Source organism: Bradyrhizobium sp. ERR14 (assembly GCF_014198235.1).
Classification (GTDB): domain Bacteria; phylum Pseudomonadota; class Alphaproteobacteria; order Rhizobiales; family Xanthobacteraceae; genus Bradyrhizobium.
On sequence record NZ_JACIHD010000005.1, the window covers coordinates 1 to 225,964 of the forward strand.

The window sequence follows — 225,964 nt, forward strand, 5'->3', positions numbered from 1 at the left end:
TCCGACCCCCTCCGTCTTCCGGGAGTCGTCTTCAGAATCCGTCTTGCCTTCCAATGCAATAGCTAGACAAAACCCATATGCGATTCCCCTGCCCTCCAGGGGAGGGTAAGCGAAGTCAGCTTTCCCCCGGCGCCTTTGCCTGGATCGCCAGCGCGTGCACGCTGCCGGAGAGTTCCGCGGCCAGCGCCGAATTTATCATGCGATGGCGCTCGACCCGGCTCTTCCCTTTGAAGCCATCAGATACAATATAAACACGGAAGTGCGTCTCACCGCCGGGCCGATGGCCGGCATGGCCTTCGTGCAAATGTGACTCGTCGACGACTTGCAGGCTTTCCGGCGTGAAAGCTTCCTGCAACTTGTTGCTGATAGTGTCGCGCATAGCCATGTTGTGCCATTCGGGTGCAGAGATCACACCCGTTATTTGCCGGGTTTGCAGCGAATTGCAATGTCAAGACTTGAAGGTTTTTGCATTGCGTAGTCAAAGTCAGCCATGCCGATCGATTCATCAAAGTTCTTCGACTCCATCCGCGTCAAGCCGCGGGGCAAGCAGCCGGAAGTGAAGCCGCGCGACACCGCGGTCGGTTGCGAATGGGCCGGATGCCAGAACAAGGGCGCGCATCGCGCGCCGAAGGGCCGTGAGAACCAGCGTGAGTACTGGCACTTCTGCCTGAACCACGTGCGCGAGTACAACCAGAACTACAATTTCTTCTCCGGCATGAACGCCGATGCCGTCGCGCGCTATCAGAAGGATGCGCTGACCGGTCACCGCCCGACCTGGAAGATGGGCGCCAATGGCGGCAAGAAGGGTGCGGAAGCCGAGATCGACATGGCGGCCGACCCGTTCAGCATGTTCAGCGAGATCAACGGCCGCGCGGGCTGGCGGAAGGGCCCGGATGCTCAGCCCAAGGCCGAGACGCGCAAGGTGATGAACGCCGAGCGCAAGGCGCTCCAGGTCATGGGCCTCGGCCCCGATTCCACGCTCGCCGACGTCAAGACCAAGTACAAGGCGCTGGTCAAGCAGCACCACCCCGACGCCAATGGCGGCGACCGCTCGACGGAAGATCGCCTGATCGAGATCATCAAGGCCTATAATTATCTGAAGACGGTGGTGCGCGAGGCGTAGGGCCTTTGCGCGCGCTGTGTAGGTGCCAGGCACCCCGGCGCCACACCCTCGGTGTCGTCCTGCGAACGCAGGGAAGCGGAGCGTAGATCCGGGACCCACCCCAGGGAGACGTTTGGCGAAGATTCGTAGCTGAAGAGTCTCGCGGCGGTACTCTCACCTGCCTCTTATCGATAAATCACGCGGTATGGGTCCCTGCTTTCGCAGGGACGACGGCGGAGTGATTGGCTACGCCGTCTCCTCTTGCGCTAGTATCGTAGGGTGGGCAAAGCGACTTGTCCGCCGTAGCTCGAAGAGCGACGGCGGAAGCGTGCCCACGCGCCTGTTGCGATTTCGGATTGATGGTGGGCACGGCGCAAGTGCGCCTTTGCCCACCCTACGATTTCCGGGCTCGCGGAGACATCCGCTCTCAAGCTTCCGGCATCGCCCCCACATACGACGAGCTCGGCCTGATCAACCGCCCGGTCCGCTGCTGCTCGCGCGCATGCGCGGTCCAGCCTGCGGCGCGCGCGACTGCGAAGATCGGCGTGAACGCCTGCCGCGGGATCGCCAGCGCATCGAGCAGGATCGCGGTGAAGAATTCGACATTGGTCTCCAGCGGCCGCTCCGGATTCTTCTTGCGCAAGGCGGCGCGGATGTAGGCCTCGACCTCGCCGGCGAAGGGCAAATCGGTGCCGTTGGACGCCAGCGCCTCGACTGCGGTCTTGAGCACATCGGCGCGCGGATCGCGCACGCGGTAGACGCGATGGCCGAAGCCCATCATCCGCTCGCCGCGGGCCAGCGCCGCATCCACCCAGGGCTGGATGCGCTCGCGCGAGCCGATCGCGTCCAGCATTTCCAGCACCGGCTCAGGCGCGCCGCCATGCAGCGGGCCGGTGAGGGCGCAATAGCCCGCGGTTACCGCGGCAAACAGATCGGCCTGCGTCGAAGCCACCACGCGCGCGGTGAAGGTCGAGGCGTTCATGCCGTGGTCGCTGGCGGTGACGAGATAGGCATCGAGCGCGGTGACTTCGCGTGCGGCCGGCGCGCGCCCATGCAACATCCGAAGCGTATCGGCAGCATGGCTGACATTGGGATCCGGCGCGACCGGCTCGAGCCCCTTGGCGCGCCGGACCAGCGCGCCTGCGATCACCGGAAACGCGCCGACGATCGTTGCCTCGTGCTCCAGCCCGTTCTCCGCGCGCAGCCCCGCGACGGCCGCGCGAAACCCGTCGATGACGCCCATGCCGCGCGTTGCCGGCAGCAGGTCCGGCAGCCGCGCGAAGGCGCGCTCGCGCGCAAGGCCGAGACTCGCCCGCACATTGGCTTCGGTGAGGGTGGTCTTGCTGGCGCCGTTCCAGAGCCGGGCGGTGACGCCCTCAAAGCTCGAGAGAGCGGCGAGGCGACCGACATGCTCGCCGGCGATGATCAGTTCGCCGCGCTCGCCGTCGACATGGCTCAGCACGGTCTCGGCCGCGGGAACGCCGTCCAGCCCGATCTGGCTTTTGGTGAGGTGGATGTTCATGACCCAAATCTCCCTTTGCGTTGCACCAGGGAAGATTCGACCCTCTCGACAGATTGATCAATCTTGATTACATAAATCAATATGAATAATTCCGAGGGGCTTTACCTCTCTGCCCGGGAAGCCGCCGCCGAGCTCGCGATCTCGCCGGCCACGCTCTACGCCTATGTCAGCCGCGGCCTGATCCGCTCCGAGCCGACGCAGGACTCGCGAAAAAACCGCTACCGTGCCGAGGACGTCCGCGCGCTGAAGGAGCGCCGGGTGCCGTCGCCGGAGCCGCGCGGCCTGCGCAGCTTCGACGCCGACCTGCCGGTGATGGACACGGAGATCTCCACCATCACCGAAGAGGGGGCGATCTATCGCGGCGTCAATTGCGTCGATCTCGCCGAGCACGACACGCTGGAGCACACGGCGACGCTGCTCTGGGATGTCTCCGAGGTCGATCCATTCGCCCCGGACAATCAGCCCGCGCTCTCCGAAGAAATGCGCACGATCGGGCAAGCCGCACGCCGGGCCGCGCCGATCGACCGCGCCATCGCCGTGCTCGCGCTGGCCGCGAGCGTCGATCCCCGTGCCTTCACCCGCGCGCCCGACGGCCGCGCCATGGTCGGTGGCCGCATCGTCCGGCTGCTGGTCGCGACCATGCTCAATGCCGAACCCTCGGCCGAGCCGCTGCATCAGCAGATCGCAACAGCCTGGGCGGCGGATAATAAGCACGCGCCCGATCTGATCCGCCGCGCCCTCGTTTTGCTCGCCGATCACGAACTGAATGCCTCGACCTTCACCGCGCGCTGCGCGGCCTCGACCGGCCTCAATCTCTACGATGCCGTGATCGCCGGTCTCGCCGCATTGAAGGGGCCCAAACATGGCGGCGCGAGCGTGCTGGCTTCGCAGCTCGTCAGGACCCTGATCGATCGCGACGTCGCCCCGATGGTGCGCGAGCGCGTCGCGCTCGGCGAACGTTTTGCCGGCTTTGGCCATGGCGTCTACAAGCGCGGCGATCCCCGCGCGCAATCGCTGCTGAATGCGCTGTCTCGTGCAGGCGCGCCGCGAAAGTTCACGCGCGAAGTGCCGGAGCGGATCGCAGAGGCGACCGGCGAATTCGTCAATATCGACTACGCCCTCGCGGTGCTGGTGCACGCGCTGCGCCTCCCCACCGGCAGCGAGCTCGCTCTGTTCGCCATGGCCCGCAGCGTCGGCTGGATCGCGCACGCCAGCGAGCAGTTGCAGTTCGGGAAATTGATCAGGCCAAGGGCGAGGTATGTGGGGCCGGCGCCGGGGCGAAGGGTGGGGGTTAGTTAGAATATCTCTCTGCTGTCGTCCCTGCGAAAGCAGGGACCCATACCGCGTGATTTATCGGCGCGATCGGCAGGCGTACCGAACGGCCCAGTCTCGCCAAATTATTCCCTGGGGTTATGGGTCCCTGCTTTCGCAGGGACGACACCTTTGGTGTGGCGGCAGCCTACCCCTGCCGCTTCGCCGCCGCGACACCGCTGCCATTCCGCCGCCGATAGATCCACACGCCAACGCCGCCAACGATCGCAACCCCAACCACCGTCAACACCCAGATATGCTTGCCGACATGGCCGTGGTGATGCAGCCCGGCGTATTCGTGCAGGGCCGATACCGCCAGCACGCCCGGCAGCACGTGGGCGGGAGCCCAGACCAGGATCGCCGGGATGTTCACGGCGTAGAACTTTGCCGGCGCCATGCCGAGCGCGCCGGCGGTCACAGGCACGAAGGCGCGGATCGGCGGCACGAAACGGGCGAAGAACACCGCCCAGGTGCCGAAGCGGTGGAAGAAGCTTTCGCTCTCGGCGACCACGCGCGGATAGTTGGTCAGCGGCCAGGTGTTGAGGATCTCGCGCTGCTGCCGGTGCCCGATCCAGTAGGCCGAGCCGTCTCCCAGCACGGCGCCCGTGGCGGCGGCAAGCAGCACCCATGGCAGCTTCAGCTCACCGCCCGGAACCAGGGCGCTCAGCGCTAGGATGATAGTCGAGCCGGGGATGACCGATCCCACCACCGGGACCGCTTCGAGCAGGGCCGCCAGGAATAGGGTCAGATAGGCCAGCCACGGATGGGCGGAAACGAAGGATATGAGGGGATCAAGGAAGGACGTCACGTCGTCTCTTGAGGGGCTGGAGCTCGGAGCTTTGGACTCTACATAAGTAACCGCATACGGCCAAAGTGCCATTCGCACGGAACGGGCATGACGCGCCCGAATTTGGGCGTGATTCGCAAGGCAGCCCTCCAAAATCTGCGTTCCTTGCCTATCTAAATGAAAAGACAACGGAACTTTGATTGGTGGCCGGGCTTCTGCCGGCACGTTGTCTCTGATAGGTTGATTTTCAGCACCCAGCCGCAGCCAACGTGCGAATAACCGGTTTCGGGACCGCCCGGGACCTCGGAGGATTGATGACGACCGCCGCTCTGTCCAAAGTTGAGGAAGTTTCCGGTCAGCCCGACATGAAGGTGTCGGTGCGGCAGGTGTTCGGGATCGACAGCGATCTCGAAGTCCCCGCCTATTCCGAAGTCGATCCTCACGTGCCCGAAGTCGATTCCGACTACCGCTTCGACCGCGCCACCACGCTCGCCATTCTCGCCGGCTTCGCGCGCAACCGCCGCGTGATGGTGACCGGCTATCACGGCACCGGCAAATCCACCCATATCGAGCAGGTCGCCGCCCGCCTGAACTGGCCCTGCGTCCGCGTCAACCTCGACAGCCACATCAGCCGTATCGACCTCGTCGGCAAGGACTCGATCGTGGTCCGCGACGGCAAGCAGGTCACCGAATTCCGCGACGGCATCCTGCCCTGGGCGCTGCAGAACAACGTCGCGCTGGTGTTCGACGAATACGACGCCGGCCGCCCCGACGTGATGTTCGTGATCCAGCGCGTGCTCGAAGTCTCCGGACGCCTGACGCTGCTCGACCAGAACAAGGTGATCAAGCCGCATCCGGCCTTCCGGCTGTTCGCGACCGCCAACACCGTCGGCCTCGGCGACACCTCGGGCCTCTATCACGGCACCCAGCAGATCAACCAGGGCCAGATGGACCGCTGGTCGATCGTCACCACGCTGAACTATCTCAGCCATGACGAGGAAGTGGAGATCGTGCTGGCGAAGGCCAAGCACTATCGCACGCAGGAAGGCCGCGACATCGTCAACAAGATGGTGCGCCTGGCCGATCTCACCCGCAACGCTTTCGCCAATGGCGATCTGTCGACGGTGATGAGCCCGCGTACGGTGATCACCTGGGCTGAGAACGCCGACATCTTCGGCGATATCGGCTTTGCGTTCCGCGTCACCTTCCTCAACAAGTGCGACGAGCTCGAGCGTCCCCTGGTCGCCGAGTTCTACCAGCGCTGCTTCAACGCGGAGCTGCCGGAATCGGCGGTCAACGTGGCACTGAGCTGATTTCTCTCGGTGTGTCGTCCCGGCGAACGCCGGGACCCACCGCGTGATGTCTCAATATAACGACGCTGATAGTTTCCTGACACAGAGCGGCCGGTGGTTATGGGTCCCGGCCTTCGCCGGGACGACAGATAGGGTCAGATGACCACCTCCAACTCCAAATTCCGTAACACCAAGGAAGCGCCGACCGAGCCGTTCAAGCGCTCGGTGGCCTCCTGCCTGAAGGCGATCGCCAAGACGCCGGAGCTCGACGTCTCCTTCGCGGCCGAGCGGCCGGGCCTTGCGCCCGGCAAGGCGCGGCTGCCCGAGCCCGCGCGCAAAATGACCAAGCGTGATGCGGCAATCGTGCGCGGTCACGCCGATTCCATCGCGCTCAAGATCGCCTGTCACGATGCAAAACTGCATCGCAAGCTGATGCCCGGCAATCCGCAGGCGCGCGGCGTGTTCGAGGCGGTGGAGCAGGCGAGGGTGGAGGCGATCGGCGCGCGCCGGATGGCGGGCGTTGCGAAGAATCTCACCGCGATGCTCGACGACCATTTCCACCGCGGCAAGTTCGACGAGATCACCGACCGTGCCGACGCGCCGCTGGCGGACGCGCTGGCGATGCTGGTGCGCGAGCGCCTGACCGGCATGGCGCCGCCGACCGCCGCGAAGAAGATGGTCGATCTCTGGCGTCCCATCCTCGAAGACAAGATAGGCAAGCGGCTCGACCGGCTCGACACCCTGGTCGAGGACCAGACCCGGTTCGGCGACGCCGTGCACGATCTCCTGACGGCGCTCGATATCGGCGACGAGCGCAACGCCGACAGCGAGGACGATGACGAGAACGACGAGAACCAGGACGGCGACAACGACCAGTCCGGCGCCGAGGGCTCGCCCGATTCCGACGCTGCGCAGGAGATGAGCGCCGACCAGGCGCAGGCGAGCTCGGAAGAGATGAGCGAGAGCGCGATGGAAAGCGCGCAGGCCTCGACCTCCGACACCTTCGACGACGGCGAGCTCGGCGACGACGAGACCCCGGGCGAGGCGACGCGTCCGAACCAGCACGGCAAGAACGAGCCGCGCGGGCCGGAATACCACGCCTTCGCGCCCAAGTTCGACGAGATCATCGCGGCCGAGGACCTCTGCGACCATGACGAGCTGGAGCGCCTTCGCGCCTATCTCGACAAGCAGCTCGCGCATCTGCAGGGCATCGTCGCCCGCCTCGCCAACCGCCTGCAGCGCCGCCTGATGGCGCAGCAGAACCGCGCCTGGGAGTTCGATCTCGAAGAGGGCATTCTGGACCCCGCACGCCTGTCGCGCGTCGTCACCGATCCCTATCATCCGCTGTCCTTCATGCACGAGAAGGAGGCGACGTTCCGCGACACCGTGGTGACGCTGCTGCTCGACAATTCCGGCTCGATGCGCGGACGGCCGATCACGGTCGCCGCGACCTGCGCCGACATCCTCGCGCGCACGCTGGAGCGTTGCGGCGTCAAGGTCGAGATTTTGGGCTTCACCACGCGCGCCTGGAAGGGCGGGCAATCGCGCGAAGCGTGGCTGGCCGCCGGCAAGCCGGCCAATCCCGGCCGCCTCAACGATCTCCGCCACATCATCTACAAGTCCGCCGACGCCCCCTGGCGTCGTGCGCGAAAGAATCTCGGCCTGATGATGCGCGAGGGCCTGCTGAAAGAGAACATCGACGGCGAGGCGCTGGACTGGGCGCACAAGCGCCTCCTCGGCCGGCCCGAGCAGCGCAAGATCCTGATGATGATCTCGGACGGCGCGCCGGTCGACGATTCCACGCTGTCGGTCAATCCCGGCAACTATCTCGAGCGGCACCTGCGCCACATCATCGAGGAGATCGAGACCCGCTCGCCGGTCGAGCTGATCGCGATCGGCATCGGCCACGACGTGACGCGCTATTACCGCCGCGCGGTGACGATCGTGGATGCCGAAGAGCTCGGCGGCGCCATCACCGAGAAGCTCGCCGAACTCTTCAGCGAGACCAACACCGCACCCACCCAGCCGGCCGGTCGCCCGCGACGCAAATTGCATTCGTGAGCACGCATCCATCCCGCCGCAGCTTCCTCAGGCACGCTGCGGCGGGATTCTCCACTCTCGCACTCTCCCGCTCCGCGCTGGCGCAAGGGGTGGCCGAGCCGCCGCCGCGTCCGCTTCAGGTCGAGAACGCTGTCGTCGAGCCCGTCAGCGTCGAGGTCAACGCGCGCGTCATTCCCAATTTCGAGCCGCGTGACCGCACGCGGACGCGCTTCGGCTCGCTGGAATATCGCAGCGGCCTGGTGCTGACCTCGCGCTATCGCGGCTTTGGCGGCCTGTCCGGCATCCGGCTCGACGTCAAGGGCGAGGGCTTCCTCGCGGTGTCCGATCAGGGCGGCTGGTTCACGGGTCGCATCCGCTATTCCGGTGGCAAGATGACCGGCCTCGACGACGTCGAGGCCGCGCCGCTGCTCGGCGCCGAAGGGCGGCCGATCACGGAAAAGCGGCTGTGGTGGGATTCGGAATCGATCGCGCGCGACGGCAATTTCGTCTATGTCGGGCTCGAGCGCGTCAACCAGATCCTGCGCTACGATTTCTCCAAGGGCGGCACGCGCGCGCGCGGCGAGGTGGTGCCGGTGCCGGCGGGAATCCGCAAGCTACCCTCCAACAAAGGGCTGGAGGCGCTGGTCGTCGTGCCCAAAGGCAAAGACCAGAACATGCCGCTGGCGGGCACCCTGATCGCCTTCTCCGAGCGCGGGCTGGATGCCGACGGCAACCTCATAGCCTTCCTGATCGGCGGCCCCTCGCCCGGCCAGTTCAGCGTGCGCCGCACCGAGAAATACGACATCAGCGACGCCGTGCTGCTGGCTAGCGGCGAGCTTCTGATCCTCGAACGCAAATTCTCCTGGTTCACCGGCGTCAACATCCGCATCCGCTCGATCCCCCTGAAATCCATCACGCCCGGCGCGCTGGTCGACGGCCCGGCGCTGTTCGCCGCCGATCTCGGCCACGAGATCGACAACATGGAAGGCATCGACGCCTACGTCACGCCCGACGGCGAGACCGTGCTGACGCTGATCTCCGACGATAATTTCTCGATGCTGCAGCGGACCTTGCTGCTGCAATTCACGCTGGCGGAGTAGTTCTCCGCCGTCGTCCCGGGGCGCGCCCCAATCTCCACTGTCGTCCCGGATCTGCACTGACGCTTGTCCGGGACGACGGCAGAATGTGTGGCGCGGTCTCGCGTCAAGCCGCGGTCGCAATGCGTGCCGCCACTACCCGCCATTCCCCGCGCGCAACTGGCAATCCGCCGCCCGCCCACTACACTCTCTCAACTGCCCCTCTCATCCCCCGGAACTCCCCCGTATGAGCGTCCTGTTTTCCCCGATCAAGCTGCGCGGCCTGACGTTGAAGAACCGCATCGTGGTGTCGCCGATGTGCCAATATTCGGCCGACGACGGCGTCGCCAATGACTGGCACTTCACCCACATCAACAATCTCAGCCTGTCGGGCGCGGCGATGTTCTGCATCGAGGCGACCCATGTCGAGGCGATCGGCCGCATCACGCCGGGCTGTCTCGGGCTCTACAGCGACGCCGCCGAGGCCGCGCTGAAGCAGGTGCTGACCTCGGTGCGCAAGCATTCCACGACCGCGATCGCGATGCAGCTCGCCCATGCGGGCCGCAAGGCCAGTAGCGCGCGGCCCTGGGACGGCGGCCAACTAATCCCGGTGGAGCAGGGCGGCTGGCAGACGGTGGCGCCATCGGCGCTGCCGCACAAGGAGGGCGAGGCGGCGCCGCTGGCGCTGGATGCAGCGGGCCTCAAGCGCATCCGCGAGGCCTTCGTCGACAGCGCCAAGCGCGCGGAGCGCATCGGCATCGACGCCATCGAGTTGCACGGCGCGCACGGCTATCTCCTGCATCAGTTCCTGTCGCCGATCTCCAACAAGCGCACCGACGAATATGGCGGGTCTTTGCAGAACCGCATGCGCTTCCCGCTCGAAATTTACGACGCCGTGCGCGCGGCCTTCCCGCACGACAAGCCGGTTGGCATGCGGGTGTCGTCGACCGACTGGGTCGAGGGCGGCTGGGATCTGGCGCAGACGATCGAGTTCGCCAATGCGCTGAAGGCGCGCGGCGTCGACTGGATCGACGCCTCCTCCGGCGGCGTCTCGCCGCTGCAGAAGATCCCGCTCGGCCCCGGCTACCAGGTGCAGTTTGCGGAGGCCATCAAGCGCGAGACCGGATTGCCGACCATCGCCGTCGGCCTGATCACCGAGGGCAAGCAGGCCGAGGAGATCGTCGCATCCGGCAAGGCCGACATGATCGCGCTCGCCCGCGGCATGCTCTACGACCCGCGCTGGGCCTGGCACGCCGCCGCCGATGTCGGCGGCGAGGTCGAAGCCCCGCCGCAATACTGGCGCTCGCAACCCTCGACGCAAAAGGCGCTGTTCGGCAAGACCACGTTCGGGGCGCGGTGAAGGCGCGCTGCTGGTGTGGCGCCCCAGTGCGTGTGTGGCACGATGGCGGTGCCGCAATAATCGCCGTCGTCCCTGCGCACGCAGGGACCCATACCGCGTGATCTCGCGATGACCCGCGGTGCACGTTGACAACTTAACTAAGAGTCTTCGTCAAACCACGTCCTGTGGTTATGGGTCCCTGCTCCCGTGCGCAATTGCGCACTAGGCAGGGACGACAGCGGAATGTGAAGCGCGCCTTTCGCGTCTCTCACGCAACGGCATCCCCCGCACGCCCCTCACCTCCCGCATCCGTAAATCCCCCCAGCTTCCACCCCCCGCAAAACTGGCCTAACCTTGCGCGACCCAACTCCTCGCGGAGGCCTGCCATGCGGTTTCGTGTTCGCAATACGGCTCATGTGTTCGAGCGTGTCGGGCTTGCGATGGCCGGCGCGGCGTGCGGGCTGTTCGTCGGCGCCTATGTGGGATCGGCGATATCAGCGCTCACCACGCAGGGCTTTCTGCTGGTGATGATGGTGCTGGGCTTCGTCGGCTTCTATCTCGGCATCGACACGCCGCAATTGCCGTTCGACGAGGCGCATAGCGAGATCGACGCCGCCGAATTCCTCAGCGCCGCCGGCACGCTCTGCGCCACGCTCACCGCGCTCGCCTCCGTCGCCGTCATCGTGCTCCGCCTCGATCCGCATCTGGTCTGGACCTGGCTCGCTCTGCTGGGCTGGATCGCCGGCGTCGCCATGCAGATCGTCGGCGGCGCGAAGGCGCGGATGCGGAAGTAACGGGGGAATTGTTGGAGAACAATCGTGCTCCGGGCTCGCTACAACCTCTCCCGCTTGCGGGGGAGGTCGGCGCGTTCCGGGCGATGCGAAGCATCGTCCCGCGCGCCGGGTGGGGGCTCTCTCCGCTGGGGGAATCCCTCTGCGGAGACACCCTCTCCCCAGCCCTCCCCCGCAAGCGGGGGAGGGAGCGCACCTACAGCGCAGCGGCGCTTGTGACTCCAGCGTCCCTCAAAACACCACGCCCACGCGCGTGCCGCGCTTCCAGGCGATGCGGCAGCGCTTCTTGGTGTTGACGTGCAGCAGTTCAAATCTGTCGGGGATGTTCACCTGGCCGCCGAGATCGACGCAGGCGCCGCCGGGCGAATAGTCGATCAGCGTGCAGTTGATGACAGGCGCGCGCGGGTCGGTGATGATCTTGGCCTGGCGCGACACCAGCCCGGCAGGCTTCACGCGGGCATATTTACGCGGATACATTGGCACTCTCCTCCAATTCCGCAGGTTCTCGCGGCGGGTTCGGAGCCAATGATGGAACGCAGATGATGCGATCCAGCTAAGGCGGGCGGAAGAATTTTAATGAAAAGTAGCGACGAAGGAAGAAAGCGGCGGTAGCGGGGTGGGGTGTCACCTCAGACTCCCCTGTCGTCCCTGCGAAAGCAGGGACCCATACCGCGTGATTCATCGATTGCGCGCGGTAGCAATCCCGAACGACTGATCGTCGCCAGACCCCTCCCTGTGGTTATGGGTCCCTGCTTTCGCAGGGACGACAGCGGTGATGTTGGCGCGCACCTGCACCCGTCAATGAGAGCGCCGCCCTCCTCACACCCCCACCGTCTCCGCCTCCGCATGCTGCGGCCCCACCGGCATCGGCACCGTCACATAGTCCTTCGGCAGATTCACCGGCCGGTAATCCGGCTCCACCGCCATCCGCTTCAACACGCTCTCATGCACATGCGCGCCTTCGGGGATGGGGCGCGGCTCGCAATCGGGGATGTAGAAGCCGAGAAACACTTTCCGCTCCGGCCACTCCTTGTACTTCGCGCTCTTCGGCAAGAACTCCAGCAGCCGCCAGCCCGCCGTCATCGAATCGTGCAGCGCGCCCGTCTTCCCGGTGTAGGCCGGCTCGACATACTGGAACGGTGAGTTCTTGCGCTGGATGCCCCAGGCGAGCTGCTTGATGGTCGCCGGGTTGAAGTTCAGCCCCGCCTTCTCCGCCTCGTCGATCATCCACAGCAACGGATATTTGGAATCCCCGCTCTCGGCTTCCGGATAGCCGCCGCCGACGTCGCTATGCACGCCGGCGAACCACACCTGCAGAATGTCCTGCGGCACCTTCTTTTCATCAGGCACGTAGCGGTTGCTCCAGAACTCCTGCGGCTCTTCGTATTTTTTCAGGCGGAACATGCAGCGCCGCTCGTCGATCGCGATCGCCTGCCGGAAGATCTTGACGCTGGGGTTGCGCAGCGTGAAGGCGAGCTCCTCCAGGCTCGGCCAGAACAGCCGGTCGGCGCGCGGCACGATCACGCTCGCCACCGTGTCCCACACGCCGATGAAGTGGATGGTCGGCCAGCGCGTCGAGGTGATGCGCGCGAACTGCGCCGCGAGATCGAACTCGTCCTTCGGCAGCGGCCCCTGGTCGTCGAAGGCGACGTTCCTGAGGTCTTCGATGTCGTTGCCGCGCCCGGTGCCGGAATATTGCTTGTAGGCGACGAGGCCCGAGCCGGCGAGGTTCGCCTGCTCCGGCCTGATCAGCCCGACCTTGTGGATCAGCCCCGCCAGCACGCGCACCGTGTAGGCCCCGCGCGAAAAGCCGAACAGATAGATCTTGTCGCCCGGCGCGTAATGCTCGACCAGGAAGCAATAGGCTGACAGCACGTTGTCATCGAGCCCGTAGCCGGTGGCGAGCCCCAGCACCAGATTGATATTGGCCTTGAGCCGGTGCCACGTCGTCGGCTCCGTCACCGTGCCGACGCCGGGATCGTAAAACACCATCTGCCGCGGCTGCGTCTTCTCGGTCTTGCGCAGGCAGCGATAGAGCTTCAGGACGTTGGAGATGTTCTCGCTGATCTCATTGCCGGTGCCGTCACAGCAGATGACGAGGTTTTTCGGGGAGGGGTTGGGGGCGGGGTCGCGCGCGTGGTCCATGGGATGCGCCTCGGGGGGATGCTACCGGGGCGAGTATAGCGGAAAGAGGTGGCAGCGAGGAGACGAAGGCGGCCTCGCAGGCACCGAGCCCCCCATTGCCCATCATCTGTTGATATTAACCTCTTGTTAACCATGCGGTTGCCTAATGTTGACGATGGGGGGATCACCATGTCGGCCCATGTGACGCGACCGAGGTTGATGCCTGTTTCGGCCGATCCGGCCATCCGGTCGGTGGCGAGGCTGGCGGTTCGCGCCAAGGCCGTCCTACAGGGCAAAGCGCCTGTCCTACGGAGCAAAGCCATGTTCGGAAAGGACGACTTAGTGGACAATCTCAGCCGCGATCTCGATCGCGCGCGCGGACGACGCGATGCGCTCGCATCCGAAGCCACGACCCTGACGGCCCAGATCGCCGAAATCGAAGCCCGCCTCATCGAAGAGAAGAAAAGGCGGGAGCGCGAGCGCGTCCTGAGCGAGATCGAAATGATCAAGACGCGAGTGAAGCAAGCCGCCGGCGCGTTTGCGCCCGTCGTCGACGGTCTCTCCAGCGCGATCGAATCGGCTGCGGCCGTCGTGCCCGAGGCGCGCGAGCTCAATAGTTTCCTCGTGTCGGTGGCGACCGAGATCGACAGCGTGCTCGATCCCCTCTTGCGCGAGCTGGATCAGCGTGCGGATGCGGTGCGATCCGGACAGGCAGCGCTGGACTTGCCGAGTTCGGCCGTTGAAGCGCCGCCCGTCGAGCTGCCGAAAGACACCAACGAACGCCTGCTTCGCTTTCCGGCCTGGCTGTCGCGCGACAAGGAGCCGGACAAGAAGGAAACCGCGGAGAGCCCGCGCAGCACGGCAGCGTGAATGATCTGCGCGCTCTAAGCGCGCGGATCTGGAGCAGGATGGCTTTTGGTTGGATCGAGCGGGCCGCGGGCTCGCTCACCCTCTCCCGCTTGCGGGCAGGGCTATCGCTTATGGCGTGCACGAAGCGGCGGCATTGGCAGTCGGCTCCCTCTCCCGCTTGCGGGGGAGGGCTGGGGTGGGGGCTGTCTCCGCATTGGGATTGTTGAGAATCGCGGCGAATGTCCCCGAGTGGTGAGAACCCTCACCCGCCGCTCTCGGGACGATGCTTCGCATCGCCCGAGGCGCGTCGGCCTCTCCCGCAAGCGGGAGAGGCGGAGCAAGCCCACGGTCCTCGTGAAATTCATATGCGATAGCCCTGCGCTTGCGGGGGAGGTCGGCGCGAAGCGCCGGGTGGGGGCTCTTTCCACATTGGGAGTGTCCCATTGCGAAAAACACCCTCTCTCCAACCCTCTCCCGCAAGCGGGAGAGGGAGCCACCGCGTGCCTGGCTAGAACAAGGCTAATCTCAGCGCGTTGTCGCGTAGCAGCGATTTAGTTCCGGCATTGGCAACCGCGGCTCTCGCCCCCCTCAGTTGGCGGCGCGGCGCAGGAAGGCCGGGATATCGAGAACGGCCTCGTCGGGCGCATTGCGCGCAGGCGCGCGGCCATAAGAATCGAGCGGCTGAAGCGCCGGCTGCCGCGCATGGTCCAGTCCCGGCCGTGCCGGTGGCCCCACGGGGTGGTGCGGCTGCGGGCGGAGCGGCGGGCTGCCCGCTTGCGGAATCGGTGCGCTACGCTCGATGCGATCGGCGATGCGGCGGCCGTCGTTGCGCAGCCTGCCGGCGAGCTGCGTGAGGGCGGTTTCCACCGGCAGCGCCTGCGCCGGGTCGAGATTGTCGATACCGGTCGCCACCACCGAGACGCGGACGATGCCCTCTAGGCTTTCGTCAAAGGACGCGCCGACGATGATGTTGGCGTCCGGGTCGGCCTCGTCGCGAATGCGGCTGGCCGCTTCGTCGACCTCGTACAGCATGAGATCCTTGCCGCCGGTGATGGAGATGATGAGGCCACTGGCGCGCTTGATCGAGGGGTTCTCGATCAAGGGATTGGAGATCGCGGCGACGGCGGCGGCGAGCACGCGCTTCTCGCCGGAGGCCTCGCCCCGTCCCATCATGGCCTTGCCCTTCTCCTTCATGACGGAGAGGACGTCGGCAAAATCGAGATTGATCAGGCCTTCCTTGACGATGAGGTCGCTGATGCAGGCCACGCCCGAATAAAGCACCTGGTCGGCAAGGGCGAAGGCATCGGCGAATGTGGTCTTGTCGCTGGCCACCCGGAACAGGTTCTGGTTCGGGATGATCAGGAGGGTGTCGACCGTCTTCAGCAGCTCCTCGATGCCGGCCTCGGCAAAGCGCATGCGGCGCTGGCCCTCGAAGTAGAACGGCTTGGTGACCACGCCGATCGTGAGAATGCCGAGCTCGCGCGCGGTCCTGGCGACGACGGGTGCAGCTCCGGTGCCGGTGCCGCCGCCCATGCCGGCGGTTACGAACACCATGTGCGCGCCGGTCAACTGATTGCGGATCGCATCGATGGCCTCCTCGGCTGCGGCGCGGCCCAGTTCCGGCTGCGAGCCGGCGCCGAGGCCTGCGGTGACATGTGTGCCGAGCTGGATGAGGTGCTTCGCCTTCGACATGGCCAGCGCCTGCGCGTCGGTGTTGGCGACGACGAACTCGACCCCTTGCAGCCCGGCCGTGATCATGTTGTTGACGGCATTGCCGCCTGCGCCGCCGACACCGAACACGACGATGCGGGCCTTCATTTCATGAATATCGATATTGCCAGCCATTTTTCCCTCGCGATTGGTCCGGCAAGCCGGGGATGGAGAAGTCTTCGCGTGCTACCTGCAAGCCGCGCGGTCTGCTTTGACGATGGCGGCGGCCAGATGTCCCAATCGACGCGCGGCGTGTCCCGCGATCGAGCCGCCCCGGCGATCGCTCCGCAGCGCCGTCACTTCGTCTTCCAGTCGCGACGCCCATGCATTGGCTGCCATGGTCTCGGCGGTCGCCTGCTGCAGCTCGACGGCGAGGCGATCGGCGCGCTCCCGCTCGCGCTCGAACACGGCCCTGTAGGCGGTTGCGACGTCTTCGAGCCGCGCGATCTCCGCCTTGAAGGCCTCGGTCTTGACGGCCTCGATCCTTGCCATGGAGGCGGCGATGGGGTCTGCCCGGCGGGCACGTCGCGGGCGGGGCGTGTACCGGAGCTCGTCGAGATCAACGCTCACCAGGGCCTTGCCGTCATCCGAACGCGAGCGCGGCAGAAGGCGTCGTCGCGCCAGCGACCGCGCGGCTTCGCGCGAGATATTGAGGCGGGCACTGAGATCGGCATACGTCAACAACGCAACGCACATCGGCGCTTCTCCTGGAGCGAACCGGGAAGGCATTTCGAGCTAATGATGGCTGGACGATTACAGCAGGCTAGGGTGCGTTGGTTAATGAACGGTTAACGGGCGCGGAGGGTGTTTACGGGTGGCGGCACCGGGCCGACCCCCGGGATCGCAGGGCACCATCTGCCGCGGCTGTGTCCTGTCCGTCTTGCGCAGGCAGCGATAGTGCTTCAGGACGTTGGAGATGTTCTCCGAAATCTCGTTGCCGGTGCCGTCACAGCAGATGACGAGGTTTTCGGCTCCGTCTGGTGGTCGGTTTGGGTTCATGCTCCACGGCATACCCCTCCCGACAATGCCACCGTGGCGATTATAGGGGAAATGCGAGCGTTCAGAACCTGAGGTTAGAAGTTCTAGCTTGGCTTTGAGAATGAAAGAATCACCTCGCGCCGCATCCTCGTATCCAACGATTCGGCAGTGAGGTGTTTAGCCGGAGGAGGGGGAAGATAGCGTCGGTTAGCCGGAAGGGTTCGTGCACGTCTTCGGTCAGTGTTGAGCCCCGACCTCTCTGCCACTGCGGCGACAATTTTGGCATTCTGAATGAACGTGCCACGGACAGTATTCTCGCCGACAACGTATACGGCCTTCCCGCCCGGCGAAAGAACACGCGCCGCCTCACCAACGGCTTGCATCATATCATCGATATAGTGCGCGAGCACCGCTTCATGACGAGTGGAAAGCTTAGGTGTTAGCCGCAATTCTGAAATGATCTCTCGGATGCCTACATCATCGCGAGCCTCTTGATCGCCGCATTCTGTGCCTACGCTTTCGGTGCGAATGTTGCCCAATTCACCGACCGTATATCCCATCCAAACCAGCGAGAATTTGCTACACCGCATGTAGTCGATTGCGTTCAGATATGGCGGAGATGTCAGCACGAGATCGATGGAGCCGGCTCTTATTGGAAGGTCGCGAGCATCGCCAAGGAGGGTCCGGGTCGCTGGCCCCCTATCGGGTTGGTCCTTGGCGATACAATTCTTCAGCACAAGCTCGACTGCGGCAATGAACTTATTGAATGGCTTTATGGGCGCGCTTTCAAATGCCCGATGTGGACGGCTGTGCGATAGATCCATCGCCAACGAGGCGCCAGCCTGCTTAGTGATGATCAGACGCGAGAACGCGCACCACAACGCGTCTCTCACGGGTTCGCTTTTGGTATCGAAAATCGCTTCGGCAAGCGAACTCAACTGACGACGGGCGTAACCGTCGAACCAGTATCGAACGAATCGACGAGTGTCCGGATCTGCGTTTCGTGGATAAGCGTCCCCGACACTGCGCTCTGGGAAGGCATCTTTCGCTCGCTCCAAGACACGAGCGGCAGCTCGCCTAACTTGCGATGTGTCTACCGACGTTGTCCAAACGCGCGCTAGCAGAACGGCCAGTGGATCGATGTCTATGCCGATCGCCGAATGGCCGCTCGCCCGTGCCATCGCAAGCACCGTTCCGGAACCCATCATGGGGTCGAGAACTCGAATTCTATCTTGCTCGTTAGTCAGGATGTCGAGTGCGATCCCCGGAGCCATTCGAGCGGGAAACGGGTGTACTGGATCGCGCCCGAGCGCCTGCTGTATGGTCTTTTTGTAAGCTTTGCTCATGTTGCAATTCGTGCTGAAGCGGCAGGGAAGTCTTCGGAGTGGTCCAATTTATTGAGTGGCGACTGACTCAGCCGGTTGCGTAGCGTTCGCGTACTCGTGTCTTCAGAGTTTCAGGGATTGTGCCTATTCCCCGTGAGACTTTGTACTTCAGCTCACCCCGATTGCCGGCCAGTTCATACTGTGTACGTGGGGGCCTTGATATGCTGACCCACGCGTTTTCGCTTTCCTGAAAGCCGACGATGCTGTGCAAGTCAGCGAACGAGAGCGTTACCAGACCGTCGGTCCCGCACACGAAGACCATAAAGGAGTCCGGAAACTTATGCTCCAAATCCAAAAGGTCTGCGGCCTGCTCAATGTTGAAGGTGAAGCGCCAAGGCGACATCCTCTTGGATGAGTGCTTGATGTAAACGCCAACACGTCCGTTCATAACGAAGGCGTTGATGCGGCCCTCTCGGACAAAAGGGCGGAATGACACCGACATAGAGTAGTCGTTCTCAACCGCGAGCTGTCGAAGAACGACACCTTGATAGAATTCGTAGTCATCCAACATTTTTGACATTCTTTAAAAAAGTAATGTTGCCATTGAACCTGTAGATCAATCGTGCCTTGTTCTTCGAGTTATAGAAAATCTTGAAATGATGCAACGCATCGGGGGATTCGCGTTTGGCTTGACCAAAAAGTCCCTTCCTTCGCTCGATTTTATCTTTGTCGGCATCCTTCATGTTTTCGATGGTGCTCGATGGATGTAGGGCGATTGATGTCGGGCCGTTCGGAAGTATGCGCTGCACATATCGGATCAAATAGTCTGGCAGCGCGTCGTTGCCTATTTTCTCTTGTAGTCGCCGCAAGCTGCTGATCGGGTCATTAGAGCCGTGCAGAAACCGCTCGATGTCCGAAGAGTAGTCGAAGATCGGAAATGTCATCTCGCCTTTGTCGAGAACTACATTCGCCTTGTCGATGCTGCTGGACGCGACGGCTGCGATTCGCTGGTCGGCCAGCCAAACGGGTGAGCCCTTCTTCGTCTTGATCGCTTCAAGCGCCAACTTGTGGAAAGCAAAGCAGCGTTGCCAGTCTAGATACAGTGGCTCGGGTATGGTGAGTTCGAAATAGGGGAGATGTTTCTTTCTCGATCCAAACATCCGAGCGCGCTGAATGTAGGTGTCTTGTTGTATCTTGTGCTTTGAATCTCGAGTGAAGAACATTGAGAGCAGATTGTCGAAAGTCACGCCTCTTGAAACGATGTTGCCGCCGATGACGAATGTAAACATGGCGGCAGGTGAGGTGGCCGATTTGAAGTCGACGTTCTTGTCGCGTTCACTATTCATTATGACCGTGCTGGTCTGATCGCAGTTCGTCACGATGTACGCTAGGATGCTGCTCGCTTGCTCAGGGCCATATAGCTTGGTTGCGATCTTGCCAATCTCGTGTGTGTACGACTCAAATTTCTTCGAGTGCGTATCCGAGAGCGTGTTCATTACGTCGTCGATTGGCCTCTTGTCCGACTTATGGTCGAGTTTCTTTCCGCTCGTGTGTATGAGCATCGAGAAATTTTCGTCGGCCTTGGTCGCTAAGTTGAGCGCGGCAACTCGCACCAGAAATCGAAAGATGGCCTCGCGCAAGTATTTCGGGCTGTCGTCAGTGTCGGGAAGTGTGTGCAGGGAAAATTGCACATCAGTATCTAGAGGAAAGAAAACGTCTTGCCCTGTGTAGGCCTCATGCGGAGGGAAGTTGACCCATTTCTCGTTGTCATTGTCGAACGTGTTGTTCAGGTCTAGCCGAGCGGGAGTTGCGGTCACGCCGATGTAGATGCCGTCGTGGCTGATCAGCTTCTTAATGAGCGCGTTTATCTTAGTGACGTCGCCCTTGTTTATTAGAGCGTTCGGCGTCGCGAAGTCCGCTTCATCGTCGATGATGACCTTGTCGGTGATCCGCTCCAATTTCTGATTTAGTTTTGTTAAGTCGCTCGCATTCTTCTTGCAGAAGATGACGTGGTATCCGGCGGATAGTGAGTATTCGGGATCAATTACATCTGAGAAGTTGCGAGCAGCCGGTGATAGTTTCGATCGCTGGAAACGATCCAAGTTTTGTTGGAGTAGCTGAACGCTGTCATTTAACAGGTGGACGACGACCCGATGTCCGTCATCTAACATTTTGGCGGTGAGACAGATCATCATTTCTGTCTTGCCGCTTTGGGGCTCTCCGTAGATGACAAATGACGTGGTGCCGCTCTCAAGAGTATCGCAAGCGCTTGAGACTGCCGCTTCGATGCACGACGTCTGCTTGCCGAGAGCTTTCAGCCGATTCAGCTGCGTTTGATATCGATCGCGCTGCTGCGCGATCGCCCGCAGCTGGCTGACACTGAGCCCCACCTACTACCCCCGTAGTTGAAATGTCGTTTTTCACGATCATAACGGGCAAAGGATTCTGGGCAAGGTCGGCGGAGGTATAATGTCGCCGAATTCAAAAACAAAAACGGCCGGATCTTCCGATCCGGCCGCAACGCAAACTCTTACTTCGCTAAGCCTACGCCACGCGACGCAACTTAGCCCCCGCCCTAACCTAAAAAACTCAGCTGGCCTTCTTGGCCGGCGCGGTCGTCGGGCCGACCTTCTTCTGGATGGCGCGCTTCAGCTCGAGGGCGCGCGGCGACAGGACGTCGGCGTTGGCCTTGAGCAGGAAGGCATCGAGGCCGCCATTGTGGTCGACGCTCTTGACCGCGTTGGTGGAGACGCGCAGGCGCACGTTGCGCTCCAGGGCTTCGCTGATGAAGGTCACGTTGACCAGGTTCGGCAGGAAGCGGCGCTTGGTCTTGATGTTGGAGTGGCTGACCTTGTGGCCGACGAGGGGGCCCTTGGCCGTCAGTTCGCAGCGGCGAGACATGGCATAAATCCTTGAGTTCGATCCCCCAACGATTGCGGCCGCCATTCTGGGCGCCACGGGGGCTAATTCTTTTGTCCTTGCAGGGAGCGGGCGGACGTATAGGGGGGAAGGGGCGGGCAGTCAAGGTTTTGGGCGGTCTTTTGGGGCCGCCGGGGTGGTGCGCTCCCTCTCCCGCCTGCGGGGGAGGGTGGGGTGAGGGCTCTTTCCTCTGGGGGACACTAGCTAGTGCCACCCAGAGGAGAAAGCCCTCACCCGCGCTTCGCCATAGCCGAGGCTCCGCCGAGGCGTTCTCAAGAGGACGGCCGCCGAAGGCGGCCTGTGCTCTCCCGCAAGCGGGAGAGGCTGGGAGCCCGCGGCTACCCCCCGATCACCAAAACGGCAATGTTTGTCGCGCCTTACCATCACATAAAGGGCGTATTCGCGCCTGAAGACTCCGGTGGAGTTCCCGGCTCGATACGCCCGGACACATTGTTTGCCGCGGTTTTTGGCTTAAGTAACAACCGTCGCGCCCCGATTGGATTGTTTCGTGCTCACACCGTCCCCTTTTGCGCCAGAACAGCGCTCAGTCGGCCCGCGCTTTGCCGGCTGGCTGGCGGCGCTTTGCGGCCTGGTGGTGGCGTGGGGCGCGGTGCCGGCAGCGGCACAGGGCAAGCTCGAGGCGCAGTATGAGGCCTCGCTGGCCGGCATTCCCGTCGGCAAGGGCGCATGGAACATCGACATCCAGGACGACGTGTTCTCGGCGGCGGCCGCGGGCGGCACCTCGGGGCTTCTGAAGTCGTTCACCGGCGGGTCCGGCACCGGCGCTAGCCAAGGGCGCATCGTCAACGGCGCGCTGGTGGCGACCGGCTACCAGGCCTCCACCACCACCTCGAAGAAGACCGAAGAGATCCGCATCACGCTCGACAAGGGCAATGTGAAGGATTTTGCCATTCTGCCGGAGCCGCCGGTCGATCCGGACCGTATCGTCGTCACCGACGCGCATCGCCGCGGCGTCTGGGACCCCATGACGGCCTCGCTGCTGCGCGTGCCCGGCAATGGCGACCCCGTCTCGCCGGACGCCTGCCACAACTCGGCGCCCGTGTTCGACGGCCGCATGCGCTACGATCTGAAGCTCGATTTCAAGCGCATGGAGAGCGTGAAGGCGGAGAAGGGCTATCATGGCCCGGTGGTGGTCTGTTCGCTCTATTTCGTGCCCGTGGCCGGCTACATTCCCGACCGCCCCGTCATCAAATACCTCGCCGCCCAGCGCAACATCGAGATCGCGTTTGCCCCCGTCGCCGGCACCCGCATCCTGGTCCCGTTCTGGCTGAAAGTGCCGACGCCGCTCGGCCCGGCCATGCTGGAAGCCACCAGCTTCATCACCACGGCCCAGCCGCCAAGGGTGGCGAAGACGCAGTAAGCGGCTGTTTCCGCGCCTGTCCTTTGTTAACTCGTCACCCTGAGGTGGCCGCCTCTTTGGCGGCCCTCGAAGGGCGACAGCCCGCCTCTCACCGCGAGAAAACCAGCGCCAGCCGCCGCAACCGGGCCGTCCATCCTTCGAGGCTCCCGGCGCGGTGCTGGGCACCGCGCCACTCGCACCTCAGGATGACGGAAGAAGTGTCGTGATTTCAAGCACATCCCTACTGTGCATGGGGTTGTTTTCGCGAAAACGAGTTTGGGCGGCCTCGATCCTGGAATCCATTTGACTCCTCCCCGATTCTGATTCGACTCCGCGTCGTCCCCAACTTAAGGGTTTGCGCCATCGAAACGTCACTTGTACGGCGGCCCAAAACTCCATCTAGTTGCAGCCAACAAGACTCCCGCGACATGTTGCGTGAACGGAACATGACTCCAGGGGGAGTCAGCGATTCGGCCGCGATTCGTTCTAGAGTCGTTCCGAAGCTTAAAGCCAACGGGAAAAGCGTCGCAAAGTGAGACAGTTGCGCGAGGTTTGGGGAGGCGCCGGATTCTCCGCTGCCACATCCCGTCACCCTGAGGTGGCCGCTTCTTCAGCGGCCCTCGAAGGGCGACGGGCCCGGCTGGCGCCACGGACATTCGCTGGGTTGGCACCCGGGCCGTTCATCCTTCGAGGCTCCCCATGCGGCGCGATGCGCCGCATGGCTCGCGCCTCAGGATGACGGGCTGATGGTGGGCGGATCAGCCCCAAGCCCCGCCCCCGCCCCAGACAGCACTGACATTCGCCCAAATCGCCACTACCTAATCCCCCAGATGCCCTTTTCCTCCTCCCCCTTCGCTTCCGAGCGCGCGCCGTCCGATCGGGTGCCTGGCGCCGGCGTCACTGCGGTGCTCGGGCCGACCAACACCGGCAAGACCCATCTCGCCATCGAGCGGATGCTGGCGCATCCGTCGGGAATGATCGGCCTGCCGCTGCGCCTGCTCGCGCGCGAGGTCTACAACAAGATCGCTGGCCGGGTCGGCGCCGAAGCGGTCGCGCTCGTCACCGGCGAGGAGAAGATCAAGCCCAGGAATCCGCGCTATTGGGTCTCGACCGTCGAGGCGATGCCGCGCGACCTCGACCTTTCCTTCCTCGCCGTCGACGAGGTCCAGATCGCGAGCGATCTCGAACGCGGCCACGTCTTCACCGATCGCATCCTCAACCGCCGCGGCCGCGACGAGACGCTGCTCTTGGGCGCCGCCACGATGCGCCCGATCATCGAGCGGCTGCTGCCTGGCGTCTCCATGATCACGCGGCCGCGCCTGTCGCAGCTCGAATTCGCCGGCGACCGCAAGATCACGCGCCAGCCGCGCCGCACTGCCATCGTCGCGTTCTCGGCCGACGAGGTCTACGCCATCGCCGAGCTGATCCGCCGCCAGCATGGCGGCGCCGCCGTGGTGCTGGGCTCGCTTAGCCCACGCACGCGGAACGCGCAGGTGGCGATGTTCCAGAACGGCGATGTCGATTATCTCGTCGCCACCGATGCCGTCGGCATGGGCCTCAATCTCGACGTCGACCACGTTGCGTTTGCCTCCGACCGCAAGTTCGACGGCTACCAGTTCCGCCGCCTGACGCCGTCCGAATTCGCGCAGATTGCGGGGCGCGCCGGCCGCGCCACGCGCAACGGCACCTTCGGCACCACCGGCCGCTGCGCGCCGTTCGAGCCCGAGCTCGTCAACGCGCTGCAGAACCACACTTTCGATCCCGTGAAGATGCTGCAATGGCGCAACGCCAGGCTGGATTTCTCCTCGCTCGGCGCGCTCCAGGTGTCCCTGAACCTCGCCCCCGGCCATGAGGCGCTGACGCGCGCGCCGGTTGCCGAGGACATGCGCGTGCTCGATCACGCCGCCCGCGACGTCGAGGTGCGCGATATCGCGCATGGCAAGGCGGCGGTGGAGCGGCTGTGGGAGGCCTGCCAGGTCCCCGATTACCGAAAACTGTCGCCGGCCGCCCATGCCGAGCTGGTGACCACGCTGTACGGCTTCCTGATGCGGAAGGGATGCATCCCCGATGCCTGGTTCGAGGCCCAGATCACCCAGGCCGACCGCATCGACGGCGATATCGACACGCTGTCGGCCCGGATCGCGCAGATCCGCACCTGGACCTTCGTCGCCAACCGCCCGGACTGGCTGAAAGACCCCGAACGCTGGCAGGGGATCGCGCGGGAGGTCGAAAATAAATTATCGGATGCGCTCCATGAACGCTTGACTGAGCGTTTCGTTGATCGCCGGACCAGTGTATTGATGCGCCGCCTGCGGGAGAACACGAGCTTGAATACTGAAATCGGCAAGACCGGCGAAGTCATCGTCGAAGGCCATGTCATCGGCCGTCTCGATGGCTTCACCTTTGCACCGGATGCGGCGGAAGCTGGCTCCGATGCGAAAGCCTTGCAGGCTGCAGCGCAAGCAGTGCTCGCCGGCGAGATCAACACGCGCGCCGAAAAGCTCGGCAATGCGCCGGACGATCAGTTCGTGCTGACCTCGGAAGGCATCATCCGCTGGACCGGCGACGCCGTGGCGCGGCTGTCTGCCGCAGAGGACGCGCTGCATCCGCGCATCCGCATCATCTCCGACGAGCGCCTGACCGGCGGCCCCCGCGAGAAGGTGCAGGCCCGGCTCGAGCTCTGGCTCAAGACCCATGTCGAGAAGCTGCTCGGGCCGATGTTCGAGCTCTCCAAGGCCGAGGACGTCACCGGCATCGCCCGCGGCATCGCCTATCAGCTCGTCGAGGCGCTCGGCGTGCTCGAGCGTCCCAAGATCGCCAACGAGCTGAAGGATCTCGACCAGCCCTCGCGCGCGGTGTTGCGCAAATACGGCGTCCGTTTCGGCGCCTATCACATCTATTTCCCCGGCCTTTTGAAGCCCGCCGCGCGCGCGCTCGCAGCGCTGCTCTGGGCGCTGAAGCAGGACAATGTCGATCTGTCCTCGCTCTCGGGCGCGCAGCATCTGGCATCCTCGGGCCGCACCTCGTTCCCGGTCGACAAGGCCCTGCCGCGCGATGCCTATCGCGTGCTCGGCTACAAGCAGGCCGGCGAACGCGCCGTGCGCGTCGACATTCTGGAGCGTCTTGCCGATCTGATCCGTCCGGCGCTGGCCTGGCGCGAGAACGCGTCCGGCGAAAAGCCGGCCGGCGCCTTCGATGGCCGCGGCTTCGTAGTGACCCAGGCGATGACCTCGCTCACTGGTTCGGCCGGCGAGGATTTCGCCTCGGTCCTGCGTGCCCTCGGCTATCGCATGGAGAAGCGTCCGCCGCTGCCGCAAAAGCCGGCCGTGGTGGAAACGGTCGCGGCCGAGACGCCGCCGGCTGAAGGCAGCGCCGAATCCGCAACAGAGACTTCGACCGAGACCGCGGCGGAGGCCGTTGCCGGCCTGCCGGCGGAAGCCTCCACCGAAGCTGTCGCCGAGCCGGTCACGGTCGAAGATGCGCCCGGCATGGAGCTGCAGGACGAGCCGGCTCAGGAGGCAGAGCCCGCGCTCGAAGCCTCTCCCGAGGCCCCCGTCACGCCCGAAGACGCCCCCGGCATTGCGCCGCCGGCGGAAGAGCCCGCTGCGCCCACCGAGACTGCCGGCCTCGAAGCCGCTCCGGCCGAGACGGCCGCAACCGAAGCCGCCGCGTCACCCGACGCCGCCGCGCCTGTCGAAGCTGCGGCGACGCCCGCCGAGCCCGAGCTGATCGAGGTCTGGCGTCCCGGCGGCCGTCACGAGGACCGCAAGCCGCGCCACGAGCGCCATCGTCACCAGCGTCACCACCATCAGCGTCCGCAAGGAGGCGCTGAAGCTGGCGCTGCACCCGGTGCAGCGAGCGCCGCGCCCGGCGAAGCAGCCGACGGCGCCAAGCCGGGCCATCGTCATGGCGGCCATCGCAGGGACGGCGGCAGAGACTTCCGCAAGCCGCGCGAAGGTGGCGAAGGCGCGCCGCGTCCCGAGGGGCGCGACGACAGGAACCGCCGCTTCGAGGGCAAGGATCGCGACAACAAGGGGCGCGATCGCGACAAGGGCAAGTTCGGCGGAGATCGCGACAAGGGCCGTGACAACCGTGGCCGCGACCGCGACAAGGGCCGCGACCGCCAGGGCGGACCCTCGCTGCGTCCCTACGCCTCGAGCGCAAATCCGCGCGAGCGCGATCGCCCGGCCGATCCGAATTCGCCCTTCGCCAAGCTCGCGGCTCTGAAAGAGCAGCTGTCCGGGCGGAAGGAGTAGCATAGCGTTTTCAAGCGAAGTGCGGAGCGGTTCGCGTGAAGAAAACGCGTCAGAAGGAATAGAGCCACGACGACCGAGCGGCAGCGCCTCGACAAATGGCTGTGGCACGCGCGGGTGGTGAAGGCGCGCACCTCCGCGGCCGAGCTCGTCGGGTCGGGCCACGTTCGCGTCAACGGCGAGCGTGAAAAGTCGCCGGGGCATGCGATCAAGATCGGCGACGTCATCACCGTCGCGCTCGATCGCACCGTGCGCGTCCTGAAAGTGACGGGCTTCAACGAACGCCGCGGCGATGCCGCCTCGGCACGGGTGCTCTTTGAGGAGCTAAGCGAAGCGAAACGCAATTAATTGCGTTTCGAATTCAGTTCTTGGTCGATCAAACACACAAAGCCGTCATGATCGGGCCTTCCCGACCTTGCAGCGCAGGGCCATACGCGCTACGCAAGCCGCGACTTTTAAAAGAGCTTTTCGGAGCGTTGGATGACTTACGTCGTCACTGAAAACTGCATCAAGTGCAAGTACACCGACTGCGTCGAGGTCTGCCCGGTCGACTGCTTCTACGAGGGTGACAACATGCTCGTCATCCACCCGGACGAGTGCATCGATTGCGGCGTGTGCGAGCCGGAATGCCCCGCCGACGCCATCAAGCCGGACACGGAACCGGGCCTGGAAAAGTGGCTTTCGGTCAACGCCGACTACGCCAAGAGCTGGCCGAACATCACCCAGAAGAAAGAATCACCTGCCGACGCCAAGGAATTCGACGGCATGGAAGGCAAGTTCGAGAAATATTTTTCTCCGAACCCCGGCTCCGGCGACTGAATCGGGCTCAAACTTAACCCTAATAGCGGCGCTTCCGCCGAAAACCAGCCCTCAAGACCCCTAAATCATTGATTTTTGCGGGAAATGTGCTATATTGGGCACATTAAGCCGAACCCTGTCAGCCCCGTTGGCCCCGCTGGGTTCCCGTGAAACCAAATGTCGAACAGGGGCGTGGCAGTTTCCGCGCGCAGGCTGTGTCACAGAAAACGCGTAAAAAGAGTACTTCAGCGAGGGCTTCCCATAAGGAGGCCAAAAAAGTCGCCGCGGCCAGCCGTAGCGCATCCAAAGGTCGGACCGCGACGAAGGCGCCGGCTGCAAAGTCCTCGAAGAACAAAAGAAGCGCAATGCCTAACAAGACTGCCAAACCGGCCGCGAAAGCGACCGTTGCCAAGCCTGCTGTCAAGCCCGTTGCCGCCAAGGCTCCCGCTGCCAAGCCCGCCGCGTCGAAGGCTCCCGTTGCTGCTCCTGCCAAGGCTCCCGTTGCTGCCGCCAAGCCCGCTGTGAAGCCGGCGGCTGCTGCGCCGAAGGTCGAGGAAAAGAAGGTCGTGACCCAGCGTCAGGGCTTCAAGGCCAATGAATTCGTCGTCTATCCCGCTCACGGCGTCGGCCAGATCCTGGCCATCGAGGAGCAGGAGATCGCCGGCGCGAAGCTCGAGCTGTTCGTCATCAACTTCATCAAGGACAAGATGACGCTGCGCGTGCCGACCGCCAAGGTCGCCAATGTCGGCATGCGCAAGCTGTCCGAGCCGGCGCTGGTGAAGAAGGCGCTGGAGACGCTCAAGGGCCGCGCCCGCGTCAAGCGCACCATGTGGTCGCGCCGCGCCCAGGAATACGAAGCGAAGATCAATTCGGGCGACATCGTCGCGATCGCGGAAGTCGTGCGCGACCTCTACCGCTCGGAGTCGCAGCCGGAGCAGTCCTACAGCGAACGCCAGCTCTATGAAGCGGCGCTCGATCGTCTCTCCCGCGAGATCGCGGTGGTGCAGCACTCGACCGAGACCGAAGCGGTCAAGGAGATCGAAGCCCAGCTCGCCAAGAGCCCGCGCCGCACCAACGCCAAGGCGGAAGCCGCCGACGGCGAGGGCGATACGGATGCCGAGGGCGATACCGACGACACCGATGGCGACGACACCACCGTCGCCGACGAGGCCGCGTAAGCGTCGCGTCGTTCGCAAGAGATCAAAAGCCCGGCTGTCCAGCCGGGCTTTTTGTTTGGGGAATGTTTTCCAAGACGATGACTGAAGCTTTGTGCAAGAGGTCTGTCGACAAACTCGGTGTCGTCCCGGCGAACGCCGGGACCCATACTCCCAGGGAGAAGTTTGACGAAGACTAGTCGTTCGGTACGCCTACCGATCGCAACGATAGATTCCGCGGTAGGGGTCCCGGCGTTCGCCGGGACGACGAGAGGAGAGAGTCTTCGTCAAACGACGCGTGGCGGGTCACTTCACCGGCCGCTTCTCGAGCTTCCGCGCCAGCGTGCGCCGGTGCATGCCGAGCCTTCGTGCCGCCTCCGAGATATTGAAATCCGTCTCGATCAGGGTCTGGTGGATGCGCTCCCATTCCAGCGTCTTGATCGAGGTCGGCCGTGCATCGAGCGCGACCTCGGCGTTGCCTTCGGCCTTGTTGAAGGCGGCTTCGATGTCGTCGGTGTTCGAGGGCTTTGCGAGATAGTGGCAGGCGCCCAGCTTGATCGCCTCCACGGCGGTCGAGATGCTGGCAAAGCCGGTCAGTACCACGATCAGCATGTCAGGGTCGTGCGTGTGCAAGAGCTCGACGCAGGCAAGGCCGGAGGCGCCGCCGAGCTTGAGGTCGACGACGGCGTGGCCGAAGGAGCGTTCCTCCAGCACGTTCCGCACGTCCTCGATCGAGGCGGCGAGCACGACATCATAGCCGCGGCGCTCGAACGAGCGCTTCAGCGTGCGTGCAAAGCCGGCATCGTCCTCGACGACGATGAGCGAACGGTCAGGCGTCAAAATTCCCTCCGATCGCGAGCGTTGCGAGCGGCAGCGTGAGGCGGACGGTGGCGCCGCGCTTCCTGTGGTTCTCGGCGGTCACGGTGCCTCCGAGCTTGCGCACCACGTTCACCACCAGGAACAGCCCGAGCCCGCCGCCGGCGCGGCCCTTGCTCGAGTGATAGGGCTTTCCGAGCTGCGCCAGCATCTCCGGCGCAAAGCCCGGGCCGCGATCGCTGATCGACAGCACGAGATTGTCGCCCTCGCGCTCGGCGACGAGCTCGACCCATTCCCGCGAGACTTCATAGGCGTTGTCGAGCACGTTGAAGATGACCTGCTTCAGCGCGATGTCGGAGACGATGGCGACGTCCGCTCCGAACGTATTGACGAAGTAGAGCGTCCGCGCCGAGCGCGCGTCGCGCCATTCGTCGACCAGGGCGGTCACGAAGGCCGTCACCGTCGTCGGCGATGAGCCTTCGCCGCGCGCTTCGCCGGCCGAGACCAGGATGCCTGTCACGATCGACTTGCAGCGTTGCAGCGAGGTTTCCATCTCCGCGAGGTCCTCGGCGAGCTCCTGATCGGCGGCAAGATCCGGCATGCGGCGCCAATCGCTGAGGATCACCGAGAGCGAGGCGAGCGGCGTGCCGAGCTCATGGGCCGCGCCGGAGGCGAGCAGGCCCATGCGGACGATGTGATCCTGCTCGGCGGCATGCTGGCGCAGCGCGGCCAGATTCGCGTCGCGCTCGCGCAAATTCCTGTTGATGCGGGTGACGAACACGACCAGCAGCACGGCGTTGAGAACGAAGCCCAGCAGCATGCCGGCGACCGTGAGCGTATAGGTCTCGCTCAGCGGATTCGGCGGCAGATCCAGCGGGCGGTATGCCAGCGTCAGCCAGACAAAGCTCGCGCAGGTCAGCGCGACCAGCGACCAGGTCGAGCGGGCATCGAGCAGCACCGCGCCGAGCGTCACCTGGAGCAGGAACAGCGAGGTGAAGGGATTGGTCGCGCCGCCAGAGAGGTAGAGCTGCGCGGTCAGCGCGGCGACGTCCAGCATCAAGGCGACCAACAGCTCGTTGTTGGTGATCGCGGCGCGATGGCGCACCCAGACCAGGCTGGAGACGTTGAGCAGCACCAGCGCGCCGATCACCGCGCCCATCCGCTCCAGCGGCAGGGGAATGCCGAGCCCAAGATGCACGCCGCCGATCGTCACGATCTGGCCGACCACCGCGGTCCAGCGCAGCTGGATCAGCAGCGCCATGTTCTTGCGGTTGGTCTCGTCGTCGGTCGGACTCGTGCCGATCAGCTCGCTGCGCGCGTCCGCCTGCGATTGCAGCGTGACGGCGAGCCCGCCATGCGCAAGTGTGTGGGAAAGCGTCTTCCCGTCGTCAGGTCGGCTCGACGATCGTTCCAGCATCTGATCCCGTCCTGCGGGCGACGGCATCGGAGCCGCCTGCCTTTTCGTGGACGAAGCGTTTGCGGCGGAACAGCCCGCCGCCGAATGTGACGAAGAGTTTACCCGCCAGCATGAAAGCCAGGGCGAACCACGTCAGCGCGTAGATCAGGTGGTTATTGGGAAAGCTGACCACGGTCAATCCGCCGATTGGACCGCTGCCGGATTGTGATCCGGCATCGGCATCGACGAAGAACGGCGCGACATCGTACAGACCGCGGGCCGTCGCAATCGCGGCGACATCCCGCGAATACCAGCGGTTGTGCTGGGGCACGTTGTTCCGGAGAAATCCGCCTTTCGGCTCTGTCATGCGGAGCAAGCCGGTGATCGCGACCTGGCCGTCCGGATTGCCGTCCCGGCGCGTCGATGCGTCGCGCCGCTCGGACGGCACGAAGCCGCGGTTGACCAGGACCTGTGTGCCGTCGTTGCGCTGGAGCGGTGTCAGCACCCAATAGCCCGGGCCTTCCTCGGTGACCGCCTGGACCAGCGTCTCGCGGTCATGCAGGAAGCGGCCGGTGAGGCTGACATGCCTGTATTCGTCATTTGCCCTGGAAACCGCAGGCCATGAATCGGGCGAGGGGATCGGCTGGACCGGGGCATGGACGCGCTGCTCGACACGGTCGATCAGCGCCAGCTTCCAGGCGCGGCGCTCGATCTGCCAGATGCCGAGTGCGATCAGAAGAACAAAGGCCGTCAGCGAGAGGACCGTGAGCCACAGGGACGGGGACCGCACAGCATCGCTGCGCGCCCCGCTCGTCTTGCTGGTCACGGTCCTGACTTCGCTCACTTCATTCCGCTCATCTGGTGGATCGGCATCATGTTGCTGTTGAGGTGGCTCATCACCCACAGCGAACCCGACAGCGCGATCACTACCATCACGATGGTGAAGATCAGCGCCATCATGCTCCAGCCGTTCTCGGACGTCGTGTTCATGTGGAGGAAGTAGATCATGTGCACGACGATCTGCACGACCGCGAAGGCCATGATCACGAGCGCGGTGATCTGCTTGCTCGGCAGTGCGCCGCTCATCACCAGCCAGAACGGGATCGCGGTCAGCACGACCGAGAGCACGAAGCCGAGCATGTAGCCCGAGAACGTGCTGTGGGCGTGGCCGTCGGCGTGGTGATGGTCGTGCGCGCCGGCTGCGTGGGTATCGGTGCTCATCGCAGAACTCCCAGGAGATAGACGAAGGTGAAGACGCCGATCCAGACCACGTCGAGGAAGTGCCAGAACATCGACAGGCACATCAGGCGGCGGCGGTTGGCTTCGATCAGGCCGAACTTCTGGACCTGCACCATCAGCGTCACCAGCCAGATCAGGCCGCAGGAAACGTGCAGGCCGTGGGTGCCGACCAGGGTGAAGAACGCCGACAGGAAGGCGCTACGCTGGGGCGTGGCGCCTTCATGGATCATGTGAGCGAACTCGGTGAGCTCGATGCCGATGAAGGCGAGACCGAACAGGCCGGTAATCGCCAGCCAGATTTGCGTCTGTGCGACCTTGTTCTGCTGCATCGTCAGCATGGCAAAGCCATACGTGATCGACGACAGCAGCAGCATCGAGGTGTTCACCGCGACCAGGTTCAGGTCGAACAGGTCCTTCGGTGCGGGGCCTGCGGCGTAGTTGCCGCCGAGCACGCCGAAGGTGGCGAACAGGATCGCGAAGATGAGACAGTCGCTCATCAGGTAGATCCAGAAGCCGAGCGAGGTGCTCCAGCCTTCCGGATGCGGGTGCTCGTCGGCGAGATAGAAGACCGGCTCGCCGGTCTGGGCGGGATTGACAGCGACAGTCATTTACTTGGCTCCGGCGAGCTGTTTGGTGCGCGCGTCCTCGGTCCGGATGACGTCTTCAGCCGGAATGTCGAAGTCGCGGTGATAGTTGAAGGTGTGGCCGATGCCGACGACGAGCAGCGCGGCGAAGCTCACGGCGGCGAGCCACCAGATGTACCAGATCAGGCCGAATCCCATCGCGGTGGCGAGGCCGGCAAGGATGATGCCGGTGCCGGTGCTGCTGGGCATGTGGATCGGCCTGAACCCGGTGAGCGGACGCTGGTAGCCGCGCTTCTTCATGTCCCACCACGCGTCATTGTCGTGAACGACGGGGGTGAAGGCGAAGTTGTAGTCCGGCGGGGGCGAGGAGGTCGCCCATTCCAGCGTGCGCGCATCCCAGGGATCGCCGGTGACGTCCTTGAGCTGCTCGCGCCTGAGGAAGCTGACCGCGAACTGCATCAGCATGCTGAGGATACCGAGCAGGACGAGGAAGGCCCCGATCGCGGCGATGACGAACCAGATCTGCAAGGACGGATCGTCGAACACGCGCAGGCGGCGGGTCACGCCCATCAGGCCGAGCACGTAGAGCGGCATGAAGGCGAGGTAGAAGCCGGTGACCCAGAACCAGAACGACATCTTGCCCCAGAACGGATCGAGCTTGAAGCCGAACGCTTTCGGGAACCAGTAGGAGATGCCGGCGAAGGCGCCGAACACCACGCCGCCGATGATCACGTTGTGGAAGTGCGCGATCAGGAACAGGCTGTTGTGCAGGACGAAGTCGGCCGGCGGCACCGCCAGCAGCACGCCGGTCATGCCGCCGATCACGAAGGTCAGCATGAAGGCGATCGTCCACATCATCGGCAGCTCGTAGCGGATACGGCCGCGATACATCGTGAACAGCCAGTTGAACATCTTCGCGCCCGTCGGGATCGAGATGATCATCGTGGTGATGCCGAAGAACGAGTTGACGCTGGCGCCCGAGCCCATCGTGAAGAAGTGGTGCAGCCAGACCAGGTACGACAGGATGGTGATGACGACCGTGGCGTAGACCATCGAGGTGTAGCCGAACAGCCGCTTGCCGGAGAAGGTCGAGGTCACTTCCGAGAAGATGCCGAACGCCGGGAGAACCAGGATGTAGACTTCGGGATGACCCCAGATCCAGATCAGGTTCACGTACATCATCGGGCTGCCGCCGAAATCGTTCGTGAAGAAGTTGGTGCCGACATAGCGGTCGAGCGAGAGCAGCGCGAGCACGACGGTCAGAACCGGGAAGGAGGCGACGATCAGGACGTTGGTGCAGAGCGAAGTCCAGGTGAAGACCGGCATCTTCATCATGGTCATGCCGGGACACCGCAGCTTGACGATGGTGCAGATCAGGTTGATGCCTGACAACGTCGTGCCGACGCCCGCGACCTGCAGCGCCCAGATGTAATAGTCGACGCCGACATCGGGGCTGTAGCCGATGTTCGACAGCGGCGGATAAGCCAGCCAGCCGGTGCGGGCGAATTCGCCGATGAACAGCGAAGCCATCACCAGCACTGCGCCGCCGACCGTCATCCAGAAGCTGAAATTGTTCAGGAACGGGAACGACACGTCGCGCGCGCCGATCTGGAGCGGCACGACGTAGTTCATCAGGCCCGTGACGAGCGGCATCGCCACGAAGAAGATCATGATCACGCCGTGGGCGGTGAAGACCTGATCGTAGTGATGGGCGTTGAGATAGCCTTCGGAGCCGCCAAAGGCGAGCATCTGCTGGCCGCGCATCATCAGCGCGTCGGCAAAGCCCCGCAGCAGCATTACGATGCCGAGGATCATGTACATGATGCCGATGCGCTTGTGGTCCACCGTGGTGAACCATTCGCGCCAGAGATAGCCCCAGAGGCGGAAATAGGTGAGGCCGCCGAGCAGTGCGGCGCCGCCGAGCGCGACCACCGCGAAGGTGCCGACGACGATCGGCTCGTGCAGCGGCAGCGATTCGAAGCCGAGCCGGCCGAAGATGAGCTTGAGAAGATCAGGAGACATGCGGGGATCTCTTTAGGAGTCTGACTTCGGACGCAGTCCGAGGAAGAAGGACGAGGACTTGAGCGGTGCGAAGCTCGGCCGCTTCAGGCCGGCGCCGAGCAGCGGCGCGGTGTCGACGGGAGCCGTGATCGACGCCGTGGTCTTGCCCTGCGGCGCATCGGGCGTGCAGGTGCCGGCGACGAAGCTCGGCTCCGGCCCGAGCGGGGTGCCGCGGCGGGCGTACTTGTCGTAAGTGAGCGGCAGGGTGTTGTTCAGGCCCTGATGACCGTTGCCGCCCTTGGCGTCGATCGCCATCATTTCGCTCTGGCACATCTTGCCGGTCTCGACGCACATGTTGAGGATCAGGCGGTAGAGATCGGAGTCGATCGTGCCGTAGCGGCGCACCGGCTCGTTCTGGCTGGGCTTTTCGAGCTGGAGATATTCGGCGCGGCCGAGCGAGCCGCCGGCGGACTTGGCGCTGGCGATCCAGGCGTCAAAGCCCTTGTCGTCGAGTCCCCTAAAGTTGAAGTGCATGCCGGAGAAGCCGGCGCCGCTGTAGTTCGCCGAGAAGCCCTTATACGTGCCGGCGTGGTTCACCACCGCGTGGAGCTTCGTCTCCATGCCCGGCATCGCGTAGATCTGGCCGGCAAGCGCGGGGATGTAGAACGAGTTCATCACCGAGGATGCGGTGATGCGGAAGTTGATCGGACGGTCGACCGGTGCTGCGAGCTCGTTGACGGTGGCGATGCCGTAATCCGGATAAATAAAGAGCCACTTCCAGTCGAGCGCGACGACGTCGACCTCGAGCGGGGCCTTGGACTGGTCCACGGCGCGGTCGGCATGGATGCGGCCGAGCGTGCGATAGGGGTCGAGCAGATGCGTGCCCATCCAGGTCAGTGCGCCCAGGCAGACGATGATCAGCAGCGGCGCCGACCAGATCACCAGCTCGAGCTTGGTCGAGTGGTCCCATTCCGGCTCGTAGCGAGCGGCCGTGTTGGACTGGCGATAGCGCCAGGCGAACAGCACCGTCAGCGCCATCACGGGGACGACGATCAGGAGCATCAGGACGGTGGAGATGATGACGAGGTCGCGCTGCTGGGCAGCGATATCGCCGGCTGGCGCCAGCACGACGTAGTCGCAGCCGCTGAGCGCAGCAGCCAGAGGTAGTAGCGCCAGGATCTTGAGACGAGACACGGGCCGAGCCTTTGAGAATGAGTTTCTTTTGCGGGGCCAACGGGTAGCTGCGGCGCAACAATCCGGACATTGGACAATTTGTCCAATGTTGCAGTGCGGAATGTTGGGTCAGAGAGGGCCAGATTGCCCGGCGCCCGCCGGGCGGTCGGCTTTGGTTTTCAGGACGTTAAGGGCGCACGAATGGCGACGGCACAGACCCCCGCAATGGCAGACCTCCACACGGGCGAGCACGGCCACGACCAGGCCAGTCCCGGCGAGATCGCCATCGGCGTCATCATCGGCCGCACCTCGGAATTCTTCGACTTCTTCGTCTTCGCGATCGCCTCGGTGATCGTGTTCCCGCGCCTGGTGTTCCCGTTCGCGAGCGAGCTGACCGGCACGCTCTATTCCTTCATGATCTTCGCGCTGGCCTTCATGGCGCGGCCGATCGGCACCGTCATTTTCATGACGGTGGACCGTGCCTACGGCAAGACCGCCAAGCTGATCTCGGCGCTGTTCCTGCTCGGCACCGCCACGGTCGCGCTGGCGTTCCTGCCCGGCCATCACGACATCGGCGTCGCCGCGATCTGGCTGCTGGCGCTGGCGCGCATCGCGCAGGGTCTGGCCTGGGGCGGTGCCTGGGACGGCATGGCCTCGCTGCTGGCGCTGAACGCGCCGCCCTCCAAGCGCGGCTGGTACGCGATGGTGCCGCAGCTCGGGGCTCCGCTCGGGCTGATCGTGGCGAGCGCGCTGTTCGCCTATTTCGCCGGCAATCTCTCGGCCGACGATTTCTTCGATTGGGGCTGGCGCTATCCGTTCTTCGTCGCCTTCGCCATCAACGTCGTGGCGCTGTTCGCGCGCCTGCGCATGGTGACGACGGAGGAATATGCCTCGCTGTTCGAGACCCGCGAGTTGCAGCCCGCGCGCATCTCCGACACCGTCGCGAGCGAAGGCCAGAACATCATGCTGGGAGCGTTCGCGCCGCTGGCGAGCTTTGCGCTGTTCCACATGGTTACGGTGTTTCCGCTGTCCTGGGTGTTCCTGTTCACCCGCGAAAGCCCGGTACGCTTCCTGATCATCGAGATCGTCGCCGCCGTGTTCGGCGTTGGCGCGATCGTGATGTCCGGCATCATCGCCGACCGCGTCGGCCGCAAGTCGCTGCTGATGGGATCGGCGATCGCGATCGCGATCTATAGCGGCTTTGCCCCGCAGTTGCTCGATGCCGGCGCGTTCGGCGAGACCATCTATATGGTGATCGGCTTCATCCTGCTCGGCCTGTCGTTCGGCCAGTCCTCGGGCGCGATCGCCTCGAACTTCAAGCAGGCGTACCGCTACACGGCGTCCGCGCTGACCTCGGACATGGCCTGGCTGTTCGGTGCCGGCTTCGCGCCGCTGGTCGCCTTGCTGCTCGCGACCAATCTCGGCGTCATCGCCTCGGGCGCGTATCTGTTGTCCGGCGCGTTCTGGACCCTGCTGGCGCTCTGGCTCAGCGGCCAGCGCGAGAAGGGCGATATGGATACGGGGCGCTAAGCTCGAGCTGTAGCCACATCACAGGTGCGGTAGGGTGGGCAAAGGCGCATCGCGCCGTGCCCACCATCTCTCTCGATCGCCAAAGATGCGTGGGCACGCTTGCGCTTTGCCCACCCTACGGCACCACCCGTTTCGCTAATCCGCCACGATCTTCACGCGATCGCGCACCTTCACCTGCGCGGTGCGATCGAGCCCGTTCAGCACGCGGAAGCGTTCGGCGGGATGGTCGACGCCGGCCATGCGGTGGGAGAGCGATTCCACGGTGTCGCCGGGCTGCACGGTGATGACCTTGATGCGGAGCGGGCGCGCGGCCTGAATCTCGTCGAGCGTCAGGCGACGGAACGAATTGACGGTCTCGCGCGCATTGCGTTCGCTCTCGGTCGACTTCTGCCGTGCCGCGAAGATGAAGCGATAGACGTCGCTGCCGAAGCGAAGCGCGTAGACCTTGAACTGCCACTGGTCGCCTTTGGCGGCGGCCGACGCAGCCGGGAAACCGTTGATGGTGATGTCCTCGGTGGACGCCTTCTCGACGCCCTCCATCCAGCCGGAATTGAGGTAGTCGCCGAGCGACTGCTCGGCCGGCACGCGCACCACGTCGAAACGCATCGCCTGTGCGCCGCCCTCGCGCACGCCGATCACCGCCTGCGCGGTGTTGTCGAGCGTGAAATTGTCCGGCGCCTGGAAGGTGAAGCCCAGCTTCGGATGCAGGAAGCGGCGGCCGCGGACGAAACCTTCGCTGGGGTCTTCGCCGTAAACGAGGTTGTCGATCGCAGCGAGATAGCTCTCGCGGTCGCGCTCGGCGCCTTCAGGCGCCGTGTATTGCCGCGCGATGGTCTGCGCGTTCTGCACGCGCTCCGGGGTTGCCGGATGCGACGAGGTGAAATCCTGCGCGCGCGGATCGAGCGAGCTCTTGCCGGCCTTCAGCTCGGCATTGCGCTCCATCGCGGAGAGGAAGCGCGCCGCACCATAGGGGTCGAAATGCGCCTTGGCGGAGATGCCGACGCCGATGCCGTCGGCCTCGAACTCCTGCTTGCGCGAAAAGCTCGCCATGGTGAGCTTGGTCTTGGCCAGCGCGAGCGCGGTGAGATCGGGGTCGTTGCTCATGTCGGTGACGACGCGGGTGACGATCGCGGCCTGGCGCGCCTGGTCCTCGCGCATCGCGGCATGCTTGGACAGCACGTGCGCCATCTCGTGGCTGAGCACGGAGGACAATTCCGAGGTGTCGCTGGCGAGCGCGAGAAGTCCGCGGGTGACATAGAGCTGGCCGTTCGGCAGCGCGAAGGCGTTCACGGCGCCGGAATTGAGGATGGTGACCTTGTAGCCCTGGTCGGGACGGTCGGACGCTGCGACCAGCCGGTCGACGGTCTTGCTGACGAGCCATTCGAGCCTGGGATCGTCGTAAGTGCCGCCATAGCTCGCCAGGATGCGCTCGTGCTCCTTCTCGGTGGCGGGGGTCTGCGCGACGGCCGGCTTCGGCTTGGGCATTGCAACGGTCGGCGGGGTCGCGGCAGCCTGGAACCGGCCCATGTCGCCGCAGCCGGCGAGAAGCCCGCCCAGCGCAAGGCAAAGCGCGGCCGGCGCAGCCCGCAGGCGGCGGCAATCGCCCAGTCCGTGCCGTTCTAGCACCCCATTCACTTCGATTAACCCGTGCCCGGCCGTTAAGGCCTTACCCCAGTAGGCTCGTTTGCGCCCAGCAATTCAACCTGTCCCAAGAGACGCACATCGATGCGCGGCCCCGTACTTCCCTCGACCCAGCCTCGGACTCGAATACGCTTACTTTCCAATGACTTAAGGGTGATTCCGGCATTTTCGAACGCCGGTAGCGTGCGCTTTGAAATAGTCACGGCAAAGCCACGTGTCCAGTTCCGCCCGAAGTTGAGGTAGGTCATTGCCCCAGCTTGCCGGACCGACAGGACTTTGCCCTCGACCACCATAAAGCGCCCGATCCCCGCCAAAATATCGTCCGGACTTTCCGCGTTTTTTATGGCCGACGGGTCAGCCCAACTGCCCTTTTTTTGGCGCCGCGCCTCGGCCTCCGACGCCATCAGGGCCGCCGCGCAGTCCTTGTCCGTGATTTCGGCCGACACCAGGGCGTCGCCCTGGGCGAGCAGCATGGCCTGCACCGAGGTGTCGCTCTCGCCGATGAAGACCAGCGCGCCCTGCCGGCCATAGCGGTCGGGCGTGTCGTCGTTGCCGCGGAGTGTCACGTCGCGGCTCGCGAGCAGCGAGGCCAGCGCCTGCTTCGTCGTCGCCGTCGTCTCGATGCCTGCGAGGCGGATCTCGCGGCCATCGTCGAGACGAACGCTGCGCGCATCGACGATCGCGGCGACACGGCCTTCGCCTTGCGACTCGAACTGGCACGGCGTCGCGAGCGCGGTGCGACTCGCGAGGAGAAGGAATGCGACGATGAGGTGAAACAGTCGCGTCACGTGACCCGGAGAGGTTGCGTTGTGTTCGAGTTGTAACGCAAACGTGGCGAACCGCGAAGGCTCTCGTAGGGTGGGCAAAGCGAAGCGTGCCCACGTCTTTGGCTCATCGCGCCGACTCGTGGGCACGGCGCGAAGAGCGCGCCTTTGCCCACCCTACGGCAGCGAGTGCGGGGCTTTGATGTCATCTCACACGCTCGCAATGACGTGGAAACATGTTTCCGCATCTCACCATTCCGCTTTGCGGAAAACATGCCGCCACCGCAAGACTCGCATGGCGCTCTCGCGCTTGCTGCGCTCTTGCGCATGCGGCATGATTGCGGCAACAGCTTTCGCCAAGAGCAATAACCAAGCCGCCATCAGAGTACGGCGCGATAAGGGAGATCGTTTTCCATGAAGACAATTTTGTCGGGCATTTTTGCCGCCGCGTTTGCCCTCAGTGCGAGCGCCGCCGCGCAGGCCCAGGACAAGCCACCTCTCAAGATCGGCGGCATCCTCGACATGTCGAGCCTCTATGCCGACATCACCGGACCCGGCAGCGAGACCGCGGCCAAGATGGCCGTGGAGGATTTCGGCGGCGAGGTGCTGGGGCGCAAGATCCAGGTGCTGGCGGCCGACCATCAAAACAAGGCCGATCTCTCCGCCAACATCGCCCGCGACATGCTCGACAACCAGGGCGTCGAGATGATCTACGACGTCGCGGCCTCCGCCACCGCGCTTGCGGCAGGCGAGATCGCGAAAGCGCGCAACAAGATCATCATCTTCAACGGTCCGGGTTCAATCCGTCTCACCAACGAGGCCTGCGGTCCCTATACCATCCACTACGTGTTCGACACCTACGGCCAGGCCAACGTGACCGGCCTTGCGGCCGTGAAGTCCGGCCTCGACAGCTGGTACTTCCTCACCGCCGATTACGCCTTCGGCCAGGATCTGGAGAAGGACACCAGTGCCGTCGTCACCAAGACCGGCGGCAAGGTGCTCGGCAGCGTGCGCCATCCGCTCAACACATCGGATTTCTCGTCGTTCCTGCTTCAGGCGCAGGCTTCGAAGGCCAAGGTGATCGGGCTTGCGAACGCCGGCGGCGACACCGTCAACGCCATCAAGCAGGCGGCGGAGTTCGGGATCATGAAGGGCGGTCAGAAAGTCTCGCCGCTGCTGGTCTTCGTCACCGATATCGATTCGATCGGCCTGGAGACCGCGCAGGGGTTGCTGCTGGCGGAAGCCTTCTATTGGGACATGAACGACGAGACGCGCGCCTTCTCCAAGCGCTTTCAGGAGCGCGTGAAGCGGCCGCCGACCTCGGCGCAGGCCGGCGTCTACTCCTCCGTCACGCACTACCTGAAGGCTGTGAAGGCGGCCGGCACGACCGATGCAGCGACTGTCATGAAGGTGATGAAGGAGACGCCGATCAACGACTTCTTCGCCAAGGGTGGCAAGATCCGCGAGGACGGCCGCATGATCCACGACATGTACCTGTTCGAGGTGAAGAAGCCGTCGGAGTCGAAGGGCCGCTGGGACGATTACAAGCTGCTCGCCACCGTGCCCGGCAGCGAAGCGTTCCAGTCGCTGGAGCAGTCACGCTGCCCGCTGGTGAAGAAGTGACGCGAAGCGTCATCCCGGGGCGCGCGTAAGCGCGAACCTGGGATCCATCGGGCCGCAGTGATTGTCGACAAATGGATTCCGGGTTCGCGCTTCGCGCGCCCCGGAACGACGGAGCAAAACAACAAGGGAGACGCCCTATGAGCAACGACGTGGTCCTGCAAAAGCTCGAAGGCGGGCTGCTCACCATCACCATGAACCGTCCGGAGCGGAAGAACGCGCTCAACCCTGAGATGGTGGCAGGATTAGTCGAGGCCGCGCGGCGCGCCGCTGACGATCCGGAGGTGCGCGCGGTGGTGTTCAAGGGGGCCGGCGGATCGTTCTGCGTCGGCGGCGACGTCAAGTCGATGGCGGCAGGCCGCGCGCCGCTGCCGTTCGAGCAGAAGCTTGCGAATCTGCGCCGCGGCATGGAGGTCTCGCGCATCCTGCACCAGATGCCGAAGCCCGTGGTGGCGCAGCTCGACGGCGCCGCGGCTGGCGCCGGCCTGTCGATGGCGCTGTCCTGCGACCTGCGCATCGCCTCGGAATCCTGCAAGATCACCACGGCCTTTGCCAAGGTCGGCTTCTCCGGCGATTACGGCGGTACCTATTTCCTGACGCAGCTGCTCGGCAGCGCGCGGGCGCGCGAGCTCTATCTGATGTCGCCGGTGCTCACGGCGAGGGAAGCGCATGCGATCGGCATGGTGACCAAGGTCGTGCCCGATGCCGAGATCGACGCCGCCGCCCACGAGCTGGCACTGTCCCTGGCGCAGGGGCCGTCGATCGCGCTCGGCTTCATCAAGCGCAACATCAACAATGCCGAGCATCTGCCGCTGGAGGACTGTTTTGACGGCGAGGCGATCCATCACACCCGCTGCGGCGACACCGAGGATCACAAGGAGGCCGCAAAGGCCTTCGTCGAGAAGCGCAAGCCGACCTTCAGGGGCGCATGACCATGGCGCCCTATACGCGGTTGCGGCAGATCTGCCTGGTCGCGCCGCAGCTCGCGCCCGTGATCTCCGACATCGCGGAGATCATGGGCCTCGCCGTGTGCTACCGCGACGGCAATGTCGCAAAATACGGCCTGGAGAATGCGCTGCTTCCGGTCGACACGATCATGTTGGAGGTGGTGGCACCCTTCAAGGGCGGTACCACGGCCGGCCGCTTCATCGAGAAGACCGGCGGCCGCGGCGGCTATATGGCGATCTTCTGCTGCAATGATCCCGACGAGCGCGGTCGCAACGCCAATGCGCTTGGCGTGCGCACCGCCAACGTGATCGACCACGCGCCCTATCATGGCGTCCAGCTCCATCCCCGCGACTGCCGTGCTGCCTTCATCGAGTTCAATCACACCGAAGGCAGCGATGATGTTTTGGGGCCATATCCGCCGGCCGGACCGGACTGGCAGAAATTCATCCGCAAGGACGTGACGCAGGTGCTGACCGGCGTGGAGATGCAGAGCCCGGATCCGAAGGGGCTGGCGGAGCATTGGGGGAAGATCATCGGCGTTGCGGCTGAAGGTGCCGAGCTGAAACTGCCCAATGCGGCCTTCCGTTTCGTAAAAGGCGTCAGCGAGATCATGAGCGCGCTCGAGTTTCGGGTGGCTGACGTGGCGCAGGTGCTGCACGCTGCGAAGGCGAGAGGGCTCGCGGTTGCGGGGAACGAGTTTCTGCTCGGCGGGGTGACGTTCCGCGTGAATTGATTGCGCTGTACCCTCTTCCACAAGGGGCCTGTTGCGTTATCTGCTTTTAAGGCTGAGGACGCCAGGAGAGGAGGCCGCGGTCGCGGCAATTGCCGGCCAAGTTTGTAGTTGCCGCCCTTGGCGGGGCGGCTCAGGCGGCGATGTTGGCGGCCCACCGCCTCATGTTGAAGGCGATTGAAGCGAGCAGGACCTGCCCGCTTGGCCCGCCGCGCGGTCACACGAAGAAAAAGTCATTCGCGTGCAGTTGAGACGGAACGACGCCAGTCAACGTGATTGTGTCGTTCACGTCATAAGTGATCACCGTGTTGCCGTGCCCGTCGTTGGCCGCATGGGACTGCACGTCAGCAAAGGTTGCAAACAATGCGTCATCAATCTGGATATGATCCGCGTTCGGCTTGAAGTCGGTGATAACGTCCTTGCCGAAATGAGCGTTGAACACGAACGTGTCAGCGTCCTTGCCGCCGGTAAGGGTGTCGTTGTCCCGCCCGCCGACTAGCGCGTCGGGGCTGTTGCCGCCATTGAGGGTATCGTTGCCGTTGCCTCCATCAAGCACGGTTCGGCTCGTGCCTGCCTTCAGCGTGTCATTACTTTCGGTTCCCTTTACATAAGTCTGGCCCGTACCAATGGCCGAGACGGTTAGCCTGGCCGTGCTAGTGCCGCCATGCCCGTCGTCAACCGTATAGGTGAACGTATCTTGGGTCAGGACTTGCGACGCGCTGCCGCCCTTCGCGGCGGAATAGCTGTAGCTGCCGTCAGCATTCAACGTCAGCGTCCCGAACGCGCCAGCCAGCGCATGGCCGACATTGGCCGCTGCACCATTGACGGCGCTCACGTGCAAGGCGTCGCTGTCCGGGTCGGTATCGTTGGCGAGCACGCCTTGCGCGGCATTGGCGGTGACGACCTTCCCCTTTGCTACGCCGGTGATGTCGTCTTTCGCTAGCGGAGCCGAGTTGGTTACGGGAGTAGCCAAGAAGCTTTTTTGACCGATTCCCTCCTGAAAGTAAGCCCCTGTGATCTGACCGGAGTCATTGATGCTTAGCGCGGCGGTGGAGAAACTGAATGGAATATCGATGGTGGTGTAGTTACCGCCGCTGTAGAGGAAACCATGCTGAACGCCGTCCACGTCATAGTAATACCCCGTAATCTGGCCCGAGGCGTTGATGTCAACGGGGACCGTCGCAAACGCGAGCGGATAATCAATGGTGGTGTAACTGCCGCCGCTATAGAGGAAGCCGTGCTGAACAGAGTTGTCGTCATAGTAATTCCCCGTAACCTGGCCCGAGGCGTTGATGCTCTGGGCGAGCGTCGCGGCCGCGACCGGATAATCAATGGTGGTGTAGCTGCCGCCGCTGTAGAGGAAGCCATGATTGGTGGTGAAATCACTGTAGTACCCCGTAATTTGGCCGGAGTTGTTGATGCTCTGGGCGACCGTGGCACTAGTCCCGAAGGGGTCGTCGATCGTGGTGTAGTTGCCGCTGCTGTAGAGATAACTGTGAATGATGCCGTCGCCGGTGCTGTAGGTTCCGATGATCTGGCCAACATCATTGATAGCAACTGCACCGCTGTCGATGGCTAAGGGATGATCGATTGTGATGTAGCTGCCGCTGCTGTAAAGGAAGGCATGAGTATGGTTGCTAACTTCGGTGTAGTAGCCTACGACTTGAGATGAGCCGTTGATGTCCATGGCAAGAGTGCCGTTAAAGGCGGACGGAATTTCGATGTTGGTGTAGCTACCGTCGCTGTAGATGAAGCTGCGCCGATAGCTGACTTCGTTATCGTAATACCCCGTAATCTGGCCCGAGACGTTGATGCTTGTGGCAGTGGTCCAGTTGGTGGCAATCGGGTAGTCGATGGTGGTGTATGAGTAGGTGGCCATTGCGCCCTCCTATCATCGGCCGGGACATAGCCAGACCGGCCTAATTACTTCGTTGGTCTATCTCTAAGAGATCGAAGCGTTTTTAGTGCGGGCACTAAAATCGTGCTCGCCAAAGGCACAAGGCTGCCCATAGATCGAATCTTTCGGCACCGGCCGAGATGTCGGGTCTTAAACCCGAGGGTAGGCAGCTCTCCCAGAATTGCAGCATAAGACGACGAGACGTACCCACTACGCGGCTCAACGTCGCAGTCCTATGAGGTGATTCCGCCTCGATGCAAAACCTCTGCGATCTTCCTTTCCGGGCTAAGGCAATGCGCGTCAAAACATACCGCCCCGCTCCATCGTCGGGTGACAACGGTTTTTCACTTTGACCCAGTACTTGCTCCGACCAGCCTGATACGGCCGGTCTCGCCGTTTTGATACCAGTCCTTAGAGCTTGCCGGTGCTTTCGGGATTGCGGGACCGACTAGCTCCTAATGACATCAGAGAGCAGCAAACCGCGCGCACTGGCGACCTGGGACACCAATAGCCTATCGCATTTGAATTTGGGGCATCTTTTGTGTTCTCCATTCTCCCACAAGGGGAGAAGGAAGTGAGAACGTTCATCGCCGTGATCACCTCCCCCTAAAATTCGCCGCGCGCCGTTCTTCCGTGGCCTTCACGCCTTCTTTGAAATCCTCCGTCGCGCGCAGCCGGGTCTGCTCGGCGAGCTCGTGGTTGGTCGCGGCCATGACGCGGTCGGCGAGGCCATTGCGCATCGTGGCGCGGGTGGAGAGCAGGCCGAGCGGGGAGCATTCGGCGATCTCGCCGGCGAGCTTCATCGCGGCCGCCTTGACCTGATCCTGCGGCACCAGCTCGTTGGCGAGGCCCCACTTCACGGCTTCTTCGCCGGTGACGCGGCGGCTGGTGTAGAACATCAGCTCGGCGTTGTTCTTGCCGATCAGCTCAGGAAGAGTCGTCGTCAGGCCGAAGCCGGGATGGAAGCCGAGCTTGGTGAAGTTGGCTGAGAAGCGCGCTTCGGGGCAGGTGACGCGGAAGTCCGCCGACACCGCGAGACCCAATCCGCCGCCGATGGCGGCGCCCTGCACGGCGGCGACGATCGGCTTCTTGGCGCGGAAGATGCGCACGGCCTGGATGTAGAGATGGTTGATCGGCCCGAGATTGTCGGCGGGGTCGCCCTTCTTCTCGGCCTCGCGCGCCTCCTGCGCCTGCCGCGCCGGGTCGCCAAAGTTCGCGCCGGCGCAGAACGCCTTGCCCTGCGCCGAGAGCACCGAGCTGCGGATCTCGATGTCGCGGTCGAATTCGTCGAGCGCATCCGCGATCTGGTTGATCAGCGAGATGTCGAAGAAGTCCAGCGGCGGGCGGCGGATCTCGATGGTGCCGACATGTCCGACTTTCTCGACGCCGATGTCTTTGTAGGTGGTCATGATGATCCTCGAATGATTTAGCGCAGGCCCAATCCGCGGGCGATGATGCCGCGCAGCACCTCGGTGGTGCCGCCCTGGATGGTGAGTTTCGGTGCGGTCTTGATGGCGAAGTCGAGCTGTCGCTCCAAGGTCTCGCGGTTGGTCGCGGTCTCCTCGACGAAGGCAGCAAGGTCGCGGACGCGATGCGGAAGCTGCTGCTCCCACACCGTGCCGATATCCTTGACGATGGAGGCCTCGACCACAGGCTCCTTGCCGGCCTGCAGCATGCCGGCGACCGAGACCGACATGCGCCGCATGGTATGGAGCTGCGCCACCAGGCGCCCGATGCCTTCGGCGCTGCGCGTGTCGGGGTTCGGACCGACTGCGCGGACCAGCTCGGTCAGCACGTAATAGGTTTCGAGGAAACGCTCGGGGCCCGAACGCTCATAGGCGAGTTCGCTCGTCGCCTGCTTCCAGGCGCCGTCGACCTCGCCGAGCACGTGATCGTCAGGCACGAAGAAGTCGGTGAAGACGACCTCGTTGAACTCGTACTGGCCGGTGATCTGGCCGATCGGGTTCACCTTGATGCCCGGCTGCTTCATCTTGACCAGGAATTGCGTCAGGCCGTGGCGGCGGTTTTCCTTGGTCGGCTGTGACGTCCGGAAGATCGCGATCATGTAGTCGGCGATGTGGGCCGACGAGGTCCAGATCTTGGTGCCGTTGATCAGATAGCCGCCGTCGGTCTTGGTCGCGCGCGTCTTTGCCGCGAACAGGTCGGAGCCCGAATTCGGCTCGCTCATGCCGATCGCAAAGCAGATTTCGCCGCGACAGATCCGCGGCAGGATCTCCATCTTGATGTGCTCGGGCGCGTATTTCAGCAGCACCGGTCCGCTCTGGCGGTCGGCGACGAAGAAGCGCCGCGTGGGCGCATTCGCGACGCGCATCTCCTCGGTCACCACGTAGCGTTCGAGGAAGGAGCGCTCCTGGCCGCCATATTTTTTCGGCCAGGTCATCCCGAGCCAGCCCTTGGCGCCGACCCGGCGGGAAAATTCCGGCGCGTCGGTGTCCTCGCGATTGGGCTTGTGCGGATCGAAGGTGCCGGCGGCGATCTCTTCGGCGAGGAAGGCGCGCACTTCCTTACGCAATTGCTCGCACTTCTCGGGCAGGCGGATCGGATCGAAACGGAGGGCAGCGGTCATGTGTTTCTCTCCCTGATCAGCGCGACGCCACGAGCGGCCACAATTCGTCGGCGCCGCGGTTTGCGACCAGCTTGCCAAGCTCGACGGCCCAGTGGCTCTCCGAGCCGAAATCGTCGCGCCAGGCCAGCGCCCGCAGCGAATAGCGGTGCAGGATGTGCTCGAGGGTGAAGCCGATCGCGCCGTGCACCTGATGTGCGATGGCGCCGCCCTTTTCCGCGGCTTCCGCGCAGCGGATCTTTGCCGAGGCGGCTTCGAGATAGACCTCGTCGTCGAAACGCGACGCATTCGCGATGGCGTCGGCGGCCGAGGTTGCGGCGGCAAGAGCCGCGGCGGATTCGCCGGCGAGGCGGGCGAGATTGTGCTGCACGGCCTGGAATTTCGAGATCTTCTTCTCGAAGGCGACGCGTTCGTTGGAATAGCGCACGGAGATGTCGAGCATCGATTCCAGCGCACCCGCGATCTGCAGGCTGCGGGCAACGCCGCCCATCAGCATCATCGTGGTCTGGTCAAAGCCCTTCGGCGCGGCCTTGCGCGTGACGGGCTGGACCTTGTCGAGCGTCACGGTGTCGCTGTGGTCGTAGCCGACATTGAGGCCGGACTCGATCCGGACCTTGCCGGCATCGACCAGCGCGATCGAGACGCCATCCTTGCCGTGCGCCAGCACCGCAAAATGCTTTGCCGCTTTCGCAAAGGGCACGCCGCGGGCGCGGCCGGAAAGCGAGCCATCGGCATCGAGGGTGATGCGGTCCTTCGGCGATGCCGGCAGCACCGTCATCTCGCCCTCGGGCGATGCGATCTTCGCTTGCGCCAGCAGCCAGCCCGCCAGCATGGTCTCGGCCAGCGGAACCGCGACGGCGAAACGGCCGGCGGCGTTCAGAAGCGCAAAGCCGTCGGCAAGGCTCGCGCCGGAGCCGCCGAGATCGTCGGGCACCCAGGACAATGGCAGGCCGGCTTCGCTCAGCGCCCGCCACAGCGGCGCCTGCCAGGCATCCTTCTTGTCGTTGTTGATGGTTTGCGGATCGGCGAGATCGGCGAAGATCTTCTCCGCAGTCTCGACGACGATGTTGTCACTCTCCGCCACAGCGTTCCCCGTGTTTTGCCGTTGGCGCGGCCCGCCTGGTGGAGCGAACCGCGCAGGTCTTCTTGCGCCCGATGATCCGAAAAAGCCATGGCCCTGACAAGCGTTGATCGCAGGTCAACCTGCGGCGCGGGCATGGGGCAAGGACCAATAGGAGGCTAATTCCGCTTAGCGGAGTTTGCTTGATTTGCAGGGCGCCGCAAACTCGCTAAACAAGGCCAGCGACTTAAGGCTCGCATCAGAACCAGGGGAAGGAAATCCGGATGGCCAAAGACAGTCTGTGCGCAATCGTGACGGGGTCCGCATCCGGACTTGGCGCAGCAACCGCGGAAATCCTCGCGCGAAGCGGGGCGCGGCTCGTCATCAACTATTCCTCTAGCCAGAAAGAAGCCGAGGCCACCGCGGACGTCTGCCGCAAGGCGGGCTCTCCGGAAGTCCTGGTTGCGCAGGGCGACGTTTCAAAGGACGACGATTGCCGCAAGATCGTTGCGGCGGCCAGCGCCTGGGGCCGGCTCGACATCCTCGTCAACAATGCCGGCACCACCAAGCATGTCGCCCATGCCGATCTCGACGGATTGTCGGCTGAAGATTTCCAGCGCGTGTATGGCGTCAACACCATCGGCCCGTTCCAGATGGTGCGTGCCGCGCGCAGCCTGCTCGAAGCCGGCGCAAAGGCCTCGGAGCGGCCCTCCGCCGTGGTCAACGTGTCCTCGGTCGCCGGCATCAGCGGCGTCGGCTCGTCGATCGCCTACGCCGCGAGCAAGGGCGCGCTCAACACCATGACGCTGTCGCTGTCGCGCGCGCTGGCGCCGCTGATCCGCGTCAACACCGTCTGCCCCGGCTATATCGACACGCCCTGGTTCACCAAGGGCCGCGGCGAAGCCGGCGCCAAGCAGGTGCGCGACAGCGTGGTGGCGAAGGTGCCGCTCAAGGTCGCATCATCAGCCGAGGACATCGCGCAGCTCGTCTGCTTCCTGGCGATGCCGGCCTCCAGCAACATGACCGGCGAGGTCGTGCGCATGGATGCGGGGATGCATCTGATTACGTGAGATCGCGTTCCAATCTCCGGTGTCATCCCCGCCTAGTGCGCAATTGCGCACGGGGCGCGGGGATCCATAGCCACAGGGAGAAGTTTGGCGCGACTCCGGTCACTCCGTGTCTTGCCAAACCACTCCCTGTGGTTATGGGCCCCGGATCGGCGCGCGCTTATAGGTCGCGCCACAACGCGACAGTGACTACCCCTTGATCACACCGCTCGCGACCAGCCGGTGCCAGATGAACAGCACCACCACCGCGCCGAGTGTGGCCATGATAAAGCCGGCGCCCTGGTCTGGGCTGTAATGGCCGATCGCCTGGCCGATGAAGGTCGCGAGAAACGCGCCGGCGATGCCGAGGATGGTGGTGAGGATGAAGCCGCTCGGGTTGTTCGGTCCCGGCGCCAGCCAGCGCGCGATGAGGCCGGCGACGAAGCCGACGACGATGATCCACAACAGGCCGCCCATGCTCATGAGTGTGCTCCCCTTCCCGAAAGCGCGTCGATCAACGTCCGATTAAAGTCTGCCCGAGATCTCGTTCTCGGTCGGCAGCCGTCCGTCCGGGGTCAAATGGTCGACCACCTGTGGCAGATACTGGCTGAGGCCGTTGAGCAACTCGTCGCGCGACAGGCCGCTTTGGGCGGACAGGCTGTCGATCTGGTCGGCGCCGAGTGCGCTCGCAAGATCGCCCGGCGCGATCGGCTTGTTCTGACCCTTGCCGACCCAGGAGTTCGCAGCGTCGCCGTGGCCGCCCTGCTGAAGCTGATTGAGGAGATCGCCGAGGCCGCCGCTGAGCACGGTGCCGGCCGCGCCGCCTGCAAGCAGGCCGCCGAGGCCGCCTTTGAGCAGGCCTCCGAGACCGCCAAGACCGCCGCTGTCCGCGGTGTTCGCGTTCACCGGCGGAGGGGCCGGCGTCGGCGACGGCTGCGGCGCCGTACCGGACTGGTTTGCCGTCATGTGCTTGAACGCCTTCCAGGCAAGCAGGCCGAGCAGCGCCATGGTCATCGGCGACATGCCGCCGGAGGATTTCTCGGAGCTGGGTGTAGAGGGGCCGCGCGGGCCGTTCTGCATGCCGTTGAGGACGTCGAGTAGACCCATGGTGCTCTCCTTTGGCGTGTCGTTCGGCGAGCGCTCGCCGCTGACTGCCCCCGGGCCGAAAACATATGGGGCTCTCATGACGGTTACAAGGCGGCTGCGCAGCGATGGGCAGCCGGCCTCGCCTCTGCTATCGAGGGGCGATCGTTCAGGGAGCAAGGCGAGGTGATGACGGATCGACCGATCGTGGTGGCCGGCGCGGGCGCCATCGGCTGTTTCGTCGGCGGCATGCTGGCCGCCAGTGACCGCCGTGTCGCGCTGCTGGTGCGGCCGCGGGTGAAGACCGAGATCGAGCGGTTCGGCCTGCGATTGACGGATTTCGACGGCTCGGAGACGAAGCTCGGCGCAGGGCAGCTCGCGCTGTCCGAGGACCCCGCGATCTTCGACAGCGCCGGCATCGTGCTGGTCACGGTGAAGAGCGCCGACACCGCCGATGTCGCGGATCAGATCGCGCAGCATGCGCCTGAGGATGCCGTCATCGTTTCGCTGCAGAACGGCATCGGCAATATCGCGGTGCTGCGCGAGCGTCTCGGTGGGCGCCGCGTGCTCGCGGGCATGGTGCCGTTCAACGTGATCGCGATGGGCGAGGGCCGTTTCCACCGCTCGACCTCCGGCGACATCCATGTCGGAGAGAACCCTGAGAACACGGCCGCGGCATTGTCGGTATCCGGCCTCGCCGTGCGCGCGAGCCGCGACATCACCGGCGTGCAATGGGGCAAGCTGATCATCAATCTGAACAACGCGCTCAGCGCATTGTCCGACTTGCCGCTCGCCGCGCAACTGGCAAACCGCGACTGGCGCAGGCTGTTCGCCGACCAGATGGCCGAAGGGCTGGCCGCGCTGAAGGCCGCCGGCATCGCGCCGCTCTCGGCGACGCCGATCCCGATGAACTGGACGCCGGCCTTGCTGCGGCTGCCCGACATGATCTTCAATGCGATCCTGGGACGGACCATGAAGATCGATCCCGAGGCGCGCTCCTCGATGTGGCAGGATTTGAAACAGGGACGCAAGACCGAGATCGACTATCTCCAGGGTGCCGTCATCGCGCTCGCCGAGCAAAACCATGTCGAGGTGCCGCTGATGCGCCGTATTGTTGCGCTGATCAAGGAGGCCGAAGCCGCCGGCAACGGTCCGCCGCGGCTGACGCCGCAGCAGATTCGCGCGGTGGTTTGAGTGCAAGGAGGGACCGACGAAACGTAGCTTGATGATCGGGCTCGCGCTTGCCGCGCTTTGCGGCGCATCGACGCTCGCTCTTGCGAGACCGCCGACGGTCGTGAACTCGCCCGGCTATGATAGGCGGTTGCAGGAGAGCAGGTCGCAGTTGGGCAGCTCGCCGACGACTGCGCCGGTGGATGTGCCAACGGTCAAATCGAAGCGAGGCAAGAAGAAGCAACCGAACTGACGTTCCACACCCCGCTGTCGTAGGGTGGGCAAAGCGGAGCGTGCCCACCAACTTTCTTTGTCTTGCCAGGGTGGTGGGCACGGCGCTTGCGCGCCTTTGCCCATCCTACAAGTCAGTGCGAGGAGCTTAACCCTTCTTCGCCGGCTTGCTCGGGGTCGGATTGAACAGCTTTTTCAAATCGTTCAAGCTCTCCGACAGCCGCGGCCATTCGCAGGAGAATGAGCCTTTGGTGCACGCGCCCTTCGGGCGCTGACCGACGGTCTGCTGCACCTTTGGCCGCTCGACCGGGACGGGCACGCGCGCGACGTCGGTTCGCAGCGCGACCTGCTGGAGTTGCCGCGCCTGCAGTTCCTGCTGCTCGCGCTGTTGACGGGCGGCGGCCTCGGCCGCTTCGTTGCTGCGGCGCTCTTTGGCCAGATAGGCGGTGTAAGCTGCGTCGATCTTCTTCTGCTCCTCCGGCGTCGGATTGGGGCCGGCGATGTCGAAGGTGCGATCCTGCAGGAAGTCGTAATAGGAATAACCCCCGCCTGCCTTGCGGCGGCCGGCGAACTTGGCGTTGCAATCGGCAAGCGCGGATGTCTTCTCGGACTTGGTCGCGGCCTTCTCGGCGGCGTCGGCGCATTCCTCGAAATCGACCGGCGCGCGTTTCCACCATTGCGCCTGGGCATGCGCGTGCGTCAGCAGGAAAAATCCTGCCGCGGCAACAAGAACCAGCGCCGCACGACGCAATGCTATCACGGACGACATTCTACGAGAGCATTCCTTGCAAAACTCAACCCGAACTGAGTCGAGCCAGATTTTTGCCTCTTTATCGCCGGCTTGTCACCCATGGAACCCGGGAATTTCATGGCTGGGATGCTGACATTTTGTGCTTGACGTGGCGCGTGAGTCACAGCGCCGCGCCGGCGGGCTGCTACACTTCGCCTTGCGAGCGCCTCACCTGAGGCGGCGCCAAGAAAGACCCAAGAAACGAAATGGAAACGCCCGATGCTGCTGCCCCTGTCTGACGTGCCGCGCTGGTACGCTGAACGCAAACCACATGGCACGATTGCAATCCGTCACGGGCAGGACACGCTGACATGGGACGAGCTCGAGCGCGGCGCCAACCGGCGCGCGCGGGCGTTCATGGCCAAAGGCGTCAAGCCCGGCGACTTCGTCGCGATCGGACTGCCCAACGGCAACGCGTTCTTCGAGACCTCCTTTGCGGTGTGGAAGTGCGGTGCGACGCCGACGTCGCTGTCATGGCGACTGCCGCGCGGCGAGGCCGCTGCCGTGCTCGACATCCTCAAGCCGGCGCTGGTGGTCGGCGGCGAGGCTGACTGGAGCGCGCCGAACCGCCTGCCTGCGGATTTCGTGCCGGAAGGATTTTCGGACCAGGCGCTGACGCTGCCGGTGGCGCGCTACTGGAAAGCCATGACCTCGGGCGGCTCGACCGGCCGGCCGAAAGTGATCCTCGATCATCAGCCGGCCGTGACCGACACGGTCGCCGCGCCGCCGCTCAACATCCCCTTCGGGGTCTCGCTGCTCAATCCGGGGCCGCTCTACCACAATGCGCCGTTCATCGTGTCGCACTACGCCCTGTTCACCGGCGGCCAGCTCACCGGTCTCGTCAAGTTCGACGCCGAGGAGACATTGCGGCAGATCGAACGCGAGCGCGTGCAATGGGTCAATTTCGTGCCGACCATGATGCACCGGATCTGGGCGCTGCCGGAGCAGGTGCGCAACGCCTACGATCTGTCGAGCCTTCAGACCGTCTTCCACATGGCGGCGCCGATGCCGCCCTGGCTGAAGGAGAACTGGATCGCCTGGCTCGGCCCCGAGCGGATCTGGGAGCTCTATGGCGGCACCGAGCGGCAAGGCTCATGCATCATCTCCGGCACGGAATGGCTGACGCACAAGGGCTCGGTGGGCAAGATCGGCGAGATGGCGCGCTTACGCATTATCGGCGAGGACGGCAACGACGTCGCGCCCGGCGAGACCGGCGAGATCTATTTCCTCAACAATGACGGCAGGGACGCCACCTATCATTATCTCGGCGCCGAGCCGAAGCGCCGCAGCGATGGTTGGGAATCACTCGGTGATATCGGCAGGCTGGATGCGGAAGGCTATCTCTATCTCGGCGACCGCCTCGCCGACATGGTGCTGCGCGGCGGCGCCAACATCTATCCGGCCGAGGTCGAGGCTGCCGTCTCCGAGTCTCCCGGCGTGCGATCCTGCGTCGTGGTGGGACTGCCCGATCCGGAATTGGGCCAGCGCGTGCACGCCATCATCGAGCCGGAGGGCGATGCCGACGGCCAGGCGATCGCCGACGGCATGGCGGAGTTCTTGAAGGACAGGCTCAGCCGCTACAAGCATCCGGAAAGCTTCGAGATCGTCGGCGCCCCGCCGCGCGATGATTCAGGCAAGGTTCGCAGAACACTGTTGCGCGACGAGCGCGCGGCGTGGATGAAGGAAGGGCGCGCCTTCCGGATCATGCCGGCGAAGGCGCGGGCGCACGCCGATTAAGAAGGAAGGATTTTTGGACATGACCATCACGATCGCAGCCAGCAGCGTGCCGAAACCGCCGGCCGAGATCATCGAGGGTTTTCGCGGTGCGCCGACCTCGGTCATCTCAGACAATCTCGCCCGGCTGCCCGGCGCGGTCGGGCTAAAACCGTATCATCGCGGGGCTAAGCTGGTGGGCACCGCCTTCACGGTGCGCACGCGCCCCGGCGACAATCTCGCCATCCACCGCGCGCTCGAGCTGGTCGGTCCCGGCGACGTCATCGTGGTCGATGGCGGTGGTGACGAGACGCGCGCGCTGGTGGGCGAGATTATGAAGAACATCGCGCAATGGCGCAAAGCGGAAGGCTATGTGATCGACGGTGCGATCCGCGATGTCGCGGCCTTCGCGGCCGACAACTTCCCCTGCTACGCCCGTGCGGTGATCCACCGCGGTCCTTACAAGAACGGTCCCGGCGAGATCAACGTGCCTGTCACGATCGGCGGCAGCGTGATTGCGCCCGGCGACATCGTGGTTGGCGACGAGGACGGCGTGGTGTCGTTTCCCGCCGCCGGCGCCGCGGCGCTGCTCGAAGCGGTCCGCGCCCAGGTCGCGCGCGAGGAGGAAACCATGAAGGCGATCCGCGAGGGCCGTTATCAGGGCTCTTATGGCAAGACTTGATCAGGCGGGCTTAAGTCAAGGCAATGGCTGAACTGATCGAAAGCCGACGTCAGCCATCTGCTATTTTCGAAAGTGATTCACGACCTTTGTTTCGGCCAAAGTTCTCTCATGCTTTTTGATGCTGAGGCTACTTTACATGATGAGGAATTACGCGATCGTCCTGCCCAGCTTCCTCCTTCTGTGGATGTCCGGAAGCAACGAGGTCAGCTCGGCGAAAATGCGCGAGGCCACCAACACTCATCCCACGCCGGCGATCGGCACTGTCGCTTTGACGGATGCGGAACGGCGGATGACGGAGGAGACTTATGCAAAGGTAACGGGGCTGTCCCAAGGTGAGGTGGGAAAGCGCTTCGCGGCAAGTGGTGTCTTGCGATGTCCCGGCGGAGCCAGCAGCGCTCAAGTCACCGGAGCGCGCGACGTGATCACGACGGTGGCTCACGCGTTTCGGGACGCTTGCAAGCCTCATACGTCACCAGAGAAGTGCATATTCGAATACTATTTGGGAGCGGAGAAGCGGATCATTCCCTTGTCGGCAGCGCTATGGATGGGCACCTGCGTCGATGCTGCACCGAGGCAGGGCAGCGTCGATTGGGCCGTCGCAAGACTTAGATTTCCCGCAGATGTGACGCCGTACGAAATATATGAGCAGCCCGAAACTCTCGTGGAGCTGGAGCGTGTTCTGGCAGTTGTCGGTTATGATATCGAAGCCACAGGAAAGAGGGACAAGGACGGGCCGTTCAACAAGACGATCCAGGAGTGCCAAATCCGCGACGTGAGGGATTGGCAGACATTTGAAACGAACTGCGAGTTCGAGTTCGGGGCATCAGGAAGCGCCCTCTTTCGCCAGTGGGGCCGTCGAATGACTTTGCTTGGCGTCGTTTTCGGGGACTATCACGACGAAGAATATTGTCCACGAGGCGGCTGCGAGTTCAAGAGCCGGAGATGGTCGAGCTTGTTTGTGACCTTAAGGGGCGAGTTCAAAGACCGGCTCGTGGCCGCCGTACGTCAGTCGGCAGCAAGATGAAACGAAGGGAGAATGACGTGAGTCAGAAGGAAGAATTCCACAATATCGATGATCCCAGCGACGGGCTGTTCCGCGAGCTCGCGGCGGGGGTGACCACGCGCATCTTCTCCGGCGAGCAGGCGATGCTGTCGGTGGTGACGCTGGCGCCGCATGCGCAAGGCACGCTGCACCATCATCCCGAGGAGCAATGGGGCGTGCTGCTCGATGGCTCCGCCATCCGCGTCCAGGGCGATGAGGAAATTGCCGTGACGAAGGGCGATTTCTGGCGCACCCCGGGCAATGTGCCGCACACCATGCGCGCCGGCCCCAATGGGGCCCGGGTGCTGGACATCTTCAGTCCGCCTCGGCCAGAATACAAGAAAGCTGGGTCGGGCTTCGGGACGACTTAAGCGCTGCGCGCTTAGGGTATTTTCTTGAGCATGATCTTATCGGAAAACCGCTGCCCACTTTTCCGGATCATGCTGTAGCGCCAAAGAGCAAAAGCCGGGCGCCGAAACCAAAAAGGGAGGGGACCATGACGATCACACGACGCACGCTGCTGGCTGCACCGGCCATTCTCGCATTGACGCCGGCGATGGCGCAGGCCGGCAAGATCACGCTGGTGGTGCCGTTTCCGCCGGGCGGCTCGACCGATGCGATGGCGCGGCTGCTGCAGGCCAGCCTGCAAACCAAGCTCGGTCGCATCGTCGTGGTCGAGAACAAGTCGGGCGCCGCGGGCGCGCTCGGCGCGGCGCAAGTCGCCAAGAGCCCGGCGGACGGCACCTCGTTCCTGGTGACGTTCGATTCCCATGCTGTGATTCCGTCGATCCTCGACAAGCCGCCGGTCGACGTCGAGCGCGAGCTGATGCCGGTGCTGCTGATCGGCACTGCGCCCTATGTGATCGCCGCCGGCGCCGGCCGCCCCTACAAGAGCTTTGCCGATGTGGTAGCCGCCTGCAAGGCGACTCCGGGCGCGGTGAAATATGCGTCCGTCGGCATCGGCACGCTCGGCCATCTCGCCATGACCGTGCTCGGCAGCAAGGCTGGGGTCGAGATCATGCACGTGCCTTATCGCGGCGGCGGGCCGGCCATGAACGACGTGCTCGGCGGCCATGTCGATCTCATCGCGGGATCGGCCGCGCTGGTCGCCGCCCAGCTTGGCACCAACATGCTGCGTCCGATCCTGCAGCTCGGCCGCGAGCGGCTGCCGGCCTTGGGGGATACGCAGACCGCGATCGAGGCGGGCTTTCCCGATTTCGAGACGCTGGCCTGGTGGGGCATCTTCGCGCCCGCAGGCACGCCGCCCGATATCGTCGCAGCCTTCGCGGCGGCGTCCAAGGAGATACTGAGCGAGCCCGCGACCGCCGCCCAGCTCAATGACACCCAGCACATGACGCTGCTGCTCCAGGACGGCGCCGCCTTCAAGACCTTCTTCGACAAGCAGGTCGCCACTTGGGGCAAGGTGGTCAAGGACAACAATATCAGGGCGTGAGAGGCCTCTGCCCGGGATTGCCATCCCGGGTCCGGTGCGCTCGCGCGGGCCTGAGCGTCAGAGCATCTTGCCGACGATCTTTGTCATATCCGCTGCCGAAAACGCGCGCAGCGTTTCGGTGCGGACGTTGCCGAGTGCGCTGAGACTCAGGCTGAGCGACATCGCGGCAGCCTCATCTGGAGCCTCGATAACGGTCACAACGTCATATCGTCCCTGCGTCCAGACGATCTCTTTCACAGTCACGCCGAACGTTTTGGCCATCTCCTTGAAGGCGTCTGCCCGCTTCGGCGAGTCCTTGACGTTGCGGACTCCCTGATCCGTGAAGTTCGACAGCACAACATAGGTTACCATGGTCGTCCTCCCTGGTTAGAACTTGAGGAAACCGCGCTGAGCTTGCCACGGCGGCTGAGACAGCGCTACTTGCGCGTTGGAACGTCAGCAGATGCGACTTATTCGGTCAGGACAACGGCCGTGCGAAACTGAGCTCATGGCCGTCGGGGTCGGTGAGATGGAAGTAGCGCTCACCCCATTCCGCATCGCGCGGCGTCGTCGACGGCTGCCACCCGGCAGCGCGCGCCTGTGCGTAGGTCTCGTCGACATCGGCCACGTAGAAGATGACGCGGCCCCACCAGAACCAGCGCTTGTCTTCCGGTTGCGCAGTCAGATTGAGATAGCCGCTGCCGGCGCGGAAGCTCGTGAATGCGGCGGCTTCGCCACCATACAGGAGCTCGAACCCCAGCGATCGGTAGAAGTGCACGGCGAGCTCCATGTCATGCGTGCCGAGCGTGATGGCGCTGATGCTTTCGATCATGTGAGCTGCTCCGCTGAGGGGGGCCTGGCAGCGATTGTATAGCCACCCCGTTCAGGTTGACGATGGTCTGGCCCGCCTGACGGCTGGCGAACCGCATTTTGCTCTGCTATGACGGGATCGAACCCGTACCCACGGGTTCCGCGGTCCCGTAGCTCAGCCGGATAGAGCGACGGTTTCCTAAACCGTAGGTCGGAAGTTCGAGTCTTCCCGGGATCGCCAATATCTCAGATACTTGACGTGATTGCGGGCCGCCCCCAGGGGGCTTGCGTGCGCCTTCCCCAATCCTTTGGCTTCGCCCTCGTGTTCGCCCGTCATCCCGCCGCTGACGATGGCAAGGTCATGTCGTCCCGGCTAGCGGAAGGGTAGCGGCGGGGCTATCCTGCTCGCTTTGTAATTGAAGATCTGGACGCCCTGCGCCGCAGCTCGCAGCAATCATTTCCACAGGGCTCGCTCATCATCACTCGCTTCAGGAAGCTCTGGCCGTGATCAAGCAAACGTCAAACAGAAGCGGCGGGATCGAGCCGCGTTCATTTCTGGACGACAACAAGGCGTTCGAGCGCTGGCTGCGTTCCCAATGCACTGTCGTCGAGCCCGACCTCGACGAAAAGCACAAGAAGATGAAAGATGACCCGTTCGTCTTCCTTCGTGCAACTTTCTTCCGCTGGGCCAGGTGTATCGAAGCGCTCTGCCCGGAGTTGAAGGACGCGCCGCGGGTGCCGTCCGTGGGCGACACTCATATCGAGAATTTCGGCACCTGGCGCGACGCGGAGGGACGTCTCGTCTGGGGCGTCAACGATTTCGACGAGGCCGCGAGCATCGCCTATCCCTTCGATCTCGTACGCCTGGCGACGAGCGCGCGACTGGCGCCAAAGGCCAGGAAAAAGAAGGCGAGGGCCATGACCCATGTCGGCAATGGCGACGCCGCCATGGCGATTCTCGATGGTTACAAGAAGGGTCTCAAGAAGCCGCTGCCCTCGCTGCTGGATGAGCAGGCGAGCTGGATGCGCGCTTATGTGGCATGCACCGACGACGAACGTCAGGAGTTCTGGGACGACGTGAAGAACTACCCGCGGGCGAAGCCACCGTCCCCTGTTGCCGCAGCCCTCCGCAAGAAACTACCGCCCGGCGCCTCATCCGGTCGCTTCGCGACGCGCGTGGCAGGTGTCGGCAGCCTGGGCCGGCCGCGTTTTCTCGTCATCGCCGACTGGTGCGGCGGCCAGATCGTCAGGGAAGCCAAGGCGCTGGTGCCGTCGGCCTGGGATTGGGCGCATGACCAGCAGGGCAGGCTGCGCTTCCTTGATCTCGCCAAAGCTCCGTATCGAGCTCCCGATCCACACCTCGCGCTCGAACGTCGGAGCGGCTTCGTGATCCGGCGCCTTGCGCCCGACTCCCGCAAGATCAATCTCGGGGATCACGCGAACATGAGCCTGGAGCTCGATCTGCTCAACGTCATGGGCTTCGACATCGGCGCCATTCATGCCGCCAAGGGTGCATCGGAGAGGATCGCTGCAGATCTGAGCAAGCGCGACAATGATTGGCTCCATGCCGCTGCAAAGGCCGCCGCCGCATTCGTCGAGGACGACTTCAGGGCGTGGCGCAGGCACGGTTGACCGGCGAGCGCCGGCCCCGTTCTCGATTGTCCCTGTGCTTTGCTCGATTGGTGCAAGATTTGCTATAGGCCATTTGAAAGAGGCAGGAAGCGGCTTGGCCCGCGCCCGCCATGCCACGTCCGGAGACAAAAATGACTTTCGACTTGATCCTGCGCGGGGGCCGAGTGATCGACCCCTCCCAGAAGCTCGATGCCGTGATGGACGTCGCCTTTGCCGGCGGCAAGGTGGCGGCAGTCGGCACCGGGCTCAAGGCGGATCCGGGCACCGAGGTGCGCGACGCTTCGAAATACATCGTGACGCCGGGGCTGATCGATCTCCACACCCATGTCTATTGGGGCGGCACCTCGCTCGGCATCGATGCCGAGGAATTCTGCCGCCTCTCCGGCGTCACTACCGCGGTCGACACCGGCAGCGCCGGGCCCGGCAATTTCGCCGGCTTCCGCAAGCATGTGATCGAGCCGAGCCAGGTCCGCATCCTCGCTTATTTGCACGTTTCCCATGCCGGCATCTTCGGCTTCTCGCACCGGATCATGGTCGGCGAGAGCGAGGAGCTGCGGCTGATGAACCCGATCGAGGCGGCCAAGGTGGCCGATGCCAACCGCGATCTCATCGTCGGCATCAAGGTCCGCGTGGGCCTGCATTCCTCGGGTACCTCGGGCGCGGTGCCGCTCGACATCGCGATCGAGGTCGCCAACGAGGTCGGCATGCCCTTGATGGCGCATATCGACCATCCGCCGCCGAGCTATGAGGAGGTGCTGGCACGCCTCCGTCCCGGGGACGTGCTGACCCATGCGTTCCGCCCGTTCCCGAACACGCCGGCAACCGCGCAGGGCACGGTGAAGAAGGCGGTGCTGGACGCGCGCGAGCGCGGCGTGCTGTTCGACATCGGCCACGGCAAGGGCTCGTTCGCGTTCAAGACCGCGCGCGCGATGCTCGCGAACGGCTTCTATCCGGATACCATCTCCTCCGACATCCACCAGCTCTGCATCGACGGCCCGGCCTATGACCAGGTCACGACCATGTCGAAATTCCTCTGCATGGGCATGGAGCTATCCGACGTGATCGCGGCCTCGACGGTGAATGCGGCGATGGCGCTGCGTCGCCCCGAGCTCGGCAGCCTCAAGCCCGGCTGCGTCGGCGACGCCACGCTTGTTACGGTCAGGCAGGGCCAGTTCGACTACGAGGACGTCGTCGGCGAGCATTTGATCGGCGACCGCAAGATCGTCTCCGAAGGCGTCGTCATCGGCGGCCGCTGGTGGCATCCGAACTGAGGCGGCGCTCACCGGTCGTGAGCGTCGCCACGGGATTCACCTGTCAGTCGCGTCCCGCCTCCATGATCGCTTTGGCGAGCCGTGCCGGATCGGAGAAGCACAGCTCATGGCTTCCCGGCACTTGCACCAGGCGGAACAGGCCGAGCTTCTCTGACAGCCGCGGATGCCAGGGATGGCTGTGCGGCATCGCGGTGTCCTCGGTGCAGTTGATGTAGGATTTGGCCAGCGGCATTTCGGCTGGATTGGTCTTGAGCGCGATCTTGTCGGTGAAGGTCGCCAGGGGATGCGGATTGAGCACGTCGTAGGCCTTCTGCGCCAGCGCGATATCCGCATCATTGATAAAGGCCTCGCGCCAGACCGGGAAAGGCAAGACCACCGAGCCGTCGCCGCGCTCGGCCGCGATCGCGTCAAACAGCCCGATATAATGCGGCGGCACCATGTCGTTGAGACATTCGCCGTCGTTGGGCACGAAGGCATTCCAATAGACCAGGCGGCGGATCCGCTCGGGAGCCAGGTCGGCAACGCCGGTGATGACCATGCCGCCATAGGAATGGCCGAGCAGGATGACGTCCTTTAGATTGTTCTCGGCAAGATAATCAGCGATCGACTGGATCGCTTCCTTCAGCCCGGTCGTCTTGGCATCGCCCGGACGGTTGCCTTTGATGGTGGGGGTATGGACCTGATGGCCTGCCGCGCGGATGGGGGCGGCGACAGGCTCGAACTCGGTGCCGGTGTGCCAGGCGCCGTGGACGAGAACGTAGGTGGACATGTTGTGGCTCCTCCCGAGGGTGTGGTTAGATCGGCGCATGATGGTCTTGGCGGGGCAGTGTGGCCGCGCAGCAAACCTGAACCGGTAACGAATTCGTTGCTTGGCTGGGAGTGAACCGGATTGGTCTCGGAGTGAACCGATGCAGCAGATCGAGCGCGCCGTTCCGTCACGCCAATCGGCCTGGGACACCGCGGGCGTCCGGCCAGCGGAGCAATTCGCCTATTATCGCGAGGCGATCTGCCAGGCTTTCATGAATCTGACGCCGGAGCCGGCGGCGGCAGCCGGCTTTCCCGCCAGCGTCGAGCACGTCCGTCTCGGCGACGCCGCAATCAACCGCGTCAGCTTTCCCGAACACGTTGTGCGCCGTTCCGCAGCCGACATCGCGGCGTCCGACCGCAGCTGCTTCTATCTCAATCTGAAGCTGGCCGGCCGCTGTCGCATCCTGCAAGGAAATCGCGAGATCAGCCTGTCGCCCGGACAGGTCGGCATCTTCGACAGCGACCAGCAGTTCGCGCTTTTGCACGATCGTGGTCCGCAATTGCGTGTCGCCTCGTTCTGGGTGCCGGCTGAGGCGTTGCGCGAACGGCTGCCCGTTTCGTTCGATGTCGCTGCGGTGCGCGTGTCCGACGATCCCTTCGTCGGCCATCTCATCGTCGAGACGGCGCGCACGCTCAGCGACGGGGCGCTGCGCATGACCGAGGATGAGGGCGTGCTTCTGTTCCGGGCGTTGATCGAGCTGGTTGCCGTGAGCCTGTCACGTCGCAGCCGGGCAGGTGCTGCCGAGTCGGAAAATCTCGCCGATACCACCACGCTGGCCTTGAAACGTGCCATTCACCGGCGGCTCCGCGAGCCCGGGCTTGCGGTTGCCGATGTCGCCGATGCCGTGGGCATCAGCGAGCGCTACGTGCACAAGCTGCTGGCGCGATCGGGCTCCAGCTTCACCGAATACGTCATCGACCATCGGCTCGACGGCGCGGCCAGGGATCTCAGGGATGCTGCGATGGCGGATCGTGCGATCGGCGCCATCGCGTTCGACTGGGGCTTCTCGGACCTGTCGCACTTCACGCGACGCTTCAAGCAACGCTTCGGCTGCCGGCCGCGTGACTGGCGTGCGCAATGAATCGAGCTACAGCGACCTCGCGATCAGCAGCTTCATGATCTCGTTGGTGCCGCCATAGATCTTCTGGATGCGGGAATCGATGAAGATGCGCGAGATCGGGTATTCCTGCATGTAGCCGTAGCCGCCAAACAGCTGGAGGCATTCGTCGGCGGTCTCGACCTGCTTCTCCGAGCACCAGTATTTCGCCATCGACGCCGTGACGGTGTCGAGATCCCCGGCGACCAGGCGCTCGATGCACCAGTCGACGAAGACGCGCGCTATCATGGCTTCGGTCTTGCGCTCGGCGAGCTTGAAGGCGGTGTTCTGGAAATCCATCAGGGGCTTGCCGAACGCTTTCCGCTCCTTGGTGTAGTCGGTGGTGAGCTTGACCGCGCGCTCCATCGAGGCGACGGCGCCGACCGCGAGCGCAAGGCGCTCCTGCGGCAATTGCTGCATCAGCTGGACAAAACCCTGGCCTTCCTCCTTGCCGAGCAAATTCTCGGGCGGCACGGTGACGTTGTCGAAGAACAGTTCCGAGGTGTCGGAGGCATGCAGGCCGATCTTGTCGAGGTTGCGCCCGCGCTTATAGCCGTCCGCGCCCGCGGTCTCGACCACGATCAGCGAGATGCCCTTGGCGCCGGCGTCGCCGGTGCGCGCGACCACGATGACGAGATCGGCGGCCTGGCCGTTGGTGATGAACGTCTTCTGGCCGTTGATGACGTAGGAATTGCCCTGCTTCTTCGCCGTGGTCTTGACGGCCTGCAGGTCCGAGCCGGTGCCGGGCTCGGTCATGGCGATGGCGCCGACCATCTCGCCCGAGGCCATCTTCGGCAGCCAGCGCTTCTTCTGCTCCTCCGAGCCGTAATTGAGGATGTAATGCGCGACGATGGCGCTGTGCACGGAGACGCCGGTCGTCATCTCCGGCACCGTGCTTTCGAGATCGTCCAACACCGCCGCGTCATAGGCGAAGGTGGCGCCCAGGCCGCCATATTCCTCCGGGACGCTCGCCAGCAGCGCGCCCATCTCGCCGAGGCCGCGCCAGGCGAAGCGGTCGACCATCTTCTGCTCGCGCCATTTTTCGGCATGTGGCGCCAGGTCCTTGGCGAGGTATTTCCGGAACTGGTCGCGAAAGACGTCGAGCTCTTCGGTCATCCAGGAGGAGCGGTAGGACATGGTTACCTCGGTTGATGCGCAGTTCCGGCTTGGTAGGCCAGCCGGGCGCGGCAATTATTGTGTTTTCAGGCTGCGCCGGTGACGCTACCAAGGCGGCCGGAAACGCGTCTGTCGGGATGATCGATTGTGGCTGTCAAAACTCAAGAGCTCAAGCTCGACATCGAAAACATCGGCACGGTGTCAGCGATCCTGACGCAGCCTGACGGCGCGAGGGCCTGTTACGTGCTGGCACATGGTGCGGGCGCCGACATGCGGCATGCCTTCATGGCGAAGACCGCAGAAGGACTCGCGGATCGCGGCATCGCGGCGCTCCGCTTCAATTTCCTCTACATGGAAGAGAAGAAGGGGCGCCCCGACCAGCCGGCGGTCGCGCACTCCGCCATCCGCGCGGCGGTGGAGGAGGCGGCACAGCAGTGTCCCGGGGTGCCGCTTGTCGCCGGCGGAAAATCGTTCGGCGGGCGCATGACCTCGCAGGCGCAGTCGAAGGCGCCGCTGCAAGGCGTCAAAGGGCTCGCCTTCCTCGGCTTCCCCCTGCATGCCGCCAAGAAGCCGTCGTCCGAGCGTGCCGAGCACCTCGCGGGGGTCACGATCCCCATGCTGTTCCTGCAGGGCACGCGGGACGGGCTTGCCGATCTCCAGCATCTCAAGCCTGTCATTGCGTCGCTCGGGGCGAAGGCAACGCTGCACGAGGTCGAAGGCGGCGATCATTCCTTCGCGGTGCTGAAGAAGTCCGGCCGGACGAATGAAGAGGCGCTCACAGAAGTGCTCGACACGCTCGCGGCGTGGATTGACCAACTCGCCTGAGCTTCACGCCGAGTAAAGCCCCTTGTCGCGCGCCTTCTGGATCGCCAGCGCGGCGATCAGGTCGAGCGTCGGTGTCGACAGGCCGGCGGTGCGCGCGAAGGCGGCGGGCGCCCTCACCAGCACGTCGATCTCCATGGCGCGGCCAAGCTCGTAGTCCTGCAGCAGCGAGGGCTTGTGATTGGGGGCGGGCCCGCTGCGCGTTACGCGCTTGACCTCGGGAATGAAGTGCTGGGCGATGTCGTTGGCCTCGTTCAGCATGCGCGGGATGACCTCCGCAAAGGCGGCGTCGTCGCGCACGCCGCGTGCGGTCTGGCCTGTCAGCAGGCACAGCACCGACAGCGACATGTTGGTCAGCAGCTTTGACCAGATCGCCTCGCGGATTTCGGCGACCGGCGGTGATTCCAGCCGCGCGTCGTTGAAGACGCCGCGAAGCCTGGTGATGCGCTCGCAATTGCGGTCGTCGCATTCGCCGATCAAGAGGCGGTTTCGGTCCGGGGTGAGGTTGTGCACCACGCCTGGCGCCGTCACCTCGTTGGAGGAGAAGACGACGCCGCCGATGATCCGCTCCTTCGGGATGCAGCTGCGCAAGCGCCCGCCGGGATCGAGGAAGGAAATGTCCGGCGGTGTCGGATGCCGCGGCGGCAGGCCGATCCCGTACCACCAGGGAATACCGTTCTGGGCAAAGACGATGGCGGTGTCGTCCTGAAGCAGAGGCTTGATGTTGGCGACCAGTCCCGGGAGCGCAGTGGCCTTCAAGGTCGAGATCACGACGTCCTGCGGCCCGAGCTGGGCCGGATCGCCCGAGGCGTTCACCTTGGCGGAGACCTCGGAATCACCGACGCGCAGTTTGAGGCCACCTGCCCGGACCGCCTCCAGATGCGCCCCCCGCATCACGCACGAAACGTCATGACCGGCGCGCGCCAGCCGGACCGCGATGTGGCTGCCGACGGCGCCCGCGCCGAAAATGCAGATGCGCATGATGATTCCGTCCTGTCCCTTGGTGCCACCGGGCGGCAGCATGACACAAGCCGCCATGCGATGGACGCGGCCGCCCCACGCTGGAAAGATATGGATCGGGACGCGCCGCCTCGGCCATAGTGCGCAGCAAACAACCGGAGGATCGCCGATGACTGCCAGCCCCGTGCTGTGGACCCTCGATGAGCGTGGGGTTGCGACCGTCACGTTGAACCGGCCGGAGGTCAACAACGCCTATGACGGCGCGTTGATCGCGGGCGTGCTCGCGGCGATGGACGATCTCGGCAAAAAGCCGAATCTTCGCGTCGTCGTGCTCAGGGGCAACGGCAAGCATTTCCAGGCCGGCGCCGACCTGAAATGGATCAACGGCGTGCGGCCGCAATCGGCAGAGGCGAACGAGGCGGCCTCGCGCGCGACCTTCGAAGCCGTGCAGCGGCTGAACACGCTGCCGATCCCGACGGTCGCTTTGGTGCAAGGCGGCTGCTTCGGCGGCGGCACCGGCGTGATCGCGGCCTGCGACGTCGTGATCGCCGCGGACAATGCCCTGTTCTCGATCACCGAGGTGCGCTGGGGCCTGACCGCCGCGATCATCATCCCGCAGCTTTGCGACGCCATCGGCGTCCGGCAAGTGCGGCGTTACGCGCTGACCGGCGAGCGTTTCGGCGCCGAGGACGCCCGCCGCATCGGCCTCGTCCACGAGGTGGTGCCGCTCGGCGATCTCGAAGCCGCAGGCGCGAAGGTCGTCGAGCAGCTGCTCGCCAACGGACCGGAGGCGATGGCCGAGACCAAGAAGCTCGCGCTGGAAAGCTCGTTCGGCGGCATGGCGGTGGACGATGCCGCCTACACGCGGCTCGTGCAGCTGCATTCACTCAAGCGCCAGAGCGCGGAGGCTGCAGAAGGGCTGGCCTCGTTCGCCGAGAAGCGGGCGGGAAATTGGAGTGGGGGGAAGGGCTGAGCGTCAGCAGCCGCGGCAGATGTTGTTGATGCTGCGATAGACGGCGTCGTCGTCCTGCCGCATCTGGCGCAGCGTTTCGAGTGTCTGACCGTCATTGGCAGGCGCAACGGGCTTGCGCTTTGCGGCGAGTTCGTCCTCCTGCCGCTTGTAGCAAGCTTCACGCTCGGGTTTGGTTTGAATGAAGCGGCAGTTCTGCTCCAGGGCCGAGGCAGCGGTGGTTGAGATCGCGAGAGCGGTCAGGGCGGGCAAGGCGAATTTCAAGAGTAGCGAATCCATGCGGGCACTTCTGTCAGGTCCGTCATTCCCGGGCAACCGTCTTTTGGCGGGCGTGTAGCCCGGATGAAGCGAAGCGTAATCCGGGGCCGGTGTCCCCGCATTCCGCTGCGCTCCATGCGGGCTACGGCCCTCTCACAAATGATCCGGCCTACAGCGATGGCGCCAGTGACGTTTTCAGCAGTGTCAGCAGCGCCTGCACTGCCGCCGCATTGCGCCGCCGCTCGGGGATCGCGGCTTTCACCCACAGCTCCGGAATCGGAAAGTCGCGCAGCACCGGCTTCAGCGTGCCGTCGCGCAAGGCATCGGCCACGAGATAATGCGAGAGCAGCGCGATGCCGTTGCCGGCGATGGCGCTGCGCGCCAGCACATGGCCCTCGTTGGAGGAGAGCAGCGGACTGACCTGGATGCTGATGCGGCCGCGCGGTCCGTCGAAGATCCATTCCGGGCCGGTGGGCAGAAAGCTGAGGCAGCGATGCTCGACGAGATCGCGCGGATGCTTTGGCGTGCCGTGCTTTTTCAAATAAGCGGGCGAGGCGCAAAGCAGCCGCTTCAATGCGCAGAGCGGCTCGTCGACGACGCCGCCGAAGGAATGCGGGAAGGCGCCGATGGCGATGTCGAATCCTTCGGTGACGGGATCGACCGGGCGATCGATCAGCACGATGTCGAGCTTCAGCTTCGGGTTCTGGGTCTGGAACGCGCTGAAGGCGTCGGCGAGCCGGGCGACGGTCAGCGAGGTCGGTGCCTTGATGCGCAGATGATCGACGAGATCGTGGCCCTTCTCGCCCATGCGTGAGAGCAGATCGGTGGCATCGGTCACCACGCCGCGTGCGCGATGCACATAGCGCTGTCCAGCCTCGGTCAGCCGCAACTGCCGGGTCGAGCGGTGAAACAGCGCCGTGCCGATCCGCGCCTCGAGCTGCGTGACGCGTTTTGCCACCACCGAGGTCGAGACGCCGAGCTTTCGCGCGGCGGCCGAGAAGCCGGCGGCATCCGCGGTGGCGAGAAAGGCTTGCAGGTTCACGAGGATGTCCATGTCGACCTTTCTCAATTTGCAAAAGCTGATCGCGTATTTTGGTGGATTGTACCTCGGTGCGAGCTAATTCATAGTCGCTCCCAAGCAAAGGAATTTGGGAAGGGACGCGCCATGCGGGCCACAATGATCGAAGAACCGGCACGCCAGGTGCCGCTCTATGGCGAATATGAAGTCGTCGTCCTCGGCGGCGGCCCGGCCGGCATCGTGGCTGCGGCTTCAGCGGCGCGCGCGGGGCGAAAGACGCTGCTGGTCGAACGCTACGGCTTTCTCGGTGGCATGGGCACCGCGGCCGGTGTCACAAATTTTTGCGGTCTGCATGGCAATGTCTACGGTCAGGCCCATCGCCTCGTGCAGGGCATGGCGTCCGAGCTGCTGGCGCGGATCGATCGGCTGAACGGCCTCAACACCCCGCACCTGATCCTCGGCAAGGTTTTTGCGCAGGCCTATGACACCGCGGCCTACAAGATCGCGGCCGATCAACTTCTCGCAAGCCACAGGGTGCACATCCTCTTCCACGCGCTCGGCGCCGGCATCGTGATGGGCGACAACAGCCGCATCGACGCGCTGATGGTCGAGACCAAGGCCGGACGGCAGGCGGTGCGATCGGAGATTTTCATCGACTGCTCCGGCGATGGTGACCTCGCGGTCTGGGCCGGCGCGCCGTTCGAGATCGGCGACGCGCACGGCCATCCCATGTACCCCTCGATGATGCTCCGTCTCAACGGCATCGACCCCGACAAGGCCGGCGATGCCTGGCGCACCATCCCGCAATTGATGGAGAAGGCGCTCGCTGCCGGCACGCATAAATTTCCGCGGAAAAGCGCGATCGTGCGACCGCAGAAATCCGGCATCGAATGGCGGGTGAACTTCACGCAGGTGGCGCGCGAGGACGGCCATGCCATCAACGGCGTCGAGCCTGACGATCTCACCCGCGGCGAGATCGAGGGCCGCAAGCAGGCGCTCGCCGCGTACGAGTTCCTGCGCACCGTGCCGGGCTTTGAAAAATCCTACATCGTCGATTTGCCGCCGCAGCTCGGCATCCGCGAGACCCGTCGCATCAAGGGCGGCTACCAGCTCAGCGGCGAGGACGTGCTCCGCTGTGCCTCCTTCGAGGATTCCATCGGCGTCAATGGCTGGCCGATCGAGGCTCACGTGCCCGGCGACGTCGTCTTCACCTTCCCGCCGATCCCGGAATCGCGCGGCTATAACGAGCTGCCCTACCGCATGCTGGTGCCCGAAGGCGTCGACAACCTACTGGTCGCCGGCCGCTGCGCCTCCATGACCCATGAGGGCCAGTCCGCGGCACGGGTCTCCGGTGCCTGTTTCGTGATGGGCGAGGCGGCCGGTTCCGCCGCCGCGCTGGCGCTCTCCGGAAACCGGATCCCGCGCGAAATCCCCATTGAAAAGTTGCAGGAAACGTTGAAACAACAGGGCGCCTTCATCGGACGGGACCAGCCGGTGCCCGAGGGCCTGTAACGGACTGCAAGATAAACGACGGCGGAGGAAACGGGATGATCGGAATTGCGCGGCTCGCGGCAGCCAGTCTTTTGGCGATCATGACAATGGGCGCAGCCCATGCCGAGGATGCGCTGAAGGCCAGGATCGGCGTGCTCCGTCTGTCGTCCTCCGCGCCTGTCTTCATCGCGCAGGACAAGGGCTATTTCCGCGAGGCCGGCCTCGAGGTGGAGCTGAAATTCTTCGACGCGGCGCAGCCGATCGCGGTCGCGACGACCTCGGGCGACGTCGATTTCGGCATCACCGCCTTCACCGCCGGTCTCTACAATCTCGCCGGCAAGGGCGTGCTGAAGGTGATCGGTGGCATGAGCCGCGAGAAGCCCGGCTACCCCCTGATCGGCTATTTCGCCAGCAACAACGCTTACGCGGCCGGATTGAAGACGCCGAAGGACCTCGCGGGTAAACGCGTGGCGATGACGCAGGTCGGCTCCTCCTTCCACTATTCGCTCGGCCTGCTCGCCGACAAATACGGCTTCAAGCTCTCTGAGGTGAGGATCGTGCCGCTGCAATCGCTGTCGAATGCGGCGGCCGCACTGAAAGGCGAGACCGTCGATGCGGCGCTGCTGCCGATCTCGACCGCGCGCAAGCTCACGGACGAAGGCGGCGCGAAATTCCTGGGGTGGGTCGGCGACGAGACGCCCTGGCAGCTGGGTGCGGTGTTCGCCTCGCCGAAGACACTGACCAACAAGGCGCTGGTGACAAAGCTGCTCGGCGCACTCGCCAAGGCCGACCGCGAATATCACGACGTCATCCTCGCCGCGATGAAGGGCGGCGTCGCCCCGATCAACGACAAGACCAAGCCGCTGCTGGAGATCATCGCGAAGTACACCAATCTCCCGGTCGAGCAGGTGGTCGGCAATTGCGCCTATATCGATCCCGACGGCAAGCTCGACGTGAAGAACGTCGACAACCAGATCAAATGGCTGCAGGAGCAGGGCTTTGCCGACAAGGGTTTTGACGCGAATGCGATCATCGCGAAGGACTATGTGAAGGCGGATTGATGCCCCGTACTCCCAACTATCCCCGTCACCCTGAGGTGCCCACCTTGCGGCGTGCCGCAAGGTGGGCCTCGAAGGGCGTACGGCCCGGATGCGCCTCGGCCGTTCATCCTTCGAGGCTCTCATCGCGATGCATACGCATCGCAATGCTCGCACCTCAGGATGACGGGTTGAGAGTTGAAGGTTCCCCATGGACCTGATCGCCAACCACATCTCCCACCGCTTCGGCGACCTCGCCGTGCTCGACGACGTCTCCTTCACGGTGAGCGCCGGCGAGGTGGTGGCGATCGTCGGGCCCTCCGGCTGCGGCAAGAGCACGCTGCTGTCCATACTGGGTGGCCTGCTGCAGCCGACCTCCGGCGCGCCCGAGCTGCGCGGCGCGCCGCCGGCGGACAGCCTCAATCCGCTCACCTTCGTGTTCCAGGATTTTGCGCTGCTGCCCTGGGCGAGCGTGGAGGAGAACGTCGAATTCCCTTTGCTGCACACCCAGCTCTCGGCCACGCAGCGCCGCGCGCTGGTCGACGATGCCTTGCGCCGGACGGGCCTGACCGATTTCCGCAAAACCTATCCAAAGCAGCTCTCCGGCGGCATGCGCCAGCGTGTCGGCATCTCGCGCGCGCTGGCGGTGAAGCCCGCGATCCTCTTGATGGACGAGCCGCTGTCGGCGCTGGATTCGCAGACCCGCGAACTCCTGATGGAGGATTTCGTCCGCCTGCTCGCCGATGGCGGCATGGGCGCGGTCTATGTCACCCATAATCTCGAAGAGGCCGCGCGGCTGGCCGATCGCATCGTGGTGCTGTCGCGGCGGCCCGGCCGCATCCGCGAGGTCGTGACCGTGCCGATGACGCGCAGCGAGCGCGGCGAAGCTGCGGCGCGCGAAAAACTGCTGGCGCTGCAGAACCAGATCTGGTCGCTGATCCGCAACGAAGCCATCGATGCCGAGCGCGAGGTCCAGCATGCTTGATCGCGCGGCGGCTGACACTGCGAAGGATAGCGCGACGCGGCGCGTTCGCTTTCGTGGCGCAGGCTTCGTGCCCGCGTCGAGCCGTTTCGGCGGCTGGATCGCGCTCGCTTTCGTCATCGCGATCTGGCAGGCGGCGGGCAGCACCGGCCTCGTCAATCCCCTGTTTCTGCCTGCGCCATCGGCTATCGCGCGCGCGATTTACCAGCTCGCGATCTCGGGCGCGCTCTGGCAGCATTTGTCGGCATCGCTGCTGCGCATCGGCGTCGGCTGGCTGCTGGGGACGGCGGCCGGCGTCGCCGTGGGCTTTGCCATCGGCTTGTCGCGGCTGGCGCGCAGTGTCGGCATCACCTTCATCTCGGCGCTGTTCCCGATCCCGAAGATCGCGCTGCTGCCGCTGTTGATCCTGTGGCTCGGCATCGGCGAAGAGCCGAAGATCGCGACGATCGCGCTCGGTGTGTTCTTCTCGACCGCGATCTCGGTCTATAGCGGCGTCGATGCGGTGCCGCGCAACCTCATCCGCATGGCGCAGAGTTTCAACGTTCCCTTCGCCACCATCGTGCGCAAGGTGGTCTGGCCCGGCGCGCTGCCCGCGATCCTCGCCGGCTTCCGCATCACCGCCTCCGTCGCGCTGCTCCTCGTCGTCAGCGCCGAGATGATCGGCGCCCAATACGGCATCGGCGCCTTCGTGCTTCAGGCCGGCAATCTGATGCAGACCGATCAGCTGCTCGCGGGCGTGGTGATTTTGTCGGTGTTCGGGTTGGCGGTCGGGAAGGTGATCGGCTGGCTGGAGCTTAGGCTGTTGCACTGGCGGTAGCCACATTCACGGCACCCGTAGGGTGGGCAAAGCGTAAGCGTGCCCACGATCTCTTGATGAGTCGCGAAGGTGCGTGGGCACGGCGCAAGTGCGCCTTTGCCCACCCTACAAGTCCTCGTTTCCGCGCGGAGATACCGTTGGTGGATTACGCCTTCGGCTAATCCACCCGACGAGACCGGCGTGCCTCACGCGTTCCCGCGATCTTCGCGGAACAAATCCAGCTTCTGCTGCACCGGGCGATCCGAGAAGCTGAACAGCACGGCATCCTCATCCGCTTCGTGCGTGACCCATTGCCAGCTCGGCACCACGAACAGATCGCGCGGGCCCCATTCGAACACGGCATCGCCGATGCGGCTGCGGCCACGGCCTTCGATCGGACAGAACACGGTGGCATCGGTCGCACGATAGCGCGCGGTGGTAAAACCTTTGGGCAGCAGCTGGATGAACGTGCCGATGGTCGGCATGGCGAAATCGCCGGTCTCGGGGTTGCTGAACTTCAGCTTCAACCCGTGGCAGGCGTCCCACTCCTGGCTCGTCCTGGCTTTCTCCAGCGCCTCGCGCGTGTAGGCATAGGGATAGCTGAAGATCGGCGAGGTCTTCGAGCTCCGCTTGACGTCGACCGGCAGCAGGTTGTGGCCGTAGCGGGCAAAGCTGTCGCCGGCCGGTCTCGTAATCTTCTGCTGGTCTTCCTTGGAGCCTTCGGCAAAGGAGCAGTCGAAGAACTGCACCAGCGGAATGTCGAGGCCATCCAGCCAGAACATCGGCTGATCGGTCTCGTTGGAATGGTCGTGCCAGGTCATCGACGGCGTGATGATGAAGTCGCCGGGCTCCATCGCGGTGCGCTCGCCGTCAACCGCGGTATGCGCACCCTTGCCTTCGAGCACGAAGCGCAGCGCCGACTGGCTATGCCGGTGCGCCGGCGCGACATCGCCGGGCACCACCATCTGCACGCCTGCATAGAGCGAGGTCGTGATCTTGGACTGGCCGCGCAGGCCGGGATTCTCCAGCACCAGCACGCGCCGCTCGGCTTCCTTGGCGGTGATCAGCTTGCCGGCCTCCGTCATGTAGTCGCGGATGACGTCGAACTTCCAGAGGTGCGGCCGGCAGGCGCTTTTCGGCTCCGGTGTGATCAGATCGCTCATCACCGTCCAGAGCGCGGTGAGATTCTCGCCGTCGATCTTCTTGTAGAACGCCTCGCGTTCCGGCGTCTTGGTCACGGCTTCCATGGCGGCGCTCCCGTTCGTTTGTTGATTGACAGTATACTGACGATCTAGGTAGCGTCAATGTGACGGATAGTGATAAGGCTGTCGTTCCGGGGCACGCGAAGCGTGAACCCGGGACCTCGAGATTCCAGGTTCGGTGCCGGCGCATCGCCCCGGAATGACAAAAAAGCAGGGAGGGTCCCAATGAAGCTGCACGGCTATTTCCGCTCCAGCGCCGCCTATCGGGTGCGGATCGCGCTGAACCTCAAGGGCCTTGGAGCCGAGCACCTGCCGCATCATTTGCGCAAGGGTGAGCAATGCGCGCCCGCTTATCTCGCCATCAATCCGCAAGGTCTCGTGCCGGCGCTGGAGAACGACGGCGGCGCGGTGCTGACGCAATCGGTCGCCATCATCGAATGGCTCGACGAGACCCATCCCAATCCGCCGCTGCTGCCGAAGGATCCGCTGCGGCGTGCCAAGGTGAGGGCGTTCGCGCTGGCGATCGCCTGCGACACCCATCCGGTGCAGAACCTGAAAGTGCTGGCGCGGCTGCGCGAGCTTGGCTTGCCCGAAGAAAAGGTCCAGGACTGGGCCGCCTGGGTCAACCGCGAAGGGCTGTCGGCTTGCGAGACTCTGATCAAGGACGAGCCCGGCCCGTTCTGCTTCGGCGATGTGCCGACGCTCGCCGATCTCTGCCTGGTGCCGCAGCTCGCCAATGCCCGCCGTTTCGGCGTCGACGTGTCGGCCTATCCGCGCCTGCTCGCGGCAGAGGCGGCCGCAAAGGCGCTCGCCGCGTTTGCCAATGCCGCACCGGAGAAGCAGCCCGATGCCGAGTAAGCCGCCTCCGCCGATCACGATCGACGCGGTCTATGCCGCGCCGGGCTATCTGTTCCGGCGCATGCAGCAGATCGCGGTCTCGATCTTCATGGAGGAGTGCAAGGCGTTCGATCTGACCCCGGTGCAATATGCGGCCCTGATCGCGATCCACACCCATCCCGGCATCGACGCGACGCGGCTGTCGGCGGTGATCGCCTTCGACCGCTCCACGCTCGGCAGCGTGATCGAGCGTCTCCAGGCCAAGGACTATGTCGAGCGCAAGCCGGCCCCCGAGGACAAGCGGATCAAGCTGCTCTATCTGACCAAATCGGGCGCCGCGATCCTGCGCGAGATCATCCCGGCGGTCGAGCGCGCCCAGGCACGGATGCTGGAGCCGCTGAAGCCAGCCGATCGCAAGACGCTGATGGCGCTTTTGGTGCAGCTCGTTGATCTCAACAACGAGGCCTCACGCGTGCCGCTGCGGGCCGAGGATGCGCTGGAGCATCTCGGGAAGGCGGGGTGAGGAGGGGTGTGAGGCGATGTTCGCGCCCGACACTCAGATCTCGTAGGGTGGGCAAAGGCGCCCTTGCGCCGTGCCCACGATCTTTCTCCAACGATCAGAAGACGTGGGCACGCTCCGCTTTGCCCACCCTACGATTGCTGTGCGTGTGTCACCGTCCTCGCCTCACATCCGCAACAACGCCTGTCGGTCGATCTTCCCCGTGCCCGTCTTCGGCAGCTCGTCGGTGAAGATCACCTCTCGCGGATATTTGTAAGGAAGCAGCTTGCCCTTCACATAGTCCTGCAGCCGCCGTGTCGTCTCGCCCGGGTTGGCCGCGCGGTTGTTCATCACCACCACCGCCTTCAGCGTCATGCGACGGTCCGGCAGCTCGGTGGCGAACACGGCGCATTCGCGAATATCGGGATGGTCGGCGAGGCACAGCTCGACCTCGAGCGGATAAACCCATTGGCCCGAGATCTTGATCAGATCGTCGGCGCGGCCGCGGAAGAAGTGGAAGCCGTCGGCGTCGCGGATGAAGCGGTCGCCGGTGTAGATCCAGCCGCCTTCGCGGATGGTTTCGGCGGATTTGTCCGGCCGGTTCCAGTACAGCGGCGTGTTGGAATCGCCGCGCACCCACAAGATGCCTTCCTCGTTGTCGGCGACATCGCGTCCGTCCTTGTCGCGCAGCGCGACCTCGTAGCCGGGCACGCGCAGGCCCGCGGCCCCTAACTTCTTCCGCTCGGGCCTGTTGGAGAGGTAGATGTGCAGCACCTCGGTCGAGCCGAGGCCTTCGACGATCTCCAGGCCGGTGAGCGTCTTCCAGCCGTTGAAGACCTCCGCCGACAGCACTTCGGCAGCGGAGAGCGACATGCGCAGCGACGAGAAGTTGGTCTGTTGCGCGCCCTCGGCCTTGGTCAGGGACGTGTAGAGCGTCGGCAGGCCGAAGAACACCGTCGGGCTGTACTGCTCGATCGCTGCGAAGATCGCGGCGGGTTTCGGTTGCCCCGGCAGCAGCAGCGTTGCCGCGCCTGCCGAAAACGGGAAGGTGACGGAGTTGCCGAAGCCGTAGGCGAAGAAGATCTTTGGCACCGAGAAGCAGATGTCATCAGGCGTCAGCTTCAGCACGTTCTGCGCAAAGGCGAGCTCGCTATAAGCCATGTCGTGCTGGAGATGCACGATGCCCTTGGGCCGGCCGGTCGACCCCGAGGAATACATCCAGAACGCCATCTCATTGCGATGCGTGTCCGCTTCCGCCAGCTCGGCCGGGAATTGCGCGAGCCAGCTTGTCGCCATGACCGCCTTCGGCGCGGCGTGGTCGAGTGCCTCGCCATTGACGACGATCAGCGTGCGCAGGCGCGTATCCTTGCAGGCCTCGGCATTGAAGCGTGGCGCGAATTCAGCGTCCGCCACCGCAACGCTGGCGCCGGAATCGGCGAGGTAGAATTGCAGCAAATCCGGCGGCGTCAGGGTGTTGATCAGGAGCGGCACGAAGCCGGCCCGCACCGCGCCGAAGAACGCGGCCGGATAGGTCGGCGTGTCGTCGAGGAACAGCAGCACGCGGTCGCCGCGTTTCAGGCCGAGCGATGCAAAACCGTTGCCCCAGCGGCAAGCCTCGTCGCAGAGTTCGGCATAGGTCCGCGCGCCTGCCGGACCGATCAGCGCGACCCTGTCGCCACGGCCCTTGGCGAGATTGTCGAACAGCACTCGGCTGGCGTTGTAGATTTCAGGAATGGCAAAGCCGATCTCGCGCGCCCCTTCGCTGTCGGCAGGCACCTGGTCGAAGATCTCGTTGCTCATGCCTCGCCCCCGCCGTTCTTGGCAGCCTCGTAGCGCGCCATGAAGCCCGGCGACATGTGACGCAGGCGTGCATCGTCGATGCGGCCGGAGCGGGTGATGTAGCTGTAGGCGAAGTCCATCAGGTCCTGCTGCATGTGCTGGGCAAAATGCTCGTACCAGAAGGCACTGGTGCGCGCGGCGTTGACGAGCTTCTGCACCACCGGTTTTCGCGCGGCCTGGTAGCGATGCAGGGCGGTCGCAAGATGCGCATCCGATTCCAGCGCCTTGACCAGCGCGATGGCGTCCTCGATCGCGAGCCGCGTGCCCGAGCCGATCGAGAAGTGCGCTGAGTGCAGGGCATCGCCGATCAGCACCATGTTCTTGAACGACCAATGCTCGTTCCAGACCCAGGGGAAGTTGCGCCAGACCGATTTGTTGGAGACGAGGCAATGGCCGCCAAGCGTGTCCGCGAACACCTCTTCGCAGACGCCCTTGGACTGCTCGACGTCCTTGTAGGCGAAGCCATAGGCCTGCCAGGTCGCGTGGTCGCATTCGACCAGGAAGGTGCTCATGGCCGGCGAGTAGCGGTAGTGATGGGCGTTGAAGGCGCCGCGATCGGTCTTCACGAAGGTCTGCGACAGCGTGTCGAAGCGCTTCGAGGTGCCGTACCAGACGAACTTGTTGGAGGAGTAGGACAGCGAGGTGCCGAAATCTCCCTCGAAGGCGCGGCGCACCTGCGAGTTCAAGCCGTCCGCAGCGACGATCAAATCATGGCCGTTGAGCTGGTCGATGGCATGAATCTGCGTGTCGAAGCGCGGGGTGACGCCGACGTCGAGCGCGCGCTGCTGCAGGAACCGCAGCAGCTCGAGCCGCCCGATCGAGGAGAAGCCGACCCCGTCGATGGCGACGCTGTCGCCGCCGAGGTTCAGCGTGATGTTCTCCCAGCTCTCCATGTGCGGCGCGATCGCGTCGACCGTCTCGGGGTCGTCGGCACGCAGGAATTCCAGCGCCTGGTCGGAGAACACGACGCCAAAGCCCCAGGTCGCGTCGGCCGGGTTCTGTTCGAACAGGTCGACTTGATCCTCGGGGTGACGCTTCTTCCAGAGATAGGCGAAGTAGAGCCCACCGGGCCCTCCGCCAATCACGGCGATCCGCAACGTCTGCCTCCCTAATTGACAGTATACTTACTATCTAGGGGTAGACTAATGTGCTCCGGCGTCCCGCGCCAGCGGAATTATCGGCCAGCGCAGGCGCGCCAAAGCGCATCTTCGGACACAATTTTTACGCGTGTCCGAAACCGTCAGGTCCGAATCATAGCCAAACCGCGCCGGCTTGGCCATCCGCACCGTCAGACGCAGCGCTTCACGTAGACCCCGTTCACCAGCACCCTAGTACAGCGCACGGCGGGAACCGGCTTGCGGACCACGACGGCCGCGTTCGGCCCGGCGCAGCCGGCGCGATAGACGCCCCGTGCGCACACCACCGCATTGGCGTCGGTGGCCTCGAAGGTCATGGTTGCAGCGAAGGCAAGCAGTGCAGAAGCGACGAGCAGCAATGAACGCATGTGGTCCTCCCGGGCTTGTCGTGATCGAAATCGGATATCTGCAAAAGATTTGTCGTTGCAGGCGTGCGAAAATTCATGCGCACGCCGTTCGTCATTGTCGCGCTTGACGCGTGCGCCGCGTTATCTCGCCGCGAATGGGGCGAGCACGTCCTTGCACGCCGGCGACAGCGAGGCAGCCCTGTTGGAAATGCATTGAATGATGCGGCCGCCTCCGGGCGCGACGCCGGCGCAGAGCGTGCGGATGTCGGCGCCGCAGGCCGACCTCAGGATGAACAGCTCTTCGCGCGGCAGCAACGGACGCAACACGATCACGGCTGGCGCTGCCGCCGGCGCGGCTCCCGCCGCCGGGGCTGCTGCTGCGGGAGCCGCACCCGCGGGCGCCGCCGTTGCGGCAGCGCCACCGCCGGCTGCGGCGCTCACGGCCTTCTCGCAGGCCGGTGAAACTCTGGCCTTGTTCTTTTCAAGGCATTCGAGTGCCGCCGCGCCGCCCGGCGGCACGCTGGCGCACACCTTGGGATAGTCGGCGCGGCACGCGCTCTTGACCGCCGCAACCTGCGCGCTGCTCGGCTGCTTGGTGGCCGCGGCCTTCTGCGCGGGTGCGGCAGCCGGCTTTGCCGCGGGGACGGCATCTGCTTTCGGTGCGGCTGGCGCCGTTTCCGCCTTGGGCGCGGCCTCGGTCTTCGGCGCGGCGGGGGCAGCTTCGGTTTTCGCCGGTTCGACGGCGCGAACCGCGGTCTGGCATCCCGCCGACAGGCTGGACATGTTCTTCGCCAGGCATTGATACGCTTCCACGCCGCCGGGCGTCACGCTCGAGCAATGCGCCATGAAATCCGAACGGCATGCGGAGCGGATGGCGCTCTTCTGGGCCTCGGTCGGTGCTTGCGCGAACGCGCCTGTTGCAGTTGCGAAGAGCGCGGCCGCCAGCAACGCCTTGCGCGTCGATGCCTGTTTCAACGTGTTGAACATCTGGTGATTTCCTGCCCCGTCGGTCACGCCGACGACTTTCAAAATGTGATGTAATCGCAATCTTCGCGAGTGACGCCTCGCAAGCAGCATCATTCGCCGCTTTGACGTCACCCGCAAGTCAATTATGCCGGTGCAATTGCGCCGTCAGAGCCTGACCATGCGCTTGCCGCGGTTCTCGCCCGCGAGCAATCCGATCAGCGCCTTCGGCGTGTTCTTGAGGCCATCGATGATGTCCTCCTGCACCTTCAGCTTGCCGGATTTGACCCAGCCCTGGAGCTCGGCGAGCGCGCGCTGGCTCTCCTTCATGTAATCCATCACGATGAAGCCTTGCATGACCAGCCGCTTCACCACGATCAGCCCGGGCACGCCGCGCGGGCCGTGCGCGGAGGGCGCGCCGTCATATTGCGAGATCGCGCCGCAACAGGCGATGCGGCCATAATTGTTCATCTGCGGCAGGCAGGCTTCCAGAATGTCGCCGCCGACATTGTCGAAATAGACGTCGATGCCCTTGGGTGCAGCTGCGCGCAGCGCCTTGAACACCGCGCCGTCCTTGTAGTCGACGGCGGCATCGAAGCCGAGCTCGGAGGTCAGCCAGCTGCACTTGTCCGCGCCGCCGGCAATGCCGATCACGCGGCATCCTTTGATCTTGGCGATCTGCCCGACGATTGAGCCGACCGAGCCCGCGGCCGCGGAGACCACGACGGTCTCACCCTCTTTGGGCTTGCCGATCTCGAGCAGGCCGAAATAGGCGGTGAGGCCGGCGATGCCGAACACGCTGAGCAGGTGCGTCATCGGCTCGAGCTTCGGCATCTTGGTGAGATGCTTTGCCGGCACCGCGGCAAATTCCTGCCAGCCGGTGTCACCGAACACGATGTCGCCCGCCGCAAGCCCCTCGGCCTTCGAGCTGACGACCTCGGCAATGGCGCCGCCAGCCATCACGCTGTTGGCCTCGACCGCGGAGCGATAGGTCGCGCCGTGCATCCAGGCGCGGTTGGCGGCGTCGAGCGAAATGTATCGCACACGCAGCAAGGCTTCGCCGTCCTTCGGCTCCGGCACTGTGCTCTCCACCATCTTGAAATGTTCGGGGCCGAGCTTGCCGCTGGGTTTTTCGACCAGCAGAATCTGGTGATTGATGTTGCCGCTCATGGCGTTTCCCTCTTTGATTGTCTTGACGATTATTGATGCAGCCGCAGCAAACAAAACGTGCAGGCCGCATGTGTTGTGCGCTGCATGAAGGCTAGATCGCGGCGTTCCATTTCACAACGGGAACATCCTGAAAACGCGATCACACGCAAAGCGTGTTGCGTCGTTGTGATAACTGCGACATCATGAAGCGCCGGTGTACGTGGGGGGTAAGCGATGTCGAACAGGTTCACGCAATACATTCTGGCCGCGATGGTGCTCGGCATCATCATGGGATCGGCAATCTACAACTTCCTGCCCGACACGCGCGCCGACTGGGCGTCCTCGATCAACCTGATCGCCATGATGTTCCTGCGCCTGATCAAGATGATCATCGCGCCGCTGGTGTTCGCGACCCTGGTCGGCGGCATCGCGCATATGGGCTCGGGCTCCAAGCTCGGCCGCATCTTCGCCAAGACAATGGGCTGGTTCGTCAGCGCCTCCTTCGTCTCGCTGCTGCTGGGCCTGATCATGGTCAACCTGCTGCAGCCCGGCGCCAACTTCCCCGGCACGCTGCCTGCGGCGGGCCAATCGACCGGCCTGCCGGTCTCGGCCTTCTCGATCGAGAAATTCCTGACCCATCTGATCCCGACCTCGATCGCGGACGCGATGGCGCAGAACGAGATCCTGCAGATCGTGATCTTCGCGGTGTTCTTCTCGGTGGCGATGGGCGCAATGCCCGAGCGCTCCAAGCCGATCCTGGCGCTGATCGACGACATCGGCCACATCATGCTGAAGGTGACGAGCTACGTGATGCTGTTCGCGCCGCTCGCGGTGTGGGCCGCCATCACGGCGACGGTCGCCAAGAACGGCCTGCTGGTGCTCTGGAAGCTCGTCGTGTTCATGGGCGGCTTCTATCTCTCGCTGGCGATCCTGTGGACCATCCTGGTCATCGTCGGCTTCATCGTGATCGGCCCGCGCTACAGCCATCTCTTGAAGCTGGTCCGCGAGCCGCTGATGATCGCGTTCTCGACCGCGAGCTCGGAGGCGGCCTATCCGAAGACGCTCGAGGCGCTCAACCGCTTCGGCGCCTCGTCGCGGATCTCGAGCTTCGTGCTGCCGCTCGGCTATTCCTTCAATCTCGACGGCACGATGATGTACTGCACCTTCGCGGCCGTCTTCATCGCGCAGAGCTACCACATCGACATGCCGCTCGGCACCCAGCTTGCGATGCTGGCGACGCTGATGATCACCTCGAAAGGCGTCGCCGGCGTGCCGCGCGCCTCGCTCGTGGTGATCGCCTCGACGCTGGCGCAGTTCAACATTCCCGAGGCGGGCCTGTTGATGATCATGGGCATCGATACCTTCCTCGACATGGGCCGCAGCGCCACCAACGTGATCGGCAACACGCTCGCGACGTCGGTCGTAGCCAAATGGGAAGGCGAGCTCGGGCCCGAGCACGAGCTCGGACCCGGCGACGTCGTGCCCGAGGATATGGTGCCGGGCGAAGTGCCCGCGATGGCCAGCCATGGGTAGGAGCGAACCATGCGCCAGACACTGGCGAGGTCACTGACCTCAGGCGGGTTGTTGCTCGCGGCATCGTTGCTCGCGACCTCCTTGTTCGCGACCTCGGCTCGCGCGCAGACCGGCGGCGAGGGGCTCAGCCCGACGCTGGCGGCCGTCAAGAAAGCGCACACGGTGCGGCTCGGCTATCGCGAGAGCTCGCCGCCGTTCTCCTTCCTCGACCAGTCGGGCCGTCCGATCGGCTACAGCCTCGAGCTCTGCGAGGCCGTCGTCGAGGAGATCGGCATCGAGGTCGACGATCCCAATCTGAAGATCGATTACGTCAAGGTCACCTCGGACGACCGCATCGACGCCGTGCTGCAGAACAAGATCGACCTGGAATGCGGCTCGACCACCGCCAATGCCGAGCGCGGCAAGCGCGTCGCCTTCTCGCCCCTGATGTTCGTCGCCGGCACCAAGCTGATGGTGCCGAAGGGAGCGGCAATTTCCGGTGTCGCGGATCTGAAGGGCAGGACCGTCGTGGTGACCAAGGGTACGACGAACGAGCAGGCGATACACGCCGTCGACAAGAAGCTCTTGCTCGGCCTCAACATCGTGACCGCGCCGGATCACGAGCAGTCGTTTCAGATGGTGAACGACGGCAAGGCTGATGCATTCGCGACCGACGACATCCTGCTCTACGGCCTGATCGCGCGCCACAAGGCGCAGGAATATTTTCGCGTGGTCGGGGACTATTTGTCCTATGACCCCTACGGCATCATGTTCAGGAAGGGCGAGCCGCAGCTCTCCGCCGTGGTCGAACGTGCCTTCCGCAAGCTCGGCTCCAACCGCGATCTCGTCCCGCTCTACAACAAATGGTTCACCGCAAGGCTTCCCACCGGCGAACGTCTGAACGTGCCGATCTCGCTGCAGCTGGAAGAGGCGTTCAGGGCGATGGACGATTCAGCGAGCGCGAATAATTAGCGTTCGTGTCGTGCCGCAGGCTCGATGCCTTCCCTTCTCCCCTTGTGGGAGAAGGTGGCGCGAAGCGCCGGATGAGGGGTTAGCTCCGCAAATTCAGACGCAGAAGTTTCACTCGGAGAGAGAGACCCTCACCCGTCTCACCGCTACGCGGTGAGCCACCCTCTCCCACAAGGGGAGAGGGTGCAGCGAGCTCGCGGCTGCTATCTCTGCCCAAACACCCGGTCCAGCGCCGCGTCATACGCCGCTTGCACGAGTTGCGGATGCAGCTTGGCCAGCCCTTCCATCATCACGCCGGAATTGATCTCGAGCACTTTCCACTCGCCATCCACGCGGACCACGTCGATCGACGCAAAGACAATGCCGATGGCGCGCGCGGCATCGGTCGCGAGCTTCACGCAGGCGGTGCGAACGTCGCCATCCTCCAGCAGCACCGGCTTTGCGCCGGCATCGAGATTGTGCCGCCAATCCGTGCCACGCTGCTTGCTGTAGACGACGAGGGGTTCATCTCCGAGCAGCACCACACGGACCTCGTCCTCGATCGCGACATAGGGCGAGATCACGAGCCCGGCGCTCATTGAGAAAACCTCGCCAGCCGCGTGGTCGAGTTCGGCCGCCGTCGTCACCTTGAACACCGAGCGTCCCGATGTCCCCTCGTTCGGCTTCACCACCACGCCTTGCGGATTCTGACCGAGCAGTGCGAGCATCTGCTGGCGCCAATCGGCACCGGCGACGTGCACGCCCAGTTTTGGGTTGAGGAAGAGGTGATGGGAAATGCAGGGAACGCCCGCCAACGCCAGCGCCTCTGATGTCGCCGATTTGTCGTTGGCGAGGCGATGGGCGATGGCGCTGTTGAGGCCGATGTCGTAGCCGAAGGCAAAGCGCCGCTCATCGCCCCGGCGCATCGCGATCAGCCAGCCATCGGCGCGGACATCGACCGCGATGCCATGGCCCGCGCAATAGCGCCTGATCGCCTGGACGAAGATTCGCTCGTCGCTTGCCGCCATGTGTTTCTGTCGCGTTTCAGACGTTCCTGGCGCCAAAAGCCGCAAAAATGCGGGAAACGGCGCCGAACCGGGATGAAAGTCAGAGCTATTCTTAATGAAATTCTCGCGAGCGCGATGGAAATTAAGTGCTGCATTCGAACGCTGCAGGGAAAAGAAATTGCCCGCGGCGCGCGCCCGGCAGCAGATTCATTAACAATATGGTCAATTCCGCCGCAAATGCCGGTTTGACCGGCATCAATTGCATCCGGAACGAGGTTGATTATTGGTCTCAATGGCGTAGATCACACACGCGAAATCCTCCGCCATGGCAATGGTGTCCGCCCCGTTTCAGGGCCGGGCAACGCTTTTGCCCTAAAACCGCAATTATTCGGAATATCGAAAATCATGAGCGCGTTTTACCGAGAGAAGGTTCTTTCCGTCCAGCACTGGACCGACACGTTGTTCAGCTTCCGCGCCACGCGCGATACCGGCTTCCGCTTCCAGAACGGCCAGTTCGCGATGATCGGCCTCGAGATCGACGGCCGTCCGCTGCTGCGCGCCTACAGCATGGCGAGCGCCAACCACGAGGAAGAGCTCGAGTTCTTCTCGATCAAGGTTCAGGACGGCCCGCTGACCTCGCGTCTGCAGAAGATCAAGGAAGGCGACACCATCCTGGTCGGCCGCAAGGCGACCGGCACGCTGATCACCGATAACCTCCTTCCCGGCAAGCGGCTGATGCTGCTCTCGACCGGAACGGGCCTCGCGCCGTTCGCGAGCCTGATCAAGGACCCCGAGGTCTATGAGCAGTTCGAGTCCATCGTGCTGGTGCACGGCTGCCGCCAGGTCTCCGAGCTCGCCTATGGCGAGAAGCTGGTCGCTTCCTTGCGCGAGGACGAGCTGTTCGGCGAGCTGCTCGCGGACAAGCTGATCTACTACCCGACCGTGACCCGCGAGCCGTTCAGGAATCGCGGCCGCATCACGGACCTCATCAACTCCGAGCAGATCTTCAACGATATCGGGCAATCGCCCCTCGACATCGCCACCGACCGCATCATGATGTGCGGCAGCCCGGGGATGCTCGAAGAGCTGAAGGTGATGTTCGAAGGCCGCGACTTCATCGAAGGCAGCGGCAACAAGCCCGGCCATTTCGTGATCGAGAAGGCGTTCGTCGAGCGGTAAGCTCTGGTCGCCGTCTTGCCGAACACTTAGCGATCCACTCCGGTGTCGTCCCGGACAAGCGCGCCTAAGCGCGCCGATCCGGGACCCATACCCACCAGCCGCGGTTATGCGAAGACTCGGAGTGACGGCTTTTTTCACCATGGACCCCTGTGGTTATGGATCCCGGGTCTGCGCTGACGCTGGCCCGGGACGACAGCTCAGTTGTGGTGGCGACTGTTGCCTCCACCAGTCCCCGTTTCCATCCCCCCTGCTGCACTGCAAAAGCCTATCCTCTCGGCTGATTGATTTATCTCGGCCGAATTCGCTAGCCTGAAACAAGGGCCGCGTCATATCCGTATGACAGGCGAGGGCGTATCGTACCGCCTCATGCTGGCGAGAGGATGGGAATCGTGGCCGACGACACCAAGACGCAGGACTCCTCCCGACACTCATCCCACAAACGCCTGCCGCTGGCGGAGGAGGGGATCATGGAGACCCTGCTGCTGCCATTCTCGCCGCGCTACATCGTGCTGACGATCTGCGCGGTCGTCACCGCGCTCCTGATCGGCATCGGCATCGCCGACCGCAAGATCTTCGACATCCTGCTGGTGCCGATCCTGATCTTCGGCGCACTGACGCTGCTCGGCGTCCGCGATCTCCTGCAAAAGAGCCACGCGGTGCTGCGCAACTATCCGATTTCGGCGCATATCCGCTTTCTGCTCGAAGAGATCCGCCCGGAGATGCGGCAGTATTTTTTCGAGAGCGAGAAGGACGGCATGCCGTTCTCGCGCGACACCCGCGCGGTGGTCTATCAGCGCGCCAAGATGGAGCTCGACAAGCGTCCGTTCGGCACCCAGGAGGACGTCTACCGCCAGGGCTACGAGTGGATGCATCACTCGGTGTCGCCGAAGGCGCATGCCGCGGAAAAATTCCGCATCAGCATCGGCGGGCCCGACTGCCAGAAGCCCTATTCGGCTTCGGTGTTCAACATTTCCGCGATGAGCTTTGGCGCGCTCAGCCCCAACGCAGTGCGTGCGCTCAATGCCGGCGCCAGGAAGGGCGGCTTTGCGCACGACACCGGCGAGGGTGGTGTCAGCCCCTATCATCGCGAGATGGGCGGCGACATCATCTGGGAGATCGGCTCCGGCTATTTCGGCTGCCGACACCCCGACGGCACCTTCGATCCCGAAGCGTTCGCGCGCGTTGCCGGTGACGACCAGATCAAGATGGTCGAGCTCAAGGTCAGCCAGGGCGCCAAGCCCGGCCACGGCGGCGTGCTGCCGGCGGCAAAGGTCTCGGAGGAGATCTCCAAGATCCGCGGCGTCGCGATGGGCGAGGACTGCATCTCGCCGGCCTCGCATCGCGCCTTCTCCACCCCGGCCGGCATGATGCAGTTCATCGCCGAGATGCGCCGCCTGTCCGGCGGCAAGCCGGCCGGCTTCAAGCTGTGCGTCGGCCATCCCTGGGAATTCCTGGCGATCTGCAAGGCGATGCTTCAGACCGGCATCTATCCTGATTTCATCGTCGTCGACGGCAACGAAGGCGGCACCGGCGCGGCGCCGCTGGAATTCATGGATCATCTGGGCATGCCGATGCGCGAGGGCGTCAATTTCGTCCACAACGCGCTGATCGGCATCAATGCGCGCGACCGCATCAAGATCGGAGCGTCCGGCAAGATCGCGACCGCCTTCGACATGGCGCGCGCGATGGCGATCGGCGCCGACTATTGCAACTCGGCGCGCGGCTTCATGTTCTCGCTCGGCTGCATCCAGTCGCTGAGCTGCCACACCGACCGCTGCCCGACCGGAGTGGCGACGCAGGACCCGACGCGCGCGCGTGCGCTTTACGTGCCGCTCAAGATCGACCGCGTGCACAATTATCATCACGCCACCCTGCATTCGCTGACCGAGCTGATCGCCGCGGCGGGCCTCGAGCATCCGCAGCAGCTGCGCCCGATTCACTTCACCCAGCGCACCTCGACCACCGATGTGAGATCCTTTGCGCAGCTCTATCCGGCGCTGCGCCCTGGCGAGCTGCTCGAAGGCACGGAAGACCCACGTTTCCGCGACGCTTGGCGGATGGCACAGGCGGAAACGTTCCAGCCGGCGCTGTAAGGCATCGTTCGGCCCGTGGCGAGACCTGCCCGGCCCGCGCACATTCGCCGCGAGCGCAGCTGGCATCTAGGATTTTGTTCAACTTTGGGTGTATATTGTGCCCATGGACGAACGGCGCGACAAGGCAAGACATCGCGTGCTGAAGGCCGGAACGATCGAGTTCGGCGGCGGCGCGATCGACTGCACCGTCCGCAATCTCTCCGATACCGGTGCTGCGCTCGACGTCACCAGCCCGGTCGGCATCCCCGAGCATTTCACCCTGTTCGTCCAAGCCGACGGAACGCACCTGTCGTGCACCGTGATCTGGCGCAAGGAGAAGCGGATCGGCGTGAGGTTCGGGTGACCATGAGCGGGCGCGGGCTATCGCTCAATTTCACCCCGTCTCGACCTCACTCAACCGGCTCGCCAGGATCTTGTCGATCCTTCGCCCGTCGAGATCGACCACCTCGATGTGCCAGCCGCCGAAATCGAAGGCATCGCCGGTATCAGGCAGCACGTTGAACTGTTGCAGCACCAGGCCCGCCACCGTGTTGTAGCGGTGCGGCGGCAATTCGACGCCGAGCAATTCGCCGAATTCGTCGACCGGCATCCAGCCGGAGATCAGCAGCGAATCGTCGGCGCGCCTGACAAAGGCGGGCTCCGGCGGTCCGGCCTCCGAATGGAAGGCGCCGACGATCGATTCGAGGATGTCGGCGGCCGTCACCATGCCTTCGAAGCCGCCATATTCGTCGTAGACGAAACCGACGTGGACCGGCGCGGCTTTCAGGATGGTCAGCACGTCGCGCGCGTCTGCCGACGCCGGGATGCCGGGCGCCTCGCGCACCAGCGCGCGCAGGTCCGGGTTGCGTTCGTTCATATAGGCGATCAGCAGGTCCTTGGCCTGGAGCACGCCGATCGGTTTGTCGCGGTCGCCGTCGGAGACGGGAAAGCGCGAATGCGGGCTCTTGGCGATGATCTCCCGAATGGCCGCCGGATCGTCGTTGAGGTCGATCTCGTCGACCTCCGTGCGCGGCGTCATCACCGCGCCAACCGGCCGGTCGCCGAGCCGCATCACGCCGGCGATCATCTCCCTCTCACCGGGCTCAAGCACGCCCGCGCTCTCGGCCTCGCTGACGAGGTGGTGGATCTCGTCCTCCGAGACCTTCTCCTCGGCCTTGCCGCCGCGTCCGAGCAGCGTGAGGATCAGCCTGCCCGAGAGATCGAGCAGAAAGACCAGCGGCAGCGAGACCTTCGCAAGCACGTGCATGGCGGGCGCGACCCTGACCGCGATGCTTTCGGGGTCGCGCAGCGCCACCTGTTTCGGCACCAGCTCACCGACGATCAGGGTGGCGTAGGTGATCAGCGTCACGACGATGCCGACGCCGACGATGTCGGCAATTCCCGTGGACAGACCGAGCTCGAGCAGCCATTGCGTCAGCCGCTGTCCGAGCGTCGCGCCGGAGAACGCGCCGGAGAGCACGCCGACCAGCGTGATGCCGATCTGCACCGTCGAGAGGAACTTGCCGGGATCGGCTGCCAGTGTCAGCGCCCGCTCGGCGCCGCGCACGCCCTTGGCGGCGAGCAGCGACAGCCGGGCCGGGCGGGACGAGACCACGGCCAGCTCTGACATGGACAAGAGGCCGTTGATGACGATCAGGACGACGACGATGACGAGTTCGACCGAGAGCATTGACGTTCCGAGGTAAATGAGTGTGGCCGAATAGGTCGGCACACGGCTTGATATAGGTATGCGGCGAAGAAATGCCGGCAATTTTGCCGCGTTTGACGCCCCGAGGGAACCGCGCGGCCGCGGGCCTCGACATGCTTTGGCGAGTTCCCGTGGAACTACGGGGCTGCCGTTGCTTAACGGGCTCTTAGTGGCCGCCCGGCTAGGTTTTCGACATTGCAGAAATGTATTCGGGGGACCCAGGATGCGGATCGGGAAGCTTTTCGCGCTGTCGATGCTGACGGTGACGGTGTTTGCAGTCATCCTCGGCGCCGAGGTGCTGATACCCCAGACGCGCATCTTCACGAACCGCTCCGACGCGATCAAGACCGTCGATGCCTTTGGTGCGACGCTGATGGCCAGCCAGCATGTCGCCAGCCTTCGCGCTCCCTATATCGGTCCGATCTTCCAGGAAGGCGCCGCAACACCGGCACAGCTCGAAGCTGCCACGAAGGCTGCGAAAGCCGCCGAGGCGGGCTTCGAGGCCGCAAGACGCGCCGTCATGGTGCTGGATGACGGCGGCGCGATTGCGGAGAATCTCGACCGTGCCGCGCGGCGGCTGAAGGAGGTCACCAACGCTGCCGATCGCGCGATGGGCGTTCCCCTGGCGGCGCGCGACAGTGCCGCGACAAAGGGCTTCCTCCCCGGTGTTGCCGACGTCATCGGCAACATCGAACCGGTCATGAACCGGCTCGAGGCGAAAGTCATCAACGCCGATTCCTCGCTCGCGGCGCTGTTGAGCCTGGCACGGACGGCCCAGGATCTGCGTGTTGCGGCCGGCAGCCGAGCCGCCACGCTGTCCCCGGCGCTGTCGGCGAGCCGCCCGCTCACGGCGAGCGAATTGTCGCTGATGGATCGCATGCAAGGCCGCGTGGAGGCCGACCGCGAGCGCATCGAGGCAGGCATCGACCAACTCGGAAATCCCTCCCGCATCGCGACCGCGCTGAAGGCGGCAACGGAATCGTATTTTGGAAAAGCTGCGGCTGCCGTCGACAAGGAGATTCCCGCCGCCCGGAGTGACGGCAAGTACAGCAGCAACGCCGACGAACTGGCGAAGGTCATCGTGCCGGCCATCCAGATGTTCTACGGCGTGCGCGATGCCGCCTTGGCCGAAGCTTCCGAGCGTGCCTCGGCGTCGCGCGATGGCGCGCTGGCGATGCTCGCGCTCGGCGGTGTCGCCGTGCTGGCGCTGCTGGGGACGCTCGGTGCCGTGACCATGATGCTGCGCAGACGCGTGGTGACGCCGCTCAGCCGGCTCGCGGACGTGATCGGGACGCTCGCTGCCGGACAGCACGAGGTCGAGATCCCCGCGACGGGCCGCAATGACGAGATCGGCCAGGTAGCGGGTTCGCTGCAGCATTTCAAGGATTCACTGCTCGCCAAGAAGGCCGCCGACGAGGCGGCCGCGGTCGAGGCCGACGCGAAGCTGCGGCGCAGCCAGCGCATGGACCAGATCGCGCGCGATTTCGAAGCCATGATCGGCGACGTGATCAACACGGTGTCGTCGGCTTCCTCGGAGCTGGAAGTGTCCGCGGGAACGCTGACGAGCACGGCCGATCAATCGGAAAAGGTCACCGCGACCGTCGCGGCCGCTTCCGAACAGGCCTCCACCAACGTGCAGACCGTTGCCGCGGCGGCCGAGGAGATGGCCTCGTCGGTCGACGAGATCAGCCGGCAGGTGCAGGATTCCGCGCGCATCGCCGGCGAGGCGGTGCAGCAGGCGGGGCGGACCAACGATTATGTCGGCGAGCTCGCCAAGGCCGCGGGGCGGATCGGCGACGTCGTCGAGCTCATCAGCCAGATCGCGGGCCAGACCAATCTTCTGGCTCTCAACGCCACCATCGAGGCGGCGCGCGCCGGCGAGGCCGGGCGCGGCTTTGCGGTGGTCGCCTCCGAGGTCAAGGCGCTGGCCGAGCAGACCGCCAAGGCCACCGGCGAGATCAGCCAGCAGATCACGGGAATCCAGACCGCGACGGAGGACTCCGTCGGCGCCATCAGGTCGATCAGTGACACCATCTCCCGCATGTCCGAGATTGCGTCCGCAATCGCCGCGGCGGTCGAGGAGCAGGGCGCAGCGACACGGGAGATTTCCCGCAACGTGCAGCAGGCCGCGCGCGGCACCCAGCAGGTTTCCGCCAGCATCGTCGACGTGCAGCGCGGCGCGAGCCAGACCGGATCAGCCTCCGCCAACGTGCTCACCTCTGCGCGATCCCTGTCCGGCGAGAGCACGCGCCTCAAGGTCGAGGTCGGAAAATTCCTCGATGCGATCCGGGCGGCTTAGACTGCGTGGTGGGATCAGGGCTAGTTGCCATAACGGAGGTCAGCTCCCTCTCCCGCAAGCGGGAGAGGTGAAACGGCCACCACCTGATTTCGTCGCACTCGCGCCGCCGCTCAGAACTCGCCGTGCAGCCTCCCCGAAAACACCGACACCGGTCCGCGGTCGGCATTGTAGGCGGGGTTGACGATGAGTTGGTAGTCGGCGGTGAGCGTCAGATTCTTGTTCAGCGCATAGGCGTAATAGGTTTCGAGAATGCGCTCCTTGCGGTAGTTGAGCGCGCCGTCGCCGATCAACACGCCGAGGCCGCCGGCGGCGAGGAAGTCGCGGTAGTCCTGCGAAATCGCGTTGATCGCGCCGCCGACGCCGATCACGTCGTCAGGCCGGCCCCATTTCGTGCCCTTGATCGAAAGACCAGCCGACAGGCTGCGGTTGATGTCGGTGAAGGCGAGCGTTTCGCTCTTGCCGTCGTTCCAACTCCAGCGGCTGAACAGTCCGACATCCTCGGTGATCGCCTGCTCGAGGTTGACGACATAGCCGACCTTGATGCGGCCGCGCCGGGTCTGCGCGATGTCGAGGTTGAGCGCGGGATTATTCAGCGTCTCGCGGAAGCTGCCCATATTGGCACTGTCGAGCCAGCCCATGGTCCTGAGCTTGCCGGGCTGCCCGAACAGCGAGAAACGCGTCTCGATCTCGATCACGTACTGGCCGCGCTCTCCGGCCCTGGTATCGAAATGATTTGCATTGGGCTCCGCGACCATCAGGAAATAGCCGCCGCGCAGCGCCCATTGCTTCTGATTGAACTCGGCGGTGACGCCGTAGGTGAGGCCGACCTTGTCGGCGGAATAGTCGAAGGCGCCAGGCGCCCACAGGGACCAGTTCATGAAATCTTTGCGCGTGTCCTTGGCGTAGGCATTGCCGTCGAACACGTCGACCACCGCGAACTTGCCGGCCTGCACGGTGAGGCGGGACACGTCGACCTTCTGCCCGAGCTGCAACTGGCCGCTGGCGAGCTCTTCCTGCTCGCCGCCGAAGCCGAAGGTCTGTCGCACGAACAGGCGCGAGGTGTTGTAATGCGGATAGGGGAAGTTCGACTTCTGCGCTTCGCCGTTCGGGAAGCCGGCCGCGCCGACGGTGTCGCTCAGTCCAAATCCCTGGAGTAGCTCGGGATTGTAATAGACCTCGCCGCCGTCCCACAGCCGTGCGTTCAGGAACAGGCTGTTGCTCCAGGTCGCCTTGGCTTGCCGCGACGGCGTGAGCGAGTTCGGCCCGGTGTAGAGCGCGGGGAACGAGGGATAGCCTTGCGGCAGATAGGTGCTCTGGCCGTGAATCTCCCAGCGATCCGATTCGGTGTCGATCAGCGAGCTCTTCGGATTGTAGCTGGGCATGCCCGGCCAATCGACCTTGCGGTTAAGGCCGAGCCTGACCTGCTGGAAGTCCAGCGACGAGGAGCTGTATTGGGCCCCCGTGGAGAAGGCGACATTGGCGCCGTCGAAGCGGCTGTAGAGATATTCGAGCCGTGCGCTCCAATGCGGCGCGAAGCCGTATTCGACGCCGGCACCGGCGATCCAGCCCGGCCGCGTGTTCAGGATTTTCGGGACTTCGGCGCCGGAGGCCGGCGCGTCGAAATAGCGCTCGCCCATCCAGGCAAAGCCGCCGGTGGCGTAGACGAGCCACGGACCGCTGGTATAGCCGACGCGGCCGCGCAGGCTGGCGGCGTAGTCCCATTGCTGGGTGACGGTATTGCCGGGCGTCGCCAGGAAGGAGACGATCGAATTCGACGTGATGTAGTTGGGAAACGTGAAATCGCCTTCGACGCCGACCAGCCAGCCGGAATTGAGCCGGTAATTGTAGCCGGCCTGCACGCCGCCGATCATACCGCTGAAGACGCCGCTGTCGTTGATCCCTGTGCCGTCATTCAGCGCAAAGTGCGATGAGCCGCGGCCGTAGCCGGCATGCGCGCCGATATAGAGGCCGGTCCAGTCATAGACAGCTCTCAGCGCCGGCGCCTTCAGCGGCAGATCGGCCGCACGGCCCACGGCGGGAAAAGAAAGCACGCCCGAGGCAATCGCCGCGGCCGTCCGCAAATACCTGTAACGGTGACCTCTCAACGTCAAAACGCACGCCCCCAAACGCGAATGGAATCCATCCGCCGCGACATCCCTGCCGATTCGCAGCGGTCCTGTCATCAGTCTTGGTTGCTCGCGTCATCGAGATGATCTCGATTCGACGCGATTTCGTCCCAAGTTCCTGAACTTGCGCGAACCTTATTGCGATTAATTCGCAATAGCAACTGATGAAGATTGCCGCACGCGATGGTTCGCACCGCTGTGTGACGGGACGGCAACAAACTCCCGGCAAAAAAAGAATGACCCGCCCGGGGGGACAACCGGGCGGGTCGGGGGCACGACACGGGGTGGATGAGGCGCCCGTGTCGGACGCAGGATCCACGTAAGATCGGCCTCAGGTACTCAGATCAGTAGCAGCTACGAACGCGGCCGACGTACTGGCCGAAAGCGTTGTACTGGGCGACCCAGCCGCAGCGGTGATAGCCGTAGTAATAGGGGTCGTTATTGGCGGCGATCGCGGAGCCGACGACGGCGGCGGTCGCGATGCCGGCACCGACACCCCAGACCCAACCGGGCTGCTTGGCTTCGGCAGAGGAGGTGGTGGACACGATGCTGCCGGTGACGGCGAGGGTCGCGAGAGCGAGAGCGGCAATCTTGGTCTTGATCGACATGTGAAACTCCATCCGGGGTTGAGGCGGTCCGTTGTGGCCCGCGTGCCCAGTTTGACGGAGGCTCCCCGTGTCCGGTTCGAATGCGGCAAATCCGCTCCCGGAGAAATGAGTTTTTTTAAATGATTCCAATAGGATGTCGGCTAGCCGAGCGGCCCTTTGGCGAGCCTGTTCACGTCGAAGTTATCGACCTCGCTGAGGAGCTCGCAAAAAGCACGGGCGCCCTGATCGATCAGCTGCTCGCCCTTCGCGGCAACGGCCAATGTCGCATTGCCGACGGCGCCGCTGGCGTTGAGATCCTGCGCCTGCCAGGCGAAGGGCGCCGGCCGCTGCGTCGACAGCCAGCGATATTGCTGCTCCAGCGCGATGCTGCTCGCCGGAAAATCCGCGATCGCCTCCTTGCGCACCTGATCGGGAAAGCGCGCCAGCATGATCGAGGTTTCGACCGCGCCGCCATGAATGCCGTGGCGCACTTCGTCGGCAGGGAACAATGTGTCGGCGCCTGACAGCCGCGACCAGGACGTCGTCACCACGAACAGTTTTTGATGCGCGCGTAGATCCTGCGCGATCAGCATCATGGCCGCGCTGTTGCCACCATGGCTGGTGATGATGACGAGCTTCTTCACGCCGCGACGCGCGACGTCCTCGCCGATCCCGGTCCATCGCTTCAGCGCGGTTTCAGTCGGCAGCGTTTGCGTGCCGGGATAGTCGATATGCTCGGTGGAAATTCCGACCGGTTCGACGGGAAGAAAACTGGCCGGAACGTTGTCGGGCAGAAGCTCGCGCACGCGCGCGAGATAGGCGTCCGCGATCAGCACGTCGGTCTCGAACGGCAAATGCGGGCCGTGCTGCTCGGTCGCCGCCAGCGGCAGCACCGCGATCCAGCGCGACGATTCCGCAGGGGTTGTCTCGGCCCAGCGGATTTCGGTCCAGTCGCGGGATGGCATCATTGAGTTTTCTTTGGAGGTTTCATTGCCCGAATTTGTCACGTAATTTGGGGTATCAGGGGATGCGGGCCCGGCCGGCTCGCGTCCCCTGACGTCATGCGGTTTTATCGCGTTGGCCTGCCACGAGCTAGACGCGATTATGCTGGAAGCGATCGACGGAGTGCCATTATGACCCCCTTTCATCTGCGCCGAGCGTTCATTGCGGGCTTGATGGCTGCTTTCGTCTGCAGCGCCGAGGCGCATGCCGAGACGCTGGACAAGGTCACCTTCGGCACCAACTGGGTCGCCGAGGCCGAGCATGGCGGCTTCTTCCAGGCGGTCGCCGACGGCACCTACAAGAAATACGGGCTAGACGTCACCATCGTTCCCGGCGGTCCCAACGAGAACAACCGGATGCTGCTGATCGCCGGCAAGATCGATTTCTTCATGGCCGCGAACACGCTGATGTCGTTCGACGCGGTCGCCAACAACGTGCCCGTCGTGACCATCGCCGCGATCTTCCAGAAAGATCCGCAGGTGATGCTGACGCAGCCGGATGCCAAGGTCAGCAAGATCGAGGACCTCAAGCCGCTGACGCTGTTCGTCTCCAAGGAGGGCATGACCAGCTATTTCCAGTGGCTGAAGTCCGAATACGGCTTCAACGAGAAGAACGTGCGGCCCTATAATTTCAATCCGCAACCCTTCATCGCCAATCCCAAGAGCGCGATGCAGGGCTATGTCACCTCCGAGCCCTTCGCGGTCGAGAAGGCCGCCGGCTTCAAGCCGAACGTGCTGCTGCTCGCCGATTACGGCTTCAACACCTATTCGACCCTGATCGAGACGCGCCGCGACGTCGTCGAGAAGAAGCCCGATTTGGTGCAGCGTTTCGTCGATGCCTCCATGATCGGCTGGTACAATTACATCTACCGCGACAATTCCGCCGGCAATGCCATGATCAAGAAGCTCAATCCGGAGATGACCGACGACCTGCTCGCTTATTCCGTCGCCAAGATGAAGGAGCATGGCATCGTCGATTCCGGCGACAGCCTGAAGAACGGCATCGGCGCGATGAGCGACGAGCGCTACACCTCCTTCTTCAACAAGATGGTCAAGGCCGGGGTCGTGAAGCCCGAACTCGACTTCCGCAAATCCTACACGCTGCGCTTCGTCAACAAGGGCGTCGGCGTCGAGCTGCGCCCGAGCAAGCCGTAGCGCAAGCTCGATGTCATCAGGCAAAACCTCGTCCGCGGCCGACGCCGGCCTGACGCATCTCGCCGTCAGCCTGCGCGGCGTGACGAAGACCTATGACAATGGCGTCATGGCGCTCGGCCCGTTCGACCTCACTGTCCGCAAGGGCGAGTTCATCTCGCTGCTGGGTCCGTCCGGCTGCGGCAAGTCGACGGTGCTGCGGTTGATCGCGGAGCTCAGCGCGCCGTCGTCAGGCATCGTGCGGGTGGCGCGTCACGAAGGCGAGGTGCTGCCGGGCCACGGCATCGGCTTCGTGTTTCAGGAGCCGACCCTGATGCCCTGGACCAGCGTGCGCGAGAATGTGCGGCTGCCGCTGAGGCTCGCGAGCGTGCCGAAGGCCGAGGCGCGCGGGCGTGCCGACGCGGCGCTGGCCAGCGTCGGGCTCGCCGATTTCGCCGATGCCTTTCCGCGCGAGCTCTCCGGCGGCATGAAGATGCGGGTGTCGCTGGCGCGCGCGCTGGTCACCGATCCGGATATCCTGCTGATGGACGAGCCGTTCGCCGCGCTCGACGAGATCACGCGCTTCCGCCTCAACAATGATCTGCTCGCGCTGTGGCGCAGCCTCGGCAAGACCGTCATCTTCGTCACCCATTCGGTGTTCGAATCCGTCTATCTGTCGCAGCGCGTGGTGGTGATGACGGCGCGGCCCGGCCGCATCCAGGCCGATATCCGCATCGAGACGGTCGAGCCGCGCGGCGAGGCGTTTCGCACCTCCGCGGCCTATTCCGATTATTGCCGGAAGGTCTCGGCTGCGCTGGCGCCATCCTATTCGGGGCAGTCGACGTTATGAACGCGCAGGCCCCCGTCACCGCAAAACCGCGAGGCGCGCAACGCGCGATGCGCCTTGGGCTTCCCGTCATCGTGTTCGCGGCCGGCATCCTCGCCTGGGAACTCATGGTCCGCATCAAGGACATCCCGCCTTACGTGCTGCCGGCGCCCTCCGTCATCGTCCTGACGCTCATCAAGGACTGGGCGGTGCTGTCACAATCGCTCGCCACCACGCTGCTGACCACGCTCGAAGGTTTTGCCGCGGCCAGCATCGGCGGCATCGCGCTGGCGCTGTTGTTCAACCAGTCGAAATGGGTGGAATACTCGCTATTTCCCTATGCGATCGTCCTCCAGGTCACCCCGGTGATCGCGATTGCGCCGCTGCTCCTGATCTACCTGGAGCAGCAAACCGCAGTCGTCGTCTGCGCTTTCATTGTCGCCTTCTTCCCGGTGCTGTCCAACACCACGCTCGGGCTGAATTCGGTCGATCGCAATCTTGCCGGCCTGTTCCAGCTCTATGGCGCCTCAAAGCCGCAGACGCTGCGCTTTCTCAAGCTGCCCGCGGCGCTGCCCTACATCCTCGGCGGCCTGCGCATCGCAGGCGGCCTGTCGCTGATCGGCGCGGTCGTGGCCGAGATCGCGGCCGGAACAGCGGGCGCCGGCTCCGGGCTTGCCTACAGGATCGCGGAATCAGGCTATCGATTGAACATACCCCGCATGTTCGCAGCGCTGCTTTTGTTGTCGCTTGCCGGGATTGTCATCTATGGGGCGCTGGCGCTAGTTTCGCACCTCGTTTTACGGCGCTGGCATGAGAGCGCGCTTGGAAAGGAAAACTGATGGCTGCCGGTTCGATTTCGTCCGAAAAGATCGACCTTCTGATCTATGGGCCGATGCGGCCGATCCTCGAGAACGGGTTTTCCGACCATTTCGTCGTGCACAAGGCCGAGACGCACGGCGACCTCGAGCGGCTGACGCCGGCGATCCGCGAGAAAATCCGCGGCGTCGCCGTGACCTATCACACCGTCCGTGCCGACAAGGGTTCGCTGTCGCAGCTGCCCAAGATCGAGATGGTGGCAAGCTTCGGCGTCGGCTACGACCACGTCGATGCCAAATATGCCGCCGAGCACGGCATCATCGTCACCAACACGCCCGACGTGCTGACCGAGGAGGTCGCCGACGTCGCGATGGGCCTGCTGATCTCCACCTTGCGCGAATTCATCAAGGCCGACCGCTATGTGCGCTCCGGGCTCTGGCAGACGCAGAACTATCCGCTCAGCGTCGGCTCGCTGCGCGACCGCAAGGTCGGCATCGTCGGCATGGGCCGGATCGGGCAGGCCATCGCGCGCCGGCTCGATGCCTCGCTGGTGCCGGTGGTCTACCACTCGCGAAACCCGTCCAAGGACGTCTCCTACAAGCACTACCCTGATCTGATCGAGATGGCGAAGGCGGTGGACACGCTGATGGTGATCGTGCCCGGCGGCGCCTCGACCAACAAGATGATCAATGCCGAGGTGCTCAAGGCGCTCGGCCCGCGCGGCGTGCTGGTCAACGTCGCACGCGGCTCGGTGGTCGACGAGCCGGCGCTTGTGCAGGCCCTCAAGTCGGGCACCATCCTGGCCGCCGGCCTTGACGTGTTCGCGGCGGAGCCGACTGTGCCGGACGAGCTCAAGACCATGCAGAACGTCGTGCTGCTGCCGCATATCGGCTCGGCCTCGGTGGTGACGCGCAACGCGATGGACCAGCTCGTGGTCGACAACCTCAAGTCATGGTTCTCGGGCAAGGCGCCGCTGACGCCGGTTGCCGAAACGCCGTTCAAGGGGCGCTGATGAAAATTCTTCGGGTCGTTGCATTCGCCGTCGCGGCCCACGTGGCCGCGATCGGCACTGCGCCTGCGCAGGATGCAACGAGCCTGAAGAAGGAGATGCTCGGGCAGTGGGAGCTATCGACCACCGAGCGCAGCAAGACCTGCGTCGTCACGATGAAGGGCGATGCCGCGGGGCAGGGCTTCAAGCTCGAGCTGGAGCCGGCCTGCAAGGCAGCGCTGCCCTTCACCAAGGACATCGTCGCCTGGAGCGTCAGGGGCCTCGACATCGTCCGTCTGCAGGATGCGAGCGGTGAAGCCGTGATCGACTTCACCGAGGTCGAGGCCGGCATCTTCGAGGGCCTGCGGCAGGGCGAGGGCGTCTACATCCTGCAGGATCTCGCCGCGGCCCGCTCGATGGCCAAGTCGATGGACCAGATGATCGGCGACTGGTCGATGGTGCGCGGCAACGGCCAGCTGGTCTGCGGGCTGACGCTGACCAACACCGAAGCCGGCCAGGACAATTTCCAGGTCTTCCTCAAGCCGAAATGCGACGCGGCCATCGCGCAGTTCAACCCGACGCAATGGCGGCTCGAGCGCGGCCAGATCATCCTGATGTCGAAATCGGGCAACGTCTGGCAGTTCGAGGCCGACGACAACGCGCAATGGCGGCGCGTCCCCGATACCGCCGATCCCCTGATCATGCTGCGTCAATAGGCGGCCCGACATCCGTTGCCGCGAATGGCGCCACGCGAAAGCGGAACCTGCAGACCGGGCATCTCGTTGACGGAAGAGGTGATTTCGTTGGGAGATCCGGCATGGCCAAGCGCGTCCTCGCGATCGGCATCGAACCCGGCAGTGCCGACTACAGCGCATTCCCGCAGCTCACGCCGGAGCTCGTGCGAACCTACATCGAGGCGCAGCTGTTGCGCCTGCGCGATCTCGGCTTCGAGGTCACGAGCTGCCTGATCGATCTCGACGCCACCGCGGAAGCCAGCGTCACGGCGGCGCTCCGCGACGAGACTTTCGACTGCATCGTGATCGGCGCCGGCCTGCGCGAGCCGAAGGAGCGCCTCGTGCTGTTCGAGAAGGTGCTCAACCTCGTCCACCGCCTCGCGCCTGACGCTGCGATCTGCTTCAACACCACGCCCGCCGATACCGTCGAGGCCGTGCAACGCTGGGTCGAACCGTAACCTTCGGCCTGGAGGCAAGTGCGCAGCCGGCTCGGCGGCCGCCACGTCTTTTCTGTGGCCTGCATGACATGGTGCATGATACGGTCGCTGCAATCCAGCGTAGAGCATGAACTCTGTTCGGGCCCTTCGATGTTCAGAGCCGTCGTCATCATTGTCCTCGCCTTTGCCCTGTCCGGCTGCGATGCCTTTGGCGCGCTGAAAGACGGAATGCAGCGCGCGCGGGCCGTGAAGGGCGATCTCGAGCAATCGACCGGCGTCAGGCCGCAGGTCGGTTTCAACTGGCGCAATGGCCGCCTCGCATCGGTGACGGTCATGTTTCCGGGCCTTTATCAGACCAAGCCGTTGGGCGACCTCGCCGGCCTCGTGCGCGAGACGGTGACCAGGGAATTCAAGCAGGCACCGGACGCGATCGTGCTCTCGTTTGCCCTGGGCAAGGGTCCTTTGGCCTGAGGCCCCGCGCTGGCTGCGACAATTGGTCTGGTCCGGCGCCGTCCCGAGCGCTATGACTGGCGGCATCAACCGGGAGGATTCGGGATGCTTCGAGCTGTTGGAATGGCGGTGTGTCTGACGGTTGCGATGGCGGTGCCGGTGCATGAGGCCGCCGCCCAGGATGCCATCGGCGGTGCGATCATCGGCGGCGTCGGCGGGGCGATCCTCGGTGGCGCGCTCGGCGGAGGCCGCGGTGCTGCCATCGGTGCCGTCGTCGGCGCCGGCACGGGCGCCGCGATCGCCTCCGAAGGCGAGCGCCGCCGCTCCGGCTACTACGCCTATCAGCGCGGCTGCTACATGCAGAGGCCGGACGGCTACTACGTCCGGGTCGATCACAGGTATTGCTACTGAGCGATCATCGCGTTCTTGGCGAGCGGCCGCAACGCGCATCGCGACGGACGGTATCTCGCCCTAAATCAACCGCATCCCGCGCAGGCTCGCATGCCCGCTCTTGCCGACGATGATGTGATCGTGCACGGCAATCCCGAGCGGTTTTGCGATGTCGATGATCGCCTTCGTCATCTGGATATCCGCCTGCGAGGGCGAGGGATCGCCGGAGGGATGATTGTGCACGAGGATCAAGGCTGTCGCCGATAATTCCAGCGCGCGCTTGATCACCTCGCGCGGATACACCGGGGTGTGATCAACGGTGCCGGTCTGCTGCACCTCGTCGGCGATGAGCTGGTTGCGCTTGTCGAGGAACAACAGGCGAAACTGCTCCTTGTCGGCAAAGGCCATGCTGGAGCGGCAATAATCGATCACCTCGTTCCAGGACGACAGCGCGTTGCGGAGGTTGACCTCGCCCTTGGTCACGCGGCTCGCGGCGGCCGCGATCAGCTTGAGCTGGTTGATCGCGGCCTCGCCGATGCCGTCAACCTCGCGCAAGCGCGCCACCGGCGCGTGCACGACCTCGGCGAACGAGCCGAAGGTCTTGATCAGCGTCTTCGCGAGCGGCTTGGTGTCGCGCCGCGGCAGCGCCGGAAACAGCGCCATCTCCAGGAGCTCGTAATCACTCAGCGCATCCGCGCCGGCATTGTAGAAGCGCTCGCGCAGCCGCTCGCGATGGCCGTGATAATGCGGCGCGTCCTCAGGTTTGCTCTTGTCGTGGTCCGGCTTGGCGGGCATCGGCCGCCAGCATCGCCGGGGACCTCTGTTTTTGCAACCGTCAATTGCGTCGGCGAGTTCGGTTGATGCCTAAGGGTGACCCTGAAGGATCACCCGATCTGCTTCTCGCCGTGCCGCTCCGACAGCGTAAAAATCTCGACGCCATCAGCGGTGACGCCGACGGAGTGCTCGAACTGTGCCGACAGCGATCGGTCGCGGGTGACGGCAGTCCAGCCGTCGGAGAGAATCTTCACGTGCGGCTTGCCGAGATTGATCATCGGCTCGATGGTGAAGAACATGCCGGGCTTGAGCTGCACGCCTTCGCCGGGCCGGCCGATATGGATGATGTTCGGCTCGTCGTGGAACATGCGGCCCAGACCGTGGCCGCAGAAATCGCGCACCACGCTCATGCCCTGCGGCTCGACGAAGCTCTGGATGGCGTGACCGATGTCGCCGGTGGTGGCGCCGGGCTTCACCGCGGCGATGCCGCGCATCATCGCTTCATAGGTCACCTCGATCAGCCGCTCGGCCTTGCGGGCGATCGGGCCGACCGCATACATCCGGCTGGAATCGCCATACCAGCCGTCGACGATGAAGGTGACGTCGATGTTGACGATGTCGCCTTCCTTCAGTGGACGGTCACCGGGCATGCCGTGACAGACCACGTGGTTGAGCGAGGTGCAGGTCGAGTAGCGATAGCCGCGATACATCAGCGTCGCCGGATAGGCATTGTTGCTGAAGGCGAAGTCGCGGACGAATTCGTCGATGCGCTCGGTCGGCACGCCGGGCCCGACGATGTCGGTGAGCTCGTCGAGGCACTTGGCCACCAGCGCGCCCGCCTTGCGCATGCCGGCAAAGGCGCTCGGCCCATGCAGCTTGATCTGTCCGGTCTTGCGCAGGGAGGTATCGGAGGCTTCGACGTAGCTCATGCGGGCGCAATCTTCTGAGGTGGGCTCGATATCGGCGGAAAGTCTTGATTTCAGGCCCCAATTTAATGATTGCGGGCCTTCGCGCAAGCCAAGGCGGAGCGTTTTCGAGCGACGTGGCTACCGGTTCGTGTGAAGAAAACGCGTCAAAACAAGGATCTTGCCGCCTGTTGCGCCCAAAAGCGGGCCTAATTCGGGACTTCTACGGTGGTTTCCACCGGCAGCGCGCCGCCGCGGATGCGAATTTCGCGGACGGGGTAGGGAACCCGGATGCCCTCGCGCTTGAAGGCGTCCCACAGTGCCAGCATCACGTCGCTCTTGACGTTGTCCATGCCGTCGGGGTCCGCGATCCAGAAGGTCAGCGAGAACTTCATCCCGGCTTCCGCGAACTCGGTCAGGATGGAGTTCGGCGGCTTGCCCTTGGTCGCGCGCGGATGGGCCGCGGCGGTCTCGGCGGCGAGCTTGGTGACCAGGCGGGGGTCGGCGTCGTAATTGGTGCCGAAGGCGATCTTCACCAGCGTGTTCTTGTCGGTATAGGTCCAGTTGACGACCTTCTGCGTCACCAGATCCTCGTTCGGCACCAGGAACTCGCGGCCGTCGCCGGCGGCGACGGAAATGTAACGCGTCTTCATCGCGCTGATGCGGCCGGTATTGTCGCCGATGGTGACGAGGTCGCCGGGCTTCACCGATTTGTCGGCGAGCAGGATGATGCCCGAGATGAAGTTGGCCACGATCTTCTGCAGGCCGATACCGATGCCGACGCCGACCGCGCCGGAGAACACCGCAAGCGCCGACAGGTCGATGCCGACCGCGCCGAGCGCAATGACGATTGCGACGGCAAGAAGCCCGATGCGGATGATCTTGACCAGCAGCACCTGCACCGACGGCGTCAGATCGGTGGTTGCGTTGATCCGGCTCTCGGCGAAATTGCTCGCGATGTTGGTGAGCCACAGCGCGATCAGCAGGAGCGCGCCGGCCTTGAGGACCAGCAGCGGGGTCAGCCTGAGGCCTCCGAGCACGATCGCGTAGGAATCGAGCAGGTCGACCGTCGTATCGAGCTGGCCGAGGATCGAGAGCGCGGCGAGAAGCCACGCCGTGATCGACACCAGGCGGACGATGAAGGCATTGCGCAGCACCGAGGTCACCAGCCGGATCACGAGCCAGGCGAAGCCCAGCTTGGCGGCGACCATCAGCAGATAGGAGCGGCTCGGCCAGGTCGCGTGATACATCACCACGCGCGAGATGATCACGAGCAAAGTGAATACCGCCGTCGAGGTGCTGGAGACCATCACCCGGGCGAAGTGCCGGAGCGGCAGCGGCCAGCGCATCGTCAGCGCGGTCATGTCGACCCGATTGCGCACGCCGGTCTCCGCGGCATAGGCGATGCCGGCCGCGGCCAGGATGAGGCCGAATTGCAGGTAGAACCAGGGCGAGGAGATTTCCGCCCCGACGCTGCGCGCGGTGGTCTGCACGAACTCCATGAAGTCCTTGAGGTCCATGTCCATCGGTCTCGTCGGCAAGCGGGGAGGAATTGATTCGAGGGAGCCGCAGAATCCCACAAAGAGCGCGGCCGGGCCATCGATACACCGTGAAGTGAAGTGCGTTAAGGCCGTAAAATGCGGGCAGATTGCCGCGAGCGGGAGAAATGGGTTGGCGTGCCGCTGCGGCGACGATAGAGATGCTGAAGCAGAATGATTGTTGGACGAATAGGGTACCGGCAAGCGCGCTCTTCGCCTCTCCCCGCTTGCGGGGAGAGGCCGGATCGCATCGTCAGATGCGATCCGGGTGAGGGGGACTCTCCGCGAGTCCATCTGTCGCCGCCCCCGCGGAGAGCCCCCCTCACCCCAACCCTCTCCCCGCAAGCGGGGCGAGGGGGCGCACTGCCGGTGCCTGCCTAGCCCTTTATTGCGTCCATTCCGGAGTAACCCGCAGCACCGCATGGCCTCTCTCGACTCCGTCAGCATCGCCATATTGCTCGGCTCCGTCCTCGTGATGGCCGGTATCCTGTCGAGCCTGCTTGCGCTGCGCTTCGGAGCGCCCTTGCTGCTCGTCTTCCTTGTGATCGGCATGCTCGCGGGCGATTCCGGCCCCGGCGGGCTCCAGTTCGACGACGTCCGCACCACCTATCTGGTCGGTTCGGTGGCGCTGGCCCTGATCCTGTTCGACGGTGGCCTGCGAACGCGCTTTGCCAGCATCCGCACCGTGCTCGCGCCGTCCGTTGTGCTCGCGACCGTCGGCGTGCTCTTGACCGCGCTGATCACGGCGCCGTTCGCCAAATACGCGCTCGACCTCAATTGGACGGAGTCGCTGCTGGTCGGCGCGGTGGTCGCCTCGACCGACGCCGCCGCCGTCTTCCTGCTGGTGCACACCCAGGGCCTGCGCCTGCGCCCGCGCGTCGGCGCGACGCTGGAGGCCGAATCCGGCACCAACGATCCTTTCGCGATCTTCCTCACTTTGATGCTGGTCGAATACATCTCGCTGGGATCGAGCTCCGCAAGCCATGTGGCGATGGAGTTCATCCAGGAGGCGGTGCTGGGCGCCGTCGTCGGCGTCTTCGGCGGACGGCTCGTCGTCATCGCGCTCAACAAGGTCGCGCTGCCGCAGGGTCTGCACGCGCCGTTCGTGACGACCGCGGCGCTCGTGATCTTCGGCGGCTCGCAGATCATGCACGCCTCCGGCTTCCTCGCCGTCTATCTGGCCGGCATCATCATCGGCAACCGGCCGACCCGCGCGCACAATTCGGTGGTGGCTTTTCTCGATGCCGCAACCTGGCTGGCGCAGATCGTGATGTTCGTGCTGCTCGGCCTGCTGGTCTCGCCGAGCCGGTTAGGGGCCAGCGTGCTGCCGGCGGTCGGGGTCGCCTTCGTGCTGATGCTGGTGGCGCGGCCGATCGCCGTGTTCGTGTGCCTGGCGCCGTTCCGCTTCAACTGGCGCGAAAAGATATTCATCGCCTGGACCGGCCTGCGCGGCGCCGTCGCGATCTTCCTGGCCTCGATCCCGATGCTGGTCGGCCTGTCCAAGGCCTATCTCTATTTCGACGTCGCCTTCGTCGTCGTCATCATCTCGCTGCTCTTGCAAGGCTGGACGCTGGCCCCCGCCGCGCGCAAGCTGCACGTGGCGCTGCCGCGCGCCGAGCGCGGTCCGCGCCGTGTCGAGCTGGATCTGCCCGGCCAGCTCGAGCAACAGCTGGTCGGCTATCCGGTGCGGCCCAAGAGCCTGTATTTCCGCCGCGGCCTGATCCCATCCTGGTCGAAGCCGACGCTGGTGATCCGCAACGAGAACATTCTGACGCCGCTAGAGGCCGACCCCATCGCGCCCGGCGACTACATCTACCTGCTGGCGCCGCCGGAAAAGGCCGAATCGCTCGACCGCTTCTTCGTCGACATGCAGCCGAGCTCGGCGCCCGATCCGCATCTGCTCGGCGACTTCATGGTCTCCGGTGAGCACACGCTGGCCGAGCTCGCCGGGATCTACGGCGTCAAGGTCGGCGAGGACGAGAGCAAGCTGACGCTGGCCGATTATTTCGACGTCCATCTCGACCGCGCCCCGAAAGAGGGCGCCGAGCTCCCGCTCGACGAGATCGTGCTGGTCGCGCGCAGCATCTCCGGCGGCCGCGTCAATGTCGTCGGCCTGCGCCTGCCGGAAGAAGACGAGACGCCACCGCCGCTGACGCGGGCGCAGGCGCTGCGAAGGAAGCTCGCGGATGTGTGGACCTCGGTGGCGGGGGTTTAGCGGGGCTCGACCTTCGCTTTTCGAATGACAGTTCGTAGCCCGGATGGAGCGCAGCGTAATCCGGGGCCGCTGTATCGGTACGGAAGAGTCCCGGATTGCGCTGCGCTCCATCCGGGCTACGCCCTCACATCAGCACCTTCACTCCGCCAAAACTCGTCACCCGCCCCTGTTTCAGCATCACGATCTGCGTCGCGAGCTGGCGCAGCTCGGCGGCGTCGTGGCTGACATAGACCATCGGCACGTTCGCCTCGTCGCGCAGCCGCACCAGATAGGGCAGGATCTCGAGCTTGCGGCCCTCGTCGAGCGCGCCGAGCGGTTCGTCGAGCAGCAGCAGGCGCGGTTTTGCCAGCAGCGCGCGTCCGAGCGCGACGCGCTGGCGCTCGCCGCCGGAGAGCTTCCCGGGACGGCGGCCCTGCAGGTTACCGATATCGAGCAGGTCGATGACGCGCTTGTGCTGCGCCGGATCCGGCGCCAGGCGGTTCATCTGCCGTCCATAGTCGAGATTCTGCGCGACGTTGAGATGCGGGAATAGCCGTGCGTCCTGGAATACATAGCCGATGCGGCGGCGCCAGGCCGGGACATGGATGCCGGCCGCGGTGTCGTCGACGGTTTCGCCGTCGAGCACGATGGTGCCGCGGTCCGGCCGCAGCAGCCCCGCGATCATGTTGACCAGCGACGTCTTGCCGGCCCCCGAGGCGCCGAACAGGCCGATGACGCGGCCCTCGCCGGTGAAGGATGCTTGAAGCGAGAATTCACCGAGTTGCTTCTCGACGTCGACGCGCAGCATGGTCAATTCCCGTGCAGGCGCTGCGTAGCGCGGCGAGCGAACCATTCGGCGGCGATCAGTGCGCCCAGCGCCAGCACGATCGAGACGATCACGAGCCGGCCGGCCGCGGCGTCACCGTCCGGCGTCTGGATCAGCGAATAGATCGCCGAGGAAATCGTCTGGGTCTCGCCGGGAATGTTGGAGACGAAGGTGATGGTGGCGCCGAACTCGCCGATCGCCTTGGCAAAGCCCAGCACCATGCCGGCGAGCACGCCCGGCAGCGCCAGCGGCAGCGTCACCGTAAAGAACACTTTCCATGGCGCGGCTCCGAGCGTCTCGGCGGCCTGCTCGAGCCGGCGGTCGATCGCCTCGATCGACAGCCGCATCGGGCGCACCAGCAGCGGGAACGACATCAGGCCGCAGGCAAGCGCCGCTCCGGTCCAGCGGAAGGCGAAGACGATGCCGAAAGTGTCGGCCAGGAAGCCGCCGACGAGTCCCTTGCGGCCGAAGGTGAGGAGCAGGAGATAACCGGTGACGACAGGCGGCAGCACCAGCGGCAGATGCACGAATGCGTCGAGCATCGACTTGCCCCAAAAGTCCTTGCGGGCAAGCAGCCACGCCAGCGCAATGCCGAACGGCGTCGCCACCAGCGTTGCGATGATCGCGACCCTGAGCGAGAGCAGGATCGCGGTCCATTCGGCGGGAGAGATGTCTGACATCAAGTGGTGAATATCAGATTGTCGGGCTGACCAGGAACTTGAAGCCGTATTTTTCCAGAATGGTCTTGGCGGCGGAGGAGCGCAGGAAGGCGAGATAGTCGCTGGTCCCGTCCTTCGCCGTCGTGGTCGCGGCGACCGGATAGATGATCGCGGGATGCGACTCCGCCGGGAAGGTGCCGACGATCTTGACGCCGGGCTCGACCTTGGCGTCGGTGGCATAGACGATGCCGAGGTTGGCCTCGCCGCGCGCCACCAGCGTCAGCGCGGCGCGCACGCTCTCGGCCATCGCGAATTTCGGCTCGGCGGCGTGCCATGCCCCGAGCTTCTCCAGCGCCGCCTTGGCGTATTTGCCGACGGGTACGGACTTGACGTCGCCGGTTGCGATCCTGCCGTCGCCGGCAAGCTTGGCGAGGTCGAAACCTTGCGTGATGGTGACGTTGTCGATCTTGGAATCCTTTGGCGCGATCAGCACGATGCTGTTGCCGAGCAGATTGACTCTGGAAGGCTCGTTGATGGTCTTCCTGGCGATCGCGTAGTCCATCCAGTCGGTGTCGGCGGAGACGAACACGTCGGCCGGCGCACCCTGCTCGATCTGCCGCGCCAGCACCGAGCTCGCGGCATAGCTGACCGAGAATTTGACGCCGGTCCTGGCGGTGTAGGCGGCATCGATCTCGTCGAGCGCGTTCTTCATGGACGCCGCGGCGAACACGGTGATGGTCTTGTCCTCGGCGGCGGCCGGCGAAAGGCTCGCGCTTGCGAGGATCACGAGGGCGGTGAAAAGTCGACAAATGCGTAACATGGGGAGCGCTCCGTGCGAGTCCGCGCGCGCAAGATGCACGCACAGGTCTGGCGTTGGTGGGTCAGGTCGCGACGGGTGGAAGCGCTGCTCCACGGGGCCCGGCTGCGGCTTACGGCCGGCAGGGATATCGCAATTGCGAAGATAGCAGGCTGGCGCCCGAGGTCAAAGGGTGGCCGCTTGTCCGGCCGGGCGGGCCTATTGCGCCGGCAGGATCGCGATCCCGACCGAATTCTCCTTGGCGCCGCTGAGCTGAAGGACGAAAGGCTGCGCCGAAAGCTCGTATTTCACGGACTTGCGGATGCCGCCGCAACCGGTGGCACCGCTGAAGGCCACGGGCTTGAGAACATGCCCATCCTGGACCACGTCGATCCAGGCGCCGGCGGACAGGCTGATCGTGTAGAGCCCGGCCGTGGCGGACTTGACGCTGGTGAAGCCGGCGAAGCTGCCGTCCTTGGGCGCGCGCTCCGGCGGCGTCGGCAGTTTTGCCTCGCTTGGGGCAACCAGTCCCAGCGTGATGGCCGCGGAGGGCAAGCTCGCCTGCTCGCTTCCCGATGCGAGCGTTGTGCGGTCCGGCGCGGTGAGCGCGGCGCGCTCGCGCTCGATCGGCCATTTGAACTTGTCGCAGCCGCTCGGTTCTTCAGCGGCGAGAGCGGAGGTCGCGCCGAACGAGAGCGCAGCGAGGAAGGCAAAGACGCGCATGTGAAATCCCATCGTTGGCCGCGCGAGCGGTGCGAGGCTTGCGGTCAGGCTTGTTCGACGGGATGCGCGTCCCGGAGATGCCGCGGGCTTACGGCTGAGCGGCGAGGTCATCCTAGCGCATTATTATGACGCGAACCAACCAACGAGTTCGTCATTCCGGGACGACAGCGGCAGCGCGGTCCACACACACTACGGCTTTGCATCCGCCCCATGCAGCACCGCCTTGCATGCTGTCGGCATCTGCGCCAGCGTCATCGGCGGTTTCGGCTTTGGCGGCTCCGGCGGCGGCTTGGGGTGCAGCACCGCGTCGGAGAACCAATAGGCGAGATCGGCGGGCTTGCAGCCTTCGTCCTCGGCCTGCGACGGCTGGCCCTCGCATTCGCCGGCGCCCGCTGGGCAGCGCATGCGAATGTGGAAATGGTAATCGTGGCCCCACCAGGGGCGGATCTTCGAGAGCCAGGCGCGGTCGCCCTTGGCCTCGCGGCACAGCGCCTTCTTGATCGCGGCGTTGACGAAGATGCGCTGCACTGCCGGCTCCCGCGCCGCGTCGCGCAGCACCAGCACATGGCCTGACGTGAACACTTTTGGATCGATGTCGAGCCGGTCGTGGCGCACCATCATCACCGCCGACATGTCCTCGCGTTCCTCGCGCGAGAGGCGGCGGTCCGGCATCGGCGTCAGCCAGATGTCGGCATCGAGGCCGATCTGGTGGCTGGCGTGGCCCGACAGCGCCGGACCGCCGCGCGGCTGAGCGATGTCGCCGACCAGGATGCCCGGCCATCCCGCGTCCTTGCGCGCTTTGGCCGCGAGCCGCTTGATCAGCGCGATCATCTCGGGGTGGCCGTAGCTGCGGTTGCGCGACAGCCGCATCACCTGCCAATTGTCGCCGTTGAGCGGCATCTGCTCGGCGCCGCCGATGCAGCCCTTGGTGTAGGAGCCGATGACATGGGCCGCCCCCTTCGACGGCAGCAGCTTGCGCGCGAACAGCTCCTTGGCGGCGAGATCGGGGTCGTTGGGATTGGCCAGCGGCGGCAGCGGCTTCGGGGTGACGCTGCCCTTGTCCTGGGCCAGCGCGCCGCCGGCGGTCAGGAACGTCGCTAAAACCAGGAGAGGGGTGAGGCGGCGGGGACTCATGCGCAGCCATTATAACTCAACACGGCGTCGGGGTTAAGAATCGGGCTGTGCTGCGGCGGACGATCTCACAGCGTCTTGACGGCCGTTGCCCCAGCGCGAAGGCGCGTCCGGCATGTCGATCCCACTCCAACAAGGTCGTCCAAAAGTCGTGTTTTTTTCGTGGGGCCGGCCGGATTCTTAACTGTGCGATAACCGTATCCTGCATTGACCAAAATTCATGCGCGGAGCGAGGACCGTTTTCCGCCGGCATGCAAGCCGATGCATTTTCGGAATTGAATCATGAATAGCGCGCATATTTGCGTCGCGTCTTTCTGCGATAGCGGCGAGGCAACAGGTTTGCCGCGCCCTGTGACGCTGCTGCGCCTCTCAAACAGGCAAATCGATCCGGTCTACAGTTGCCGCAAGGCGCGGCCCCGGCTGGCCGGACCACCCAAGATTACTTTTTTTTCAGACACTTGCCCCAAAACTTGCGCCGTTGGGCGCGACTGGGACGAGTGAAGTTGGGTTTGGGGTCTCGAAAAACAAGAAAACGAAAGCAAAGCGTGCTTGCCCGGGCCGGCCAATCGCCGCGCAAGCCGCGCTTCGCGCGCGCGCCGCGCGCCCTTTCGGAACGCGATGAAGTCCTGCGCAGCCGCGCCGAGGCGGAAGCTGCGATCGCGGACGCGCGCAAATCCCACGAGCGCCTGCGCCAGGCCGTCGACATCCTGCCCCAGGGCATTGTATTTCTCGACGCCGAAGGCCGCTACGTCCTCTGGAACAAGAAATACGCCGAGATCTACAGCAAGACCGCCGATCTGTTCGAAGAGGGGGCGCGTCTCGAAGACACGCTGCGCATCGGCGTTGCCCGCGGCGATTATCCTGAGGCGATCGGCCACGAGGACGAGTGGATCGCCGAGCGCCTGCAAAGGCTCTATCAGCCCGGCGCGCGCCACGAGCAGAAGCTGTCGGACGGCCGCGTCATCCTGATCGACGAGCGCCTGACCGACGATGGCAGCGTCGTCGGCCTGCGCGTCGACATCACCGAGTTGAAGCAGCGCGAGGCCTCGTTCCGCCTGCTGTTCGACGGCAATCCCGTTCCCATGATCGTCTGCGCGCTGGACGACGAGCGCATCCTCGGCGTCAACGACGCCGCGGTCGCGCATTACGGTTACAGCCGCGCCGAGTTCGAGCGGTTGAAGATCCGCTCGCTGCAGGCTTTCGACAGCGAGCCGCCCTGGACCGCCGGCTCGACCGGCGAGGAGCAGGCCGGCCGCACCTGGAAGCACGTCAAGGCCGACGGCGCGCTGATCGACCTTGCGATCTATTCCCGCGAATTGACCTATGCCGAGCGGCCGGCGGTGCTGCTCGCGCTGATGGACATCACCGAGCGCAAGCGCGCCGAGGCACGGCTCGCCTTCATGGCCCAGCACGACGGCCTGACCGGCCTGCCGAACCGCAGCCTGCTGCGCCAGCAGGTGGACGAGATGCTGCTGCACACGCGGCGCAGCACCGACAAGGTCGCGCTGCTGATGCTGGGGCTCGACAGTTTCAAGTCGGTCAACGACACGCTGGGACACGCGGTCGGCGACAAGCTGCTGCGCGGCGTCGCCAAGCGGCTGCGCTCCACCTTGCGCGAGGAAGACGCGCTGGCACGGCTCAACTCCGACGAGTTCGCGATCGTGCAGAGCGGCCTGACGCGTCCCGAGGACGCGGTGATGCTGGCAAAACGTCTGCTCGCGGCGATCGCCGATCCCTATCTGCTCGACGGCCATTCCGTGGTGATCGGCGCCTCGATCGGCATCGCGATGGCGCCGGGCGACGGCGATGATTCCGAAAAGTTGCTCAAGAGCGCCGACATGGCGCTGTCGCGCGCCAAGCTGGACGCGCGCGGCACCTTCGCCTTCTTCGAGGCCGCGCTCGATGCCAAAGCGCAGAGCCGCCGCAAGATCGAGGTCGAGCTGCGCGGCGCGATCCAGAACGACGTGCTGCGCCCTTACTATCAGCCATTGATCGACCTGCAGAGCGGCCGCATCACCGGCTTCGAGGCGCTGGTGCGCTGGCCGCATGCCGAGCGCGGCATGGTCTCGCCGGCCGAGTTCATTCCGGTCGCCGAGGATACCGGCCTGATCAATCCGCTCGGCGGGCTGATGCTGCGCCGCGCCTGCCTCGATGCCGCGACCTGGCCGGACGACGTCCGCGTCGCGGTCAACCTGTCGCCGCTGCAGTTCCGCAGTGGCAATCTGCTTTCGATCGTGACGGACGCGCTGAGGCATTCCGGCCTGCCGCCGCGGCGGCTCGAGCTCGAGATCACCGAGACGCTGCTGCTGGAGAAGAGCGCGCAGGTGCTGGCGACGCTGCATGCGCTGCGCGCGCTCGGGGTGCGCATCTCGATGGACGATTTCGGCACCGGCTATTCCAGCCTCAGCTATTTGCGCAGCTTTCCCTTCGACAAGATCAAGATCGACCAGTCGTTCGTGCGCGATTTAGGAGCCAACCGCGAGGCCCAGGCGATCATCCGCTCCATCGTCAGCCTCGGCAAGGGCCTCGGGGTCATCATCACCGCCGAGGGCGTCGAGACCGAAGCCGAGCTCAGCTGCCTGCGCACCGAGGGCTGCGACGAAGGCCAGGGCTTCCTGTTCAGCAAGGCTCGGCCGAACGCCGAGATCATCAGCGTGCTGGCCGCGCAGCGCGGCATCGACGGCGAGGACGCCGCGCTGGTGGCGTAGATCTTGGAGCGTCCGCTTCCAGGTTGAAGTTCGGGGCTACCGGCGACAGTGGCGGATGAACGTCACATTCCGGGCGTACAGGTACGTGTACGGGTCGACCTGTTCGAGCGCGTGGTGCTTCATCACCCAGTCCCGCACCGCGGGCGCATAGGACGACATCATCAACTGAGTCTCGCCGGGGTTGATGCTGCGGTCGCCGTGATGCGCGGCGTGAAACATGAAATAGCCGCTCGGGGCAATGCAGATCTTGTCGAGGGGAACGACCCCCAGGACAGTTGTGCAAGACGACTTGCAGCGACCGTCGATCACCACGCGATCATATTCTGCGTTGACGTGTGTGTAGGTGTAGATATGCGCGGCGGTGTTTCCGCCGGGGTCGTGAAGATAATAGACCTTTTCCGCAGAAGCGGATGCCGCCATGACCAACGTGAAGAGGATCGTACCGATCAGGGTTGGAATCCGGCGCATATCACCTCCCTCTTGTCTGGCGCGTCCTGCAGATTATGCTGTTGTGAGACGCTACCTTAGGCTGCCGAAGGGTGTGATCAAAATGCGTTGAGCAACCCTATGGATCCAGCCAACGTGTCCGCGATCGGCCGCCGTCGCTCGGCGCGCACCGAGCTTGAGCCGACAAGCGGATCACGGCTCGGGCGTTGACAGGATTGCCTTCCCCACATCCTCGTAATGGCCATCCCGCGCCTGGATCTGCTGCGCGATCGCGTGCATGTCGCGAAATCGGCGTTCGAACGGGTTGCTGCGAAACACCGCGGTCGCGCCGGCCATGTGATAGGCGGTGTCGACCACTCGTGCCGATTGATGGATGGTCCAGGTCGCGGCCAGTCGCACCGCGCTGCGGTGCGCGGCGCTGAACTCGCCCGTCGCGGACAAGTCGCGCCACATCGCGGTCGCGGTCGCATAGAGAAAGGCGCGCGCGGCGCGCAAATCGCCTTCGGTGCGGCCGATCAGCCCCTGCACCGCCGCGTTGCCGCGCATCGCGCCGGCCGCCAGTGACGGGCGCTTTTCGCGCGCAAGTGCAATCGCTGCATCCAGCGTCGCGCGTGCCACGCCGAGCGACACCGCGGCAAAGCCGAGGCTGAAGGCAGAGCCGGTGCCGATCCTGTAGAGCGGGCCCGGCTCACGCAAGCCTGACGGCACGTCGCGGAACGCCGTGAAGCGCTCGGGGACGAAGAGGTCGCTCACCTCGTAGGAATCGGTGCCGGTGCCGGCGAGCCCGATCGCCTGCCAGACGTCGTGCAACGTCGCACTTGCGGCAGGAAACAGAATGGTGCGCACTTCCGGCGAGCCATCGGCATTCTTGCGGGGCGTCCCGTCGGCATCGACGATGCGCACATGCGCGCCCAGCCAGCTTGCCTGCCGCGAGCCCGAGGCAAAATCCCAGCGCGCCGTGACGCGATAGCCGCCCGCGACCGCGCGCGCCTCGTGCGCGATCGCGCCCCAGGCCAGGATGCCGGGCGCAGTGTTGAAGATCTCCTGCGCGGTATCGCGATCGAGCGAGGCCGCGATCATCGCGCAGACGCTGCATTGGCCGAGACACCAGGCCGTAGACGCATCGGCCTTCGCGATTGCCTCCAGCATCTGCATGAAGGCTTCGATGGAGACTTCCGCACCGCCAAGGCTGCGTGGGAGGAGGGCGCGATAGAATCCGTTCTCGATCAGCGCCGCGACCACGGAAGGCGTCAGCCGCCGCGTCCGCTCGATCTCATCTGCTTCGCCCGCGATCAGCGGCGCGATGGCGCGGGCACGTTCGACGAGATCATATCCGGGAAACTCCGACATTCGCGTGTCCTCGCCCCTTCTGTCGTGAGCGGTGAGGACAGGATGGTGGTCTATTTGACGGGGAGGATCAAGGTGCGGCCATCTCCGCGCGCGCCGCAAGAAGGCCGGGGCCGTGAACCTCGGCAACGCGGCTCGCGACGAACAACCATCATCGCCGCGAACGTCGCGCCGCATGAGGTTGCCCATGCCGATCGTCAGAATCCTCGTCGTCCTGCTCGCGCTCGCTTCGCCGGCGTTGGCGCAGGACGGCGCTCGTGATGCCGCCGCTGCGGGTGAAGCCGCGCGGATGTTCCGGGCCTATGTCGAAGGCGTGGCGAAAAAGGGAGAGCGTCCCGACCTGACCCGGCCGGAGATCACCGCGCTGCTCGGCCGCGTGTTCGATGTTGGAGCCCTGGAGGCGTTGCCGCCGGCGAAGGCGAGCGACATGAGCTGGCTGATGGAGTGGATGGACGCCGCCAACGCGACCTCCAAGCTGTTCGCGCTCTATGGCGCGAAGCCGGGGGCGCAGCCCGATCTTGCGCTCCAGCGCAACATGACCGAGTATGGCGACCAGTACGCGGCGGCGATGAACTTTGCCATCCGCGGCATGGCGCGCGAGGCGGTTGCGGGCGAGCTGTTCATGGCGAGCCTCGCGCCGGAGCAGCGCACCCGTATCCGCCAGGATGGATTTACGGGCTTCCGCCGGAGCGCCGCCGAATTCATCCTGGGCACCGTCTGCGCGGCGATCCAGGGCGCCGGCACGCCCGCCAACGCCCGCCTGGTCGCCGCCGCCATCCGCGACACCCGCGAGGTCTGGGCGAGCTTCCTGCTGCCGCAGGATCGGGCCCGCGTGATCGAGCAGCTTGCCGACCTTCCCAGATGGGCACCGGACGAAACGGCGCGAACCGATCTCGCCGCCTTCACGGCCGCGCTGCGAGCTGTGAATTGAGCCCCGGCGGCGGCTTGCGTGCGTGCGTCGCCTGCTCGAAGGCATAGGCCAGCCGCAGCAGCTTGTGCTCACTCCAGGCTCTCCCTGCGAAGGCGACGCCGAGCGGATAATCGGGCGTGTCCTTGCCCTCCGTTGTCCCCGAGACGAAGCCGCCCGGCACCATGATGCTGGGATAGCCCGCCTTGGCAGCAATCGCAGCGCCCGTGGCGCCGGCGAACAGCACCGCGTCGAGCTTGTGCTGGTTCATGTAGGCGTCCATGCCGCGCGTCTTGGCCGAGAGCAGGTCCATGGCACGGGCCGACTTGTACTCGCGCTCACTCAAATCGCCCCTGGTCAAGTCAGCGGCCAGGAAATGGTCCTGACCAAAGCGCAACGCCTTCCCCGCGTTCGCTTCGTTGAAGGCTATGACGTCGCTGATGGTGTTGATGTCCGTGCCGGTCGCCCAATCCCTCAAATAGAGGTTGAGATCGTGCTTCAGCTCGTAGAGGAAGACGACCGGCGGCCTCGCGATGGTGCCCTTGTGCGCGCTCAGCGGATTGCGGTTGAGCACGGCCATGGTCGTGCCCGGCCCGCCGATCCAGCCCAGCGTCGGCATGTTGGCGCGTACGATGACGGCGCCGAGATCTTCCAGCACCTTGATCGTCTCGGTCATCACCTTGACCCAGTCGGGCGGCAGCTTGCCGTAATAGCAATCGTTCAAGGGATCGGTGGGGTCGCTCGGCACGCCGATGCGCGCGCCCTTGATAGCATCGGCGGCAAGGCCCGCGGTGAAGTCGAGGGGCCGCCGCTGCTTTTGTGTCGCCGGATCGAGCGGGTCCCTGGCGGCCAGCACGTTCAGCAGCAGCGCCGCGTCGCGCACGGTGCGCGTCATTGGCCCCGCGGTGTCCTGGCTGTGCGCGAGCGGCAGGATGCCGGCGCGGCTGATCAGTCCGACGGTGGGCTTCACGGCGACGAGACCGTTTTGGCTGGCGGGGAACAGCAACGAGCCCGAGGTCTCGGTGCCGATCGACGCCGCACACAGGCCGGCCGCCACGGCGACCGCCGACCCCGAGCTCGATCCGCCTGGCTGCACGACCGGGATGCCGTGTTCGTCCGCCAGCGCCGGCGCGTAAGGGTTCTTCACCTGACCGCCTAGCGACGAATAGCCCGAGGGCATGTCGACCGCGAGCATGTTGGCGAACTCGGTCAGGTTCGCTTTGCCGAGGATCACCGCGCCGGCGTCGCGCAGCAGCTTGACGAGGGTCGCGTCGTCCCTGGCGCGCGCGCCTTCCAGCGCCAGCGAGCCGGCCGTGGTCGGCTGCTTGTCGCCGGTGGCGATGTTGTCCTTCAACAGTATCGGCACGCCGGCCAGCGGCCGCCCGACCGATGGCTTGATGTCGTCCAGCTCGGCCGTGATCGCGCGCGCATCGGGATTGAGCGCGCGGACGGAATTGAGCGCGGGGCCGTTGCGGTCATAGGCCTCGATGCGCGCGAGATAAAGTTCGGCCAGCGCGCTGGCGGTGAGCTGCCCGCCGGCCAAGGCGTCGACGATCTCGCTCAACGGCGCGTGCTCGGGCGCCAGCGCGGCCGGCGCCTGCGTGCCGGCGACAGTCGGGGCGAGGCGAGCATCGCCGCGGATCGGCTGGTCCATCTGTCCTCTCGGGCGGCTTGCGACGATTATGCTACCAATGGTAGCATTGAGCTCGGTTGCGCGGCAAGCCGATTGCCGGTCGCGGCGCAGGCGTGAGCTTCTAATCCTTCCAGCGGCTTCAGTTGAGCGATCCATGGAGTGCACGATCCGGCCAGCGCGCGAGGACGACGCCGATGGCATCAGCGAGGTCATTTTGCGTGCGCTGCGCGAGACGAATGCAAAGGACTACACGGACGAGATCATCGAACGGGTCGGGCGCAGCTTCAGTCCGGATGCCGTCAGGCAGCTGATAGGCAAACGTACAGTCTTCGCCGCCGCCATTGGCGGCCGCATCATTGGAACGGCAAGCCTTGATGGAAGAGTCGTCCGCACCGTCTTCGTGGAGCCTGATGTTCAGACCCGAGGCGTCGGCAAGCGGCTGATGGCGGAGGTCGAGCGCGCAGCGCGTGAGCGAAACGTCCCCGCCTTGACCGTCCCTTCGTCCGTCACCGCCGAGGGGTTCTATGCGCGGCTCGGGTCCAGAGCCGTGCGCGACAGCTATTATGGTGATGAACGCACGATCGTCATGGAGCGGGAGCTCGATGGCGCTCGGTCTCACGGAGCCGGATAGTGGACGCGCTGATCGTTGTCGATATGCAGACGGGCCTGCGATTGCCGTAAGTGACGCGCGCCACTCAGTGGTCGACAGCACCTGCCCCCGGGGGCCGTGGTTGCCCATCACAACCGCGTTTGGAGTGGTGTCTCGGCGAGGTGGAGCGGCCGGCCTGAGAGGCAAAACCATCATAGACCGGCGCGCTAGACGGATTCACTTTGTCTTGTCGCCCATGTGGTGAGGCGCCGAGGTGCTGGGTCCGCCGGTGTAATGATGGCCTCCCGACGTGGTCTTGGCCGAGGTGCCGACGGTCTCCTTCTTGCTGCCCATGTGGTGAGGAACTTCGGTTTTCGGTCCGCCGCTGTAGTGATGGCCGCTTTTTTCCTTGTCGGCGGTTTGAGCCATCGCGGGAACGGCCAGCAAAGAAACGATGCCGACGGTGGTGAGAAGCTTCTTGGTGATCATGTTCGGTCCTCCAAGCTGGGGAGGAGGCACGATACGCATCCGTGCAACACCGGTATTGAGGAATCGCAAAGTGAGGACGGTCCGCGACTTCAGCCTCCCGAGCCGTTGATCTGCGTCAAAAGCGATGGCAGCCGTGCTCCTATGCTGCGGTGATCGAGCGGAGCGCGCCCATGCCGGTGCAGGATCATCCCCCTTATCGACAGCGGCATGCCGAGGGCATGTCCACCAAAGCCAAGGCCGGCTTCGTCCTGGCAGGATTTTTGGTCATCGCCGGCGCGCTTCTGTTCACCGAGCACCGGGCCCATGTGCTCGGGCTCCTGGTCTGGCTGCCGCTCCTCGCTTGTCCGCTTATGCATGTCTTCATGCATGGCGGGCACGGCCATCATCACGGTCGCCGGCCGAACGATCGAGGGAGCGCCTGATGCACGACACTGCGCCCGCCTACGGCCTCTGGAGCCTCGTCGTCGTCAATTCGTCGGTGTTCATCCTGTTCGCCTACAGCTTCTTCAAGCCGCAGACGCCGCGCGACTGGCGCTCCTTCGGCGCGTTCAGCGCGTTCCTGGTGGCGCTGTTCGTCGAGATGTACGGCTTCCCGCTCACCATCTATTTCCTGTCGGGCTGGCTGCAGTCGCACTACCCGAATGTCGACTGGTTCTCGCATGACGCCGGCCATCTGCTCGAGATGATGTTCGGCTGGAAGACCAATCCGCACGCCGGACCGTTCCACGTCCTGAGCTTCATCTTCATCGGCGCGGGGTTCATCCTGATCTCCGCCGCCTGGCGGGTGCTGTACGACGCGCAGCAGACCCGAAGCCTCGCGACGTCCGGCCCCTACAGCTACGTGCGTCACCCGCAATATGTCGGCTTCGTGCTGGTGATGTTCGGCTTCCTATTGCAATGGCCGACCATCCTCACGCTGGCGATGTTTCCCGTCTTGACCGTCATGTACGTCAAGCTCGCGAGAGACGAGGAGCGGGATGCCCGGGCGGAATTCGGCGAGGCCTACGCGAAGTACGCTGCGGAAGTCCCGGCCTTCATACCCCATCCCGGCCGGCTGTTCGGCCGCGGCTCTTCCGGCGGCTACCGTCTCGGCTGACTGTCGCGAGGAATATGCCGTCGGATGATAGAGGCTCGAAAGGAATTCGATGAGCGAGCCTGTCTTCACCGCGAATGCCCTGACCAAGACCTACGTTTCGGGCGAGGTGATGGTGCATGCCCTCAACGATGTCGATCTCGAAATCGCCGAGAAGGAGGTGGTCGTGCTGCTCGGCCCCTCCGGCAGCGGCAAGACCACGTTGCTCAACATCATGGGTGGCCTCGACCGGCCGACCAGCGGCAGGCTGTTCTTCCGCGACCTCGACCTGACGGATCTCGGAGATCGCGAACTGACCAAGTATCGCCGGGACCATATCGGCTTCGTCTTCCAGTTCTACAATCTGGTGCCGAGCCTGACGGCCTATGAAAACGTCGCGCTGGTGACGGAAGTCGCCCAGGATCCGATGCGACCCGACGAGGCCCTCGCGCTGGTCGGGCTGGAAGGGCGGATGCATCACTTCCCCGCCCAGCTCTCCGGCGGCGAGCAGCAGCGCGTCGCCATCGCCCGTGCCATCGCGAAGCGCCCCGCAGTGCTGCTCTGCGACGAACCGACCGGGGCGCTGGATTCGAAGACGGGCATTCGCGTCATCGAGGCGCTGCTCGGGGTGAACAGGCAGCTCGGCACCACGACCGTCATCATCACGCACAACGCCAGCATTCAGGAGGTCGCCGACCGGGTGCTGTTCTTCGCCGACGGCCGCATCTCCCGGATTCAGAATAACGAGACACGGCGGCAAGCCGCCGAGCTCGCCTGGTGACGGCCATGACGGCGCTCGATATCAAGCTGTTTCGCGACGTCAGAAGGCTCTGGGCGCAGGTGCTCGCCGTCGCGCTGGTCGTCGGCGGCGGAGTTGCGACGCTGGTGCTCGCGGTCGGCTCCCATCGCTCGCTCGAGGAGACCCGGATCGCATATTACGAACGCTATGGCTTCGCCGACGTGTTCGCGCAGGCGAAGCGCGCGCCGAAGACACTCGCCGGCAGGATTCGCGAGATTCCCGGCGTCGCCGCCGTCGATGCGCGGATCGCCAAGTTGGCGCTGCTCGACATTCCCGGCTTCTCGGCGCCGGCCAGCGCGCAGTTCGTCTCGCTGCCCGACAACGGCGAACCGCATCTCAACCGGCTCTACATGCGGTCCGGACGGCTTCCGGAGCCGGGGCGGACCGAGGAGGTGATCGTCAACGAGCCGTTCGCCCGGGCTCACGGCTTCTCGGAAGGGGCGCGGTTCTCGGCCATCCTGAATGGCAAGAAGCGCGAACTCGTGATCGTCGGTACCGCGTTGTCACCCGAATTCGTCTACACGGTTGGTCCCGGCGACCTGATGCCGGACGATCGCCGCTACGCCATCGTCTGGATGTCGGAGAAGGCGCTCGCCAGCGTCTATGATCTCGATGGCGCTTTCTCGGCGGTGTCGGTCAAGCTGCAGCCTGGCGCGTCGGAGCGGGAGGTGATCGGACGGCTCGACGCGTTGCTCGATCCGTATGGCGGGCAGGCGGCGCATGCGCGGAAGGACCAGACCTCGCACGCCTGGCTTGATCATGAGCTCGACATGCTCAACAACATGAGCCGCACCTTGCCACCGATCTTTCTGCTGGTGGCCGCGTTCCTGGTCAACCTCACTTTGACCCGGCTGGTCGCGCTCGAACGCGAGCAGATCGGCCTCTTCAAGGCGCTCGGCTATTCCGACCGCAGCGTCGTGCTGCACTATCTGAAGTTCGTGGCATTGATCGTTGCGACGGGAATCCTCCTGGGCGGCGTCGCCGGCACCTGGCTCGGATTGCGCATCACCGCTTTGTTCGGCGACTTCTTCCACTTCCCGTTCCTGGTATTCGCGAAGGCGCCGGATCTGTATCTCACCGCCGGCGCGCTCAGCGCGGCGGCCGCCGCCATCGGCGCGCTGCGGGCGCTGCGCGAGGTGGTCAAGCTGCCGCCGGCCGTTGCCATGCAACCGCCCGCGCCGCCGGTCTATCGGCGGCTGCTGCCGGCGAGCATCCAGCTCGATCAGATCGTGTCGCAGCCGACGCTCATGATGATCCGCAACATCGCGCGGCACCCCGTCCGTGCCGCGTTCACGGCGCTCGGCATGGCGCTGGCCACGGCCATCCTGGTCGTCTCGTTGTTCACGCGGGACTCGATGGAGCACCTGATCGACGTGACCTACTTCCTTGCCGACCGGCAGGATGCGACTATCGGATTTGCCGAGAAGCGGATCGCGAACGTGGTGGAGCAGGTGAGCCGGCTTCCGGGCGTTCTCGCTGCCGAACCATTCCGAGAGGTGCCCGTCCGGATTCGCCACGGCAACGTCGAACGTCGGATCATGATCAGCGGTCGGTCCGCAGATGCTGATTTGCGGCGTATCATCGACGCCGACCTTCATCCGGTCGCGCTGCCCGAGACGGGCCTTGCGCTCTCCGGCATGCTAGCTCAGATCCTCGGCGTCCGCGCCGGTGACACCGTCGAGCTCGATCTGCTGGAGGGTGCCCGTCGCACGGTCACAACGCCGGTCGTGGCGACGGTCGAGGATTATTTCGGCATCAGGGGGATGATGGAGATCGGGGCGCTCCGCAAGCTGATGCGTGAAGCGCCGGTCGTGAGCAGCGTGAACCTCAGCCTCGACGAGAGCCGGACGGAAGATTTCTACGCCGCGGTGAAGTCCATACCGACGGTCGGCGGCGTGGCACTGCAGCGCGTCTCGTTGGCGAACTTCCGCAAGACGGTTGCACTGCTCGTCACCACGATGGCGAGCATCTACACCGGTCTCGCCGCCGTGATCGCGTTCGGTGTGGTCTACAACAACGCCCGCATTTCGCTGTCAGAACGGGCCCGCGAACTGGCGAGCCTGCGCGTGCTTGGCTTCACGCGCGGCGAGGTGCTGCGCATCCTCCTGCTCGAACTCGCCATCCTCACCCTGATCGCGCAGCCGCCGGGCTGGGTGATGGGCTATGGACTTGCATGGGTGATGAAGACCAATCTGGCCGGCGAGCTGATGCGTGTCCGCCTCGTCGTCGAGCATTCCACCTACGTCATCGCGACCTCCGTCGTGGTGCTGGCCGCCATCGCCTCCGCTGCTGTCATCCGCCAACGCATCGACAAACTGGACCTCGTCGCGGTCCTCAAGACGCGAGACTAGCCATGCCGGCCAATTGGACCAAACGTTTCATCGGCGCTGCGCTTCTAGCCGCCATCGCGGGCGGGCTGGCCTGGTTCGCCTGGCCGCGCCCGGTTCTGGTCGATCTCGCGACCATGGCGAAGGGTCCGATCGAAGTCACGGCGGATGATGACGGCAAGACGCACGTTCGCCATGTCTACACGGTCTCGGCGCCCATCGCAGGAAAGGTCCTCAGGATCTCGCATCCGCTCGGCGAGCAGGGACCTTCCCTTCACGTCGGCGACGAGGTGACCGCCAACCAGACCGTCGTCGCTCTCATGCAGCCGACCCTGCCGGGATTCATCGATGTGCGCTCGCGCGACCAGCTTCAGGCCGAAGTGCTGGCTGCCGATGCGGCCATTCAGCAGCAGGAAGCCGAGGTGAAGCGGATCGAGGCCGCGCTGGACTTTTCCCGGACTGAATTCCAACGGGCGCAAACGCTGCTGCGGACACAGTCCACTTCGGCTCAGGCCTTCGACAAGGCGAAATTCGAGGTCGCCACCAACGAAGCCGCCCTGGCGAGCGCGAAGGCCCAGGTCGACATGCGTCGCGCAGTGCGCACCAGTCTTGCGGCGCGGTTGATGGACCCTGCCAATGCCGCGCCGTCGGCGGAGCCGACGTGCTGCGTCCGGGTGCTCGCGCCGGCGAGCGGACGGGTGCTGAAGATCATCCAGGACAGCGAGGCGACGGTCCTGCCCGGGACGTCATTGATCGACATCGGCAACCCGCTCGATCTGGAGGTTGTGGCCGACCTGCTATCGATCGATGCCGTGCAGATCAAGGTCGGCGCGCTCGTGCGGATCGACGGCTGGGGCGGGCAGCCGATCAGGGGCAAGGTGGTCCGTGTCGACCCCGCCGGCTTCCTGAAGGTCTCGGCGCTGGGTATCGAGGAACAGCGGGTCCGGGTCACCATCGATTTCAGCGATCCGCCTGAGAATTGGGCCTCGCTTGGCCACGACTATCGCGTCGTTGTGCATGTGACGACATGGAGCGCCCAAGACGCCCTGTCCGTGCCGGTAAGCGCTCTGTTCCGGAAAGGCGATCAGTGGGCGGCTTTTGTCGACCAGAACGGCCGCGCCCGAACGACTCTCGTCCAGATCGGCCACCGCAACAACCGCATCGCGGAGGTTCTCTCCGGACTAGCTGCCGGAGACCGCGTCGTATTGCACCCGAGTGACCGAATCGCCGATGGAACGAGGATCGCACAAAGAGAGTAAAAGGCCCGCGCCGGCGCGCTTCCGAGGATAGCCGTCGTCACGCCGCAGCGCGGCCCAGGTCGAGCAATGGTCTGCGTTTCGTCGGGAAGCTCAGCGCTACCGCGACGGCGGCGAGGCCGATCGCGAAGGAGCCGACGTGCAGCCATGTGTAGCGCTGGAAATTGTCGAACACGAGCCCGCCAGCCCACGGCCCGAGCGCCATGCCGAGGCTGGCGAAGGCCGAGACTGCGCCGAACACGGTGCCCATGATGCGCGCGCCGAAGAATTCGCGGACCAGCACCGCATAGAGCGGCATCACCCCGCCATAGGCGAGGCCGAACACCACCGAGAGCGCGTAGAATTCGCCGAGCTGAGCGACCGCAAGATAGGTCGCGATGCACATCGCCTGCACGAGCAGGCCGCCGACCAGCACGGGCTTCGCGCCGATGCGGTCGGCGAGGGCGCCCAGCAGCAGGCGGCCGCCGAGGCCTGAGACGCCGGCGACGCTGTAGACCGTCACCGCCGTGAGCGGAGCGATGCCGCAGACCATCGCATAGGACACCATGTGGAAGATCGGGCCGGAATGCGCTGCGCAGCAGGCGAAATGTGCCGCGGCGAGCGCGATGAATTGCGGCGTGCGCAGCGCCTGCGCCGCGGTCAGCTCGACCTCCGGCGCCGAGTCGGTACCCGCGGCGCCCGCCGCCACCGGCGCCGGGCGCACCAGGAAGCAGGCGGGGATCAGCAGCGCCCACGCAGCGATGCCGATCACCAGCATCGCGGTGCGCCAGTCATAGGCCGTGATCAGCCAGCTCGCGGTCGGCGCGATCGTCACCGGCGACACGCCCATGCCGGCGGAGACCAGCGCCACCGCAAGGCTGCGGTTGGTCTCGATCCACGCGCTCGCGAGCGCCATCATCGGCGCGTAGAAGCTGCCGGCGGCAATGCCGATCAGCACGCCGAAGCAAAGCTGGAACTGCCACAGGCTCGTCGCCTGGCTCGCAGTGACGAGACCGAGTCCCAGCAGAACGCTTCCCGCGAGAACCACGATGCGGGTGCCGAACCGGTCCGATAGCGCACCCCACAGGAACGCGGCAAATCCCATGAAGAGGAAATCCAGCGTCGCCGCCGCCGAGACGCCGGCGCGCGACCAGCCCATCGCTTCCGAGATCGGCTGCAGAAACACCGCCAGCGACAGCATCGTGCCGAACCCGACACACGTCATCAGCGCACCCGCGGCGACAACGACCCAGCCATAGTCGAAGCGTGATGGCTTGCTCATGCGTTTCCTCGGCGCTGTTGGCTTTGTTGGTGATGCGCGCGGGGATGGTGGCCTATCCTAAGAGCTATTCCAACCGCAAATCTTTTAAAATACTGGGGGGCCGCCATGTCGGCACGGACTGGTCCCGCCTGTCCTTGGTTGGAGACACCCCGGAAGGGTCGTGGGATGGCCCGCACGTGGGAAGCTACGTCGCCACCTCGATTTCTAAAATCAAGCTGGAGCAATAGCTTTCAGGATCACCGTCGAAACCAGCGTCGCGGCCCCCATCGATCAGGTCTGGCAGGCCTATACGACGCCCGCCGACATCGTGAAGTGGAACACTGCGTCCGACGATTGGTATACAACCAAGGCGACGGTCGACCTGCGGGAGGGCGGCGCCCTCTCGTCCCGGATGGAAGCCAAAGACGGCAGCATCGGCTTTGACTTCGCCGGCACCTATACCAAGATCGTCGAGCACAAGCGGATCGAATACGCGTTCGGCGATCGAAAGGCCGATGTCGAGTTCGCGCCCGGCCCGAATGGCATTATCGTCCGCGTTGTCTTCGATAGCGAAACGGCTCACTCGGTCGAACAGCAGCAAGGTGGCTGGCAGGCGATTCCATCCAGGATCTACGTCTTTGTGTTGGGCAAGTGGCGGCCGACGTGGGCAACCACGATCATTCCTGTATCGTGATCGAGTAGGAAATGGATTGAAGCGCACATGTTGGGATCCCCGGACCCGATTGTAATATGCGGTTCGAAGAGCTTCTTCTCGTTATTGTATTCGAATGTGTAATCGTTTCGGTATTTGCTGCGCGTGGTTTCGGAAATTTGTAAGCTGCAGCGTTTACCCCACCCTCGGTTGACTAGGTGCTGACGGAGGTCGCCACCAGAACCCTTTGCCTTTCGTTGTTCGCGCCAATCGCGTGCCACAAAATTTAGGTCGCCCAGCGCGTCATAGATTTCTTGCGGTCTGCGAAAAGGAGATGCTTCCGCCGATTGTAGGGCAGTTCGTAGAATGACCAAGTTTTCAAAGTCGTTTTGAGCAAAAGCCACGGCGTCTTTGTTGCTGTCAGGCGTTCGACGAGGCTGGTTAGGGTAGAGTTCTTCGGCAGCCTCTTCGTCGCGAGCTGTGAAGAAAACCTTCTGGTTTGCTCGTAGATTTTCGTTCTCTGCCTCTAGCTCTGTCAACCTCGACTTGGCTGAGGTCAGCTCAGTATCTAGCTCAATTGCGTACTGCTCCCAATCGACCCCCGCCCCCGCCTTCTGCTCCTCGATTTTTTCTACTCGTAGATTTCGTTGGCCGGCACGCACGATCGCGTTCATGCGAGGATCGGGCACAAACCGAAAGGTGGCGACCGAGAACAGTGCGCGCTCTATTGAGGTTGACGCGACATACGGGCCGGCTGCGACTATTCTATCAGCAAGATACAGTGGGTGTTCGCGAGGTCCATCATTTGCAGAAAAGCCCGGCCAATATATGCGAACGGCACCGTCAAAACAGGACAGCGTGCGTCCTAATTTTTCTGCAATTTCCCAAGTTACTTCAGCGGACGTTGCTTCGACGACTACCGCCACTCCTGCCAACGCAGCCGACATTCTCGCCGTATTGATTGCATTCCTTTCATCCGTGGTGTACGGCGACACAAAAACAAGCGGTAACTTCCGCAGTGGGCTTTCCAGCAAATCAATAAATTGCTCGATCCCATCAATATTGAGTTGGTACGGTGTGGCGCGAACGTTCATATCGCCGACCCGTACTGTCTGGCCTGAACAGATTCGCCTAATTACCCGCGGTGAGCCAACGTCGATCTTGGCGGGCGCAATCTTGAAATCTACAGAACCAATTGCGATCGTATGCTCAAGGGCTACGCTGCCGTCAAACGAACCAATGCGGACATCATTGCGCCATAGCAAGGTGACGTCATTTTCGGCCGGATAGCTCCAACTGATGGTTCGGACGGTGCCTTCGTCGGCACATAGTGTTTCAACGCTAATCCCATGGCCCGCTGGCAAGAGAGTCAAATCTAATTCGGGATTATCAAAGTTGACAGTGAAGTTATCGAGAAGAGATTTCGTGTTGTAATGACGCTCGATCCAGCGTTTGTACTCTTTAAGTACAAAGCTCTCCGCCTCCGCGCTGTGGATGTCGAACCTGCAAACGTAGACTAGCCTGGACATATGCTCTCCCCCGAAAGAGCCGGTAGGTGATTCGATCGATAAGCATAATCTAAAGTAGGAGTATTGGTCAGTTATCCACTTTAGGTGTGGAGAGGACTTTGTGGATCTCGAACAGTCTTCAAGCTGGCCCTAATGCCATCGTGTCAAAGCGCTTGCCGACCTTCGCATCAACGCGATCGGGCATTGGCAGCCCTCGGAGCGCATTGCGATATAAAGATTGAGGTACTATGCGGAGGGCGGGCGATCATTGCACCCAGTTTGCCAGACGGACTAAGCCGGAATAATAAAATCGAAAAAACGTAATGCCGCCAAGGGCGCGGCTACTATGCATGGGGTTGTTTTCGCGTTTTTGTTTGTCGGGCCCCAAATGGTCCGGGTCGAACCCGGGCATGACGGCGGCTGATGTGACTGTAAAAGCCAGCCCGCCTCAGCTATCCACCTTCAGCGCGGCAATGAAAGCTTCCTGCGGGATGTCGACCTTGCCGAACTGCCGCATCTTCTTCTTGCCTTCCTTCTGCTTCTCCAGAAGCTTGCGCTTGCGCGTGATGTCGCCGCCGTAGCATTTTGCGGTGACGTCCTTGCGCAGCGCGCGCACCGTCTCGCGGGCGATCACCTTGCCGCCGATCGCCGCCTGGATCGGGATCTGGAACATGTGCGGCGGGATCAGCTCCTTCATCTTCTCGACCATGGCGCGGCCGCGTCCCTCCGCACGGGTGCGGTGGACCAGCATCGAGAGCGCGTCGACCGGCTCGTTGTTGACGAGGATCTGCATCTTGACGAGGTCGGCCGGCTTGTAGTCGGTGAGATGATAGTCGAACGAGGCGTAGCCCTTGGAGACCGATTTGAGCCGGTCGTAGAAGTCGAACACCACTTCGTTGAGCGGCAAATCGTATTTCACCATGGCGCGGGAGCCGACATAGGTCAGCTCTTTCTGCGAGCCGCGGCGGTCCTGGCACAGCTTCAGCACGCTGCCGAGATATTCGTCGGGCGTCATGATCGTGGCCTCGATCCAGGGCTCCTGGATCTCGGCGATCTTGACCACGTCAGGCATGTCGACGGGATTGTGGATCTCGATCTCGGTGCCGTCGGTCAGCTTCATCTTGTAGATGACGCTCGGCGCGGTCGCGATCAGATTGAGATCGAACTCGCGCGACAGCCGCTCCTGGATGATCTCGAGGTGCAGCAGGCCGAGGAAGCCGCAGCGGAAGCCGAAGCCGAGTGCGGCCGACGTTTCCATCTCGAACGAGAAGCTGGCGTCGTTGAGGCGCAGCTTGCCCATGGCGCCGCGCAGCGTTTCGAAATCGTCGGCGTCGACCGGGAACAGGCCGCAGAACACCACTGGGATGGCCGGCTTGAAGCCCGGCAGCATCTCCGTCACCGGCTTCCTGTCGTCGGTGATGGTGTCGCCGACGCGGGTGTCGGCGACTTCCTTGATCGCGGCGGTGATGAAGCCGATCTCGCCGGGGCCGAGCTCGTCGACCTGCTGCATCTTCGGCGTGAAGAAGCCGACGCGCTCGACGTCATAGGCGGCGCCCGTACCCATCATGCGCACGCGGCTGCCCTTCTTCATGACGCCGTCGACGACACGGATGAGAACGACGACGCCGAGATAGACGTCGTACCAGCTGTCGACCAGCAGCGCCTTCAAGGTCGCATTGCGGTCGCCCTTCGGCGGCGGCAGGCGGGTGACGATGGCTTCCAGTACGTCCGGCACGCCAAGGCCGGTCTTGGCCGAGATCATCACCGCGTCGGAGGCATCGATGCCGATGACGTCCTCGATCTGCTGCTTGATCTTCTCGGGCTCGGCCGCGGGAAGATCGACCTTGTTCAGGACCGGGACGATCTCGTGATTGTTGTCGAGCGCCTGATATACGTTGGCAAGCGTCTGCGCCTCGACGCCCTGGCTGGCGTCGACCACCAGCAGGGAACCTTCGCAGGCCGCCAGCGACCGCGAGACTTCGTAGGCGAAGTCGACATGGCCGGGCGTGTCCATCAGGTTGAAGATGTAGTCCTTGCCGTCCTTGGCGCGATACTGCAGGCGCACGGTTTGCGCCTTGATGGTGATGCCGCGCTCGCGCTCGATGTCCATGGAATCGAGCACCTGCTCCTTGCCCGCCATCTCGCGGTCGGAGAGGCCGCCGGTCATCTGGATCAGGCGGTCGGCCAGCGTCGATTTGCCATGGTCGATATGGGCGACGATGGAGAAATTGCGGATGTTGGAAATGGGGACGGTCGTCATGGGCGCGGGATACCACTCACATCCCCGTGCGGCAACCATATTGCTGTAATTTCAGGGCCTTTCTTCACGCCAAGCTGATTCCACCATCGCCCAAAACGCGCTAGGCAACGGCCATGTCCACCACCTCGATCCCCACCGCCCGGGCGCGCACGAAGACCCGCCTGAGCTTTGACCGCTTCCGGGCCTGGCTGGTTGCCTGCGCGGTCCGCCCCGAGGCGAGATTGTGGCTGGTGATCCAGCTCGCCATCCTGCATGCGGTGCTCTGGACCTTCATCCTGATCAATTTGAAGGCGGCGCAGGACGTTCACATGGACGTCGCAGAAGCCTATGGCTGGGGTCAGAAATTCCTGTGGGGCTATGGCAAGCACCCGCCGCTGTCGGGCTGGGTCGCCGGGCTCTGGTTCAAGCTGTTCCCGGCGGCGGACTGGGCGACCTATGCGCTGGCGATGGCGACGGTCAGCGCCGGCATGGTGATCTGCTGGCTGGTTGCCTTGCGCGTGGTGGATGCGCGGCGCGCGTTCCTGATCGTGGTGATGGTCGCGCTCTACCCGATCTTCAATTTCAAGGGTTTCAAATACAACCCGGATCTGCTCCAGCTCGTCACCCTGCCGCTGCTGGTGCTCGCCTATCTCAATGCATTCGAGAAGCGGAGCTGGCAGTCCGGCGTCCTGCTCGGCCTTGCCGGCGCGCTGGCGCTGATGACCAAATATTGGGTGCTGACCATGATCGGCGCCATCGGCCTTGCCGCGCTGATCCATCCGGAGCGGATGAGATTTTTGGGTTCGCCGGCGCCGTGGGCCGCGATCGCGACGATGGTCGTGGCGATGATCCCGCACGTGGTCTGGCTGGCCGAGGCGCATTTCGTGCCGCTGACCTATGCCGGCGACACGTACAGCCTCGCGGACAGCGGCCAGGTGCATCAGCTCGTCACCGGCTACATGCTGCATAATCTCGGACTGCTGGCATTGCCGGTGGCGCTGGCCGGGCTCGCGATGGCGCTGGTGCCGCCGTGGATGACGTTGCTCGTGCGAGCACCTCTGCGCATCGTCACGCGCGCCTGGGCGCGCGGCGCCAATCCTGGCGTCAATGTCTCGCAGGCGCTGAACGTGTGGATGATCCAGATCATCGTCGCATTCGGCCCGCCGCTCGGCGCGCTGGTCTTCGGCGTCTACCTGAAGACCGATTGGGGGATCTCGCTGTTCTTCCTGGTGCCGCTCGCGCTGGTCGCGATTCCGGCGCTGCGGGTGCAGGGCGCGAGCCTGTTCAACATCGCCGCGATCTGGCTCGTGCTCAGTGTTGCCACGCTCGCCGCCTCGCCCTGGATCGCCGCGCGCGAGATGACGGCCAATGCCGGCAACACGGCGACCTATGGCGCGCGCTCGGAGCTCGCACGCGAGCTGACCCAGGCCTGGCACGCGCGCTTCGCCTCGCGCTGGGCGGTCGTTGCGGGAACGATGGAGACGATCCAGCCGATGGTGTTCTACAGCCCCGATCACCCCAGCCCGTTCACGCCGAACGAGGCCTGGGCGTCGGGGCTGACCTCGCTCGACGACGTCAAGAGATACGGCTTCATCGGCGTGGTCGATGCGACCGACGAACGCTTGCCCAAGTTCGAGAAGTGGGTTTCGGAGGTTGCGCCGAACGCCGAGCGCGTGGTGATGACCACGCGCCGCTTCACCCACGGCAAGGCCGGCCCGGCGATGAGCTGGAACGTCTACATCGCGCCGCCGGCGAAGTGATTGCGGCGTTCTCGGTCTCGCAGGGTGGGCAAAGGCGCGAAGCGCCGTGCCCACCATCTCGCGCTGATCGCAGAAAAGTCGTGGGCACGCTTCGCTTTGCCCACCCTACGGCAACCGAGCGCGCGGCTCAGATCCCTTCCTCGTTGAACTTGCTTTCAACGAGCTCGGTGATCGCCGCGAGCGCAGCTTCCGCGTCCGTGCCGGCGGCGGCGACGGTGATCGTCGTGCCGGGCCCTGCGGCAAGCATCATCAGGCCCATGATCGAGGTGCCGCCGACGGTCTCGCCGCCGCGCGTCACCCAGACCTGCGCATCGAAGCGCTCGACGGCCTGGACGAATTTCGCGGAGGCTCGCGCATGCAGGCCGCGCTTGTTGATGATCAGGAGGTCCTTGGAGATCGCGCCCGCGGGCACGCCTGTCCCCGCTTGTGGCGCCTCGTCGCTCATTTGCCGGCGAGCACGCGGCTGGCGATGGTGACGTATTTGCGGCCTGCTTCCTGGGCCATCGCGATCGCGTCGGGCAGCGGACGCTCCTCGCGCACCTTGGCGAGCTTGACCAGCATGGGCAGGTTGATGCCCGCGAGCACTTCGACCTTGGGCCGGCTCATGCAGGATATTGCAAGGTTCGACGGCGTGCCGCCGAACATGTCGGTGAGGATCGCAACGCCGTCGCCGGAATCGACGCGGTTAACCGCCTCGATGATGTCACTTCGGCAGAGATCGGAATCATCTTCGGCGCCGATCGTGATCGCTTCGATTTGCTTTTGTGGGCCCATGACATGTTCAAGCGCTGCCTTGAATTCGTCGGCAAGGCGCCCGTGGGTCACAAGTACTAGACCAATCATCGGAAAACTCCTCGCGGGCGCTTTTGGTGCACCGCACGAACGCGCCACTTTGACCATCCAGAGCCCCTGCGCAAGAGGGGATGTTGCGTATCTCCCTGAATCTAGACGGATGGATGAGGGGAGCTGCGCCGGTCTATTCGGTCGCGATAGTGGGGTTCATATGGTTACCATTTCCCTTCAAACAATCGCCTGAGGGGTTAACGGAAGATGAACTCTTGGTAGTGGTCAAGGCCGCGACAACCAGTGGGAGGGGTGAATATCCGCGGCCAACCGGGATTCGCGGTATTTCGACACCGGAAATGAGGGTTTTCAGCGAATCCGTCGCAGGCAGGCGCTCGGCGTCCGCGGCATCCAGATCGACAACGAGACCGACGGTCGCATGCTCCACGAAGTCGCAGCGGCGGATCCCGAGGCCCCGGATCTCGATCAGGCCAGCCAATACCGGCGCGGGGCGGACTTCAATTTCATCGCCGACTGTCGCCAGATGGACACGGTCATCCCCGACCAGAACGGCCCTTTCGACCACGCCCGAGCGTCCGGCCATGATCAAATCGAAGGCAAGGCGCGACTTGCCCGAGCCCGAGGGACCGCGGATCAGCACCGCCCGTTGTCCGATCTTGACTGCGGAGGCGTGAACGCTCGGCCCGACTTCGTTTAAGCTGCCTTCCTCCAAGCTGCCTTCTTTCAAGCTGCCTTGGCTCATAGCGCCGGCAGCCTCACCACGAAGCGCGCGCCGGTGATCGTCGGCACGCCCTCGTCATCCGGCGGGCCTGCACGGTTCTCGGCCCAGATGCGCCCGCCATGGGCGTCGATGATCTGCTTGGAGATCGACAGGCCGAGGCCGGAGTTCTGGCCAAAACCCTGATGCGGACGGTCGGTGTAGAAGCGCTCGAAGATGCGTTCCAGCGCGTCGTCGCGAATGCCGGGGCCGTCGTCGTCGACCACGAACTCGATCTCCCCGCGTGCGCGGCGGCAGGTGAGGCGCACCTTGCTGCCAGGTTCGGAGAACGACTGCGCGTTGGAGAGCAGGTTGGAGACCACTTGCCCGAGCCGTGAATCGTGGCCGGACACGGCGAAGGTGTCGGTCGGGCTGCGGCCCTCGAAGCGCGTCTCGACCGCGACGTCGTGGCCGAGCTTGGTCTCGTTGGCGACGGACACCAGCGTCGTCAGCAGGCGGCGCAAATCGACCGGGATCGCATCCTGGCGCTGCAATTCGGCATCGAGACGGCTGGCGTCGGAGATGTCGGAGATCAGGCGGTCGAGCCGCTTGACGTCGTGCTCGATTACCTCGAGCAGGCGCGCGCGGCTGTTCTCGTTGCGCGCCAGCGGCAGCGTTTCGACCGCCGAGCGCAGCGAGGTCAGCGGATTTTTCAATTCGTGGGCGACGTCGGCGGCGAACATCTCGATCGCCTCGATGCGGCTGTAGAGCGCGCTCGTCATGTCGCGCAGGGCGCCGGAGAGATGGCCGATCTCGTCGCGGCGGCGGGTGAAATCGGGGATCTCGATGCGGGCCTTGATGCGGCGGCGGACGCGCTCGGCGCTGTCGGCGAGCCGGCGCACGGGCCCGGCGATCGTGCTCGCGAGCAGCAGCGACAGCATGATCATGACGGCGGCCGCGACGCCGCCGACTTTCAGGATGGCGAGGCGCTCGGCGGTGACCATCTGGTCGATGTCGTCGCCTTGCGTCGACAGCATCAGCGCGCCGTGGATCGCGCGCGAGCGCAGCACGGGGACCGCGACCGAGACGATCACCTCGCCGCGGGCATTGACCCGCACCATCGATCGCTTCTGGCCCTGGAGCGCATCGCCCACCTCGGCATAGCCGTTGCCGTTCTCGGGGCCGAGCTCGCGATAAAGCGGCAGGTCGCCGCGGTTCAGCCAGGTGCGCACCGCGACCATGCCGCGCTCGACGAAGCCGGGCTTCTCCGCCGGCGGCGGCAGGTCGAGGCGCAGCACGTTTTCGAGGTTGCGGCTGTCGAGCAGCAGGCTGCCGTTCGGATCGTAGATGCGGGCGCGCGTCTTGGTCGGCGAGATCAGCGTGCGCAGCACCGGCGCCACGCGCTCCGGGTTGATCGGGAAGTCCAGCGGCGAATACTCGTCCGAACCGCCATAGGTCTCGCCCGGCTTGAGGTCGAGCAGCCGGTCGGGATCGATGGTGATGGCGTTGGTCTGCACCGTGGCGGAGGCCGCGATCGCGCCGGCGATGATCTCGGCCTGCACCAGCAGGCTCTGCGCCCGCGCGTCGATCAGTCCGGCGCGGAATTGCGACAGATACAGGATGCTCGCCACCAGCGCGACGAGGCCGGCGAGGTTGAGCGAGACGATGCGGCGGGTCAGGCTGGAGAAGGACAGCGCGAAGAAGAATTGCCCGGCGCGCTTGAGCCAGTTCAGCGGTCGGAAGCCCTGCGGCTTGTCTTCGACAAACTGCTCCTGAACGCCGTCGGATGCGACGTCGCCGGCGCTCTGGTTGGGATCAGGCTGCGTTCGGTCCAGCAATGCTTACGCCCGTGTTAGGACGGCGTTGAGAAGGTCCCCACACCTTAGAGCGATCCCGGTCCCGATGGAATCAGAACCGGCGATGCTCGTCGTCGTTCGTGAAGGCGCCTCGCGCCTCAGGCTTCCTTGAAGCGGTAGCCGACGCCGTAGAGCGTCTCGATCATCTCGAACTCGTTGTCGACCACCTTGAACTTCTTGCGCAGCCGCTTGATGTGGCTGTCGATGGTGCGGTCGTCGACATAGACCTGGTCGTCATAGGCGGCGTCCATCAGCGCGTTGCGGCTCTTCACCACCCCGGGCCGGGTCGCGAGCGCCTGCAGGATCAGGAATTCGGTGACGGTCAGCGTCACCGGCTCGTTCTTCCAGGTGCAGGTATGCCGTTCCGGATCCATGCGCAAAAGGCCGCGGTCGAGCGCCTTGGCGTCGTTCTCCTTCGGCGCGACGGTCGGATCCTTCGGCGCCGAGCGGCGCAGCACCGCCTTGACGCGCTCGACCAGCAGGCGCTGCGAGAACGGTTTGCGGATGAAATCGTCGGCGCCCATCTTGAGGCCGAACAGCTCGTCGATCTCCTCATCCTTGGAGGTCAGGAAGATCACCGGCAGGTCGGACTTCTGCCTGAGCCGGCGCAGCGTCTCCATGCCGTCCATGCGCGGCATCTTGATGTCGAGGATCGCAAGATCGGGCTGGGTGGTGCGGAAACCGTCAAGCGCGGAAGCGCCGTCGGTATAGGTCATGATGCGGTAGCCTTCGGCTTCCAGCGCGATCGAGACGGATGTGAGAATGTTGCGGTCGTCGTCGACCAAAGCGATTGTGGGCATGAGCCTCTGCTTTCTGCTTTCCGTTTGGGTCGTGGCTTGAAACGGCGAGCAATCCACTGATGCGCCGCATACATGGGTGCCGATGTCGGCGTTCGAACCTTGTCACCGAGCAATGCAAGCTGGGCTGAAGTGTGACCAAGTTCCCCGAAACACGGCAGATCCGCCGCATGTCGACCCATAACCGGGCCCCCGTTTACCCGAAAAAAGGCCCCCCTTGCAACCACCTGAGCCGAGAAAGCCGATGCAACCGACCCCTGATTTCGACCCCGCAATGCTCGCCAAATCCCTGCTGCGGCGATCGCGGCAGGGGGCGCTGGCAACTCTCATGGCCGGCAGCGGCGACCCCTATTGTTCCCTGGTCAATCTGGCCAGCCATCCCGACGGCTCGCCCATCCTGCTGATCTCGGGCCTCGCCGTGCATACAAGGAACCTTCTCGCCGACCGCAGGGTCTCCCTGATGCTGGACGAGCGGGCGGCGGGCGATCCGCTGGAAGGCGCCCGGATCATGCTGTCCGGCCGGGCGGAGCAGGCCGGTGCCGAGAAGGATTTGCTCCAGCGACGGTATCTTAGTGCCCATCCGTCGGCGGAAGGCTTTGTTTCCTTTAAGGATTTCTCCTTCTTCCGGATCCGCCCCACGGGAACCCATCTGGTCGCTGGCTTCGGCCGGATCGTCGATCTCAAGCCCGCCCAGTTCCTCACAGACCTCACCGGCGCCGAGGATCTGCTGGCGGCGGAGGCGGGGGCTGTCGAACACATGAATGCCGATCATCGCGACGCCATGGGCCTCTATGCGACCAAACTCCTTGGCGCTGCCGCGGGGAACTGGCGCTGCACCGGCTGCGATCCGGAAGGCCTCGACATGCAGGACGGCCAGAACGCGCTGCGGCTGGACTTCCCGGAGCGGGTGACCGACGGCACAGCGCTGCGCAAGATGCTGGTCCGCCTCGCTGGCGAAGCACGCATGAAGATGGACTAGAACGCAACAATTTGAACGCCGCGCCCCATCGCTGCGACCCAAGACGATCAGGTCTTAAGGCTCGCAGCGAGGGTTCATGACGCGTCGTCGTTTGGCATTGGCTGCGGGTCTGGCGCTCGCGATCACCACGTCGCTTGCCACGCCCGGCCTTGCCCAGAAGAGCGATCTGTCGGCGCAGAGCGGGCGCATCAATGCGCTCCGGAGCGCCGGCAAATATGCGGAGGCGCTGCCGCTGGCGCAGGCCATGGTGGCCTCGCTCGAGAAGACCAGCAACAACCGCGACCTCGCCGCGGCGCTCAACAATCTCGGGCAGATTTACGCCGACCAGGGCCACGACGATCAGGCCGAGCCGCTTTACAAACGCGCCATCGCGCTGATGGAGAAGGGGACCGGTCAGGGCAGCGTCGAGATTGCGCCGCTCCTGAACAATCTTGCGGCGCTCTATCAGCGGCAGAGCCGCTTCACCGAAGCCGAACCGCTGTTCAAGCGTGCGCTGGCCGTTCGCGAAAAGGCGCTGTCGCGCGAGCATCCCGATGTCGGCCAGGCCCTCAACAATCTCGCCACGCTTTACGTGAAGCAGGAGCATTTTGCCGACGCCGAACCGCTGTTTCAGCGTGCCCTCGCGATCTATCAGAAGGCCGCCGGGCCCGAGCATCCCGCGGTTGCCACGGTCCTGAACAATCTCGGCCAGGTCGATCGCGACCTCAACCGCGATGCCGACGCCGAAGCGCCGATCAAGCGCTCGCTCGCGATCCGCGAAAAGGTGCTGGGGGCGGATCATCCCGACGTGGCGCGCTCGCTCAACAATCTCGCCGGGCTCTACGAGCATCAGCAGCGCTATGCCGAGGCCGAGCCGCTCTATCGCCGCGCGCTTGCCATCCGTGAGCGTGCACTCGGGGTGGATCATCCCGATGTCATGACCTCGACCAGCAATCTCGCTTATTTCCTTCAGGTGTCGGGCCGGACCGCCGACGCCTTGCCGTTTGCGCAGAAGACGCTTGCCGCCAACCGCGCGCAGCTGCGCACCGTGCTGCCGGTTCTGTTCGCTGCGCGCCAGCAAACTCTGCTGGCGAGCGACAAGGCGCTGGATGACGCCCTCGGCGCGATTCAGCGCGGCACGCAATCTTCCGCCGCCTCTGCCGTGAACAAGCTCGCGGTGCGATTGGCCGCCGGCAGCGACCGGCTCGCCGAGCTGGTGCGCCGGGATCAGGATCTCGCGGCCGAGGCCGAGGCGCTCGACAAGACGATCATCACGGCGGTGTCGAAGCAATCGGCGCAGCGCGACGTCGCAGCCGAGCAACGCAGCCGCGCGAGGATCGTTGCGATTGCGAACGAACGCGCGGGGCTGCAAAAGACGCTCACGCTCGAGTTTCCCGACTACGCCTCACTCTCGAACCCGCTGCCGCTGGCGGTGAAGGACATCCAGCCGCTGCTGTCGGCCGATGAGGCCATGGTGATCTATTCCGTCGTCGACAAGCGAAGCTATGTCATCGCGATCACGCGCGATGGTGCCGACTGGAAGGAGATCTCGCTCGGCGCGGACGCGATGGCGCGGAAGGTCTCGGCGTTCCGCAGGGGACTGGATGTCGGCAAGGCGCGCGATGCCTCCGGCAAATCTGGGCTGTTCGATCTTGCGCTCGCGAACGAGCTCTATGTCGCGCTGCTCGGCCCGGTCGAGGCGCTGACGAAGGACAAGCGCAACCTCCTGGTCGTGCCATCGGCGGCGCTGACCGCATTGCCGTTTCATCTGCTGGTGACGGAGAAGCCGCAGGCTGCGATTCCGGACAGGCTCGAAGGTTATCGCGACGCCGCCTGGCTGCTGCGGCGTCAGGCCGTTTCGGTGCTGCCGTCGGTGATCAGCCTGAAATCGTTGCGTGCCTTCGCGCGCAGAGATCAGGGCGCGAAGCCTATGACCGGCTTCGGCGATCCCGTTTTCAATCCCGCGCTGGAAGGACCTGCCGACCGTCGCGCCGCAGGCGGCAAGGTCGCGGCGCGCAGCATTGCGACGATTGCCTATACCGATTTCTGGCGCGGCGCCGGGGTCGACCGCGCGCGGCTTGCGCAGGCGCTGCCGCAACTGCCCGATACCGCCGATGAGCTCAACGCGGTGGCGAGAGACGTCGGCGCCACTGATGCCGACATCCATCTCGGACGCGATGCCAGCGAAACGACGCTGAAGCGTGCAGTGCTTGCTCAATACGGCATCATCTACTTTGCCACCCACGGCCTCGTTGCCGGCGACGTCAAGGGACTGGGCGAGCCCTCGCTTGCATTGTCCATTCCCGATCAGCCGTCTGAGCTCGACGACGGCCTTCTGACCGCGAGCGAGGTGGCCCAGCTCAAGCTCAACGCCGATTGGGTGGTGCTGTCCGCCTGCAATACCATCGCCGGCGACAAGCCCGGCGCCGAGGCGCTGTCGGGGTTGGCGCGCTCTTTCTTCTATGCCGGTGCCCGCGCGCTGCTGGTCTCGCATTGGGCAGTGGATTCGGAAGCCGCCACCCGCCTCACCACATCGACATTCGAGCTGCTCAAGAACGAACCAAAAATCGGTCGCGCCGAAGCCTTGCGCCGCGCGATGTTAACGTTTGTTGACGACACCTCGTCGCCGCGCAACGCCTACCCGGCGATGTGGGGACCGTTCGCGCTCATCGGCGAAGGCGAGGTACGATAAGCCGGCAGCCGGAATTGTGCGTCGCAAAAACCTTGATCAACGCCAAATTCCGCATTTGGTTGCGCGATCATTCGTGATTTTTTGATGCAGCTGCTCAGAGCTGACATGCGCGACGTTTGGCGCGGTCCTTGAATAAACCAAATCCTACGGGATCAGCTTGGCAACGCCAGCGTTCATCATTATTAGGTCGCCCAGCCGAGGCTGGTTGGCCTATAAATCACGGTGACCGCGATGGTGCTGAAGTTCTGGTCGCGCTGAATGTCGCGGGTTCTAGGAGGATTTTTTCGTGCAAGAGACGGGCGTGCGCAACGGTGCCTTTGGCGCCGACAAGTTCGGTTTAAAGAATCTCAAGCAGGTTCACTGGAACCTCGGTGCGCCGCAACTCTATCAATACTCGCTCACTGCGGGCGAGGCGGTGCTGTCCGCTGACGGCGCACTCTGCGCCGACACCGGCGAGTTCACCGGGCGCAGCCCGAAGGACAAGTTCACGGTGCGTGACGCCACCACCGACAAGAAGATGTGGTGGGCCGGCAACCAGTCGATCACCGCAGAGCAGTTCGAGACGCTCTATCAGGACTTCCTCAAGCACGCCGAAGGCAAGAAGCTGTTCGCGCAGGACCTCTATGGCGGCGCCGACCCGGCCTACCGGATCAAGACGCGCGTCTTCACCGAGCTCGCCTGGCACTCGCTGTTCATCCGCACCCTGCTGATCCGCCCCGAGGCGGTCGAGCTGCCGACCTTCGTGCCGGAGCTCACTATCATCGACATGCCGAGCTTCCGCGCCGATCCCAAACGGCACGGCTGCAAGTCGGAGAACGTCGTCGCGATCGATTTCGCCCGCAAGATCGTCCTGATCGGCGGGTCTTATTATGCCGGCGAGATGAAGAAGTCGGTTTTCACCACGCTGAACTATTATCTGCCCGAGCGCGGCGTGATGCCGATGCATTGCTCGGCCAATGTCGGCGCCAAGGGCGACGCGGCGATCTTCTTCGGCCTGTCCGGCACCGGCAAGACCACGCTGTCGGCCGATCCGAACCGCACGCTGATCGGCGATGACGAGCACGGCTGGGGCCCGAACGGCGTCTTCAACTTCGAAGGCGGCTGCTACGCCAAGTGCATCAAGCTGTCGCAGGAAGCCGAGCCCGAGATCTTCGCGGCCTCGACCCGCTTCGGCGCTGTGCTCGAGAACTGCGTGCTCGACGAAGACACCCGCGTGGTGGATTTCGACGACGGCTCCAAGACCGAGAACACGCGCTCGGCCTATCCGCTCGACTTCATCCCGAACGCCTCGCGCACCGGCCGCGCGCCGCAGCCGAAGAACGTGGTGATGCTCGCCGCCGACGCCTTCGGCGTGCTGCCGCCGATCGCCAAGCTCTCGCCGGCGCAGGCGATGTATCACTTCCTGTCCGGCTACACCGCCAAGGTCGCGGGCACCGAGCGCGGTCTCGGCAACGAGCCGCAGCCTGAGTTCTCGACGTGCTTCGGATCGCCCTTCCTGCCGCTCGATCCATCCGTCTACGGCAATATGCTGCGTGACCTCATCGCCCAGCACAATGTCGATTGCTGGCTGGTCAACACCGGCTGGACCGGCGGCAAGTATGGTGTCGGCTCGCGCATGCCGATCAAGGTGACGCGCGCGCTGCTCACCGCCGCGCTCGACGGCTCGCTCCGCAACGTCGAATTCCGCACCGACAAATATTTCGGCTTCGCGGTCCCGACCGCGCTGCCCGGCGTGCCGGCCGAGATCCTCAACCCGGTCAACACCTGGAAGGACAAGGACGAGTTCGACAAGACCGCCCGCGCGCTGGTCGGCATGTTCCAGAAGAACTTCGCCAAGTTCGAAGCCCAGGTGGACGCCGAAGTGCGCGCCGCCGCGCCGGACGTGAAGCTCGCGGCGGAGTAAGTTCTCGCAAGATGTGATTGACGAGAAAGGGCGGCTTCATCAGCCGCCCTTTCTTTTTACGGCCTGAGCATCGTCAGGCTGTCTAGCCCGTGCATTGCTTGCGATATTCTGCGGGAGTCGTACTCATGTGCCGGCGAAAGATCCGGTTGAGATGGCTCTGGTCGGAGAATCCGCTCAACAGGGCGATCTCCTTCAACGCCAAGCGGTCCTTGCGCAGATGTTCGCAGGCGCGCTCCACCTTGCGGGTGAGGACATAGCTGTGCGGCCGCATGCCATAGTGTGCCTGGAATTTGCGGGCGAACTGCACCGGCGTGCAGTTGCAGATGTTGGCCAGTTCGTCGAGCGTGATGTTCCGGGAAATGTTCTGCTCGATATAATCCTCGATCATTCGCGCATGCGCCGGCCTGAAGGGCCCTTGCGCACAGGGCATCTTGAACTGCACTGAGGCGTATTTTCGCAGGATGTGAATGCTCGCCTGAAGTGCCATGGCATCGTAGCAGAGCCGGCCGCCCGGACCTCCTGCGGAAACCTCCTGCACCATCTGGTCAGCAATCCAGGTCAGGACTGGATCCTCGATCCTGAGCAGATCATGAAGCTCGACGCTTTCGGTATCCCGGTCAAAAGCCTCGCTCGCGGTCTTCGCCATGAGCCTGGGCGAGATGTAGAGATGACTGACTTCGATGTCATGGGACCATCGCCAGTTCGACGCTTCGGCCCGCGTCAGCAGTGTCGTGACGCCGCGGCCGACGCGATCCTGCTTCCAGGATCCGGTCACGCGGCGCTTCATCGCCGTGGTGCCTTCGCGATAGATCACGATCAGAAAGTTATCGGACGGCGGCACCCAGATATCGGATGGCGCATAGCGGAACACGCGCAGCCGAAAATCGGCTTTCCCCACCGCCGAACTGTCCAGCATCATTTCGCCGGGAGCATAGCGTGGCAGCTCCTCGACCGTGATGAACTGCCCCATCGCGCGAGCCTCCTCCCTGGAGTTTTGGCATGGTCGACTGCTTGTTGTTCTCATTGGCCGATCGGCAAGGCAGCAGCATAGGCCGGATTTGCCATTTGCCAAGCGAGCTCGGGCGAGGTCGGCGCCGGCCTCCGGCTTCATTCAAAGGATTGTCGGTTTTGTTCAAGCCGGGAACGCAGCCCGCCTCATAGCCTCCCTCGCGTCCCGGGCAAGTGCGGAAGAAGGGTGAAAAGCCGCAGGCACTCGCGGGACCGACAAATGACGCGATGCACCACCATCCGAGCGCACGACGGGTGGGGAGGGCCGCGCGCGCTCTGGAAACACCTAGGAGGGAAAAATGGCGGAAACGGCGACCAAACCCAATGGAAGCAATGGCGCGCATGTCACGGCGAAATTCGACGCGGTGGTTGTTGGAGCCGGCGTCGCCGGGCTCTATCAGCTCTACCGTTTGCGCGAACAGGGATTAAAGGTCAGGGCAATTGACGCGGGCGCAGGCGTGGGCGGCACCTGGTATTGGAATCGCTATCCCGGCGCCCGCTTCGATTCAGAAAGCCACATCTACCAGTATCTGTTCTCCGAGGAGCTCTACAAGGGATGGAGCTGGAGCGAGAAATTCCCCGGCCAGCCGGAAATCGAACGCTGGCTCAACTACATCGCCGACCGCCTCGATCTGCGCAAGGACATCCAGTTCGGGACGATCGTCAAAACCGCCCATTTCAACGAAGCCACACAGCGCTGGCTGGTCACGACCGACAGGGGTGACGTGATCGACACTCAGTTTCTGATCACCTGTTGCGGCATGCTCTCCGCCCCGCACGTATCGTTTCCGGGACAGGAGACGTTCAAGGGGCAGTTGTTCCACACGGCGCGCTGGCCCAGGGAGCCGATCGATTTTGCCGGCAAGCGCGTCGGCGTCATCGGCAACGGCGCAACCGGCATCCAGGTCATCCAGACCATCGCTGGCGAGGTCGGTCATCTGAAGGTCTTTATTCGCACGCCGCAATACATGATTCCGATGAAGAATCCCAAGTACAGCGCGGCAGATGCGCAGGCCTACAAGTCAAAATTCCAGCATCTCACGGAGCGCCTCCCGCATACCTTCACCGGGTTCGAATACGATTTCGAGCACGCCTGGGCCGGACTTTCGCCAGAACGGCGCAGGGAGGTGATCGAGGATTGCTGGAACGACGGCTCCCTGAAGCTGTGGATCTCGTCCTTCGCCGAGTTGTTCTTCGACCCCGAGGTCAACGCCGAGATCTCCGACTTCGTGCGCGAGAAGATGCGCGAGCGACTGAAGGATCCAAAGCTGTGCGAAGCCTTGATTCCGGCCGACTACGGTTTCGGGACGCACCGGGTGCCGCTGGAGCAGAATTTCCTCGAGGCCTTCCACCGCCCCAATGTCGAGATCGTCAGCGTCAAGGCCAATCCGATCGAACGCGTGACACCCATGGGTATCCAGACCGCGGACGGGACGATCCACGAGCTCGACGTCATCGTTCTGGCGACTGGATTCGACGCCGGAACCGGCGCGTTGACGCGCATCGATATCAGGGGCCGCGGTGGCCGGTCGCTGAAGGAGGATTGGAGCAAGGATATCCGCACCACGATGGGCCTGCAGGTTCACGGCTACCCGAACCTGTTCACGACCGCGGTGCCGCTGGCTCCGTCGGCTGCGCTCTGCAACATGACCACTTGCCTTCAGCAGCAGGTCGAATGGATCGACGATTGCATCAGGTTCGTGCGCACGAAGAACCTGAAGGTGGTTGAGCCGACCAGGGATGCCGAAGACGGATGGGTGGCGCATCACGATGAGATCGCCAATGCGACGCTGATCGCGAAGACCAATTCCTGGTACCTGGGCTCGAACGTCGAAGGCAAACCGCGCCGCGTTCTGTCCTACTGCGGCGGCGTCGGCGCCTACCGGCAGAAATGCAACGAGGTCGCCGCCAGCGGCTACCTGGGCTTCACCATGAACTGAGTGCTCGCGAAGCGCTGCGTCGACGGAATTCATCCAATCCAAACGGGAGGACAACCATGAGCACGAATTTCGGTGCTGCTGCAGACGCCGTTCTCGACGGTGTCGTTACATCCACGCCGCGCGTGCCCGGCGTCGTCGCGATGGTGACGGATCGTTATCGCAACATCTACGAAGGTGCTGCGGGAAAAAGGCGCCTTGACCAGCCCGCCGACATGACGGCCGACAGCATCTTTGCCATCTTCTCCACGACCAAGGCGATCACCGGCACGGCCGTGCTGCAACTCGTCGAAGAGGGCAAGCTCGATCTCGACGCACCGGCCAAGCGCTACGCGCCGGACATCGGCAAGCTCCAGGTCATCGAGGGCTTTGATGCCGCGGGTGAGCCAATGCTGCGGGCGCCCAAGCGGGACATCACCACACGGATGCTGATGACGCATACCGCCGGTCTCAGCTACGATTTCATCAACCGCACCTATAACCGCCTCGCCGAAGAGAAGGGGCAGCCCAGCGTCATCACGGCTTCCAAAGCCTGCCTGATGACGCCGCTGCTGTTCGATCCGGGCGAGCGCTGGGATTACGGCACCAATCTCGACTGGTGCGGCCAAATCGTCGAGGCCATCGCCGGGCGCCGGCTTGGCGAGGTTTTCAATACGCGCATCTTCGAGCCGCTCGGAATCAAGAATATGACCTTCGAGCTGACGGAGGCCATGCGCGGCAAACTGGCCGGGATCCACGCGCGCGGCGCCGACGGCTCGTTGACGCCGATGGATTTCGAGCTCCCCGCCAACCCTGAAGTGCATATGGGTGGCCACGGCCTTTACGGCACGGTCGGCGACTACATGCGTTTCATCCGGATGTGGTTGAATGACGGTGCCGGCGAGCACGGCCGCGTGCTGAAGGCGGAGACCGTGCGCATGGCGGAGAAGAATCATCTCGGAGACAAGAAGGTGACACCGATCACCGGCGTCATCCCAGCTCTGTGCAATGATGCCGAGTTCTTGCCGGGCCAGTCAAAGTCCTGGGCGCTGTCCTTCATGATCAACGACCAGGAAGCACCTACCGGGCGTCCCGCCGGCGCCCTCGGCTGGGCGGGCCTTGCCAATCTGTTCTATTGGATCGACCGGCAGAACGGGTTCGGCGGGTTCTGGGCCACGCAGATTCTTCCGTTCGGCGATCCAACGTCGTTCATCGGTTACATGAATTTCGAGACGGCGTTTTATCAGAGCCTGAGGCAGCGAATGGCGGGTTAGGGATCCCGGCAAGAACGGGACGAGGGGTGGAGAAAGCTCACGCCTTGAAATACGCAATCTGCGTCGTGGTCGCCAGCAGCCTTCCGTTCGGCGACCACAGCTCGCCGTTCTGGTCGGCGTAGCTCTTGTGGAAGATCTTTGCGTCCGCCGTCGCCAGCACGCGGGTGATGTCCTCGGCCGCGAGTTCGTCTGCGCCGGTGTGGAAATACGTCGTCAGCGACACCGTGCCGAACGGCACCAGCTCGCGCCGCGCGTGGAAGACGCGGCCGAAGAAGGCGTCCGACATCGACATCAGCGACAGCATGTCGAGCTTGCGCGGCGTGCGGTCGCTGATCCAGATTTTTGAATAGGTGCTGGCGGGTTCGGCCTGCGCTGGGCCGATCCGCATCTCGCCCTCGACGAAGCGGAATTCGTACTGGTTGGCCCAGGAGGCCTGGATCCTCGGGAACGGCAGCGTCTCTTCGAACGGCTTTGCTTCGGGATATTGCGCTACCCGATGCTCCCAGGACGGTCGCCGCTCGGCGAACACCGCGGTGGCGAGCGTTGCGACCTCGCCGCCGCCTTGGCCGAGCTCGACGCTCCAGTGCTGGCTGGAACGGTTGGCCTTCACCAGCCGCACGTCGAGATCGAACGGCCCCTTGGCGATCGGCGCGCAGTAATTGACGGTCAGTGCCAGCGGATCGCCGGCGCGCTCCGGGTGGTCGATCAGCGCGCGCAAAATGGTCGCGGCGGTGGCGCCGCCGAACGGGCCGACAAAGGCCCAGTAATCGTCGCTGGTGTGCCCCTGCCAGCTGGAGTCGCCGGCAGTGACGCGGGTGGCATCGTCGAAGGGATGCGGGAGCTTGGCGTGCATTAAATCAGACCTTTACTGCGCTTCCGTCCCAACGACGAAACTCCATCGTTTCGTCGCTGGGGCCATATTGCCGTGAGCTCAAAGCATCATCCGCTGGATCATCCGTCACCCAGACATCCGCGACCGCGCCTCCGATACGCTTGATCGCGACGATGCTCTTGCAGCTGGTCAGGTCGGCGACGAAGTCGACGATTGCGGTTTCCTCGTCCTTCCCGGAGAGGCTGGCAAGAATGCTGCCATGCGTGTGCCAGGGGAAGCCGTCAAACCCCAACGTCCAATCCCCGTCGGGGCAAATGACGAGCAATCGAAGCTGCCCATCAGGGCTGACATACTCGCCGACAGGCACGATCGACTCCGGCCAGAAAAAATCTCAAGCCGTAATATGATGGCTATCCTGCCAAATCAATAACCTCACAGGTAACGCCGCTTCCACGCCGCGGAAAAATCAGCCCGCGGCGTCGCGCAGGTTGGGCAGCAACGGCGTGGTCGGATCGACCGGCACGTTCCAGATCTCCTCGGCGTATTCGCGGATGGTGCGGTCGGAGGAGAACCACGCCATGCGCGCGACGTTGAGGATGGAGGCGCGCGTCCAGGCCGGCGCCACCAGCCAGCGCGCATCGACACTGCGCTGCGCCTCGTAATAGGAATCGAAATCGGCGCTGACCATGTAATGATCGAGATAGCGCAGCGCGTGCGCGATGGACTCGAAGCGGCCGGGATCGCCGGGCGAGAATTCGCCGGTGCCGATCGCATTGATGGCGCGCTGCAGCTTCGGCGAGTTGCGGATCAGGTCGGAGGCGTCCAGCCCCTGCTTGCGCCGGATCATCACGTCGCCGGCCTCCATGCCGAAGATCGCGATGTTCTCCGCGCCGACATGGTCGCGGATCTCGATATTGGCGCCGTCGAGCGTGCCGATGGTGATGGCGCCGTTCAGCGCCAGCTTCATGTTGCCGGTGCCGGAGGCCTCCATGCCGGCGGTCGAGATCTGCTCCGACAGGTCGGCCGCGGGAATGATCACTTCGGCGAGGCTGACATTGTAGTCGGGCAGGAAGACCACCTTGAGCTTGCCGCCGATCGCGGGATCGTTGTTGACGACCTCGGCGACGTCGTTAATCAGCTTGATGATCAGCTTGGCGTAGCGATAGCTCGCGGCAGCCTTGCCGGCGAAGATCTTCACCCGCGGCACCCAATTGCCATTGGGGTTGTCCTTGATCGCCTGGTACAGCGCGACGGTCTCGATGACGTTGAGGAGCTGGCGCTTGTATTCGTGGATGCGCTTGATCTGCACGTCGAACAGCGCGGTCGGGTCGACCTTGATGCCGAGCCGTTCGCCGATCAGGCGCGCCAGCGCGGTCTTGTTATGAAGCTTGCCGCTGCGGAACTTCTTCTGGAATTCGACGTCGCTGGCGCGGGCCTCGATCAGCGAGAGCTGGGTCGGATCGTCGAGCACCGCCTCGCCGCAGGTCTCGCGCAACAGGTCGGTCAGCTTCGGATTCGCCAGCATCAGCCAGCGCCGGAAGGTGATGCCGTTGGTCTTGTTGGTGATGCGGCCGGGATAGAGGTGGTTGAGGTCGTGAAACACGGTCTCGCGCATCAGGTCCGAATGCATCCCCGAGACGCCGTTGATGCGGTGCGAGCCGACGAAGGCGAGCTGGCCCATGCGCACGCGGCGCCCGCTCTTCTCGTCGATCAGCGAGACCGAGGCACGGAAGTCGATGTCGCCGGGGCAGCGCGCTTCGGCCAGCGCCAGATGCTGCACGTTGATGCGGTAGATGATCTCCAGATGCCGCGGCAGCAGCCGCTCGAACAGCTCGACCGGCCAGGTCTCCAGCGCCTCGGGCAGCAGCGTGTGGTTGGTGTAGGAGAGGGTGGCGACCGTGATTTTCCAGGCCTCGTCCCAGCGGAAATTGTGCAGATCGACGAGGATCCGCATCAGCTCGGTGACGGCGAGGCTCGGATGGGTGTCGTTGAGCTGCACCGCGACCTTGCTCGACAGGCTGCGCAGCTGGCCGTCTGACGCAAGGTGCCGCTTGACGAGATCCTGGAGCGAGGCCGAGACGAAGAAATATTCCTGGCGCAGGCGCAGCTCGCGGCCCGCCGGGCTCTCGTCGTTCGGATAGAGGAATTTGCAGATCGCTTCCGCGCGCGACTGCTCGGCGGTGGCGCTGACATAGTCGCCCTTGTTGAAGGCGTCGAGCTTGAGCGGATCGGGCGAACGCGCCGACCACAGGCGCAGCGCGTTGACGTGCTGGCCGCGCCAGCCGACGATCGGCGTGTCATAGGCGATCGCCTGCACGGTCTCGCCCGGATGCCAGATCGCGCGGTCGCGGCCCTTGTCGTCGACATGCTCGACGCCGCCGCCGAAATTGATGTCGTAGATCACTTCGGGCCGCTGCAATTCCCAGGGATTGCCGAAGCTCAGCCATTCGTCGGGATATTCCTGCTGCCAGCCCTGGTTGATGATCTGGCGGAACAGGCCGTAATCATAGCGGATGCCGTAGCCGATCGCGGGGATCGACAGCGTCGCCATGCTCTCCATGAAGCAGGCGGCAAGCCGCCCGAGGCCGCCATTGCCGAGCGCAGCGTCCGGCTCGCATTTGCGCAGCTCCGGCAGCGAGACGCCGAGATCGCCGAGCGCGACCTCGAAGATCTTGAGCAGGCCCATGTTGTTGAGCGCGTCGGTAAAGAGACGGCCGATCAGGAATTCGAGCGAGAGATAATAGACGCGCTTGCGGCCCGCGTCGTAGCTGTGCTTCTCGGCCGTGAGCCAGCGATGCACGACACGGTCGCGCAGCGCCAGCGCTGCGGCCTGGTACCAGTCGTGCTTGGTCGCCATGCCGGCATCCTTGCCGATGGCAAGGCGCAGCTTCGCCAGGATCGCGCCCTTGATCTCAGCCAGCGCGAGCTCGTCGATCGGCTGGCCGGGGGCGGGAAAACTGGGCTGGAACGATTGATCTTGCAAAGCCGTCACTTCCTGGTCGAACACACCACTAACCCTACGCGTCTTGCCCCTGCACCGGAACTGTCGCCGATGCGGCCTTGCACTGCGCTGGCGTAAATTTATGCAAGGAACGGGCCGATTTGGGAACCCGGGGGAGCACGGAGAAACCGGGATTCGGTGCTAGATTGCGGATCAATTCAGCCATCAGTGTGGAGGAACATTCCCATGAGACTGCTGACGCGACTGCTGATCGAGATCGCCGCGGCGGCCCTGCTCGTCGTCTGCATCGGGACCCTCAGTGCCGCGTTTGCCGCCGGCAAGCCCGGTCGCAGCGCCGATGGCCTCAGCTGCGGCTTCACGGTCCCGCAGAATGCCTCGCCCGCGGCCCGCTGCGCCGCCATCAAGCGCCAATGTGGCGGCAAGTTCTATGCGAATGCGTGCGGCGACAGGCTGATGTCCGCGGCGAACTAAGAGACCGTCCGATATTCTGCGAATTCAAGCCGCCTTCGCCTGCACTGCATCGCAAAACTCGGCGAGACGATCTGCAAGTCGCAGCGTTGCCGGGCTCGCATCGGGCGAGGCCATCAGTGCGACCTCGGTCTTGTTGATCGGCGCAAAACCATCTTTCGCCGTCAGCACGCGGTGGTCGGACTGGATCGACATCTCCGACAAGATGCTGAGGCCCATGCCGGCGGCGACCGCGGCCTGGATCCCGGAGAGGCTCGACGAGGAATAGGCCATGTGCCAGGCGCGGCCGACGCTTTCCAGCGCGTGGATGGCGCCGGCACGGTAGAGGCAGCCGGTCGGAAAGCCGATCAGCGGCACGGACGCGGCGTGAACATCGACAGGATGGCTCTTGCTGGTGACCCAGTGCACCCGCTCCGGCCACACCGCGATGGCGCCCTTCTCGCCGGCCGCACGCTTGAACAGCGCAAGGTCGAGCTCGCCGCGTTCGAGATCGCGCGCCAGATGCTTGCTCTGGTCTGCGCGCACGTCGAGCCGCAGGCCCGGATGCGAGCGCGCGAACGCGCCCAGTAATTTGGTCAGCCGGTACGCCGCGAAATCCTCGGGGATGCCGAGCCGGATCGCGCCTTCGCCATCCGGCTGGCGCAGCACGTCGCGCGCCTCCTCGGCCAGCGAAAGCAGCCGGCGCGCGTAGGACAGCAGCCGCTCGCCGGCCTCGGTAGGGCGCACGGTCTTGCCGTCGCGGTGCAGCAGCACCTGGCCGATATCGTCCTCCAGCCGCTTGATCTGCTGGCTGACGGTCGACTGCGTGCGATGGACGCGCGCGCCGGCGCGGGTGAAGCCGCCGGCCTCGACCACCGAGACGAAGCTGCGCAGCAGCTCGAGATCGAGCATGACCGCCTCCATTCGAAATTCCACTGACATGGAGTTAATCATTTAATTTCCAAATGACAAGCGGGCTCCCCTAGATCGAGGCTCAGGAGAATGCCCCCATGTCGCTCGCCCCCTCGATTTCGGCCCCCCGCACCCGCTTCAACACCCTTCCGCTCGCCATCGGCCTGTTCTGCCTGCTCTGGAGCTACGCCTTCGTCGCCGGCAAGATCGGGGTCACCCATTGCCCGCCGTTGATCCTGCTCGCCGCGCGCTTCTCGCTCGCCGGCATTTTGATCCTGGGCGCCACGCTGATCCGCGGCGACAGCTGGTCGTTAACCTGGCGCGATGCGGCGATCTTCGCCGTGCTTGGGATTGCCAACAACGCGCTCTATCTCGGCCTCGGCTACACCGGCCTGCAATCGGTCTCCGCCGGCCTCGGCGGCCTGATCGTCTCGGCCAATCCGGTCTTCACCGCCGCGCTCGCGACCCTGCTGCTCGGCGAGAGCATGACCTGGCGCAAGGCCGGCGGCCTGCTGCTCGGCATCGCCGGCGTGACCTTGATCGTCTGGCATCGCCTGTCGGTCGGCACGGATTCCCTGCACGGCATCGTCTTCACGCTGGCTTCGCTCGCCTCGCTGGTTGCCGGCACCATCCTGTTCAAGCTGCTCGCGCCGAAGGGCTCCTTGTGGATCGGCAATGGCGTGCAGAACCTCGCGGCCGGCCTCGCACTTTCGCCGATCGCGTTCAGTTTCGCCGACGTGCACGCGATCGACTATACGCCGGGCCTGATCGGCGCCTTTGCGTTCCTCGTGCTGGGCGGCTCGATCCTCGCCTACTGGCTCTGGTTCCATCTCCTGAAAGTGTGCGGCGCGACCGCCGCCAGCGCCTATCATTTCCTGATGCCGCCGCTCGGCATGCTGTTCGCGTATCTCGTCCTTGGTGAGCACGTCGAGGCCCGTGATTTGCTGGGCATCATCCCGGTCGCGCTCGGCATCTACCTGGTGACGCGCCCTGCAAAGCCTGTCTCGTAAGAGGAGAGTTCTCTCGTGCCCATTTCCATCACCCTGATAGGCGGCCCGACCGCGCTGATCGAGATCGACGGCTTCCGCCTGCTCACCGACCCGACCTTCGATGCGCCCGGCGCCTACCAGCTGCCGCATGTGACGCTGGAGAAAACCATCGGTCCCGCGTTGAAAGCCGATTCGATCGGCCCGGTCGATGCCGTGCTGCTCAGCCATGACCAGCATTCGGACAATCTCGATCATTCGGGCCGCGACTATCTCCATAAGGTCAAGCGCGTGCTGACGACGGAGGCGGGAGCGAAGCGCCTCGGCGGCCATGTCGAGGGCCTTGCGCCCTGGAGCACGACGCATCTGAAGGATAGCGACGGCAACACCCTGACCATCACCGCGACGCCGGCGCGCCATGGCCCGGCTGGCATCGAGCCGCTGTCGGGCGACGTCATCGGCTTCGTGGTGGCGTCCAGCCGGAAGGACACCAGCACGGTCTACATCAGCGGGGACACCACCTGGTTCGACGGCGTCGCCGAAGTCGCGCGCCGCTTCAAATGCGGCGTGGTGCTGCCCTTCGCCGGCGCCGCGCAGACGCGTGGGCCGTTCCACCTCACCATGGACACCAACGACACCATCGAAACGGCGCGCGCCTTCCCCGATGCGACGATCGTGCCCGTGCATACCGAAGGCTGGGCGCATTTCCGCCAGAACAGCGAGGATCTGCGCAAGACGTTCGACGTGCTCGGTTTCGGAACGCGGCTGCGGCTGCTGGAGCCGGGCGTGCCGACGGTGATCCAGGCGCCGTGAGCCCCACTGTCATGCCCCGGCTTGACCGGGGCATCCAGTACGCCGCAGCGGCCGTTGCGAGAGCGAGCTCCCTAACGCCGGCCTCTGGAATACTGGATCGCCCGGTCAAGCCGGGCGACGACGAGCGGAGAGAGTGGCGCGCGCCGCAATGACGGCAACTAATCCTTCCGGAACACGATCGATGCCATCCATCCCGTCATCAGCGCCATCGCGGCGGTGACGAGGCCATAGATCAGCCCGTTGTGCCTGGCGGTGGTGGCGACGAATTGCTCGAAGCCGACCTTGACGATCTCGAACGCGGTCTCGGTCTTGCTGATGAACGCGCCGTTCGCGAACAGCTTGATCTCGACCTCGTAGGTGCCGATCGGCACCTCCGCCGGCAGCGGAATGCCGGTGCGGAACAGGGTCGGCGTCAGGAACGTGACCGCGCTCGGATCCTCGCGATAGAGCCCGCGCTGGGTACGCAGGCGGATGAAGGCCGAGCGGAACGCGTCGTTCGGCACCACGTCGGCATAATCGCCGCCGACCCGTTGCGTCAGCAGCACGTTGTTCAGCCCGATCTGCTGGCGCCGCGCGATCTCGGGCGAGGTGATCGCCTCGAAGGGACGGTTGGCGAACAGCGCCAGATAGCTCGGCACCTGCAGGAACTGCCGGTAGTCGGTGTTGATCCAGATGCCGAAGGTGCGCTCCTTGCGCCGCGTCACCATGTCGGCGCGCGGGCCCATCACGGTGACGACGAGGTCATAGGCCGTGCGATCGGCGGGTGTCGTCGCGTCCTTCTCCACCGAGCCGAACAGCACCAGCTCCTCGCCGGAATAGTTCGGTGTCACCGTGACGCGGTGGTTGGACACCGACACGATCAGACGCTCGGCGCGCGCGGCGGAGCCGAGCAGCAGGACGAGCAGGAGTGCGAGAGCTGCGCGCATCATCCGCTCACTCCCAGCTCGCGGATGGTGAAGAGATCCTCAGGCCGGATCACCAGCTCGATCGCGAAGCGGACGCCGACCGAGAGGATCAGGAGGCCGAGCAGCAGCCGCAGCTGCTCGCCGCGGATCTTCTGCCCGGCGCGGACGCCGAACTGCGCGCCGGTGACGCCGCCGACCATCAGGATCAGCGCCAGCACGGCATCGACGAGGTGATTGGTCACCGCGTGCAGCATGGTCGCGAACAGCATCGTCACGAGCGTCAGCACCATCGAGGTCCCGATCACCGTCGAGGTCGGCACCCTCAACAGATAGATCATGATCGGCACCAGGATGAAGCCGCCGCCGATGCCCATGATGGCGCCGATGAAGCCGATCATGATGCCGACGATCACCACGGGGATGACCGAGAGATAGATCTTCGAGCGCTTGAAGCGCATCTTCAGCGGCAGCCCGTGGATCCAATTGTGCGTGCGTCGTGGCGGCAGCGCGCCGCGCCGGGTCCGCATCAGTGCGCGCAGCCCTTCCGAGAACATCAGGCTGCCGACGGTGCCGAGCAGCACCACGTAGGAGAACGCGATCATCAGATCGAGCTGGCCGAGCGCACGAAGCTGCGTGAAGGTCCACACGCCGAGCGCCGTGCCGGTGACGCCGCCGCAGAGCAGGACGCTCGCCAGCGCCGGGTCGATCGCGCGCCGCCGCCAATAAGACAGTGCGCCGGAAAAGGAGGAGGCCGCGATATGGCTCGTGACCGAGGCGACCGCGACCGCCGGCGTGATGCCGATGAAGATCAGCAGCGGCGTCATCAGGAAGCCGCCGCCGATTCCGAACATCCCCGAGACGAAGCCGACCGCGGCGCCCATGGCGAGCACCAGGAAGACGTTGACGGGAAGATCGGCGATCGGAAGATAGAGCTGCATCGAAGGACCATACGCCGGCGAGACGGATCGATTGTCGCGGAATGCTCGCGGGAAGGTCGGAACGATTGCCGCGCCCCTCAATAGCGGAATTCGGAGCCGGGAGGGACCCGGAATTTCGGGCGTGGTGAATGTTGACGAGGGTCGTGAACGAGGCCCCGATCGTTGCGATAACGCGAGATGCGCTCCCTCCCCCGCTTGCGGGGGAGGGTTGGGGAGAGGGTGTCTCCTCTCGCGAGAACCCCCAAGAGGCGAGAGCCCTCACCAGCGTCGCTTCGCTCCGCGACCTCTCCCGCAAGCGGGAGAGGTGCACCGCGCGCGCGGCTCGTTCTGTCTGTCTAAAGCAATTCGCCTTTAATGCGCCGCCGAGGCCGAGCGCTTGGTCGCGACTTGCTTCGGCGCCGGCTTTGCATTCGCCTGCGGCGCGCTGTCCCAGCCGCCGGCGGGCGCCGTGACGTTGACGGCGTCGTCGGGCTGCGGCTCGGCGCTGAAGGTCTGGATCGCGAGCTTGGCGGCCGCGAGCGATTGCGGGTCGAGACGCTTGGCGACGTCGTCGCGCTTGCCGGAGGCGTCCGCATCACCCTGGGCAGCTGCGAGGCTGAACCATTTGTAGGATTCGGCGAGGTTCTGTTCGACGCCGATGCCGCGGGCATAGAGGATGCCGAGGTTGAACTGGCTGTCGGCTACGCCGCGATCGGCGGCCTTGCGGAACCATTGCGCCGCGCTCTTGTAGTTGGCGCCGCGTCCGCCGCCGTCGGCATCGAGCACCGCGAGATTGTGCATCGCCTTGGCGTTGCCGCGCTCGGCGGCCTGGGTGTAGTAGCGGCGGGCGATGTCGGCGTCCTTCTTCACGCCGAGGCCCTTCTCGTAGAGCGTGCCGAGGCGGAAGGTCGCCGGCACCACGCCGGCCTGCGCCGCGCGGTCGTACCATTTGGCCGCTTCGTCGTAATTCGTGGCAACGCCCTTGCCTTCGGCAAAGCGCAAGCCGATCTCGTAGGCCGCGGTCGCATCGCCCTTCATCGCGGCGGTGCGCAGTACCGGGCCGCCGATGCCGTCAGGCAGTTTTTCGCTCGGCGGCACCTGGATCATGCCGAGCTTGGCGCGGCTCGCGCCCGACAGCGCGCCGGTGACGTCGCTGCTCGTGGCAGGCGGCGGCACGGATGCGGCGGGCGCCGGCGGAATTTCGACCGAGGCCGAGTTGCCCGAATTGACGGCGGGAGCCGGCGCGGCGTTGTTCTGGGACTGCCGTCCAATCGGCGTCGGCGAGGTCATCGATGGTGTGACCTGCTCGGGCGTGGCGGGCTTGTTCTCGATCACCGGCGGTGGCGGTGGGGCCTGCGGCGCCGGCTGGCTCAACGTATTGTCCATGGCCTGCGGCGCCGGCGGCGCGCTGCCTTCGAGCAGGTTCATCGCCATCTTGAAGGTGCCGAGCACGATCACGACCACGCTCGCGCCGACCAGCAGCGAGCGGATCTTCGAGGTGATGGTCGAGCTGCCGTCCTTGCCCTTGTCCTTGCCGCGATCGGCGCCGGCCTTCGCACCACCCTTGGCGCCGCGCGCCGGCTTTTCCGGCTGCGCGGCGGCGGCCTGGGCGGCGCGGCGGGCGGCTGCGATGAAGCTCGACGACGACACCGGCTCTTTCGGCGCGGCGGGAATGTCGCTGATCGCGCTCTCGGAGGCGGCGATGCGCTCCGATGGCGTGGCGAGGCGTCCACCTGGCCGTGTGCCCGGCTCGAGCGGATGATCCGGCGGCAATTCCGGCGCGAGCGCGATGCGGGCGGGGACCGTGTGCGGCTCCAGGATCTCGCTGATCGCGCGCGGCGGCACCGGTGGTGCCGACGGAACCGGCGGCGGCGCGGCGGGGGTAGCGGCATGGAATTCACGCGGCGCGGCGGAGAAGGCGGCTTGGGCGAAGGCGCCGTGAGCCTGTTGCTGCGCGTGGGCCTGTTGCTGCGCGGCGGGGTTCGGCAGCTCCGGCTTCGGATCGTATTTCGGTTGCTGCTGGGCTTGCGGCCGCGGCTCACGCGCCATCGGCGGCGCGGGCTCCATGGGAGCGGCCATCGGCATGGGCATCGGCTGCGGCGCAGGGGCCGGCGGCGCGGTGCGCACCGCGCGCAGATCGCCCTCGATCATGGAGAGGCGATCGACGACATGGCCGAGCGCGCTATGGACGGCGTCGAGCGAGTCCTGGGTGCTGCGGTTGGTCTCGGCCTGGCTGAAGCGGATGTCGGACAGCTCGCGCTTGACCAGATCGACCACGCCGGAATCGGCCGGGGCTGCGGAGCTGCGGCTCTCGGCCAGCGCGGAATAGGTCGCCTGCTGCCGCTCGAGGTGACGCAGGATGTCGTGCAGCCCGTCCTCGACGCGGCTCAAACTGCCGTTGCGCGGATCGGCGGCGGCTTCGATCCGCTCCAGCAAATACGAGACGCGCTGTTCGAGATGCGCAAAGGTCGAGGCCGAATCGTTGCCGACCTGCATGCGGTCGAAGCGGTCCGACAGCGCGCGGATCGCGGATTCCAGGTGCTCGGTGCTCTCGGCCGGCTGGGGCCGCTCGCGCGTTTCCAGCGCCGCGGTGAGCGCCGCAATGCGCTGCTCCAGCACCGCGAAGCTGTCGCCCTGGCCCGAGGCGCGGGTGACCTGGTCGACCTTGGACGACAGCAGCTGCACGTCTTCGGACAGGCGTGCCAGCGCTTCGTTGGAGGCGACGTTGGAAACGATGCCGCGCAGGGCGGTGATCGCGCCTTCGAGCTGGCGCACCGTCGAGGGATCGTCATTGGCGCGCAGGATCAGGTCGAGCTTGGCGCCGAGATTGCGGATCGCCTCGTCATAGCCGGTGAGCTGCTCGGCCGGCGTCAGCGTGCGCAGCACCTGCTTGATGTCGGACAGCGCGTGCTCGATGCCCGACAGGACCTGGCCGTCGGTGCCGTTGGAACGCGTCTCGTCGATCCGGCGATGCAGCGAGCGGATCTCGTTCTCGATCGATTCGATCGCGCGCCGCGGCATCGCCTCGGTGATGGCGGCGCGGATCTCGGCAAGCTCGCTGCGGAAGGCGTTGATCGCCTGCTCGGTATTGTCGGGGCGCTGCAGCGACTCGATCTGGCTCGTGATCTTGAGCAGATGGCGCTCGAGCGCGGAAAAATCCGGCCCCGGCTGCGGTGGCGGCGGAGCATGGGCAGGCGCGGGTGGCGCCATCGGAGGTGCGTAAGGAGCGGCCCAGGGAGCAGCATTGGGCGCGATCGAGGGCGCGGCGCGCGGCGGCATCTGCCGCGGCGTGAAGCCGTCGAGCTCGCTCTGCCGCGCGGTGATCTCGGCGACGGCGACGTCGAACGAAGCGGGGCTCAGGGGCGGGGCGTTGCGATAGACCTGCGCCGCCGCGCGCTCGACCGCATCGGCCTGGCGCTGGCGCGTGTCGGCCGGCGCGGGACGCGGAGCCGAGGGCTGCTGCGGTTGAGGCTGCGGCCGGGAGATTTGCGACAGCCGCGCATCGAGACGCGAGATCGCATCGTTGAGCTGGCGCGCGACGCCCTGCTCGCGCGAGGCGTCTGGCCGCGAAGGGTCCTGCCGCGACGAATCCTGTCGTGAAGTATCTTGGCGCTGCGCGGGCTTGGAGATCCGCTCGATCTGCTGGGTGATCGCGTCGAGCCGCTGGTGGATGTCGGCGACTTCGCGGCTTTCCTGACTCGGTCCTCGCGTTTGAACGTGCGGGGCTTGCGGACGCTGGTCGTACGGTTCGCGAAAGTTCGGGGGAGCAGTTTCGCCGAGGGTCGAGTTCAGCCAATCGTTGAGGGACATGCCGGCGCGACGCGCAGCAGCTTCGGCCCGCTCCCTGACGGATGGATCGATGCCGTCAACACTCCACGATACGCGCGAATTCATGACTCTGTCCGGTTCCGACTCCGGCGCCCCACCCGGCGCCTCCAGCCTCCCCTCGCGTGCCGGTTGCAAAGACAATCGGATTTGGCGCGGGTCGTCTGCCTCGAAAACCGACTTTTTCCTGTTACGGTAAATAACGGGTTAAGGAACGCGAGCCCGGTGTCTTAAAGTTGGGCGGGGGGAAACTTTGGGGCACGCCGGAAGCGGCGTCATTGCATCCTTCGCGACCTGCCGCCGCCATATACTCCATACTCCGCTGTCATCGCCCGCGAAGGCGGGCGATCCAGTACGCCGCGGCGGCTCGCTTCCAGCCGCGCTGCCTCGGAGTACTGGATGCCCCGCTTTCGCGGAGCATGACACCGGTAAATGTGGTGACAGTCTCCTGTCGGGTCGGGCCACCCCTCAGCCCTTCTCCCGCTTGCTCTCCTCCAGCGGCACCACCGTGGCCTTGCCGGTCATCGCCGACAGCGCATCGAGCGCCTCTTCGCAGAAATCGGCCACCATCTGTTCGTGGCGGGCCCCTAAGCGGAGCAGGAGCAGATTGCCGAGGTCGAGCCGGCCCTCCGCCGTGCCCTCCGGAAAGCGCTTCTTCAGGATGCGCTCGTAATTGGCGTGGCGGTCGCGATGGTGCTCCAGCCGGGCCATCAGATCGGTGCGCAGCGGCTCGATGTCGATGCTGTCGAGCGCATGGAGGCGGACCAGCAGATCGTCCTTGGTGGAGGCTGGCGTGCTTGGTCGCGCGGCCCAGTGCCGCAGCGCTGTTCGCCCCTCCGGAGTGAGCGTATAAACCAGCTTGTTGGGCTTGCCCGATTGCACGACCTCGCGGCCCTGGATGTGGCCGCGGTCGCGCAGCTTGGAGAGCTCGCGGTAGATCTGCTGGTGGTCGGCCTTCCAGAAGAAGCCGATCGAGGAGTCGAACGTCTTGGCAAGCTCGTAGCCCGTCATGGGGCGTTCCGTCAGGCATGCGAGGATTGCGTCGCCCAGTGCCATGATCGGCCTCCTTCTTCTGCGACCTCGACCAACCCGCTTGACTTTATGCGCATTGGCGCATATGCGTCAATGTGCATATGAGGCGTTCAGGGACGGGCTGAAGATCCGACCCGAAAAACCCAGCGGAATCAATCAGCACGCTACTGTGCATGGGGTTGTTTTCGCGTTTTTTGCCAAGGCCTTTAGGGAGGCATCCTGGAATGACCGGCCTCGACTCCTGGTACGGCTACATGAAGTCCCAAGATCGGGCTCAAGCCCGCACCGCGCTTTGGGACTTGCATAATCCCGACGCCGTCTTCGAAAGTCCCGTCGTGCATTCGCCGCAGCGCGGGCGCGACATCACCTTCAAATACCTCTCCAGCGCCGAGAAGGTGCTCGGCGGTCCCGGCTTCACCTATGTCGGTGAGTGGACCAGCGAGCGCGGCGCCGTGCTCGAATTCAAGACCATGATCGACGGTATCGAGATCAACGGCGTCGACATCATCAGCTTCGATGCCGAGGGACGCATCACGCATTTCAAGGTGATGGTGCGTCCGCTCAAGGCGATCAACATGCTGCACCGCCTGATGGCGGAGCAGTTGGCCGCCCAATCATGACCCTGCCCTGAGGTTGCAGAACCCGCTAAGCTCGCGGGCAAGGCTGCGCCGCTGGACTCACAGACATCACCAAGGCCCATTGCCGGGAGACCCCCATGCCGATCTACAAAGCCCCCGTCGAAGACGTGAACTTCCTGCTCAACGACGTCTTCCAGATCGACCGCTACGACAACCTCGCCGGCTTCTCCGATGCGTCGAGCGATGTGCGCGAAGCCATTCTGGGCGAAGCCGCCAAGCTCGCCGAAGAGGTGCTGCAACCGCTCAATCGTGTCGGCGATCTCGAAGGTTGCAAGCGTGCCGATGACGGCAGCGTCACCACGCCGAAGGGCTTCAAGGACGCGTTCAAGCAGGTTGCCGAAGGCGGCTGGCTTGGTCTGTCGGCGCCGACCGAGTTTGGCGGGCAGGGCCTGCCGGTGACGCTGAGCCAGGCGGTCAACGAATTCCAGATCTCCGCCAACATGGCGTTCTCGATGTATGGCGGCCTCACCATGGGCGCGACCGCGGCGCTGATCGTTCATGGTTCACCCGAGCAGAAGAAGACCTACGTGCCGAAGATGGTTGCCGGCGAATGGACCGGCACCATGAACCTGACCGAGCCGCATTGCGGCACCGATCTCGGCATGCTTCGCACCAAGGCGGTGCGCCAGGCCGACGGCAGCTTCAAGATCACGGGCACCAAGATCTTTATCTCGGCCGGCGAGCACGACCTTGCCGACAACATCATCCATCTCGTGCTCGCCCGCATCGAGGGCGCACCTGCCGGCATCAAGGGCGTGTCGCTGTTCGTGGTGCCCAAGTTCCTTGTGAATCCGGATGGTTCAGTCGGTGCCCGCAACGGCGTCGTCTGCGGCTCGATCGAGCACAAGATGGGCATCCACGGCAATTCCACCTGCGTGATGAACTACGACAGCGCCACCGGCTGGCTGATCGGCGAAGAGAACAAGGGCATGCAGGGCATGTTCGTGATGATGAACGAGGCGAGGCTCGGCGTCGCCGTGCAGGGCCTCGCGCAGTCCGAGGTCGCCTATCAGAACGCGGTCGCCTACGCCCGCGAGCGCATCCAGGGCCGCGCGCTCACCGGCGCCAAGGCGCCGGACAAGCAGGCCGATCCGATCATCGTGCATCCCGACGTGCGCCGCACGCTGCTCTCGATCCGCGCCTTCAACGAAGCCGCGCGCGCCTTCGTGATGTGGACTGCGCTGAAGAGCGACGTCGCCCATCGCTCGGAAGACCCAAAGGACCGCCAGGCGGCCGACGACCACATGGGCCTGATGACGCCGGTGCTGAAGGGCTTCCTCACCGATTACGGTTTTGCCAATGCGGTGCAGGCGCAGCAGATGTATGGCGGCCACGGCTACATCGCCGAGCAGGGCATGGAGCAGTTCGTGCGCGATGCGCGCATCGCCATGATCTATGAAGGCGCCAACGGCATCCAGGCGCTCGACCTCGTCGGTCGCAAGCTGCCGCGCGACGGCGGCCGCGCCATCATGGCCTTCTTCGGCGAGGTCATGGCCTTCGCCAAGGAGAACGGCGGCGACGAGGCGCTAAAGCCCTTCATCGCGCCGCTCTCGGCCTCGCTCGGCCATCTCCAGCAGGCCACGACCTGGCTGATGCAGAACGCGATGGCGAAGCCCGATAATGCCGGCGCAGCCGCAACCGATTACCTGCATCTCTTCGGCTTCGTCGCGCTCGGCTACATGTGGGCGAAGATGGCCAAGGTGACCAATGCCAAGATTGCCGAGAGCGGGGCGACGCCCTATCTCTCCACCAAGCTCGTCACCGGCCGCTTCTTCATGGAGCGGATGCTGCCGGAGACCGCCGCCAATCTCGCGCGCATCCAGGCCGGCTGCGCCACCATCATGGAATTGCCGGCGGAAGCGTTCTGAGCCTGTTTCCGCTGCCTGCTCCCAATCGTATTGAACATCACATCAGGAGGGCGTCATGCCTGAGGCATTCATCTACGACCACGTTCGCACCCCCCGCGGCCGCGGCAAGGCGGACGGCGCGCTGCACGAAGTCACGGCGCTCGCGCTCGCGACCGTGCCGCTGAAGGCGCTGAAGGACCGCAACAATCTGCCTGAGGATTCCGTCGACGACGTCATCCTCGGCGTGGTCGATCCGGTCGGTGAAGCCGGCTCCGACATCGCGCGCTTTGCGGCGCTTAAAGCCGGTCTCGGCGAAGCCGTGCCCGGCGTGCAGATCAGCCGCTTTTGCGCCTCCGGCCTCGATGCCGTGAACTTTGCCGCCGCGCAGGTGATGAGCGGCCAGCATGAGCTGGTGATCGGCGGCGGCGCCGAATCGATGAGCCGCGTCGGCATCGGCGCCTCCGGCGGCGCCTGGCCGATGGATCCCTCGATGGCAGTCCCCGCTTACTTCATGCCGCAGGGCGTCTCGGCTGATCTGATCGCCACCAAATACGGTTTCTCGCGCGACGACGTCGATGCCTATGCCGTGCAGAGCCAGCAGCGTGCGGCGAAGTCCTGGGAGGAAGGCCGCTTCGACAAGTCGATCGTCCCGGTGAAGGACATCAACGGCCTCACCATCCTGGCCAAGGACGAGCACATGCGTCCCTCGACGACGATGCAGTCGCTGGCGCAGCTGCAGCCGTCGTTCACGATGATGGCGCAGATGGGCGGCTTCGACGGCGTCGCGGTGCAGTCGCATCCCGAGATCGAGCGGGTCAATTACGTGCACCACGCCGGCAATTCGTCGGGCATCGTCGACGGCGCCGGCGCCGTGCTGCTCGGCAGCAAGGAGGCCGGTAGCAAATACGGCCTGAAGCCGCGTGCAAAAATCCGCGCGTTCGCCAATATCGGCTCGGAGCCGGCGATGATGCTGACCGGTCCGGTCGACGTCACCGAAAAGCTGTTCGCGCGCTCCGGCATGAAGAAGTCGGACATTGATTTGTTCGAGCTCAACGAAGCCTTCGCCTCGGTCGTGCTGCGCTACATCCAGGCCTTCGACATCGACAACGCCAAGATCAACGTCAATGGCGGCGCCATCGCGCTCGGTCATCCGCTCGGCGCGACCGGCGCGATGATCCTCGGCACCGTGCTCGACGAGCTCGAGCGCACCAACAAGGCGACCGCCCTGGTGACGCTGTGCATCGGCGGCGGCATGGGCACCGCGACCATCATCGAGCGGGTGTAACTTCCTCCCCTCTCCCCTTGTGGGAGAGGGTGGCGCGAACACGCGGAGCGGGTTCGAGCCGGGTGAGGGGTCTGTCTCCGCGGATGCAGACCCCTCACCCCCTCGCTTCGCTCGGACCCTCTCCCACAAGGGGAGAGGGTAGGACGAGACCCCATCAACCGCCGCGCCTGAGATTGGCTGCGGCACCGAGGAGCAACCAACATGTCGTACAAGAATTTCAAGGTTGAGACCGACGCAGACGGCATCGCGCTCGTCACCTGGGACATCCCGGGCCGTTCGATGAACGTGCTCGACGAGACCTCGACCAACGAGCTCGACGCCATCGTCAAGGCGACCACTGCGGATGCCGCGGTGAAGGGCGTCGTCATCACCTCGGCCAAGGAAGCGTTCTGCGCCGGCGCCGACCTGTCGATGCTCGAGGGCATGAACCAGGCCTACGCCAAGGTCTTCAAGGAGCAGGGCGAGACCGCCGCGAACCAGATGCTGTTCGACCAGAGCCGACGCTTCTCGCTGGTGCTGCGCTCGATCGAAACCTCCGGCAAGCCGTGGGCGGCCGCGATCAACGGGCTCGCGCTCGGCGGCGGTTTCGAAATCACGCTGTGCTGCCACCATCGCGTCGCCGCGGAGAATCCCAAGACCAGGCTCGGCCTGCCCGAGGTCAAGGTCGGCCTGTTCCCGGGCGCCGGCGGTACGCAGCGCGTGCCGCGCCTGGTGCCGCCGCAGGACGCGATGACGATCCTGCTCAAGGGCGATCCCGTCACGATCGACAAGGCCAAGGCGCTGAACCTGATCCACGCCATCGTACCGGCTGCCGATCTCGTCAAGGCGGCAAAGGACTGGATTAAGGGCGGCGGCAAGGCGATCGCGCCCTGGGACGAGAAGGGTTTTAAGCTGCCCGGCGGCCCGGTGTTCTCCAAGGCCGGCATGATGATGTTCCCGGCCGGCAATGCGATCTATCGCCGCGAGACTTACGACAATTATCCGGCCGCGCGCGCCATCATGAGCTGCGTCTATGAAGGCCTGCAGCTGCCGATCGACGCCGCGCTTCGGGTCGAATCGCGTTACTTCACCTCGGTGCTGCGCTCGAAGGAAGCGGCGGCGATGATCCGCAGCCTGTTCCTGTCGATGCAGGAGCTCAACAAGGGTGCGCGCCGTCCGAAGGACGTGCCCGCAACCAAGGTGAAGAAGATCGCCGTGATCGGCGCCGGCTTCATGGGCGCCAGCGTCGGCTACGTCTCGGCCCGCGCCGGCCTCGACGTCGTCCTGATCGACCGCGACCAGGAGAGCGCCGACAAGGGCAAGGCCCATGCGCAGAAGGTGATCGAGGAGCAGATCAAGAAGGGCCGCGCCAAGCCCGGCGATGCTGAAGCCCTGCTCGCGCGCATCACACCGACCGCGGACTATGCGGCGCTGAAGGACGTCGACCTGGTCATCGAGGCGGTGTTCGAGGATCGCAAGGTCAAGGCCGATACCTTCGCCAAGGCGCAGGAGCACATGAAGCCGGACGTGATCTTCGCGTCGAACACCTCGACGCTGCCGATCACCTCGCTGGCTGAATCGTTCAAGGATCAGGGCAAGTTCGTCGGCATCCACTTCTTCTCACCGGTCGAGAAGATGATGCTGGTCGAGATCATCAAGGGCAAGAACACCGGCGATCTCGCGCTCGCGACCGCGCTCGACTACGTCCGCCAGATCGGCAAGACGCCGATCGTCGTGAATGACTCCCGCGGCTTCTTCGCCAACCGCTGCGTCGGCCGCTACGTCGCCGAGGGCAACGAGATGTTCCTCGAGGGCGTGCCACCGGCAATGATCGAGAACTGCGCCAAGATGGCCGGCATGCCGGTCGGCCCGCTCTCGCTCTCCGACGAAGTCGCGCTCGACCTCGGCCTCAAGATCATGAAGGCGACGGAGGCCGATCTCGGCCCCAACGCCATCAATCCCGATCAGAAGAAGCTGATGGTGGAGTTGGTCGAGAAGCAGGGCCGGCTCGGCCGCAAGAACAGCAAGGGCTTCTACGACTACCCTGAAAAGGGCAAGGGCCAGAAGAGCCTGTGGCCGGGTCTGTCGGCGCTGCAGCCGAAGCAGCTCGACCCTGACACGCTCGATATCGAGGAGCTGAAGCAGCGCTTCCTGGTGGTGCAGGCGGTGGAAGCCGCGCGCACGGTCGAGGATCACGTCATCACCGATCCGCGCGAAGCGGATGTCGGCTCCATCCTCGGCTTCGGCTTCGCGCCGTTCACCGGCGGCACGCTGTCCTATATCGACTTCATGGGCCCGAAGAAGTTCGTCGAGCTTTGCCACAAGCTGGAAGCGAAGTACGGCTCGCGCTTCACCCCGCCGAAACTGCTCGAGGAAATGGCGGCGAAGGGCGAGACCTTCTACGGCCGCTTCGCGCCGAAGAAGGCGGCGGCCTGACGAGCAGCCTGTAGCCCGGATGGAGCGTAGCGAAATCCGGGACCAGTTTTTCAACTTGCGAGAGCACCCCGGATTACGCTTGCGCTCCATCCGGGCTACGCAGAAACAGGAAAGGCCGGATCGTCGATCCGGCCTTTCTATTTGCAGTCGTCGAACGGTTAGAAAACGCCGCTGCAAACCCGTCCAGCCGCGCTCGCTCCGCCCTGGCACCGCTCTTGCTGAAGATCCGTCGGATGGCTCGTCAGCATTGAAGGTGTCCCGCAATGATCCCCACGGTGTCTCAAGACAGCGCAGCCGGCGTTGCCGTAAGATACGCCCCCCTCTTGCGGCTGGGGCAGCCGTGGCCGCGGCGCAGGCTCTTCCGGCGGCGCAGAAAGCTCCCCTCCTGGGTCGGCGTGGCGCTACTCGTTCTCTTCATCGACATGGCGATGGCCGCGCTGGCCTGGGTCGCCGTCGACGTCGTCCTGCATTGAGAGCTCGTCTCGGTGCACGTAGAGCGTCGCCGCCAAATAGGCGACCTGGCCGGCAATCAGGCAGCCGGCGACGATGGGAATGCCCGTCCAAAATCCAAAGCCCGAGGTCTGAAGGACCGTTGCGACGAGGATCGCGGTCGCCGGCGAGACCAGCAACAGACTCCCGACTCGGAAGAAGAGTCCCGCCGCCAAGCCGGTGATCGTGCTCGCAAGCAAGAGGAGGAGTACGGTTGTCACGAGAGCTTCCCAGTTCAGGCCGCATCGCGGTACATGGCTGAAATTGAGCCAACTGGATTGCTCTCACAACGATGGTGATCTCTGCCGCACACACAAGGCGGAGTTATTGTTAACTCCGACAATGCTCGTAAAATTGATGCCCGGGACATCGCGAACGTCCGGGCTTCCGCGACCGCTTCAAGCAAAAGAGCCGGATCATCGATCCGGCTCTTCGTCGTCCCGACTGTCGTGCGCGGGTCTTATTTCGCCTGCGCGGGGCCTTCCTTCTTCAGCGCTTCCTGCACCTGCGGCCGCGCCTCGACGCGGGCCTTGTAGGCGGCAAGGTTCGGCATCGCCGAGAGGTCGAACTTCATCCGGTCGCCCCAGGTCAGCATCGTGAACAAATATCCGTCGGCGACCGTGAACTGCTTGCCCATGAGGTAGTCGCGGCCGGCGAGCTGGCTGTCGATGTATTTCAGCTTGCCCATGACGCGATCTTTGAAGAAAGCCTTGGCCTCGTCGTTCAGGGCCGGCGCGAACATCGGACCAAAGCTCTTGTGCACCTCCGAGGTGAGGAAATTCAGCCACTCCAGCAGCTTGTAGCGCTCGGAACTGCCATGGGCGGGCGCCAGCGCCTTGCTTGATGCCTGATCGGCGATCATCTGGACAATCACCGGGCCTTCGGTCACGATCTCGCCGCTGTCGAGGCCCAGCGCAGGGACCTGGCCCTTGGGGTTCAGCTTCAGATAATCCTCACCATTTTCGAGCTTCTTGGCCCGGATATCGACCTTGACCAGCTCGTAGGGCAGGCCGGCTTCCAGGAGCGCGATGTGGGGGGACAGCGAGCAGGCACCGGGCGAATAGTACAGTTTCATGGAATTTCCTCCTCTTGACGCTTGGTTCGGCGGAAAGAACGACTACTTGCAGCTGCTTGTAACAGTCAATATTGATGCAGCTGCATCAAATGGGGTAAGAGACGGGCGACGAGCTTGAGCGGGACCATGAAACGTAAACCATCGACCGAGGCGACTTCCGCCTGGATCCGCCTGATGCGGGTGCAGAGCCGCGTGCTCGATTGCGTCGAGCAGGATCTGAAGAAGGCCGGCTTCCCGCCGCTGGCATGGTATGACGCGCTGCTCGAATTGTCGCGAGCTCCCTCGGGCGAACTAAGGCCAGTGGAACTCGAACGGCAGATGCTGATCCCGCAATATTCCACCTCGCGCCTGATCGACCGCCTGGTCGACGAGGGCCTCGCCTCGCGGCGCGAATGCAAGATCGACAAGCGCGGCCAGTTCGTCGAGATCACGGAAGCCGGCCGCGAGCTGCAGAAGCGGATGTGGGGCGCCTATTCGGCTGCGATCGAGAAATATGTCGGTTCGAAACTGTCCGATGCCGATGCCGTCAAGCTCAGCGGTCTGCTCGACCGCCTGGGCTGCTCGTGCGGCGAGATGAAACTGCCGCCCGTCGCCAACGTCAACGAAACCTCGCCGTCGCGATGATCGCGCGGCACACCAGCTCGTCCGTGCACCCGGTGGGTTCGCGGACCATCCCGTCACCCGCGCGCGTTCGATCGAAGCGCCTTTTGATTAGAGTTTGATATGGCGCGAGACCAGATCGATATGACGCCGCTGCAGTCGCGCGACGAGCTCGTTTCGTGGTTCGAGGAAGGCTGCAAGGACCCGTCCGAATTCCGCATGGGCACCGAGCACGAGAAGACGCCGTTCACGCTCGAGGGCCACCGTCCGGTGCCTTACGAGGGCGCGCGCGGCATCGGTGCGTTGCTCGAAGGCATGAAGCTCCTGCTCGGCTGGGAGCCGATCATGGAGAAGGGCAACATCATCGGCCTCTACGACGTCACCGGCGGCGGTGCGATCTCGCTCGAGCCCGGCGGACAGTTCGAGCTCTCCGGCGCGCCGGTCGAGAACGTGCACCAGACCCAGAGCGAGCTGATGGCGCATCTTGCACAGGTGCGCGAGATCGCAACGCCGCTCGGCATCGGCTTCCTCGGTCTCGGCATGACGCCGTCCTGGTCGCGCGCCGATATCCCGGTGATGCCCAAGGGCCGCTACAAGATCATGACCAACTACATGCCGAAGGTCGGCCAATACGGCCTCGACATGATGTACCGGACCTGCACCGTGCAGACCAATCTCGACTTCTCCTCCGAAGCCGACATGGTCAAGAAGCTGCGCGTCTCGCTCGCGCTGCAGCCGGTCGCGACCGCTTTGTTCGCCAATTCGCCGTTCACCGAAGGCAAGCCGAACGGCTTCCTCTCCTTCCGCTCCGAGATCTGGCGCGACACCGACAATGCGCGTTCCGGCATGATGCCGTGGGCGTTCGAGGACGGCATGGGGTTCGAGCGCTATGTCGACTACGCGCTCGACGTGCCCATGTATTTCGTCAAGCGCGGCGAGGAATACATCGACGTGTCGGGCTCCTCTTTCCGCGCGTTCTTCGACGGCCGCAACAACAATCTACCCGGCGAGCGTCCGACGCTGTCGGACTGGGCCAACCATCTCTCGACGATTTTCCCGGAAGTGCGGCTCAAGCGCTATCTCGAGATGCGCGGCTCCGACGGCGGCCCGTGGGGCCGGTTGCCGGCGCTGCCGGCGTTCTGGGTCGGGCTGCTCTATGACGACGTCGCGCTCGATGCGGCCTGGGAGATCGTCAAGCACTGGAGCGCGCCCGAGCGTCAGGCCCTGCGCGACGACGTGACGCGCTTCGGCTTCAAGGCGCGGATCAAGAACCGTTATCTGTTCGAGATCGCCAAGGAATGCCTGGTTCTGGCGCATGCCGGCCTGCGCCGGCGCGGCCGGATCGACCAGCTCGGCCGCGACGAAACGCGGCATCTGGAGCCGCTCGACCGCATCATCGATTCCGGCCGGACGCCGGCCGAGGAAATGTTGGACAAGTTCAACGGTCCCTGGAAGGGCTCGGTGGAACCGGCCTACGCGGAATACGCGTTCTAGGACGGTCAGGGATTCAGCCGTTCATCGCCCATACAGGTTTGCGGCGATCAAATGACCGGCTGAAAAAACCTGAACGTCGTCAATAACTCGAAAGCTGTTCTGATGGGGAAGGGCCGCCTGTCCGGCGCCGTCATGGCAAAGGTCTTGGCAAAAGTCCTGGCAAGCGCTGTGGCATGCGCCGCGCTGCTTTCGCTCGCATGCGTGAGCGTGCCGGCGCGCGCCCAGACTGCGTTCGACCGGCCCGGCGGCGACTATTTCAGCACGCCGGTCGCCTCGGGCGATCCCGAGGATTGCGCGCTGCTGTGCGAGCGCGACCGCCGCTGCCGCTCGTGGAGCTTCAGCTATCCCGACGTCGAGGGCGGCGCGGCGGTGTGCTGGCTGAAGAACACCGTGCCGGCGCGGGTGCCGGGAAGTTGCTGCATCTCGGGTGTGCGCGGCGCCGGCGTGATCGAGCCGCGGGTCGAGGGCGTGGAGACGTCGATCGACCGCCCCGGTGGTGATCTGCGCAATTTCGAGCTGAAGGACGGCGAGGGCGAAGAGGCCTGCAAGGCCGCCTGCACCGCCGATAACAAATGCCGTGCCTTCACCTATGCCCGCCCCGGTTACACCGGACGCGAGGCGCGCTGCTTCCTGAAAAAGGAAATCAAGCCGCCGCGAAGGAAGGCGGGATTCACGTCGGGCGTGGTGCGGTAGGCAAGGTGCCGTAGGGTGGGCAAAGGCGCCCTTGCGCCGTGCCCACGATCTCTGAGATACGGCGCAGGCGCGTGGGCACGCTCCGCTTTGCCCACCCTACGGCATCTTACTCTGCCACGATCACCGTGAGCTCGGGCCACAGCGCCTTCCATCGCGCGGCTTTCACTACGTAGTTCGCAACGGAAAAATTCGGACCCGGATTGGGCCGCGCGATCAGCCCTGCGACATCGTCGAACCCGTGCGGCGCGTAGACCTCGTAGCCATCGTCTGTGCGCCTGACCCCGACTTGCGTGTTCTGCGTGAGGAAGCGGTCGATGCCTTCCCTCGAGCTTCTCAGGGGCGGATAGGGCAGGCCGTGCTTGTCGGGATACCACAGATGAACACGCGCCTGGTTGCGGATCTCGACCTTGGCGCCGAGATGGCCGAGCCGCGCATGCAGCTTGCGGATGACCGAATCCTCCGCTTCCCACGATGTATCAGGATCAAAATAGAACGCGTCGTAGTCGGCGATGCCGTGATCGATGGCGCGGCCGGTGAGCACGTTCCATACGGTCTGCACCAGGCATCCCGAGACCAGCCATGCATCCGGCAGATCGAGCCGCGCCAGCTCGTCGATGATCGTGACGTTGACGGGATTTCTCAGCGCGAGCGCGAGGAATTCGTCACGGTTCATCGCGCGATGAGGCGGCTCAATGCACGGCTGTGAAGAACCGGCCGAGCCGGAAGCCGGAGAGCCAAGTGTAAACCGGCTGGCCGCGTATGCCGAGATCCCAGGAGCCGAGCACTGCATCGGCACGGCCGATCAGATTGTCGATCGGCAACAGTCCGACGCCGCCGGACCGCAGCGGCACGCGGCTGTCGGCGGAATTGTCGCGGTTGTCGCCGAGCACGAAGAGGTGGCCGGCCGGCACCGTCACTTCCGGCGAATTGTCGAGCGGACCGTTGTCGCGCATCTTGAAGATCAAATGCGAGACGCCATTCGGCAACGTCTCGACATAGCGATAGGCGGGCTCGCTGCCGCCATTGTCGTCCTCGGCCGCGCCAACGCCGTCCGGCTTGAGCTCGGCGGGGCGGTCGTTGATGAAGAGCTGGCCCTGCCGCATCTGGATGCGATCGCCGGGCAGACCGACGACGCGCTTGACCCAGGCCTGCGAGCGATCGCCAGGCCAGCGGAATACGACGACGTCGCCCTGCTTCGGCGTCTCCGCGAAGACACGGCCGCTCTCGGGCAGGCTGATCTGGATCGGTAGCGAAGAGGTGCCGTAGCCGTAGGGGAATTTCGAGGCGAGCAGTGCATCGCCGATCAGCAGCGTCGGCTCCATCGAGCCCGACGGCACGTAGAACGGTTCGGCAAGCGCGCCCTTGGCGATGAAGACGGCTGCGACGATGCCGGCGAGCTGAACGATCTGCCCGCCCCAGCCGCTGCTCTTCCGCTTGGGGGTGACGGTGACCTTTTCTTCCACGCTCATGCGCCCGTTCCACCCACCGTGATGCGCTCCATCAGCAGCGACGGCTGGCCGACGCCGACAGGCACGCCCTGTCCATTCTTGCCGCAGGTGCCGATGCCGGTATCGAGCGCAAGGTCGTTGCCGATCATGCGGATGCGATGCAGGTCGGTCGGCCCGTTGCCGATCAGCATGGCGCCCTTCAGCGGCGCGCCCAGCTTGCCGTTCTCGATCTTGTAGGCCTCGGTGCACTGGAACACGTACTTGCCCGAGGTGATGTCCACCTGGCCGCCGCCGAAATTCGCAGCGAAGACGCCGTTCTTCACCGAGGCGAGGATCTCGGCCGGATCGCGGTCGCCTGCGAGCATGTAGGTGTTGGTCATGCGCGGCATCGGCACGTGGGCATAGCCCTGGCGACGGCCGTTGCCGGTCGGCTTCATGTTCATCAGCCGCGCGTTCTGGCGGTCCTGCATGTAGCCGACCAGGACGCCGTCCTCGATCAACACGGTGCGATTGGTCGGCGTGCCCTCGTCGTCGATCGACAGCGAGCCGCGGCGCGAGGCCATGGTACCGTCATCGACCACGGTGACGCCCTTGGCCGCGACCTGCTGGCCCATCAGGCCGGCAAATGCCGACGTCTTCTTGCGGTTGAAGTCGCCTTCGAGGCCGTGGCCGACCGCTTCATGCAGCATCACGCCGGGCCAGCCGGCCCCTAACACGACGTCCATTTCGCCGGCGGGGGCGGGGATCGATTCCAGATTGACCAAGGCCTCGCGCAACGCGCCGTCGGCCGCATCGCGCCAGTTCTTGCTCTCGATGAATTCGGCATAGCCGGCGCGGCCGCCATAACCCTTGCTGCCGCTCTCCTGGCGGTCGCCCTGGCCGGCAACGACGGAAATGTTCACGCGCACGAGCGGGCGGATGTCGCGATAGCTCTCGCCGTCGGGCCGCAGAATCTCGACGACCTGCCAGGTCGCACCCAGGCTGACGCTGACCTGCCGCACCCGCGGATCCTTGTCGCGCAGATAAGCGTCGATCTCGGCGAGCAGTTTTACCTTGGTCTCGAAGCCCGGGGCATCGAGCGGGTTGTCATCGCCGTAAAGGCGCACATTGGTGTGCGCCGGCGGCGCGGCGAAGCTGCCGGAATAGCCGCCGCGTACGGCCGCGACTGCGTCGGCGGCACGAATTAGCGCCGGCAGCGAGACGTCGGAGGAGTGGGCGTAGCCGACCGCATCATCCTTGACCGCGCGTAAGCCAAACCCTTGCGAGGTGTCGTAGGTCGCCTGCTTCAGCCGCCCATTGTCGAACATCAGCGCTTCAGTCTGGCTGTACTCCAGGAACAGCTCACCATCGTCGGCACCGGAAAGCCCGCGCGCGACCTCGTGGCGAACCTGGTCGCGGTCGAGATTGGCGCGGTCGAGCAGGGAGGTCGTGGCAGGATTTGTCATGCGTCCGTCCATTAGCGGAAGATGTAGGGCAAGATAATGGTTTCGGACCGGTTCCGCGAGGGGGCGGGGCGTCACATTACGGAAACGATAGGATTGGGGCTGGCTTGATCGTGCCGGACCGCTCCGGGGACTCTACCGGCATGGAGGCGCTCGCAAGGCAATGTCAGCGAACCGAATCTCGATCTTTTGTGATGCTTCATGATCTTCTGTAAGCACTTTCGTTGGCGGGCCGCTCGCGTTCATATCTCGCGCCGTCTCCAGCATCAGCCGAGCCTTCCGCGGCTTCGTTGCCATCCCGCCCCTCAATCAAATTCCGTCTTTTAGAACCGCGCGATCTTAGCATCTCCGACGGTTAGGAGCGACGCGGCAATAAATCCGGACACGGCTGACGGGAGGAGATTCGCTCGCTCCCCCCGAACAGAGCGGTTGTGGGATAAATCGGGCCCGCCCGTTGCGTGCAGCGCGGCCTTTAAGATACTGTTTTCACTAGAAAGTTGCGCGGGCGTAGGCGACGATCAATTTCGGGGGAAGACGTGGCCGACATCTTTGTCAGTTATACGTCCAAAGACCGCAAATGGGCTTTTTGGATCGGGCAGGAACTTGAACAGTTGGGGCACAATCCTCGACTCCATGAGTGGGAGATATCAGCAGGAGGCGACATTTCTCAATGGATGGAAGAGCGACACAACAGCGCCAACCATATCCTTTGTGTTGTGAGCGAAGCCTACCTTAAGGCTCCCTATTCGAGTTGGGAGCGCCGTGCGGCCCAGTGGGCAGCGACGACAACTCGACCGAACTTCTTGATTCCAGTTTTTATTGAGCCATGCGAGCCGCCTACTCTATTTGCCCCCTTGAAGCGCTGTGATCTGCACGGGTTGGCAGAGCCAGAGGCGCGTTTGGCACTCTCGGATTTTCTGAAGCCGGCTTCACGACCGTCCCAACGAGCCCCGTTTCCAAGCGAACCGGGGGCCGAGCCAGCTCGACACCACGCTTTCCCTGGTGGAGAAAACGCCGAGCCGGACTCCCAGCCCAATAGCGCTGGGCACGCACCACTGCCCAGACCACCGTTCCTCGCGGCGCTGCCAAGATATCTTGGCTCCCACGATTTTGTCGGGCGAGAATCCGAATTGCAAACGCTGTCAGACTGGTGCGCAGCTGCTGATCCAAACCCTATGCTTCTCTTAGAAGCCATAGGGGGATCTGGGAAGAGCATGCTTACGTGGGAGTGGACGACCAAGCATGCACAGATCGCGAGATCTGATTGGGCGGGGCTGTTCTGGTACTCCTTCTATGAGAAAGGCGCTGTGATGGCGGACTTTTGCTGCCAAGCGCTCGGATACATGACACAGAGGCCTGTCGAGCAGATCAGGAGGTTAGGGCCCGAAGCGCTCGTCGAATATCTTCTCAGAACATTGCAACAGCGTCCGTGGCTTTTGGTGCTTGATGGTTTGGAGCGCGTTCTGGTTGCTTATCATAGGCATGATGCCGCGCAGCTAATTGACTCTGTTGCGGGCTTGGAAGTTGATCACATTGCGAGCCGCGATCCTTGCGCGGCCATTCGAATTGAGGACGGCGAACTCCTACGTCAACTCGCAGCAGCTTCACCTTCAAAGATTCTCGTGTCATCACGGCTTACGCCGCGAGTTCTGATCAATTCCTCTCAAATGGCCGTCCCGGGCGTACGACGGGAAATATTGCGTGGGCTGCGTCCGGCCGACGCGGAGGCGCTGATCAGAAGGTGCGGCGTCAAAGGCAATTCGGAAGAAATTCGAGCCTTTCTTCAACACAACTGTGATTGCCATCCGCTTGTGGTGGGGGCTCTTGCCGGTCTCATTAATGACTATCCGTACGATCGTGGCAATTTCGATCGCTGGGTTCGAGACCAGAATGGAGGGATGGCGCTCAAGCTGAGCGAACTGGACCTCGTCAAGCGACAAAATCACATCTTGTTAGCTGCTATGGCCGCTTTGGACACAAAGAGTCGGCAGTTGTTGCATCTCCTCTCAATCCTCCAAGGAGCTGTCGATTTCCGAACCATTGAGGCCTTGGTTCACGCGTCTGGCGGCGGAGCGATACTAGCTGGGCAGAGCGATAACTCGACAATCGTCGAGGGAGGCGTCGATCGACGCGACGTCGCCAGCATTCTTCGAAATCTCGAGAAACGTGGTTTGGTGCAGTATGATTCTCTCGAAAAGAGATATGATCTGCATCCCGTGGTTCGTGGCGTTGCGGTTGCTCGAATCGACGAACGGGAAACTCATCAGCTTGGATTATCTGTAGTCGACCATTTTACTCGCAAACAACATGATCCGTGGGAGCACGCCGAAACCCTCGAAGCGGTGGCTGACGGCATCCAAGTCGTGAGCACGTACTTGAGAATGCGTCGATATTCGGAAGCGTTCTACGCTCTTCAGGGAGAATTGGCTAACGCCCTATATTTCAACTTGGGTGCCTTTGCAGAGTTGCTTTCGCTGGCGGAGGGTTTCTTTGCTGATGGATGGGACTGCGATCCTAAACTAAATGAATCAGAGGAGCGCTGGTACATTCTAAATCTCGCAGCCGCCTCGATCTCACCCATATCCGAAGAACGATCGAGAGAACTATTTGAGAGAGCGATTTCTCTAAGTATTCAAAAACGAATGATAAATTGTCTCTACGTCTCCATTGTTGGCTTTAGCGGCACCTTCGATGTGGAGACCGGAGCCGCTGATATCGAGCGACTCCGCTCGCTTGCCATGAATTTAGCGAAAGCCTCCCAAGACCCAGAGTTGGTCTTCATGTCCAAGCTCAAGGAGTACACCTCTTTGGTCATTAGGTCGGACTGGCAATTAGCCGACGACCTTTGGACGGAGATAGAGTCCCTTGGCAGAGATTGGACCTCGGGGAACTACAGACCCGGTGATGCAGAGGGGGAACGCGCGCGAGACCTGTTCTATCGAGGAAAGCTCACGGAAGAGGCGATCTCCAAAGCGGAAGAGATATCAAAGCGAGGAGGTAATCGCAGGATGGTGAGAGCTCTTCATGAGATTCGAGGAGGCTGGTACCTGGAGCGGAAGGAGCCTGGCCAAGCGATCGAACATTTTTCTCGTGCTTTAGCGATGTATAGGCAGAACGGTCTTAGAAGCTCCTACTGTGAAGCGCGTCTGATTTTAGCTAAGATACTCGCTGGCGAGGAGTTCGATGGGCGAAGTCAAGCGGATGAAATAGTGGTCAATACCGTAAGGGCCGCTGTGGCGATGGCCGAGCTATGGCAGGTGCTTGGGGAAAAGAAGAAAGCCATCGAGAATGCAGAAGCGGCGTATCGTTCGGCCTTAAAATGGGGCGCTGTGACTGCTCGTTACTATGCAGATGCCGCCCTTGAAACTCTTAAAAATCTCGGTGTCCCAGTGCCTATCGTGGCAGCTGAGAGTGATCCTCGCGAGCAGATCCGGCAATGGGAGTCCGACGTAAGTTTGCTTGTTGATGGCCTCCGTTCTGAGCGTCGTTTCAATGATTAACATCAATCTTGGTGATACGTACGAAAAATTCGCTTTACAAGAATTTCGGAATATCATATAAGCGCCGTTATCCCGGCTCACCCAAGGGGGGCGACTATGTGTCGTCACTGTCGCGAGCCGGGGATGCGGTGGACGCGGCAGCGTCGGCATGAGAGGTGCGGGCAGGGCGGGTAGTCCCTGTGAGCCCGAGGCTTCGTGCGGACGAGCGGCGCTGCTAGGCTTCGTCTCGTCTGTAAGTTTCCGGCTTCGTCGACGGGGCCTAGAAAAACTGCGGCGAAATGGCGGGCCGCGCGTACGGCAAAACCGTGTGGTCCTGGCCGTCGTTGCTACGGTCAAGCTATCCGCGGAGGTGCGAGTGAGCCCAACCGGGCAGACTGCATCATCCAATTCGCGGGGCGAGGGAGGCCAGAAGGAAAGTTCGGCTCCCGGGAGAGCACGGCATAAGCCGTCCGACCATCGCGCAGGGAAGGCCGAGTGATCGGCGACACCTGTATGCTGCTGTGCGGTCTCTTTTGCGCATTATTCGCGCAGCGGACCGCGGGTGCCAGCTGGCACCCGGCCTTCCCTGCGCCCTCTTGGCTTTAGAGGGTGGGAGATGAAGCAAAGCTCGGGCGAAACAGCCGCGAGGATGCACCCGCGTGCCCCACTATCGGGGACCCAGCCAGCTTCCCTACGGCAGCTTGTCATAGCCCTCGCCGAGCCCGTTCAGGCTGAGCGGGAAGCCGATGCCTTCTTCCGGGGTCTCGAAGATGATGAAGGTGGCGGTCTTGGCGGCGCGGAGCTGGCCGAGCAGCTTGTCGTCCATGACGACCTCGGCGACGCAGCCATTGGGCAGGCAACGGACGAAGCCGGCGCGGCCGACGTCCTGGTTGTCGAGCTTGAGGCCGAGGCCGGAGGGCAGCAGGACACCGAGCGGCGCGACCACGCGCATCAGGCGGCTCTTCTGGTCGGCGGTCTTCAGCACGATGACGGTCAGGCCGGCATTGGAGCGGTCTTCGGCTACCACGCTCTGGATCAGGGCGCATTGCTCGGTCTGGGCGCCCGGTGGGGTGTCGCAGCGGATCTGCCAGTCGCCATGGACGGAGCGGACTGCGCCCTGCGCATGGGCGAGGCCGGGGAGTGCCAGAAGGACGAGCGCGGCCAGCAGGCTGGCGAGCGCCGAAAGGCGGGTCATCTGCCTTCTAGCCAGCCTTGCCATAGCCAGCCCTGCCATCGATTTCGAAAGCCCCATCGGGTCGGTCCCTCTGCTCGCCTTCCTCGCTCGCGCTTGGCGGACTAATCTGGCGGACTGATACGGGAATGACGGCGCCTTGAAGGCGATTCCCAAGCAAATTCCACGCCGCCTCGCGCCGCCGCCGCCCGCACGAATCAGGTTCCTGCGCGGCCATCTGTCAGTGCCTACCGCGGGCAATTCCGCTGTCAAGCGGCAGCATCCCGGCAAACGGTATTTTTGTCTGATCTTACTAGGAAATATCTTGCGGGTGATCGCTGGCAGACGGGGCTCAAGACTGCATTGCGATAGATCAAAAATTATGGTTTGAGAGGCTTGATTTCGGCGTTCTAGCGATCTGGCCCCAATTCCTCTTAGAGGTATTCTTGCGCGGCGGTTTGTCAGGCGGGCGGATCGAATAAGCGTTTCCCGCAAACAGGGGGAGCGCACTTGGGGTGATTTCGTAAGGGGAGCGCGAACGGCATGAGGATGTCGATGGGCCCGGTGGGCCGGCACTTGCTGGGATTGGCCGTGGCGGGTCTGACGCTGGCGACGGGCGGTGCGGCATTTGCCGAGCTCGGGCAGCCGAAGCCCTGGGAATGGACGCTTCAGGAGTCCGGCTCGCCGGTGATGGACAACATCGTCTGGTTCCACAACTTCCTGTTCGTGCTGATCACGCTGATCACGCTGTTCGTCCTGGCGCTGCTCGTGGTCGTGGTCGTCAAGTTCAACGCGCGGGCCAATCCGGTGCCGTCGCGGACCACCCACAACACGCTGATTGAGGTGGCCTGGACGCTGGTTCCGGTGCTGATCCTCGTCGGCATCTCGGTGCCGTCGTTCCGGCTTCTGTTCCTCGAGCTCGACGTGCCGAAGGCGGATATCACCATCAAGGCGACCGGCAAGCAGTGGTACTGGTCCTATGCCTACCCGGACAACGGCAAGTTCGAGTTCGACTCGCTGATGGCGCAGGACAAGCAGCCCCGCCTGCTCGGCGTCGACAACGAGATGGTGGTGCCCGTCAACAAGGTGATTCGTGTCCAGGTCACCGGCGCCGACGTCATCCACGCCTTCGCGCTGCCGGCTTTCGGCGTCAAGATCGACGCCATTCCGGGCCGACTGAACGAAACCTGGTTCAAGGCGACCAAGACCGGCATGTTCTACGGCCAGTGCTCGGAGCTCTGCGGCAAGGACCACGCCTTCATGCCGATCGCGATTCGCGTCGTGAATGACCAGGAGTTCGCCTCCTGGGTCGAGACGGCAAAGAAGAAATTTGCGAGCGGCGGCACCAGCACCTACGCCTCCGCGGCCGGCCCGACGCAGTAAGCGTCGGGTGACGGCTCTAAGGGACTGAAAGCGACATAAGGGCGGGACCTCCAGAGGTCCGATTGGGACGCAAGGCAGGATTTGAAAATGGCAACGAGCGCAGCGGCACACGGCGATCACGCCCACGGACATGACGAGCATGCCCATCCGACCGGATGGCGCCGCTACGTCTATTCGACCAACCACAAGGACATCGGCACGATGTACCTGATCTTCGCGGTCATCGCCGGCGTCATCGGCGCCGCGATGTCGATCGCGATCCGTGCCGAGCTGATGTATCCGGGCGTGCAGATCTTCCACGAGACGCACACCTATAACGTGTTCGTGACCTCTCACGGCCTGATCATGATCTTCTTCATGGTCATGCCCGCGATGATCGGCGGCTTCGGCAACTGGTTCGTGCCGCTGATGATCGGCGCGCCCGACATGGCGTTCCCGCGCATGAACAACATCTCGTTCTGGCTGCTGCCGGCCTCCTTCGCCCTGCTCCTGATGTCGACCTTCGTCGAGGGCGAGCCGGGTGCCAACGGCGTCGGCGCCGGCTGGACCATGTACGTGCCGCTGTCGAGCTCGGGCCATCCGGGCCCGGCCGTCGACTTCGCGATCCTGTCGCTGCATCTGGCGGGCGCCTCCTCGATCCTCGGCGCCATCAACTTCATCACCACGATCTTCAACATGCGCGCGCCGGGCATGACCCTGCACAAGATGCCGCTGTTCGTGTGGTCGATCCTGGTGACGGTGTTCCTGCTGCTGTTGTCGCTGCCGGTGCTTGCCGGTGCGATCACCATGCTGCTCACCGACCGCAACTTCCACACGACGTTCTTCAACCCCGAAGGCGGCGGCGACCCCGTGCTGTTCCAGCATCTGTTCTGGTTCTTCGGCCACCCCGAAGTGTACATCCTGATCCTGCCGGCTTTCGGCATGGTCAGCCAGATCATCTCCACCTTCTCGCGCAAGCCCGTGTTCGGCTATCTCGGCATGGCCTACGCCATGGTCGCGATCGGCGGCATCGGCTTCGTGGTGTGGGCGCACCACATGTACACGGTCGGCATGTCCAGCGCGACGCAGGCCTATTTCGTCGCCGCGACGATGGTGATCGCGGTTCCGACCGGCGTGAAGATCTTCTCGTGGATCGCCACGATGTGGGGCGGCTCGATTGAATTCCGGGCCCCGATGATCTGGGCGGTGGGCTTCATCTTCCTGTTCACGGTCGGCGGCGTCACCGGCGTCGTGCTGGCGAATGCCGGCGTCGACCGCGTGCTGCAGGAGACCTATTACGTTGTCGCCCACTTCCACTACGTGCTGTCGCTCGGCGCGGTGTTCGGAATCTTCGCCGGCTGGTACTACTGGTTCCCGAAGATGTCGGGCTACATGTACAGCGAGACGCTCGCGAAGGCGCACTTCTGGGTCACCTTCATTGGCGTCAACCTGGTGTTCTTCCCGCAGCACTTCCTCGGCCTGTCGGGCATGCCGCGCCGCTACGTCGACTATCCCGACGCGTTCGCGGGCTGGAACCTGGTCTCGTCGGTCGGCTCCTACATCTCCGGCTTCGGCGTGCTGATCTTCCTCTACTGCGTGCTCGACGCCTTCATGAAGAAGGTGCCGGCTGGCGACAATCCGTGGGGTGCAGGTGCGACCACGCTGGAGTGGACCTTGCCCTCGCCGCCGCCCTTCCACCAGTTCGAAGTGCTGCCCCGCGTGCAGTGATCGATCTCCCGCGGCGCCCGTGACGGGCGCCGCGGCTCTATAACGAAGCGAGTTGAATTAAGTGTCCGTCCTCGACCACAACGCCATCGACATCAATCCCCGCATCTCCGAGGCGGAGGTCGGCGACTACATCGCGCTCTTGAAGCCGCGGGTGATGTCGCTGGTGATCTTCACCGCGCTGGTCGGGATGGCGATGGCGCCCGGGCATTTCCACTGGGTGCTGGCCATCACCTCGCTGCTCTGCATCGCCGTCGGCGCCGGCGCCTCCGGCGCGCTCAACATGGCGCTGGAAGGCGATATCGACTCCAAGATGTCGCGCACGGCGAACCGGCCGATTCCGCGCGGCCGCATCACCCGCCCTGAAGCCATGGCGTTCGGCCTGACGCTGTCCTTCTTCTCGGTGATGACGCTCGGCATCCTCGTCAACTGGATCGCGGGCGCGCTGCTCGCCTTCACCATCTTCTTCTACGTCGTCATCTACACGATGTGGCTGAAGCGCTGGACCGCGCAGAACATCGTGATCGGCGGCGCCGCCGGCGCGCTGCCGCCGGTGGTGGCCTGGGCTGCGGTGACCGGCACGGTCGACGTCGAGCCGCTGCTGCTGTTCGCCATCATCTTTTTCTGGACCCCGCCGCACTTCTGGGCGCTGGCGCTGTTCCGCTCCGACGATTACGCGCGCGCCGGCATTCCGATGCTGCCCAATGTCGCCGGCCCCGACGCGACGCGGCTCCAGATCCTGCTCTACACCATCGTGCTGATCGCGGTCGCCGCCGCGCCCTGGGCGCTCGGCTATTTCGACGCCATCTACGGCATCGTCTCGCTGATCCTCGGCGCCGGCATGCTGGTGCTCGCGATCAACGTCTATCTGCGCCGCGAGCGCAGCCAGTCGCTGCGCGCGACCCGCAAGCTGTTCGCCTTCTCGATCCTCTATCTGTTCGTGCTGTTCGCGACCCTGCTGGCCGAGGTCGTGTTCCGGGCAGTTGCTCCGCTGGTAGGGGGCGCATGATCGCAGGGATGGTCGACAAACCCGAGCCAGATGGAATCGTCCTCACCGAGGCGCAGAAGAAGAGCCGTCGTCAGCGTTCGATTGCGATCGCGCTCGCGCTTGGCGTGCTCGTGGTGCTGTTCTTCGCCGTCACCATGGTCAAGGGGCCGGCAGTCCTCGTGCGGCCGATGTAGGAAACATGGATCACGATCCCACCATATCGCAGGATGTCAGCGCCAAGCCGGCCAAGCGTGAGCCGACCAAGGGCCGCGGGCTGGGCCGCGATGTGGTGGTTGCTTCTATCTGCGGCGGCGTGGTCGCGCTGATGGTCGGTGCCTCCTACGCGGCGGTGCCGTTCTACAACTGGTTCTGCCGCGCCACCGGCTTCAACGGCACGACCCAGGTCGCGACCTCCGCGCCGGCCACCGGCCCGATCGCGCGGAAAATCTCGGTGCGCTTCGATTCCAACGTCGCGCCCGGCCTGCCCTGGAAGTTCGAGCCGGAGCAGAGCGAGATCGAGGTCAATATCGGCCAGGTCGTGACCGTCTTCTACACCGTGACCAACCAGGCTGCGCGCACCACCGCCGCGCAGGCCGCCTACAATGTCGCGCCGCTGACGGTCGGGTCGTACTTCCAGAAGATCAACTGCTTCTGCTTCACCGAGCAGACCATGGCGCCCGGCGAGAAGCGCGAGATGCCTGTTGTCTTCTACGTCGATCCGTCGATCGCTGACGATCACGAGAACGACGGGCTGAATACGATCACGCTGTCCTACACCTTCTATCCGGTGAAGGATCCCGTAGTGAAGCCGCTGGCATCGGGCGAAGGCGACAAGCGCAAGGGAAATCTTTGATCGCCGGGCTCACGCTCGGGCGGTTGGAAACAAGGGGATAAGTGCCTGACAGGCACGGGATTGAGGAGAGAGACCGAAATGGCTACGGCGCACACCAAGCATCACGACTATCACCTGGTCGATCCCTCGCCCTGGCCGGCCGTCGGTTCGCTCTCGGCCTTCATCATGGCGGTCGGCGCGATCGCCTGGATGCATCACATGTTCTCGGCCGCGCCGATCGTGTTCGGCGTCGGCACCGTGGGCGTGCTCTACACCATGGCGAGCTGGTGGGGCGACGTGATCAAGGAAGCCCAGTACAAGGGCGACCACACCCGCGTCGTGCAGCTGCATCACCGCTACGGCATGATCCTGTTCATCGCCTCCGAGGTGATGTTCTTCGTGGCCTGGTTCTGGGCCTATTTCAACGCCGCGCTGTTTCCGGCCGACGCCGTCCATGCCACCCGCGATGCCGTGTTCGGATGCGGCCTCGGCACCCAGGCCGGCGCCTGCGCCGTCCCCGGCACCTGGCCGCCGAAGGGCATCGAGACCTTCGATCCCTGGCACCTGCCGCTCCTCAACACGCTGATCCTGCTGACGTCGGGCACCACCGTGACCTGGGCGCACCATGCGCTGCTCGAGAACGACCGCCAGGGCCTGAAATACGGCCTGATCCTCACCGTCGTGCTCGGTGCGCTCTTCACCTGCGTGCAGGCCTATGAGTACAGCCATGCGGCGTTCTCGTTCGGCGGCAACGTTTATGGCGCGACCTTCTTCATGGCGACCGGCTTCCACGGCTTCCACGTGCTGGTCGGCACCATCTTCCTGCTGGTGTGCCTGTTCCGCGCCTATGCCGGCCACTTCACGCCGACGCAGCACCTCGGGTTCGAGTTCGCCGCCTGGTACTGGCACTTCGTCGACGTGGTCTGGCTGTTCCTGTTCCTCTGCATCTATGTCTGGGGACACGGCGCCGAGACCATGGCCCACGGCGCGCACTGAGCCGCGACAACGAGATCAGAAAGGGCGGCCGCTGGGCCGCCCTTTCGCTTTTGGGCCGCCGGAAGCTCCCGCGAAAACTGTGATAGAGTCCGCCATCATGAATGACAGCACCGGCCCGTCCGTGCCTGAAACCACCGTTCTGCAAAGCGCGCTGCGCGGGCTTGCCTGCCGATGCCCGCGCTGCGGTCAAGGCAAGCTCTATGCGGGATTCCTGACGCTCGCGCCCGCCTGCGACCGCTGCGGTCTCGACTATGCCTTCATCGATACCGGCGACGGGCCGGCGATCTTCATCATCATGCTGGCCGGCGGGATCGTGGTGGCGGCTGCGCTCATCGTCGAGGTCAAATACCAGCCGCCATACTGGCTGCATGCGGCGCTGTGGTTGCCGCTGATCCTGGCCACCACATTGTTGCCGCTGCGTGCGATGAAGTCGCTGCTGATCGCGCTGCAATTCCACCACAAGGCGGCGCCGGGCCGGTTGGTCGACCGCGCGAAATGAATCAACCTGCGCGCAAGCCTCGCGTGGCCGGCTTCGCGCTGTTCACGCTGTTCCTGACGGCCGTCTTCATCGCGCTCGGCCTCTGGCAATTGCAGCGCCGGACCGCCAAGCACGCGCTGGTCGCGGCGCTCACCGAGCGCCTTGCAGAGGCGCCCATCGCGCTGCCGCCGCCTTCGCAATGGGCTGCGCTCAATCCCGCGCGCGACGAATTCCGCCGCGTCAGCTTCACCGCGACCTACGCAGCCCTGCCGGATGCGATGATCTATTCCTCGGGCTCGGCGGTGCGCAGGGACGCCTCCGGCCCCGGCACCTGGGCGTTCCTGCCGGCGCGGCTTCCCAGCGGCGAGATGGTCGTGATCGATGCGGGCTTCGTCGAGAATACGATGCAGGACCGCAGCGTCGAGGATCGCGCGGTGAAGAAGCTCGTCACCGGGCAGCCGGTCGCGCTCACCGGTTACCTGCGCTTTCCCGAGCCGCCAGGCAGGCTGACGCCGGCGGAGAACCGCGACAAGCGGCTCTGGTTCGTGCGCGATCATCCGGCCATCGCAAGCGCGCTCGGCTGGGGCGCGGTTGCGCCGTTCTATGTCGACCTCGAGCAACCGGTGCCCGAGAACGGCATCCCCCGCCCGGGGCCGCTCGACGTGCATCTGAAGGACGATCACCTGCAATACGCCATCACCTGGTTCCTGCTCGCAGGCGCCGTGCTGATCGCCTTCGCGGTGTGGGCAAGAGGCCGGCGGCAGAGCTGAGCTCGACGGTAGATACTCTGAGGGAACCCGGTATCGTCCGGGGTTTATTATTCAGCGCACATTCACGAGTGTGGTCCTAAGCCGCCGGTGAGTTTCCGCGGCAGACAGGGATTGCGGCGTGAGCGATTTCGACCAGATGGGAATTGTCGTCGATTGGGTGGACGCCTGCCGGAAGGGCGACCTCTCGACGTTGCTCGACCTCTATGCGGACGACGCCCAGGTCGAATGCACGTGCAACGGCGCGCAGTGCTATCGCGGCCGCAGCGAGCTCGAGGCCTATTGGCAGCCGCGCCTCAGTGCCTTCTCGTTGGCGGGTTTCGGGCTGGAAGAGATCCATCCCGCGCCCCATGGCGTCGATGTCGAATATTCCGTCGCCGGCGCGCTACGCATTCACGCCTCGTTTCGCTTCAGCCCGGAAGGCAAGATCCGCAGCACGCTGTGCGAGCCGGCGCAACAGGACGCGCATCATGGCTGCGCCTGTTAGGGCACAATGCGGACCCGAAGGGCCGCGTTGGCGCAAAGTGCGCAGTGGGTCTCTGACAAGGTCAGCTCATCCAATTGGCTGGACCGGCGCCTGGCGTGCCGGCTCGGTCGGAAGCCGGCAGCGTACATAAGTTCGCCCATCCACGCGCAACAGTGACAGCGATCCGCTGAGCGCGCGCACGCGTTCATGCATGCCGGTCAGGCCGCGGCCGAAAACGTTGCCCTCGGGAAAGCCGTCGCCGTCGTCGGAGATCTCGATGATGAGCGCCTCGCCGGTGACGGTCGCCTGGACATGGGCGTTGCCGGCCTTGGCGTGGCGCAGCACGTTGGTCAGCGCCTCCTGGATCACGCGATAGACGGTCTGGGCTAGCGGCCCGGCGATGCCGTTGAGACCCGGATCGATCGTCTCCGTCAGGACGATATGCGGTGCCTGCTTGCGAAAGTTCTGGAGCAGCGTCTGCACGCTGGTCGAAAGGCCAAGCTCCTGAATGTAGAGCGGCCGCAACCGATCGAGGATGCGGCGGTTGGTCTGCTGGAGCGCCTCGACCGATTGCAGCACATCCTGGGCTGATTTGCCGAGATTTCCCACCTGCGGCGAAGCGTCGACCAGCGCGATCGTGCCGGCGCGGATGCTGAACAGCAGCGGTCCGAGCTCGTCGTGCAACTCGCGGGCGAGGTCACGACGCTCGTCGTCCTGGAGCGACACCAGGCGGTGCATCAGATCGCGATTGTCCTGGCTCAATTGCGCCAGCGTCGCAGCCAGCGCATTTGCTTCCGCACAGCTCTGCCGGATCTCCGGCGGCCCTCCGACCGGGATCGGCTTTGCGTAGTCGCCGCGCCGCATCCGTGTGAGGCCTTCGCCGAGATGCTGCAGGGGACGCAGTGCCGATCCCGCGAAGACGTAAGCGATGATTCCGGTGAGCACGGTCAGCACGGCGACGAGGCCGGTCAGCGCCAGGAAGCCGATCCACTTCTCGAACAGGTCGGCCGACAGGTCCGGCAGGAACACGATATCGCCGACACGTCTGCCATCGATCAGCACCGGGGTTGCGGCGTCCATGTCCGGTACCATGAGCAGGTTGACAAACCACTGCGGAACCCCCTGCAGGTTGTGAAGGCCGTCCTTTGGTGGCTCCGCAGGAGTGGCTTCCGCGGAACGGAATTGGATGTCTGAGGAGGTGGTCAAGGATTGGACAAAGGCGTCAAGCGTCTTCCGCGGGTCGTCCGACGCGCGCAGAGTGTTGTTGAGTGCGGCCGCGATCGTCCGGGTCGAACGTCGTGCGGGCTCGTTCTCGTCGGCGAGCTGACCGGCCGCGAAGATCTGGAGCAGCACGCCGCCAAGGATCAGCGCTGCGAGAAAGCTCGCCCCAAGTGGAAGAAACAGTTGCGTTCTGAACGAGAGTCGTTGCCACATTAGGTCAATTCTAACGCGCATCGGCGGGATTTACTCTTTCCATTTGTTCCCGCCGGTCTATGAGTCGAAAAACAAGAGAGTGCGCGATGCAAGATACCGCCAAGCCGGCGACCAGGGTCCTGATTGTCGATGACCACCCCGTGGTGCTGTCCGGTTGCCGCACCCTGTTCGCTTCGGACCATTCGATCCGTATCGACGAGGCGACCGACGCCAAATCCGGCCATCGCGCCTATGTCAGCAAGCGGCCCGACGTCACCGTGATCGACATTAGCCTGCCCGATGTCTCCGGCTTCGAGCTGATGCGACGCATCCGCAAGGACGATCCCGACGCCAAGATCATCATGTTCAGCATGAACGACGATCCGGCCTTCGTGGTGCGGGCGGTCGAGCTTGGGGCGCAGGGCTATGTCTCCAAGGGCGATGATCCCAGGATCCTGCTGAAAGCGGTGCGCAAGGTGATCGCGGGCGACAATTACATCTCACCGCAACTCGCGGAAGCCGTGACGTTTTCCGGCGCGGCGATCAAGGCCAACCCGGCTTCGCAGATGACGCCGCGGGAGCTCGAAATTCTCCGCCTGCTCGGACGCGGCGACAAGATCGTGGAAGTCGCCGAGGCGCTCGGCATCTCCTACAAGACCGTCGCCAACACCACGTCCCTGCTCAAGCAGAAGCTGGGAGCCAAGAATCATTCCGACCTGATCAGGATCGCGGTTGAAATCGGGATGAATTGACGGCCCGGGGGCCCGGCACCGAACCGGCTGCTCCAGGATGCAGCCGGTTCGGCGAGACGGATTGGTGCCGGCGTGCAGCCGGGCAATGCATGGACACCGCCGACACCCATCCGCGGACACAATGGGTCGAGGTGGCATTCGTTCCGGATCCCCGCAATTGTCGGGATAAAATGGCAATTCTTGACGACGGTTGGCTGGAGCGCGCTCGCAAAAGCTTGGGCATGTCGGGAAAAATAGGAACATCTTCCCGCGCTGGTCGTTTTCGCCCTTGACGATTTCGTGACTGACGGCGAAAGGTTGCCGGACAAGTTTCAGCGGGGGCGGCGACCCCAGAGGCAAACCGGTCTGCACATATCAACGACAGACCTTCCAAGAGAGGGCTGCGGCATCGCCGCAGCCCTTTTTGCTGGGCAGGGGTGCCGGCGGGAAGCGGTTTCCTGATGCCGCAAAACACTTTATGGTGGCGCAAAGCCTCTGGCTGTTAACAAGTAATTTCGTAAAATCAAAGGCTTAACGAACGGGCGTAAGCCCGGTCGGCCTTTGGAGGGCAGTTTGACTCGTTATATCTCGACCCGGGGCGAGGCCCCCGAACTCGGCTTCTGCGACGTGATGCTGACCGGGCTTGCGCGCGACGGCGGCCTGTATGTGCCGACCATTTGGCCCCGGCTCTCCACTGAAACCATCGCCGGCTTCTTCGGCCGCCCCTATTGGGAGGTCGCGGTCGACGTGATCCGTCCGTTCGCCGGCGGCGAGATTTCGGACGCCGAACTTGGCCGCATGGCGAACGAGGCCTATGCCACCTTCCGCCATCCGGCGGTGGTGCCGCTGCGCCAGATGTCGCCGCACCAGTTCGTGCTGGAGCTGTTTCACGGCCCGACGCTCGCCTTCAAGGACGTGGCGATGCAGCTGATCTCGCGGCTGATGGACCATGTGCTCGCCAAGCGCGGCCAGCGCACCACCATCGTGGTCGCCACCTCAGGCGATACCGGCGGCGCTGCGGTCGAAGCCTTCGCCGGCCTCGAGAACGTGGATCTCATCGTGCTGTTCCCGCACGGCCGCATCTCCGAGGTGCAGCGGCGGATGATGACGTCGACGGGCGCGGCCAATGTCCATGCGCTCGCCATCGAGGGCAATTTCGACGACTGCCAGGCGCTCGTGAAGGGGATGTTCAACAACCACCGCTTCCGCGATGCGACCTCGCTCTCCGGCGTCAACTCCATCAACTGGGCACGCATCGTCGCCCAGGTGGTCTACTATTTCACCTCCGCCGTCGCCGTCGGTGCGCCGGCGCGCGCGGTGGATTTCGTCGTGCCGACCGGAAATTTCGGCGACATCTTCGCCGGCTACGTCGCCAAGCGCATGGGGCTGCCGGTGCGGACCCTGCGCATCGCCGCCAACGTCAACGACATCCTGGCGCGCACCCTGAAGACGGGAATCTATGAGGTGCGCGAGGTGCACGCGACGGCGTCGCCGTCGATGGACATCCAGATCTCCTCGAATTTCGAACGGCTGCTGTTCGAGGCCGGCAAGCGCGATGCAGCCGGCGTGCGCCGTCTGATGGATTCGCTGAAGCAGTCAGGACGTTTCGTGCTGCCGGACGCAACGCTGGCCGCGATCCGCGAGGAGTTCGACGCCGGCCGCGCTGACGAGACCGAGACCGCGGCTGCGATCCGCGCCGGCTGGCGTGAGGCAGGCGAGCTGGTCGATCCCCATACGGCGGTGGCGCTCGCCGTCGCCGATCGCGACACCACCGACACGAGGGTGCCAAGCATCGTGCTCTCCACCGCGCATCCGGCCAAATTCCCCGACGCTGTCGAAGCGGCCTGCGGCCAGCGGCCGCAACTGCCGGCCTGGCTCGACGGATTGATGACCAAATCCGAACACATGAAGGTGATGAAGAACGATCAGGCCGAGGTCGAGCGGTTCGTGCTGTCAGTCAGCCGCGCCGCAAAGCAGGGAGTTGCCGGATGAGCGTCGAGATTTCCAAGCTTGCCTCCGGCCTGACCGTCGTCACCGACAAGATGCCCCATCTCGAGACCGCGGCGCTCGGCGTCTGGGCCGGCGTCGGCGGACGCGACGAGAAGCCGAACGAGCACGGCATCTCGCATCTGCTCGAGCACATGGCGTTCAAGGGCACGACGAAGCGCTCCTCGCGCGAGATCGTCGAGGAGATCGAGGCGGTCGGCGGCGACCTCAATGCCGGCACCTCGACCGAGACCACGTCCTATTACGCGCGGGTGCTCAAGGCCGACGTGCCGCTCGCGCTCGACGTGCTCGCCGACATCCTCGCCAATCCCTCCTTCGAGCCCGACGAGCTGGAGCGCGAGAAGAACGTCATCGTGCAGGAGATCGGTGCCGCGCAGGATACGCCCGATGACGTCGTGTTCGAGCATCTCAACGAGCTCTGCTATCCCGATCAGCCGATGGGCCGCTCGCTGCTCGGCACGGCCAAGACGCTGCGCGCCTTCAACCGTGACATGCTGCGCGGCTACCTCTCGACGCATTATCGCGGGCCCGACATGGTGGTGGCGGCCGCAGGGGCGGTCGATCACAGCCAAGTCGTTGCCGAGGTCGAGAAGCGCTTTGCGAGTTTCGAGGGAACGCCGGGCCCGAAGCCGCAAACCGCTCAGTTCGGCAAGGGCGGCGCCAAGGTGGTGCATCGCGAGCTGGAGCAGGCGCATCTGACGCTGGCGCTGGAAGGCGTGCCGCAGAGCGATCTGTCGCTGTTCTCGCTCCAGGTCTTCACCAACATCCTCGGCGGCGGAATGTCGTCGCGCCTGTTCCAGGAGGTGCGCGAGAAGCGCGGCCTCTGCTACTCGATCTATTCGTTCCACGCGCCCTATACCGACACCGGCTTCTTCGGCCTCTACACCGGCACCGATCCGGCCGACGCGCCGGAGATGATGGAGGTCGTGGTCGACATCATGAATGAGTCGGTGGAGACGCTGACCGAGGCCGAGATCGCGCGGGCCAAGGCGCAGATGAAGGCAGGGCTCCTGATGGCGCTGGAGAGCTGCTCGTCGCGTGCCGAGCAGCTGGCGCGTCACGTGCTGGCCTATGGCCGGCCGCAGACGGTCGAGGAGCTGGTGGGCCGGATCGACGCCGTCAGCGTCGAATCGACCCGGGACGCGGCGCGTGCGCTGCTGTCGCGGAGCCGGCCTGCCGTTGTCGCATTAGGCAGTGGCAGGGGTCTGGACACGGCGGTGTCTTTTGCGGAAGGATTGACGCGGGCACGTGCCAAGGCGCGGCTGCATTAGGAGCCGCGCGCGGGCTGAGCTGCCCCGGGAAGCATCACCATGGCCCTCTTTCGCCTGCCGTCCAGTGGACCCGCCGCCCTCGCGCCGCGCGGTAACGGGCTGTTGCTGCGCGCGCCGCAGATGTCGGACTTCCTGCAATGGGCGCATTTGCGCGAAACCAGCCGCGATTATCTGACGCCCTGGGAGCCGATCTGGCCGTCTGACGATCTCACCCGATCCGGCTTCCGCCGCCGCCTGCGCCGCTATTCCGAGGACATTGCCGCGGACCGTTCCTATCCCTTTCTGATCTTCCGCGAGCTTGATGGCGCCATGGTCGGCGGCATCACGCTGGCCAATGTCCGGCGCGGCATCGTGCAGGCCGGCACCATCGGCTATTGGGTCGGCCAACCCCATGCCCATCGCGGCTACATGACGGCTGCACTGCGGGTCCTCCTGCCGACGCTGTTCGGCGAGCTCAATCTGCACCGGGTCGAGGCTGCCTGCATCCCCACCAATGCGCCGTCGATCCGGGTGCTGGAGAAGTGCGGTTTCTCCCGTGAGGGCCTGGCGCGCCGCTATCTCTGCATCAATGGGGTCTGGCAGGACCATTTGCTGTTCGGCCTGCTGCATGAGGATTTCCGCGGCTGAGCCGCTCGATCATGTGGCCAAATCCCTTGCCCAAGTCCTTTGGCCAAGTCCCTTGCCAAGTCCCCTGCCAAGTCCCCCTTTTTGCTGCCTTGGGTTCGCCGATTTTGACGATATAACCCGCATGCCCCGGCCCACGATCGGCCGGACAATTGTCATTGGAGTACGGGCTTTGATGGTGAAGCAGCTTCGGTCATCGCGGAATGTGCTGCGGCGGGGGACGGCGATCGCGCTTGTCTTGTCGATGTCGTTCGCGGCGGTTTCGCCGGTGGCCGCCCAGTCCTTGACTGACCGCTTCAAGAGCCTGTTCGGCGGCAAGTCGGATGAGCCGGCCCCGCCCAAGCCCGCGCCCGCGCCTGGCCAGCCGGCGGAAGACGAGGTCGATTGCCCGCAGGTGACGGTGCGCGCGGGCGCATCAACCTACGCGGTCGGGGCGGCCGGCAAGCCGGCCGTCGGCAACGAGATCCGCTTCCAGGCCTCGATCACCAAGATGGCGCGCGAATGTTCCCGCAGCAGTGTCGGCATCACGGCTCGGATCGGAATCCAGGGCCGCGTGATCGCCGGGCCCGCCGGCGCGCCCGCCACCGTCGAGGTGCCCTTGCGTGTCGCGGTGGTGCAGGGCGGCGTCGGCGAGAAAGTGATCGCCTCGAAGGCTTACCGGACCACGGTCGAGATGTCGGAGGGCGGCAGCGTGCCCTTCACCTTCATCGTCGAGGATCTGGCTTATCCGACGCCCTCGGCCGCGGTCGCCGATTCCTATGTCTTCTATGTCGGCTTCGACCCGCAGGCGCTGTCGCCCGAGCCGAAGGGACGGAAGAAGAAGTAGGTAAGCAAGTCGTCACGAAGAACGCTGTCATGCTCCGCGCAGGCGGGGCATCCAGTACGCCGCGGCTTCTCCGTATCTCATTGCTGTCTCTGGAATATTGGATCACCCGCTTTCGCGGGTGATGACACGGTATTTGTGGATTGCGGTGTCGCAAACAAAAAAGCCGGCGCTCATCGCGCCGGCTTTTTGATTACTGAAGGCAAAACCCTCAGTTCAGCTTCTGGCGAACCTCGGTGATGCCCTTGGCGAGCAGATCGTCGGCGACCTGGCCCTTGACCGACTGCGACAGGATCGTGGAGGCGGCCTGAACGGCGGCTTCCGCGGCTGCGGCGCGGACATCGGCGAGCGCCTGGGCCTCGGCGAGCGCAATCTTGCTCTCCGCGGTCTTGGTCCGGCGGGCGACGAAGTCTTCCATCTTCGCCTTGGCGTCGGCCGCGATGCGCTCGGCTTCGGCCTTGGCGTTGGCGATGATGTCGGCAGCTTCGCGCTCGGCGGTGGCGCTGCGCGCCTTGTAGTCGGCGAGCACCTTGGCCGCTTCCTGCTTGAGGCGCGTCGCGTCGTCGAGCTCGGCCTTGATGCGGGCGGCACGATGATCCAGCGCCATCATCGCCGACTTGAAGACCCCGAGATAGGCGAACACGACCATCAGGATCACGAAGGCGATGGCGACCCAGGTTTCAGGATCGAAGAACATCTCGACTAACCTTTCAGGGACGCATCGACCGCGGCATTGACCGACGCAGCGTCGGGAACGACGCCGGCAAGCTGCTGCACGATCTGGCCTGCTGCATCGGCCGCGATGCCGCGGACGTTGCTCATGGCGGTGGCGCGGGTCGAGGCGATGGTCTTCTCCGCCCCGGCGAGCTTGGCCGCCAATTGTTCTTCCAGCGTCTTGCGCTCGGCTTCCGCCTGCGCATTCGCCTTGTCGCGGGATTCGTTGCCGATGGCCTGTGCCCGCGTGCGCGCCGAAGCGAGCTCGGTTTCATAGGCCTTGAGCGCCGCCTCGGACTGGTCCTTCAGCTTCTGCGCCTCGGCGAGGTCACCCTCGATCTTGTTCTGACGCGCCTCGATCGCACCGCCGACCTTCGGCAGAGCGAGCTTGGACACGATCACGTAAAGCAGGACGAAGAAGATCGCGAGCGACACCAGCTGTGAAGCGTAGTTGCTGCTCTCGAACGGCGGAAAACCGCCACCGTGGTGACCACCGTCAGCCTCGGTGTGAGCGCCCGCCGCCGGACCTTTTGCGCCGCCATGACTTTCAGCCACGGAGTTCTCCTGTTGCAGTCACACGCGCCGTCCCAATGGATGGAACGGCGCGAAAAACGTCGTCCTCAGAGCGGAACGAACAGCAGCAGCAGCGCGATCAGCAGCGAGAAAATGCCGAGCGCTTCGGTCACGGCGAAGCCGAAGATCAGGTTGCCGAATTGGCCCTGAGCGGCCGAGGGGTTGCGAACGGCTGCGGCAAGGTAGTTGCCGAAGATCACGCCGACGCCGACGCCCGCGCCGCCCATGCCGATGCATGCGATGCCCGCGCCGATAAGTTTTGCTGCTGCCGGATCCATTTTAGACTCCTTGGAAGAAAGATTGGGTTGTGGGTGGAAATTCCCCGGACCGCTCAGTGTCCCGGATGAATGGCGTCGTTGAGGTAGATGCAGGTCAGGATCGCAAACACATAGGCTTGCAGGAACGCGACCAGAATCTCGAGCGCGTACAGCGCGACCGTGAGAGCCAGCGGCAGCACGCCGCCGACCCAGCCCAGCGCCCCGAGCGAGAAGCCGAGCATGGCGACGAAGCCCGCGAACACCTTCAGCGCGATGTGGCCGGCCAGCATGTTGGCGAACAGACGGACGCTGTGGGAGACCGGCCGCAGGAAGAACGACAGGATCTCGATGAACATCACCAGCGGCAGGATGTAGCCGGGGACGCCGTGGGGTACGAAGATCGAGAAGAACTTCAGGCCGTTCTTGGCGACGCCGTAGATCAGGACGGTGAAGAAGACCAGAAGCGCGAGCGCCGCGGTGACGATCAGATGGCTCGACACCGTGAAGGTATAGGGGATGATGCCGACCAGGTTCGAGACGCAGATGAACATGAACAGCGAGAAGATCAGCGGGAAGAACTTCATGCCTTCCGCGCCGGCCGTCGAACGGATGGTCGAGGCGACGAATTCGTAGGAGATTTCGGCGACCGATTGCAGGCGCCCGGGAACCAGCTGCGTGCCGCTGGCGAGCATCAGGATCGAGATCACCGCCACCGCCACCAGCATGTAGAGCGACGAATTGGTGAAGGCGATCGTGTGATTGCCGATATGGCCCAGGGTGAAGAGAGGCTCGATGTTGAACTGGTGGATCGGGTCGATTTTCATCAGCGCGGCATCTCTTGGTCTGCCGGGCAATGCCGGCGGGTCTCGGTCTGCCGGCCGGGCCGGCCCGTACCGGCAAGGCCGGCACGATCATTCCTGTCCTGGTGCGGATCGGCTAAGACCCACCGCGCCTGTTTTGACCCGCACCCGCCGTTCTCACCACATTCACCACGCCGGCGACGAAGCCCAGCAACAGGAACACGATAAATCCGAAAGGCGACGTCGACAGCAAGCGGTCGAAACCCCAGCCAATCCCCGCTCCGACAACGACCCCGGCGATCAACTCGGAGGATAACCGGAAACCAAGCGCCATCGCCGAAGCTCTGGCCGCTCTGTCTTCACCGTCACCTGCGGGTTGCTCGGTCTTGATTCGTCGGTCCCGGAATTCGGACAACCGCTGATCAAGATTTCCGAGCCGTTCGGAAAGCGCAGCTTCCTCGGACGATCTATCGCGATCCCCATTCTCGCCGTGTCCCGTGCCCTGTGTCATGCAACGAAGACCCGAAACGCCGCGGCTGAATGGAAATTGCGCCCGCCACCCTCAAAAGCCGCGCGGACCATACTGATGGCCCATAATCAAGTCAAGCCAAGTCACGATTGCGTCGCTTTCGGTTATGTAGCTGATTTATTTGATGATATTGGCGCGCACGGCAGCGCTGCACACAGCGTGACGCCGCACCGCAGCAGCAAGCCTCAGGATCGGCGAAGGCGGCCGCCCTTTCGCCACGCTGCCGGGATCGAACACGCCGCCGCGATCGTTGATAAGGGTGCGTGTTTTGGGCGGCGGATCGCCTCACCGGGGTGTAGAATTTGCGAGAGGGCCACCTGCACGTCGTGGCGGAGATCGCGATGAGACCAGTGACGTCATCCACAACATCATGGCTTGCGCTGGCGGCGTTCGCCGCCGCGGTGGCGATCGGCGGCGACCTCGAGGCCGCGCAATCCGCGCCCGACAGCGAGAACGGCCGCTACAGCATGACGCCCATCCCCGAGGGCGTGTTGCGGCTCGACACGCGCACCGGGACGGTATCGACCTGCACCAAGAACGGCGCCGGCTGGGCCTGTTACGCGGTGCCCGACGAACGGACCGCGCTCGACGCCGAGATCGGCCGGCTCCAGGCCGAGGTCGAAAGGCTGCAGGGACAGCTCGCGGCCGGGCCGACGGTGTCGGGCAAGATCGACGAGGCGCTGCCGAAATCCGACCCGCTGAAGAAAGCGGAGCCCAAGGCCGCCGAGGGCGAGCGCAAGATCGAGATCCCGCTGCCGAGCGACCAGGACGTCGACCGCGTGATGTCGTTTCTGGAAAAGGCCTGGCGGCGGCTGATCGACATGGCCAACCGCGTCCAGAAGGACGTGTCGGGGAAGATTTGAGGACCCCTTCGCGCCATCCGTGCGTTGAGGTGCCGTAGGGTGGGCAAAGGCGTTCTTACGCCGTGCCCACCATGCTTCTAGACAATGAAGAAAGACGTGGGCACGGCGCTTTGCGCCTTTGCCCACCCTACGGCAGTATTCGATTAGTCGAGACCCTTCATGACATCAACCAGATCAGTCACCCGCTCGGCGCCATCGTCGGTGCAAGCCGACACCATCGCATCGTCATTGCTGACCGTGCAGACATCGGGTCACGGCTTCACCGATCTGACGAGCGAGGCTGCAAAATTCATCGCCGAGGTTCACGCGCGCGACGGCGCGCTGACGCTGTTCATCCGCCATACCTCGGCCTCGCTGACGATCCAGGAGAACGCCGATCCGTCCGTGCTGGTCGATCTCACCACGGCGCTGTCCCGGCTGGCGCCGGAGAATGCCGGGTGGACCCACGACACCGAAGGACCGGACGACATGCCGGCACATATCAAGACGATGCTGACCGGGGCCTCGCTTCAGGTCCCGGTCCTGAGCGGCAGGCTTGCCCTCGGCACCTGGCAGGCGATCTATTTGATCGAGCACCGCAAGCGCCCGCACCGGCGCGAGGTGGTGCTGCAATTCGTCGGCAGCAATCAATAAAGCAATTTTAGTGCTCAAACAAAACCGGCCGCGGATCGCTCCGCGGCCGGTTCGTTGTACTTATCGCTGCTTTCGATCAGGTCGCCTTGATGTCGACGTCCTTGGTCTCGGGCAGGAAGAAGAAGCCGATCACGACGGTAATCGAGGCGAAGATGATCGGGTACCAGAGGCCGGCATAGATGTCGCCCGTCGAGGCCACGATGGCAAAGGCGGTCGCCGGCAAGAGGCCGCCGAACCAGCCGTTGCCGATGTGGTAGGGCAGCGACATCGAGGTGTAGCGGATACGGGTCGGGAACAGTTCGACCAGCATCGCCGCGATCGGGCCGTACACCATGGTGACGAACAGCACCAGGATGAACAGCAGGCCGATGATCGCCGCCACCTGCGGACGGAAGATGTCGAACGGATGGGACATCTTCACGATGCCCGCATCGCCGGCCTTCGGATAGCCGGCCGCCTGCACCGCGGCGAGCACTGCCGGGTTGCTGTCCTTGGCGCTCGTGTAGGGCACTTCCTTACCATTGACGACGACCTTCACACCCGAGCCGGCTGCGCCAGACGTGGTCGAGTACTTGACCGACGACTGCGACAGGTAGGCACGTGCGGTGTCGCAAGGTGCGGTGAAGACACGGGTGCCGACCGGGTTGAACAGGTCGCCGCAACCCGCGGGATCCGCCACCACGTCGACCTTGACCGATTCGATCGCCTTTTCCAGCGCCGGGTTGGCATTGGTGGTGATCATCTTGAAAATCGGGAAGAAGGTCAGCGCCGCGATCAGACAGCCGCCGAGGATGATCGGCTTGCGGCCGATCTTGTCGGACAGCATGCCGAACACGATGAAGAAGCCGGTGCCGAGCAGCAGCGACCAGGCGATCAGCAGGTTGGCGGTGTAGCCGTCGACCTTCAGGATCGATTGCAGGAAGAACAGCGCGTAGAACTGACCGGTGTACCAGACGACGCCCTGGCCCATCACGCCGCCAAGCAGCGCGAGCAGCACCAGCTTGCCGTTCTGCCAGTTGCCGAAGGCTTCGGTCAGCGGCGCCTTCGAGCTCTTGCCCTCGTCCTTCATCTTCTGGAAGATCGGGGATTCATTGAGGCGAAGCCGGATCCAGACCGAGATGCCGAGCAGCAGCACCGAGACCAGGAACGGGATGCGCCAGCCCCACTTCGCGAAATCGGCCTCGCCAAGGGCGCTACGGGTGAACAGGATCACTAGTAGCGACAGGAACAGGCCGAGCGTCGCGGTGGTCTGAATGAAGGAGGTGTAGTAGCCGCGCTTGCCGTTCGGAGCATGCTCCGCGACATAAGTGGCCGCGCCGCCATACTCACCGCCGAGCGCCAGGCCCTGGGCGAGGCGGAGCGCGATCAGGATGATCGGAGCCGCGATGCCGATGGTCGCCGCGTTCGGCAGCAGGCCGACGATGAAGGTCGACAGACCCATGATCAGGATGGTGACGAGGAAGGTGTATTTGCGGCCGACGATGTCGCCGACGCGGCCGAATACGATCGCGCCGAACGGACGCACCAGGAAGCCGGCGGCGAAGGCCAGCAGCGCGAAGATGTCGCGGGTGGCTGGCGGGTAATCCGAGAAGAACTGCACGCCGATGATCGAAGCCAGCGAGCCGTAGAGGTAGAAATCGTACCACTCGAAGACGGTACCGAGCGAGGAGGCGAGAATGACGAACCGTTCGTCCTTCGTCATCCCTCCCGCGCCTGCTTGAGACACAGCCATTGTCGACATATTGAGTCGCTCCCCGAATTGCGTTTCCTCGCACCCCAGACGTCCGGACATGCCGGATCAACCCAGGTCTTGGCTGCAAGGTAACATCGGCGTGAAACCCGCCCCAATACGACTTTCGGCCTTGCGCACTGACGCGTAGCTGACGCCGGTATCGGGCACCGGCGCGCCGCCACGTAGGCTTCCGGATTAACCCCTTTGCAGCAAAGGGATAATGTGCACTTGCATGCCACGGCCGCTCGGGGAAGAATTGACATACCCGGGATCTGTCCGCCGGCCCGCGAACGACAGCAAGAGAACGATGAACGCTCCCTCGACCCATCTCGTCATCGCCGATGACCATCCTCTTTTCCGCGACGCGCTGCGACAGGCGGTGGCCGGCGTCCTGACCTCGGCCAGGATCGACGAGGCCGGATCGTTCGAGGATCTGACCAAGCTCCTGGAACAGACCTCGGATGTCGACCTGATCCTGCTCGACCTCTCGATGCCCGGGATCTCAGGCTTTTCCGGCCTGATCTATCTGCGTGCGCAATATCCGGCGATCCCGGTGGTGATCGTCTCGGCGTCCGACGACAGCGCCACGATCCGCCGCTCGCTCGATTTCGGCGCCTCCGGCTTCATTCCCAAGCGATTCGGCGTCGAGACCCTGCGCGACGCCATCCTCAAGGTGATGGAGGGCGACGTCTGGGTTCCCGCCGATACCGATCTGTCGGCTGCGGCCGATCCCGATATGACGCGCCTGCGCGACCGTCTGGTGACGCTGACGCCGCAGCAGGTCCGGGTCCTGATGATGCTGTCGGAGGGCCTCCTCAACAAGCAGATCGCCTATGAGCTCGGGGTCTCCGAGGCCACCATCAAGGCACATGTCTCGGCGATCCTGCAAAAGCTCGGTGTCGAAAGCCGCACCCAGGCGGTGATCGCCGCCGCCAAGATCGCCGGCGGCCAGTGGAAGCAGGGCACGCCGACGGGGTGAGCCCGCTACAGCGTCTTCAGGAGCGCATCGGCGGCCCTGATATCTTCAGTCTCGGAACCTGCAGCGAAACCCTCGCGTGCCGATTGAAGTAAGCGCCTGGCTTCCTTGCCGCGGCGCCGGTGGGCAAGAAGTTGCGCCAGATCGATTGCCGCGCGCAGTTCCCACGCTTTGGCGCCCTTCGCGCGGCTGAGTTTCAGCGCCTGCACTAGGCAGGCCTCGGCTTCCTCGATTTGCGGCTCCGGCAGGTGCGACAGGACCGTGCCCTTCATGCGCAGCAGCTCGGGCATATAGAGGTGATCGCCGCTCTGCGCGACGAGCCGGATCGCGTCGTCGATCAGCTGTGTGCCCTGCTCGATCTGCCCGAGCGCCAACAAACCCTGAACCAGCGCGATGTTGAAGGTGGTGGTGAGCAGCTCGTAGCGGGCATCGTGGAGCTCACGCAGGCAAGTCCTGATCGTCTCGACGCCAACTGCGGCATCGCCGCGCCGGATCGCCAGCTCGCCTTTGACGCCGCGGCCGACGGCGAGATAAGGCCCCATCGAGCGCGACGTCGCATGCGCGATGAAGCGGTCGATGTTCGCGTCCGCACCATCGAGGTCTCCGCTCCAGAGATCAATTGCGACCGTCCAGATCAGCGCAATGCAGAGCGTGATCGGGTGATCCATCTGCGCCGCCTCGGTGACCGTCTGTCGCGCCAGTTGCAGCGCATCCGCGGGGCGGCCCTGCAACCAGAGCTTGCGAGCCAGCGTGATGCCGGCCCGATTGCGATGATCGAAGCCGTGGACGGTGCTGATTCGCTCCGTGCCCGGTCCCCGCCATGTGACCTCCAGCATCTCGAGCGCGTCGCGATGCCGGCCTGCCAGATGCAAGGAGACGCCGAGGAGGGAATGGGCGAGGGCGATCGAGGCGGAATCGCCCAGCGACCTCGCGACCCCGAGGCTCTGCTGCGCATAGCCGAGCGCGGCGTCGAACTCTCCCATCCGCTCGTGAAAGATATGCATCCGGCCGAGCAGCTGGAGCTGGTTGATTTCGTCGCCGCGCGCTTCGGCGATCGCAAGGCTCCGGCTCAAGGCGCTGCGCGCCGCTTCGCTGCCGCCGCGGGTGAACATCAAGGTCAGTCCGAGAGCGGCCTGGATGTGCATTTCCTCGGCGCTGCCGCGCGAGGAGGGGTCCATCGCCAGCAGCGCCCGTTCCGACCAGCGCCGGCATTCGATCAACAAGGACATCGCCAGGAAGATCGGCGCCGCGGCGGCGGCGAGCGCAATGCCGATGCCGAGATCACCGCCCGCCCCGAAGCACCAGTCGAGCGCGGCGCGCACATTGTGAAGCGCGGAGAAGTGAGCAGCTCGCTCGTCCGCGCTCGGCACGGCGGCCCATGTCATGCCGGCCTGTTCCAGCCATCGCCGGTAGTACGTCGCGTGGCGGGCGGCGAGAGCCGCGTCATCGGGCTCGATCTCGAGCAGATAAGCGCGCGTCGTGTCGAGCAGGCGGTAGCGCATCATGGCGCCGATGGGGCGCGGCGCGACCATCGATTTGGCCACGAGACTGTCGACGGCGTCGAACAGGCGGGCCTGGTCGACGCGCTCGTCCGGCACGACCTCGAGCGCCGCGTCGATGGTGAAATGCCCGGCGAAGACCGCAAGCCTGCGCAGCACGAGGCGTTCGAGATCCGACAGCAGTCCGTAGCTCCAGTCGAGCGTGGCCTGCAATGTCTTCTGCCGGGGCGGCGCCGTTCGCTGGCCCTGCCAGAGCAGATTGAGGCGCTCGTCGAGCAATGCGGCCGTCTGCTCCAGGCCGTAGGCTTCGACCCGGCCGGCGGCGAGTTCGATCGCCAGCGCCATGCCGTCGAGCTTGCGGCAGATCCTCGCGATGATCGCGGCATTGGCGTCATCGAGACTGATCTGCGCGCCGCTGGCCGTGGCACGTTCGAGGAACAGCTGCAGCGCCGGATAGGTCTGCGCTGCAGCGACCGTCAGTCCGGAGCCGTCGGGCGGAACGGCAAGCGGCGCCAATCGATAGACCTGCTCGCCCTCGACGCGCAGGGCCTCGCGGCTGGTCGCGAGGATATGGATATGTGGCGCTGCCTGGAAGATGTCCGCCGCCAGCGGCGCGGCGGTCGCGATGACGTGCTCGCAATTGTCGAGAACCAGCAGCATCCGCTTGTCCCTGACATGCGCGAGCAGCGCGGGCAGGGGATCGTCGGTCTCGGCCGGCAAGCCCAGCATCAGCAGGATCGAGGTGATCACGAGATCGGGATCACTGAGCGCGGCGAGATCAACAAAGTGCGCGGCGTCGGAGAAAGTCTCGAGCAGGTCGTGGGCGATCGCCACTGCGACCGCCGTCTTGCCGACGCCGCCGGGACCGGCGATCGTGACAAAGCGCGAGGCGATGAGCTTGTCGGAAACGGTGGCGATCGCATCGTCGCGCCCGACCATCCGCTGTAGCCGGTTCGGCAGTTTCACCGGCGGCAATTCCAGCCGTGGCGCGGGGCGCTGGGCTGCCGCAATGCCTGTTTGCGAAACCGGCGCTGCGAGTTGCGAGATCGGTGCCACGAAGCAATAGCCGCGGCCGGACAGCGTCGTGATGTAGCGGGCGCCGTCCTTGCCGTCGCCGAGCGCCTTGCGCAACGCTGCGACGTGAAAGCGCAAATTGGCCTCTTCGACGGTGACGCCGGGCCACACCAGCGCCATCAGGTCCCATTTGCCGACGACCTGGTTCGGTCGCGACATCAGCGCCATCAGCGTGTCGAACGCTTTCGCGCCCAGCGGCAACGCGACGCCGTCGCGCATCACGAGCCTTTCATGCGGCGTCACGGAGAATGGCCCGAACGATAAAGTTCCCGTTGCGGTGCCGGCCGGCTCTGTCATGGCAAATCTCGGGTCCCTTCGACAGGACCCGATAGCCAGATGATCGCGATCCGGCAAGGCCGCCACTGCATCGGCATCAGGCCGCGGGTGCAGGCCTTGTTAAGCGCGCCAGGTCTGACCTCACAACTTCTCACAACTCCCAACGGGTGTCCTGCACCAGCCACTGCTAGTCAGTTGCGCAACGGAAAGGACAGCTTCATGACGCAGGCGGCAAAAATACTCTACACGGCCAAGACCCACACCAGCGGCGGCCGAGGCGACGGCATATCGCGCAGCTCCGATGGCCGCCTCGATGTCAAGCTGTCGCCGCCGGGCGCCGCAGGCATCGGCACCAATCCTGAGCAATTGTTCGCCGCCGGCTGGTCGGCCTGCTTCGAAGGCGCGATGGAGATCGCGGCGCGCAAGCGGAAGATCGAGCTTCCCAGGAAATGCGCTGTTGATGCGGAAATCGATCTCGTGCTCGACGAGGGCGCCTATTCGCTCCGGGCGCGCCTCAATGTCAGCCTGCCGGGCCTCGACCCCGAGATCGCACGCGGCATCATCGATGATGCGCATCAGACCTGCCCCTATTCCAAGGCCGTTCGCGGCAACGTCGACGTCACGGTCGCGCTGATCTGACGCGCCATCACCAACCATCAAGAAAGGCAGCACCACCATGAAGCAGATCATCGACCAGCATCGCCGCCAGTTCTTTGGCGTCGCCGCCGGAACCGTCGCCGTCGGCCTCGGCGTGATCGACCTCGCGCGCGCTGAGACCGAAGCGCCGAAATCGTCCGCATCGACTGCGTCCTTCGGGGCGATCAAGCAGATCGATGCCGGCGTCCTCAATGTCGGGTATGCGGAGGCGGGTCCTTCGAACGGTCCCGTGGCGATCCTGCTGCATGGCTGGCCCTACGACATTCACGCCTTCGTCGACGTCGCGCCGATCCTGGCCAAGGCCGGTTATCGCGTGATCATCCCCCACTTGCGCGGCTACGGCACGACGCATTTCCTCTCCAGCGAGACGCCGCGCAACGGCGAGCCTGCCGCGATGGCGGCCGACGTCATCGCGCTGATGGACAAGCTCGAGATCAAGAAGGCTGTTATCGCCGGCTTCGATTGGGGCGCGCGCACCGCCGACATCATCGCCGCGCTGTGGCCGGAGCGCTGCCGCGCGCTGGTATCGGTCAGCGGCTATCTGATCTCCAGCCAGGCCGCCGGCAACGCGCCGTTGCCGCCATCTGCCGAGCTGCAATGGTGGTACCAGTTCTATTTCGCGACCGAGCGCGGCCGTGCCGGATACGAGAAGTACACGCATGATTTCGCCAAGCTGATCTGGAAGCTCGCCTCACCGCAATGGAAGTTCGACGACGCCACCTTCAATCGAAGTGCGGCGGCGCTGGACAACAAGGATCATGTCGCGATCACGATCCACAACTACCGCTGGCGACTCGGGCTCGCCCAGGGCGAAGCGAAATACGAGCATCTCGAAAAGAAGCTGGCGGCGGCTCCCGTCATCGAGGTGCCGACGATCACGATGGAGGGCGACGCCAATGGCGCGCCGCATCCCGACCCGAGCGCCTATGCCAAGAAGTTCTCGGGCCGATACGAGTTTCGCCTGATCACCGGCGGCATCGGCCACAATCTGCCGCAGGAAGCGCCGCAAGCCTTTGCCAAGGCCGTCATCGACGCCGACGGCGCGTGATCATTCATGCGTGCCTCGGTCCAGCGTGGCTGGGCCGGGGATGTACCGCGATCCCAGCTTGAAGAAACGTCATGCCATCTATCGAACCTGAAAAGAATGAGCGATCCTACGTCACGGTGATCACGCTGGCCGTGCTTCTTCTGGTCGTTCTGCTGACTTGCGTGCCCTATCTGGTCTCGATCGCTCTTGCCGAGGGGCCTGCGCAAAACACGGCAGACGCCTCGCCGATCTTCGGCGTCACGATTCCGCCCGGTTACAAGCAGTGGAAGCTGATCGCGCCGGCCGAAGAAGCCGCGCCGCTCGACGAGCTTCGCGCCGTTGTCGGCAACCAGACCGCAATCGATGCGTATCAGGCCGGCAAGCTTCCGTTCCCTGACGGCACCATCCTGGTCAAGCGCGCCTGGCAGCGGAAGCAATCGCCGGAGTTTGCGTCCGCGACAATTCCTGGTGCCGCCACCACGGTCCAGGTGATGGTCAAGGATTCCAAAAAATACGCGGCGACGGGCGGCTGGGGCTTCGGCCGTTTCATCAACGGCAAACCGGTCGACGAGGCCCAGCACCGCACTTGCTGGGGCTGTCACGAAGCTCGCGCCAAGAGCCGGGACTACGTCTTCACGCGGCTGGCGCCCTGAATTGTGCAAACGTGCCGGCCGTCGCCAGCAAGCCGCTTCACTCCGCCGCCACCATCTGCTGCGTGCGCCACTGACCGAGCAGGGCGCGGAGCGAGGCCGGCTTGACCGGCTTGTTCAGTACCGCGACCTTCTCGTCGCGCGCAGCCACCTGCACGGCGGGGCTGCGGTCCGCGGTGATCAGGATTGCGGGGATGCCGTCGCCGAAGCGGCGGCGGATCTCGCGGATCGCGGCAATGCCGTTGCCGCGGTCGAGATGATAGTCGACCAGGAGGCCGGTGACGCGCTGTCCCGCCGTCTCGATGGCGGCGATCGCGCCTTCGGGATCGGCGACCGCGATCACTTCGGCGTCCCAGGCCTTCAGCAACGTGCGCATGCCATCGAGGATCGCCGCGTCATTCTCGATACAGACGATCAGGGCGCCTGAAATCGGCGTGCGCGCCAGCGGCGTCGCGCTGGTCACCGCGGCGGTGTGGGTGATCGCTTTCGCCGTCGGCACCGTCACGGAGAAGACCGAGCCGCCGCTCCTGTTGCCGTCGATGGCGATGCCGTGCTTGAGCACGCGCGCCAGGCGTTCGACGATCGACAGGCCGAGCCCCAGCCCGCGCGCGATCCGCGCGCCCTGCTCGAGGCGGTGGAATTCCTTGAAGATCTCGCCGCGCTTGACCGGCGGGATGCCGACGCCGGTGTCGTAGACGCAGATCTTGAGCGAAGGACCTTGCCGGCGACAGCCGACCAGGACGCGGCCGCGCGGGGTGTATTTGATCGCGTTCGAGATCAAATTCTGCAGCAGGCGCCGCAGCAGGAGCCGGTCCGATTCGACCGGCAGCGAGCACGGCACGAAGGTGAGCTCCAGGTTCTTGGCACGCGCGATCGGCGCGAACTCGATCTCCAGCGAGCGCATCAGATCGGCCATCTTGAAGCTTGAGGTCGAGGTCGTCATCGCGCCGGCGTCCAGCCGCGAGATGTCGAGCAGCGCGCCGAGGATCTCCTCGATCGCCTGCAGCGATTCGTCGATGTTCTCGACCAGCCGCGTCTCCTCGCCGCTGTGCTGGCGCTCGACCAGGCTCGTGACATAGAGCCGCGCCGCGTTCAGCGGCTGGAGAATGTCGTGGCTGGCGGCGGCGAGGAAGCGCGTCTTGGAGATGCTGGCGTCTTCCGCCGCGCTCTTGGCCAACGCCAGCTCGGAGTTCAGCCGCGTCAACTCCTCAGTGCGGTCGCGCACGCGTTTTTCCAGTGTCGCGTTGGCGCGCTCCAGCGCTTCCGCCGCCTCGAAGGTGGGCGTGACATCGGTGAAGGTGATGACGAAGCCGCCGCCGGGCATGCGATTGGTGAGCACCTCGATCACCATGTGGCGTTCCGGCAGGCGTTCGAGATATGGCTCGCTGTCGGTGGTGTAGGCGGCGAGGCGCCGCTCCAGCATGGCCTCGCGCTCGACCGGGTCGTCCGGATCGCTCACGCCGATGAATTCCAGGATATCGCGCAGCGGCTCGCCGAACTGGACGATATGCGGGGGCACGTTGAGGAGATCACCGAACTGCCGGTTGGAGCAGATCAGCTGCAGATCGGCATCGAACACGGCGATGCCCTGGCGCACGTGGTTGAGCGCGGTCTGGAGGATCTCGCGGTTGAAATGCAGGGCCGCGTGGGAGTCGTCGAGCAGCTTGAGTGCAGCCTTGGCCGAGACCGTGCGCTTGCGCAGCAGCAGCGACATCACGAGGCGCGAGGAGGCCGCTCCAATCGAGGAGGCGATCAGGTGCTCGGCGTGCTGCAAAAGCTCGAAATCAGCGGGTGCTCCCGTCTCCAGACGAACGTTGCGCCGCGCGGAGAACGCCTCGAAGGAATGCCGGGCGCGGTCGGGTCCGAGATATTGCGCCACAGTGGTCTGGATGTCCTGCACGGTGACGGTGGTGCGCCAGCGGCGGAAGCTCGGTGAGATCGGCGCGAGCGTATTGGGCACGAACAGATCGGCCTGCAGCAGCTCGATCGACGAGGGCCTTCGTGCCAGCGACAGCAGCACATAGGTCAGGATGTTGAGCGACAGGGACCAGATCACGCCGTGCATCAAGGAAGGCAGATCGGCGCCGAACAGCGCCTGCGGCCGCAGCGCCTCGATGCCGAAGGGGCCATGCTGGAGCAGCAGGATGCCTGATGTCGAGGTATCCATGAAGCTCGGGATGAACAGTGTGTAGAGCCACACCACGAAGCCGACCAGCATGCCGCCGATGGCTCCGCGCGCGGTCGCGCGCCGCCACAGCAGCCCGCCGAAGAAGCTCGGCGCAAGCTGCGCGATGGCGGCAAAGGAGAGCAGGCCGATCGCCACGAGCTGGGTATTGCCGAGCGCGCGATAGTAGAAATAGGCCATCACCATGATGGCGAAGATCGCAAGCCGCCGCGAGCGCAGCAGGAAGTCGCTGAAATCCGCGCCGCCGGCGCGTCCTTCCGGCCGCCGTTGCAGCACCAGCGGAACCACGAGGTCGTTCGAGACCATGATGGAGAGTGCGACGCATTCGACGATCACCATTGCGGTCGCCGCCGACAGGCCGCCGACGAAAATGGCGACGCTGAGAAGCCCCGCACCGCCCTCCATCGGCAGCGCCAGCACGTACATGTCAGGGTCGGCCGCGCCGAACGGGAAGGTGACAAGGCCGGCGAGCGCGATCGGGATCACGAACAGATTGATGGCGACGAGGTAGAGCGGGAACAGCCAGCGCGCGCGGCCGACCTCGGCATCCGAGGAGTTCTCGACCACACTGACGTGGAACTGGCGCGGCAGCAGCATGATGGCGCAGAGCGACAGCAGCGTCATGGTGAGGAAGTTGCCGATCGACGGCGAATAGTTGATGGCGCGCACCGCCTCCGGCGTCTTCATGGCGCGCTCGATCAGTTCGTGCGGCGAGAACATCCAGAATGTGACGAAGATGCCGGCGGCGAGGAAGGCGACCAGCTTGATGATGGATTCGGTCGCGATCGCCAGCATCAGGCCGTGCTGATGCTCGGTCGCATCGGTCTGACGCGTGCCGAACAGCACGGCGAAGGCCGCCATCGCCAGCGTCACCATCAGCGCGACGTCGCCGACGATCGGGATGTGGGAGAAGGCCTGGTCTTCGCTCAGGATGGTTTCGAGCGAGGAGGCGACCGCCTTGAGCTGGAGCGCGATGTAGGGCACCGAGCCGATGATCGCGATCAGCGCGACGGTGGCCGCCACCGCCTGGCTCTTGCCATAGCGGGCCCCGATGAAGTCGGCGATCGACGTGATGTTGTGGGCTTTCGCGAGCTGGATCACGCGGCGCAATACGCCGGCGCCTAACCCGATCATCAGGATCGGGCCGACATAGATGGCAAGGAAGTCGGTCGAGGCGCGGGTGGCGAAGCCGACCGAGCCGAAGAAGGTCCAGGAGGTGCAGTAGATCGCCAGCGAGAGCGGATAGATCAGCCCGGAGGCACGGCCGCGCCCGGCCGGCGAGCGGCGGTCGCCATGGCTCGCCACCAGGAACAGGAAGCCGATATAGCCGAAGGCGGCGGCGATCACGCCCCAATCGTGCAGCATGGCGAGCGCGCTTCTCGAAAGGGCGCCGGCGGCGCCCGAGCTCATTTTCCCAGTAATTCTAGCGCGTTGGACGGGGCGAGGCGACAGCGAAATGCCGCGCGGCGGTGGGAACTGGGGTTGTCGTTAAGTCGTAGGGCGAGCTGCCTGCTCTCACCCTCCCCTGCAGGGGGAGGGTCGATCGCGCGAAGCGCGAGCGGGGTGGGTGATCTATCCACTCGGGTACGGTTGGATGAGGAGACACCGTCACCCCACCCCGGCCCACATTTCGCTGCGCTCAATGTGAGCCGACCCTCCCCCTCCAGGGGAGGGTAAGACAGGCCTACTCCGCCGCGAGCGACTTCTGGCGCAGCGGCAGACCCAGGCGCTCCCACACTTGCAGCAGGGACTCGGCGAGTTGATCGATCAGGCCATCGTCGTGATAGGGCGAAGGCGTGATGCGCAGCCGCTCGCTGCCCTTGGCGACCGTCGGATAGTTGATGGGCTGGATGTAGATGCCGTGCTCCTCGAGCAGCAGGTCGGACGCCTGCTTGCACTTCTCGGGATCGCCGACGAACAGCGGCACGATGTGGGTGTCGCTCGACATCACCGGCAGGCCGGCGGCGTTGAGGATCGCCTTGACGCGGGCGGCACGGTCCTGGTGGCGCTCGCGCTCCCAGTTCGAGGTCTTCAGGTGCTTGATCGCGGCGGTCGCAGCCGAGCAGATCGCCGGCGGCAGCGCGGTGGTGAAGATGAAGCCCGGTGCATAGGAGCGCACGGCGTCGATGATCTGGCCGTTGGCGGCGATGTAGCCGCCGAGGCAGCCGAAGGCTTTCGCCAGCGTGCCTTCGAGGATGTCGATGCGGTGCATGACGCCGTCACGCTCGGCGATGCCGCCGCCGCGCGGGCCGTACATGCCGACCGCGTGGACTTCGTCGACATAGGTCATCGCGTCGTACTTCTCGGCGAGATCGCAGATCTTGGCGAGCGGGGCGACGTCGCCGTCCATGGAATAGAGGCTCTCGCAGACGATCAGCTTCGGCCTATTCGGGCCGGCCGCTTTCAACAGCTCCTCGAGATGCGCAAGATCGTTGTGGCGGAACACGACCCGCTCGCAGCCGGACTGGCGGATGCCCTCGATCATCGAATTGTGGTTGAGCTCGTCCGACAGGATCAGGCAGTTCGGAATGAGCTTGGCGATGGTCGGGATGCCGGTCTGGTTCGAGACATAGCCCGAGGTGAACAGCAGCGCGGCTTCCTTGCCGTGGAGATCGGCGAGCTCGGCCTCGAGCTGCACCAGCGGGTGATGCGTGCCGGCGATGTTGCGGGTGCCGCCGGCGCCGGTGCCGACGCGCGTCGCAGTCTCGACCATGGCGCCGACCACTTTCGGATGCTGGCCCATGCCGAGATAATCGTTCGAGCACCAGATCACGACGTCGCGCTTGCCCTTGGGCGAGTGCCAGACCGCGTGGGGGAATCGGCCGGCCGTGCGCTCCAGGTCGGCGAACACGCGGTAGCGCCGCTCGGAATGGAGACGATCGAGGGCGGTATCGAAGAACTGGTTGTAATCCATCGGCAAAACCTGCAACGGAACCCGGCCACGGCGGCCGCTCATTTTTAGAGCTTTTCCAGCTCCAATGTCCATGCGCCCGCACACATTTGTGACGAGGCGCGCGGGTCCATTGATAGCGGCGTCTCGCCGGCGATAGTTGATGTGGATCAAACGCCTAACGCTGGCCCGTCCGCGCGGGCCGAGGCTCCGGGAAAGCCGGGGACCGTTGCCGCCGGCTTGGACATTTTGTCCATGGGGCGCGCTCCGTCCATGGTTGCTGAGCTGGTCGCGCCGATGTCGTAGCCTTTGCCTTGGCGAGGCGCGGATCGGCTCGCCAGCAGCTCATGCGAAAGGACGCCCGATGAAGCGAGTCATGATCCTGAACGGTCCCAACCTCAATATGCTCGGCATCCGCGAGCCGCACATCTACGGCACGACGACGCTCGCAGAGGTCAACGCGAGCTGCGAGGCGGCTGCCGCAACGCTCGGGCTCAAGCTCGCCTTCCACCAATCCAACCATGAAGGCGTGCTGGTCGACCTGATCCAGTCGGCGCGGCAGGACGCCGATGCAATCATCATCAATCCCGCCGGCTTTTCCTTCACCTCGGTCGCGATCATGGACGCGATCAAGACGTTCGAAGGGCCGGTGCTGGAAGTCCACATCTCCAACATCCACGCCCGCGATGAATATCACCGCCACTCCAAGATCTCGTTCGTGGCGACCGGGGTGATCTGCGGCTTGGGCCCGTTCGGCTACATCGCGGCGCTGCACGCGATCGCGAATATGAAGTGAGATGCCGCCACAAGCCCGGCCATGACGAAGTGACTCACGTCGTCCTGAACTGCAGCACGCCGTCCTTCGTCTCGGCCGTCAACCGCCCCTCGACGATCATGTAATTGACGTGGGCGACCAGCTCGCCGGCGGCAAAGCCCATCTGGTGTTCATCGAGCACGTGCTTGTTGAACACGACGGGCACCAGGGCGCGCGAGGTCTGCGGCACCTCGCGGCAGGCTTCCGCGATCAGGCGGCAGCGCTCTTCATGGTGGTCGGCGAGCTGCTTGATGCGGGTCTTCAATCCGTAGAACGGGACGCCGTGGCCGGGCAGCACCAGGACGTCATAGGGCAGCGTCGTGGTGAGGCTGGCGAGCGAAGCCAGATATTCGCCGAGCGAGTTCTGGTCGGGCTCGACCGCCCAGACGCTGACATTGGGCGAGATCTTGCTCAGCACCTGGTCGGCGGAGAGGAACAGCTTGTCGTCGGCGCAATACAGCATCACCTGGTCGAGCGCGTGGCCGCCGCCGGTGATCACCTTGAAGCGGCGCGTGCCGATCACGACGTCCTCGCCATGGGAGATGCGGCGGTAGGAGGGCGGCAGCACCGAAACGCGCTTGAGATAATCCTGGCCGCGGCCCAGCAGCTTTTCGGTGAGCGACTCGTCCATGCCGTGGCGGCGGAAGAACAGCCGCTGCGCTTCCTGTCGCTCCGCGGTGCCGCGGTTCTGGTGATAGACCGATTGCAGATATTCGACCTGCGACATCACCAGCGGGCAGTTGAACCGCTCGACGACCCAGCCGGCAAGGCCGACATGGTCAGGGTGGGAGTGCGTGACGATCAGGCGCGTGATGTGGACGCCCTTCAGCGGCCCGTCGAATAGCTTGGTCCAGGCCTCGATCGTCTCCTCGTTGCCGAAACCGGTATCCACCATCGCATAACCGTCGCAGTCGGCGAGCAGGTAGATGTTCACGTGGTTGAGGCGGAACGGCAGCTTCAGCCGCACCCACAACACGCCGGGCCTAACCTCCACGACCTCGTCGTGGCCGGGATGCTGGTCCCAGGGGTAGCGCAGGGCTTCGGCCGAGGACTGTGCGGTGTCGGTTTTTGCGTTCATGCATTATCGGTACCCGCACATACGGCGGGACGCCAGCTGAAAAAAGACCGTCCGTGGTCTCCGCATGGCGGTCATACCGGGCGGCGTTTTTCCGTGATGTGGGACGCTCGTGCTCCGAACTCGGTCACCTCTCCCGCTTGCGGGGGAGGCTTAGGCCGCCTAAGGCGGCCGTCTCTTAGAGACGCCGAGGCGAAGCCTCGGCTACGGCGGAGCGCCGGGTGGCGGCTCGCTCCACTCGGGGACAATTTCGAGGCGTCTCAGACACTCCCAATGCGGAGGCACCCCCCACCCCAGCCCTCCCCCGCAAGCGGGAGAGGGAGTGGAGTCCCCGTGGCGGTCCCGTCTTACGCCGCCCGCATGTTGTTGAGGAATGCGTCGATCTCTCCGCGCAGCATGTCGGCTTCGCGCCGGAGCGCGTCGGAGGCGCCCAGCACTTCGTTTGCCGCGGCGCCGGCTTCGGCCGAGGCGGTGGAGACGCCGACGATGTTGCTGGAGACTTCGCTGGTGCCGCCGGCCGCATGCTGGATGTTGCGCGCGATCTCGCGGGTGGCGGCGCCCTGCTCCTCGACCGCGGCTGCGATCGTCGTGGTCACGTTGTCGATCTCGCCGATGATCCGGCCGATGCCCTGGATGGCGCCCACCGCCGATGTCGTGATCTCCTGCATGCTGGCGATCTGGGTGCGGATTTCCTCCGTGGCCTTGGCGGTCTGGCTCGCGAGGCTTTTCACTTCGGAGGCAACCACGGCGAAGCCGCGGCCGGCCTCGCCCGCACGCGCCGCCTCGATGGTGGCGTTGAGCGCGAGCAGATTGGTCTGCGAGGCGATGGTCTGGATCAGGTCGACCACGACGCTGATGCGGCTCGCGCTGTCGGCAAGGCTCTGCACCGTGGTGTCGGTGGCGCCGGCCTCGTCGACCGCCTTCTTGGCGATTGCGGCCGAGGTCACGACCTGCTTGCTGATCTCCTCGATCGAGGACGACAGCTGCTCGGTGCCTGACGACACGGTCTGCACGTTGACCGAGGTCTCCTCGGCGGCGGAGGCGACCGCGTTGACCAGCGCGTTGGACTGGTCGGCGGTGGTCGACATGCTCTGCGCGGTCGATTGCATCGAATTGGCCGACTGCGCCAGATTGTCGAGCGCGGAGCGCACCGTGCTTTCGAATTCGGCGATCTTCGCTTCCATGCGCGCGGCCCGCTCGGCCTTGGCGACACGGTCCTTGTCCTGCTCGGCGGCGAGCGCCCGGGCTTCGATCATGCTGTCGCGGAACACGGTCAGCGTTTCCTTCATCACGCCGATCTCGTCGTTCTGCCGGGAGCGGACGATCTCGGTGTCGAGGTCGCCGGCGGACAGCAGCTGCATGGCGCGCTGAAGCTCGCGGATGCGGCGCAGGATGTTGCGACCGACATAGAGCCAGACGAACAGCGCCGAGCCGACCAGCATCAAGGCACCAAGGGCCAGCATCACGGTCGTCGCGAGCGAGGTCTCCTGCTGCGCCTGCGAGGTCGAGGCGTTGGTCTCCTTTTGCACGCCGTCGACGAGCTGCTGCACGCTGATGCCGAGGCCGACATTGAGCTTGCGGGTCTCGTCCAGGATGGTCTGGCCGTAGTCGACGGAGTCGAGCTCCTTCTCACGCAGATTGAACACGCCGGTTTTGCCGGTGCCGAGCGCCATCAGCTTCTCCGCCGTCTCGCGCAGCATCTTGTTGCCCTGATTGTCCGGCAACAGATCGAGGTTCGACCGCAGGCGTCCCTGTGCCGTCTTGAATTCCTTCTGGATGTCGTCGAGCTTGTCGCTGGTGTTCGCCGACAGTGCCGCACTCATATTGGCGGCCGCGAGATTGCCGCTGGCGACGACGTTGCCAAGCTGGCCGACGGTCTGCGCGGCATCGTTGGCATCTGCGGCGGACAGGTCGGCCGAGCCGAGAATGGCGTTGACCCGGGTCTGCGCGTCGAGCATCGCCGGACTGGCCGCGCCGACGAAGGCGCCCTGCGCGCTGCGCAGCGCGTCATATTGCTTGTCATGGAGGGCGGCGATATCGAGTCGCTCGCGGGCGGCCTTGGCGAGGCTCTGCGCCGCCTCGTTGATGCTCTTCATCGTCTCGCTGAGTCCGGAGACGACGGTCTTGTCGCCGCCGAGCCCGATGATCTCGGTGAGCTTCTGCTGCGTCTGCTCCTGCAGCTCCTTGAGCTTCTTGGTGCGCTCATTCAGGGCTTCCTCGGTTTGAGCCGCGAGCAGGGCAGGTCCCTGTGCCGCCAGGCTGGCGCTGAGGGCCGACAATTGCAGGCTGGCAGTGAGGCGCGGAATGTCCCGCCCGCTCAGCTCGGTCATCCGTCCGCCGAGATTCTGCAGCGCCAGGCCGGCGCCGGCTGCGATCACGAGGCCCATGCCCGCGATCACTGCAAAGGCCGCGAACAGGCTGCCGCGCACGCCCCAGGTCGGCATTTTGAAACGAGGCCGCATCCGGCCAAGTGAGCCGCCAAGGCTGAAACGGATCGCCATCGAAATTCCCCCAACGTTCTTGCTTCTGTTTGCGGCCGGCAGTATCCGCACCGCCGGTTAAAAATTCGCAATCTCCGCAAACGGTTGCGCGTGTTCCGCAGGGCGAAAAAAGAAGGGCCGGCGAAATCGCCGGCCCTTCCGTCCTGGTAAGGTTGTGGTAACCGATCAGTAGCGCGCGACGGCCGGGCTTGCCCAGTTGAAGCGGTAGTTGACGCCCGCCTTGATGGTGTGGTCGTCGGTGGTGAAGCTGCCGGTACCCGCGAGCGGGCCGCCGGTGAAGCTCGAGTCGCCGAAATTGTAGTACTGGTACTCGGCCTTGGCCGACCAGTTCGGGGCGAACATGTATTCGAGGCCGGCGCCGACCGTGTAGCCGTTGCGGTGATCGCCGGTGATGACGAACGCGGTCGGCACGCCGCCGACCGTCACCTTCTCGTTGTTGTCCGAATAAGCGTAGCCGCCCTTCACATAGACGAGGCCGGGGCCCCAGGTGTAGCCGACGCGGCCGGTGATCGAGCCGAGGCCACGCTGGTCGTTGGTATAGGCGATGCCGCCCGGAAACACGGCACCGACGCTGCCGGAGAGCCAGGAATACTGGCCCTCGACGCCGACCACGAAGTTCGGGTGGAACTGCCAGTCCCCACCAACCTGCACGCCGCCGAGGAAACGGCCATTGCCGTTGTTGCCGGTGGAAAGGCCGTTGAAATTGTTGTCGCTGGAGAACGCGCCGCCGATATGGCCGCCGATGTAGAAGCCGGTCCAGTTGTAGATCGGCGCGGCATAGGCCGGCGCGGGCGTCTTGTAATAGTTGCGGTTGCCGAGATCGGCGCCGACGGCCGGTGCAGCAGCGCCCATCACGAGCAGCGCAACGGTCGCAAACAGAATCTTCTTCATCGTCTTGAACTCCGACACTTAAGGTCCCCGGCAGGCGCGCTTTCCGCGCCGCGTTGGTTTTGCAGATAGCTCGCTTTTGACGAAAATGCTGTCACATGCATGGCACAGCGAGACCCAACCTAACTTATTGGGCTGCAAATGAATTTCGTGCTTAATGCCGGCTTAAGAAGTGGTGAAGGAAGGCTTAACCTCGCGGCCCTTCGGTAACTTCTGCGCGTCCTTCGTTAACCGAGACGCCGTCGCGCCTCATCGCGCATCTGCGCGCGGAACGCCGCGCGCTTCGCGGGGCGGTCTTCCTCGCGCACGTCATGTCGATCGAAGATGTCGAACTTCTCCAGGATCGGGTAGCGCTCGCTCGCCATCGCAAGCACGCGCAGCACCTTGGTCGCCTCCGGCGTCGGGCCGCTCACCTCCCAGCGCCGGATGGTGTCGCCGCCGCCTTTCTCCGGCAATCCGCAGAGCTTTGCCATGTCGGCCGCCGTGAGCTTCCTCTCGAGGACATCGGAGAGGTCGGCGCGGAGTTGCTTCAGTTCGGGCCCGGTCATGTCGCCTCAATACGCGAAGTCGCTGAGGGCAATGCACTAGCGCTGATTCGGGTCCATCCGAAGGCGGGCATGATCCGTCCGAAGCGGAGATGACGAACGCATTGCTTCGGCACATTCGCCAGCACACGGAGTTATGAACTTGTGCCTATGGACATCGTGCGATCAATGAACACATGGCACAAGGGCCCCAGCGATCGAGGGATCAGCCATGACAAGCATCAAACTCGCCATTGCCGCGCTCATCACGACCGGGCTGCTTGCCGCGCCCTTTGCGGCTGAAGCGAAGAAGGCGCGGTCGAGCCGACATTACAGCACGGGCGTGGTGGCCCCAACCTATGGCGGCGCCGGAGCGCCCACTGCCGTGCAGCCGCGGGCGTCCTACGGCTCGTCCGGCCAGACGGTCGGAACGGTCACGGCACCGTCGGTCGGATCTTACAATTGGCCCTCGGTCGGCGTGACCAACTCGGCGCCCACCTGGAGCAACACCACGAGATAAGTGCGGGTTAGCGCGTGCCGGTCGCCAGACCCGAGAGAAGGTATAGCGCGACCAGCAATGTCGCTACCGACAGCATCGTCGTGACCGAGACCGTGGCCGCGACCAGTTTCTCCTCGACCTTGTGCTCGTGCGCCAGCACGTACACCGTCTTCGCCGTGGGCACGGCGGCGCATATCACGGCGGCGACGGTGTAGAGCGCATTGAGGCCGGTGACCACACAAAGTCCGTAGACGATCAGCGGCATGATCACGAGCTTCACGAGCGCGAGCGCGAAGGTTGCCATCAGGTTGGAGCGCAGGCCCTCGACCGACAGGCCGAGCCCGATGGCAAACAGTGCGCAGGGCGTGAGCGCGGCGGCGATCATGTTGAGATAGGCCGCGACCGGCGCCGGTATCGGCAGGCCCGTGATCGCCCAGACGAGACCGCCAAGCGTCGACAGCACCATCGGATTGAGCAGGATCTGCTTCGCGAGGCCGGCGGACTGCGCGGACGATCCGCGTGCGTCCCTTTCCAGCAGGATGACCGTGATCGGAAACATCACGGCCGCGACGAATACTGTCGCTACCGCAGCAGGCAGGACGGCGGGCTGGCCGTAGATCGCGTGCAGGATCGGCAGCGCCACGAAGCCGGTATTGGTCATCGCCGCCGCCATGCCATGAATCGTGCTGCTGGCGAGATCATGCCTTCCGCCGGCGCGGACCACCAGGAAGACCAGCGCAAAGCAGACGAGTGAGCCGCCGCCGAACGCGAGCAGGAAACGCCATTCCAGCAGATTGCCCGCGGGCTCCTGCGCGATGGTGACGATCAATAGCGCAGGCATTGCCACGTTGTAGGCGAAATGCACCAGCGCGTCGGCGAGTGAGCGGGAGAGATAGCCGAGCTCGCCGGCCAGCCAGCCGGTGACGATGATCGCGAATACGGGAAGAACGAGGCTCGCGACTTCCATGCGGATTCCCCCCTTGCTGCCAATGGCCGCAACGAGAGTTTACCCCGGCAATGGAGTGTCGTCACTGCTTTGGTCGAGCCGCGGCCCTGGCTCAAGAGGTCCCTTTAGTCGAGACCGTCATGGCCGGGGCGGCGCGCCGATCGAACGCGGCCGTCAGACGCTAGATGCCCCGGCCGGCCTGTTGACCGATCACGCAGCGCCACGCAGCCAGCCGCTCGGCTGGATGCTGGTTCATCCAGTCGGCGAGCTGCGGCGCGCCCATCAGGCAGGACTGCACCGAAACCTGCGCGAAATCCGAGGTGGTGACGACCTGCTCGTGACAATTGGTCGGGGAGGCAAGGCTGCAAAGCACGGCGATGATCTTGATCACGATAGGTTACCCCCGTCGCGGCCGATATATGCACGGCCCATCGCGGCCTTATCCTGGCCTTCGCTGGCCGGGTCGGTCGGCGGGAAGATACTGTCGTAGATGGCGCGCGCCTCCTGGATGAGACGTGCTCGCTCGCGCTCGGACTTGGAGACAAATCGAATGACTTCGCCCATGTTGGCTCCGAATATCAGTTGGCAAATCCCGTCATCAGATGACGGCTATCATTTCATCGTCATCTATGACGCCGTCTTCGGCTTTGAAGCGGTGTCGCCGATCACGAGTGAGTAAAAAGCGCGTGAGCGCACTCCGGAATCCCAACGTCTCCCGTGCCTTTGATGCGCCGGGTTGAGAGACCGCTCACCAGCTCACATCCGTCGCGCGGCTTTCTGGAGCCGCGCGCGCGAATGCTGGTGTCGACTTGCTCCTTGCGCTCATCGGCAAGGATATTCTCGTCAAGAAAATTCTTCTGGACCGAATATGTTTCACCTCAGGCCGCGTGCAAGTTTTTGGAACAATCCCGGAATTCGGCGACTCGATGCGATCGATCGTCACGCCGCCGGCGCGCGCTCTTTACGTCCCGGCACCGCCGCCAGCAGCTCGCGCGTATAGGCATGCTCCGGCGCGGCGAACAGCTGCGCGGTCGGCTTCAGCTCGACGATGGCGCCGCGCTGCATCACCGCGATGCGGTCGCATATCTGGGCGGCGACGCGCAAGTCGTGAGTGATGAACAGCATCGAGAGACCGAGACGGGTCTTGAGGTCTTCGAGCAGCCGCAAGACCTGCGCCTGCACGGAGACGTCGAGTGCGGAGACGGCCTCATCTGCGACGATGATCTCAGGCTCGAGTGCGAGCGCGCGCGCAATGCCGATGCGCTGACGCTGGCCGCCAGAGAATTCATGCGGATAGCGCTCGAGTGCGCCGGCATCCAGGCCCACCATCTTGAGGAGGTCGCGGGCACGGTCGAACGCGACCTTGGCATCAAGGCCGGCCGCGATCGGGCCGTCGGCGATGATGTGGCCGATCTTGCGGCGCGGATTGAGCGAAGCGAACGGATCCTGAAAGATCATCTGGATGCGATGGCGCTCGGCACGCAGCGCCTTGCCGGAAAGAGAAGTAAGATCGGTCTCACCGATCCGCACCGTGCCGCGGTCGGCCTCGATCAGCCGCATCACCAGGCGCGCCACCGACGATTTGCCGGAGCCGGATTCGCCGACAAGGCCGAGCGTCTCGCCCTTGAGGATGTTGAAATTGACCGCGCGCGCGGCATCGACGCGGCGGTCCTCGCGAAACCAGCCGCCCGAGGTGATATAGGTCTTGTCGAGCCCGATTACCTCGACCGCCCTGGCCTGATCGTCGAGCGGCTCGCGCGCCGGCGGGTCCATCGAGGGCACCGCGGCGAGCAGCGCCTTGGTGTAGTCGTGCTGCGGCGCGTTGAAGATCGTCGCGGCCGGACCTTCCTCGACGACCTTGCCGTGCCGGAGCACGACGACCTGGTCGGCGATATCGGCGACGACGCCGAAATCGTGGGTGATGAACATCACCGCCATGTTGCGGTTGCGCTGGAGGTTGCGGATCAGCTTGAGGATCTGCGCCTGGGTGGTGACGTCGAGCGCGGTGGTCGGCTCGTCCGCGACCAGCACGGCCGGCTCGAGCGCGAGCGCCATCGCGATCATGGCACGCTGGCGCTGACCGCCGGAGAGCTGGTGCGGATAGGCGCGCACGATTCTTTCAGGGTCGGGCAGGCCGACTTCCCGCGCCAAAGCGAGCGCTCGCGCGCGCCGCTCTCTCGGCGTCAGCAGGCCGTGCGCCTCGAACATCTCCGCCATCTGGTCGCCGATCCGCATCAACGGATTGAGCGCGGTCATCGGCTCCTGAAAGATCATCGCCAGACGGCGGCCGCGCAGATCGCGCCAGCCGTCGTCGTCGAGCTTGAGCAGGTCGCGTCCCTCGAACTGGATCTCGCCGGAGGCCACCGAGACCGTGTCGGGTAACAGGCCCATCAGCGCATGTGCGCACATCGACTTGCCGGAGCCGGACTCGCCGACGACGCAGACGATCTTGCCGGGCCGCAAATCGAGCGAGACGCCGTCGACGGCGAAGGGACGCTCGGCGCCTTTGGGCAGGGCAATTCGCAGGTTCTTGATGGAGACGGCGGGCGGGGCGGTCATTGTCAGCGTCCCTCCCGCGACAGGCGCGGATTGAGCGCGTCGTTGAGGCCTTCGCCGATCAAATTGAGCCCGAGCACGGAGATCAGAATGGCGACGCCGGGAAACACGGTGATCCACCAGGCCTGGCGGATCACGGTGCGGCCGGCGCCGACCATGTAGCCCCAGGAGATCAGATTGGGATCGCCGAGGCCGAGGAAGGACAGCGAGGATTCCAGGAGGATCGCGGTCGCCACCATCAGCGAGGCCAGCACGATCACGGGCGACAGTGCGTTCGGCAGGATTTCGCGCATAATGATCCAGCTGTTGCTTTGGCCGGTGACCACGGCCGCCTGGACGTATTCCCGCGTGCGCAGCGACAGCACCTCGCCGCGCACGAGGCGGGCGACCGGCGGCCAGCTCACCAGCGCGATCGAGGTCACGATCGAGTAGATCGAGGGCTGCAGGATCGCGACCAGCACGATCGCGAGCGCGAAGCTCGGAATGGTCTGGAAGAACTCGGTGAAGCGCATCAGGGCGTCATCGACCCTGCCGCCGAAATAGCCGGCCATGGCGCCGATGGGAACGCCGACGATCAGCGCGACCAGCGTGGAGACGAGGCCGACAAGCAGCGAGACGCGCGCGCCAAAAATCATACCGGCGAACACGTCGCGGCCGAGCGCGTCGGTGCCGAGCGGCACGGCGGAGAGCGTAAACGGCGGCAGGAACGGCCGCTGCACCATGCGCCATGGCGAGTTTGGGAACAGCATCGGTCCGAACAACGCGACCGAGATCGCGAGAACCAGGATGATGAGCCCGATGACGCCGCTCGGGCTGCGCAGCATCGATTTCCAGAACTGTTTCATGAGGCGAATTCGATGCGCGGGTCGACCAAGCGATAGACCAGGTCGGTGATGAGGTTGAAGATCAGGACCATGGCGGAGCAGATCACGAAGACGCCGAGCAGCAGATTATAGTCCCGCTGCAACAGCGCGTCGTACATCAGGCGCCCGATCCCGGGCCAGGCGAACACGGTCTCGGTGATGACGGCGCCGCCGATCAGCGTTCCCGAATGCACGCCGGCCAGCGTCACGACGGGCAGCAGCGCGTTGCGCAGCACGTGGCGGCGCTGGATCACGGCGTCGGAGAGGCCCTTGGCGCGCGCGGTCTTGACGAAATCGAGCCGCTTCACCTCCAGCATCGAGGCGCGCGTCATGCGGGTATAGGTCGCCATGAAGAACAGGCCGAGCGTCATCGCCGGCATGATCAGGTGTTTTGCGACGTCGACCGCGTGGGCGAAGCCGGTCAGATTGGCGCCGACCGTCTCGTAACCAAAACTCGGCAGCCAATCCATGGTGACCGAGAACAGCAGGATGCCCATCAACGCCACCCAGAAGATCGGCATGGCGTAGAAGATCAGTGCGAATACGGTGATGGCGGTGTCGAGGAAGGTTCCGGCAAAGCGCGCGGCGAAGGTGCCGAAGAGAATGCCGAGCGCGAGCGAGATCGCGAATGCGGTCAGCGTCAGCAGCAGCGTCGCCGGCAGCCGTTCGCCGATCAGCTTTGCGACCGGCGCCTGCTGGCGGAAGGAGAAGCCGAGGTCGAGGGTCACGACACCCTTGACGTAGATGAAGAGCTGCTCCGGCAACGGCTTGTCGAGCCCGAATTTCTCCCTGAGCTGATTGACGAAGATCTGATCACTGGCCCCGGCCTCGCCCGCCATCACCACCGCGGGATCGCCGGGCGCAAGCCGGATCAGGAAGAAATTGAGGACGACGATCGCAAGCAGGACGATCACGCCCTTCAGGACACGCTGAGCGATAAAGGAGAGCATACTTAGAGCGACGCTTGTTTGACGAGAGGGTCGCCGCAGCGACGGTGCGCTCCCTCTCCCGCTTGCGGGGGAGGGCAGGGGTGGGGGTATTTCCGCAGAGAAGGTCCCCGAGTGGAGAGAGCCCCCACCCGACGCGCTTGGGACGATGCTTCGCATCGCCCGGCGCGCGTCGACCTCCCCCGCAAGCGGGAGAGGTGAACCTTTTCCGTGGCTCGGACGGCAATCATTCGGCGAAAGCTACAGCACGAGAGATCAGACGCGAAGCGCCCGTCACTTGTCGAGCCATGCGTCCTTGAAGCCGTCATTGACCCCGATTCCCGTGGTGATCAGGTTCTTGACCTTGCAACGGGTGATGGTCGGGAACTGCAGCTCGAGCATCCAGGCCACCGGCACGTCCTCGACCAGGATCTTCTGCGCCTTCTCGTAGATCTCCTTGCGCTTGGAGTCGGGGGTCGCGACCGCGCCGTCGGCGAACAGCTTGTCGATCTCGGGATTGGAATAGCCCTCGACGTTGTTGAACATCTGGCCCTTGGCGATGGCGCTGGAGACGTAGTTGCGGCCGACCCCGAGCGCGGGATCGCCATACTGGTAGAGATAGGTGAAGGCGATGTCGTAGTCCCAGTCGCCGATCTTCTGGTTGCCGCCGGCGACGTCGGTGGCGATGGTCTCGATGTTGATGCCGACGTCCTGGAGGTTCTGCTTCACCGCTTCCCCCCAGCGCTGCCAGGTCTCGCCATAAGCGAGCGGCAACAGCCGGATCTTCTCGCCCTTGTAGCCGGCCTCCTTCAAGAGGGCCTTGGCCTTGGCCGGATCGTACGGATATTTCTTCACGTCGTCGGTGTAATATTTGATGGTCGAGGCGGACGGGCCGGTCGCGACCTTGCCGAGCCCGTTCCAGATCACGTCCTTGGCGAAGTCGCGATCGATCGCATACATGACCGCCTGCCGTACCCGCTTGTCCGCGAGCGGACCCTGGCGGTTGTTCAGCCACAGCCAGGCCAGCGGCGAGAAGAACTCCCAGCCGGCGCCGGTGACGCAGGTGTCCTTCAGCTTGGACAGCCGCGGCACGTCGAAATTCTCCACCGAGCCACCGGGCAGCACGTCGACCTTGCCGGTCTCATACGCCACCGAGCGCGCCGCGGCGTCGGGAATGATCTGCCAGTAGATCTCGTCGAGATAGGGCTTGCCCTTCTCGTGATAATTCGGGTTCTTGACCAGGCGGATGAACGAGCCCTTCTGCCATTCCCTGAACATGAAGGGGCCGGTGCCGACGGGGGCGTTGTTGTAGGGATTGGTCTTCCAGTCGGTGCCTTCATAGAGATGCTTCGGCACCATCGGCATCGAGCCGACCTCGAAGATGCCGAGGAACGGGCCGAACGGCTGCTTCAGCGTGAAGACGACGGTGTAATCGTCGGGCGCCTCGACCTTGTCGACCTGCGCGAGGTTGTTGCGGGCGCGCGCGTGGGTCTGCTTCAGCATCTCGATCGAGAACAAGACGTCCGCGGCGGTGAAGGGCTTGCCGTCATGCCAGGTGACGCCCTTCCGGAGCTTGAACGTGTAGGTCTTGGCGTCCTCGCTGACGCTCCAGCTCTCGGCGAGCTCCGGCTGCGGTTCGAGCTTCGGGCTGTAGCGCAGCAGGCCCTCGAAGATGTTGCCCGAGACCATCTGCACGGGGCCGTTCTGGACCATCGCCAGCATCAGGCCGGGCGGCTCGGGCTGGATCACCGCATTGATCACACCTCCGGTCTTCGGCTCTTGCGCCAGTGTCGGGGCCGTGAGGCCGCACGCCAGGAGGAGACCAAGCAACACTCGTTTCGGCATGTCGTATCTTTCTCAAGCGAGACCAGCCGTCAACGCTTCGCACGCCATGGCGCGCGAAACTACGGCCGCTCCATCCCAGTCCCCATCCGATATCGAGGCTCACACAGTCCCGTTCGGCGCCGCAAGATGAAAGTCGCGACAGTGCTCGCACAAAAAATGTACAGCGCGTCCTGTTTTCCGCATACCTTCGCGCACGGCGGATCGGCCCGCTCCGGGCGATCAAGCGGCCTTACTCCTGTCGAGAGTCCGCGAAGGCGTTGCACAAGCCTGCGCCTGCGACCAAAAGCATCAGGCCGTCATGATGCGCTGAGCCCGTCGCCGCCCAACGGGCCAGGAATAAACCGGACCGCCTTGCGATAGGTCAGAGGCGGCCCCGCTCCGGATTTGATCCGGATCAAAGCCAGGCCGCCGCTTTTGCGATCTAATAGCAACTGGCAGGACCCGGCGCTGTGCGTCCTGCTCCCCCTGAGCCGTGAGACGATCGATGGACATCCAGGCCACGAATTTCCCTGCGCGTGACGATAGCGATCCTGATGTCGCCGGCCTCGAGTTGCAGCCCGATGCAGGGGTGCAGCACTGTCTGCAATTGCTCAGCGATGCCGGCTTGCGCCCGACGCGCCAGCGCCTGGCGCTCGGCCAGTTGCTGTTCCTGCGCGGTCATCGTCATGTCACCGCAGAGGGCTTGTTCGAAGAGGCAATGGCGGCGAACGCCTATCTGTCGCTCGCGACCGTCTACAACACGCTGAACCAGTTCACCGAGGCGGGCCTCTTGCGCCGGATCGCCGCCGACGGCATCAAGTCGTTCTTCGACACCGACACCTCGGTGCATCCGCACTTCTATCTCGAGGGCGAGGATGTGCTGGTCGACGTTGCCGAAGGCCTCGCCTTCACCAGGATTCCGGAGGCGCTTCCCGGCCACGAGATCGCGCGGCTCGACGTCATCGTCCATTTGCGCCGCAAGCGCGCGTAGCGCCGGGGTAAGAGCAGCCGCCTAGCGCAGTCCCGCGCGCCGGAATCCTTCCAGATAGTGCTCGCGATCCCCGTCATTGGCCCACGGCAGTTGCGTCGCGATCCAGTGCAGCGAGATGTCGGGCTGGGTGCGGCGGAGCTCGCCCAGCGCCGTCTCCGCAAGCGTTCCGTCGCCGGTCATGCCGGCGGAGACCGCGAGCACGCGGTAGGCGCCGGTGAGATCGCCACGATGGCGGATCGCCTCGCGCGCCTGTGCGATGGCCTCGTCATAACGGCGTTCGGTGAAGCGCGCATAGCCGGCGATGCCGTGATAGATCGCCAGCGACGGATCGCGCGGTGACAGCCGGATCGCCCTTTGCGCGGCCTCGAACGAATCCTTGGGACGTCCGGCATAGGACAGCGCCAGCGCGTAATAGCCCTGCGCCAGCGAGAAGTTCGGATTGAGCGCGAGCGCCTGCTCGAACTCGGACAGCGCGTCCCCGAGCCTGCGTGTCGAGAAGCAGACGCTGCCGAGCGCGACATGCGCCCAGGCATCCTCATGGTCGCAGCGCACCGCGGCCAGCGCGGCGGCCTCCGCCACCGGCGCCACGGTGGCGAGCTCGGCCCAGCCGAGGTGCACGCCCAACATGTAATTCGCCGCCTGCACCGACAGCGCCTGACCGTAATTCGGATCGATCCCGATCGCGCGTTCCAGCAGCGTCCGTGCGGTCTCGTGATCGTGCCGGGTCACGCGCCAATAATGCGACAGCGCCCGCATCAGCAGATCCCATGCGTCCAGGCTCGCAGGTCCCTTGCGTTGGGCGCGAAAGCTCTCGGCCGCGTGAATCTGCGGTTCGATCGCCGCGGCGATCGCGTTGGTGATCTCGTCCTGGACGGCGAAGACGTCGACCAGCTCGCGGTCGTAGCGCTCGGCCCACAGATGGCTGCCTGACGTGGCATCGTTCAGCTGCGCGGTGATGCGCAGCCGATTGCCCGCCTTGCGCACGCTGCCTTCGACGACGTAGCGGACGCCGAGCTCCTCCGCGATCTGCCTGAGGTGGACTGCGCGCCCCTTGTAGGTGAAGGACGAGTTGCGGGCGATCACCATGAACCAGCGCTGCTTCGACAGCGCCGTGAGGATGTCCTCGCTGATCCCGTCGCCAAAATAGTCCTGCGCGGGATCGCCGCTCATGTTCTCGAAGGCGAGCACCGCGATCGCCGGGCGGTCCCCCACGCGCGAGGGGGCGGGCCTGGCTTCGGCCGGCACGATTGACGCTGCCACATCTTCCCGGACCTCGCCGACGAAACGAAAACCCTTGCGCGGAATGGTCTTGATCAGCCGCTGCGTCGCGCCGTCGTCGCCGAGCGCCTTGCGCGCGGCGTTGATCCGGCTGTTTAGCGCCGAATCCGAGATGATCCGGTCGCTCCAGATCTGGCTGATCAGGTCATCCTTGCTGACCACACGCGCGCGTTGCGCGACGAGATAGAGCAAGAGATCGAACACCTGCGGCTGCAACGGCACGGCTGCCCCGCCGCAGGTCAGTTCCCGCAGGTCGCCGTCGAGCACGTTGTTTTCAAAGCGAAATCGCACGTTTCTGTCGTCTCAAGCAAAAATCAAAGTCGTCTCAGGCGAAAATCAACCGGTCGCGAAAGTCTGGAGGCGTCCGATCCGGCATGGTGCGAAGACCAAACAGTGTCGATGCCTCGGCACAACGGAGCGTTCTATGACCCAACTTGATCACCAGGTTCATTCCATCAGCCCGGAGGTTGCGGGCTCACGCATTTTCAAGTTCATCGCCTTTCTGTACGGAATTGCGGCATATCTCGTGTTTTTCGTCACCATTCTCTACGCCATCGGCTTCGTCATGGGGCTGGTGGTGCCCAAGACCATCGATACCGGAACCGACACGCCGACGGCCGAAGCCGTCATCGTCGATCTCCTCCTGATGTCGCTGTTCGCCCTTCAGCACAGCGTGATGGCACGCAAGCAGTTCAAGGCGTGGTGGACGCAGTTCGTCCCCAAGCCCGTCGAGCGCTCGACCTATGTGCTGTTCGCGAGCCTGTCATTGCTGCTCCTGTTCTGGCAGTGGCGCCCGCTGCCTGAGATCGTATGGAATGTCGAGAACCCGGATCTCGCCGTGACGTTGGTCACGCTGTCCTTCGCTGGGTGGATCCTGGTGTTCACCAGCACCTACCTGATCAATCATTTCGAATTGTTCGGATTGCATCAGGTGACCAACCATCTGGTCGGCAAGGAGATGACGCCGCCGCGCTTCAGGACGCCGCTGCTCTACAATTTCGTCCGCCATCCGATCTATCTCGGTTTCATCATTGCGTTCTGGGCGGCGCCGACCATGACCGCGGGGCATCTGCTGTTTGCGGTCGTCACCACGCTCTACATCTTCGTCGGCATCGCGCTGGAGGAGCACGACCTCGTCGCTCTCTTCGGCGACGAGTACCGGCAGTACAAACAACGGG

202 protein-coding genes, 1 tRNA gene and 2 pseudogenes (1 of these 205 cut by a window edge) are annotated in these 225,964 nt (G+C 64.4%); 102 read left to right on the forward strand and 103 right to left on the reverse strand.

The window, feature by feature from the left end; genetic code table 11:
- Positions 1-115: 115 nt before the first annotated feature.
- On the reverse strand, positions 116-385 hold the full coding sequence (locus tag GGD62_RS16080; RefSeq protein ID WP_092261312.1) for a BolA family transcriptional regulator: 270 nt from the start codon (positions 383-385) through the stop codon (positions 116-118).
- A 105-nt stretch (positions 386-490) separates the two neighbouring features.
- On the opposite strand from GGD62_RS16080, the gene GGD62_RS16085 reads away from it, so the two are divergent.
- Positions 491-1,123 (forward strand): J domain-containing protein, encoded by a 633-nt coding sequence (locus GGD62_RS16085; protein ID WP_018320576.1) that lies wholly within the window; start codon positions 491-493, stop codon positions 1,121-1,123.
- A gap of 406 nt (positions 1,124-1,529) precedes the next feature.
- Here GGD62_RS16085 and GGD62_RS16090 read toward each other — a convergent pair whose 3' ends face one another.
- Positions 1,530-2,624, reverse strand: a complete 1,095-nt coding sequence (locus tag GGD62_RS16090; protein WP_179732168.1) for a citrate synthase/methylcitrate synthase — start codon at positions 2,622-2,624, stop codon at positions 1,530-1,532.
- Between the two features lie 81 nt (positions 2,625-2,705).
- On the opposite strand from GGD62_RS16090, the gene GGD62_RS16095 reads away from it, so the two are divergent.
- Positions 2,706-3,923, forward strand: coding sequence for a citrate synthase family protein (locus GGD62_RS16095; RefSeq protein WP_183709027.1), 1,218 nt, complete (start codon positions 2,706-2,708; stop codon positions 3,921-3,923).
- Between the two features lie 160 nt (positions 3,924-4,083).
- On the opposite strand, the gene GGD62_RS16100 is transcribed toward GGD62_RS16095, so the two are convergent.
- The gene (locus GGD62_RS16100; protein ID WP_183709028.1) at positions 4,084-4,743 is read right to left on the reverse strand and encodes a DedA family protein; all 660 of its coding nucleotides are present in this window, start codon (positions 4,741-4,743) and stop codon (positions 4,084-4,086) included.
- 293 nt (positions 4,744-5,036) lie between these two features.
- Between GGD62_RS16100 and cobS the strand changes: the two genes are divergently transcribed.
- The 5 genes from cobS (at position 5,037) to GGD62_RS16125 (ending at position 11,263) form a co-directional block, all read left to right on the forward strand.
- Positions 5,037-6,035 (forward strand): cobaltochelatase subunit CobS, encoded by a 999-nt coding sequence (gene cobS, locus GGD62_RS16105; protein WP_092261308.1) that lies wholly within the window; start codon positions 5,037-5,039, stop codon positions 6,033-6,035.
- A 138-nt stretch (positions 6,036-6,173) separates the two neighbouring features.
- Complete coding sequence (gene cobT, locus GGD62_RS16110) at positions 6,174-8,075, forward strand: cobaltochelatase subunit CobT (protein ID WP_018320581.1); 1,902 nt, start codon at positions 6,174-6,176, stop codon at positions 8,073-8,075.
- Positions 8,072-9,154, forward strand: a complete 1,083-nt coding sequence (locus tag GGD62_RS16115; RefSeq protein ID WP_183709029.1) for an esterase-like activity of phytase family protein — start codon at positions 8,072-8,074, stop codon at positions 9,152-9,154. The genes cobT and GGD62_RS16115 overlap by 4 nt, the downstream gene beginning before the upstream one ends.
- Before the next feature lie 223 nt (positions 9,155-9,377).
- Positions 9,378-10,490 carry an NADH:flavin oxidoreductase/NADH oxidase gene (locus GGD62_RS16120; protein ID WP_183709030.1) on the forward strand — a complete coding sequence of 371 codons (1,113 nt, stop codon included), beginning with the start codon at positions 9,378-9,380 and terminating at the stop codon, positions 10,488-10,490.
- 365 nt (positions 10,491-10,855) lie between these two features.
- Positions 10,856-11,263, forward strand: a complete 408-nt coding sequence (locus GGD62_RS16125; protein WP_018320584.1) for a hypothetical protein — start codon at positions 10,856-10,858, stop codon at positions 11,261-11,263.
- Positions 11,264-11,491: 228 nt separating this feature from the next.
- On the opposite strand, the gene GGD62_RS16130 is transcribed toward GGD62_RS16125, so the two are convergent.
- Both GGD62_RS16130 and GGD62_RS16135 read right to left on the reverse strand, forming a co-directional pair.
- Positions 11,492-11,737 (reverse strand): PilZ domain-containing protein, encoded by a 246-nt coding sequence (locus GGD62_RS16130; RefSeq protein ID WP_026201681.1) that lies wholly within the window; start codon positions 11,735-11,737, stop codon positions 11,492-11,494.
- 342 nt (positions 11,738-12,079) lie between these two features.
- Complete coding sequence (locus GGD62_RS16135) at positions 12,080-13,405, reverse strand: DUF2235 domain-containing protein (protein ID WP_183709031.1); 1,326 nt, start codon at positions 13,403-13,405, stop codon at positions 12,080-12,082.
- 300 nt (positions 13,406-13,705) lie between these two features.
- Here GGD62_RS16135 and GGD62_RS16140 point away from each other — a divergent pair, with 300 nt between their 5' ends.
- Complete coding sequence (locus tag GGD62_RS16140; protein WP_246800136.1) at positions 13,706-14,254, forward strand: hypothetical protein; 549 nt, start codon at positions 13,706-13,708, stop codon at positions 14,252-14,254.
- Positions 14,255-14,821: 567 nt separating this feature from the next.
- On the opposite strand, the gene ftsZ is transcribed toward GGD62_RS16140, so the two are convergent.
- The 7 genes and pseudogenes from ftsZ to rpmB all read right to left on the reverse strand — a co-directional run bounded on the left by ftsZ (position 14,822) and on the right by rpmB (position 21,147).
- Complete coding sequence (gene ftsZ, locus GGD62_RS16145; RefSeq protein ID WP_183709032.1) at positions 14,822-16,078, reverse strand: cell division protein FtsZ; 1,257 nt, start codon at positions 16,076-16,078, stop codon at positions 14,822-14,824.
- Positions 16,079-16,129: 51 nt separating this feature from the next.
- Positions 16,130-16,639: a hypothetical protein gene (locus GGD62_RS16150; RefSeq protein WP_183709033.1), complete on the reverse strand. Its 510-nt coding sequence runs from the start codon at positions 16,637-16,639 to the stop codon at positions 16,130-16,132.
- 138 nt (positions 16,640-16,777) lie between these two features.
- Positions 16,778-16,942 (reverse strand): annotated as a pseudogene (locus tag GGD62_RS16155) (phospholipase effector Tle1 domain-containing protein); the annotation flags it as partial.
- 83 nt (positions 16,943-17,025) lie between these two features.
- Positions 17,026-18,267: a hypothetical protein gene (locus tag GGD62_RS16160; RefSeq protein WP_183709034.1), complete on the reverse strand. Its 1,242-nt coding sequence runs from the start codon at positions 18,265-18,267 to the stop codon at positions 17,026-17,028.
- Between the two features lie 67 nt (positions 18,268-18,334).
- Positions 18,335-18,817: a hypothetical protein gene (locus GGD62_RS16165; protein WP_183709035.1), complete on the reverse strand. Its 483-nt coding sequence runs from the start codon at positions 18,815-18,817 to the stop codon at positions 18,335-18,337.
- Positions 18,807-20,636 (reverse strand): Z1 domain-containing protein, encoded by a 1,830-nt coding sequence (locus GGD62_RS16170; RefSeq protein WP_183709036.1) that lies wholly within the window; start codon positions 20,634-20,636, stop codon positions 18,807-18,809. The genes GGD62_RS16165 and GGD62_RS16170 overlap by 11 nt, the downstream gene beginning before the upstream one ends.
- 199 nt (positions 20,637-20,835) lie before the next feature.
- Complete coding sequence (gene rpmB / locus GGD62_RS16175) at positions 20,836-21,147, reverse strand: 50S ribosomal protein L28 (protein WP_183237845.1); 312 nt, start codon at positions 21,145-21,147, stop codon at positions 20,836-20,838.
- Between the two features lie 589 nt (positions 21,148-21,736).
- On the opposite strand from rpmB, the gene GGD62_RS16180 reads away from it, so the two are divergent.
- From GGD62_RS16180 to GGD62_RS16200, 5 genes and pseudogenes are all read left to right on the forward strand, one after another.
- Positions 21,737-22,546 (forward strand): DUF3108 domain-containing protein, encoded by an 810-nt coding sequence (locus tag GGD62_RS16180; RefSeq protein ID WP_049814784.1) that lies wholly within the window; start codon positions 21,737-21,739, stop codon positions 22,544-22,546.
- An 809-nt stretch (positions 22,547-23,355) separates the two neighbouring features.
- Entirely contained in the window at positions 23,356-26,781 is a 3,426-nt protein-coding gene (locus tag GGD62_RS16185; protein WP_183709037.1) for a helicase-related protein, read from the forward strand.
- 75 nt (positions 26,782-26,856) lie between these two features.
- Positions 26,857-27,126, forward strand: a pseudogene (locus tag GGD62_RS16190) (RNA-binding S4 domain-containing protein); the annotation flags it as partial.
- A gap of 132 nt (positions 27,127-27,258) precedes the next feature.
- Entirely contained in the window at positions 27,259-27,597 is a 339-nt protein-coding gene (gene fdxA, locus GGD62_RS16195) for a ferredoxin FdxA (protein ID WP_011082989.1), read from the forward strand.
- Between the two features lie 344 nt (positions 27,598-27,941).
- Positions 27,942-28,754 (forward strand): CarD family transcriptional regulator, encoded by an 813-nt coding sequence (locus GGD62_RS16200; protein ID WP_084674786.1) that lies wholly within the window; start codon positions 27,942-27,944, stop codon positions 28,752-28,754.
- Between the two features lie 282 nt (positions 28,755-29,036).
- On the opposite strand, the gene GGD62_RS16205 is transcribed toward GGD62_RS16200, so the two are convergent.
- From GGD62_RS16205 to cyoA, 7 genes are read right to left on the reverse strand one after another with little or no spacing between them, the layout of a single operon-like run.
- Positions 29,037-29,570: a response regulator transcription factor gene (locus GGD62_RS16205; RefSeq protein WP_018316482.1), complete on the reverse strand. Its 534-nt coding sequence runs from the start codon at positions 29,568-29,570 to the stop codon at positions 29,037-29,039.
- Positions 29,560-30,963 carry an ATP-binding protein gene (locus tag GGD62_RS16210; protein WP_026201678.1) on the reverse strand — a complete coding sequence of 468 codons (1,404 nt, stop codon included), beginning with the start codon at positions 30,961-30,963 and terminating at the stop codon, positions 29,560-29,562. The genes GGD62_RS16205 and GGD62_RS16210 overlap by 11 nt, the downstream gene beginning before the upstream one ends.
- Positions 30,935-31,786, reverse strand: a complete 852-nt coding sequence (locus GGD62_RS16215) for an SURF1 family protein (RefSeq protein ID WP_183709038.1) — start codon at positions 31,784-31,786, stop codon at positions 30,935-30,937. Before GGD62_RS16215 ends, GGD62_RS16210 begins: the two co-directional genes overlap by 29 nt.
- Complete coding sequence (gene cyoD / locus GGD62_RS16220) at positions 31,783-32,163, reverse strand: cytochrome o ubiquinol oxidase subunit IV (protein WP_092261292.1); 381 nt, start codon at positions 32,161-32,163, stop codon at positions 31,783-31,785. Before cyoD ends, GGD62_RS16215 begins: the two co-directional genes overlap by 4 nt.
- Positions 32,160-32,789: a cytochrome o ubiquinol oxidase subunit III gene (gene cyoC, locus GGD62_RS16225; RefSeq protein WP_018316478.1), complete on the reverse strand. Its 630-nt coding sequence runs from the start codon at positions 32,787-32,789 to the stop codon at positions 32,160-32,162. The genes cyoD and cyoC overlap by 4 nt, the downstream gene beginning before the upstream one ends.
- Positions 32,790-34,787, reverse strand: coding sequence for a cytochrome o ubiquinol oxidase subunit I (gene cyoB / locus GGD62_RS16230; protein WP_183709039.1), 1,998 nt, complete (start codon positions 34,785-34,787; stop codon positions 32,790-32,792).
- Positions 34,788-34,799: 12 nt separating this feature from the next.
- Positions 34,800-35,960 (reverse strand): ubiquinol oxidase subunit II, encoded by a 1,161-nt coding sequence (gene cyoA / locus GGD62_RS16235; protein WP_018316476.1) that lies wholly within the window; start codon positions 35,958-35,960, stop codon positions 34,800-34,802.
- Positions 35,961-36,140: 180 nt separating this feature from the next.
- Here cyoA and GGD62_RS16240 point away from each other — a divergent pair, with 180 nt between their 5' ends.
- Positions 36,141-37,469 carry an MFS transporter gene (locus GGD62_RS16240; RefSeq protein WP_183709040.1) on the forward strand — a complete coding sequence of 443 codons (1,329 nt, stop codon included), beginning with the start codon at positions 36,141-36,143 and terminating at the stop codon, positions 37,467-37,469.
- Between the two features lie 135 nt (positions 37,470-37,604).
- On the opposite strand, the gene GGD62_RS16245 is transcribed toward GGD62_RS16240, so the two are convergent.
- Both GGD62_RS16245 and GGD62_RS16250 read right to left on the reverse strand, forming a co-directional pair.
- Entirely contained in the window at positions 37,605-38,996 is a 1,392-nt protein-coding gene (locus GGD62_RS16245; protein ID WP_246800157.1) for a M48 family metalloprotease, read from the reverse strand.
- A 131-nt stretch (positions 38,997-39,127) separates the two neighbouring features.
- The gene (locus GGD62_RS16250) at positions 39,128-39,898 is read right to left on the reverse strand and encodes a thermonuclease family protein (protein ID WP_312014266.1); all 771 of its coding nucleotides are present in this window, start codon (positions 39,896-39,898) and stop codon (positions 39,128-39,130) included.
- 390 nt (positions 39,899-40,288) lie between these two features.
- Here GGD62_RS16250 and GGD62_RS16255 point away from each other — a divergent pair, with 390 nt between their 5' ends.
- From GGD62_RS16255 to GGD62_RS16265, 3 genes are all read left to right on the forward strand, one after another.
- Positions 40,289-41,497 carry an ABC transporter substrate-binding protein gene (locus tag GGD62_RS16255; protein ID WP_018316471.1) on the forward strand — a complete coding sequence of 403 codons (1,209 nt, stop codon included), beginning with the start codon at positions 40,289-40,291 and terminating at the stop codon, positions 41,495-41,497.
- A gap of 137 nt (positions 41,498-41,634) precedes the next feature.
- Positions 41,635-42,426, forward strand: a complete 792-nt coding sequence (locus tag GGD62_RS16260) for an enoyl-CoA hydratase (protein WP_183709043.1) — start codon at positions 41,635-41,637, stop codon at positions 42,424-42,426.
- Positions 42,427-42,428: 2 nt separating this feature from the next.
- Positions 42,429-43,175 carry a hypothetical protein gene (locus GGD62_RS16265; RefSeq protein ID WP_183709044.1) on the forward strand — a complete coding sequence of 249 codons (747 nt, stop codon included), beginning with the start codon at positions 42,429-42,431 and terminating at the stop codon, positions 43,173-43,175.
- Between the two features lie 214 nt (positions 43,176-43,389).
- Here GGD62_RS16265 and GGD62_RS16270 read toward each other — a convergent pair whose 3' ends face one another.
- The 4 genes from GGD62_RS16270 to GGD62_RS16285 form a co-directional block, all read right to left on the reverse strand.
- A complete protein-coding gene (locus GGD62_RS16270; RefSeq protein WP_183709045.1) occupies positions 43,390-45,051 on the reverse strand; it encodes an Ig-like domain-containing protein in 1,662 nt (553 codons plus the stop codon).
- 614 nt (positions 45,052-45,665) lie between these two features.
- Positions 45,666-46,478: an enoyl-CoA hydratase/isomerase family protein gene (locus GGD62_RS16275; RefSeq protein WP_183709046.1), complete on the reverse strand. Its 813-nt coding sequence runs from the start codon at positions 46,476-46,478 to the stop codon at positions 45,666-45,668.
- A 17-nt stretch (positions 46,479-46,495) separates the two neighbouring features.
- Positions 46,496-47,656, reverse strand: a complete 1,161-nt coding sequence (locus GGD62_RS16280; protein ID WP_183237856.1) for an acyl-CoA dehydrogenase family protein — start codon at positions 47,654-47,656, stop codon at positions 46,496-46,498.
- Positions 47,657-47,672: 16 nt separating this feature from the next.
- Positions 47,673-48,737 carry an acyl-CoA dehydrogenase family protein gene (locus GGD62_RS16285; RefSeq protein WP_092261283.1) on the reverse strand — a complete coding sequence of 355 codons (1,065 nt, stop codon included), beginning with the start codon at positions 48,735-48,737 and terminating at the stop codon, positions 47,673-47,675.
- Between the two features lie 260 nt (positions 48,738-48,997).
- On the opposite strand from GGD62_RS16285, the gene GGD62_RS16290 reads away from it, so the two are divergent.
- Positions 48,998-49,783, forward strand: a complete 786-nt coding sequence (locus GGD62_RS16290; protein ID WP_179732125.1) for an SDR family NAD(P)-dependent oxidoreductase — start codon at positions 48,998-49,000, stop codon at positions 49,781-49,783.
- A 186-nt stretch (positions 49,784-49,969) separates the two neighbouring features.
- Here the strand turns inward: GGD62_RS16290 and GGD62_RS16295 are convergent, their stop codons facing one another.
- Together GGD62_RS16295 and GGD62_RS16300 are read right to left on the reverse strand one after the other, a co-directional pair.
- Positions 49,970-50,242 carry a GlsB/YeaQ/YmgE family stress response membrane protein gene (locus tag GGD62_RS16295; protein ID WP_018316463.1) on the reverse strand — a complete coding sequence of 91 codons (273 nt, stop codon included), beginning with the start codon at positions 50,240-50,242 and terminating at the stop codon, positions 49,970-49,972.
- 42 nt (positions 50,243-50,284) lie between these two features.
- Positions 50,285-50,866, reverse strand: a complete 582-nt coding sequence (locus GGD62_RS16300; RefSeq protein WP_020508623.1) for a YidB family protein — start codon at positions 50,864-50,866, stop codon at positions 50,285-50,287.
- Positions 50,867-51,028: 162 nt separating this feature from the next.
- On the opposite strand from GGD62_RS16300, the gene GGD62_RS16305 reads away from it, so the two are divergent.
- Positions 51,029-52,036, forward strand: a complete 1,008-nt coding sequence (locus GGD62_RS16305) for a 2-dehydropantoate 2-reductase (RefSeq protein WP_183709047.1) — start codon at positions 51,029-51,031, stop codon at positions 52,034-52,036.
- A gap of 31 nt (positions 52,037-52,067) precedes the next feature.
- On the forward strand, positions 52,068-52,265 hold the full coding sequence (locus GGD62_RS41845; protein ID WP_409333949.1) for a hypothetical protein: 198 nt from the start codon (positions 52,068-52,070) through the stop codon (positions 52,263-52,265).
- Positions 52,266-52,391: 126 nt separating this feature from the next.
- Here the strand turns inward: GGD62_RS41845 and GGD62_RS16310 are convergent, their stop codons facing one another.
- A complete protein-coding gene (locus tag GGD62_RS16310; protein WP_179732119.1) occupies positions 52,392-53,012 on the reverse strand; it encodes a hypothetical protein in 621 nt (206 codons plus the stop codon).
- 240 nt (positions 53,013-53,252) lie between these two features.
- On the opposite strand from GGD62_RS16310, the gene GGD62_RS16315 reads away from it, so the two are divergent.
- The 5 genes from GGD62_RS16315 (at position 53,253) to GGD62_RS16335 (ending at position 57,923) form a co-directional block, all read left to right on the forward strand.
- A complete protein-coding gene (locus tag GGD62_RS16315) occupies positions 53,253-54,770 on the forward strand; it encodes an AMP-binding protein (RefSeq protein ID WP_183709048.1) in 1,518 nt (505 codons plus the stop codon).
- A 19-nt stretch (positions 54,771-54,789) separates the two neighbouring features.
- The gene (locus GGD62_RS16320; protein WP_183709049.1) at positions 54,790-55,428 is read left to right on the forward strand and encodes an RraA family protein; all 639 of its coding nucleotides are present in this window, start codon (positions 54,790-54,792) and stop codon (positions 55,426-55,428) included.
- Between the two features lie 136 nt (positions 55,429-55,564).
- Complete coding sequence (locus GGD62_RS16325; protein ID WP_157644204.1) at positions 55,565-56,452, forward strand: hypothetical protein; 888 nt, start codon at positions 55,565-55,567, stop codon at positions 56,450-56,452.
- 17 nt (positions 56,453-56,469) lie between these two features.
- On the forward strand, positions 56,470-56,841 hold the full coding sequence (locus GGD62_RS16330; protein ID WP_020508622.1) for a cupin domain-containing protein: 372 nt from the start codon (positions 56,470-56,472) through the stop codon (positions 56,839-56,841).
- Positions 56,842-56,966: 125 nt separating this feature from the next.
- A complete protein-coding gene (locus tag GGD62_RS16335; RefSeq protein ID WP_183709050.1) occupies positions 56,967-57,923 on the forward strand; it encodes a tripartite tricarboxylate transporter substrate-binding protein in 957 nt (318 codons plus the stop codon).
- Positions 57,924-57,980: 57 nt separating this feature from the next.
- Here the strand turns inward: GGD62_RS16335 and GGD62_RS16340 are convergent, their stop codons facing one another.
- Positions 57,981-58,274 carry a GYD domain-containing protein gene (locus GGD62_RS16340; RefSeq protein WP_092261275.1) on the reverse strand — a complete coding sequence of 98 codons (294 nt, stop codon included), beginning with the start codon at positions 58,272-58,274 and terminating at the stop codon, positions 57,981-57,983.
- A 106-nt stretch (positions 58,275-58,380) separates the two neighbouring features.
- Positions 58,381-58,734, reverse strand: coding sequence for a VOC family protein (locus tag GGD62_RS16345; protein WP_183709051.1), 354 nt, complete (start codon positions 58,732-58,734; stop codon positions 58,381-58,383).
- Between the two features lie 142 nt (positions 58,735-58,876).
- Between GGD62_RS16345 and GGD62_RS16350 the strand changes: the two genes are divergently transcribed.
- From GGD62_RS16350 to GGD62_RS16360, 3 genes are all read left to right on the forward strand, one after another.
- Positions 58,877-58,953 (forward strand) — tRNA-Arg (locus GGD62_RS16350).
- A gap of 263 nt (positions 58,954-59,216) precedes the next feature.
- Positions 59,217-60,344, forward strand: coding sequence for a DUF2252 family protein (locus GGD62_RS16355; RefSeq protein WP_179732099.1), 1,128 nt, complete (start codon positions 59,217-59,219; stop codon positions 60,342-60,344).
- A gap of 131 nt (positions 60,345-60,475) precedes the next feature.
- Positions 60,476-61,615: an amidohydrolase/deacetylase family metallohydrolase gene (locus GGD62_RS16360; protein ID WP_183709052.1), complete on the forward strand. Its 1,140-nt coding sequence runs from the start codon at positions 60,476-60,478 to the stop codon at positions 61,613-61,615.
- 43 nt (positions 61,616-61,658) lie between these two features.
- Here GGD62_RS16360 and GGD62_RS16365 read toward each other — a convergent pair whose 3' ends face one another.
- Positions 61,659-62,384: an alpha/beta hydrolase gene (locus GGD62_RS16365; RefSeq protein ID WP_018316449.1), complete on the reverse strand. Its 726-nt coding sequence runs from the start codon at positions 62,382-62,384 to the stop codon at positions 61,659-61,661.
- A 139-nt stretch (positions 62,385-62,523) separates the two neighbouring features.
- Between GGD62_RS16365 and GGD62_RS16370 the strand changes: the two genes are divergently transcribed.
- A complete protein-coding gene (locus GGD62_RS16370) occupies positions 62,524-63,504 on the forward strand; it encodes a helix-turn-helix domain-containing protein (protein ID WP_018316448.1) in 981 nt (326 codons plus the stop codon).
- A 6-nt stretch (positions 63,505-63,510) separates the two neighbouring features.
- Here the strand turns inward: GGD62_RS16370 and GGD62_RS16375 are convergent, their stop codons facing one another.
- Complete coding sequence (locus GGD62_RS16375) at positions 63,511-64,656, reverse strand: acyl-CoA dehydrogenase family protein (RefSeq protein ID WP_018316447.1); 1,146 nt, start codon at positions 64,654-64,656, stop codon at positions 63,511-63,513.
- A gap of 126 nt (positions 64,657-64,782) precedes the next feature.
- Here GGD62_RS16375 and GGD62_RS16380 point away from each other — a divergent pair, with 126 nt between their 5' ends.
- Positions 64,783-65,460 (forward strand): alpha/beta family hydrolase, encoded by a 678-nt coding sequence (locus GGD62_RS16380; protein WP_183709053.1) that lies wholly within the window; start codon positions 64,783-64,785, stop codon positions 65,458-65,460.
- Positions 65,461-65,463: 3 nt separating this feature from the next.
- Here the strand turns inward: GGD62_RS16380 and GGD62_RS16385 are convergent, their stop codons facing one another.
- Positions 65,464-66,438 (reverse strand): ketopantoate reductase family protein, encoded by a 975-nt coding sequence (locus tag GGD62_RS16385; protein WP_183709333.1) that lies wholly within the window; start codon positions 66,436-66,438, stop codon positions 65,464-65,466.
- Between the two features lie 148 nt (positions 66,439-66,586).
- On the opposite strand from GGD62_RS16385, the gene GGD62_RS16390 reads away from it, so the two are divergent.
- A complete protein-coding gene (locus GGD62_RS16390; RefSeq protein WP_183709054.1) occupies positions 66,587-67,390 on the forward strand; it encodes an enoyl-CoA hydratase-related protein in 804 nt (267 codons plus the stop codon).
- A 3-nt stretch (positions 67,391-67,393) separates the two neighbouring features.
- On the opposite strand, the gene GGD62_RS16395 is transcribed toward GGD62_RS16390, so the two are convergent.
- Positions 67,394-67,666: a hypothetical protein gene (locus tag GGD62_RS16395; protein WP_179732087.1), complete on the reverse strand. Its 273-nt coding sequence runs from the start codon at positions 67,664-67,666 to the stop codon at positions 67,394-67,396.
- 148 nt (positions 67,667-67,814) lie between these two features.
- Complete coding sequence (locus GGD62_RS16400; RefSeq protein ID WP_183232075.1) at positions 67,815-68,699, reverse strand: LysR family transcriptional regulator; 885 nt, start codon at positions 68,697-68,699, stop codon at positions 67,815-67,817.
- Positions 68,700-68,810: 111 nt separating this feature from the next.
- On the opposite strand from GGD62_RS16400, the gene GGD62_RS16405 reads away from it, so the two are divergent.
- From GGD62_RS16405 to GGD62_RS16420, 4 genes are all read left to right on the forward strand, one after another.
- On the forward strand, positions 68,811-70,175 hold the full coding sequence (locus tag GGD62_RS16405; protein WP_183709055.1) for an FAD-dependent oxidoreductase: 1,365 nt from the start codon (positions 68,811-68,813) through the stop codon (positions 70,173-70,175).
- 35 nt (positions 70,176-70,210) lie between these two features.
- Positions 70,211-71,215, forward strand: a complete 1,005-nt coding sequence (locus GGD62_RS16410) for an ABC transporter substrate-binding protein (protein WP_183709056.1) — start codon at positions 70,211-70,213, stop codon at positions 71,213-71,215.
- Positions 71,216-71,402: 187 nt separating this feature from the next.
- Entirely contained in the window at positions 71,403-72,176 is a 774-nt protein-coding gene (locus tag GGD62_RS16415; protein ID WP_018316439.1) for an ABC transporter ATP-binding protein, read from the forward strand.
- A complete protein-coding gene (locus GGD62_RS16420) occupies positions 72,169-72,990 on the forward strand; it encodes an ABC transporter permease (RefSeq protein ID WP_026201672.1) in 822 nt (273 codons plus the stop codon). The genes GGD62_RS16415 and GGD62_RS16420 overlap by 8 nt, the downstream gene beginning before the upstream one ends.
- A 185-nt stretch (positions 72,991-73,175) precedes the next feature.
- On the opposite strand, the gene gtdA is transcribed toward GGD62_RS16420, so the two are convergent.
- A complete protein-coding gene (gtdA, locus tag GGD62_RS16425; protein ID WP_183709057.1) occupies positions 73,176-74,216 on the reverse strand; it encodes a gentisate 1,2-dioxygenase in 1,041 nt (346 codons plus the stop codon).
- A 180-nt stretch (positions 74,217-74,396) separates the two neighbouring features.
- Between gtdA and maiA the strand changes: the two genes are divergently transcribed.
- Both maiA and GGD62_RS16435 read left to right on the forward strand, forming a co-directional pair.
- Positions 74,397-75,029: a maleylacetoacetate isomerase gene (gene maiA / locus GGD62_RS16430; RefSeq protein WP_179732077.1), complete on the forward strand. Its 633-nt coding sequence runs from the start codon at positions 74,397-74,399 to the stop codon at positions 75,027-75,029.
- Positions 75,019-75,531 carry a MarR family winged helix-turn-helix transcriptional regulator gene (locus GGD62_RS16435; protein ID WP_183709058.1) on the forward strand — a complete coding sequence of 171 codons (513 nt, stop codon included), beginning with the start codon at positions 75,019-75,021 and terminating at the stop codon, positions 75,529-75,531. Before maiA ends, GGD62_RS16435 begins: the two co-directional genes overlap by 11 nt.
- Positions 75,532-75,693: 162 nt before the next feature.
- Here the strand turns inward: GGD62_RS16435 and GGD62_RS16440 are convergent, their stop codons facing one another.
- From GGD62_RS16440 to GGD62_RS16460, 5 genes are all read right to left on the reverse strand, one after another.
- Positions 75,694-77,307: a benzoate-CoA ligase family protein gene (locus GGD62_RS16440; protein WP_183709059.1), complete on the reverse strand. Its 1,614-nt coding sequence runs from the start codon at positions 77,305-77,307 to the stop codon at positions 75,694-75,696.
- Positions 77,304-78,443 (reverse strand): FAD-dependent monooxygenase, encoded by a 1,140-nt coding sequence (locus GGD62_RS16445; RefSeq protein ID WP_018316433.1) that lies wholly within the window; start codon positions 78,441-78,443, stop codon positions 77,304-77,306. The genes GGD62_RS16440 and GGD62_RS16445 overlap by 4 nt, the downstream gene beginning before the upstream one ends.
- 191 nt (positions 78,444-78,634) lie before the next feature.
- A complete protein-coding gene (locus GGD62_RS16450; RefSeq protein WP_018316432.1) occupies positions 78,635-78,850 on the reverse strand; it encodes a hypothetical protein in 216 nt (71 codons plus the stop codon).
- Positions 78,851-78,970: 120 nt separating this feature from the next.
- Positions 78,971-79,816: a cysteine rich repeat-containing protein gene (locus GGD62_RS16455; RefSeq protein WP_179732068.1), complete on the reverse strand. Its 846-nt coding sequence runs from the start codon at positions 79,814-79,816 to the stop codon at positions 78,971-78,973.
- Between the two features lie 144 nt (positions 79,817-79,960).
- Positions 79,961-80,962, reverse strand: a complete 1,002-nt coding sequence (locus tag GGD62_RS16460; protein WP_018316430.1) for an NADP-dependent oxidoreductase — start codon at positions 80,960-80,962, stop codon at positions 79,961-79,963.
- Between the two features lie 213 nt (positions 80,963-81,175).
- On the opposite strand from GGD62_RS16460, the gene GGD62_RS16465 reads away from it, so the two are divergent.
- Complete coding sequence (locus tag GGD62_RS16465) at positions 81,176-82,474, forward strand: dicarboxylate/amino acid:cation symporter (protein WP_179732066.1); 1,299 nt, start codon at positions 81,176-81,178, stop codon at positions 82,472-82,474.
- Positions 82,475-82,483: 9 nt separating this feature from the next.
- Complete coding sequence (locus GGD62_RS16470) at positions 82,484-83,425, forward strand: amino acid ABC transporter substrate-binding protein (RefSeq protein ID WP_183709060.1); 942 nt, start codon at positions 82,484-82,486, stop codon at positions 83,423-83,425.
- Between the two features lie 200 nt (positions 83,426-83,625).
- Here GGD62_RS16470 and GGD62_RS16475 read toward each other — a convergent pair whose 3' ends face one another.
- Positions 83,626-84,429, reverse strand: a complete 804-nt coding sequence (locus tag GGD62_RS16475) for a RimK family alpha-L-glutamate ligase (RefSeq protein ID WP_183709061.1) — start codon at positions 84,427-84,429, stop codon at positions 83,626-83,628.
- Positions 84,430-84,813: 384 nt separating this feature from the next.
- On the opposite strand from GGD62_RS16475, the gene GGD62_RS16480 reads away from it, so the two are divergent.
- The 3 genes from GGD62_RS16480 (at position 84,814) to GGD62_RS16490 (ending at position 88,023) form a co-directional block, all read left to right on the forward strand.
- Positions 84,814-85,587, forward strand: coding sequence for a ferredoxin--NADP reductase (locus tag GGD62_RS16480; protein ID WP_018316426.1), 774 nt, complete (start codon positions 84,814-84,816; stop codon positions 85,585-85,587).
- Between the two features lie 380 nt (positions 85,588-85,967).
- Complete coding sequence (locus GGD62_RS16485; RefSeq protein ID WP_183709062.1) at positions 85,968-87,680, forward strand: FMN-binding glutamate synthase family protein; 1,713 nt, start codon at positions 85,968-85,970, stop codon at positions 87,678-87,680.
- A 103-nt stretch (positions 87,681-87,783) separates the two neighbouring features.
- Entirely contained in the window at positions 87,784-88,023 is a 240-nt protein-coding gene (locus GGD62_RS16490) for a PilZ domain-containing protein (RefSeq protein ID WP_018316424.1), read from the forward strand.
- A 30-nt stretch (positions 88,024-88,053) separates the two neighbouring features.
- Here the strand turns inward: GGD62_RS16490 and GGD62_RS16495 are convergent, their stop codons facing one another.
- Positions 88,054-89,349, reverse strand: a complete 1,296-nt coding sequence (locus GGD62_RS16495; protein ID WP_092261253.1) for a hemolysin family protein — start codon at positions 89,347-89,349, stop codon at positions 88,054-88,056.
- A gap of 241 nt (positions 89,350-89,590) precedes the next feature.
- Here GGD62_RS16495 and GGD62_RS16500 point away from each other — a divergent pair, with 241 nt between their 5' ends.
- Complete coding sequence (locus tag GGD62_RS16500) at positions 89,591-91,666, forward strand: methyl-accepting chemotaxis protein (protein ID WP_018316422.1); 2,076 nt, start codon at positions 89,591-89,593, stop codon at positions 91,664-91,666.
- A 110-nt stretch (positions 91,667-91,776) separates the two neighbouring features.
- Here the strand turns inward: GGD62_RS16500 and GGD62_RS16505 are convergent, their stop codons facing one another.
- The 3 genes from GGD62_RS16505 to GGD62_RS16515 all read right to left on the reverse strand — a co-directional run bounded on the left by GGD62_RS16505 (position 91,777) and on the right by GGD62_RS16515 (position 95,347).
- A complete protein-coding gene (locus GGD62_RS16505; protein WP_183709063.1) occupies positions 91,777-93,747 on the reverse strand; it encodes a carbohydrate porin in 1,971 nt (656 codons plus the stop codon).
- Between the two features lie 389 nt (positions 93,748-94,136).
- Positions 94,137-94,400, reverse strand: coding sequence for a hypothetical protein (locus GGD62_RS16510; RefSeq protein ID WP_028143817.1), 264 nt, complete (start codon positions 94,398-94,400; stop codon positions 94,137-94,139).
- A gap of 140 nt (positions 94,401-94,540) precedes the next feature.
- Complete coding sequence (locus GGD62_RS16515) at positions 94,541-95,347, reverse strand: creatininase family protein (protein WP_183709064.1); 807 nt, start codon at positions 95,345-95,347, stop codon at positions 94,541-94,543.
- Between the two features lie 165 nt (positions 95,348-95,512).
- Between GGD62_RS16515 and GGD62_RS16520 the strand changes: the two genes are divergently transcribed.
- From GGD62_RS16520 to GGD62_RS16555, 8 genes are all read left to right on the forward strand, one after another.
- A complete protein-coding gene (locus GGD62_RS16520) occupies positions 95,513-96,535 on the forward strand; it encodes an ABC transporter substrate-binding protein (protein WP_179732052.1) in 1,023 nt (340 codons plus the stop codon).
- A 10-nt stretch (positions 96,536-96,545) separates the two neighbouring features.
- Positions 96,546-97,361, forward strand: a complete 816-nt coding sequence (locus GGD62_RS16525; protein WP_183709065.1) for an ABC transporter ATP-binding protein — start codon at positions 96,546-96,548, stop codon at positions 97,359-97,361.
- Positions 97,358-98,176, forward strand: coding sequence for an ABC transporter permease (locus tag GGD62_RS16530; protein ID WP_183709066.1), 819 nt, complete (start codon positions 97,358-97,360; stop codon positions 98,174-98,176). The genes GGD62_RS16525 and GGD62_RS16530 overlap by 4 nt, the downstream gene beginning before the upstream one ends.
- On the forward strand, positions 98,176-99,165 hold the full coding sequence (locus GGD62_RS16535) for a 2-hydroxyacid dehydrogenase (RefSeq protein WP_183709067.1): 990 nt from the start codon (positions 98,176-98,178) through the stop codon (positions 99,163-99,165). The genes GGD62_RS16530 and GGD62_RS16535 overlap by 1 nt, the downstream gene beginning before the upstream one ends.
- Positions 99,165-99,857: an AprI/Inh family metalloprotease inhibitor gene (locus tag GGD62_RS16540; protein WP_183709068.1), complete on the forward strand. Its 693-nt coding sequence runs from the start codon at positions 99,165-99,167 to the stop codon at positions 99,855-99,857. Before GGD62_RS16535 ends, GGD62_RS16540 begins: the two co-directional genes overlap by 1 nt.
- 101 nt (positions 99,858-99,958) lie before the next feature.
- Positions 99,959-100,333, forward strand: a complete 375-nt coding sequence (locus GGD62_RS16545) for a hypothetical protein (protein WP_092261244.1) — start codon at positions 99,959-99,961, stop codon at positions 100,331-100,333.
- 18 nt (positions 100,334-100,351) lie between these two features.
- Positions 100,352-100,783 carry a hypothetical protein gene (locus GGD62_RS16550; RefSeq protein WP_246800139.1) on the forward strand — a complete coding sequence of 144 codons (432 nt, stop codon included), beginning with the start codon at positions 100,352-100,354 and terminating at the stop codon, positions 100,781-100,783.
- An 84-nt stretch (positions 100,784-100,867) separates the two neighbouring features.
- Positions 100,868-101,173: a hypothetical protein gene (locus GGD62_RS16555; RefSeq protein ID WP_026201668.1), complete on the forward strand. Its 306-nt coding sequence runs from the start codon at positions 100,868-100,870 to the stop codon at positions 101,171-101,173.
- Between the two features lie 60 nt (positions 101,174-101,233).
- On the opposite strand, the gene radC is transcribed toward GGD62_RS16555, so the two are convergent.
- From radC to GGD62_RS16570, 3 genes are all read right to left on the reverse strand, one after another.
- On the reverse strand, positions 101,234-101,947 hold the full coding sequence (gene radC / locus GGD62_RS16560) for a RadC family protein (RefSeq protein WP_183709069.1): 714 nt from the start codon (positions 101,945-101,947) through the stop codon (positions 101,234-101,236).
- A gap of 89 nt (positions 101,948-102,036) precedes the next feature.
- Positions 102,037-102,855, reverse strand: a complete 819-nt coding sequence (gene map, locus GGD62_RS16565; RefSeq protein ID WP_018316408.1) for a type I methionyl aminopeptidase — start codon at positions 102,853-102,855, stop codon at positions 102,037-102,039.
- Between the two features lie 185 nt (positions 102,856-103,040).
- Entirely contained in the window at positions 103,041-104,357 is a 1,317-nt protein-coding gene (locus GGD62_RS16570) for a mechanosensitive ion channel family protein (protein ID WP_183709070.1), read from the reverse strand.
- A 433-nt stretch (positions 104,358-104,790) separates the two neighbouring features.
- Here GGD62_RS16570 and GGD62_RS16575 point away from each other — a divergent pair, with 433 nt between their 5' ends.
- Complete coding sequence (locus GGD62_RS16575; protein ID WP_183709071.1) at positions 104,791-106,584, forward strand: potassium/proton antiporter; 1,794 nt, start codon at positions 104,791-104,793, stop codon at positions 106,582-106,584.
- Positions 106,585-106,708: 124 nt separating this feature from the next.
- On the opposite strand, the gene modC is transcribed toward GGD62_RS16575, so the two are convergent.
- From modC to mepA, 5 genes are all read right to left on the reverse strand, one after another.
- A complete protein-coding gene (gene modC / locus GGD62_RS16580) occupies positions 106,709-107,371 on the reverse strand; it encodes a molybdenum ABC transporter ATP-binding protein (protein ID WP_183236753.1) in 663 nt (220 codons plus the stop codon).
- Positions 107,372-107,373: 2 nt separating this feature from the next.
- Positions 107,374-108,069 carry a molybdate ABC transporter permease subunit gene (gene modB, locus GGD62_RS16585; RefSeq protein WP_018316404.1) on the reverse strand — a complete coding sequence of 232 codons (696 nt, stop codon included), beginning with the start codon at positions 108,067-108,069 and terminating at the stop codon, positions 107,374-107,376.
- 13 nt (positions 108,070-108,082) lie between these two features.
- The gene (gene modA, locus GGD62_RS16590) at positions 108,083-108,868 is read right to left on the reverse strand and encodes a molybdate ABC transporter substrate-binding protein (protein WP_183236752.1); all 786 of its coding nucleotides are present in this window, start codon (positions 108,866-108,868) and stop codon (positions 108,083-108,085) included.
- Between the two features lie 195 nt (positions 108,869-109,063).
- Positions 109,064-109,567 carry a hypothetical protein gene (locus tag GGD62_RS16595; protein WP_183709072.1) on the reverse strand — a complete coding sequence of 168 codons (504 nt, stop codon included), beginning with the start codon at positions 109,565-109,567 and terminating at the stop codon, positions 109,064-109,066.
- A gap of 189 nt (positions 109,568-109,756) precedes the next feature.
- Entirely contained in the window at positions 109,757-110,701 is a 945-nt protein-coding gene (mepA, locus tag GGD62_RS16600; RefSeq protein ID WP_179732037.1) for a penicillin-insensitive murein endopeptidase, read from the reverse strand.
- A gap of 542 nt (positions 110,702-111,243) precedes the next feature.
- On the opposite strand from mepA, the gene GGD62_RS16605 reads away from it, so the two are divergent.
- On the forward strand, positions 111,244-113,406 hold the full coding sequence (locus GGD62_RS16605; RefSeq protein WP_183709073.1) for an EAL domain-containing protein: 2,163 nt from the start codon (positions 111,244-111,246) through the stop codon (positions 113,404-113,406).
- Positions 113,407-113,442: 36 nt separating this feature from the next.
- On the opposite strand, the gene GGD62_RS16610 is transcribed toward GGD62_RS16605, so the two are convergent.
- Together GGD62_RS16610 and GGD62_RS16615 are read right to left on the reverse strand one after the other, a co-directional pair.
- Positions 113,443-113,874: a hypothetical protein gene (locus GGD62_RS16610; RefSeq protein WP_018316399.1), complete on the reverse strand. Its 432-nt coding sequence runs from the start codon at positions 113,872-113,874 to the stop codon at positions 113,443-113,445.
- 171 nt (positions 113,875-114,045) lie between these two features.
- Complete coding sequence (locus GGD62_RS16615) at positions 114,046-115,203, reverse strand: acyl-CoA dehydrogenase family protein (protein WP_183709074.1); 1,158 nt, start codon at positions 115,201-115,203, stop codon at positions 114,046-114,048.
- 184 nt (positions 115,204-115,387) lie between these two features.
- Between GGD62_RS16615 and GGD62_RS16620 the strand changes: the two genes are divergently transcribed.
- The gene (locus GGD62_RS16620) at positions 115,388-116,131 is read left to right on the forward strand and encodes a hypothetical protein (protein WP_183709075.1); all 744 of its coding nucleotides are present in this window, start codon (positions 115,388-115,390) and stop codon (positions 116,129-116,131) included.
- On the opposite strand, the gene GGD62_RS16625 is transcribed toward GGD62_RS16620, so the two are convergent.
- On the reverse strand, positions 116,103-117,761 hold the full coding sequence (locus tag GGD62_RS16625; RefSeq protein ID WP_183709076.1) for an amidase family protein: 1,659 nt from the start codon (positions 117,759-117,761) through the stop codon (positions 116,103-116,105). The genes GGD62_RS16620 and GGD62_RS16625 overlap by 29 nt on opposite strands.
- A 133-nt stretch (positions 117,762-117,894) precedes the next feature.
- On the opposite strand from GGD62_RS16625, the gene GGD62_RS16630 reads away from it, so the two are divergent.
- Positions 117,895-118,371 carry a GNAT family N-acetyltransferase gene (locus GGD62_RS16630; RefSeq protein ID WP_183709077.1) on the forward strand — a complete coding sequence of 159 codons (477 nt, stop codon included), beginning with the start codon at positions 117,895-117,897 and terminating at the stop codon, positions 118,369-118,371.
- Positions 118,372-118,566: 195 nt separating this feature from the next.
- Here the strand turns inward: GGD62_RS16630 and GGD62_RS16635 are convergent, their stop codons facing one another.
- Positions 118,567-118,818, reverse strand: a complete 252-nt coding sequence (locus tag GGD62_RS16635; RefSeq protein WP_183709078.1) for a hypothetical protein — start codon at positions 118,816-118,818, stop codon at positions 118,567-118,569.
- Between the two features lie 218 nt (positions 118,819-119,036).
- Here GGD62_RS16635 and GGD62_RS16640 point away from each other — a divergent pair, with 218 nt between their 5' ends.
- The 5 genes from GGD62_RS16640 to GGD62_RS16660 are packed head-to-tail and all read left to right on the forward strand — an operon-like array spanning position 119,037 to position 124,275.
- The gene (locus GGD62_RS16640) at positions 119,037-119,240 is read left to right on the forward strand and encodes a DUF2933 domain-containing protein (RefSeq protein WP_409333950.1); all 204 of its coding nucleotides are present in this window, start codon (positions 119,037-119,039) and stop codon (positions 119,238-119,240) included.
- Complete coding sequence (locus GGD62_RS16645; RefSeq protein WP_183709080.1) at positions 119,240-119,914, forward strand: isoprenylcysteine carboxylmethyltransferase family protein; 675 nt, start codon at positions 119,240-119,242, stop codon at positions 119,912-119,914. The genes GGD62_RS16640 and GGD62_RS16645 overlap by 1 nt, the downstream gene beginning before the upstream one ends.
- A gap of 49 nt (positions 119,915-119,963) precedes the next feature.
- Entirely contained in the window at positions 119,964-120,671 is a 708-nt protein-coding gene (locus tag GGD62_RS16650; protein WP_183709081.1) for an ABC transporter ATP-binding protein, read from the forward strand.
- Positions 120,672-120,676: 5 nt separating this feature from the next.
- Positions 120,677-123,040, forward strand: coding sequence for an ABC transporter permease (locus GGD62_RS16655; RefSeq protein ID WP_183709082.1), 2,364 nt, complete (start codon positions 120,677-120,679; stop codon positions 123,038-123,040).
- A gap of 2 nt (positions 123,041-123,042) precedes the next feature.
- Positions 123,043-124,275, forward strand: coding sequence for an efflux RND transporter periplasmic adaptor subunit (locus GGD62_RS16660; RefSeq protein WP_183709083.1), 1,233 nt, complete (start codon positions 123,043-123,045; stop codon positions 124,273-124,275).
- A gap of 37 nt (positions 124,276-124,312) precedes the next feature.
- Here the strand turns inward: GGD62_RS16660 and GGD62_RS16665 are convergent, their stop codons facing one another.
- On the reverse strand, positions 124,313-125,533 hold the full coding sequence (locus GGD62_RS16665; protein ID WP_183709084.1) for an MFS transporter: 1,221 nt from the start codon (positions 125,531-125,533) through the stop codon (positions 124,313-124,315).
- A 223-nt stretch (positions 125,534-125,756) separates the two neighbouring features.
- On the opposite strand from GGD62_RS16665, the gene GGD62_RS16670 reads away from it, so the two are divergent.
- A complete protein-coding gene (locus GGD62_RS16670; RefSeq protein WP_312014267.1) occupies positions 125,757-126,206 on the forward strand; it encodes an SRPBCC domain-containing protein in 450 nt (149 codons plus the stop codon).
- On the opposite strand, the gene GGD62_RS16675 is transcribed toward GGD62_RS16670, so the two are convergent.
- Positions 126,143-127,693: a hypothetical protein gene (locus GGD62_RS16675; RefSeq protein WP_183709085.1), complete on the reverse strand. Its 1,551-nt coding sequence runs from the start codon at positions 127,691-127,693 to the stop codon at positions 126,143-126,145. The two genes, GGD62_RS16670 and GGD62_RS16675, sit on opposite strands and share 64 nt — an antisense overlap.
- 427 nt (positions 127,694-128,120) lie before the next feature.
- The gene (gene lepA / locus GGD62_RS16680; RefSeq protein WP_026201664.1) at positions 128,121-129,932 is read right to left on the reverse strand and encodes a translation elongation factor 4; all 1,812 of its coding nucleotides are present in this window, start codon (positions 129,930-129,932) and stop codon (positions 128,121-128,123) included.
- Positions 129,933-130,045: 113 nt separating this feature from the next.
- Between lepA and GGD62_RS16685 the strand changes: the two genes are divergently transcribed.
- A complete protein-coding gene (locus GGD62_RS16685) occupies positions 130,046-131,671 on the forward strand; it encodes a glycosyltransferase family 39 protein (protein ID WP_183709086.1) in 1,626 nt (541 codons plus the stop codon).
- Positions 131,672-131,798: 127 nt separating this feature from the next.
- Here GGD62_RS16685 and GGD62_RS16690 read toward each other — a convergent pair whose 3' ends face one another.
- The 5 genes from GGD62_RS16690 to GGD62_RS16710 form a co-directional block, all read right to left on the reverse strand.
- Complete coding sequence (locus GGD62_RS16690) at positions 131,799-132,116, reverse strand: HPr family phosphocarrier protein (protein WP_018316388.1); 318 nt, start codon at positions 132,114-132,116, stop codon at positions 131,799-131,801.
- Positions 132,113-132,514, reverse strand: a complete 402-nt coding sequence (locus tag GGD62_RS16695; RefSeq protein ID WP_007597752.1) for a PTS sugar transporter subunit IIA — start codon at positions 132,512-132,514, stop codon at positions 132,113-132,115. The genes GGD62_RS16690 and GGD62_RS16695 overlap by 4 nt, the downstream gene beginning before the upstream one ends.
- Positions 132,515-132,647: 133 nt before the next feature.
- Complete coding sequence (locus tag GGD62_RS16700; RefSeq protein ID WP_183709087.1) at positions 132,648-133,217, reverse strand: HPr kinase/phosphorylase; 570 nt, start codon at positions 133,215-133,217, stop codon at positions 132,648-132,650.
- Positions 133,214-135,010: a sensor histidine kinase gene (locus tag GGD62_RS16705; RefSeq protein WP_183709088.1), complete on the reverse strand. Its 1,797-nt coding sequence runs from the start codon at positions 135,008-135,010 to the stop codon at positions 133,214-133,216. The genes GGD62_RS16700 and GGD62_RS16705 overlap by 4 nt, the downstream gene beginning before the upstream one ends.
- A 116-nt stretch (positions 135,011-135,126) precedes the next feature.
- The gene (locus GGD62_RS16710) at positions 135,127-135,828 is read right to left on the reverse strand and encodes a response regulator transcription factor (RefSeq protein ID WP_008542552.1); all 702 of its coding nucleotides are present in this window, start codon (positions 135,826-135,828) and stop codon (positions 135,127-135,129) included.
- Positions 135,829-136,069: 241 nt separating this feature from the next.
- Here GGD62_RS16710 and GGD62_RS16715 point away from each other — a divergent pair, with 241 nt between their 5' ends.
- The 3 genes from GGD62_RS16715 to GGD62_RS16725 all read left to right on the forward strand — a co-directional run bounded on the left by GGD62_RS16715 (position 136,070) and on the right by GGD62_RS16725 (position 141,378).
- Positions 136,070-136,804: a HugZ family protein gene (locus tag GGD62_RS16715; RefSeq protein ID WP_183709338.1), complete on the forward strand. Its 735-nt coding sequence runs from the start codon at positions 136,070-136,072 to the stop codon at positions 136,802-136,804.
- Between the two features lie 76 nt (positions 136,805-136,880).
- Complete coding sequence (locus GGD62_RS16720) at positions 136,881-139,475, forward strand: CHAT domain-containing tetratricopeptide repeat protein (RefSeq protein WP_183709089.1); 2,595 nt, start codon at positions 136,881-136,883, stop codon at positions 139,473-139,475.
- Between the two features lie 286 nt (positions 139,476-139,761).
- Positions 139,762-141,378 carry a phosphoenolpyruvate carboxykinase gene (locus GGD62_RS16725; RefSeq protein WP_183236737.1) on the forward strand — a complete coding sequence of 539 codons (1,617 nt, stop codon included), beginning with the start codon at positions 139,762-139,764 and terminating at the stop codon, positions 141,376-141,378.
- A gap of 82 nt (positions 141,379-141,460) precedes the next feature.
- Here the strand turns inward: GGD62_RS16725 and GGD62_RS16730 are convergent, their stop codons facing one another.
- Positions 141,461-142,348 carry a helix-turn-helix domain-containing protein gene (locus GGD62_RS16730; RefSeq protein WP_018316381.1) on the reverse strand — a complete coding sequence of 296 codons (888 nt, stop codon included), beginning with the start codon at positions 142,346-142,348 and terminating at the stop codon, positions 141,461-141,463.
- 337 nt (positions 142,349-142,685) lie between these two features.
- On the opposite strand from GGD62_RS16730, the gene GGD62_RS16735 reads away from it, so the two are divergent.
- Both GGD62_RS16735 and GGD62_RS16740 read left to right on the forward strand, forming a co-directional pair.
- Positions 142,686-144,326, forward strand: a complete 1,641-nt coding sequence (locus tag GGD62_RS16735) for an NAD(P)/FAD-dependent oxidoreductase (RefSeq protein WP_183236736.1) — start codon at positions 142,686-142,688, stop codon at positions 144,324-144,326.
- A 56-nt stretch (positions 144,327-144,382) separates the two neighbouring features.
- Entirely contained in the window at positions 144,383-145,576 is a 1,194-nt protein-coding gene (locus tag GGD62_RS16740; protein ID WP_183709090.1) for a serine hydrolase, read from the forward strand.
- Positions 145,577-145,613: 37 nt separating this feature from the next.
- Here GGD62_RS16740 and GGD62_RS16745 read toward each other — a convergent pair whose 3' ends face one another.
- From GGD62_RS16745 to GGD62_RS16755, 3 genes are all read right to left on the reverse strand, one after another.
- Entirely contained in the window at positions 145,614-146,429 is an 816-nt protein-coding gene (locus GGD62_RS16745) for an acyl-CoA thioesterase II (RefSeq protein WP_183709091.1), read from the reverse strand.
- Between the two features lie 4 nt (positions 146,430-146,433).
- Positions 146,434-146,775, reverse strand: coding sequence for a hypothetical protein (locus tag GGD62_RS16750; protein WP_018316377.1), 342 nt, complete (start codon positions 146,773-146,775; stop codon positions 146,434-146,436).
- Positions 146,776-146,874: 99 nt separating this feature from the next.
- Positions 146,875-149,391, reverse strand: coding sequence for a glycogen/starch/alpha-glucan phosphorylase (locus GGD62_RS16755; RefSeq protein WP_183709092.1), 2,517 nt, complete (start codon positions 149,389-149,391; stop codon positions 146,875-146,877).
- 204 nt (positions 149,392-149,595) lie between these two features.
- On the opposite strand from GGD62_RS16755, the gene GGD62_RS16760 reads away from it, so the two are divergent.
- Positions 149,596-149,841: a hypothetical protein gene (locus tag GGD62_RS16760; RefSeq protein WP_177237082.1), complete on the forward strand. Its 246-nt coding sequence runs from the start codon at positions 149,596-149,598 to the stop codon at positions 149,839-149,841.
- A gap of 24 nt (positions 149,842-149,865) precedes the next feature.
- On the opposite strand, the gene GGD62_RS16765 is transcribed toward GGD62_RS16760, so the two are convergent.
- A complete protein-coding gene (locus tag GGD62_RS16765) occupies positions 149,866-150,729 on the reverse strand; it encodes a LysR family transcriptional regulator (RefSeq protein WP_183709093.1) in 864 nt (287 codons plus the stop codon).
- A gap of 98 nt (positions 150,730-150,827) precedes the next feature.
- Between GGD62_RS16765 and GGD62_RS16770 the strand changes: the two genes are divergently transcribed.
- Both GGD62_RS16770 and GGD62_RS16775 read left to right on the forward strand, forming a co-directional pair.
- Positions 150,828-151,739, forward strand: a complete 912-nt coding sequence (locus tag GGD62_RS16770; protein WP_183709094.1) for a DMT family transporter — start codon at positions 150,828-150,830, stop codon at positions 151,737-151,739.
- A gap of 15 nt (positions 151,740-151,754) precedes the next feature.
- A complete protein-coding gene (locus GGD62_RS16775; RefSeq protein ID WP_179731996.1) occupies positions 151,755-152,528 on the forward strand; it encodes an MBL fold metallo-hydrolase in 774 nt (257 codons plus the stop codon).
- Positions 152,529-152,686: 158 nt separating this feature from the next.
- On the opposite strand, the gene GGD62_RS16780 is transcribed toward GGD62_RS16775, so the two are convergent.
- From GGD62_RS16780 to GGD62_RS16795, 4 genes are all read right to left on the reverse strand, one after another.
- Complete coding sequence (locus GGD62_RS16780; RefSeq protein ID WP_018316371.1) at positions 152,687-153,457, reverse strand: TIGR02186 family protein; 771 nt, start codon at positions 153,455-153,457, stop codon at positions 152,687-152,689.
- Positions 153,454-154,371 (reverse strand): sulfite exporter TauE/SafE family protein, encoded by a 918-nt coding sequence (locus GGD62_RS16785; RefSeq protein ID WP_183709095.1) that lies wholly within the window; start codon positions 154,369-154,371, stop codon positions 153,454-153,456. Before GGD62_RS16785 ends, GGD62_RS16780 begins: the two co-directional genes overlap by 4 nt.
- A 351-nt stretch (positions 154,372-154,722) precedes the next feature.
- Positions 154,723-158,244: a tetratricopeptide repeat protein gene (locus GGD62_RS16790; RefSeq protein ID WP_183709096.1), complete on the reverse strand. Its 3,522-nt coding sequence runs from the start codon at positions 158,242-158,244 to the stop codon at positions 154,723-154,725.
- A gap of 399 nt (positions 158,245-158,643) precedes the next feature.
- Entirely contained in the window at positions 158,644-159,231 is a 588-nt protein-coding gene (locus GGD62_RS16795; protein WP_018316369.1) for a PadR family transcriptional regulator, read from the reverse strand.
- Positions 159,232-159,431: 200 nt separating this feature from the next.
- On the opposite strand from GGD62_RS16795, the gene GGD62_RS16800 reads away from it, so the two are divergent.
- The 4 genes from GGD62_RS16800 (at position 159,432) to GGD62_RS16815 (ending at position 165,392) form a co-directional block, all read left to right on the forward strand.
- Positions 159,432-159,827 (forward strand): nuclear transport factor 2 family protein, encoded by a 396-nt coding sequence (locus tag GGD62_RS16800; protein ID WP_183709097.1) that lies wholly within the window; start codon positions 159,432-159,434, stop codon positions 159,825-159,827.
- Positions 159,828-159,922: 95 nt separating this feature from the next.
- Positions 159,923-161,713 carry an acyl-CoA dehydrogenase C-terminal domain-containing protein gene (locus GGD62_RS16805; protein ID WP_092255850.1) on the forward strand — a complete coding sequence of 597 codons (1,791 nt, stop codon included), beginning with the start codon at positions 159,923-159,925 and terminating at the stop codon, positions 161,711-161,713.
- Between the two features lie 55 nt (positions 161,714-161,768).
- On the forward strand, positions 161,769-162,977 hold the full coding sequence (locus GGD62_RS16810) for an acetyl-CoA C-acetyltransferase (protein WP_183230480.1): 1,209 nt from the start codon (positions 161,769-161,771) through the stop codon (positions 162,975-162,977).
- 201 nt (positions 162,978-163,178) lie between these two features.
- Positions 163,179-165,392, forward strand: coding sequence for an FAD-dependent oxidoreductase (locus GGD62_RS16815; protein ID WP_183709098.1), 2,214 nt, complete (start codon positions 163,179-163,181; stop codon positions 165,390-165,392).
- A 401-nt stretch (positions 165,393-165,793) separates the two neighbouring features.
- Here the strand turns inward: GGD62_RS16815 and GGD62_RS16820 are convergent, their stop codons facing one another.
- Both GGD62_RS16820 and gstA read right to left on the reverse strand, forming a co-directional pair.
- Positions 165,794-166,102 (reverse strand): hypothetical protein, encoded by a 309-nt coding sequence (locus tag GGD62_RS16820; protein ID WP_183709099.1) that lies wholly within the window; start codon positions 166,100-166,102, stop codon positions 165,794-165,796.
- A gap of 239 nt (positions 166,103-166,341) precedes the next feature.
- Positions 166,342-166,956: a glutathione transferase GstA gene (gstA, locus tag GGD62_RS16825; protein WP_183709100.1), complete on the reverse strand. Its 615-nt coding sequence runs from the start codon at positions 166,954-166,956 to the stop codon at positions 166,342-166,344.
- A gap of 126 nt (positions 166,957-167,082) precedes the next feature.
- On the opposite strand from gstA, the gene GGD62_RS16830 reads away from it, so the two are divergent.
- The 3 genes from GGD62_RS16830 to GGD62_RS16840 all read left to right on the forward strand — a co-directional run bounded on the left by GGD62_RS16830 (position 167,083) and on the right by GGD62_RS16840 (position 169,743).
- Positions 167,083-167,580, forward strand: coding sequence for a MarR family winged helix-turn-helix transcriptional regulator (locus tag GGD62_RS16830; protein ID WP_063197904.1), 498 nt, complete (start codon positions 167,083-167,085; stop codon positions 167,578-167,580).
- A 99-nt stretch (positions 167,581-167,679) separates the two neighbouring features.
- Positions 167,680-169,050, forward strand: coding sequence for a glutamate--cysteine ligase (locus GGD62_RS16835; protein WP_028139831.1), 1,371 nt, complete (start codon positions 167,680-167,682; stop codon positions 169,048-169,050).
- Between the two features lie 102 nt (positions 169,051-169,152).
- The gene (locus tag GGD62_RS16840; RefSeq protein ID WP_018316361.1) at positions 169,153-169,743 is read left to right on the forward strand and encodes a PAN domain-containing protein; all 591 of its coding nucleotides are present in this window, start codon (positions 169,153-169,155) and stop codon (positions 169,741-169,743) included.
- A 106-nt stretch (positions 169,744-169,849) separates the two neighbouring features.
- Here the strand turns inward: GGD62_RS16840 and GGD62_RS16845 are convergent, their stop codons facing one another.
- Genes GGD62_RS16845 through tldD form a run of 3 tightly spaced genes read right to left on the reverse strand, consistent with a single transcriptional unit; the run spans position 169,850 to position 172,636 of the window.
- Positions 169,850-170,416 (reverse strand): nucleotidyltransferase family protein, encoded by a 567-nt coding sequence (locus tag GGD62_RS16845; protein WP_183709101.1) that lies wholly within the window; start codon positions 170,414-170,416, stop codon positions 169,850-169,852.
- Between the two features lie 16 nt (positions 170,417-170,432).
- Entirely contained in the window at positions 170,433-171,212 is a 780-nt protein-coding gene (gene lepB, locus GGD62_RS16850; protein ID WP_018316360.1) for a signal peptidase I, read from the reverse strand.
- The gene (gene tldD / locus GGD62_RS16855; protein ID WP_026201654.1) at positions 171,209-172,636 is read right to left on the reverse strand and encodes a metalloprotease TldD; all 1,428 of its coding nucleotides are present in this window, start codon (positions 172,634-172,636) and stop codon (positions 171,209-171,211) included. Before tldD ends, lepB begins: the two co-directional genes overlap by 4 nt.
- Positions 172,637-173,169: 533 nt before the next feature.
- On the opposite strand from tldD, the gene GGD62_RS16860 reads away from it, so the two are divergent.
- Positions 173,170-176,133, forward strand: a complete 2,964-nt coding sequence (locus GGD62_RS16860; protein WP_183709102.1) for a TIR domain-containing protein — start codon at positions 173,170-173,172, stop codon at positions 176,131-176,133.
- A 670-nt stretch (positions 176,134-176,803) separates the two neighbouring features.
- Here GGD62_RS16860 and GGD62_RS16865 read toward each other — a convergent pair.
- Positions 176,804-177,346 (reverse strand): invasion associated locus B family protein, encoded by a 543-nt coding sequence (locus GGD62_RS16865; RefSeq protein ID WP_409333948.1) that lies wholly within the window; start codon positions 177,344-177,346, stop codon positions 176,804-176,806.
- A 480-nt stretch (positions 177,347-177,826) separates the two neighbouring features.
- Between GGD62_RS16865 and coxB the strand changes: the two genes are divergently transcribed.
- From coxB to GGD62_RS16910, 9 genes are all read left to right on the forward strand, one after another.
- On the forward strand, positions 177,827-178,666 hold the full coding sequence (gene coxB / locus GGD62_RS16870) for a cytochrome c oxidase subunit II (RefSeq protein WP_018316356.1): 840 nt from the start codon (positions 177,827-177,829) through the stop codon (positions 178,664-178,666).
- Between the two features lie 87 nt (positions 178,667-178,753).
- Positions 178,754-180,373: a cytochrome c oxidase subunit I gene (gene ctaD / locus GGD62_RS16875; RefSeq protein WP_018316355.1), complete on the forward strand. Its 1,620-nt coding sequence runs from the start codon at positions 178,754-178,756 to the stop codon at positions 180,371-180,373.
- 61 nt (positions 180,374-180,434) lie between these two features.
- Positions 180,435-181,379, forward strand: a complete 945-nt coding sequence (locus GGD62_RS16880) for a heme o synthase (protein WP_018316354.1) — start codon at positions 180,435-180,437, stop codon at positions 181,377-181,379.
- A complete protein-coding gene (locus GGD62_RS16885) occupies positions 181,376-181,552 on the forward strand; it encodes a hypothetical protein (RefSeq protein ID WP_018316353.1) in 177 nt (58 codons plus the stop codon). The genes GGD62_RS16880 and GGD62_RS16885 overlap by 4 nt, the downstream gene beginning before the upstream one ends.
- A 5-nt stretch (positions 181,553-181,557) precedes the next feature.
- Positions 181,558-182,211: a cytochrome c oxidase assembly protein gene (locus GGD62_RS16890; RefSeq protein ID WP_018316352.1), complete on the forward strand. Its 654-nt coding sequence runs from the start codon at positions 181,558-181,560 to the stop codon at positions 182,209-182,211.
- Between the two features lie 78 nt (positions 182,212-182,289).
- On the forward strand, positions 182,290-183,186 hold the full coding sequence (locus GGD62_RS16895) for a cytochrome c oxidase subunit 3 (protein ID WP_092255826.1): 897 nt from the start codon (positions 182,290-182,292) through the stop codon (positions 183,184-183,186).
- A gap of 97 nt (positions 183,187-183,283) precedes the next feature.
- A complete protein-coding gene (locus GGD62_RS16900) occupies positions 183,284-183,685 on the forward strand; it encodes a DUF983 domain-containing protein (RefSeq protein ID WP_018316350.1) in 402 nt (133 codons plus the stop codon).
- On the forward strand, positions 183,682-184,434 hold the full coding sequence (locus GGD62_RS16905) for an SURF1 family protein (protein ID WP_183258254.1): 753 nt from the start codon (positions 183,682-183,684) through the stop codon (positions 184,432-184,434). The genes GGD62_RS16900 and GGD62_RS16905 overlap by 4 nt, the downstream gene beginning before the upstream one ends.
- 118 nt (positions 184,435-184,552) lie before the next feature.
- Complete coding sequence (locus GGD62_RS16910) at positions 184,553-184,918, forward strand: nuclear transport factor 2 family protein (RefSeq protein ID WP_183709104.1); 366 nt, start codon at positions 184,553-184,555, stop codon at positions 184,916-184,918.
- Positions 184,919-184,984: 66 nt separating this feature from the next.
- Here the strand turns inward: GGD62_RS16910 and GGD62_RS16915 are convergent, their stop codons facing one another.
- Complete coding sequence (locus GGD62_RS16915) at positions 184,985-186,331, reverse strand: ATP-binding protein (protein WP_183709105.1); 1,347 nt, start codon at positions 186,329-186,331, stop codon at positions 184,985-184,987.
- Between the two features lie 86 nt (positions 186,332-186,417).
- Between GGD62_RS16915 and GGD62_RS16920 the strand changes: the two genes are divergently transcribed.
- The 5 genes from GGD62_RS16920 to GGD62_RS16940 all read left to right on the forward strand — a co-directional run bounded on the left by GGD62_RS16920 (position 186,418) and on the right by GGD62_RS16940 (position 191,769).
- Positions 186,418-187,062, forward strand: a complete 645-nt coding sequence (locus tag GGD62_RS16920) for a response regulator transcription factor (protein WP_018316346.1) — start codon at positions 186,418-186,420, stop codon at positions 187,060-187,062.
- Between the two features lie 552 nt (positions 187,063-187,614).
- Positions 187,615-189,033 carry a threonine synthase gene (gene thrC / locus GGD62_RS16925; RefSeq protein ID WP_183709106.1) on the forward strand — a complete coding sequence of 473 codons (1,419 nt, stop codon included), beginning with the start codon at positions 187,615-187,617 and terminating at the stop codon, positions 189,031-189,033.
- Complete coding sequence (locus tag GGD62_RS16930) at positions 189,030-190,319, forward strand: pitrilysin family protein (RefSeq protein ID WP_183709107.1); 1,290 nt, start codon at positions 189,030-189,032, stop codon at positions 190,317-190,319. Before thrC ends, GGD62_RS16930 begins: the two co-directional genes overlap by 4 nt.
- A gap of 39 nt (positions 190,320-190,358) precedes the next feature.
- A complete protein-coding gene (locus tag GGD62_RS16935; RefSeq protein WP_018316343.1) occupies positions 190,359-190,946 on the forward strand; it encodes a GNAT family N-acetyltransferase in 588 nt (195 codons plus the stop codon).
- Positions 190,947-191,118: 172 nt separating this feature from the next.
- The gene (locus tag GGD62_RS16940; protein WP_018316342.1) at positions 191,119-191,769 is read left to right on the forward strand and encodes a hypothetical protein; all 651 of its coding nucleotides are present in this window, start codon (positions 191,119-191,121) and stop codon (positions 191,767-191,769) included.
- A 208-nt stretch (positions 191,770-191,977) separates the two neighbouring features.
- Here GGD62_RS16940 and GGD62_RS16945 read toward each other — a convergent pair whose 3' ends face one another.
- The 5 genes from GGD62_RS16945 to GGD62_RS16965 all read right to left on the reverse strand — a co-directional run bounded on the left by GGD62_RS16945 (position 191,978) and on the right by GGD62_RS16965 (position 194,621).
- A complete protein-coding gene (locus tag GGD62_RS16945; protein ID WP_183709108.1) occupies positions 191,978-192,463 on the reverse strand; it encodes an ATP F0F1 synthase subunit B in 486 nt (161 codons plus the stop codon).
- A 5-nt stretch (positions 192,464-192,468) separates the two neighbouring features.
- Positions 192,469-193,035 carry a F0F1 ATP synthase subunit B' gene (locus GGD62_RS16950; protein WP_183709109.1) on the reverse strand — a complete coding sequence of 189 codons (567 nt, stop codon included), beginning with the start codon at positions 193,033-193,035 and terminating at the stop codon, positions 192,469-192,471.
- Between the two features lie 65 nt (positions 193,036-193,100).
- On the reverse strand, positions 193,101-193,331 hold the full coding sequence (locus GGD62_RS16955) for a F0F1 ATP synthase subunit C (RefSeq protein ID WP_007599451.1): 231 nt from the start codon (positions 193,329-193,331) through the stop codon (positions 193,101-193,103).
- A gap of 53 nt (positions 193,332-193,384) precedes the next feature.
- Positions 193,385-194,134, reverse strand: coding sequence for a F0F1 ATP synthase subunit A (locus tag GGD62_RS16960; protein ID WP_018316339.1), 750 nt, complete (start codon positions 194,132-194,134; stop codon positions 193,385-193,387).
- A gap of 112 nt (positions 194,135-194,246) precedes the next feature.
- Positions 194,247-194,621 carry an AtpZ/AtpI family protein gene (locus GGD62_RS16965; protein WP_018316338.1) on the reverse strand — a complete coding sequence of 125 codons (375 nt, stop codon included), beginning with the start codon at positions 194,619-194,621 and terminating at the stop codon, positions 194,247-194,249.
- 359 nt (positions 194,622-194,980) lie between these two features.
- Here GGD62_RS16965 and GGD62_RS16970 point away from each other — a divergent pair, with 359 nt between their 5' ends.
- Together GGD62_RS16970 and GGD62_RS16975 are read left to right on the forward strand one after the other, a co-directional pair.
- Complete coding sequence (locus GGD62_RS16970; protein ID WP_183236718.1) at positions 194,981-195,502, forward strand: hypothetical protein; 522 nt, start codon at positions 194,981-194,983, stop codon at positions 195,500-195,502.
- A 159-nt stretch (positions 195,503-195,661) separates the two neighbouring features.
- On the forward strand, positions 195,662-196,135 hold the full coding sequence (locus GGD62_RS16975; protein WP_018316336.1) for a secondary thiamine-phosphate synthase enzyme YjbQ: 474 nt from the start codon (positions 195,662-195,664) through the stop codon (positions 196,133-196,135).
- Between the two features lie 76 nt (positions 196,136-196,211).
- On the opposite strand, the gene GGD62_RS16980 is transcribed toward GGD62_RS16975, so the two are convergent.
- Complete coding sequence (locus tag GGD62_RS16980; RefSeq protein ID WP_018316335.1) at positions 196,212-197,837, reverse strand: MFS transporter; 1,626 nt, start codon at positions 197,835-197,837, stop codon at positions 196,212-196,214.
- Between the two features lie 337 nt (positions 197,838-198,174).
- Here GGD62_RS16980 and GGD62_RS16985 point away from each other — a divergent pair, with 337 nt between their 5' ends.
- On the forward strand, positions 198,175-198,846 hold the full coding sequence (locus GGD62_RS16985; RefSeq protein WP_018316334.1) for a response regulator transcription factor: 672 nt from the start codon (positions 198,175-198,177) through the stop codon (positions 198,844-198,846).
- A gap of 5 nt (positions 198,847-198,851) precedes the next feature.
- On the opposite strand, the gene GGD62_RS16990 is transcribed toward GGD62_RS16985, so the two are convergent.
- A complete protein-coding gene (locus GGD62_RS16990; protein ID WP_183709110.1) occupies positions 198,852-201,713 on the reverse strand; it encodes a tetratricopeptide repeat protein in 2,862 nt (953 codons plus the stop codon).
- 198 nt (positions 201,714-201,911) lie between these two features.
- On the opposite strand from GGD62_RS16990, the gene GGD62_RS16995 reads away from it, so the two are divergent.
- From GGD62_RS16995 to GGD62_RS17005, 3 genes are all read left to right on the forward strand, one after another.
- The gene (locus GGD62_RS16995; RefSeq protein WP_026201648.1) at positions 201,912-202,331 is read left to right on the forward strand and encodes an organic hydroperoxide resistance protein; all 420 of its coding nucleotides are present in this window, start codon (positions 201,912-201,914) and stop codon (positions 202,329-202,331) included.
- 37 nt (positions 202,332-202,368) lie between these two features.
- Positions 202,369-203,397: an alpha/beta fold hydrolase gene (locus tag GGD62_RS17000; RefSeq protein ID WP_183709111.1), complete on the forward strand. Its 1,029-nt coding sequence runs from the start codon at positions 202,369-202,371 to the stop codon at positions 203,395-203,397.
- Positions 203,398-203,468: 71 nt separating this feature from the next.
- Positions 203,469-204,029 (forward strand): cytochrome P460 family protein, encoded by a 561-nt coding sequence (locus GGD62_RS17005; RefSeq protein WP_183709112.1) that lies wholly within the window; start codon positions 203,469-203,471, stop codon positions 204,027-204,029.
- A 37-nt stretch (positions 204,030-204,066) separates the two neighbouring features.
- On the opposite strand, the gene GGD62_RS17010 is transcribed toward GGD62_RS17005, so the two are convergent.
- Complete coding sequence (locus tag GGD62_RS17010; RefSeq protein ID WP_183709341.1) at positions 204,067-207,576, reverse strand: PAS domain-containing hybrid sensor histidine kinase/response regulator; 3,510 nt, start codon at positions 207,574-207,576, stop codon at positions 204,067-204,069.
- Between the two features lie 319 nt (positions 207,577-207,895).
- On the reverse strand, positions 207,896-209,125 hold the full coding sequence (gene hemA / locus GGD62_RS17015; RefSeq protein ID WP_183709343.1) for a 5-aminolevulinate synthase: 1,230 nt from the start codon (positions 209,123-209,125) through the stop codon (positions 207,896-207,898).
- Between the two features lie 340 nt (positions 209,126-209,465).
- Between hemA and aroQ the strand changes: the two genes are divergently transcribed.
- Positions 209,466-209,897, forward strand: coding sequence for a type II 3-dehydroquinate dehydratase (gene aroQ, locus GGD62_RS17020; RefSeq protein WP_091960086.1), 432 nt, complete (start codon positions 209,466-209,468; stop codon positions 209,895-209,897).
- Positions 209,898-209,931: 34 nt separating this feature from the next.
- On the opposite strand, the gene GGD62_RS17025 is transcribed toward aroQ, so the two are convergent.
- From GGD62_RS17025 to GGD62_RS17040, 4 genes are all read right to left on the reverse strand, one after another.
- A complete protein-coding gene (locus GGD62_RS17025; protein ID WP_183709113.1) occupies positions 209,932-210,993 on the reverse strand; it encodes an MBL fold metallo-hydrolase in 1,062 nt (353 codons plus the stop codon).
- A 344-nt stretch (positions 210,994-211,337) separates the two neighbouring features.
- Entirely contained in the window at positions 211,338-213,491 is a 2,154-nt protein-coding gene (locus GGD62_RS17030) for a methyl-accepting chemotaxis protein (RefSeq protein WP_018316325.1), read from the reverse strand.
- A gap of 165 nt (positions 213,492-213,656) precedes the next feature.
- Positions 213,657-214,382, reverse strand: coding sequence for an outer membrane protein (locus GGD62_RS17035; RefSeq protein WP_092255990.1), 726 nt, complete (start codon positions 214,380-214,382; stop codon positions 213,657-213,659).
- 224 nt (positions 214,383-214,606) lie between these two features.
- Positions 214,607-214,927 (reverse strand): hypothetical protein, encoded by a 321-nt coding sequence (locus tag GGD62_RS17040; RefSeq protein WP_018316323.1) that lies wholly within the window; start codon positions 214,925-214,927, stop codon positions 214,607-214,609.
- 208 nt (positions 214,928-215,135) lie between these two features.
- Here GGD62_RS17040 and GGD62_RS17045 point away from each other — a divergent pair, with 208 nt between their 5' ends.
- The gene (locus GGD62_RS17045) at positions 215,136-215,423 is read left to right on the forward strand and encodes a hypothetical protein (RefSeq protein ID WP_177237079.1); all 288 of its coding nucleotides are present in this window, start codon (positions 215,136-215,138) and stop codon (positions 215,421-215,423) included.
- A 7-nt stretch (positions 215,424-215,430) separates the two neighbouring features.
- Here the strand turns inward: GGD62_RS17045 and GGD62_RS17050 are convergent, their stop codons facing one another.
- From GGD62_RS17050 to GGD62_RS17080, 7 genes are all read right to left on the reverse strand, one after another.
- Entirely contained in the window at positions 215,431-216,369 is a 939-nt protein-coding gene (locus GGD62_RS17050; protein ID WP_183709114.1) for an AEC family transporter, read from the reverse strand.
- A 160-nt stretch (positions 216,370-216,529) separates the two neighbouring features.
- Positions 216,530-216,739, reverse strand: a complete 210-nt coding sequence (locus GGD62_RS17055) for a hypothetical protein (protein ID WP_018316320.1) — start codon at positions 216,737-216,739, stop codon at positions 216,530-216,532.
- The gene (locus tag GGD62_RS17060) at positions 216,736-216,912 is read right to left on the reverse strand and encodes a hypothetical protein (RefSeq protein ID WP_018316319.1); all 177 of its coding nucleotides are present in this window, start codon (positions 216,910-216,912) and stop codon (positions 216,736-216,738) included. The genes GGD62_RS17055 and GGD62_RS17060 overlap by 4 nt, the downstream gene beginning before the upstream one ends.
- A 375-nt stretch (positions 216,913-217,287) precedes the next feature.
- Entirely contained in the window at positions 217,288-218,907 is a 1,620-nt protein-coding gene (locus GGD62_RS17065) for an ABC transporter ATP-binding protein (RefSeq protein WP_183709115.1), read from the reverse strand.
- A gap of 2 nt (positions 218,908-218,909) precedes the next feature.
- The gene (locus GGD62_RS17070; RefSeq protein ID WP_018316315.1) at positions 218,910-219,749 is read right to left on the reverse strand and encodes an ABC transporter permease; all 840 of its coding nucleotides are present in this window, start codon (positions 219,747-219,749) and stop codon (positions 218,910-218,912) included.
- Positions 219,746-220,717 carry an ABC transporter permease gene (locus tag GGD62_RS17075; protein ID WP_018316314.1) on the reverse strand — a complete coding sequence of 324 codons (972 nt, stop codon included), beginning with the start codon at positions 220,715-220,717 and terminating at the stop codon, positions 219,746-219,748. Before GGD62_RS17075 ends, GGD62_RS17070 begins: the two co-directional genes overlap by 4 nt.
- Before the next feature lie 270 nt (positions 220,718-220,987).
- Complete coding sequence (locus GGD62_RS17080; RefSeq protein ID WP_092255773.1) at positions 220,988-222,538, reverse strand: ABC transporter substrate-binding protein; 1,551 nt, start codon at positions 222,536-222,538, stop codon at positions 220,988-220,990.
- A 484-nt stretch (positions 222,539-223,022) separates the two neighbouring features.
- Here GGD62_RS17080 and irr point away from each other — a divergent pair, with 484 nt between their 5' ends.
- On the forward strand, positions 223,023-223,508 hold the full coding sequence (gene irr, locus GGD62_RS17085) for a Fur family transcriptional regulator Irr (RefSeq protein WP_183709116.1): 486 nt from the start codon (positions 223,023-223,025) through the stop codon (positions 223,506-223,508).
- Positions 223,509-223,529: 21 nt separating this feature from the next.
- Here irr and GGD62_RS17090 read toward each other — a convergent pair whose 3' ends face one another.
- Positions 223,530-225,077, reverse strand: a complete 1,548-nt coding sequence (locus tag GGD62_RS17090) for a winged helix-turn-helix domain-containing tetratricopeptide repeat protein (RefSeq protein ID WP_183709117.1) — start codon at positions 225,075-225,077, stop codon at positions 223,530-223,532.
- Between the two features lie 133 nt (positions 225,078-225,210).
- Between GGD62_RS17090 and mddA the strand changes: the two genes are divergently transcribed.
- Positions 225,211-225,964: the 5' portion of a methanethiol S-methyltransferase gene (mddA, locus tag GGD62_RS17095; protein ID WP_183709118.1), read on the forward strand. 35 nt of this gene lie beyond the right edge of the window; the window shows 754 of its 789 coding nt (coding positions 1-754); its start codon is at positions 225,211-225,213; the stop codon falls past the right edge of the window.

Excerpts from the sequence above, each read along its gene's own strand:
- GGD62_RS16710 (WP_008542552.1), bottom strand. The coding sequence starts at position 135,828 with ATGCCCACAATCGCTTTGGTCGACGACGACCGCAACATTCTCACATCC.
- GGD62_RS16735 (WP_183236736.1), top strand. The coding sequence starts at position 142,686 with ATGGCGGAAACGGCGACCAAACCCAATGGAAGCAATGGCGCGCATGTC.
- GGD62_RS16660 (WP_183709083.1), top strand. The coding sequence starts at position 123,043 with ATGCCGGCCAATTGGACCAAACGTTTCATCGGCGCTGCGCTTCTAGCC.
- cyoB (WP_183709039.1), bottom strand. The coding sequence starts at position 34,787 with ATGTCTCCTGATCTTCTCAAGCTCATCTTCGGCCGGCTCGGCTTCGAA.
- GGD62_RS16310 (WP_179732119.1), bottom strand. The coding sequence starts at position 53,012 with ATGTCGTCCGTGATAGCATTGCGTCGTGCGGCGCTGGTTCTTGTTGCC.
- GGD62_RS16610 (WP_018316399.1), bottom strand. The coding sequence starts at position 113,874 with ATGCGCCGGATTCCAACCCTGATCGGTACGATCCTCTTCACGTTGGTC.
- GGD62_RS16900 (WP_018316350.1), top strand. The coding sequence starts at position 183,284 with ATGAATGACAGCACCGGCCCGTCCGTGCCTGAAACCACCGTTCTGCAA.
- lepA (WP_026201664.1), bottom strand. The coding sequence starts at position 129,932 with ATGACGACCGTCCCCATTTCCAACATCCGCAATTTCTCCATCGTCGCC.
- GGD62_RS16630 (WP_183709077.1), top strand. The coding sequence starts at position 117,895 with ATGGAGTGCACGATCCGGCCAGCGCGCGAGGACGACGCCGATGGCATC.
- GGD62_RS16920 (WP_018316346.1), top strand. The coding sequence starts at position 186,418 with ATGCAAGATACCGCCAAGCCGGCGACCAGGGTCCTGATTGTCGATGAC.
- GGD62_RS16645 (WP_183709080.1), top strand. The coding sequence starts at position 119,240 with ATGCACGACACTGCGCCCGCCTACGGCCTCTGGAGCCTCGTCGTCGTC.
- GGD62_RS17050 (WP_183709114.1), bottom strand. The coding sequence starts at position 216,369 with ATGGAAGTCGCGAGCCTCGTTCTTCCCGTATTCGCGATCATCGTCACC.
- GGD62_RS16675 (WP_183709085.1), bottom strand. The coding sequence starts at position 127,693 with ATGTCCAGGCTAGTCTACGTTTGCAGGTTCGACATCCACAGCGCGGAG.
- GGD62_RS16245 (WP_246800157.1), bottom strand. The coding sequence starts at position 38,996 with ATGGGCCGGTTCCAGGCTGCCGCGACCCCGCCGACCGTTGCAATGCCC.
- GGD62_RS16895 (WP_092255826.1), top strand. The coding sequence starts at position 182,290 with ATGGCTACGGCGCACACCAAGCATCACGACTATCACCTGGTCGATCCC.
- irr (WP_183709116.1), top strand. The coding sequence starts at position 223,023 with ATGGACATCCAGGCCACGAATTTCCCTGCGCGTGACGATAGCGATCCT.
- GGD62_RS16090 (WP_179732168.1), bottom strand. The coding sequence starts at position 2,624 with ATGAACATCCACCTCACCAAAAGCCAGATCGGGCTGGACGGCGTTCCC.
- GGD62_RS16805 (WP_092255850.1), top strand. The coding sequence starts at position 159,923 with ATGCCGATCTACAAAGCCCCCGTCGAAGACGTGAACTTCCTGCTCAAC.
- GGD62_RS16885 (WP_018316353.1), top strand. The coding sequence starts at position 181,376 with ATGATCGCAGGGATGGTCGACAAACCCGAGCCAGATGGAATCGTCCTC.
- hemA (WP_183709343.1), bottom strand. The coding sequence starts at position 209,125 with ATGGATTACAACCAGTTCTTCGATACCGCCCTCGATCGTCTCCATTCC.
- GGD62_RS17060 (WP_018316319.1), bottom strand. The coding sequence starts at position 216,912 with ATGGGCGAAGTCATTCGATTTGTCTCCAAGTCCGAGCGCGAGCGAGCA.
- GGD62_RS16575 (WP_183709071.1), top strand. The coding sequence starts at position 104,791 with ATGGCCTCTCTCGACTCCGTCAGCATCGCCATATTGCTCGGCTCCGTC.
- GGD62_RS16625 (WP_183709076.1), bottom strand. The coding sequence starts at position 117,761 with ATGGACCAGCCGATCCGCGGCGATGCTCGCCTCGCCCCGACTGTCGCC.
- GGD62_RS16650 (WP_183709081.1), top strand. The coding sequence starts at position 119,964 with ATGAGCGAGCCTGTCTTCACCGCGAATGCCCTGACCAAGACCTACGTT.
- ctaD (WP_018316355.1), top strand. The coding sequence starts at position 178,754 with ATGGCAACGAGCGCAGCGGCACACGGCGATCACGCCCACGGACATGAC.
- GGD62_RS16780 (WP_018316371.1), bottom strand. The coding sequence starts at position 153,457 with ATGATGCGCGCAGCTCTCGCACTCCTGCTCGTCCTGCTGCTCGGCTCC.
- ftsZ (WP_183709032.1), bottom strand. The coding sequence starts at position 16,078 with ATGGCTGGCAATATCGATATTCATGAAATGAAGGCCCGCATCGTCGTG.
- GGD62_RS17080 (WP_092255773.1), bottom strand. The coding sequence starts at position 222,538 with ATGCCGAAACGAGTGTTGCTTGGTCTCCTCCTGGCGTGCGGCCTCACG.
- GGD62_RS16390 (WP_183709054.1), top strand. The coding sequence starts at position 66,587 with ATGACTGCCAGCCCCGTGCTGTGGACCCTCGATGAGCGTGGGGTTGCG.
- GGD62_RS16460 (WP_018316430.1), bottom strand. The coding sequence starts at position 80,962 with ATGAGCGGCAACATCAATCACCAGATTCTGCTGGTCGAAAAACCCAGC.
- GGD62_RS16800 (WP_183709097.1), top strand. The coding sequence starts at position 159,432 with ATGACCGGCCTCGACTCCTGGTACGGCTACATGAAGTCCCAAGATCGG.
- cyoC (WP_018316478.1), bottom strand. The coding sequence starts at position 32,789 with ATGACTGTCGCTGTCAATCCCGCCCAGACCGGCGAGCCGGTCTTCTAT.
- GGD62_RS16955 (WP_007599451.1), bottom strand. The coding sequence starts at position 193,331 with ATGGATCCGGCAGCAGCAAAACTTATCGGCGCGGGCATCGCATGCATC.
- GGD62_RS16740 (WP_183709090.1), top strand. The coding sequence starts at position 144,383 with ATGAGCACGAATTTCGGTGCTGCTGCAGACGCCGTTCTCGACGGTGTC.
- GGD62_RS17025 (WP_183709113.1), bottom strand. The coding sequence starts at position 210,993 with ATGAACGCAAAAACCGACACCGCACAGTCCTCGGCCGAAGCCCTGCGC.
- GGD62_RS16470 (WP_183709060.1), top strand. The coding sequence starts at position 82,484 with ATGCGCCAGACACTGGCGAGGTCACTGACCTCAGGCGGGTTGTTGCTC.
- tldD (WP_026201654.1), bottom strand. The coding sequence starts at position 172,636 with ATGACAAATCCTGCCACGACCTCCCTGCTCGACCGCGCCAATCTCGAC.
- GGD62_RS16940 (WP_018316342.1), top strand. The coding sequence starts at position 191,119 with ATGGTGAAGCAGCTTCGGTCATCGCGGAATGTGCTGCGGCGGGGGACG.
- GGD62_RS16260 (WP_183709043.1), top strand. The coding sequence starts at position 41,635 with ATGAGCAACGACGTGGTCCTGCAAAAGCTCGAAGGCGGGCTGCTCACC.
- GGD62_RS17045 (WP_177237079.1), top strand. The coding sequence starts at position 215,136 with ATGACAAGCATCAAACTCGCCATTGCCGCGCTCATCACGACCGGGCTG.
- GGD62_RS16620 (WP_183709075.1), top strand. The coding sequence starts at position 115,388 with ATGCCGATCGTCAGAATCCTCGTCGTCCTGCTCGCGCTCGCTTCGCCG.
- lepB (WP_018316360.1), bottom strand. The coding sequence starts at position 171,212 with ATGAGCGTGGAAGAAAAGGTCACCGTCACCCCCAAGCGGAAGAGCAGC.
- GGD62_RS16210 (WP_026201678.1), bottom strand. The coding sequence starts at position 30,963 with ATGCTGGAACGATCGTCGAGCCGACCTGACGACGGGAAGACGCTTTCC.
- GGD62_RS16295 (WP_018316463.1), bottom strand. The coding sequence starts at position 50,242 with ATGAGCATGGGCGGCCTGTTGTGGATCATCGTCGTCGGCTTCGTCGCC.
- GGD62_RS16475 (WP_183709061.1), bottom strand. The coding sequence starts at position 84,429 with ATGGCGGCAAGCGACGAGCGAATCTTCGTCCAGGCGATCAGGCGCTAT.
- GGD62_RS16785 (WP_183709095.1), bottom strand. The coding sequence starts at position 154,371 with ATGCAGCTCTATCTTCCGATCGCCGATCTTCCCGTCAACGTCTTCCTG.
- GGD62_RS16500 (WP_018316422.1), top strand. The coding sequence starts at position 89,591 with ATGCGGATCGGGAAGCTTTTCGCGCTGTCGATGCTGACGGTGACGGTG.
- GGD62_RS16435 (WP_183709058.1), top strand. The coding sequence starts at position 75,019 with ATGCCGAGTAAGCCGCCTCCGCCGATCACGATCGACGCGGTCTATGCC.
- GGD62_RS16365 (WP_018316449.1), bottom strand. The coding sequence starts at position 62,384 with ATGTCCACCTACGTTCTCGTCCACGGCGCCTGGCACACCGGCACCGAG.
- GGD62_RS16345 (WP_183709051.1), bottom strand. The coding sequence starts at position 58,734 with ATGATCGAAAGCATCAGCGCCATCACGCTCGGCACGCATGACATGGAG.
- GGD62_RS16995 (WP_026201648.1), top strand. The coding sequence starts at position 201,912 with ATGACGCAGGCGGCAAAAATACTCTACACGGCCAAGACCCACACCAGC.
- GGD62_RS16360 (WP_183709052.1), top strand. The coding sequence starts at position 60,476 with ATGACTTTCGACTTGATCCTGCGCGGGGGCCGAGTGATCGACCCCTCC.
- GGD62_RS16905 (WP_183258254.1), top strand. The coding sequence starts at position 183,682 with ATGAATCAACCTGCGCGCAAGCCTCGCGTGGCCGGCTTCGCGCTGTTC.
- GGD62_RS16810 (WP_183230480.1), top strand. The coding sequence starts at position 161,769 with ATGCCTGAGGCATTCATCTACGACCACGTTCGCACCCCCCGCGGCCGC.
- GGD62_RS16530 (WP_183709066.1), top strand. The coding sequence starts at position 97,358 with ATGAACGCGCAGGCCCCCGTCACCGCAAAACCGCGAGGCGCGCAACGC.
- GGD62_RS16490 (WP_018316424.1), top strand. The coding sequence starts at position 87,784 with ATGGACGAACGGCGCGACAAGGCAAGACATCGCGTGCTGAAGGCCGGA.
- GGD62_RS16125 (WP_018320584.1), top strand. The coding sequence starts at position 10,856 with ATGCGGTTTCGTGTTCGCAATACGGCTCATGTGTTCGAGCGTGTCGGG.
- GGD62_RS16465 (WP_179732066.1), top strand. The coding sequence starts at position 81,176 with ATGTCGAACAGGTTCACGCAATACATTCTGGCCGCGATGGTGCTCGGC.
- GGD62_RS16830 (WP_063197904.1), top strand. The coding sequence starts at position 167,083 with ATGAAACGTAAACCATCGACCGAGGCGACTTCCGCCTGGATCCGCCTG.
- GGD62_RS16270 (WP_183709045.1), bottom strand. The coding sequence starts at position 45,051 with ATGGCCACCTACTCATACACCACCATCGACTACCCGATTGCCACCAAC.
- GGD62_RS16095 (WP_183709027.1), top strand. The coding sequence starts at position 2,706 with ATGAATAATTCCGAGGGGCTTTACCTCTCTGCCCGGGAAGCCGCCGCC.
- GGD62_RS16795 (WP_018316369.1), bottom strand. The coding sequence starts at position 159,231 with ATGGCACTGGGCGACGCAATCCTCGCATGCCTGACGGAACGCCCCATG.
- GGD62_RS16515 (WP_183709064.1), bottom strand. The coding sequence starts at position 95,347 with ATGATGCCATCCCGCGACTGGACCGAAATCCGCTGGGCCGAGACAACC.
- GGD62_RS16480 (WP_018316426.1), top strand. The coding sequence starts at position 84,814 with ATGAGCGCGTTTTACCGAGAGAAGGTTCTTTCCGTCCAGCACTGGACC.
- GGD62_RS16765 (WP_183709093.1), bottom strand. The coding sequence starts at position 150,729 with ATGCTCGATCTCGAGCTGCTGCGCAGCTTCGTCTCGGTGGTCGAGGCC.
- GGD62_RS16495 (WP_092261253.1), bottom strand. The coding sequence starts at position 89,349 with ATGCTCTCGGTCGAACTCGTCATCGTCGTCGTCCTGATCGTCATCAAC.
- cyoD (WP_092261292.1), bottom strand. The coding sequence starts at position 32,163 with ATGAGCACCGATACCCACGCAGCCGGCGCGCACGACCATCACCACGCC.
- GGD62_RS17075 (WP_018316314.1), bottom strand. The coding sequence starts at position 220,717 with ATGCTCTCCTTTATCGCTCAGCGTGTCCTGAAGGGCGTGATCGTCCTG.
- GGD62_RS16420 (WP_026201672.1), top strand. The coding sequence starts at position 72,169 with ATGCTTGATCGCGCGGCGGCTGACACTGCGAAGGATAGCGCGACGCGG.
- GGD62_RS16595 (WP_183709072.1), bottom strand. The coding sequence starts at position 109,567 with ATGCGCGTCTTTGCCTTCCTCGCTGCGCTCTCGTTCGGCGCGACCTCC.
- GGD62_RS16415 (WP_018316439.1), top strand. The coding sequence starts at position 71,403 with ATGGACCTGATCGCCAACCACATCTCCCACCGCTTCGGCGACCTCGCC.
- GGD62_RS16965 (WP_018316338.1), bottom strand. The coding sequence starts at position 194,621 with ATGACACAGGGCACGGGACACGGCGAGAATGGGGATCGCGATAGATCG.
- GGD62_RS16815 (WP_183709098.1), top strand. The coding sequence starts at position 163,179 with ATGTCGTACAAGAATTTCAAGGTTGAGACCGACGCAGACGGCATCGCG.
- GGD62_RS16690 (WP_018316388.1), bottom strand. The coding sequence starts at position 132,116 with ATGAGCGACGAGGCGCCACAAGCGGGGACAGGCGTGCCCGCGGGCGCG.
- GGD62_RS41845 (WP_409333949.1), top strand. The coding sequence starts at position 52,068 with ATGATCGGGCTCGCGCTTGCCGCGCTTTGCGGCGCATCGACGCTCGCT.
- GGD62_RS16845 (WP_183709101.1), bottom strand. The coding sequence starts at position 170,416 with ATGAACCGTGACGAATTCCTCGCGCTCGCGCTGAGAAATCCCGTCAAC.
- GGD62_RS16935 (WP_018316343.1), top strand. The coding sequence starts at position 190,359 with ATGGCCCTCTTTCGCCTGCCGTCCAGTGGACCCGCCGCCCTCGCGCCG.
- GGD62_RS16990 (WP_183709110.1), bottom strand. The coding sequence starts at position 201,713 with ATGACAGAGCCGGCCGGCACCGCAACGGGAACTTTATCGTTCGGGCCA.
- GGD62_RS16915 (WP_183709105.1), bottom strand. The coding sequence starts at position 186,331 with ATGTGGCAACGACTCTCGTTCAGAACGCAACTGTTTCTTCCACTTGGG.
- aroQ (WP_091960086.1), top strand. The coding sequence starts at position 209,466 with ATGAAGCGAGTCATGATCCTGAACGGTCCCAACCTCAATATGCTCGGC.
- GGD62_RS16665 (WP_183709084.1), bottom strand. The coding sequence starts at position 125,533 with ATGAGCAAGCCATCACGCTTCGACTATGGCTGGGTCGTTGTCGCCGCG.
- GGD62_RS17040 (WP_018316323.1), bottom strand. The coding sequence starts at position 214,927 with ATGACCGGGCCCGAACTGAAGCAACTCCGCGCCGACCTCTCCGATGTC.
- GGD62_RS16375 (WP_018316447.1), bottom strand. The coding sequence starts at position 64,656 with ATGTCCTACCGCTCCTCCTGGATGACCGAAGAGCTCGACGTCTTTCGC.
- GGD62_RS16165 (WP_183709035.1), bottom strand. The coding sequence starts at position 18,817 with ATGTTGGATGACTACGAATTCTATCAAGGTGTCGTTCTTCGACAGCTC.
- GGD62_RS16405 (WP_183709055.1), top strand. The coding sequence starts at position 68,811 with ATGCGGGCCACAATGATCGAAGAACCGGCACGCCAGGTGCCGCTCTAT.
- GGD62_RS16160 (WP_183709034.1), bottom strand. The coding sequence starts at position 18,267 with ATGAGCAAAGCTTACAAAAAGACCATACAGCAGGCGCTCGGGCGCGAT.
- GGD62_RS16945 (WP_183709108.1), bottom strand. The coding sequence starts at position 192,463 with ATGTTCTTCGATCCTGAAACCTGGGTCGCCATCGCCTTCGTGATCCTG.
- GGD62_RS16970 (WP_183236718.1), top strand. The coding sequence starts at position 194,981 with ATGAGACCAGTGACGTCATCCACAACATCATGGCTTGCGCTGGCGGCG.
- GGD62_RS16730 (WP_018316381.1), bottom strand. The coding sequence starts at position 142,348 with ATGGGGCAGTTCATCACGGTCGAGGAGCTGCCACGCTATGCTCCCGGC.
- GGD62_RS16835 (WP_028139831.1), top strand. The coding sequence starts at position 167,680 with ATGGCGCGAGACCAGATCGATATGACGCCGCTGCAGTCGCGCGACGAG.
- GGD62_RS16520 (WP_179732052.1), top strand. The coding sequence starts at position 95,513 with ATGACCCCCTTTCATCTGCGCCGAGCGTTCATTGCGGGCTTGATGGCT.
- GGD62_RS16200 (WP_084674786.1), top strand. The coding sequence starts at position 27,942 with ATGCCTAACAAGACTGCCAAACCGGCCGCGAAAGCGACCGTTGCCAAG.
- GGD62_RS16315 (WP_183709048.1), top strand. The coding sequence starts at position 53,253 with ATGCTGCTGCCCCTGTCTGACGTGCCGCGCTGGTACGCTGAACGCAAA.
- rpmB (WP_183237845.1), bottom strand. The coding sequence starts at position 21,147 with ATGTCTCGCCGCTGCGAACTGACGGCCAAGGGCCCCCTCGTCGGCCAC.
- GGD62_RS16695 (WP_007597752.1), bottom strand. The coding sequence starts at position 132,514 with ATGATTGGTCTAGTACTTGTGACCCACGGGCGCCTTGCCGACGAATTC.
- cobS (WP_092261308.1), top strand. The coding sequence starts at position 5,037 with ATGACGACCGCCGCTCTGTCCAAAGTTGAGGAAGTTTCCGGTCAGCCC.
- GGD62_RS16760 (WP_177237082.1), top strand. The coding sequence starts at position 149,596 with ATGAGACTGCTGACGCGACTGCTGATCGAGATCGCCGCGGCGGCCCTG.
- GGD62_RS16150 (WP_183709033.1), bottom strand. The coding sequence starts at position 16,639 with ATGTGCGTTGCGTTGTTGACGTATGCCGATCTCAGTGCCCGCCTCAAT.
- GGD62_RS16700 (WP_183709087.1), bottom strand. The coding sequence starts at position 133,217 with ATGAGCCAAGGCAGCTTGAAAGAAGGCAGCTTGGAGGAAGGCAGCTTA.
- GGD62_RS16745 (WP_183709091.1), bottom strand. The coding sequence starts at position 146,429 with ATGCACGCCAAGCTCCCGCATCCCTTCGACGATGCCACCCGCGTCACT.
- GGD62_RS16300 (WP_020508623.1), bottom strand. The coding sequence starts at position 50,866 with ATGGGTCTACTCGACGTCCTCAACGGCATGCAGAACGGCCCGCGCGGC.
- GGD62_RS16455 (WP_179732068.1), bottom strand. The coding sequence starts at position 79,816 with ATGTTCAACACGTTGAAACAGGCATCGACGCGCAAGGCGTTGCTGGCG.
- GGD62_RS16240 (WP_183709040.1), top strand. The coding sequence starts at position 36,141 with ATGGCGACGGCACAGACCCCCGCAATGGCAGACCTCCACACGGGCGAG.
- mepA (WP_179732037.1), bottom strand. The coding sequence starts at position 110,701 with ATGAGTCCCCGCCGCCTCACCCCTCTCCTGGTTTTAGCGACGTTCCTG.
- radC (WP_183709069.1), bottom strand. The coding sequence starts at position 101,947 with ATGCCCGCCAAGCCGGACCACGACAAGAGCAAACCTGAGGACGCGCCG.
- GGD62_RS16540 (WP_183709068.1), top strand. The coding sequence starts at position 99,165 with ATGAAAATTCTTCGGGTCGTTGCATTCGCCGTCGCGGCCCACGTGGCC.
- GGD62_RS16975 (WP_018316336.1), top strand. The coding sequence starts at position 195,662 with ATGACATCAACCAGATCAGTCACCCGCTCGGCGCCATCGTCGGTGCAA.
- gtdA (WP_183709057.1), bottom strand. The coding sequence starts at position 74,216 with ATGGAAGCCGTGACCAAGACGCCGGAACGCGAGGCGTTCTACAAGAAG.
- GGD62_RS16890 (WP_018316352.1), top strand. The coding sequence starts at position 181,558 with ATGGATCACGATCCCACCATATCGCAGGATGTCAGCGCCAAGCCGGCC.
- GGD62_RS16640 (WP_409333950.1), top strand. The coding sequence starts at position 119,037 with ATGTCCACCAAAGCCAAGGCCGGCTTCGTCCTGGCAGGATTTTTGGTC.
- GGD62_RS16790 (WP_183709096.1), bottom strand. The coding sequence starts at position 158,244 with ATGAATTCGCGCGTATCGTGGAGTGTTGACGGCATCGATCCATCCGTC.
- GGD62_RS16340 (WP_092261275.1), bottom strand. The coding sequence starts at position 58,274 with ATGGTAACCTATGTTGTGCTGTCGAACTTCACGGATCAGGGAGTCCGC.
- GGD62_RS16395 (WP_179732087.1), bottom strand. The coding sequence starts at position 67,666 with ATGGATTCGCTACTCTTGAAATTCGCCTTGCCCGCCCTGACCGCTCTC.
- gstA (WP_183709100.1), bottom strand. The coding sequence starts at position 166,956 with ATGAAACTGTACTATTCGCCCGGTGCCTGCTCGCTGTCCCCCCACATC.
- GGD62_RS16980 (WP_018316335.1), bottom strand. The coding sequence starts at position 197,837 with ATGACGAAGGACGAACGGTTCGTCATTCTCGCCTCCTCGCTCGGTACC.
- GGD62_RS17000 (WP_183709111.1), top strand. The coding sequence starts at position 202,369 with ATGAAGCAGATCATCGACCAGCATCGCCGCCAGTTCTTTGGCGTCGCC.
- GGD62_RS16485 (WP_183709062.1), top strand. The coding sequence starts at position 85,968 with ATGGGAATCGTGGCCGACGACACCAAGACGCAGGACTCCTCCCGACAC.
- GGD62_RS16865 (WP_409333948.1), bottom strand. The coding sequence starts at position 177,346 with ATGGCAGGGCTGGCTATGGCAAGGCTGGCTAGAAGGCAGATGACCCGC.
- GGD62_RS17010 (WP_183709341.1), bottom strand. The coding sequence starts at position 207,576 with ATGCTGCACGATTGGGGCGTGATCGCCGCCGCCTTCGGCTATATCGGC.
- GGD62_RS17070 (WP_018316315.1), bottom strand. The coding sequence starts at position 219,749 with ATGAAACAGTTCTGGAAATCGATGCTGCGCAGCCCGAGCGGCGTCATC.
- modB (WP_018316404.1), bottom strand. The coding sequence starts at position 108,069 with ATGTCAGACATCTCTCCCGCCGAATGGACCGCGATCCTGCTCTCGCTC.
- GGD62_RS16635 (WP_183709078.1), bottom strand. The coding sequence starts at position 118,818 with ATGATCACCAAGAAGCTTCTCACCACCGTCGGCATCGTTTCTTTGCTG.
- GGD62_RS16535 (WP_183709067.1), top strand. The coding sequence starts at position 98,176 with ATGGCTGCCGGTTCGATTTCGTCCGAAAAGATCGACCTTCTGATCTAT.
- GGD62_RS16715 (WP_183709338.1), top strand. The coding sequence starts at position 136,070 with ATGCAACCGACCCCTGATTTCGACCCCGCAATGCTCGCCAAATCCCTG.
- GGD62_RS16085 (WP_018320576.1), top strand. The coding sequence starts at position 491 with ATGCCGATCGATTCATCAAAGTTCTTCGACTCCATCCGCGTCAAGCCG.
- GGD62_RS17035 (WP_092255990.1), bottom strand. The coding sequence starts at position 214,382 with ATGAAGAAGATTCTGTTTGCGACCGTTGCGCTGCTCGTGATGGGCGCT.
- GGD62_RS16370 (WP_018316448.1), top strand. The coding sequence starts at position 62,524 with ATGCAGCAGATCGAGCGCGCCGTTCCGTCACGCCAATCGGCCTGGGAC.
- GGD62_RS16255 (WP_018316471.1), top strand. The coding sequence starts at position 40,289 with ATGAAGACAATTTTGTCGGGCATTTTTGCCGCCGCGTTTGCCCTCAGT.
- GGD62_RS16930 (WP_183709107.1), top strand. The coding sequence starts at position 189,030 with ATGAGCGTCGAGATTTCCAAGCTTGCCTCCGGCCTGACCGTCGTCACC.
- cobT (WP_018320581.1), top strand. The coding sequence starts at position 6,174 with ATGACCACCTCCAACTCCAAATTCCGTAACACCAAGGAAGCGCCGACC.
- GGD62_RS16130 (WP_026201681.1), bottom strand. The coding sequence starts at position 11,737 with ATGTATCCGCGTAAATATGCCCGCGTGAAGCCTGCCGGGCTGGTGTCG.
- GGD62_RS16280 (WP_183237856.1), bottom strand. The coding sequence starts at position 47,656 with ATGACCGCTGCCCTCCGTTTCGATCCGATCCGCCTGCCCGAGAAGTGC.
- GGD62_RS16450 (WP_018316432.1), bottom strand. The coding sequence starts at position 78,850 with ATGCGTTCATTGCTGCTCGTCGCTTCTGCACTGCTTGCCTTCGCTGCA.
- GGD62_RS16985 (WP_018316334.1), top strand. The coding sequence starts at position 198,175 with ATGAACGCTCCCTCGACCCATCTCGTCATCGCCGATGACCATCCTCTT.
- GGD62_RS16615 (WP_183709074.1), bottom strand. The coding sequence starts at position 115,203 with ATGTCGGAGTTTCCCGGATATGATCTCGTCGAACGTGCCCGCGCCATC.
- GGD62_RS16440 (WP_183709059.1), bottom strand. The coding sequence starts at position 77,307 with ATGAGCAACGAGATCTTCGACCAGGTGCCTGCCGACAGCGAAGGGGCG.
- GGD62_RS16335 (WP_183709050.1), top strand. The coding sequence starts at position 56,967 with ATGACGATCACACGACGCACGCTGCTGGCTGCACCGGCCATTCTCGCA.
- GGD62_RS17005 (WP_183709112.1), top strand. The coding sequence starts at position 203,469 with ATGCCATCTATCGAACCTGAAAAGAATGAGCGATCCTACGTCACGGTG.
- GGD62_RS17030 (WP_018316325.1), bottom strand. The coding sequence starts at position 213,491 with ATGGCGATCCGTTTCAGCCTTGGCGGCTCACTTGGCCGGATGCGGCCT.
- GGD62_RS16545 (WP_092261244.1), top strand. The coding sequence starts at position 99,959 with ATGGCCAAGCGCGTCCTCGCGATCGGCATCGAACCCGGCAGTGCCGAC.
- GGD62_RS16570 (WP_183709070.1), bottom strand. The coding sequence starts at position 104,357 with ATGGACATGGACCTCAAGGACTTCATGGAGTTCGTGCAGACCACCGCG.
- GGD62_RS16080 (WP_092261312.1), bottom strand. The coding sequence starts at position 385 with ATGGCTATGCGCGACACTATCAGCAACAAGTTGCAGGAAGCTTTCACG.
- map (WP_018316408.1), bottom strand. The coding sequence starts at position 102,855 with ATGAGCTACGTCGAAGCCTCCGATACCTCCCTGCGCAAGACCGGACAG.
- GGD62_RS16410 (WP_183709056.1), top strand. The coding sequence starts at position 70,211 with ATGATCGGAATTGCGCGGCTCGCGGCAGCCAGTCTTTTGGCGATCATG.
- GGD62_RS16400 (WP_183232075.1), bottom strand. The coding sequence starts at position 68,699 with ATGGACATCCTCGTGAACCTGCAAGCCTTTCTCGCCACCGCGGATGCC.
- GGD62_RS16140 (WP_246800136.1), top strand. The coding sequence starts at position 13,706 with ATGTTCGGAAAGGACGACTTAGTGGACAATCTCAGCCGCGATCTCGAT.
- GGD62_RS16185 (WP_183709037.1), top strand. The coding sequence starts at position 23,356 with ATGCCCTTTTCCTCCTCCCCCTTCGCTTCCGAGCGCGCGCCGTCCGAT.
- coxB (WP_018316356.1), top strand. The coding sequence starts at position 177,827 with ATGAGGATGTCGATGGGCCCGGTGGGCCGGCACTTGCTGGGATTGGCC.
- GGD62_RS16555 (WP_026201668.1), top strand. The coding sequence starts at position 100,868 with ATGCTTCGAGCTGTTGGAATGGCGGTGTGTCTGACGGTTGCGATGGCG.
- GGD62_RS16510 (WP_028143817.1), bottom strand. The coding sequence starts at position 94,400 with ATGTCGATCAAGACCAAGATTGCCGCTCTCGCTCTCGCGACCCTCGCC.
- GGD62_RS16685 (WP_183709086.1), top strand. The coding sequence starts at position 130,046 with ATGTCCACCACCTCGATCCCCACCGCCCGGGCGCGCACGAAGACCCGC.
- GGD62_RS16325 (WP_157644204.1), top strand. The coding sequence starts at position 55,565 with ATGATGAGGAATTACGCGATCGTCCTGCCCAGCTTCCTCCTTCTGTGG.
- GGD62_RS16770 (WP_183709094.1), top strand. The coding sequence starts at position 150,828 with ATGTCGCTCGCCCCCTCGATTTCGGCCCCCCGCACCCGCTTCAACACC.
- GGD62_RS16320 (WP_183709049.1), top strand. The coding sequence starts at position 54,790 with ATGACCATCACGATCGCAGCCAGCAGCGTGCCGAAACCGCCGGCCGAG.
- GGD62_RS16290 (WP_179732125.1), top strand. The coding sequence starts at position 48,998 with ATGGCCAAAGACAGTCTGTGCGCAATCGTGACGGGGTCCGCATCCGGA.
- modC (WP_183236753.1), bottom strand. The coding sequence starts at position 107,371 with ATGCTGCGCGTCGACGTCGAGAAGCAACTCGGTGAATTCTCGCTTCAA.
- GGD62_RS16655 (WP_183709082.1), top strand. The coding sequence starts at position 120,677 with ATGACGGCGCTCGATATCAAGCTGTTTCGCGACGTCAGAAGGCTCTGG.
- GGD62_RS17065 (WP_183709115.1), bottom strand. The coding sequence starts at position 218,907 with ATGACCGCCCCGCCCGCCGTCTCCATCAAGAACCTGCGAATTGCCCTG.
- GGD62_RS16525 (WP_183709065.1), top strand. The coding sequence starts at position 96,546 with ATGTCATCAGGCAAAACCTCGTCCGCGGCCGACGCCGGCCTGACGCAT.
- GGD62_RS16135 (WP_183709031.1), bottom strand. The coding sequence starts at position 13,405 with ATGGACCACGCGCGCGACCCCGCCCCCAACCCCTCCCCGAAAAACCTC.
- GGD62_RS16275 (WP_183709046.1), bottom strand. The coding sequence starts at position 46,478 with ATGACCACCTACAAAGACATCGGCGTCGAGAAAGTCGGACATGTCGGC.
- GGD62_RS16960 (WP_018316339.1), bottom strand. The coding sequence starts at position 194,134 with ATGAAAATCGACCCGATCCACCAGTTCAACATCGAGCCTCTCTTCACC.
- GGD62_RS16840 (WP_018316361.1), top strand. The coding sequence starts at position 169,153 with ATGGGGAAGGGCCGCCTGTCCGGCGCCGTCATGGCAAAGGTCTTGGCA.
- modA (WP_183236752.1), bottom strand. The coding sequence starts at position 108,868 with ATGTTACGCATTTGTCGACTTTTCACCGCCCTCGTGATCCTCGCAAGC.
- GGD62_RS16120 (WP_183709030.1), top strand. The coding sequence starts at position 9,378 with ATGAGCGTCCTGTTTTCCCCGATCAAGCTGCGCGGCCTGACGTTGAAG.
- fdxA (WP_011082989.1), top strand. The coding sequence starts at position 27,259 with ATGACTTACGTCGTCACTGAAAACTGCATCAAGTGCAAGTACACCGAC.
- GGD62_RS16385 (WP_183709333.1), bottom strand. The coding sequence starts at position 66,438 with ATGCGCATCTGCATTTTCGGCGCGGGCGCCGTCGGCAGCCACATCGCG.
- maiA (WP_179732077.1), top strand. The coding sequence starts at position 74,397 with ATGAAGCTGCACGGCTATTTCCGCTCCAGCGCCGCCTATCGGGTGCGG.
- GGD62_RS16265 (WP_183709044.1), top strand. The coding sequence starts at position 42,429 with ATGGCGCCCTATACGCGGTTGCGGCAGATCTGCCTGGTCGCGCCGCAG.
- GGD62_RS16720 (WP_183709089.1), top strand. The coding sequence starts at position 136,881 with ATGACGCGTCGTCGTTTGGCATTGGCTGCGGGTCTGGCGCTCGCGATC.